Below are 229427 nucleotides of genomic sequence, written 5' to 3'. Positions count from 1 at the left end.
GTCGTCGAAGCGCGCGCCGATCGCAATCAGCACGTCGGCGTGGTGCATAGCCATGTTGGCCTCGTAGGTCCCGTGCATGCCCAGCATGCCGAGGAACTGCTTGTCCGACGCCGGATAGCCACCCAGCCCCATCAGGGTGTTGGTGATCGGGTAGCCCAGCTTGCGGGTGAACTCGGTCAGTGCCTCGGAACCCCTGCCCAGGATCACGCCCCCACCGGTGTAGATCATCGGCTGCTTCGCCGACAGGATCAGGTCCACCGCCTTGTCGATCTGGCCTGTATAGCCGCCAAAGGTCGGGTTGTACGAGCGCATGTGGATGGACTCGGGATATTCGAACTCGCAGCTCGCCGCGGTCACATCCTTCGGGATATCCACGACCACGGGGCCGGGGCGGCCGGTGGTCGCCACGTAGAAGGCCTTCTTGATCGTGGTCGCCAGGTCCTTCACGTCCTTGACCAGGAAGTTGTGCTTCACGCAGGGGCGGGTAATCCCCACGGTATCCACTTCCTGGAAGGCATCGTTGCCGATCAGGCTGGTCGGCACCTGGCCGGTGAACACCACCAGCGGCACCGAATCCATGTAGGCATCGGCGATCCCGGTAATCGCATTGGTCGCACCGGGGCCGGAGGTGACCAGCGCGACACCCGGCTTGTCGGAGGACTTGGCATAGCCCTCGGCCGCGTGCACCGCACCCTGCTCGTGACGCACCAGTACGTGCGAGACTTTGTCCTGGCGATACAGCGCATCATAGATGTGCAGTACCGCCCCGCCGGGATACCCGAATACGACATCGACACCCTCGGCCTGCAGGCTGCGGCAGAAGATTTCGGCGCCGGTGATGGCGGTGGAGGAACTTGAGGTCTCGGACATGGTGGTCGACTTCCTTACCTAAGGGCTCGTGCGTGATCGTGACGGGATCACCCAGCAGGAATCAAAATAGCCCAACATCCTAATATGAAATGACGATTTTTCCCAGCACCGGGGTGCGGAAAAGCCATCCCGGGAGGCGGCCCAGCATTGTGCAGACAGCCGGCTTCAGTCGTCCGACTTCTTCACGTCCGCCGCGGGCAGACCGGGATTGGTCGGGCGGCGGGCATCGTCGCTGGACATGTCCTGCGGCGCCATCTGCTGTTCCAGCCCTTGCGGCGGGTTCACCTCTTCTTCCTCGCCTCCGCAACCGGCCAGCACAAGCGTGGCGGCAACCGACAGAACGAGGAATCCAGTGATTCGGGCATGGCGGTACATAGTGTTCTTCCTTGCAAGACAGGGGCGTGAACTGGCGAGCTTGCCGTGGCGCCAATGGCTTGGCAACAATCCACCACGGCGAGACGCTGATTCCCGCGCGGGCCCGGACCCTACGACATCCCCACCGGCAGTATCCGCGTCCCGGCCCGCCCCGCAATAATCGCGGCAGCGTCCTCGAGCGCCCCGATCCCGGCACGGGCACCGTATTCCGCGACGCGCCGCGCGGCCTCCATCTTCGGGCCCATCGAACCGGCCGGGAACGACGCGGGGTCGACCGCGCTCACCAGCAATGCCTTCAAGCGCGTGGCGTCAGGCTCGCCCCAGTTCCAGTAGACGCCGTCGACGTCCGTCAGCATCAACAGCCAGTCCGCGCCCAGTTCCACTGCGAGGCGTGCGGCGGTCAGGTCCTTGTCCACCACCGCCTCGATACCGTACAGCCTTCCCTCAGCGTCTCGCGCGACCGGCACACCGCCGCCGCCCGCACAGATCGCGAGGGACCCGCCGTCGACCAGGGTCCGTACGGCCTCCACGCCCAGCACCTTCTGCGGCTCCGGCGAGGCCACCACGCGCCGCCAGCCGTCACCGTCGCGGGCGATATCCCAGCCGCGTGCCTCGGCCAGTGCACGCGCCCGGGATTCACCCCAGACCGGGCCGATGAATTTCTCGGGGCGGGCGAACGCCGGATCGTCCGGGTCGACCTCGGTCTGCGTCAGGAGGCTGGCAACCCGGTCATGGCCCAGGGCGTTGTGCAGTTCCTGCGCAAGGATGTAGCCGATCATCCCGTGGCTCTCGGCGCCGACCACATCCAGTGGCCAGTGGATGGAGTCGGCCTCCGCCTGGCTGGCGAGCAGGCCCACCTGCGGGCCATTGCCGTGGGTCACAACGACCTCGTGCAAGTTTGCGACTGCGGCGACAGCCCGCGCCGCGGCACGGGCGTTGCGCCGCTGGGCCTCGGCCGACGGCGTCTCGCCGCGTTGCAGCAGGGCGTTTCCGCCCAGCGCGATCACGATGCGCATGGCGGCCTCCTGGGTAGAAGGGTGAGTGCGTCAGGTACGGGGCAGTGTTACGCCGCGCTGGCCCTGATACTTGCCGCCGCGATCCTTGTAGGACGTCTCGCAGACCTCGTCGGACTGCAGGAACAGCATCTGCGCCACACCCTCGTTGGCGTAGATCTTGGCTGGCAGCGGCGTGGTGTTGGAGAACTCCAGGGTCACGTGGCCTTCCCACTCGGGTTCCAGCGGGGTCACGTTCACGATGATGCCGCAGCGCGCGTAGGTCGATTTGCCGAGGCAGATGGTCAGCACGTCACGCGGGATGCGGAAGTACTCGACGGTATGCGCCAGCGCAAACGAGTTGGGCGGGATGATGCAGACATCGGAATGCACGTCCACAAAGCTGCCCTCGTCGAAGCCCTTGGGGTCGACGATGCTCGAGTTGATGTTGGTGAAGATCTTGAAGTGCTCCGAGCAGCGCACGTCATAGCCATAGCTGGACGTGCCGTAGGAGACGATGCGCTGCTCGTCGCGATAGCGGACCTGACCGGGCTCGAAGGGCTCGATCATGCCCTTCGTCTCGGCCATCTCCCGGATCCAGCGGTCCGACTTGATGCTCATCTGCCCTGTCCCTGGTTGTGATCGCCGGATCAGTTGTTCTGGATGACGATATTGGGGAATTTGCTGCTGTAGTCCTTCGCCTGCTCCGCGAGCTTGGCGCCGGTGCGGCGGGCGATCTCGCGATAGATCTCTGTGATGCGGCCGTCCGGATCGGCGATCACGGTCGGTTCACCACCATCGGCCTGCTCGCGAATGCGAATATCCAGCGGCAGCGCGCCGAGCATGTCCACGCCATACTCTTCGGCCATGCCCTGGGCACCGCCCTGGCCGAAGATGTGCTCCTCGTGGCCACAGCTCGAGCAGATATGAATGCTCATGTTCTCGATGATGCCCAGTACCGGCACCTCCACTTTCTCGAACATGCGCAGGCCCTTGCGCGCATCCAGAAGTGCGATGTCCTGCGGGGTGGTGACGATCACCGCGCCGGAGACCGGGATCTTCTGCGACAGGGTCAGCTGGATGTCGCCGGTGCCCGGCGGCAGGTCGATCACCAGGTAGTCGAGATCCTTCCAGTTGGTCTCGTTCAGCAGCTGCTCAAGGGCCTGGGTGACCATCGGGCCACGCCAGATCATCGGCGTGTCCTCGTCGATCAGGAAGCCGATGGACATCGCCTGCACGCCGTGGCGTTCCAGCGGCTCCATGGACTTGCCGTCTTTCGACTCCGGGCGGTCCTTGATGCCCAGCATGCGCGGCTGGCTGGGGCCATAGATATCCGCATCCAGGATGCCGACCTGCGCGCCTTCGGCCGCCAGGCCCAAGGCCAGGTTGACCGCGGTGGTGGACTTGCCCACCCCGCCCTTGCCGGAGGCCACAGCGATGATGTTCTTGATGCCGGGCATCGGCTTCAGGCTCTTCTGCACCGCGTGGGCGGTCACCCTGGTGGTGATCGTCACTTCGGAGGACTCCAGCCCGGCGACGCCGGCCAGCGCCCCCTGGATCGCGGCGCGCAGCTCGTCGTGATAGCCGCTCGCGGAGTAGCCCATCTCGAGGGTGATGGCCGCCCGTGCGCCCTCCACACGGATGTCCTTGACCGCACCGGCGGCCACCAAGTCCTGCTCCAGGTACTTGTCCTGAACGGTCTTCAGGGCGTTTTCGATCTGCTCGCGCGAGAGTTCGGCCATGGCGTTCGTTCCATCCGGCAGTTGGGAGTGATCGCGCGATTCTACTGGGCCGCAATCAGCACGCCAATGGCACCACCACACGCCAGCCCTTTACCCATGCCGCAAGAGGCGCCACAGATGATCTGTCAACCCCTATTCGCGACTTTTATACACATGAATCTTCGCTGCCCCTGAAAACGCCCCAGATAGCAGCCAAAACACCGAAAGCACTACACAAAGAACCTTCATGTATTTGTTTTTTCGTCATAAAAACAAATTGAACGTTTTTTGACCAATCTGTACAAGGCCCTTGCGTGACAAGGCCTGACGATGAATTCCACTGGGTTGCCCACAGAGTTATCCACAGCTTCTGTGGAAAAGCCCGTGACGGACTTTTCCACGCCTCGACAACCCGGCTGGCAGCCCCGACAATAGCGCCCCTGCATGCCACCGCCCGCCGCTACCGACGCACGAGTCCGACGATGACTGACACGCCGCGCAAGATCCTGGTCACCAGCGCCCTGCCCTACGCCAACGGGCCGATCCATCTGGGGCACCTGGTCGAGTACATCCAGACCGATATCTGGGTGCGCTTCCAGCGTGCGCGCGGCCACGAGGTGATCTACGTCTGCGCGGATGACGCCCACGGCACGCCGATCATGCTGAAGGCCCGCGCCGAGGGCATCGAACCCGAAGCGTTGATCACGCGCGTACGCCAGGAGCACGAGGCCGACTTCAGCGAGTTCCTGGTGGATTTCGACCACTACCACTCGACCCACTCGGACGAAAACCGCGAACTGGCCGCCCACATCTACACCGCGCTACGCGACGCCGGGCACATCGAGACGCGCACCATCGACCAGGCCTACGACCCCGAGGCCGGGATGTTCCTGCCCGACCGCTTCATCAAGGGCACCTGCCCCAACTGCGGCGCCGAGGAGCAGTACGGCGATTCCTGCGAGGCCTGCGGAGCCACCTACAGCCCGCTGGACCTGAAAGACCCGGTTTCCGCGATCAGCGGCGCCCGTCCCGAGTCGCGCCAGTCCGAGCACTACTTCTTCAAACTCGGCGACTTCGAGGCCTTCCTGCGCGAATGGACCGGCTCCGGCCGCCTGCAGGACGCGATCCGCAACAAGCTCGACGAGTGGTTCGATGCGGGCCTGACCGACTGGGACATCTCGCGCGATGCCCCCTACTTCGGCTTCGAGATCCCCGACGCCCCGGGCAAGTACTTCTACGTCTGGCTGGACGCGCCGATCGGCTACATGGCGAGCTTTCGCGCCTACGCCGAGAAGCAGGGCCTGAACTTTGATGCCTGGTGGGGCGCGGATTCCGATGCCGAGCTGTATCACTTCATCGGCAAGGACATCGCGTATTTCCATACGCTGTTCTGGCCGGCGATGCTGCACGGCGCGGGCTTTCGCACGCCCAGCGCGGTGTTCTGCCACGGCTTCCTGACCGTCAACGGGCAGAAGATGTCCAAATCGCGCGGGACCTTCATCCGCGCGCGCGACTACCTGGACCACCTGAACCCCGAATCCCTGCGCTACTACCTCGCCGCCAAGCTGGGTGCCGGGGTCGACGACCTCGACCTCAACCTGGACGACTTCGTCCAGCGTGTGAACTCCGATCTGGTCGGCAAGCTGGTCAACATCGCCAGCCGCTGCGCCGGCTTCATTACCAAGCGCTCGAACGGCGAGCTGGCGGCCGAGCTGCCACGTCCGGACCTGCACGAGGCCTTCGTCGCCGAGGGCGACGCCATCGCGGCCGCGTTCGAGAACCGCGAATACGCCCAGGCCATCCGCCGCATCATGGCGCTGGCCGATCAGGCCAACCAGTACATCGACGAGGCCCAGCCCTGGGTGCTGGCGAAACAGGAAGGCCGCGAGGCCGAGGTACAGGCCATCTCCACCCAGGGCCTGGACCTGTTCCGCATCCTGATCGTCTACCTCGCCCCGGTGCTGCCGCGACTGGCGGCCGACGCTGCGGCCTTCCTCCGGCTGGACAGCCTGGCCTGGGACACGCGCGCGCCGCTGGTCGGGCGCTCGATCGAGAAGTTCAAGCCGCTGATGACCCGCATCGAAGGCGAGACCGTCGACAAGCTGCTGGAGGCCTCGAAGGCCACCCTGGCCGCGACCGCGCAAACGCCCAGCCCCAACCCCGAAGCGGAGCCCGACGTGGACCCCATCGCCGAGACCATCGACTTCGACACCTTTGCAAAGGTGGACCTGCGCATCGCCCGCATCGCCAGTGCCGAGCACGTGGAAGGTGCCGACAAGCTGCTGAAGCTCACCCTCGATATCGGCTCGGAGACGCGCCAGGTGTTTGCCGGGATCAAGTCGGCCTACGCGCCGGAGGACCTGGTCGGCCGGCACACTGTGATGGTCGCCAACCTCGCGCCGCGCAAGATGCGCTTTGGCGTATCCGAGGGCATGGTCCTGGCGGCCGGGCCCGGCGGCTCGGAGCTGTACATCCTGAACCCGGACGACGGCGCCCAAGCCGGGATGCGGGTCAAATAGGCCGCCCGCGTCATGGATTTGCACCCACGGCTCGCGTAAGCTGCCGCTCTTTTGTCGATACCCGGACGCATGGACCAAAGCCCCGAATTCCTGGCGCAGGTACGCCTGCTGGCCGAAGCAGGCCGCGATCTCTCGGCGCGCGGCTGGCTGCCCGCGCGCACCGGCCACTTCTCCGCGCGCCTGGACGACCGGCATATCGCCGTCACCGCGCCCAATCGCGAGAAGAGCTTTCTCGACCGCCACGACTTCCTGGTGGTCGATCTCGACGGCCACGTGGTCGCCGGCAGCGAAGAGCCGGCCCCGGAGACCTTCCTGCACATCATCATGTACCGCCACGATGCCCAGCTGGGCGCCGTGCTGCACACGCATTCCGTACATGCGACCGTACTGTCGCGCCAGTTCCCCGGCACGCTTGCCCTGCGCGACTACGAGGTCCTGCGCGAACTGCCCGGCGTGAACAATCCCGCCCGGGGCCTGGACCTGCCCGTGTTCGCGAACGACCCCGACGTACAGCAACTGGCCGCGCGGGTCGACGCCGCCATGACCCGCGAGCCGAATCTCGCCGGGTTCCTGATCGGCGGCCACGGCCTCTATACCTGGGGCGCGAGCGTGGAGCTGGCACTGCACCGGGTCGAGGCCTTCGAATTCATGTTCCAGTGCGAGACGCTTGCACACCAGATGAGCCGATGAACATGTCACCGAATCCCGCGCCCCAGGCCCTGATCCTCGCGTTCGAGGGGGTGCTGGCGCCGCCCGGCGTACTGCGCGACACGCTCGAGCCCTATTCCCTGGAGGCCTTGCCGGGCTTTCTCGAGCGCCACGCGGAGAGTACCGCGGTGCAACGCGTGCTCGCGGATATCCTCGCCTATTCCGGCCGCGAGCTGGACGTCGACGGGCTGCTCGCGCAGATCCGCGCCTGGATTCGCGGCGGACAGGACATCACGCCCCTGCGCCAGCTACAGGGGCTGATCTGGGCCGACGCCCTGGAGGCCTCGATGCTGCGCCCTGAGCTGTCGGACGACACGGCCCGCGCCCTGATGGCGCTGGACGATGCCGGCGTGGCCCTGTACAGCTTTGGTGCGAGCCCGGCCCCGGTCCAGCGCGACTGGCTGCGTCACGGCCCGTATCCGGAGGTGGAGCAGCGTCTGACCGGGCTGTTCGACACCCGCATCGGCGGTCGCCGCGATGCCGGCAGCTACCGCCGTCTGGCCGACGAGATCGGCATCGCGCCGGAGGCGATCATGCTGCTGTCGGTGCGCGGCGAGGAGCTGGATGCCGCACACCAGGCCTGGCTGCAGACCGCCCGCCCGTTCACCGACCCGGCGGCTACCGACCAACACCCACTGCGCAGCCTGGAATCGCTCATCCCGGCAGGCGACTAGACTCTATCCTGCAGGGGCAAGCCTGTCCGCGAATGCCGCCCGCCAAGGTCCGGCTATTGCAGGGGCTTCGCGGGCAGGCCCGCTCCCACGCAAAACCAGCGCCCCGGAAGGGTTGAGTCGGGATAAGCAGTCCCTGATACTATTTTGTTGACCTGACGACTCGGAATTAACGTGGAATACGTCCTGATCCTCATCAGTACGATCCTCGTGAACAACTTCGTACTGGTGAAGTTTCTGGGCCTGTGCCCGTTCATGGGGGTCTCGCGCAAGGTCGAGACGGCCACCGGCATGGGCCTGGCCACGACCTTCGTGCTGACGTTGTCCGCGGTCAGTTCCTACGTGATCAACGAATACCTGCTGACCCCACTGGGGCTCGAGTACCTGCGCACCATCGCGTTCATCCTCGTGATCGCCGCCGTGGTCCAGTTCACCGAGCTGGTGGTGCGCAAGACCAGCCCGCTGCTCTACAACGTGCTGGGCATCTTCCTGCCGCTGATCACGACCAACTGCGCGGTGCTGGGCGTGGCCCTGCTGAACGTCCAGGAGGCGCACAACTTCGTCGAATCCGCGCTCTACGGCTTCGGCGCCGCGGTCGGCTTCTCCCTGGTGCTGATCCTGTTCTCCGCCATTCGTGAGCGCATCGCGGTGGCCGATGTGCCCGTGGTCTTTCGCGGCAGCGCGGTCGCCATGGTCACCGCGGGCCTGATGTCGCTGGCATTCATGGGCTTCTCGGGACTGGTGCGGCTGTGAGTGTTGTCTACGCCATCCTCGCGATCGGCGGTCTGGCCGCCGCGTTCGGACTGATCCTCGGCTTTGCCGCACAGCGCTTTCGCGTCGAGGCGGATCCGGTCGTCGACCAGATCGACGCCCTGCTGCCACAGACCCAGTGCGGCCAGTGCTCCTACCCCGGCTGCCGCCCCTATGCCGAGGCGATCGCTGCAGGCGAGGCCGACATCAACCGCTGCCCGCCCGGTGGCCAGGCCACGGTCCAGGCGCTGGCGGACCTGCTGGACCGCGAGCCGACCCCGCTGGAAGAAGAGGAACAGGAAAAGGCCGTCGCGGTGATCGACGAAAACATCTGCATCGGCTGCACCCTGTGCATCCAGGCCTGCCCGGTGGACGCCATCCTGGGCGCAGCCAAGCAGATGCATACCGTGATCGAGGAGGAATGCACCGGCTGCGAACTGTGCATCGAACCCTGTCCAGTCGACTGCATCGACATGGTGCCGGTCCAGACCGATATCACCGAGTGGCGCTGGGCGGAGCCGGAACCCTCGCCCATCGAGCGGCCCATACACGCGATTGCGGACGTCTCGCGCAGCGGGCACTAAGCCCCGCACCCGCGAAACGTTAGAATACGCCGATGCAGCTGCACCGCTTCCATGGAGGCCTGAAACTGGCCGACGAGACCGACGCCAGTACCGCCGAACCGGTGCTGGTCATGGGCGTGCCCGCAAAACTGACGGTGCCGCTCGGCCAGCATATCGGCGAGGCGACCGAGGCCTGTGTCCAGGTCGGCGACCACGTGACCAAGGGTCAGCGCATCGGCCAGTCCAAGGGCTACATCGCCGCCCACGTACACGCACCCACCTCCGGCGAGGTGGTCGATATCGACCTCTACCCCGTCCCTCATCCCTCGGGCCTCAATGCCCCCTGCGTGGTGATCGAGCCCGACGGGCGCGACGAATGGGGCGATGCCCGCATGGAACCCTGGCTGGACTGGGACACCCGCGACCTGCGCGCGCTGCGCCAGCGCCTGCGCGCCGGGGGCATCGTCGGGCTGGGTGGCGCGGCCTTCCCCACAGCGGTCAAGCTGAACCCGCGCGCCGGCCAGCGCATCCACACACTGATCGTCAACGGGGCAGAGTGCGAGCCCTACATCAGCGCGGACGACATGCTGCTGCGCACCGCCCCCGAGGCGGTGTTCGAAGGGATTCGCATTACCGCCCGCCTGCTGGGCGTGGAGCGGGTGCTGTTCGCGGTCGAGGACAATATGCCGGAGGCGATGCGCTCGCTGACCGAGACCCTGCCCCCCGAGCTGCGCGATCTGATCGAGCTGGTATCGGTCCCCTCGATCTATCCCACCGGGGGCGAGCGCCAGCTGATCAAGGTACTGACCGGCCAGGAGGTCCCGAGCGGCGGCCTGCCTGCGGATCTCGGGATGGTCTGCCACAATCCAGGCACCTTCAAGGCGATCTGCGACACGGTGATCCAGGGCCGCCCGCTGCTGTCCCGCATCGTCACGGTCACCGGCCCCGGCGTGAAACACCCGCGCAACGTGGAGGCCCTGCTCGGCACCCCGTTCGCCGACGTGATCGAGGCGGCCGGCGGCTATGCCGAAGGCGTCGACCGGCTGGTGATGGGCGGCCCGATGATGGGCTTCGCGGTCCATGACGACTCCATCCCGGTGATCAAGGCCACCAACTGCCTGCTCGCCACACGTCCCCAGGACACGCCGGCACCCGGCCCGGTCATGCCCTGCATCCGCTGCGCCGAGTGCGCGGCCGTCTGCCCGGCCCAGTTGCTGCCGCAACAGCTCTACTGGCAGGCGAAGGCGAAGGACTTCGACGCGATCCAGGACTACGGGCTGTTCGACTGCATCGAATGCGGCTGCTGCGCCTATGTCTGCCCCAGCAACATCCCGCTGGTGCAGTACTACCGCTATGCCAAGAACGAGATCTGGGCGCGGGAGAAGGAACGCCACAAGTCGGACATCGCGCGCGAGCGTTACGAGTTCCGCCAGGAGCGCATCGAGCGCGAGGAGCGCGAGAAGGCCGAACGTCTGGCGAAGAAGAAGGCCGCGCTGAAGAACAAGGAAGCCGACGGCGACAAGCAGGCCGCGATCCAGGCGGCACTGGAACGCGCCCAGAAGAAAAAGGCCGCCCGTGCGGAAGAGTCCGCGACGGACAGCGATCCGGCGTCCGGCTCGGAGACGACCGGCGAGGAAACCTCCACGACAGACAACACCCGGGACGGGGACGGCCGCTGATGCGCTTTCGTACGCAATCCTCTCCCCATGTGATCCCGGCGCACTCCGTGGGCGGCGTGATGCAGCAGGTGCTGATGGCGCTGGTGCCCGGCACCCTGGCCATGACCTGGTTCTTCGGCTGGGGCGTGCTGGTCAACGTGCTGCTGGGCGTGCTGTTCGCGGTGGCCTTCGAGGCGGCGATGGTCGCCGCGCGCAAGCGGCCCGTCATGGCCACGCTGGCGGACAACTCCGCGATCGTTACCGGCTGGCTGTTCGCGCTGGCGATCCCGCCACTGGCGCCGTTCTGGGTCACGCTGATCGGGATCGCGTTCGCGATCATCGTCGCCAAACACCTGTACGGCGGGCTGGGCTACAACCCGTTCAACCCCGCGATGGTCGGCTATGTCGTCGTGCTGGTCTCGTTCCCGCGCGAAATGGCGCTCTGGCCGGCCCCCAGCACGCTGCCGGAATCCCCGCTGAGCCTGCTGCAGACCCTGCAGACCGTCCTGACCGGCAGCCTCCCCGGCGCCCAGGCGTGGGACGCGGTCACGCGCGCGACACCACTCGATGCGATGCGTGAGGGGCTGGTCTCCGGGCGAACCGTGGGCGAGATCACCGCCAGCCCGCTGTTCGGCACCTTCACCGAGACGGGCTGGGAATGGGTCGGCAACTTCTTCCTGCTCGGCGGGCTGTACCTGCTGTTCCGCCGTATCATCCACTGGCACATCCCGGTGGCGGTCATCCTGGGCGTGGCCATCCCGGCCGGCTTCTTCTGGCTGCTGGACCCGGACTCGTTCGCCTCGCCCGCCTTCCACGTGTTCTCCGGGGCGGTCATCATCGGCGCGTTCTTCATCGCCACCGATCCGGTCTCCGCTTCCACCACCCCGCTCGGCCGCATCCTCTACGGGGCCGGGATCGGCGTGCTGATCTTCGTGATCCGGACCTGGGGCGGCTACCCGGACGCGGTCGCCTTTGCCGTGCTGCTGATGAACATGGTCGCCCCGACGCTCGACCACCTGACGCGACCCCGAGTCTTCGGGCGCAGCCGCGGCGGGCCGCCGCCAGGCGACGGTCATGCTTAACCTGAAACCGCGCGACATCCTGATCGCCACCGTCCTGCTGGCCGGCTTTGCGGCGGCCGGCGCCGGGCTGGTCGCGCTGGTGCAGGAAGGCACCGAGGCGCGCATCGCGGACAACCGCATGGAAGTCAATCGCAACCGCATCGCGGAGCTCACCGGCGATCTCGATTACGCCAATGACCCGGTGCACGACACGATGGCCCTGAGCGACGAGCGTCTGGGAGGCGACAACCTGCCGGCGTGGTTCGCCCGCGACGCAGACGACAATGTCATGGGCATCGTGTTCTCGGCGGTCGCGCGCGACGGCTATAGCGGCGACATCCATCTGCTGATCGGCGTCGACCGCGACGGCGAGCTGCTCGGCGTGCGCGTCTCCAGCCATCGCGAGACGCCGGGGCTGGGCGATGCCATCGAGGCCGAGCGCTCCGACTGGATCCATGGCTTCGAAGGCCGCTCCCTGGGCGACCCCGAGCCTGGCGAGTGGGCGGTGCGCCGCGATGGCGGCGTGTTCGACCAGTTCACCGGCGCCACCATTACCCCGCGTGCGGTGGTTCGCGCCGTCCGCCGCACACTGGAATACTTCGACGACTACCGCGACGACCTGCTCTCGACCTCGCCGGAGGAAGAGGAAGGTGCGGTGGTCGAACCGATAGGGAACGACTGATCCATGTACTCGGAACAGGACGACCGATGAACCCGACCCTGACCGACATCATTCGTGACGGCCTGTGGAACAACAACCCGGGCCTGGTCCAGCTGCTCGGCCTGTGCCCGCTGCTGGCAATCTCCGGCACCATGGTCAACGCCATCGGGCTGGGCATCGCGACCACCCTGACGCTGCTGCTGTCGAACGTGCTGGTCTCGATGATCCGCCGCCACGCCCGCCCGGAGATCCGCATCCCGGTCTACGTGCTGATCATCGCCTCCATCGTGACCGCGATCGAGCTGGCGATGAACGCCTGGTTCCACGGCCTGTTCCTGATCCTCGGCATCTTCATCCCGCTGATCGTCACCAACTGCGCGATTATCGGCCGCGCCGAAGCCTTCGCCTCGCGCAACTCGGTCCCGCGCGCCGCGCTGGACGGGCTGATGATGGGGCTGGGCTTTACCGGCGTACTGATTGCGCTGGGCGCACTGCGCGAGGTCCTGGGCCAGGGCACGCTGATGGACAACGCCCACCTGCTGTTCGGCGAGTGGGGCCACGCGATGACCATCCAGATCTTCCCGTCCGAGCACGGCTTCCTGCTGGCCCTGCTGCCGCCTGGCGCGTTCATGGCCATGGGCCTGCTGATCGCCGCCAAGAACTGGATCGACCAGTACACGGCGACCGAGCCGGAGCCCGCTGCCGACGAATCCCGCGCCGAGGCTTCCGAGACCACCTGATCAGACGGACCGTACAGGCCCCATCAACGAAAACGCCCCACCGGGGCGCTGCGGCGGGGCGTTAAGGGAACCACTGATCAGTGTTCCCCTGAGTGACCGTATGGGCAATCAGGCGGTCGTGTCGACGTTATTGCCCACGTGGTCGGGCAGGCCCTGGGAGGTCGCCTGCATCTCGCTGATGTTCGGCATGGCCTGCAACAGGCCCTGTGCCGCCATCTCTTCCGATTCCATGGCCTTCTTCTGCACCGCCACATCCTTTTGCGCTGCGATACTCTGCTGGCTCATCTGCGTGGCCTGGCTGGCAATCGCACTGGCGTCCATCGTTCACTCCTGATTCGAATGTAGAGCCAGCCCGCCGGGTGTAATTAACACCAAATCGGACCTGGCTCTCCCGGGGTGACGACCACGCATGCTCAGACTTTAGAGTTCGCCTCGAATTTTTTTGGATGGGCCACGAAGCGCCGCATGACCCCGCGCGACTCGCGATCCTCTGCCTCGATCGCGAACCCGGCGCGCTCCACCGCGGCCTCGGTATCACGGTTCGGGTGGCAGCCCCCGGTCACACAGGTCCAGGTCGGCTGCACGCGATCCTGTACCCAGGCCAGGCTCGGGCGCCGGTGCCGCACGTGCTCGAGCATGCGCAACTGGCCCTCGGCGCCCAGCACACGGAGGATCTCCCCCAGCCCCCGCTCCGGGTCCTGAACCGAACAGAACACCAGCCCCGAGACGACCGTGTCGAACTGTCCATCGGCAAATGGCAATGCCTCGGCCCGGGCGACCACAAAAAGCGCCCCGGGTGCGCGTTCACGTGCCCGATGCAGGGCCGCCAGGTCTGGATCGAGCGCGACGAGCTGCGTCGGGTCGGAATACAGAGGAAGATTGCGGCCCGTGCCGCAGCCCAGCTCGAGGACGCGACCCCGTGCCCTCACGACGAGACGCCGGCGCCAGCCACGGAAACCAAGCGCGTCCGCCAGCCCCATCAGGGCGTCATAAAGCCAGGGAATCTGTTCCACTCCGCGCATGGAAACCATTCTACGCGCCGCAAAGTGTGAACGCGTTCGCGTGATGCCCGAATCCGGAAGGAACCTGTGGGCAACACCCCTGTCCACCGAGGCAAGAGCGGAAAAATCGGCGCCTGGCAACGGCCGCCGCAGTTCCGCCGTTCAGACTAGAAGACTCCATCACACGGTTGTCTGAACGTTCGGCCCGGACTCCCACCGGGCCATTTTTTTGTCCGGGCCCACGACCGGGGTCGGCGCGGGCCAACGCCTGACTCACGCCTGCGCGGTCACTCCCCCCTTACCCTGATACGATTCGGCGCTTTCGTGCTCCCCACGCGGTGATGCAATGACCGAACCCTCGCAATCGAAGATTCTCTACGAGGTGGATGACCATCCGCCGGTCGGGAAATGCGCGCTCAGCGCCCTTCAGAGTCTGATCCTGGTCGCCCCGACCATTATCCTCGCGCCCCTGATTCTGGCGCGCACCATCGGCCTCGACCTGGCCGCCACCCAGTGGACCGTCTTTGCCGCACTCATCGGCAGTGCGCTCGCCACGCTGGTCCAGGTTCGTCGCGTCGGGCCGGTCGGTTCGGGCTACCTGATCTTCATGGGCACCTCGACCGCGTATCTGGCCGTCGGCATCGAGGCGGCCATGGTCGGCGGCATGGCGCTGGTCGCGACGCTGGCCATCCTGTCCGCACCCGCACAGTTACTGTTCGCCCGCTACCTGGGCCTGTTCCGGCGCATCATAACGCCGACCGTCAGCGGGGTCGTGATCATGCTGCTGGTGCTGACCGTGATCCCGTCCACGGCCGACATGATGCATGGAGAAGGCGAGTACGAGGGCACCTGGCGCGCCCTGGTCGTCGCCCTGTTTACGCTCGGGTTCACCATCCTGCTGGCGATCTTCGGCGGTCGCATGCTGCGCCTTTGGGCACCCATCATCGGGCTCGGGGTTGGCGTCGCGGTGGCGGTTGCATTCAACATCACGGACTTTTCCAGGGTCGCGGACGCCGCCTGGCTGGGTCTGCCGCCACTGGAATGGCCGGGCTTCAACTTCGAGTTCTCGACCGCCTGGTTCACACTACTTCTGACCTTCATCATCGTCACGCTGGTCGGATCGGTCGAGTCGGTGGGCGACACCATGGTCGCGCAACGCAACTCCCACCGGACCCCGCGCAAGGTTGATTACGACCGCGTGCGCGGCGGCCTCTATGCGGACGGGGTCGGCAACATGATCGCCGGCGGCCTGGGTACGCTGCCGAACACCACCTACGGGATCGGCGTGTCCTCGATCGAGCTGACCGGCATGGCTGCGCGGCGCGTCGGCTACTACTTCGCCGGCTTCCTCGCCCTGGTCGCACTCATCCCCAAACTCAACATGGTGATGATCTCGCTCCCCGGCCCGGTCTTCGGAGCCTTCCTGCTGATCCTTCTGGCGCTGCTGTTCGTGGCCGGCATTCGCCTGTGCGCACAGGACGGCCTGAGCTACCAGAGCGGGCTGATCATCGGCGTGGCGTTCTCCACCGGCTTCCTGTTCCAGAACCAGTTGTTCTTCCATCACTTGATCCCGGACGCGCTGGGGCCGTTCATGAACAACAGCGTGACCACCGGCGGCACCGTCGCGGTCGCCATCAGCCTGATCTTCAACCTGCGCCCGCGCCCACGACGCCGCAGTACCTTCGCGCCCGAGGCCGAATCCCTGCCGCAGATCCAGGCCATGGCGCGGGAGTTCGGCGAGAGCCTGAGTCTGCCGGAGAAGCAGTCCGTCAAGCTGCAGGTGGCCTTGGAAGAGGTGTTCATGCACCTGTCCGAACAGGCCGCCAGCGAGCCGGGGCGCAGCCGCCCGGTGGATGTCCGTCTGGAACGCGAGGGCGAACACCTCGCGGTGGAGATGATCGACCGCAGTGCGGCAGCCGAAGTCGACGAGGCCTCGCTGCGCAAGGCCCGGCAATGGGGTCACAACGACGAGCAGTCCCTGCGCGAACTGGGGCTGTACCTGCTGAATAGCCTCGCGCAGGATGTGCGACACCTGCGCATGGCCGGGGTCAACTACATCTCGTTCAGTATCCCGCTGCGCCCGATGTAATCACTCGACGCCGGTTCGCCGGTTCAGGGCCCCGCCGCCAGCGGTTCAGTCGCGGGAGCCGTGGATCAGGTTGAGGAACTCGCGACGGGTACGCGCATCTTCGCGGAAGGCACCCAGCATCACCGACGTCGCCATCGAGGAGTGCTGCTTCTCCACCCCGCGCATGGTCATGCACATGTGCTTGGCGTCCACGACCACGCCCACGCCCTTGGCATTGGTGACCTGCTTCAGGGCCTCGGCGATCTGCCGCGTCATGTTTTCCTGGATCTGCAGGCGCGCGGCGAACATATCGACAATCCGCGCGATCTTGGAGAGGCCGATCACCTTGCCATTCGGCAGGTAGGCGACATGCACCTTGCCGATGATCGGCAGCAGATGGTGTTCGCACAGCGAGTACAGCTCGATATCGCGCAGCAGCACCATCTCGTCGTTGTCGGAGCTGAACAGCGCGCCGTTGACGATCGTGTCGAGGTCCTGGTGATAGCCCCGGGTCAGGTACTGCATCGCCTTGGCCGCCCGCATCGGCGTATCCAGCAAACCCTCGCGGTTCGGGTCTTCATTCAGGCCGGCGAGGATCTCGCGATAATGACGGGCCAGGGCCTCGGGGGCCGGCAGCGGCCGCCCATCGGCTGCGCTGGTCACGGGTTCGTCCGCGGTACGGGCATCTGCTTGCATCGATAGGTCCTTGTTCTGTGCCATCTTCGGCATTCCTAGGGGCGTGCGGGCGCGTCAGCGCACCATGATAACGGCCAGCCCGGAGGCCAGCGAAACGATAGCCCCCGCAGTCAGCGCCATGCGCAGTCCCAGGTACCCGCGCGGCAACGGCCGCCCACGCAGGCTCAACCGGTCCACCCACAGCGCCCCCAAAAACAGCGCGGCCAGGGTCATCAGCGCCTCGGGCAGCGGTTGCAGCAACGCCAGCCAGGCGAGGATCGCCGGGACCACCGCCCACACGGGTGCCGACAGCGGGCCCACCCGGTGCTCACGATCCGCCAGGTAAAGGCCCCAGTGGATCGCTCCGAGAAACGACAGGATGACGGCACCATAAAACGCCAGGGCCTCCAGCGCGAAAATCTGCCATTCCGGCTGGGCCATCCAGGCCCCGAAGCCCAGGACCACAAAGGGGATCAGACCTCCGTATCCCAGCACCTGAAGCATCGGTGCCGAGGCTTCCTGGGACTGTTGCGTCTGCCCTACCCGTTCCGCGACGTCACGCGGACCTCTGTTAGCCCCGGCCGCGACAGCCCGCGCACCGAGGTACTCACGCAATTCGGGGAGCCCCCCGATTGCACCGTCCCGCGCAACGAAATAGGGCAATACATCGGCCCCGGTCGCCTGCTGCAGGGCATGAAACTGCTCGCGGTTGTGAGCAGAGCCCATGCCCCACTCCAGGCGCACCCAGCGACCGGGCAGCATTGCATCCAGCAGGGCCACAGCATCGCGCACATCGGACAGCCCGGAGGTGATCGCGACGACCTCGTGCTCGACCAGTGCCTGGCGCACCTCGGCAGGCCAGCCGCTCATGGTCTGGGCGGTGTCGTTCATAACGCGGCCTCGATCGCGGCGCGCAAACGCCGGTCCTCGGACGTCAGGCCTGCCCACAACAGCTCTATCACCACAAGCAACCGACTACCCCTACGCATCGCTGCACCCTCCGCGCCCCGGGCTGTGCGGGGCTCACTGTGCGCCGTATTCTGGACGACGACCATTTGCAGGCATTGTACAGGTATTGTATAAGATGTACATCACCCTTTGATGGAATCGGAACCGTCATCATGAGCACCTCTCGCATCGCCGTCATCGGCGGCGGCATCGCCGGGCTGGCCAGCGGCTGGATCCTGCAGTCGCGTCACCAGGTGCGCCTGTTCGAGGCGGCGCCCGAACTGGGCGGTCACGCCCACACCATCGAGGTATCCGACCCGGAGGGCCCCACGCACCTCGATACCGGCTTCGTGGTGTACAACGAGCGCAACTACCCGCTGCTGACCCGCCTTTTTCGCGACCTGAGCGTGCCGACCCAGCCGACTGAAATGTCGTTCTCCTGTTCCCGGCATCCCCACGGCGTGGAATACGCCGGCAGCGACCTGAACACCCTGTTCGCGCAGCGGCGCAACCTGCTCAGCCCGCGCTTTCTGCGTATGGGCGCCGACATCCTGCGCTTCAACCGCCTGGGGCATCGACTGTTCGAGCGCGGCGAGACGCCGCAGGGCACCTTGGGCCATTTTCTGTCGCGGCACCGCTTTGGCCAGGGTTTCATCGAGGACTACCTGTTGCCGATGGCCGCCGCGATCTGGTCCGCGCCGCCGGAGTCCATCCGCGAGTTCCCGTCCGCGAGTTTCCTGCGGTTCTTTCGCAACCACGGGCTGCTGGACCTGCGCGACCGCCCGCAGTGGCGCACCGTGCGCGGTGGCAGCCGCGAATATGTGCAGCGCCTCGCCGCGCGGCTCGAGCCGCGTAGCGTCATCCACGAGGCCGTCCGCGCCGTGATCCCCGAAGGCGGCCAGTGGCGTGTGCTGACCGCGGAGCGCTCCGAGGGATTCGATCGAGTCGTGTTCGCCTGTCATGCGAACGACGCCCGCCGCCTCCTGGGGCGAACCATGCCCGCGCTCGACGGCCTGCTGGCGGACTGCCGCTTCCAGGAAAACCGCGCCATCGTGCATACCGACGCCACCCTGATGCCCCGCTCACGCCGCGTCTGGTCCTCGTGGAACTACCTGAGCGGACGCACCACGCAGCCTGGTGAACGGGTTTCGGTCTCCTACTGGATGAACCGCCTGCACAACCTGGAACGTCGCCGCGACTACGTGATCAGCCTGAACCCCTGGCGCGAGCCCCACCCCACCGCAGTGCTTGGCGAGCACCTTTGGGAACATCCCGTAATGGATGCCCCCGCCGAGATCGCACGCCAGCGCCTGATGGACCGCCAGGGCCAGGACGGACTCCATTTCGCCGGGGCCTGGATGGGCGACGGCTTCCACGAGGACGGGCTGCGCTCCGCCGTCGCGATCGGCGAGGCGATGGGCATCGCGCCCCCTTGGGACTCCACGCCGAGTGCTACACCCGCGCCGGTGGCGGTGGATTCGGAGCCGGTCAACGGCGGTGGCGCGACGCCGACCGCGGCACCGGCTGCGCGCCCCGAGGATGCCTGAGGCGCTGGCATGGACGCGGCCCTCGTCTACACATCGGTTGTGCACCAGCGCATTGCGGCGCCGGCGTACCGCTTTCGCTATACGGTGATCGCCGCGCTGTTCGACATTGATCGCCTGGAGGCCACCGCGGCCCGCTGCCGCGCTTTCTCCCTGAATCGTTTCAACCTGTTCAGCCTGCATACCCGCGACCACGGCCCCCGCGACGGTCGCCCCTGGCGGCCCTGGATCGAGTCCCGTCTCGCGGAGCACGGCATTGAGCTCGCGGGCGGCACGATCCACCTGCTCGCGATGCCGCGCGTATTCGGGCACGCGTTCAACCCGCTCAGCGCCTGGTTCGCCTATCACGCGGATGGCGGGTTGCGTGGCGTGTTGCTGGAAGTCCGCAACACCTTCGGCGAGCACCACCACTACCTGCTGCACGAAGGCGGGTGCACCATGACCACGCCGGTACGCCAGGAGAAGGACAAGGCCTTTCATGTATCCCCGTTCATCGACATGGATGCGCGCTACGCCTTCACCATCTCGCCCGCACGGCTGGAACGCGGGGCCACCGTGCGGTTGGCAATCCGCGAGACCCAGGCGGGTTCACCATTCCTGGTCGCAACCCAGCACGGCCGCCTGCGCGACTTTGCCGACCGAACGCTGCTGGCCGCATTGATGAACCAGCCCTGGATGACCCTCAAGGTCCTGCCACTGATTCACTGGCAGGCACTCAAGATCTGGCTGCGCGGCGGACGCTACCACCCGCGCCCTGCGCCGCCGCAAAAGGAGATGCATTGATGTCCGTCGAACAAGGAAGCGCGACGACCGGGTTCGCGACCCGTCGGCACTGGGCCCTGCAACTGATCGCCCGGGCCCTGCGCGGTCTCGAGCAGGGACAATTGACGCTGGTCGGCCCACGCGGGGAACGGGAGGTCGTACAAGGCGAGCAACCCGGACGTGAAGTGATCTGGCACCTCAAGCGGCCCTGGCGGACGCTGCTGCGCATCCTGCGCCACGGCGATCTCGGCTTTGCCGAGGGCTATATTGCGGGGGACTGGAATACGCCGGACCTGAAGGGCCTGCTGCACCTCGCCACCGACAACGAGGCGGCACTGGCCGATCTTGCGGCTCGCCCCGTGGTCCAGCGTCAATTCGACGCCCTGCGCCACTGGTGGCACCGCAACAGCCGCCGCGGCAGTCGTGCCAACATCCGCTTCCACTACGATCTAGGCAACGACTTCTATCGCATGTGGCTGGATCCGAGCATGAGCTACTCCGCGGCCCTGTTCAGCCGCGGCGACGAGGCACTGGAAAGTGCCCAGGAGCGCAAGTACGAGCGCCTGCTGGATCAACTCGACGCCGCCCCCGGGTCCCACATCCTCGAGATCGGGTGCGGCTGGGGCGGCTTTGCCGAACTCGCCGCGCGTCGCGGCCATCAGGTCACAGCCATTACCCTGTCGCAAGAGCAGCTCGACTACGCTCGCGAGCGGATCGAGCGGGCCGGTCTCTCCGACCGTGTCGAACTGCGCCTGCAGGATTACCGGGATCTGCACGGCCAGTTCGATCACGTCGTCTCGATCGAGATGTTCGAGGCGGTCGGACAGCAATGGTGGCCCAGCTTCTTCGAGACCTTGCGTGCCTGCCTGCGCCCAGGCGGGCGCGCCGCACTGCAGGTCATCACCATCGACGAAGCCGCGTTCGAGTATTACCGCAACAACGCCGATTTCATCCAGATGTATGTCTTCCCGGGCGGGATGCTGCCGTCCGTCCCCCGCTTCAACGCCGCCGCCCGCCAGGCGGGCCTCGCGATCGGCGATCAGCAGTTCTTTGGGCAGGACTACGCCGAAACCCTGCGTCGCTGGGATCGCGAGGTGCGTAATGCCGAACCCGTTATCGAGGCCCTGGGATACTCGCCCGACTTCCTCCGCATGTGGCGCTACTACCTCGCCTACTGCGAAGTCGGTTTCGAGCACCAGCGTGTCGACCTGATGCAGGTAGTCCTGGAGCCCCACGACCGGGACGAGCGCGCGCCCCACATGACTTCCCAATAATCCAAGATTCTCAAGACCCCTCCCCACCGATGAGCGCAAACTGGTACCCAATCACCAGTTTATTGGGACACCAGTCACAGGACGGTTCTGGATTCGTCGACTAGAATGCAAATTTCCGGGCTCATGGAAAGCGGGATCCGCCCACCACCCGCCCCGTGTGGTCGAGCCCCGATTGGTCGAGGACCCCAGCCATGCAACAACGCATTCAGTTCCGCGAGGCCAGCTGGCCCGCCGACGCCGAAGCCATCTCCGCCGTCCGACGCGAGGTCTTCATCGACGAACAGGGCGTCCCCGAACCGCTGGAATTCGACGGTCTGGATGTGACCGCATTGCACTGGCTGGCCATCGGCCCCGGCGAAGAACCCATCGGTACCCTGCGCATGCTGCCCTCCGGTCAGATCGGGCGCATGGCCGTGCGCGACCCCTGGCGCGGCCACGGCATCGGCTCGCGGCTGCTCGACTACGCCGTCGAGGCCGCCATCCGCCACGGCTGGCGCGAGGTCTGGCTAAACGCCCAGAACACCCGCCTGGGCTTCTACGCCCAGCACGATTTCTTCATCATCTCCGACACCTTCGAGGACGCCGGCATCCCCCACCGCCGCATGCTCCGCCGCATCCGCCAGCCCCTGGCGCAGGCCAGGTAACCAACACCTGCTCGCGAGTTGCGAGTCCTCCGAAAATACTCGGGACAATGGTCCCGTGCCGAACACCACGCTGTGGGTGAACACGATTGTTGGTACGGCCCCTTCCCGCACAGCCGCTCGAACCGAATCATCCATCTCCATTGACTGCGCATGCGCGTAGATGCGCGATGGGCGGTAGTTGCCTATGCTGAGTAGAGACCCTGCCCGGAGGCGACTGCATGGCCGAACCGACGACCGACCCCGTGATGGAAGATGCCGCCGTGCTGCTCGGGGAGCTGCTGGACCAAACCCGGCGGCGCTTCTGGCTGCATGCGCGCGTGGGACTCCTGGCGGAGTTTCGCGGGCTGGAGCTGGGCTCGTATCTGGCCAACATCGCGCGCCGCCACCGGCATACGGACATCCGCATTCTGGTGGACGACGATCTGGCGCTGCGGGATCGCATCCCTGGACTGGTCGAAACCATCAAGCGTCTGCCCACCGCCGTCACCGTGCGCCGGCTCGATGCCGCCGAGGAGAGCCCCCTGACGCTGACCGCAATCGCTGACCACAGCGGCTGGATGCAGCTGACGCAGGCTGGAGGGCAACGAATCCTTCGGGGGGATGTCGATGATCGTGGGGGCACCCAGCGGGCCGCCCTGGATTTCGAGGCGAACTGGAGTCTCAGCGATGAAGCGATCGAACTGCGCAGGCTCATGGTCTAGGCGCCGCACCCTGCGCATCCTGGCGGGGAGCCTGCTACTGCCCGGACTCTCGACACCCGCGTTGGCCCGCGACCCACAGGCCGAGGTCGCCGTGCTCCCACTGAAAAATCGCCCGGCCGCCGAGATCCTGCCAGAGCTACAGGGCCTGTTCGGGAATGCCGCCACGCTGCGCGCCGATGGGTTCCGCCTCCTGGTTCGCGCCGACGCGCGGACCCTCGTGCAGATCCGCGAGGTCGTGGCCGAACTCGACCACAGCGCCCAGGATCTCGTCCTCTCGGTACGCCGCAGCAGCGAGCGCCCCCGGCAGGAAACCGGTGCAGGGATCGACATCGAGTCCGGCCCGGAAGGCACCCAGGCCCGCGGTACCGCCCGGCGCTGGACCACCACCCGCCACGACGACCAGACCCAGCAGATCCGCCTGCGCGAAGGCACCGAGGCCATCATCCTGGTCGGCGAGACCGAGGCCCACGGCTTCCGCGTATTCGCCGGCCGCGCCGGCTTCGGCATGGAACCCGTCTTTCGCGACACCACCCGCGGCTTTCGCGTGCAACCCCACGCCCAGGCCGACGGCCGCATACGGGTGGATATCTTTCAGCTGCACGAACAGCCGCCCGCCACCCCCATGGGCCGCGTGGAACGCCAGTCCCTCGAATCCTCCATCACCATCGACCCCGGTGCATGGCACGAACTCGCCGGAGTGGGCCGCACCCTCGACCTCGACGAACGCGGTATAGCCTCCCGTCGCACCACCCGCGAACGCGACGCCCTGCACCTCGAAATTCGCGTCGACCACGTGGAATAAACCCAACGACCACTGACTAACAATCGGAGGCGGCCGGACCAATCTGGTTCGCCAACCTTGGCGCATGATACGATTGTTTAAACAGCGTTTATACATTGGACGGATTCAAAATGGCTGAGACAAGACTGAACATTAAACGCTGGGGCAACAATCTGGGGGTGCGGCTGCCTGCAGCCATCGCTCGAGCGGCACATCTGAAAGCCGACCAGTCGGTCATCGTCTCCGTCGAAGGCGACCAGATCGTAATCCGGCCCGAGAAGCACGAGACCATGAGCCTGAAACAACGACTCGAGGGCTTCGATCCGGACCTTCATGGTGGTGAGGCAATGCCCACGGAGAGCGTTGGAAACGAACGATGGTAGGAAAACGCATACCCAAGGACTGGGTACCCAAGCGGCGGGACATCATCTGGATTGACTGTAACCCTCAGGCAGGGCGCGAGATGCGGGACATCCACCCCTTTCTTGTTCTTTCTCCCACCGCATTCAATGCTCGGACCTCCCTGGTCCTGGGTCTGCCAATGACCACTGCGGACTACAACGCCTCCAACCCGTTCGCAGTGGTCGCGGGCACCACTCGGGACGGTAAAACCAGCTACATCCTCTGCCATCAGGTCAAATCCTTCGACTGGCGCCAACGCAACGCCAGACCACATCCGACCGGTACTGTTACCCTGGAGGCGTTGCAGGACGCCTGCGAGATCCTCAACCAGATCCTGGAGCTTTGCCCCTCTCCCCGCTGAACATCGCCCGGTGAAGCCGAATGCCTTTCGGCTTGGGGGTCATTCGGCTTGGGGGTCAGTCATTCGGCTTGGGGGTCAGACCTTGCCTTTTGCCCTCCGGCGCCAGTCCCGGCGACTCGAACAGGCCTGAGCGTCTGGCTGCGGGGGATCGACCTTGTTGTCTTTTGCCTTCCGCTGCGAATCCAGCCAATCGAGTGGCATCGCATCCCACTTTGAGGTGTACTCCGTCCTCAGGGATATGCCGGAGGGACAAGGATGGTCCGACCACTACGCCTGGAGTACCCGTGGGCGCTGTACCACGTCACCGCGCGCGGCGACCGCCGCGGATGGATCTACATGGATGCGGTGGATCATCAGCGATTTCTCGACACCCTGGCTCAAGCCGTACAGCGATATAACTGGGTCCTGTCCGCGTACTGCCTGATGGGCAATCACTATCACCTGCTCGTTGAAACCCCGGACGCGAACCTCTCCCGCGGCATGCAGTGGCTCAATGGCGTCTACACACAGCGGTTCAACCGCAGGCATAGTCGCGTGGGGCACGTTCTCCAGGGCCGGTACAAGGCGATCCTGGTGGAACGCGAGTCCTACCTGCTCGAACTGGCGCGCTACATCGTGCTCAATCCGGTCCGCGCCCATCTCGTCGAACGTCCTGCGGATTGGGAATGGAGCAGTTACACCGCGACGGCCGGGCTGACCAGCGCACCACCGTGGCTGACGACGGATCGCGTACTGGATCAATTCGGACCGAAACCTTCGGCCGCATATCAGCAATTTGTCGCCGAGGGCATCGGCAAAGAATCCCCGTGGAGCCAACTGCAGGCACAGCTTTATCTCGGCTCCGATGATTTCATCGAACGTCAGCTATCACACCGCCAAGGCGAACCCGAGATCGAACATCCCAAAGCACAGCAGCGCCCCACCCCGCCACCCCTCAACGAACTAGCAGCACGGTATCCACGCAACGAGGCCATCCAGCACGCCTACGCCAGCGGCGGGTACACCCTGAAGAACATCGGTGACTACTTCGGCCTGCACCCCTCCCGCATCAGCCGCATCGTAGCGAAAAAGGCAAAAGGCAAGGTCTGACCCCTCTGCCTCACGGACGGGCGCAGTGTCCTCGGGCCGAGATCGTCTACGACCTGTTCCATGTGGTGGCCAAGTATGGCCGCGAGGTCATCGACCGGGTGCGCGTTGACGAGGCGAAGCGTCTGGGCGAGGACCGACAGGCCCGTCGCGTGATCAAGTCCAGCCGCTGGTTGCTGCTGCGTAACCGGGCATCGCTGAACGCCGGCCAGGCGGTCCACCTGGACGAGCTGTTGCAGGCCAACCAGGCGTTGCTGACAGTCTATCTATTACGCGACGAGCTCAAGCGGCTCTGGTTCCAGCGCAGCCCCGAGCGCACATGCCAGGCGTGGCGGCAATGGGTGCAGCAGGCACAGGAGAGTGGCATTCATGCTCTGCAGCGCTTCGCACGCCTGCTGGAGCCCTACCTGCCCGGCATCGTCTCGCGCTGCCGGTATCGGCTGAACACCAGCGTTGTCGAAGGCATCAACAACACCATCAAGGTGATCAAACGCCGCGCCTACGGCTACCGCGACCAGGAATACTTCTTCCTCAAAATCCGCGCCGCGTTCCCCGGTAATGCGCGATGAACCACAAAAAAGCCCCGAACGGGGCCGAAGGTCGTGCATAAAAAACGGGGCCCCTGGGGGCCCCGTAAAACAAGCTGGTGCTTGTTGTTATACCGCTTGTAAGCAGTGCTCGGGCTTAGAAGGACACCCGCAGACCAGCACCAACACCGGTGAAGGAGGTGGAGCTGCTGTCATCGCCCGTCAGCACGTTAGCCGACACTGCGCGGGAGTAGCCAGGGGCGTCATTATCGTAGTCAGAGTACGCGACACCGGCGAAGCCCATCACACGGTTGCTGAAGTTGTGCTTCACGGCAATCGCGGCATAGTCGACGTTACCGGCATCGTCGTTACGGGTGTGCCCCAAGTTCAACACGAAGTCGTTGCGACCCATGGTGTAGGTACCGGACAGGAAGTAGGTGTTGCCTTCACCCTGGGTGTTGCCGTCGCCATCTTCCCACTTGAAGTCGGTCACTTCACCGACCAGGCGGAACGGCCCGGTACGGAAATCGGCACCGATCTTGGTAGCGCGGAAATCACCACCTTCAGTCGTGACGTTGCCTTGGTTGTCAAATTCCCAGGACGGATGCGCCACGTAACCATCAGCGTGGTTATGGGCGATGTACAGTTCGACCGGGTCCAGGTCAAAGTTCAGGCGAGCAGCCAGGGCGCTGTCGCTGTCGTCGGCGTTATCGACGAAGGCCGCAACGTTCAGGCTCACGATCCCGAAGCTGTTGCTGTAGGAAAGACCGTTGTCGAGATAGGAGCCTTCACCAAGGCCACCCAGAGGGGCCAGACGGGCACCGTTGGTACGACCCTGCATGAAGGTCCCGTTCAGCGGATCCTTGCCAGCGGTCACGTACGGGGAAGCCATGCGGCCGGCCTGGATGCGACCGAAGTTGCCTTCGAGACCGACGAACTGGTCACGGGCGCCACGGTTCATGCCCTGGCGGGTATCGACATCCTGCTCGACCTTCAGGAAGGCCTTCAGGCCGTTGCCCAGGTCATGGCTGGCCATCACGCCAATACGGTTCGGGTTGGCACCGTAGAGGCCACCTTCGTCCGCACCACCGACGTAACCACCGTCGTGCATGCGGAAGCCGCTATCGAGATCACCACCGCTGTGGTGGACGATCTGCGTCTGCAGCTGGCCGAACAGGGTGACGTTGGAGTCCGCGGCGGCGAAGGCCGGGACCGCGAAGGCGCCGGCAACGGCGACTGCGAGAATCTGTTTTTTCATGTTGCGTATCTCCCAGGAGAGGTGTTTGGTTCGTTTCTACGCCTGCATCCACGGTCGATGCCGCGAATGACAGGTGTTTTATATACACCACGGTGTCGCATTTCAACCCTTTGTGGCGAAAAAATGTCGATTGCGTTGGAAGTTTGCTCTGCCGCAACCGGGGAAAGGCCGTGGATACGGGCTGAAGGCAAAGCAAGATGCCGCTACAAGCTGTTGAATACATAAGGGAATGGAAAACCCCAACGACGCCGAAAAGCTGTGACGCAAGCCGCATATAAGGGTGTAGTTATATAAAGAAAATGTAGGCCACGAGGCGGCCTCGGGCATGGCATTAGCCACCCGAAACGCTGTTGCATATGCGCGACAAGGGATTGGCACGCACGCATCTCGGAAGCTTTGTTGCGAAAAGCCGACAGCTGAGGGAGAACCGGCGCCTGGGTTGTCGAGGTCGGTGGCCTTGGCTTGTAGGAGGCCAGCCCTCTGGCCGATCAAACGTCAGACCAGCCCCAATCGGCCAGAGGGCTGGCCTCCTACAGGGGGGGTGTGGCAGCGATTGCGCTAATCGAGGCCGAAGGCGCGGCGGGCGAGGCGGCGCTTGACGGGGTCGGCCTGGTCGACCAGGCGCAGGCCGAGGCCGCGTAGTTCGGGGAGACCGGCGGCCTGGGTGCCGAACAGGAGCTTGAAGCCGTCCATCGCGCGTTGCATGAAGGCGTTTTCCGGGCGGCGGGCGCGGGTGTAGGCGCGCAGGACGGTCTCCGCGCCCGGGTCGTGGCGGGCGGGGCCGCGTAACCCGTCGACCAGTGTGCGGGCGTCGGCCAGACCGAGGTTCAGGCCCTGCCCGGCCAGCGGGTGGATGGTGTGGGCGGCGTCGCCGGCCAGTACCACACGGCCGGAGTGGTAGGTCTTGGCGTGCCGGGCGGTGAGCGGGAAGCTGGCGCGCGGGGACGTTGCGGTAATCGCGCCCAGGCATCCATCGGTCTCCTGCTCCAGGGCCGCACAAAAGGCGGCGTCGTCCAGGGCCAGGGTGTCTTCGGCGGCCGGCCATTCGGGCTGCGACCAGACGATGGAGCAGCGCCCGTCCGCCAGCGGCAGGAGCGCGATGATCCGGTCCTCGACGAAGCGCTGCCAGGCGGTGTCCTGGTGCGGGTGCTCGGTGGTGATGGTCGCGACGATGCCGCGCGCATCGTAGTCGTGGCCGGTAAACGGGATACCGACGTAGTCTCGGACACGGGAACGCGCCCCGTCGGCCGCGACCAGCAGGCGGGCCGAGGCGATCGGCTGTCGTTGATCGGCGTACACATCGACCCGGTCGGGGCGGCGGTCGAGGGTTTTCCATTCGGTCTGCGGATACAGGGCAACGCCCGCGGCCTCGAGTTCGGTCCAGAGCACCGACTCGAGCGCGGCGAGTTCGACCGTCCAGCCAAGTGCCGGCACGCCCAGCGCGTCCGCATCGAAGCGGATATGGCCGGGGCCATTGGCGTCCCAGACGTACATGCCGGAGAACGCATGGGCGCGGCGCTGCTCCAGCGCCTCGCGCACGCCCAGTTCGTCCAGAAAGGCCATGGACGCGGAGTTGAGCGTGGCGACCCGCGTGACCGGCGCCGTCTCCGGATCGAACTGGGGCGCGGTGTTGCGCTCCAGGACGCCGACCCGCAGGCCCTGCCGTGCGGCGCCCAGGGCAACCGCCCCGCCGACGGCGCCCGCGCCCACGACCAGCACGTCCAGCGTTTCGTCGTGGCTGTCTTTAGTCATGGCGTGCCCAGCCCGGCTGCGGGTAGATGGGCGAGCGTATGGCGCGGCAGCGGACCTAGCCCCATTGCGGAACGGGCCAGGGCATCGCGTGCCGGGCGCAGGCGATCGACCGCCATCATGCCGGCCCCCAGCCCGTGGCCGCGCAGCCCGGCGGCGTGCAGCAGGCCCCGGGCGAGGAAATCGGTGGCCGCGACCACGCTGCCCACATCCTGTCGCCGATCCTTTGCATAGGCCTCCAGAACGGCCGCCGCACCCGGGTCAGCGGCAAACGCGGGCGTGCCATCGACTTGCCGGCCCGTGCGCAGCGCACCAAGCAGGCCCGCCACGTCGCGCAGCGACAGGTTGAGCCCCTGCCCGGCGACTGGATGCACGGAGTGCGCGGCATTGCCGAGCAGCAGCGCACGCTCGGCGACCGGGTCCGGCGCGTGGACGCGCTCCAGCGGGAAACGCACGACCGGCCCCGCCGGACGCAGGCGCCCGAGTGTCCAGCCAAAGCGGGCCTGCAACTCGCGCAGGCGTTCCGCCTCGCCCTGCTCCAGGCGCTGTTCACAAGTCTGCGGCGGCGCCACCCAGACGACATTCATGCGGCCATCGGCCTGCGGCAGCAGGGCCAGTGGCCCCTCGTCGGTGAAGCGCTCGAAGGCCTGGCCGTTGTGCGGGCGGTCCGGACGCACGTCGAACACCAAAGCATCGGCGTCGTAGCGCAGCCGCTGCACCGGCAACCCTAGGGCCTTGCGGGCCGGGGAGCTCACGCCGTCCGCCGCGAGGATCAGACGGGCGGACCAGGTCGCCTCGCCCTTTGCTCCCTGGATGTGCAGCGTCCGCCGATCGCCCTCGGACGGATCGAGGCCGGCCAGGGTCGAGTCGTAGTGCAGTTCCACGCCGGCCGCGCGGCAGGCCTCGTTCAGCATCGGGTCCAGGGCGGCGGCCGGGACGACCTGCCCGAGCGCGGCGCGTCCGTGGTCGCGCGCGTTCAGGTGGACCCGCCCCAGCCCGCCGCGACGGCTGACCACGATGGATCGGATGGGGGTGGCCTGGTCGGCCACGGAGGACCAGTAGCCGAGGTCGTCCAGCAGCTGGACGGAGCCGGCGGCCAGGGCGTAGCCGCGGGTGTCGGGGCGCGTGGTGCCGGGATTCGGCGCGGCTCCGCGCTCGAACAGGGCCACGGAGTAGCCGGCCCGCGAGAGAGTTGCGGCCGCCAGACTGCCGACCGGGCCGCCGCCGATGATAGCGATGTCGGAGGTTTGGGTGCTCATGTCAGACCGGCAGGCCGTCGTGGGCGGCCGTTCGCGGGCAAGCCCGCTCCCACAAGGGCCGGTCCCGCCGCGCCTTCGTAGGATGCCGATGAGCGCAGCGAATCGCATCCGGGGTGTGGACACGCCCCAGCGAACGGTGCGTTTCGCGGGGCTCAACGCACCCTACGGTTTTAGCGTGGGCCAGGCTTTGGCGGGAGCGAGGACCCGGAGGGGCCGTGACAATCTCCGGACGCTGGCGCAGCGGCGGGGTCCGGTGGCTGTGGAAGGTGATCGCCGCGGCGCTGCGCACCTCGCGATGACGGTACCTGGGGCCACGAACCTTCGTAGGATGCGGATGAGCGCAGCGAATCGCATCAGGGGCGAGGGCACACCCCAGCGATCGGTGCGTTTCGCGGGGCTCAACGCACCCTGCGGTTTTGGGGTTGGCCGGGTTTGGGCGGGAGCGCATGGTCAGGTCCAGCCCGGGAGGTTGCCGGCCATGCAGGCTTCGATGTCGTCCGGGGTCTTGGGGCAGGCGGCGGTGAGGACTTCGTGTCCGTCGCGGGTGACGGCGACGTCGTCCTCGATGCGGATGCCGATGCCGCGCAGGGCCTTTGGGGCCTCGGAGTACGGGCCGAAGTAGAGGCCCGGCTCCACGGTGGTCACCATGCCCGGCTCCAGCAGGCGCCAGGCGTCGCCGACGCGGTAGTCGCCGACGTCGTGCACATCCAGCCCCAGCCAGTGGCCGGTGCGGTGCATATAGAAAGGCCGGTAGGCGTGGTCCTTGAGCAGCTTGTCGAGCCGGCCCTTGAGCACGCCCATATCCTTGAGCCCGCGGGTCAGCTCGCGCACCGCGGCATCGTGCGGGTCGTTCCAGTGGTTGCCCGGGCGGGTCTGCTCGATGGCCGCGTGCTGGGCGGCCAGCACGCACTCGTAGACCTCGCGCTGGGTGTCGCTGAAACGGCCGGAGACCGGGAAGGTGCGGGTGATGTCGGAGGCGTAGCCCTGCACCTCGCAGCCGGCATCGATGAGCAGCAGGTCGCCGTCGTTCAGGACATCGCGGTTCTCGATGTAGTGCAGGATGCAGCCGTTCTCGCCACCGCCGACGATGGAGGGATATGCCGGCTCGGTGCCATGGCGGTGAAACTCGTGCAGCAGCTCGGCCTCGACCATGAACTCGGTCACGCCCGGTCGCGCCGCCTGCATCGCGCGGATATGGGCCTGGCAGGAGATCGCCGCCGCGTGGCGCATCATGCGCAGTTCCGGTGCCTTCTTGAACAGGCGCTGTTCGTGCACGTAGTGCTCGACCGCGACGTATTCATGCGGGGCCCGCACGCCGTTGCGCGCCTTCGCGCGGACCAGGTTGACCCAGCCGAACAGCCGCTGGTCCAGCGCCTCGTCACGCCCGAACGGGGCACACAGCACGCGCCGATTCTCCATCAGGCCCGGCAGGATCTCGTCGATGTCCTCGATCGGGAACGCGCACTCCGCGCCGTAATGTTCCATCGCCCCGTCCGGTCCGGCGCGCCGCCCCTGCCAGGTCTCCTGCGTGGGGTCGCGGTCGCGGCAGAACAGGATGTACTCCCCGGCCTCGCGTCCGGGGACGAACACGGCGACCGCATCCGGCTCCGGGAAGCCCGTCAGATAGAGGAAGTCGCTGTTCTGTCGAAACGGGTAGTCGACATCGCGATTGCGCACCTGCTCGTGCGCCGCGGGCACCACGATGATCGAGTCGCCACCCACGCCGCGCATCAGGCGCTGACGCCGCCGGGCGAACTCGGCCAGGGTGATGGTCGGGGTCTTGCCGGGCAGCGGGGGGCGCGTGGGGGCATTCATTGCATCGGGATCCGTTTCGGGTCGTCCGGGGCGAGCTCGTCGGCGATCAGCAATACACCGACGCGCACATATTCGTTGAGTTCCTCGAAGGCGGCGGCGTTGTCTTCGTCGTCCTCCGGCTCCAGTTCGATGCGCGCAATCTCGGCAAAGTCGCGCAGGATTTCGCTGGCCTCGGCCGAGGGCTTCATCTGCTGTAGCCGGGGCATCTGCCCGAAACCCGAGATAAAGCCGTCGACCCACTCGGACAGGGCCTGGGCACGCGCCTCGATCGGCTCGTCCTCCGGCAGCAGGGGCCCGAAGCCGAGCTCGACGTCGTACAGCTGCGCCAGCAGTGCCCGGCGGATCGCCTCCACCGTCGCGCGGAAGTCGTCCGGCGCGGCATCGGTCAGCGGCAGCGCCTCGCCCAGGCTTTGTTCCAGCGCCTCGACATCCGCGCCGGGGTCCGCGACCACACAGCCGGTGAACAGCCCGTGGGCGGAGGCCGGCGTTTGCGCGAAGCCCATGCGGCGCAGGCCATGCGCGAGCTGCTCGGCCAGCGCGGTCGGGTCGGATTCAAGGCCGCCGCGCGCCTTGGTCGATTCGCCGGTCGGAGCAGCCATCAGAAGGACTCCAGACGGGCTTCGTACGGAAACAGCAGGAAGCGGTAGAGGTCGTCACCGACCTGCAGATGGGTGAACTGCGGCTCGCCCAGCTTGATCGCGCTGGACCCGGTGGCCGACAGCGCATTCAGACCAAAGCGCTTCTCCGCGATCAGGTCCGCCAGCAGCTGCTCCAGATCCGCGCGCGGGATCGCCCCGGTATTGTCCACGATGCGGCAGGGCTTGCCGTTGTGGGCGGTGCCCTCGATCACGGTGGCCTGCGGGTCGGGTTCGGGGGGCTGGGTCATGGGCGCGGCAGTTCCTGAGAAATGATATGCCGCCTATTGTGACCAGCCCGCCATAGGAGTCGCAACAAAGCGCCGTGTCCGCGCGCGTTTGGCCCTGTCGCCGCCGGCAGTCGCGGATGGCAATAGTGAAGGCGCTCCCGCAAAAAGGTCACACAAGTTGACGATTTGCGGGGGGGCCTCCTAGACTCCATGGACTACGTCGCGCGCCGTGCGCGGTCGCCTTCACCGAACCGGGGCCTGTCGCCATGTCGTCCGAGGATTCCAGCCACGATCCCGTCGAGCGCCTCGAGACCGCGATTACGCGGCTGCTCGATGAACATGCCGCCCTGCGCGAGGAGAACAATCTGCTGCACGAGCAGATTCGTCAGCTCAAAAGCGAGCGCGCGGCCTTCAAGGAACGCAACGAACAGGCCCGCCACCGGGTCGAGACGATGATCGCCCGCCTGCGGTCGATGGAGCACAGCGAATGAGCCAGTCCGAACCCGTACGCGTCTCGATCCTGGGCAAGGAATATCAGATCGCCTGCCCACCCGAGGAACGCGCCGACCTGTTCGCCTCCGCCTCCCTGGTCGACGAGCGCATGCGCGAACTGCGCGACACCGGCCGCGTGGTCGGCGCCGAGCGCATTGCCGTGATGGTGGCGCTGAACCTCGCTCACGAGATGCTCGACTGTCAGGAGCAGCTCAAACGTGCCGAGCAGACCGGCCCGGCCCGCATCACCGCCATCGCCGACCGCATCGAACAGTCACTGGGCACGCCCCGCTCCTGAATCCCCCCCACCCCCGCGCCGTAGGATGGGATGAGCCAGGCGAATCCCATCAAGGGTTCCCACGGCGCGGCGAATGGTGCGTTACGGCCGATAGATATCCACCCCGGATGGCGGATCAAAGGTGAACACGGACTCGTCGACCGGCGCATTGCGCTCGCTTCGCTCGAAGTGAATCTCGGTCTCCTGACCAAAGATGTCGCGAAAGGCCATGCGGGTCAGGTCACCATCCGGCGTCAGGTCCAGCTCGAGATGCGTAAAGTCCGCCTGTTCGTTGCGCGGGATCAGTAGCAGGCGCAGGGCCGAGGCATCCCGTACCGGCAGCACATCCATGCGGAAGTGTTCGTCCAGCCGCTCGGGCTGGGTGATCGCCGCGATCGGTGTCGCATCGAAGGCATCCCCCAGCGGGCGCACGGTCGCCTGCGCCAGGTCCGGGTCATAGGTCCACAGGTCCTCGCCATCGGACACGATCGTCTGCGGGAAGGGCTCGGTCACCTCCCAGCGCAAGCGGTTGGGCATGCCCAGCTGCATCGAGCCATCGGACTCCTGCAGCACATAGCCGGTCTCGTCGCGTGCCGTCTGCGTGAACTCGGCCGTAAAGGTCTCCAGCCCCTCGACAAAACGGTCCAGCGCCGCGCGCGCATCCGGCGCCGGGCCGCGCTCGGCCGCCAGCGGTCCAGCGAACAGGAACATCGTCGTCGCGGCCAGGGCGAGCAGCAGGCGGGAAACAAGTCGGACAGTCATGCGGGCTCCAGTTGCATGTTTACGATGATCCTGCGCCCGGTCGCTTAACCGGGCGTGAATGCCACAACAGAAAGGTCGAGCCGGATCACAGGATCCGGTACATGGACCCGGCCGAGCGTTAGGGAAACACTGATTAATGTACACACTCGCGTTGGCACCCCAGGTTTTCCGAGACAAGGCGCGTCGCGCAGCGGGTAGTGGTTCTACCTGCAAGCGGCGCAACGCAGGATCGGGGAACCTGGGGTGCCAACCCCGAAGGGGCTCGGCCGCTTTTGCGCGCGCACGGCGTTGCGGCTCCCTTGTGCAGAATGACTGCACGGCAGTCACCGCGCCTTGTTCGCACGCAAAAGCGACTCGAGCGCGAGCGTGTACATTGATCAGTGTTTCCCTAGTCGTTCGGCCCCGGGACCAGGACCTCGCGATTGCCATTGGACTGCACCGGGCTGACCAGCCCGGCGGCCTCCATGTCCTCGACCATGCGCGCGGCACGGTTGTAGCCGATCTTCAGGCGGCGCTGGATGAACGAGATCGAGGCCTTGCGCGTCTCGATCACGATCTGCACGGCCTGGTCGTAAAGCGGGTCGGTCTCCGTCTCGCCATCGCCCGGTGCCTCCAGCCCCGGGATCGCGGCGGCCCCGGCCTCCGGCTCGTCGAGGATCGCCTCGTTGTAGTTCGGCTCGCCGGTAGATTTCAGGTACTCCACCACCTGATGGACCTCGTTGTCGCCGACGAAGGCACCATGCACGCGCTCCGGCATCGCCTTGCCCGGCGGCAGGTAGAGCATGTCGCCGTGGCCCAGCAGGTGCTCGGCCCCCATCTGGTCGAGGATGGTGCGCGAGTCCACGCGCGAGGAGACCTGGAAGGCGATACGGCTGGGGATGTTCGCCTTGATCAGGCCGGTGATCACGTCCACCGACGGGCGCTGGGTGGCCAGGATCAGGTGGATGCCGGCGGCGCGTGCCTTCTGCGCCAGGCGTGCGATCAACTCCTCCACCTTCTTGCCCACCACCATCATCATGTCGGCGAACTCGTCGACCACGATCACGATGAACGGCAACGGCTCCAGATCCGGCGCCTCGGTCTCGGTCAGCGCCTCCTCCGGCTTGAACAGCGGATCCTTCAGCGGCTCGCCGGCGGCCTCGGCATCGCGCACCTTTTTGTTGAAGCCGCCGATGTTGCGCACGCCCATCGCGGACATCAGCTTGTAGCGCCGCTCCATCTCCGCCACCGCCCAGCGCAGGGCGTTGGAGGCATCCTTCATGTCGGTCACGACCTCGCACAGAAGGTGCGGGATGCCGTCGTACACCGACAGCTCCAGCATCTTCGGGTCGATCAGGATCAAGCGCACGTCGTCCGGCGTGGACTTGTACAGCAGCGACAGCAGCATCGCGTTCACGCCGACCGACTTACCCGAGCCGGTCGTCCCGGCCACCAGCAGGTGCGGCATCTTCGCCAGATCCGCCATCACCGGGCCACCGCCGATGTCCTTGCCGAGCGCCATGGTCAGCGGCGACTTGTTCGCGTCGAACAGCTCCGAGCGCAGGATCTCCGAGAGCGCCACGATCTCGCGGTTCTCGTTCGGGATCTCCAGGCCCACGGTGGACTTGCCCGGGATCACCTCGACGATGCGCACCGCCATCACCGACAGCGAGCGCGCCAGATCGGTGGACAGCCCCGAGATGCGCGAGGCCTTGACCCCGGCGGCCGGCTGCAGCTCGAAGCGCGTGATCACCGGGCCCGGCTGCACCGCGACCACCTCGACCTCCACGCCAAAGTCCTTCAGCTTCAGCTCGACCAGGCGCGAGAGTGCCTGCAGCGACTCCTCCGAGAAGCCATCCGGCGGGGGTGGCGCCTCGTCCAGCAGGGACAGCGGCGGACGCGGATCGGCCCCGGACCCTTCGGTGAACAGCGGGACCTGCTTTTCCTTCTGTACGCGCGGGCTGGGCGCGGGCGCCTCGATGCGCGGCTCCACGCGCGAGGGCGCGCGCTTCTCGGTGCGCTTGCGCTCCTTTTCCACCCGCGTCTCGCGCTCGGCCCGCTCGCGCGCGCCGATGCGGCGATCCCGGGCCGAATCCAGCTGAGCGCGAAGCCGCTCGAAGCCACGGATGGTCAACTGACCCAGCCGGTCCATCAGCAGGAACCAGGACAGGCCCGTGAACAGCGTCACCCCGGCCAGGAACAGCGCCAGCAGCACCAGCGTCGCCCCGACCAGGCTCAGCCCGGCCACGGCCCAGCCGGCGAACAGGTCTCCGAGGATGCCGCCCGCGTGCACCGGCATCCCGCCGGGAAGCAGGTGCAGCGCGGCCAGCGCCGCGCCCGAGATCAGTGCCACAATCAGCGCGACCCCGCGCACGGTCAGTTCCATCGGGCTGGCGATCCGCGCCTCGCGGCGATGCCGGAACAGCCACCAGCCGATGCCGCCGACCGCCAGCGGAATCAGGTAGGCCAGATAGCCCAGCAGGTGAAACGCGATGTCCGCAAACCAGGCGCCGGTGGTGCCACCCAGGTTGCGCAGGCTCTCGCCATCGCCGGTGGTGGACCAGGCCGCATCGCCCGGGTGATAGCTCACCAGGGCGACCAGCAGATAAAGCGCCAGCATGCCGAAGATCAGCAGCGCACCCTCGCGCAGCCCGCGCAGCAACTGCCCGCTCAGGCTGGGTGCCGCAGCCGGCTCTGCCGTCTTCCTGCCCTTGCCCCTGGATTTGGCCTTGCTTGCGGCCATGCGCTCCCCATTGTGTTCGGCCCGCGACACGGGCATTGCGAATCATCGCGCAGTTTACCGATTAAGACGTCGTTCGTGGGGGCCGATCTCCCTCCCTGCGAAACGGGTCCGGATCGGCCGACCAGATCCAGCCCTCGCGGCCCGCCAGCGCCGCCTCATCCGCGGTCGGCGCGACTGCGTGTCCGGCCAGGAAATCGACCCCGGCCAGCACGCACAGCGCCGCATCCAGCGTATCGTCGGTGGCGACACTCAGGTCTGGCACGGGCCCCTCGAAGGCCTCGGGCAGCCGGGCCCGGACATCGACACGGGTATCCCAGCCACGGACCCTGCGCAGGGCGGCCGGATACACCTCGATCGCAGCTGAATCGGCAACCGGCCCAGCAACCCGGGGCAGCGGAAGCGCCCGTCCGCTCTGGTCGCGCAGCGCTTGCAGCAGATTGACCGCCGCCAGCGCAGTGCGCGCGATGAAGTTCGCCCCCACCTCCAGCGGGCGCTTGCCGAGGCGCTCCCGAATCACCCGGTCGGTATGGCGGTGGAACATCGCATCCGCGTCCGCCGTAATGCCCGCACCGGCCTGGTGCCCCGACAGTTCCCGCGCCAGGGCGCTGGGCCAGCCGAGCGGGGCATCCAGGCACAGCAGAACGGGTCCCGGCGTATCCATCCAGCCGGCCACGATCGCGGCCGCCGGCTCGCTCGGGTGCGCGCGGCGGGCTTCCTCCAGGCGCAAGTCGTCGCCGGACCAGCGGGCACAGGCCAGCCCGGTCTTGCGCGGCTGGGTGGCACAGTCGACGCCGATGATGCGGATGGGGTTGCTCACGGACACCGGCCCCAGACCGCGAACACCGGGTCGGCATAATCCAGGCGCCCGGCATAAGGGTCGTCCGGCGGGCGCGGCAGGCCGCGCAGCGAGAGCGTGGAAAGGTCGTCGAACCCTGCGCGCAGGAACAAATCGAGCACCAGCCCCATACGCTCGAAGTCATACAACGGCTCCCAGACCGCAATCGCCTTGGTCGGGAAGCAGCGATCGGAGAACGTCACCACGAACACCCCACCCGGGCGCAGAAGCTCGCGCACCGAGGCGAATACCGCCTGTGGATGCGTCAGGTACTCCACCGAGGCGGTACACACGACCGCGTCGAAACTCGCGGGCGGCAGAGGAATCGCCGGCTGTCGGTTCAGGTCGTGCACCAGAGCCTGATCCAGGGTCTCGTTGGCGGCCAGCTCCTCGTGGTTCATGCCCAGCCCGGTAACTGCCCCCGGGGACTGCAGGCGGTCCAGATGCGATGCCCAACTGCTCATCAGGTCCAGCACCCGCGCACCCTGCGGGATCAGCGTGGCGTACAGCTCCGCGATCCGGGCACGGGCCGTGGCGTCCAGGTGATGCACCATGCGCGGCCCTGCGTAGAACTCGCGATCAGGCGCGGGATCCTCGCGCTCGCAGGCATCTCCGGACCAGAAGTCCGTCGGCCGCCCGTGCCAGCGCGCCTGCATCCCTGGGCCGCGCGCGGTCAGCATCTGGGTAACGTCCACCACCCGATCGTCGTCGCGCCCCTGCTCGCGGCACGCCAGCACCCGGGCGCGCAGCTGCAGGTCCACGCCCGCCAGCGGATGGTTCAGGTCCGCGACGAGCCGCGCGTCCTCCAGCGCGCCAACGCGGAACAGCTCGCGGTCGCCGGCCTCGACGCCGGCATGGCCGGCGATGAACGCACGCGGATAGAAACGCCCGGCCCGGGGTTCCACCACCCGATGCCGGCGCAGGCGGCGATTGAACGCCGCTGGCGGCAGTTCGACCTCCCCGGCCGGGTCCCACCCCGGGACCAAAGGTGCCCCCGGAACGTCTACTGCCTCGCCGACATCCACGCCGGCCAGCTGCGACCCGATGGCGTCCGGCCAGACGTCGTGCGCCGGCATCAGCCACGGCAGGAACAGGCACTCGCGATGCCGCGCCTCGGCACTGCTCCAGTCCAGGGTAAAACCGACATCCAGCGCCGGGCGCGGCGTACCCATGGCCGTTGGCGCGCGTTCCGGGCAGGCAAAGGGGTCGTACATGGATCCGTGTTTCCCTCGCGACATTCCGGGTATGGTACGGCGAACAGGACTGCGTTTCGTCTGCAGCCGCTGCCAGGATCAGCGGCATGGGTCTGGGCACCCGGCAGGCGTTGCTGAGATACTCGACACAATCAGGCAAGTGAATCAGACAACCAGGGGTCACCCAATGGCCGAAACATTTCTGGTAGCCATCGTCGATCAGGACCGCGAGGATCTGGCGCTGGCGATCGCCGCCGAGGAAGGCAGCATGGACGGCACGGTGATGCATGGCTCGGGGCTCGGCTTTCCGGACCACATGACCTTTCTCGGCGTGACCTACCAGGGCCGCGAGTCGGTCTGCATCTGGGAGCTGGACGAGCAACGCGCCGAGCGCATCGCCCGCCGCCTGAACCTGGAACTGGACCTGCTGCAGCCGTACAACGGTCTGGCCTTCACGCTGGATGCCCAGGCCCTGGCGGGCATGCAGTTCGTCGGTGGCCCTGCCCAACCCTAAGGAAACACTGATCAATGTACACGCTCGCGTTGGTACCCCAGGTTTTCCGAGACCAGGCGCGGTGCGCAGCCGGTAGTGGTTCTACCGGCAAGGGCCGCAACGCAGGATCGGGGAACCTGGGGTACCAACCCCACAAGCCATTGAATGCAAGGGCTCGGCCGCTTTTGCGCGCGCACGGCGTTGCGGCTCCCTTGTGCAGAATGACTGCACGGCAGTCACCGCGCCTTGTTCGCACGCAAAAGCGACTCGAGCGCGAGCGTGTACATTAATCAGTGTTTCCCTAATCTCCTGCGCGAGGAACGCCATGCAATTCGTACTGCTCGCCGCCGTGGTCCCGCGCAACCGGGCCGACCGCGCCATCGAGACCGTCCGCCGCGAGGGCGCGGCCGGCCTGACGCTGCTGGAGGGACAGGGTATTGCCCAGTTGCGCCGCTCACCGATCATGGACCTGAAGGACTCCGCGGCCCGCAACGTGCTGCTGATGGTCCTGGAGGCCAGCCTCGCCGAACGACTGCTGAAACGCCTGGACGAAGAACTCGCGCTGAGCGAGGTGGGGAACGGCTTCGCATTCACCCTGCCGATCAAGGACATCGCCGGGATCAAGCCGGAGCAGATCGAGCACCTGCGCAAGACACTGGAGCAGGGTTCACCGTAGAGGCCTCTACTCGGTACACAGGATTCCGAGTAGCGCTACCTCTTCTTCGGGGCACTACGCCCGCGCAGTGCCCGCCACCAGCCGTACCACGGCAGGGTGAGCCCGTCGCCCCCGGCCCCGTGGCGCAGGAAGGCCAAACCCGCCTGCGTAACCTGCCCGGCCTCGTCGACCTCGCGCACGATCAGGTCCGCGGACCCGAAACTCACCCGGTCGCCCACGATCGGGTCCCCCGGGAGTTCCTGCGCCAGGTATTCGCCGATGGTCCGCTGCGCGTCCACGCCATCGCAGGACACCCCGTACATCTCGCACAAATCGGCCAGCGGCTTCTCCGGATGCAGCGGCAGTTCGCCGAAGAACTCCGAGTCTTCGTGGTCGGGGATGCGCGGGCTGGCGAACAGGCGATCCAGCAACGGCACATGCTCCGGCACGACGAAGATGTAGACATAGTCCCCCGGCGTCAGATGCCCGGCCTGCTGATAGCGCACCGAACGCCCCTCGCGCACCACCAGCGACGGGCGCGCCCAGCGTGGCAGGCGTGCCCCGCGCAGCACCGGGCTGTCCTCGATCACGCGATATACCGCCAACTCGTGCCGGGGACTGCCGGGGAGTTCGAGTTGCACACGCTCGACAGGGCCCATCTCCGGCGGCACCACCAGCCCGAGCCGCTCGGCCACCGGGCGAATCGTCCAGCCCTGCACCAGTAGCGAGACCAGCACCATCATGAACACGATATTGAAGAACACCTCTCCGCCCTCGACCCCGGCCACCATCGGCAGGATCGCCAGCAGGATCGACACCGCCCCGCGCAGGCCCACCCAGGAGACGAACGCGGTGCTGCGCCAGTCCTGGCGAAAGGGCAGCAGGCACAACCAAACCGCCAGCGGCCGCGCCACCAGGATCAGCACCAGGCCCAGCGCCAGGGCCGGCAACGCCAGCGACGGAAACTCCGAGGGTGTGGCCAGCAGCCCCAGGATCAGGAACATGCTGATCTGCGCCAGCCAGGTCAGCCCCTGCTGCTGTCGGTGCAGCTTCGCCGCGCCCCGCATCTTGCGGTTGCCCGCCACGATGCCCGCCACATAGGCGGCCAGGAACCCGCTGCCCCCCAGCCACCCGGCCAGCGCGAACAGGCTGACCGCGCCGGCCATTACCGCGATGGGATAAAGCCCCTCCTCCAGCGGCAGGCGGTTGACCAGTTCCACCAGCAGATAGCCACCCACCACACCCAGCAGGAGGCCCAGCCCCATCTGCCACAGGAATTCCGTGGCGAACAGCGTAGCCAGACCGCCGGCCGTGGTGCCGGACAGGATCCACTCGATGAAGACCACGGTCAGGAAGATCGCCATTGGGTCGTTGGAGCCCGACTCCACTTCCAGGATGGAGCGTACGCGGCGGTTGATCTTCACCCCGCCCACCCGCAGCAGGAAGAACACCGCCGCGGCATCCGTGGAACTGATCAGGGCCCCCAACAGCAGCGCATAGCCCCAGGGCAGATCCAGCAACCAGTGGGCGGCCGCGCCCAGCAACAGCGTGGTCAGGGCGACCCCGACCGTGGCCAGCACGATGGCCGGGCCCGCCGCCCGGCGCAGGGTTCGCAGCCGGGTGCCAAAGCCGGAGTCGAACAGGATCACGGCCAGCGCAAGGCTGCCGATCAGGAACGCGGTATTGGGGTCATCGAACTCGAGCCCGAGGCCGTCTTCGCCGGCGAGCAGGCCGATGCCCAGGAACACGAGCAACAGCGGTGCACCCAGCCGGAACGACAGCGCCGACGTCAGCACCGAGACCACGATCAGCCCGGCGCCAATCAGGATCAGCGGAAAAATCCAGTCCATCAAATCCCTTTATTTCTTTCGGACCCACATGCGGGCCATCATCGCATGATCATCCTGTAACCGACCTCCAGGGGGCGCCCCCGGACAAGAATCAGCCGCTCTCAATGCGCTCGACGAGTCCTTGCACTTGCCTCGGCCCCGGCCACGGAATACTGTATTTATGAACAGTTATCCGTGGAGTACACCCGCCGTGTCCCTGACCGCGCGCCAGCAGGCCATCCTCGACTACATCACCGAGACCGTCGCCACCCAGGGCACGGCCCCGACGCGCAGCGAGATCGCCCGTGCCTTTGGCTTTCGCTCGCCCTATGCAGCCGAATGCCACTTGAAGGCCCTGGAGAAAAAGGGCGCGATCGAGCTGGTGGGCGGGGCCGCGCGCGGTATCCGCCTGGCCGGTGCGCATGCGGCCCGCCCGGCCGAACTGCCTCTGGTCGGGCGCGTAGCCGCCGGCTCGCCGATCCTCGCCACCGAGCATATCGAACGCCACTACCGGATCGACGACAGCCTGTTCCGGGCCCGCCCGGACTACCTGCTGCGCGTGCATGGCGAGAGCATGCGCGACGCCGGCATCCTCGATGGCGACCTGCTGGCCGTCCGCCAGACCCCGGAGGCCCGCCCCGGCCAGATCGTCGTGGCCCGCATCGAGGACGAGGTGACGGTCAAGCGCTTCGAGCAGGACGGTGCCCGCGTGCGCCTGCTGCCGGAGAACCCCGACTTCGCCCCGATCGAGATCGACCTGGAGCGCCAGGAGCTGGCGATCGAGGGTATCGGGGTCGGCGTACTGCGCGATCTTGAAGCGCAGGGCTAAGCCCGTGCCCGGCATTGATGCCCTGCTCGATCATCCGGCGTTGTGGCGCGGGCGCAGCGCAGTCCCTGCCGCGAATGCCCCGGTCTGGCCGAGTGGTCACCCGGCGCTGGACCGGGTCTTGGGGGGCGGCTGGCCGCGCGGCCAGCTGATCGAACTCCTGGGCGCCCCCTTTGGCTGTGGCGAGACCCGTCTGCTGGTCCCCATGCTCGCGGCCTGCGGTCGCGAGGGGTACTGGATCGCACTGCTGGCGCCGCCCGCCACGCCCTGGCTGCCGGGCTGGCAGCCGCTTGGCATCCCACCGGAACGGTTGCTGCTGATCCGCACCGAACACGACCGCGACACCCTCTGGGCCGGCGAACAATGCCTGCGCGACCCGGCCTTCGGGGTCCTACTGGCCTGGCTGGGCGGCCCGGTGGAAACCGCGTTGTTGCGTCGGCTGCGCCTGGCCGCGGCCGAAAGCCAGGCCTGCGCCATCCTGTACCGCCCGCCGCGCGCCGCGGAGCAGCCCTCCCCGGCCCATCAGCGCCTGCGCTGGCAGCCCGCCACCGACGGCCTCGAACTGAACTGCCTGAAGGGCATCGGCGACTGGGCCCGTTCCGGCCAGGCCCTGCACATCCCGGTGCCCTGAGATGGGCCATCCGGAGCGACCACAAGCCGTCCCGCACCCGCGTGCCTCGCGCCCGGCCCGCGCATGGCACCAGGCAGCACTGATTCCGCCCTCGATTGCACCCTCGGAGCATCCAGCGGAGTCCGGCCCTGCCCCACGGATCGGACCACGCTCAGCAAACGAACAGTGGATGGCGGTCGAGCTGCCGCACCTGGCGCTGGAGACCCTGGCGCGTACCGAGCCGGACCGTTCACGGCTGACCGAACGCCCCCTGCTGGTGGTCGAGGCCGGCGCCGCTCCACGCGTGCATGCCGCTAATCGCGCCGCGCGCCGCACCGGGGCCCGACCGGGCATGGCGCTGGCCGATGCCCTTGCCATCCTCGACACCCCGGAACTCGTCGAGCACGACCCGCAGGCCCAGACCGCGCAGATCGCCATGCTGGCCGGCGTGCTGCTGCAGTTCTCCGATCACGTGCACCCGGAGCCGGAGGCCCGGCGCATCCTGCTGGAGGTCGGCCGCAGCCGGCGCCTGTTCGGCGGGCTCGCCGCCCTGCGGGAACGGGTGCGGGGCACCCTGGAGGGACTGGGCTTCCACCCGCGCATCGGCCTGGCACGCAGTCCGGCCGCCGCTCGCCTGCTGGCCACCCTGCGTAATCCCGCGATCCCCGAAGATAGCGAGGCCCTGCGCCGCACCCTGTCACCGGTCCCGCTGGAGACCCTGCCGCTCTCCGCCGCGACCCGGGAGGGCCTGCGGGCCATCGGCCTGCGCCAGCTCGGCGACCTGCTGCGGCTGGCGCGCCCCGAACTCGCGCGCCGCCACGGCCCGGAGTTGCTGACACTGCTGGATCGGCTGCTGGGGCGGCGCACGGAGACCCTGCCGCGCTTCGACCCGCCCCCGGAACTGGACCTGTCGCTGCGCCTGGAACACGAGATTCATGCGACCGGGGCCCTGGCCTTCCCGCTCAAGCGCCTGCTGCGCCAGGCCGAGGCCCAGCTGCGCGGCCTGAACCGCAGCCTGCAGGGGATGACGCTGGAGCTGAAACACCGTGAGGCGCATGCGCGGATTACCGCTACCCGAATGGCCCCTACCCGAATAACGCTGGAACGCGGCGATCCCGGTATCCGTGCGGAGGACTGGCTGCCCCTGTGGCAGACCCGGCTGGAACGCGAGGTCCTGCCCGCCCCGGTCATCGGCCTGCGCCTGCGGGCCACGCGGCTGCTCGACCCGCCCGCGCAGGGCGCCAGCCTGCTGGCCGAGACCCCGGGCCACCCGCCGCCGGACGCGCAGTTGCCGGCCGTGCTAGCCCGTCTGAGCGCGCGTCTGGGCGAGCAGGCGATCGTCCGGCTGACCGCGAGTGGCATCCCTCGCCCCGAGGTCGCCCAGGGCGCGCGACACGATCTCGACGCGGCGGCCTCGCCTCCGCCGCCGACACCCGCGCAAGTGATTTGCGGCACGGCGCTCTGGCTACAGGACCCACGGCCGATCCCGCCCCCGCTGCATACGCACGGGCTGGGCCGACTGGAGGATGGCTGGTGGGACCGCGGGCAGGATGTGCGCCGCGATTACGCGGTCACGTGCGACCGGCAGGGTCGCAGGCTGTGGCTGTACCGCTGCCTGCGCAGCGGCCAGTGGTTCCGGCAGGGGTACTGGGGGTAGCGCGCCAGTACGGCGCGCTCGGGTCAACGATCAGACGCGGTAGTACTCGCGATACCACTCGACAAAGCGGGCGATACCGTCTTCCACCGCGGTCGCGGGGGCATAGCCCACGTCCTCGCGCAGGGCCTCGACATCGGCGTAGGTGTCCGGCACATCGCCCGGCTGCAGGGGCAGGAGGTTTTTCTCGGCCTTCTTGCCCAGGCAGTCTTCCAGCACCTCGATGTAGCGCATCAGCTCCACCGGCTCGTGGTTGCCGATGTTGTACAGCCGGTAGGGTGCCGCACTCGTCGCCGAATCGGGCTCGGCCCCGGTCCACGCAGGATTGGCCCGTGCCGGACGATCCAGCGCGCGGATCACGCCCTCGACGATGTCGTCGATGTAGGTGAAGTCACGGCGGTGGTGGCCGTAGTTGAAGACGTCGATCGGCTCGCCCGCCAGGATCTTCTTCGTGAACAGGAACAGCGCCATGTCCGGTCGGCCCCAGGGGCCGTAGACGGTAAAGAAGCGCAGGCCCGTCACCGGGAGCTGGTAAAGGTGCGCATAGGTATGCGCCATCAGCTCGTTGGCCTTCTTGCTCGCCGCGTAGAGGCTCAGCGGGTGGTCGACGTTGTCGTGTACCGAGAACGGCATCGTGGTGTTGGCGCCGTAGACGGAGCTGGAGCTGGCGTAGACCAGGTGCTCCACACCGTTGTGCCGGCAGCCCTCCAGGATGTTGCCGAAGCCGACCAGGTTGGTGTCGACATAGGCCGCCGGGTTCTCCAGCGAGTAGCGCACCCCGGCCTGAGCCGCCAGGTTGACCACCCGCTCCGGGCGATGCTCGCGAAACACCCGCTCCATCGCCGCGCGGTCGGCGATGTCCTCGCGGACCTCGGTATAGCTCGGGTGGTCCTGCGTGCGCGCCAGGCGTGCCTCTTTCAGCGAGACATCGTAGTAGTCGTTGAGGTTGTCGACGCCGATGACCTCGTCGCCCCGCTCCAGCAGGCGCAGGGAGAGGGCGCTGCCAATAAAACCGGCGCTGCCGGTGACCAGGATTCTCATGGACGGATCATATGCCTTATGCCGATGTTAAGCCGATGGGGCCGGGGCAACCCACCGTAGGAGGCCAGCCCTCTGGCCGATGGGGGCCGGGCCTGGCTCCCCATCGCTCAGGGGGCTGAGCTCCTACAGCGAGAGACGGGCTGAACATATGCTAGCCCCGATCGTCGGGCAGGGTGATGTTCAACTCCAGCACCTCGCAGTCGCCCTCGCGGTCGACGTTCATCTGCACGGCGTCGTCGTTGACCTTCACGTACTTGCGGATGACCTGCAGCAGTTCCTGCTGCATCGCGGGCAGATAATCCGGCCCGCCCCGGGCCGCACGTTCGCGCGCCACGATGATCTGCAGGCGTTCCTTGGCAACACTGGCGCTTTTCTGCCGCGGCTGGCGGAAGTAGTCGAAGATGCCCATGGTCAGCCCCCGAACAGGCGTCCGAAGAAGCCCTTCTTCGGTACATCGACAAAGCGAAGCGGGCGCTCCTCGCCCAGGAAGCGATCCACTGCATCCTGGTAGGCCTGACCGGCGTCGGATTCCTCGTCCAGCACCACGGGCTGGCCGGCATTCGAGGCGTTCAGCACGGCCTGCGACTCGGGGATCACACCCAGCAGGTCGATGGCCAGGATCTCACCCACGTCCTCGATACTGAGCATCTCGCCGCGCGCGGCGCGCTCCGCGGCATAGCGGGTCAGCAGCAGGCGCCCCTGGATCGGCTCGCCGCCCTGTTCCACCTGCCGGGTCTTGCTGGCGAGGATGCCGAGGATGCGGTCGGAGTCGCGCACCGAGGAGACCTCGGGGTTGGTGACCACGATGGCCTCGTCAGCAAAGTAGGCCGCCATCAGCGCGCCCCGCTCGATCCCCGCCGGGCTGTCGCAGATGATGTACTCGAAGTCCTCGGACAGCTCGTTCAGCACGCGCTCCACACCGTCCTGCGTCAGGGCGTCCTTGTCGCGCGTCTGCGAGGCCGGGAGGATGTACAGGTTGTCTGCGCGCTTGTCGCGGATCAGCGCCTGTTTCAGGTTGGCGTCGCCATTGATCACGTTGACAAAGTCATACACCACGCGGCGCTCGCAGCCCATGATCAGATCCAGGTTGCGCAGGCCGACGTCAAAATCGATCACGGCCGTCTTGTGGCCGCGCAGGGCCAGACCGGTGGCGATCGCGGCAGAGGTGGTGGTCTTGCCGACCCCGCCCTTGCCCGAGGTAATCACTACGATGCGTGCCATGGTGGCTGCTTCTCCTTGGTCGTCGCGCGATGACGTATACAGGACCGAGCGCCCTCTACGCCGCTCGCTCAGATTTCAGCGATCTTGAGGCTTTCGCCCGCGAGTGTCACCAGCCGGTTCTCGCCGCGCTCGGACTCGGCGATATCCTCGGCCACCCGGTAATGTCCCGCGATAGACAAAAGCTCTGCATCCAGTCGCCGGCAGAAGATCCGAGCCGTCTCCAGGCCCCGCACGCCGGCGAGTGCCCGCCCGCGCAGAGGACCCAGCACATGGATGTGGCCATCCGCGAGCAGTTCAGCACCGGCGGACACCGCCCCGGTCACCAGCAGGTCGCCGCCGCGGGCGTAGATCTGCTGCCCGGAACGGACAGGACGATCCACCACGCGGGTCGCGCTGTGGACCGCGGGGGCGGCCTCGGCCAACCTGTCCGCGGATTTCTTGCCCTTCTTGCTCGGCGCCGGCTCCGGGGGCTCGCCTTCATCCAGGGGCACCTCGCCACTGGGCGCGCCACCGCGGCCACCCAGTTGCAGCACGGGCAACACATCGAATAGCTCGGAATAGCTCTGCAGACGCTCGGCGACCTCGCCGGCATGCAGGCCGATCAGCTTGAAGCCCTCGGCGCGCACCTGCTCGATGGTCGCCTGCAGGTCGCTCTCGGGGGCCTCGGCCACCGGCTCGAGGTCCAGCACGATGGGCATGTCGCGCATCAGATCCGGGGCCTGTTCCCGGTGTGCGATCAGCTGCTCGCCGAGCTGCCGGGGGTCGGTCTGGAACACCCGCAGCACCGACACCAGCATCATGCGCCCTTTCAGTTCAATGGTCTGGACGGGACTCGGCGTAGCGCTCATGCGTGCGTAGGGCCCTGCTGTGAGATCGGCGATCGGGAAACTCGGCCTCCAACGCGCGTCGGAAGACCGGAAAGATGCGCGCTTTATAGCGCGGACGGGGAAAGCACAGCAAGGGAGTGCCACCGAAATCGGCGGCGGATCGGTGTTTCCTTAAGATCGTGGCGGACCCGGGATCAGCGTATTGGTGCGCCGCGCATAGTCCGCATAGCCCGGCCGCGAGGCATGCAGACGTTTTTCCAGTAACGTGACGCCCGACACACGCAGGATCAGCACGATCATCAGGATCGCCGAGGGCACCGCCCACCAGCCCCCGACGGCCAGCGCGAGCAAGCCGTAGCCCACCCAGACGACGATCTCGCCGAAGTAGTTCGGGTGGCGGCTGTAGCGCCACAAGCCCTGGTCCATGACCTCGCCCCGCCGTGCAGGGTCGGCCCGGAAGCGCGCCATCTGTGCGTCCGCGACCGATTCATACAGCGTGCCCAGCGCCCAGACGGCCGCGCCCAGGGCGGCCAGCGGCCACCAGACACTCACGGCATTCGTCACCGCCAGCATCGGCAGGCCGATTACGGCCACCAGCGCACCCTGCAGCCAGAAGATCGTGACCAGGCTGCGCGCGGCGAACCCTCGTTCCGACAGCCCCTCGCGCATGTCGGTATAGCGCCCGTCCTCGCCGTGACCCCAGTTGCGCCAGGTAATGAACAGCGACAGCCGCAGCCCCCACAGCAGCACCGGGATCACGATCCAGAGGCCCTGCGCCGGCCAGCCCGCAAGCCCCCACCAGACCAGCGTCACGACCACGAAGCCCAGGCCCCAGAAGCGGTCGACCAGGCTGGCATCGTGGCGCCAGACGCTGCCGGCCCAGACCAGGGTCATCAGGACCATGCTGGCCAGAAGCCCCCAGAGAAACGCCATCAGTGTCTCCATCGCGATCAGTCTCCCGGCCGTTCGAACAGCACATGGGAGACGAACCACTCGTCCCCGCCGCTGTAGTCGAACAGCTCCGCGCAGGCCATGTAGAAGATCCGCCAGCGCTGGAACCAGAGTGCCGCCTGCTGTGCACCATAGGCCGTCTCGAACAGGGGCATCAGCGTGTCGCGGGCACGATCCTGGCGGGCCAGCCAGGCGTTGAGCGTGCGGGCATAGTGCTGCCCACCGACGCGCCACTGGCGGATCACACGCAGGTCCTCCTGGAAGTGCCGCGCGAGGTCGTCCGACGGCATCAGGCCGTCGCGGAAGAAGTGCCGCCCCATCCAGTCATGCTCGCCCTCGGACTCGAACACATACGCGTGTTCGCGATGGGCGAACACATGCATGAAGAAGCGCCCGCCGGGATTGAGCCACCCGGCAATGCGCCGCAGCAGTTCCGGCCAGTTGCGCATGTGCTCGAACATTTCGATCGAAACCGCCCGGTCAAAGCCCGGCGACGGTGGGGCGAACGTGTTCATGTCTGCGGTCAGGACCTCGAGATTGGCAAGCCCGAGGGCATCGCGCCGGGCCTCGATAAAGGCCCGCTGGGTATTGGAGTTGGAGACGGCGGTGATCCGTGCGCCGGGGTACTGCTCGGCCATCCACAGCGACAGCGACCCCCAGCCGCAGCCCAGCTCGAGCACCCGCTGGCCGTCGGCAATCCCCGCGCGCTCGCAGGTCAGGCGCAACATCGCGACCTCGGCCGCCTCCAGGGTGTCGACACCCTCCGGCCACCAGGCGCTGGAGTACTTGAGGCGCGGGCCCAGGCAATGCTCGAAGTAAGCGGTGGGGATCTCGTAGTGCTGCTCGTTGGCAATATCGGTGGACAGGGCAACGGGAGAAGCGCGCATGGATTCGATCAGGGCGTAGCGCCGCTCCATGGTCTCCTCGGCCGTGCCGGAGACCTCTGCCAGGCGCTCCGCCAGCAGCAGGCGGATCCCCGCACGCACCAGCATATCCGGCACGCGTCCCTGCTCCGCCCACTCCATCATCCGCTGCATGCCGCATCTCCCCTTGAGTGCAACATGGACCCCGGGAAGTGTGACCGGTTCCCGCGATTCAACGCCTACGCATCGCTGCGACGGTCTCCGTAGCCACCGCCGCCGGGTGTGCGTATCTCGATCGCATCCCCTGGCTGTACATGGCGGCGATCGCAGGCGGACATCGGTTCGCGCGTGCCGTCGGCGCGCAGGATCGCATCCTCCCCCGGCGCACCCGGCCCGCCACCGGCGATCCCGAACGGCGGCACCCGGCGACGGTTGGACAACAGCACGACCTCCATCGCCTGGTCGAACCCGAGCCGGCGGATCACCCCATCACCGCCCGGATAATGCCCCTGCCCCCCTGAGCCGCGGCGGTAGGCGAAGCGCTCCACCCGCACCGGGAAGCGGCTCTCCAGCACCTCGGGGTCGGTCAGCCGCGAGTTGGTCATGTGGGTCTGCACCGCGCTGGCCCCGGCGTAACCCGGCCCCGCGCCGGCCCCGCCGGCGATCGTCTCGTAGTACTGGTAGTCGGCATTGCCGAAGGTCAGGTTGTTCATCGTGCCCTGGGCCGCCGCCTGCACCCCCAGCGCCCCGAACAGGGCATCGGTGACCACCTGCGAGGTCTCGACATTGCCGGCCACCACCGCGGCGGGCGGCGCCGGGTTCAGCAGGCCGTCCTCCGGAATGACCAGGTCGACCGGCGTCAGGCAGCCATCGTTCAGCGGGATCGCATCCTCCAGCAGGGTACGCAGTACATACAGCACCGCCGCGCGCACGATGGAGCTCGGCGCGTTGAAGTTGTCCCCGCGTACCGCGCTGGTACCGGTGAAGTCGATGCGCAGGCGCCGGTCGGCGGGATCGGGGGCGACCTGTACCCGCACCTCGGCGCCGTTGTCCATCGCATACGCGAACGTGCCGGCCTCGAGCTGCGGGATCAGCCTTTCCACCGCCTCGGCCGCGTTGTCCAGCACGTGGCCCATATAGGCTGTCACCATGGCCGCGCCGTACTCATCCAGGAGCCGGCCCAGCTCCTCCAGTCCCTTGCGGTTGGCCGCGACCTGGGCCTCGAGATCGGCGAGGTTCTGATCGGGGTTGCGCGTCGGCCACGGCCCCTCGCCCAGCAGCGCGCGCATGCGGTCGCTGTCGAATACCCCGTCGCGCACCAGCCGGGTGGGCGGGATCAGCACGCCCTCCTCCTCAAGGCATGTGGAGAACGCGGGCATGGAACCCGGCGTTATGCCGCCGACATCGGCGTGATGCCCGCGCGAGGCGACGAAGAACGCGGGGGCACCGGCCGCTGCAGACGGGTCTTCGGTTACCTGTTCGTCGCCATCCAGGAACACCGGCGTGACCACGGTGATGTCCGGCAGGTGGGTGCCGCCGTTGTAGGGGTCGTTCAGCACGAAGGCATCGCCCGGGCGCAGGTCGCCGTCGAACGCCTTCACCACCGCGCGCACGCTGGCCCCCATGGAGCCGAGATGAACGGGCATGTGCGGGGCATTGGCGACCAGACGGCCCTCGGTGTCGAACAGTGCACAGGAGAAATCCAGGCGCTCCTTGATGTTCACCGAGTGCGCGGTGTTGCGCAGGGTGAAGCCCATCTGGTCGGCGATCGCCATGAAGCGGTTGTTGAACACCTCCAGCAGGATCGGATCGCGCGGGACGGCCTCGGGGTTTGCTGGCGCCGTACCCGGACGCCGCGCGCTGCCCCGCTCGCGATCCAGCCGCAGGGTCCCGTCCGCCTCGATGCACCCCGCCCAGCCGGGCTCCAGCACCAGCGTCGCGGTCGGCTCGATCACGATGGCCGGACCGGCCAGGGTCATGCCGGGCTGCAGGGACTCGCGCCGGTACAGCGGCACATGGCGGTGTTCGCCGTCGATGACCATCGCGACCGTATCCGCCTCCGGCGCAGGCCCTCGGGTCACCGCTGCCGCCATGCGCTCCGGTGCGGTCTCCCTCGGGGCGGCGATCGCCTCGGCCGTCGCGATCGCCACCACCAGCTCACGATCCGGCGGGGCAAAGCCGTAGCGCGCGCGGTAGGCCTCGGCAAAGGCCGCCATCAACGCCGCGGGCTCGCCCGCCGGGACCTCCAGCGCGGTGTCCGAACCGGCCAGGCGCAGGTGCAGCCGCCGCTCGATGCGCATGTCCTCCGCCGCCACACCCTGCTCCGCCAGCGCGGCGCGGGCGGCCTCGGCCTGTTCCGCCAGGGCAGACTCGATCGCCCCGGCATGCGGCTCGTCCAGCGGCCATTCCAGGCTGCGTTCGCGCAGGGCGCGCAACTCGCCCAGCCCCATGCCGTAGGCGGACAGCACGCCACCGAGCGGATGAAACAGGATATGCCGCATGCCCAGCTGCTCCGCCACGCGGCAGGCGTGCTGCCCCCCGGCGCCACCGAAACAGACCAGCGCATAACGCGAGACGTCATGCCCGCGCTGCACCGATATGGTCTTGATCGCCTGGGCCATATGCTCCACCGCGATCTGCAGCGCCCCCTCGGCCAGGCCCTCCGGAGTCGCGGGCTCTCCGGTGGCGGCCGCCACCTCGGCCGCCAGCTCCGCGAACTGTCGGCGCACTGGTTCCGGATCCAGCGGGCGGTCGCGATCCGGCCCGAACACCGCCGGGAAGTACTCCGGGCGCAGCCGCCCCAGCAGCAGGTTGCAGTCGGTGACGGTCAACGGCCCGCCCTGGCCATAGCAGGCGGGTCCGGGCTGGGCGCCGGCGGACTCCGGCCCCACCCGCAGACGGATGCCATCGAAGCGGCAGATCGATCCGCCCCCGGCCGCGACCGTATGGATATCGAGCATGGGCACACGCAGCCGCGCACCGGCCACCTCGCTCTCCTGGCGCCGCTCCAGCGCCCCCGCCAGATGCGCGACATCGGTGGAGGTGCCCCCCATGTCGAAGGTGATCAGGCGTTCGAAGCCGAGCGGACCGGCGGTCTTGAGTGCCCCGACGATCCCCCCGGCCGGCCCCGACAGGATCGCGTCGCGACCGCGAAACCGCGCCGCGTCCACCAGCCCGCCATGCGACTGCATGAACCGCAGGGGCACACGGCCCAGCTCGCCCGCCACCTGTTCGACATAACGGCGCAGCACCGGCGAGAGATAGGCGTCGACCACCGTGGTTTCGCCGCGCGGGACCAGCTTGATCAGCGGGCTGGTCGCGTGGCTGGTCGCGACCTCGGTGAACCCCAGTTCGCGCGCCAGCGAGGCGATCGCCTGCTCGTGTGCCGGGTAGCGATAGCCATGCAGACAGACGATGGCCACGCAGTGGATGCCGTCTGCCAGCGCCGCCTGCAGCCGCGGCCTCAGCGCGTCCAGATCGACCGGGATGAGGACCTCGCCGGCCGCATTCACCCGCTCGCGCACCGGCTCCACCCGCGCGTAGACCGGGGACGGCAGGCGGATCTCGCGGGCGAACAGCTCGGGGCGCGCCTGATGGCCGATCGCCAGCGCATCCTCCAGCCCCTTGGTGATCACCAGGAGCGTGGGCTCCCCCTTGCGCTCGAGCAGGGCGTTGGTGGCCACGGTCGTGCCCATGCGCACCTCGTGTACCACGCCCTCCGGAATGGGTGCATCGGCCGGGAGCTCCAGCAGATCGCGAATACCCTGCACGGCCGCATCGCGGTAGGCCTCCGGGTTCTCCGACAGCAGTTTGCGGGTGTGCAGGCGCCCCGCCGGATCACGTGCGACCAGGTCGGTGAACGTCCCGCCCCGGTCCACCCAGAAATGCCAGTCTTTCGCCGCTGTGGCTTGAGTCATGTCCACCGCTCTGGTTTGATCGCCCGAACTCGCGCCCCGTGACCCGGTCGCAGGCTCGTAATTCACGGGCCTTAAACAAAGGAATTATCGCGCATGGACCCCATTACCCACGCCAGTCTCGGCGCCGTGATCGGCGGCCTCACCCTCGGCTCCCGCCTGGGGCGCAAGGCCGTGGTACTGGGCGCCGGTGTCGCGCTGCTGCCCGACCTGGACGCGTTCATAGCTTACGGGGACGCGGTATCGGAGTTCATCCACCACCGGGGCTTTACGCACTCCTGGCTGGTGCAGTTGCTGGTGGCCACCGGCGTCGCGGGGCTGCTCGCCAAGGTCCCGGCAACGCGGGAAATCGGCTTTGGCCGCTGGTGGCTGTTCTTCTTCCTGATCTGGGCCACCCACTCGCTGAACGACCTGCTGACCACCTACGGCACCCAGGTACTCTGGCCATTGCCAGTCGGCCCCCTGTCCACGGGCTCGATCTTCGTGATCGCCCCGTTCTACACCCTGCCGCTGCTGGTCGCGGCGATCGGCGCGCTGTTCTACCGCTTCGCCCCGCGCCTGCTGGTCGCCGGGCTCGTACTCTCGACCGTCTATGCCGGCTCCGGCCTGGCATTGAAGGCCTGGATCGACCACCGCATCCAGCCCGTGCTGGCGGCGATGGAGCTGGAAGAGCAACCGCGAATGGTCCAGCCGACCCCGTTCAACCTGCTGCTGTGGCGTGTCACCGTGATCAACGGCGACGAGTTCCTGGATGCCTGGGTCGGCATCTTCGACGACCCGATCCGACCCGACTTCGAACGCTTCGAGCGCGGTGACCCGGAACTGCGCGAGGCCGCGCTGGCGCTGGAAGACGGGCAGCGCCTGCAGTGGTTCTCCGGCGACTTCCTGCGCTTTCATCGCACCGCGCATGACGAGGGCCCCGACCGGCTCGTGGTCACCGACATCCGCCTGGGGGTCCCCGGCTTCTTCCCGTTCGGCTTCGAGATCGCGGAGGAGCGCAACGGCGACTGGGAGCCCATCACCTCGCGCCAGGTCGGCGAACTCCCCCGGCGCGACAGCCTCGACGCCCTCGGCGGCATGCTGCAGCGGATTGTCGATCCCGAGGGCGCGCCCTGCATTATGGACCTGGGCGATCCGGCCTACGCGATCACCGAGCCGCCCCCGCGCTGCCGCATGGGTGGCCGCACATCGCCTCCCGCCGGGGGCGCGCACGACATGCCGTGAGCCAGGACGAAGCCATGACGCCCGGGGTGCCCGGCCCGCCACCGGCCTGCGGGCTGTGCGGCCGGTCGATGGACGACCTGACGCGGCATCACCTGATCCCGCGCAAGCAGCACCGCCGCAAGCGCATCCGGCGCCTGTTCAGTCGGAGCGAGCGCGAACAGCGAATCCTCTGGGTCTGCCGCCCCTGCCACGACCACATCCACAAGCACTTTGACGAGCAGACCCTGGCCGAGCGCCTGAACACCGCGGAGGCACTGCTCGCCGAGCCGGTCGTGCAGGACTTCGTCGTCTGGATCGCGCGCCACCCGCCCGGCTTCAAGCCGCGCAGCTAGGGAGACGCTGATTTAATCGCACGTCCGCGTTGGTGCCCCCTGTTTTCCGAGACAAGGCGCGTCGCGCAGCGGGTAGTGGTTCTACCCGCAAGCGGCGCAACGCAGGATCGGGGAACAGGGGGCACCAACCCCACAAGCCATTGAACGCAGGGGCTCGGCCGCTTTTGCGCGCGCACAGCGTTGCGGTTCCCTTGTGCAGAATGACTGCACGGCAGTCACCGCGCCTTGTTCGCACGCAAAAGCGACTCGAGCGCGGACGTGCGATTAAATCAGCGTCTCCCTAAAGCAGCTGGATCTTAGAGCTCCCGCAGCCCCAGCACGTCCTGCATGTCGTACAGGCCGTGACCGGCGCCGGCCAGCCATACCGCCGCACGCACCGCACCCGAGGCGAAGATCCCGCGGCTGGAGGCCTTGTGGGTGATCTCGATGCGTTCCCCCTCGCCGGCGAACAGCGCAGTGTGTTCGCCCACGATGTCGCCGGCACGCACGGTCGCAAACCCGATGGTGCGCCGGTCACGCGCCCCGGTCTGGCCCTCACGGCCATAGACGGCGTCGTGCTCCAGATCGCGCCCCAGGACCTCGGCCACCACCCGGCCGAGCTTCAGGGCAGTACCCGAGGGTGCATCCACCTTGTGCCGGTGGTGCGCCTCAAGGATCTCGACGTCCACGCTGTCGCCCAGGGCGCGGGCGGCCAGCTCGACCAGCTTGAAGGTCAGATTCACCCCGACGCTCATGTTCGGCGCATAGACGATGCGCATCGCCCCGGCCGCGTCACGCAGCCGCTGCTCCTGCGCGGCATCCAGGCCCGTGGTGCCGATCACCAGCGCCTTGCCGTGCGCACGGCACAACTCCAGGTGCTGCATGGTCGCCGCGGGGCTGGTGAAGTCGATCAGCACGTCGAAGTCATCGGCCACCGTCGCCAGGTCCTCGACCAGCTGGACCGAGGCCGCCGACCCCACGGACGTACCGAGGCGCTCGCTGCCCGGCCGCTCGCTCGCCGCCCCCAGCGTGCCTTCGGGGTGATCCTCGACGGCCTGCACCAGGTTTTGCCCCATGCGCCCGGCGGCGCCTGCCACTGCCACTCGAATCATTGCCGTGTTTCCTTTTTTCTGTGCACTTTCAGCCCGCGAAGACTACGGAAGATCCCGGGCATACGCGAGGAAGACCCCGTGGCCACCAGATTCGAACTCCAGCCAGATCAGCGGCAGGTCCGGGAAGGCCTCCTCCACCGCGGGCTGGCTGTTGCCGACCTCGACGATCAGGGCGCCGTCCTCCGTCAGATGGCGGCGCGCATCGGCCAGGATGCGGCGCACGATGTCGAGGCCGTCCGAGCCCGCGGCCAGGCCCAGTTCGGGCTCGTGGCGGTACTCTTGCGGCAGCTCGGCCATGTCGCGGGCATCGACATAGGGCGGATTGCTCACGATGAGGTCGTAGCGATCCTCCGGCCCCAGCGCATCGAAGACATCGGAGTGCCGAATCTGCACGCGGTCGCCAACGTCATGGCGCTCGATGTTGCGCACCGCGACGGCCAGCGCCGGTTCGGAGACATCGCTCAGATCGACCTGTGCCTGCGGCAAGGCCAGCGCCGTGGCGATGCCGATGCAGCCGCCCCCCGTGCACAAATCCAGCACCCGCTCGACCGAATCGGCCTCGATCCATGGCTCGAAGCCGACCGCGATCAACTCCGCCAGGGGCGAGCGCGGCACCAGCACGTGTTCGTCGACAAAGAACGGCAGCCCGGCAAACCAGGCCTCGCCGGTCAGATAGGCCGCTGGCTTGCGCGTCTCGATGCGCGTGCGCAGCACCGCAATCACCCGCGTGCGTTCGGCCTCGCTCAGGTTCGACGACCACCAGCTCTCGGGCAGATCCAGCGGCAGATGCAGCGTATGCAGCACCAACCAGGCGGCCTCGTCGAAGGCGTTGTCCGTCCCGTGGCCGAAGCTCAGCCCGGCCGCGCGAAACTGGCTCGCGCCAAAGCGGATGAAGTCGCGCAGCGTGCGCAGTCCTGTGGTGGATTCCATTTGGGCCTTTCCCATTGGCGTGGGGGCCGTCATCATACCGGCTCGCTTCCGTCCCGTGCGCCCGAACCGAGTATTCCGATGAGTGCCCTAGACCCCTGGCTGGCCCGAGCTTCCCACCTGCTGCCGCAGCATGCGCTGTCGCGGGTTGTGCACCGCCTGGCCCGCATCGAGAGCCCGCGTGTCCAGCCGCTGCTGCGCTGGTTCGTGCGCCAGTACGGGTTGAACATGGACGAGGCGGCGGAGCCCGACATCGCGGCCTACCCCAGCTTCAATGCCCTGTTCACGCGGGCGCTGCGCGAGGACGCCCGCCCCCTGGCGGGTGACGACAACACGGTCGTCAGCCCCGCCGATTCGCGGGTCAGCGCGGCTGGGCGCATCGAGGCCGGCCAGATCTTTCAGGCCAAGGGCCACCACTACACGGTGCGGGAGCTCCTGGGCGGTGAGGAAGACCTTGCCGAACCGTTTCGGCATGGCCATTTCGTGACGCTCTACCTGTCGCCACGGCATTATCACCGGCTGCACATGCCGCTGACCGGCACGCTGACCCACATGCTGCATGTGCCCGGTCGGCTGTTCTCCGTCGCACCGCGCATCGTGCGCCACGTACCGCGCCTGTATGCCCGCAACGAGCGCGTGGTGGCCTGCTTCGACACGCATTTCGGGCCGATGGCCGTCGCCCTGATCGGGGCCCAGAACGTCGGCTCGATCGAGACGGTATGGGCGGGCGAGGTGACGCCACCGGCCGGACAGCCCTACAGCTGCAGCGAATACCCGGATCGCGAGATCACGCTCGAGCGCGGGGCCGAGATGGGGCGCTTCAACCTCGGCTCGTCGGTGGTGCTGCTGTTGCCGGATCATCCGCTGGAGCTGGGCGCGCACCTGACGCCGGAGACCGAGGTGCAGGTTCGCGGCGCCCTCGGCCGTTTCTACTAGCCTCCGCCTCCCGGCCGGTTTCCGCACCAGTGCCTTACTATGCAACCCCGCCTGTGGTCAGTTGCCAGCGCCGTTGAGGCTGGGCCTGGTTCGGCATCCGGGGTTTACGTGCCTTCGGTCCGCATACTGCCGTGCGCTCACTCGCGAGCGCGCCGCGAGGTACTTTCTTGCTTGCCCAAGAAAGTACCCAAAGAAGGGCACCCGGATTCCGCCCGGGAACCTTGCTCCAGGGCCCTCGGGCCGGCGGCGCTGAAACTCGCTACGCCTTCCGGCTTCTCTCAGACAGTCAGCGCCCCGTGTCTATTTTGAATCGTCCGGCCCGAGGACCCTTCCGCAAGGGGCTTCATACGGGGGGATAAGGTCAAGACAACGGCTGGCCTGACGTTCGTGCCAATGGATGGAGGCAAGGTGTCCCGACATCCTGGGCACGCGCGGCCTGCGGCCCTGGCGTGCCGCGCCCGCCAGCGGGCGCCAGACCCCATCGTAGGATGTGATGAGCGCAGCGAATCGCATCAGGGTTGCCCCAACGTCGGAACGGTGCGTTTCGCTGCGCTCAACCGCACCCTACAGCGCGGGACTTTTGGCAGGCGCTGGAGCGCCTTCTGTTTTGACCTACCCTCCCGATATGAGCCCCTTGTGGAGGGCGTGACAGGCCGGACGATTCATAATAGACACGGGGCGCTGACTGTCTGAGCGCAGCGAGTTTCAGCGCCGCCGGCCTGGCGCGTCCGGAGCAAGGTTCCCGGGCGAATCCCGGGCGTGTTTCTTGGTTACTTCTTTGCACGAGCAAAGAAGCCCGTTTTTGATTAACAACGGGCGCGGCGCGCTCGCGAGTGAGCGCTTGGCGGGCGGCGGACCGAAACCACCGTAAACACTGAAAGACGAACCAGGCCCAGCCTGAACGGCGCAGGGCGCGACGAAGCGCGATCAGTCGTGGGCGGCGGCGGGCGGCAGCTGGATGAAGTGCTCGCGGTAGACGCGGAGTTCGTCGATGGAGTCGCGGATGTCCTGCAACGCCTGGTGCGAGGCGTTCTTCTGCAGCTTCGAGAGCACGTCGGGGGCCCAGCGCCGGGCCAGCTCCTTGAGCGTGGAGACGTCCAGGTTGCGGTAGTGGAAATAGGCCTCCAGCTGCGGCATCAGACGCGCCATGAAACGTCGATCCTGGCAGATCGAGTTCCCGCACATCGGCGAGGCCCCTTTCGGCACATAGTCGGACAGGAAATCGATGGTCTCGCGTTCGGCGGCGGCCGCATCCGTACTACTGTGGCGGATGCGCTCGATCAGACCGGAGGCCCCATGCGTGCGCCGATTCCATTCGTCCATCGCATCCAGCACGTCGGCGGGCTGGTAGATCGCAAGGACCGGGCCCTCCGCCAGGATGTTCAGTTCCTTGTCGGTGACGATGGTCGCCACCTCGATGATCCGGTCGTTCTGGGGATCCAGGCCGGTCATCTCGAGATCGATCCAGATCAGGTTTTCGGCGCTCGCTGCCATGCCCGCTCCTTTCCTGTGCGCTCGAAGTCTATCATCATGGTCCGGGACGACGTTGTCCGTTTTGCTCACATGCAACACGGCCAAGGTCTCGGGGACCATGCGGTCCCGCCGGATCCATTCCCCACAAAGGAGGGAATCATGCGACTGATCATCTCAAGCCTTGCGGCCCTGGGCCTTGGTTTTTCCCTGGGCACCGCCCAGGCCGACGACATCCAGAAGGGCAAGAACCTGCATCAGGACAACTGCATCAGCTGTCATGCCGACATGGTCGGTGGCGATGGTACCGACCTGTACACGCGCGACAACCGGATCGTCGGCGACTATGACCACCTGGTCCGGCAGGTAAACAACTGCAACGCACAACTGGGCACCAACTGGTTCGACGACGAGATCGAGGCGGTGGTGGCCTATCTGAACGCGGAGTACTACCAGTTCGATGAGTGATCTGAAGACCAAGCACTGCCAGGCCTGCGAAGGCTTCACCGAGCCGATGTCGCGCGAGGACGCCGAGCGCGGCCTCGGCCAGCTGGACAGCCACTGGGGCATCGACGAGGCCGGCCGCAGCATCCAGCGAAGCTTCAAGTTCAAGAACTTTCACGAGACGATGGCGTTCGTGAACGCGGTGGCCTGGATCGCCCATGTAGAGGACCACCACCCGGACATGGCCGTGGGCTACAACCGCTGCTCGGTGCAGTTCTCGACACACGCGGTGGGCGGTCTGACAGAAAACGACTTGATCTGCGCCGCCCGTATCGATGCGCTCTTTGACTAGTCTGCCAACCGGCAAGACCCCGGCACCGGCCGGTTCGGACTCTTGAGTCCGACCGGCCGGGTTCACGCCCGCCACAATCAGATGGCCGATATCGCGGTGCCGGAGGACGCGGAGCCGCGCCGAATCCGACTGCACCGCCGCCAGAAGGATCTCGCCTGTGGTGATCGCGTGGAGATGGACGCAGCGGGGGAACAGATTCAGCGACGCCTGCCCCGGGACAACACCCTGGTGCGCCAGGACGGCTTTGGTCGGCGCAAGGTCATCGCGGCGAACATCGACACCGTCTGGATCGTGATCGCGCCCTCCCCGATGCCGGCGCGCTTCCTGATCGACCGGTTCCTGGTCGCGGTGTACAACCTCCCCGCACGGCCACGGATCCTGGTGAACAAGCAGGACGCGGGACCCGCCAACACGGGGGACTGGCTGGCCCCTTACGCTCACCTGGACCTTGACCCCCTGCATGTCAGCGCCCGCAGTGGGTACGGGCTGTCCGCCCTCGCCGAGGCCGCCCGGGGGCATACCAACATCCTGATCGGACAGTCCGGGGTGGGCAAATCCTCGCTGATCGCCGCGCTGCTGGAGCGCCACGGCAGCGGTGATATCAAGCTTCCGGAAACGGGAGATCTCGCGGTGTCCGGCGAGGGCCGCCACACGACGGTCACGGCACAGTGGTATTCATTGACAGGGGGTGGCGCCTGGATCGACTCGCCGGGCGTGCGCGACTTTACGCCGGAACTGGAATCCATCGATGCGCTGGTGCGCGGGTTTCCGGATATCGAAGCGCTTGCCGACAATTGCCGATTTCGCAATTGTCGGCACCAGTCCGAACCCGGCTGCGCGGCAAGGGAGGCCGTCGATCAAGGCACTCTGCCCGTGGCACGGCTCGAGGCCTGGACCGCCCTACTGGGGACGCTGGAGAAACGCTAGGGGAAGGCGACTAGAACGTCAGCCCCATCTCCACGCCGACCACCGACGACGAAGAGTCGCGAGTACTCTCGAAATCGAGGCGATCGGACATCCAGTCGCTTGAGGTGTTCAGCGAGTAGTCGTCGTAATACAGGCTCAGCGACAACTCGGACTGATTCTGCAGGCGCAGGCGACTGTCGAGGCTGAGATACCCCGCGCTGCGACCCAACTCGCGATGACGGCCCCCGTAGCCGAAGCCGAGGGCATCGTCTCCACTCGTCAGTGACTGGCGCACGCCGACACGGAACTGGCTGTCAAAGCGGCCAGACCCGGACGCAAAGGTGGGGCCGAAGCTGAGGTCGGTGAAATAGGCCGTGGATTCAGTCTCCGGGCCCAGGTCCGACCAGCCCGGACGAGTCTCCATACCAACCCCCAGGTTCAAGCCATAACCAAAGCCCGCGCCCAGCTGCTGGTGGTAAGCCCCTTCCACCTCGAACAGGCGGCTGGAGAGGACGCCCATGCCGGTCTCGTCACCCGGAAGGCCACCAGTGGTCTCGGTGCGCAGCGTCAGTTGATAGCGCCAGTCGCGACTCGCCGAGGCGGGTTCCGGATCGGTCATCGGCAGGACGTTGGGCGCGGAGCGGGCAGAGCCACCGATCGGCTCCATGCCCACCGGGTCCACCACGGTCCCGCTCTCGGATTCGTACTCGGCTTCTTCATCGACGCGATCCGGCCCACCAAGCGTCGACTCGGTGCTGGTGGGGGTATACGTCAGGGAATAGCGATCGTCGGCATGCGCCACACTGGTGGCGGCCACTCCGAACAAGACGGCCAGTGCCAGCGCGACCGGCACACGCGCAGGCGCCAGCTGCGGGCTGTTGCCCCGCGCTGCTTGCCTGGCTTCACCGTGATGATTCCGTCGCGTCACGCCGTATCGTCCGTGTTGTGTTGTCTCGATCAGCCCGGGGGCCAGCTCAGCGCGCGACCGCCCAGTACGTGCATGTGTACATGGTAGACCGTTTGCCCGCCGTCTTGGTTGCAGTTCATCACGGTTCGATAACCGTTTTCCGCAAATCCGCGATCGCGTGCAATCTGTGCCGCCACGTGCGCCATGTGCCCAATCACCGGGGCCGTCTCGGCGGTCAGTTCGTTCAGGGTGGCGATGTGCTGTTTCGGGATCACCAGCACATGCGTCGGGGCCTGAGGATTCAGGTCTTCAAAGGCCAGGACCTGGTCGTCCTCGAACACGACCTTCGCCGGGATCTCCCCCGCGACGATCTTACAAAAGATGCAGTCAGCCATCATGTTCTCCTAAACGACGCGCGGGTTTATATCAGGAAACGGTAATGCATTCAATGCATCCCGAAAACCTGATCCCGATCAGTAATCGCGGCGCCCCGACAAGGCATGCGCCAGGGTCCCCGCATCGATGTACTCGAGCTCGCCCCCGGTCGGCACGCCCTGCGCGATGCGCGTAGCGCGAATGCCGTGGCGCGCCGCCATTTCCGCGAGGTAGTGCGCGGTGACCTCGCCCTCGACCGAGGTATTGGTCGCCAGGATCAGCTCGCGTACGCCCTCTTCCTGCAAGCGCGTCTCCAGCTGATCCAGCCCCAGCTCTTCGGGACCAATGCCATCCAGCGGCGACAACCGCCCGAGCAACACGTGGAAACGGCCGGCAAAGTCGGTCGCCGACTCGATGGCCATCACATCGCCCGGGCTCTCGACCACGCAGATCACGCCCGGGTCGCGCTCGGGATCCGCGCAGCGAGGACATACCTCTGCGGTAGTCAGCGTGCGGCACACTTGGCAGTGCCCGACGCGCTCGACCGCCTGATCGACGGCCCGTGCCAACCGGCGCGCACCGTCGCGGTCGCGCTCCAGCAGGTGCAGCGCCATACGCCGCGCGGACTTGGCACCGACACCCGGCAGGCAGCGCAGCGCCTGCACCAGTTCGTCGAGTTCAGCGTCCATCGCGCGCAGCGCCGGTTCCGATCCAGGGAGACGCGATCAGAACGGCAGCTTCATCCCGGCCGGCAGGCCCATACCTTCGGTCAGGCTGCCCATGCGCTCCTGGGTGGTGGACTCGACCTTCTGCACGGCGTCATTGATGGCCGCGGCCACCAGGTCCTCGATCATGTCGCGGTCGTCCTCCAGCAGGCTGGGGTCGATCTTGACCCGGCGCACCGCGTACTTGCCGGTCATGAGCACACTCACAAGACCGCCGCCTGCCTGGCCCTCGATCTCCATTTCGGCCAGCTCCGCCTGCATCTTCTGCATGTCTTCCTGCATCTTCTGGGCCTGCTTCATCAGGCCACCCATGCCACCTTTCATCATGATTTCGCTCTCCTGCCCTGCGCCTTGCGCAGGGGTTATCGTTCAATCGATTGCGACGCGGACGGCTCGTCACCCGCGCGGTCCTCGCGAATGCGTACCGTGCCCAGTTCGGCCCCGAAGGCCTCGCCCAGGGCCTGCACCACCGGATCCTCGCGCATCGCCGTTTCGGCGCTAGCCTGACGTTCCGCTGCGTCTGCTGCAAGCCGTGCAGCGGGCGTGGCCTGCGAGGGTTGTGTCTGGTCGACAATCTCCAGCCGCACCGAGTGCCCGAGGCGTTTCTCCAGGGCCTCCTTCAGGCGCGTTCGGGTTCGATCCGTATAAAGCGTACCCGGGGCTACGGCGATCACGACGCTTTCGTCATCCAGTTGCTGCAATTCGCCATGCAGCGCGAGTTCGCGCACCGTGCCGGTCGGCAGACCTTCGGCAAAGCGATGCCAGTCAAAGGGCCCGGAATCCGGCTCCGGGGGCATGACAGGCTTGGCATCCCGGGGTGGCGGCGCAGACTCGGCCGGCCCGGTATCCGGGCCGGGATCCGGCTCGCGCACCCGCTCCTGAACCCGCTCGCGCGGCGGCTCCGGGATGGGGGGCGGAGCCGACCGCGCCGTGGTGTCGGGCCGGGCCGTGGCCGAACCCGCACTCGGGCCAGCTTGCGGTGCGGCCGGGGCCCCGCCCTGGCGCTCGACGGGCACGACCCCTTCGCCGGGCCCTTCCGGCCGAAAGGCCAGCAGACGCAACAGGGTCATCTCCACGCCCATCTGCGCATCCGGCGCCCAGGGCAGATCGCGGGCTCCATGGATCAGGATCTGGTAGGTCAGCTGCAGGGTTTCCGGATCCACCCGAGCTGCGGTCTCGCGCGCCCAGCGTTCGGCGGCATCGTCACCGTCCGCGCCGGCGGCACTACGAACCAGCTGCTCCACGGCCACGCGATGCACCAGGGCCGCCAGCTCGTCCAGCAGGCGGGACCAGTCAGGCCCCAGCCCCGTAAGCTCCTGCAGACCCTGCATCAAGCCCGGACCATCACCGGAAAACGCCGCGTCCAGCAGGCCGGTCAGGCGGGTTCGCGGCAGCAGGCCCAGCATGTCGCAGGCATCGGACTCGGTCAGGCGATCGCCGCCGTAGGCGATGGCCTGGTCAGTCAGGCTCAGCGCGTCGCGCATGGAACCCTCGGCCGCCTCGCCCAGGCGCAGCAGCGCGCCCGGTTCGGCCTGCAAGCCTTCGGCCTCGAGGATGCGCGTCAGGTGCTCGGCGATCAGCGCCGGCGGCATCGGCTTGAGATTGAACTGCAGGCAGCGCGACAGCACGGTGACCGGCAGCTTCTGCGGATCAGTCGTGGCGAGCAGGAACTTCACATGATCCGGCGGCTCTTCCAGCGTCTTCAACAGGGCGTTGAAGCTCTTCTCGGAGAGCATGTGCACCTCGTCGATCAGGTACACCTTGAAGCGCCCCGCCGTCGGGGCATAGGAGACGTTATCCAGCAGCTCGCGGGTGTCGTCCACGCGGGTGCGGGACGCGGCATCGACCTCGATCAGGTCGAGATGCCGGCCCTCGGCGATCTCCACGCAGGAGCGACACTCACCGCAGGGGGTCGGGGTGACGCCCGTCTCGCAGTTCAGGCAGCGCGCGAGGATACGGGCGATCGTGGTCTTGCCCACGCCGCGCGTCCCGGCGAACAGGTAGGCATGGTGCAGACGATCCCCGCTCAGGGCATTGGCCAGAGCACGCACCACATGCGGTTGCCCGACCAGGTCCTCGAAACGACCGGGACGCCACTTGCGGGCCAGAACCTGGTGACTCATGCCTCCCCCGTCAGTGCAGTCTTTCGCGAGCCCGCGTGCGGGGCCATCACCGCAGGAGTCGGGGCCGCAGGGAAAAGGGTGGTGGCCCGCACCCGCCACACCCCGGCGCCCGACGCAGCTGCTACCGTTGCTCCCTTCCGGGCCTGGCGGGATTCACAACCTGTCGTCGCGAGGGGACTGATACGGACCACCATAACGCGGTCCTCGAATCGAGGCGAACTCGAATCGGGGTGGCAAGCTTCCGGGTTTGGCCGGGTGACGTCAAGCATACACAATAGTCGAAAACTAATGACACAATAGAAACACAAAACTGGATCAATCGATGGCCAGGCCTTACCTTAGGTCCCGTAGCCGGGAACTACCCCGGCCGAAAAGAAATCTTCATCCCTGACTGACAAGCAAGCGCCATTTAATAAGGAGAGTATTTATGGAACTCGAAAATCGCGAAGGCCAGCGCGTCCCGGAAGTCACCTTCCGCTGCCGCAAAGACAACGACTGGAACGACGTACGCTCGGAAGACCTGTTCAAGGGTCGCAACGTGGTCGTTTTCGCCCTGCCGGGCGCGTTCACCCCGACCTGCTCCTCGGCCCACGTGCCGCGCTACAACGAGCTGGCGCCGGTGCTCAAGAAGCACGGCATCGACGAGATCGTCTGCATCTCGGTCAATGACGGCTTCGTGATGGAGGCCTGGCAGGCTGACCAGCAGGCCGACCGCGTGACCTTCATCGCCGACGGCAACGGCGAGTTCACCGAGCAGATGGGCATGCTGGTCGACAAGAGCGACCTCGGCTTCGGCCACCGCTCCTGGCGCTACTCCATGCTGGTGCGTGACGGTGTGATCGAGAAGCAGTTCATCGAGCCGGACGAGCCGGGCGACCCCTTCGTGGTCTCCGACGCCGACACGATGCTCGCCCACGTCGCCCCGGACGCGGCCTGCCCCGAAGACGTGGTCGTCTTCACCAAGCCCGGCTGCCCGTACTGCGCCAGTGCCAAGGAGATGCTCGAGAACGCCGGTCTCGACTACGAAGAGATCGTGCTGGGCCGCGACGCCAGCCTGCGCAGCCTGCGCGCCGCCACCGGTGCGATGACCGTCCCGCAGGTATTCGTGGGCGGCCACCGCATCGGCGACTCGGAAGATCTCCAGGAGTGGATCTCCCGCGAGAAGAAGGCGGCGTAACCCCGCCTGCCGGGTCGGGTCCTTGTGACCCGTCCCCGGTGGTCACCCTGTGGGGTGGCCATCCGTGTCCGGATGCCCGCACAGGCGGACGCCCGGACACGGATGGCAGACCCTGGCGACCGCGCGGAACGCGGTCGTTATGTACCATTTTCACCGAACCCTTCGAGGAACCGACATGGAACACTACGACATCATCGTGATTGGCGGCGGCAGTGGCGGATTGGCCGTGGCGGAACGCGCCGCCCCGCACGGCGCGCGCGTCGCCGTGTTCGACCCGAAACCGCTCGGCGGTACCTGTGTGAACGAAGGCTGCGTGCCGAAAAAGCTCACCTGGTATGCCGCCGAGCATGCTGCGCAGGCCCGTCAGGCGCACGAGTTCGGTGTCGATGTCGAGATCAAGGGCATCCGCTACACCGATCTGGCGAACCAGCGCCAGGCCATGCTGAAAGGCCTGAACCAGTTCTGGGCCGGGCACCTGGAGAAGCTGGGCGTGACCCACATCCCGGAACGCGCTCGCCTGACCGACAGGAACAAGGTGATCAGCGACAGCGGCACCGAATACACCGCCGAGCGGATCGTGCTGGCGATGGGCGGTGCCCCGATCGTGCCGCCGCTGGAAGGGGCCGAACTGGGCGCGACCTCCGACGACTTCTTCGAGTGGACCGAACTGCCGGAATCCATCGCCGTGATCGGCGCCGGTTACATCGGCCTGGAGATGGCCGGCATGCTGCGCTCCATGGGCGTGAAGACCGACGTGGTTGCGATGGAGGACCGCGTGCTGGAGATGTTCGACCCGATGGTCTCGCAGGCGCTTGATCAACACATGGAGTACCAGGGCATCGACCGCCACCTGGGCGTGAAGGTCGCCGGCCTGGGCGGCAAGCCCGGCGCCGTGACCGTCCAGCTCGAGGGCGGCCAGGAACTGGGCCCGTACGAGAAAGTGCTATGGGCCGTTGGCCGCAAGCCGGCCACCGCTGACATGGGGCTGGAAGACGCCGGTGTCAAACTGGCCCGCGATGGCACCGTCCCGGTGGATGAGTGGCAGGCAACCAGCGTCGACGGCATCTATGCCCTGGGCGACATCATAGGCAAGGGTCCGCTGACCCCGGTTGCCATCGCGGCCGGTCGCCGACTGGCAGATCACTGGTATGCCCCGGAGACGAACCCTGTGCCCGTGGACTACGACCAGATCCCGACGGTCACCTTTACCCACCCGACCGCCGGCATGGTCGGGCTGACCGAGCCGCAGGCCGTGGAGCGCTTCGGTGATTCAGTGCGCATCTACGAGACCCAGTTCGGCGGCCTGGACCGCGCCTTCGCCAAGGGCGAGGTGCCGCCCGTCGCGATGAAGCTGGTCTGCGCCGAAGAGAATGAAAAAGTCGTCGGCATCCACATGATTGGTGCCCATGTAGACGAGATGCTGCAGGGCTTTGCCGTGGCCGTGCGCATGGGCGCCACCAAACGCGACCTGGACCTGACCATTCCGCTGCACCCCACCAGCGCCGAGGAACTGGTGACCCTCAAGGAGGCCCGCCCGGGTCGCCAGCAGGGCCTGGCCAAGGCCAAGGCCGCTTGACAGGCAGCTGGTCGCAAACGGCAAAACGCCGCCCCTGTGCAAAGCGCCGGGGCGGCGTGCCTGTGTTGCCCAGGGCCATGGCGAAACGATCCGGCTAGCCGGATCGGCTTGCTCGCCGATACCCGTCAGGCTTTTTTAGCGTCCTTCACTCCCCTAGAAGCGCCAGCCCAGCGACGCGGTAAAGGCGTCCATCTTGTAGTCGCTGTCGAAGTCATAGCGCTCGTATTCCGCGCGAATCATGAACGCGTTCAGATTGACCTGCATGCCGACACCATAGACCGGATCGAAACCGTCCTGACTGCGCAGCGTACGGCCCTCGTCTCCCAGGTTGCCGCGCACGTCCGCATCCCACTTGGCCGCGCCGACCTTCGCGAAGGCCTCTACATAGGAGCCAATCGGCAACTTCCCGAGCACACTGGCACCGTAGGCCGTCGAGCGGACGCTCGAATGGGCACCGTCCTGGTCGCCCCGCAGGTGCACCTCGCCCAGATCGGTATAGAAGCCCTCGACCGCGAGATAGCGATTGAAGTTGTAACCGACAAAGCCGCGCCAGACATTGTCGTCATCGTCGATGCTGTAGTCCGACGTCCCGGACCCAATAAAATCCGCGACCTCGTCGCTGTCATTCTTCAATGAACTGAACCCCGTACCCAGACCCATATACAGGCCTGTGGTGCGGTCGCGCTCCTGCGTCGTACGGTCACGGTCCTGCTGTCCAAGCGCACTCTGGGAACCAAACAGGACGAGCGCCGATACTGCAACCCCGGCAGCCAGATAACGTTTCATCTTCATCTCCTTCTCATTTGCTAATCGTGCTTGAGGACGGCAAAGGAACGGAGATGATTCTTGATTCAATCCAGGCCACATGGAAGGCGCAATGGTTGAACCGATTCATAATTACACCGATATCTACATGCCCCGGCCATCAATCATTGACAAAGCGCACACCCACTTTGAATCAGGTTAAGGCGAAAGTCAGGGATCAATCTAAAACGACCCATAAAAACAAAAAGGCTGGGGCGCGGATGACCACCCGCTCGTGGCCACCCGCGCCCCAGCCTTCTGGTTCAAACGACTACGGACTAATCGAAACGAATAGGGTTTCCGTCCCGGTGCTCGTCATAGTACTCGTCTTCGTATTGCTCCTCGTTTTCTTCTTCCTCACGCTGGATTTCGTCTTCGCCCTCACGCTGATCTTCGATCCAGCCGCGTGCCTCATCGCCCGATTCTTCAACGGCATCCACGGCGTCTTCTACCGTTTCTTCGAACGTTTCACCGGCATCATCCGCCGTATCCGAATCGGAACAGGCCGACAAAAACAGCAGGCCTGCCGCAGCCAGCCCCATCGCCACCCAACGAACAGCCGGGGTCTCAGGAGTCTTCTTCATTACGCACCTCGTCCATCAGTTCGTTGATCTTAGCGGCAATCTTTTCCTGGCTATCACCGTATTTCTCGCGAACCCGCGCGGCCAGCTCGTCCATATTGCCCTCGGCCTCAACCACCTCGTCATCGGTCAGGCGGCCCCATTCCTGCTTCAGCCGCGCCTTGAATCGTTCACTACGCCCCAGCATCTGATCTTTGTTCATACAGTTTTCCTTTGTTGAATGCGTCTGCATCACGCGGGCGGTAAAGCCTGAACAGACCGGATAACGATGGCATTAACCTGAAGCAAAAAGCTCCCCGGAAACGGGAAAAATGAGAACCGAGACACCCTGCGGGCGCTGGACCGCGCAAAAGCGCGGACCATGCCCTACACTTCAGGCGCGATTACAGCCAAAAAAGGAGTGGACGATGCTGGGATGGGCACTGATGTTCTTGATCGTCGGAATCGTAGCCGGCGTGCTGGGCCTGAGCGGGATCGCGGGCGCAGCGACCAATATTGCATGGATTCTTTTCGTGGTGGGCCTGATCCTGGCGGTCATCTTCTTCATCACGGGACGACGCCCCCCGCTATAGGCGCCCCGCTATAGACGTCTTTCTGGCACTGCAATCGCCCGGCCTTGAGCCGGGCGATTGCTTTATGAGGCTTCCTCCGCGCAACCGAGGCTTGCGCTTTTCACCCAGTTGGCTTCGCAGTCCAGATAGGCCTGGTTGAATCCGGAGAAGCGGACCAGTCCGTCCATATCCTTGATTCGGATGGCTCCGTCTTCCGTGCTAATGAGGTCCCGCTTGCGCAGCTGGCTGAACGATCGACTCACATGCACCGCGGACATGCCCAGCGCATCCCCGAGCACGCTCTGATTCATCGGGAGCCGTACCTCCTCGGACGGACGCTGCAGGCGCACTTTCATCTCGAGGAGAAAATGCGCGAGGCGCTCGGCCGCGGGCCGGCGGCCGATGTTGATGATGCGCTCCACCAGCATCGACTGTTCGCGCGCCAGGATCAGAAAGAACAGTGAAGCCAGACGCGGGGCCTGCTCGAACACCTCGGTCAACTGACGCCGGGGAAACGGGCAGGCCTCGATGTCCGTCAGCGCGACGAAGTCCGAGCGCGCCTCGTTGAACCCCATCTCGCGCAAGCCCAGGATTTGCCCCGGCAGGAAGATGTCCAGGACCTGACGCCGCCCATCGGCCAGGTCGCGTACCGCACAGGCCCAACCAGAACGCAACGTGTAGAAACGCTCGGCCTCCTCGCCAGCCGCACACAGGCAGGTCTGGGCGGCGTAACGCTTCGGGTCCTTCTCCAGTTGCAACAACAGGGCCTTCTCCTCGGGCACGAGGTCTGCAAACTGGTCAATCTGCTCGAGGATGCAACCTTGCGATACAGGCATCGCGGGCTCCTTTGTCTTCGCAAAAAGCGTTCATGTCACGCATCGAAACACCAGCGTTACCTTGCGTAACACCCGCAAGAAAGTCGTACATCCAAACGACTGATTCCCAATACTGTCCACTTATGGCGTGCTTTTTGCAGGTTGAAGGCCATTCTGTGATCCCGTTCACCCAGGGGAATGCGCCACCGCCATGACCGACGCGCTCGACAGCACCCGCGAGTTCCTCAGCGCCCACGCCCCGTTCGATCAGCTCGAACCCGACGCGCTGGAGTTCCTCGTACCGCGTCTGGAGAGTCGCTTCTACGCGCGCGGGGCCCGCATCACGGATCCCGATGCCGGACCGGCGCGCCGCTTTCACATCATCCGCCAGGGGCGCATCCGTGGCGAGACCCCCAGCGAAGACGAGCAACTCTCGGGCAAGGCGTGGGAACTGATCCCCGGCGAGTGTTTTCCGATCGGCGCCCTGCTCGGTCGCCGGGCCGTTCATACGGTACACCGAGCGGCCGAGGACACGGTATGCCTGGAGCTGGACCTGGAGGACTTCGACCGGCTGCGCACGCGCTCCCGCGTCTTCAATGACTTCTGCACGCGACGGCTGGCCAACCTGCTGGACCGCCTGCAACAGGGCCTCGACACCCTGTCCAGCCGTGACGGCGGCGCAGCCGGGCAATTGAATACCCCGCTCGCGCTGCGCATTGCCCGCGTCCCGGTGACCTGCCGTCCCGACACACACCTGCGCGAGGTGCTGACCACCATGCGCGACGAGCGCGTGGGCTCCGTGGTCGCGGTGGACGCCGAACAACGACCGGTGGGCATCTTCACCCTGCGGGACCTGCTGGCACGGGTCGCCCTGAAGGATGTCGACCTCGACACCCCGCTGGACGCGGTGATGACGCCCGAACCGGTCGCCCTGGAGGAAAGCGCGCCGGGCTTCGAGGGCATCGAGGCGATGACCGAACACGGGATGACGCATCTGTGCGTGGTACGCGACGGCCGCCTGGTCGGCGTGCTCGGCGAACGCGACCTGCTCACCAGTCAGCCCCTGACCCTGGACGGCCTGGTGCGCGAGATTCGCCGCGCCGACAGCGTGGCGGCCATTGCCGAACGGCTGCGCCAGGTCCCGCGCCTGATCGAGGCGGTCGTCGGCCAGGGGGCCGAGGCGGATCAGGTGCTGCGCCTGATCACGCGCCTGAACGAGCACGCCACGCGCCGCGTGCTGGCCCTGCTGCGCCCCCAATACGAGGCGATCGAAGGGATCGATTTCACCTGGCTGGCCTTCGGCTCCCAGGCGCGCGAGGAACAGGCCCTGGTCACCGACCAGGACAACGGCATCCTGTTCGATGCCGAGGCCGGCGATGCGGATGCGGTCCGCGAGCGCCTGCTGCCCTACGCCCGGGCCGTGAACGAGGCACTCGCCGAGTGCGGCTTCATGCTGTGCCCCGGCAACATCATGGCGGGCAATCCGGAGTGCTGCCTGAGCGGCCCGGAGTGGGATCGGCGCTTTACCCGCTGGATCGAGCAGGGCACGCCCGATCACCTGCTCAAGAGCACCATCTTCTTCGACCTGCGCGCGGTGGATGGCGACCACGGCCCGGTAGAGGCCCTGCGCACCCAGCTGCTGCAAAAGACCGCCTACAACAGCCGCTTCCGCCGCCAGATGGCGGCCAACCAGCAGGCCTTTCGCCCGCCGCTGGGGCTGTTCGGCGAGATCAAGAGCGGTGCGGACGGCATCGACATCAAGAAGCAGGGGCTGACCCCGTTCGTGGACGCGGCGCGCGTGATCGCGCTGGCCGCCGAACTGCCGGCCACCCGCACCCACGAGCGTCTCGACCAGGCCGTCACCGCGGAGGTGATGCGCGAATCCGACGCGCGCGACTATCACGCCGCCCTGCGCTATCTGCAGATGCTGCGCCTGCGGGCCCAGCAAAAGGCGCTGCGAGAAGGACGCGACGACGACAACCGAATCCGGCCGGAGGAACTGGGCACCCTTGAGGGACGCATCCTCAAGGAATCCTTCCGGCAGGCCCGCAAGCTGCAAGGCCAGCTTGAAGTGCAGTACCAGCTGTGACGAATCGCATAGACGAGTCACAGCGAACAATAAAACCTATGAGAGGAGCTACGTCATGTCACAAGAAGACCTGAGCCGGCAGGCCTACTGGCGCGAGCATCTGCGCCTGTTGGCAATCTGCCTTGCCGTCTGGTTTCTCGTGTCCTTCGGGCTGGGGATCATTCTGGCCGCACCGCTGAACGCGTTCTCGATCGGCGGGTATCCGCTGGGCTTCTGGTTCGCCCAGCAGGGCGCGATCTACACCTTCATCATCCTGATCTTCGTTTATGCCTGGCGCATGAACGTCCTGGATCGCAAGTACAACGTCCACGAGGAGTAAGCCTGTCATGGATCAACAGACTCTAAGCCTGCTCGTGGTCGGGGCGACCTTCGCCCTGTACATCGGCATCGCCATCTGGGCGCGCGCCGGTTCGACCAGCGAGTTCTATGTCGCCGGCCGCGGTGTCAATCCCATCGCCAACGGGATGGCCACCGCTGCGGACTGGATGTCCGCCGCGTCGTTCATCTCCATGGCCGGCCTGATCGCGTTCCTCGGCTTTACCGGGGGCGCCTACCTGATGGGCTGGACCGGCGGCTACGTGCTGATGGCCCTGCTGCTGGCCCCGTACCTGCGCAAGTTCGGCAAGTTCACGGTGCCGGAATTCATCGGTGACCGGTTCTACTCGAAGGTCGCGCGTGTGGTGGCAGTCATCTCGCTGCTCGCGATGTCCATCACCTACGTGATCGGGCAGATGCGTGGTGTGGGGATCGCGTTCTCCAACATCCTTGAAGTGCCGCTGGCCATTGGCCTGGTATCGGGCATGGCGGTGGTGTTCATCTACGCGGTGCTCGGCGGGATGAAGGGGATTACCTACACCCAGATCGCACAGTACGTGATCATGATCTTCGCCTACACGGTGCCCGCGGTCTTCATCTCGCTGACGCTCACCGGCCAGGTGTTCCCGCAGATCGGCCTGGGTTCCACCCTGCAGGGTCAGGACACCTACCTGCTGGAGGCCCTGGACCAGACGATGGTGGATCTTGGCTTCACCATGTACTCGGCCACCGAGGGCGGCATGAGCATGCTCAACATGTTCCTGCTGACGATGGCGCTGATGATCGGTACCGCCGGTCTGCCGCACGTGATCATCCGGTTCTTTACCGTGCCGCGTGTGCGCGATGCGCGTAAGTCCGCCGGCTGGGCGCTGGTCTTCATCGGCATCCTCTACACCACCGCCCCGGCGGTCGGTGCGATGGCGATCTGGAACCTCGTCAACACCGTGCATCCGGGCGAGATCGGCACCGAAGAAGGCCACCTGGCCTACGAGGACAAGCCGGCCTGGATGGAGCGCTGGGAACAGACCGGTCTGCTCGCGTTCGAGGACAAGAACGAAGACGGCCGCATCCAGTACTACAACGAGGACAACGAAGAGTTCGCCGCGATGGCGGAAGAGGAATACGGCTGGGAAGGCTCCGAGATCGTGACCCTCGACCGCGACATCATGGTGCTGGCCAACCCCGAGATCGCCGGTCTTCCGGGCTGGGTGATCGCGCTGGTGGCGGCCGGTGGTATCGCGGCGGCCCTGTCGACCGCGGCCGGGCTGTTGCTGGCCATCTCGTCGGCCATCTCGCATGACTTGCTGAAGGGCGTATTCATGCCTCGAATCAGCGAGAAAAACGAGCTGATGGCGGGACGTATCGCCATGGCAGGCGCAATCTTGTTCGCCGGATATCTGGGGTTGAATCCACCGGGCTTTGCGGCCGAGGTGGTAGCACTAGCCTTCGGTCTGGCCGCGGCCTCGCTGTTCCCGACCCTGATGATGGGCATCTTCATGAAGAAGATGAACAAGGAAGGCGCGATCGCCGGCATGCTGGTCGGTCTGGTGACCACCCTGCTGTACATCTTTACCTACAAGGGGTGGTTCTTCTTCTCCGGCACCGCCATGCTCCCGGATACCGAGGAGTACTGGCTGTTCGGCGTGAACCCGACCGGCTTCGGCGCCATTGGTGCGGTGTTCAACTTCGTCGCGGCCTACATCGTGATGAAGCTGACCAAGGAGCCGCCGCAGCATATCCAGGAGCTGGTGGAAAGCGTGCGTGTCCCGCGCACCGACAACCCGAGCTGATGTCGTGCCCGGTCATGCCGGCGGCATGACCGGGCCTCTCGGCCCACCATGAATGGAAATGCATGACGAACGTCCATGCAAGAAAGGGGGATCCGGTTCCCCCGGGGGTCGGCCCGGCGCATGCCGGGTCGGCCTTTTTTCCTTCGGGACAATTCTCCAGTACCCGGCAGAGGCACTGGAGAATTGCTCTGACCCCACCACCCACGCCGCGAACGAAGGTTGCCTGGTACGCACATGAACGGTGAACTGGAAGAGATTCGCGAGTTCCTCGAACGCTGCCCGGAGCTCGCACGACTGCCGTCCGAAACCCGTACCAGCCTCGTTCGGCGCCTGACGCTGCGCTACCTGCGCGAAGACAGCCCGTTCCCGCCCGAAGATGCGCCCCCCGGCGAGCTGTGGATCGTGCGCACCGGGGCCGCCGAACTGTACGACGCCCAGGACCAGCTCCAGGACCGTCTGGGCGAGGGCGACCTGCTCAACACCGCCCACACCGACCACCTGCACGGCCGCATCACCGAGGATGCCCTGATCTACCAGCTCGAGGCCGGTCGTGCCCGCGATCTCGCCGGCCGGGACGAGGCCTTCCGCGAGTTTGTCGATCTCGGCACCGACCGCCTGCGGGCGCCAGCCGCGACCTCGCCGGCGGGCGAGCGCAGCCTGCTGACCACCCCCGTGCGTGCCCTGATGACGCCACGACCCATCATGTCGCCCACCAGCCTCACCCTGCGCGAGGCGGCCCAGCGCATGACCGAGGCGGACATCTCCGCCCTGCTGCTGCACGAGCCCGGAATGGAAGACATCCCCGTGGGCATCCTGACCGACACCGACCTGCGCCATGCCCTGGCCGCCGGCACCGACCCCGGATGCCGCGTGGCCGAATGCATGGCCCGGCCGGTCGCCTCGGTCAGCCGCGACACCCCGGCCTTCGATGCTCTCCTGCGCATGGCGCGGCGGGACATCCACCACCTGCCGGTCACCGATGGCGAGAACGGCCCGCTGGTCGGGATCCTCTCCAGCACCGACCTGATCCGACATCAGGGCACCAGCGCGGTCTACCTGGTACGCGATCTGCGCCGCGCCGACGGCCTCGACGGCCTGCGTGACGTGATGCGCGCCCTGCCCAGCCTTCAGGTGCAACTGGTCGAGGCCGGGGCCGATGCGACCCAGATCGGCCAGACCATCACCACGGTGATCGACACCCTCACGCAGTGCCTGATCGAACAGGCGGAAGAGAAGCTCGGCCCCGCGCCAACCGCCTACGCCTGGCTGGCCAGCGGCAGTCAGGGGCGGCACGAACAGACGGTGCATACCGATCAGGACACGGCGCTGGTTTGCGACGATGCGGCACCCCCCGATGCCGACGCCTGGTTCCAGCGCCTGGCCAACGAGGTCGGCGAAGGCCTGGCAGCCTGCGGCATCCGCCGTTGTCCGGGCGATGTCGACCCAAGCCAGCCCCACTGGCGCCGTTCGACCAGCGACTGGGAGCGCGAGATTCGACGGGTGTTGAGCCACCCCTCACCGCGCGATGCGATGCTCGCCACCCATTACCTCGATCTGCGCGTGATCCATGGCCCGACCCGCCTGTTCGAGCCCATGCGCCACGCGGTCCTGGAACAGGGCTATCGCAGCGAAGCGGTATTGAGCACGCTCGCCGACCAGGCACGGGAGCTGCGCCCGCCGCTCGGATTCTTTCGCCAGTTCGTACTCGAGCGCGGGGGCGAACACGCCGACACCCTGGACCTGAAGATGCGCGGCCTGATGCCGATCGTCGCTCTGGCCCGGGTGTTTGCCCTGCGCGCCGGGTCGGACGCCCGTGGCACGGTCGAGCGACTGCGGGCCGCTCGCCACGCGGGTGTTTTGTCGGAGGGCACAGGCGCCGACCTGATCGACGCCTGGCAGTTCATCGCCACGCTGCGCGCGCGCCTGCAGGCCGAGCAGATCCGGCGCGGGTCCGCCCCCGACAACGCCCTGCCCCCGAACGAGCTGTCCGGGCTGGAGCGCAGCCACCTGAAAAACGCATTTCGTCTGGTGGCCCATGCGCAGAAGGCCGCCCTGGCTCAGGCCGAGCGGGTACACGGGTGACTAGCCCTGTGTGTCGAATTCCTCCCCGGCTTGAGGCCTCCTGATGCCCTGCCCACGGCCGGAGGACACCCCATGGATGCGCCCCATCGGGCACTGGCGTTTTTGCCGGGACCGCCAGCGAGCAGCGCGACACGCCCCGGCAGGGGCCCTGCGGGCCTGCCTGGAGTCACCCCTGCCCTCCGCCCGGCACGTGGTGGCGGGCTGTCGCTTTCTCGCGGTGGATCTCGAAACCACGGGGCTCGACCCGGAGCACGATGCGATCCTGAGCATCGGCTGGGTCGCGATGGACGGTGTACGGATCGACCTGGCGACCGCCGATCAGCGGCTAGTGCGCGCGGATTGCCCGGTGCCGGAACAAAGCGCGGTCATCCACCGCATCACCGACCGCGAGGCCGCCGGAGGGGGCACCGTCGACAACGCCCTGGACGCGTTGTTCGAGGCGCTGCAGGGACGCATCCTGGTCGCCCATCACGCCGCACTGGAGCTCGGCTTTCTGGAGGAGGCGTGCCAACGTCTGTACGGCGTGCGTCCCCCACTCCCGGTGGTAGACACCCTGCGCCTGGCCGAGCGCCAGCTGCGCCGTGCAGGACGCCCCATCCCGGCAGATGGCATGCGCCTGCACACCCTGCGCACACGCTACAATCTGCCGCAGTACCGTGCGCACGATGCACTGTTCGACGCGCTGGCCGCGGGCGAGCTGTTCGCCGCCCTGGTCAGCCAGCTTTCCCCGGACGCGCAGGTCCCGCTGGCGCGCGTACTGTTCCGTCCCGGCTGGTTCTGAAAGCACGGATCCCGGCGGTCGGCATGCTATCCTCAGCCCCCAAAATGCCACGAATTGATCACGATTCCCGAACTGAATCACGGAGGCCCTGATGAGCGACACCATCGAGTCCACGCTGCACGAGACCCGTCACTTCGCGCCGCCGGCGGAGTTCACGAAGAACGCCCGTCTGAAGCCCGAGGATCTCGAGGCCCTGTACAAGAAGGCCGATGCCGACTACGAGGGCTTCTGGTGCGACCTCGCGCGCGAGAAGATCGACTGGCAGACCGAGTTCACCGAAGGCCTGGACAGCTCGAACGCCCCCCACTACCGCTGGTTCGCCGACGGGCGCATGAACGTGTCCTACAACTGCATCGACCGCCATCTGGAGGTCCGCGGCGACAAGACCGCAATCATCTTCGAGGCGGAGAACGGCGAGACCCGCAACCTGACCTACCGCGACCTCTACAACGAGGTCGGGAAGCTCGCCAACGCGCTCAAGACCATGGATGTGGAAAAGGGCGACCGGGTGATCATCTACATGCCGATGAACGCCGAGGCCGTGATCGCCATGCAGGCCTGCGCCCGCATCGGCGCGATCCACTCGGTGGTCTTCGGGGGCTTCTCCGCCGATGCCCTGCGTGACCGCATCGTCGACTCCGGCGCAAAGCTGGTCATCACGGCGGATGGTGGCGTGCGCGGTGGCAAGACCGTGGCACTCAAGGCCAACGTCGACAAGGCGCTGGACTCCCATCCGGCCGACGTCGAGAAGGTCATCGTCTGCAAGCGGGCCGGCAACGACGTGACCATGCAGGACGAGCGCGACGTCTGGTGGGACGACGCCGTGGACGGCGAGTCGGTGGACTGCGAGCCGGAGTGGGTCGAGTCCGAGCACCCCCTGTTCCTGCTCTATACCTCCGGCTCCACCGGCAAGCCGAAGGGCATCCAGCACTCCAGTGCCGGCTACCTGCTGGGCGCGATCATCACCAACCAGTGGGTGTTCGACCTGCAGGGCGACGACGTCTACTGGTGCACCGCCGATGTCGGCTGGATCACCGGCCATACCTACGTCGCCTACGGCCCGCTGGCGGTCGGCGCGACGCAGGTCGTCTACGAGGGCGTGCCGACCGTGCCCGACGCCGGGCGCTGGTGGAAGATGTGCCAGGACCACGGCGTGACCGTGTTCTACACCGCCCCAACGGCGATCCGCGCGCTGATGAAGGCCGGCGACGATTTCCCTGCCCAGCACGACCTTTCGAAGCTGCGTCTGCTGGGTACGGTCGGCGAGCCGATCAACCCGGAGGCCTGGATGTGGTACTACCGCGTGATCGGCGGCGAACGCTGCCCGGTGGTCGACACCTGGTGGCAGACCGAGACCGGCGCCAACATGATCGCGCCGATCCCCGGCGCTACCACCCTGGTGCCCGGATCCTGCACCCAGGCCCTGCCCGGCGTCGACGCCGATGTCGTCGACGAGAATGGCAACAGCCTGCCGGCCGACCAGGGTGGCTACCTCGTGATCAAGAAGCCGTGGCCCTCGATGCTGCGCACCGTTTGGGGCGACGATCAGCGCTACAAGGACACCTACTGGCCCAAATTTGGCGGCAAGTACTACCTGGCCGGCGACTCCGCCCGCCGCGATTCCGAAGGCAACTTCTGGATCATGGGCCGCATCGACGACGTGCTGAACGTCTCCGGACATCGCCTCGGAACCATGGAGGTCGAATCCGCACTGGTCGCGCACAAGGCCGTGGCCGAGGCCGCCGTGGTCGGACGTCCGCACGACGTGAAGGGCGAGTCCATCGTGGCCTTCGTGATCATGCACGGCGACCGTCCCACGGGCGACAGCGCGGAAAAGCTGGTCAAGGAACTGCGCGACTGGGTGGCCGACCAGATCGGGCCGATCGCCAAGCCGGACGACATCCGCTTTGCCGACGGCCTGCCGAAGACCCGCTCCGGCAAGATCATGCGCCGCCTGCTGCGCTCCATCGCCAAGGGCGAAGAGATCACCTCGGATACCTCCACCCTCGAAAACGAGGCCGTGATCCCGCAGCTCCAGGGCAAGGCCTGAGTCAGGGCCGGGGCCCACCGCCCCGGCCCTGCTTTGATCTCCCTGTAGGAGGCCAGCCCCCTGGCCGATCGGCCCTTTCCGGCGCCCAATCGGCCAGGGGGCTGGCCTCCTACCGTTTGTGCCTTGGCGGCGATACCCATTCCGGGCACCATATCCGTTCCACCCGGGGCACCCAAGGCATGACGGCACACCACTCCGATCACTCGCAAACCCCGCGCCTGCGCGTGCTGCTCGGCGAAGTCACGGCCATGGGTCCGGGCAAGGCCATGCTGCTGGAGGCCATCCGCGAGAAGGGCTCCATCTCGGCCGCGGCACGCAGTGTCGGCATGTCGTACCGGCGTGCCTGGGATCTGGTCGAGACGATGAACCAGAGCTTCCGTGAGCCCATGGTCGAGACGGCCAAGGGAGGCTCAGGTGGTGGCGGCGCACAAGTAACGGAGTTCGGCGAGCGGGTACTGGCGCGCTACCGGGAGATGGAAGCCCGCGCGACAGCGGCCATTCGCGAGGAGCTGGACGACTTCAGCGAATTCCTGACCGACCCAGCCCGCCCGGACTAATACTCTTCCGCCACCAACCCTTCGGCCAGCAACGTGGCAAAGCGCTCGGCGGGTAGCGGGCGGCTGGCCAGATAGCCCTGGTAGTGATCGCAGCCCAGCTCGCGCAGCGCGCCGAGCTGCTCGCGCGTCTCCACCCCCTCTGCCAGCACGCTCAGGCCCAGTCCGTGTCCCAGCGCCACGATCGCCCGCGCAATCGAGCGGTCATCAGCATCGTGCGCACCCGCCGCCAGGCCATCCACGAAGCTCTTGTCGACCTTCAGCGTATCGACCGGGAAGCGCTTGAGCTGGGCCATGGACGAATACCCAGTCCCGAAATCGTCCACCGCGAAGCTCACGCCCCGCTCGCGCAGCCGCTGGAGGATACGCCGGGCGCGTTCGGGGTCGAACATCAGTGCCGATTCCGTAATCTCCAGCTCCAGATACTTGGCCGGATAACCATGCCCCTCCAGCAGATCGGCCACCTGCTGGTCGATCGCCACCCGCTGAAACTGGAGTGCGGAGACATTCACCGCCAGGCGTACAGCCGGATAGCCGGCATCGCGCCAGGCCTGCCCCTGCGCCAGCACGCGCCGCAGCACCCAGTCGCCCAGCTCCACGATCAGGCCAGTCTGCTCCGCCACCGGAATGAAGCGTCCGGGCGATACGGGCCCCAGTTCGGGATCGGTCCAGCGCAGCAGGGCCTCGGCCCCGATCAGCACACCATCACTGACGCGATACTGCGGCTGGTAGTGAACCTCAAGGCTGTCCTGCTCGATCGCGCGCCGCAGCCGCGCATTCAGGTCGATGCGCTCGCGGGCCGCTTCAGTAAAGGCATCCGAGTAGTAGCGATAGCCGCCGCGCCCGTCTTCCTTGGCACGCGACAGCGCCGTACCGGCCTGCTGCAACAGGGTCTCGGCATCCGCCCCGTGGTCCGGGAACACCGCGATACCAATCGTCGCCGCGATCTCGATCTCGACGCCATCACCGATATCCGCCGGACGCCCCACTTCGCGAAGGATGTCTTCAGCGACCAGTGCCGCATCATCCACATGGGCCAGGTTGTCCGCCAGCACGGCAAACTCGTCGCTGGCCAGGCGGGCGACCGTGTCGGTCCCCCGCCGCCCCGCCTGGAGACGATCGGCGACAATCTTCAGCAGGCGATCACCCGCGGCATGCCCTCTTGAGTCGTTGATGTCCTTAAAACGGTCAACGTCGATAATCAGTACCGCCAGCAGACCATTACGCCGCCGCATCAGCCCGATCGCCTGTGCCAGTCGAGCACGTAGCAACCGGCGGTTGGGCAGTTCCGTCAGGGGGTCGTGGTGCGCGAGAAAGTCGAGCTCGGCCTCCGAGGCCTTGAGGCGGGAGATATCCGCGAACACGGAGACATAGTGTGTCAGGCGACCCTGGTCATCGCGCACTGCCGTGATGCTTTGCAGCTCGGGGAAGATCTCGCCGGTCTTGCGCCGGTTCCAGATCTCGCCCTGCCAGTGCCCTTCGGTCTCGATCTGACGCCGCATGTTGGCGTAGAAGGCCTGGTCGTGGCGACCCGACTGGAACATCTTGGGCGTGCGCCCCACTACCTCGTCCTGGGTATATCCCATCAACTCGGTGAATGCGCCATTGACCGACAGGATATGGGCGGTGGCGTCGGTAATCACCACGCCCTCGCGGGTGTTCTCGAATACCACCGAGGCCAGCCGTCGGCGCTCCTCCTCCTCGCGCCGCTCGGTGATATCCTCGATGGTTGCGACCACGCGATCCACGGCGCCGTCGGCGGTACGCGTGCACTTCACATCGATGTCGGTGACCAGAACGCGCCCATCCCGGCGCAGCAGTCGCTTCTGGATGCTGTAACTATCCCGCTCGCCGGCCTGCATGGCCGCGTCCAGCGGCGCTTCACAGCCGCGATCCTCGGGCACCGCCAGCCGATCCCAGTCGGTCCGCACCAGTTCCTCTGGCGAGTAGCCCAGCATCTGTGCCAGGAACGGGTTGACCCGCTCCCAGCCCCTGCCGCCCGGATACGAGATCGCCATGCCCAGAAACGGCATGTCGAAGTACAACCGCAGCAGACGGTCCTGCTCGGCATGCGAATGCATCAGCTGCAAGTGATGGCGCAGCCATTGCTGACGCCAAAGCAGACCGCCCCCTGCCAGCACGACCAACCATACAAAGAGTGTGGCCGCCCCCATCCAGATCGCCTGCTGGCGCGGAACGATCGCCAGGGGTGCGACATCTCGCTTGAGGATCAGGTCCCATCCCGGCGCCGACAGTGGCTGTACGCCCGCCAGAAAACCACCATCGGCGTCATCGAACAACGCCACGCGCACACCGTCTCGTTCCTGATCGAGCAGCTCACTGCGCAAGCGCGCAAAGGCCTCGGGCGGGTCGATAATTCGTCCGCCCCCTGCCTCGATCCGCGCGATCGTAGCCCAGCGTGCGTCCTCCCGAGCCACTACATGCGGGTCCACGGTGCCCGCTTCCTCGCCCACGGTCAGGAGCGCCCGCAGCGTCTCGATACCGGAGGACAACACGACTACGGCAACCGCCTCGCCCTCCGGGTCCACGCGGTCCTCGACGGGAACCGCCCAGCTGATACGGGCCTCGCCCCGGGCATTCGCATGCAGATGGGGGGTGCTCACCTCGCCGCTGACCAGGGCCTCCGTCACCGCCTTGTCCACCGCGGCATGGTCCAGCGAGTTGTGCCCCACCTCGACAATCGGGCGCCAGTCGCGGTCAATCAGCGTGATGGCGTCATAGTCGTAGCGCTCGTGCATCAGTTCCAGGCGGTGACGGACCTGTTCCAACGCCAGCGCCGACTGCATCTCGACCGCGGTTCGTGCAAAGACGGAGAAGTCCCGCGCCTCGGCGAGTACCATCGCATCGCCTTCGCGCTCGGCCAGCCAGCGATCCAGCAGCCCGGCTTTCAGGAAGGCAGAGCGGTGCAACTCCTCTTGCGCCTGCCGCTGGGCCGAGGCGTACTGCACATGGTAGGTCACCAGGGTGGCCCCGATGATCGAGACAATCACGACCAGCACGAGCAATAGCCAGGGCCCGTAGCCGAAACCCCCGGGGCGCAGCGGGCTGGTGACTGCCCCCCCCTCCGGAGGGCGCGCCAGGACCCAGCGGATGGCCAGCAACAGGGCCATACCCGAGACGATCACGAACCCGAAGCCCTTCCCGAGATTCGCTACTGTCAGCGCGTCGCCGACCTGCCCACCCGACCACCAGGCCACCACCGCATCAGACAATGCAATCCACAGCAGACCCAGTACCGTGTAGGTACCGGCAATCCAGGCTGCAGGGCGCAGGGGGCTGTGTACGCGTTCATTCACGCGCAACCGCCCGTCCACGCCGTACCGCGTGACCTGCGCCAGCTTTCGTCCGGCCCCACCCTGCTCACTCGCATGCCGCTCCCAATGGTCGATCCATGCCGCACTCCGGACAGGCGACATAATCGGTAAGCGATATGCCGCTCGCGCATTATGCCCACAAAAGCGAATGGGGCACGTCCCGGACGTGCCCCATTCGCTGCTTCATCAACCGCGCCCCCGAATTCCGGGTCCGCGGGTCGAGTTGGAGGCGGATTATTCCGCTACAGTCTGCTCGATGATGGCCTCGATCTCGTTGCTGGAGAGTTCCATCACTTCCGCAATCTCGTCCGGCATCATCGGCAGGAAGGCCGGGACGTTCATCCGCGAGATAAAGACATCCCCCTGGCTGTCCTGGTAGATGCTGACGCGGCAGGGCATGAAGGCCGAGACCGGCCGAAACGCGTCTTCCTCGAGAATGCGGGCGCTGTACTCCCCGCTGCAGACGTCGATGATGACTACCGGATCCAGTGTGAAACCACGCTGCGAGAGCACACCGGACATGTAGTTCTTGTTCAGCACGCTCCAGCCGGCGTCTTTCACCTGGGCCTCGAAGGCCTCGACCGTGTCCGGGAAGGACATCGGGCTGGGCGTGACCTTGACCATGTCCGGCTGCTCGCCGCCATGGCTGCCGGCCTGGGCGGCACCGGCGAGCAGCAGACCCGCGAACAGCATCGCGAAAATCGGCAGGAACCGGGCACCGGCGCGTGATGTCATCTTTGTAAGCGTTCTGGTCATTGCAATTCTCCTGGCGTGAATCGGCACAAACTTGTGATTAGAGGCCGCCCGGAGAGTTCCCGGAGGCTGCGGGGCCATTATTCGGGCACCGGCGCGGGAAGGTATTGACCCAGATCAACGGAATGCGATTCAGACGCGCTCCAGCCCCTGCGGGCAATGCGGACGCGACCCACGAAGCCAGACGACAAGGAGCACGACATGGAGGCCACACTGAAGGACGGGACCCTAACCCTGAAGATCGACAAGAAGACCGCCGAGAGCATCGCGGAGAACATCACCGAGCTTGAGGGCGAGATCAGCAACGGGGCGCGCGCGCTCGGCTCCGTACTGCAGCAGGGCGTCTACGAGCTGGGGAACGAATTCCGCCAGCCGCCACATGCCTTCGACGAGCACGCACCCAAGCAGCCATCGATCGAGGACTGACGCGAGCCCGCTCGTATATACACACGGACCCCGCGAGGAGGACGTTATGCACCTGGAAAAGGCCGAGAACGGCGAACTGCTGATCACGATGCCGGAGGCGGAGGCCTCCGATGCCCTGGCCACGCTGAAAAAGCGCGCCGATGAACTGGACGAATGCGAGGAACTGACCGAAGCCCTCGAAGAGGCCGGGATCCAGCTGCCCGCGCAGCCCGATCACATCCGGCACGAGTACATGCCCCCGGCGGATTAATGATCCGATCTGCCACCCGGCCCGCGAGCGGGCCGGGTTTTCCCATCAGGCGTTGACCTGTTCCACGGCCCCCAGGGGATCGTCACATACCTCGAGGATGGTCAGGAACCCGCTGATCTCGAACACCTCGCGAATCGGATCCCCGATCTCGCACAGCACCAGTCTTCCACCGTTCTGCTTGACCTTCTTCGCGGTCATCAGCATCACGCGAAGGCCCGCGCTGGAGATGTAGTCGACGTCGCCAAAGCGGATGACCAGCGACGGGTGATCTTCCATCCGCTGGAACAGATGGGCCTCGAATTCGGGCGAGGTATTGCTGTCCAGACGGCCGGTCGGACTGACGACCAGCACGCCGTCGATCGTCTCTTCGTTGACTTGCATCGGTGCGCCTTGCCTTTTCGTTTGCGTTGAATAGCGGCCCCGCCCACACGCGCTACACCGCGCGGACGCGACCGGAATCAGACCGGTTGCTTGCGCAGGGTCAGACGATTGACGCCATCGGCGGATCGGTAGTCGATCTCGTCCATCAGCGTCTTCATGAAATGAATCCCCAACCCGCCGACCTGACGCGACTCGATATCACCGTCGAGCTGGGCCTCGGGGGCATCGGTCAGCGGATTGAAGGCCTTGCCGTCGTCGGTGACCGTAATCGTCAACCCGTCATCCGCCTTGCGCAGCTCCACCTCGATGGTGTGCTCCGCGCCATCATCGAAGGCGTAGGTGATTAGATTGGTCAGCCACTCGTCCAGCACCAGATTAATCGGGTAGACCGAGGACATCGAGACGCCGGCCTCCTCGCAGAAGGCCTCCACCTGCTCGGCCAGGCGCGGGATCTCCCGCAGTTCAGTCTGGATCCGGAACGCCCGCTGCATCATGCACTCCCTGCCGGCGCTCGACGAGCGAACGCCCGTCGAGTCAAAAGGTATTCGCGACGCTGGCAACCCCCGGCGCGCGCGAGCGCACCAGGCGCTCGACCACGTTCTTCAGATCCAGCGTCGAACGCGGACACCCCACGCAGGCCCCCTTCAAGCGCACCCGTACGGTGCGCCCGTCGAGCTCCACGAACTCGATATCGCCGCCGTCCTGCATCAGGATGCGCCGCGCCTCCTCGATCGCCGCGCGCACCGCATCTTCGTCGATCGGCCCGTCCGCCGGGACATCGGACGCCTCGCGCTCGGCGAAGGTCTGTGCCCGGTCCAGGCGCAGGGCCAGTTCCGGATCAAGCTCCTCGATCGCGTCCAGTTCGTCCTCACTGTACACATGATCCGGGTCGTCGTTCAGCAGGTGGGAGACGTCCACCATCACCTGTGCCTTGTCGGGTCCCGCCATGGTCGGTCCTCCGCATGATCGCATTCGCGCCAGTATAGCAACGCCCCATGCCCACCCGGCCCGAAGCCGCACGCGCCAACCGGATTCCGGTGTTGCGACTGGCGGCCAGCGCAGGCGGACCCGCAGCCGGCGCAGGTCATCAGGATCCATGCGCGCGGCATGCAGCCAGAGCCGCCACAGGCGCCCCCCGTCCCGTTCGCGCAGCACCAGCAGGACCATCCCGGCCAGGACCCGGCTGTCGGGCAACAACTCCACCCAGGTTACCTGTTCCTGGCGAAGGCCCTCGCGGGTCGCGACCCAGGTATCCCCCTCCGGCGTCTGCCCCAGCCAGGCCCAGTCCGGTGCCGCATCGCGACGCTGCCACCACCAGCCGACGGCCGCCAGGCCCCAGACGGGCAGCAGCATCCACAACGGGCTGTAGACCAGCACAAAACCGGAGACGGCGAGGACCAGCAGGATTTGCCCGGCCTGCGCGAGCCGCGGCAGGACGGGGTCAGGGTGCAGTCTCAGCCGCAGCGGCGGCGCGGATCGCCGGGACAAGCCGCGCTATCCCGTCATCCACCGTGGTCTGGCGACCCATGACCACATCCAGTAGCACATTGTCGGGGTAGTCGAGCAGGCGCTCGAAGGCATCGCGACCCTCCTGGTCCAGTTGCGCATATCCCTGCGCGAGAAACTGCCCGAGCAGCCAGTCGTTCTCCAGCATGCCGCGGCGGCAACGCCAGCGGGTGCGGCTGTCGGGTTCCATCACAGCGACTTCTTGAGCATGGTGCGGCGGATATCGCCGATCGCCCGGCTCGGGTTCAGGCCCTTCGGGCAGACCTGCGTGCAGTTCATGATGGTGTGGCAGCGGTAGAGCTTCCAGGCATCGTCCAACTCAGCCAGGCGGTGATCGGTGGCCTCGTCGCGGCTGTCCTGGATGAAGCGCGCGGCCTGCAGCAGTGCGGCCGGGCCGAGGAACTTGTCCGGGTTCCACCAGTACGACGGGCAGGCGGCGGAACAGCAGCCGCACAGGATGCACTCGTACAGGCCGTCCAGCTGGTCACGATCCTCCGGGCTCTGCTTGCGCTCGACTTCGGGCTCCGGGCTGTCGTTGACCAGCCAGGGCTCGGCTCTTCGGTACTGCTCCCAGAAGTTGCCCATGTCCACGATCAGGTCGCGGATCACCGGCATCCCCGGGAACGGACGCAGCGTGACCGGCCCCTCCAGATCCGCCAGTGGCGTGATGCAGGCCAGGCCGTTCATGCCGTTAATGTTCATGCCGTCGGAGCCGCAGACCCCGTGCTGGCAGGAGCGGCGAAAGCCCAGCGAGTCATCCTGCTCCTTCAGCAACAGCAGGGCATCCAGCAACATCATCCCCGGCTCGATCTGGTCGTCGGGCAGGGTGAAGCGCTGCATCTTCGGCAGCGTGTCCGTCTCCGGGTTGAAGCGGTAGATCGAGAATTCCAATCGTCTCTCCTGTCAGCGTTGCTACAGGTTGTCTATTGCGATCCAGTCCCCTGAAATCGCCGCCTCCTGATCTCATACGGTCCGTAGTGCGCAGGATGTGTCAATCCCTGCGAAATGCACCGAACGTGGTCCGATCAGGCGCCTGTTGATGCGATTCGCTAAGCTCATCGCATCCTGCGAGGCTTCCCTGCAAGCAGCACCGGCCGTCAATACACCCGCTCCTTCGGCGGGAACGAGGCCACGGTGTTCGGCTGGGTGCGCACCGGCTTGTAGTCGAGGCTGTCGTCGGCCAGCGAGTACAGGCTGTGCTTGAGCCAGTGCTGGTCGTCGCGCTCGGGGAAGTCAATGCGCGAATGCGCCCCGCGGCTCTCCTCGCGCCCCAGCGCGGAGCGGATGGTCGCGATCGCGCAGTCCATCAGGTTCTCCAGCTCCATCGCCTCCACCCGCGCGGTGTTGAAGGTGGCCGAGTGGTCCGCGATCACCGCGTGGTTCAGGCGCTCGCGCAGCGCGCGGACCTTCTCCACCCCCTCGCGCATCACCTCGTCGCTGCGGAACACCGAGCAGTGGTCCTCCATCACCTTGCGCAGTTCGCGCTTGAGCGGTTCGACCTGCTCGGCGGAGCCGTCGCCCGGGTCCTTGCGGTCCCAGCGCGTGAGCCGCGCCATCGCCTGCTCCACCGCCGTCTCGTCCAGCGGCCGGTGATAGCGGTTCTCGCCCAGGTACTCGAGGATGTGATTGGCCGCCGCACGCCCGAATACGAGGATATCCAGCAGCGAGTTGCCGCCCAGGCGGTTGGCCCCGTGCACCGAGACACAGGCGGCCTCGCCGGCCGCGTACAGCCCCGGAACCGGGTCCTCCGGGGTGTCCTTGACCGGCGCCACCACCTGGCCGAAGCGGTTGGTCGGGATCCCGCCCATGCTGTAGTGGCAGGTGGGAAACACCGGGATCGGGGCCTCGATCGGGTCCACCCCGAGGAAGGTCATGCTGGTCTCGCGGATGCCCGGCAGACGCTGCATGATCGTGTCCGCGCCCAGGTGGCGCAGATCCAGCAGCACATGGTCGGCATTGCGCCCGCAGCCCCGGCCCTCGCGCACCTCGGTGGCGATGGAACGGCTGACCACGTCGCGCGAGGCCAGGTCCTTCGCCCGCGGGGCATAGCGCTCCATGAAGCGCTCACCCTCGGAGTTGATCAGGAACCCGCCCTCGCCGCGCGCGCCCTCGGTAATCAGCATCCCGCGCCCGGCGATCCCGGTCGGATGGAACTGCACGAACTCCATGTCCTCCAGCGGCACCCCGGCGCGCAGCGCCATCGCCATGCCGTCGCCGGTGTTGATCAGGGCGTTGGTGGTGGTGCGGAACAGCTGCCCCGCCCCGCCGGTGGCGATCAGCGTGGTCTTGGCCTCGATCACGATCGGCTCGCCGGTCAGGATCTCGAAGGCCAGCACACCGAGCACGAAGCCCTGCTCGTCGCGCAGCAGGTCCACCGCGAAGTACTCGTCAAAAAAGTGCGTGCGTGCGCGCAGGTTCTGCTGGTACAGCGAGTGCAGAATCGCGTGCCCGGTACGGTCGGCCGCCGCACAGGTACGCGCCGCCTGGTCCTGACCGAAGTTCTGGCTCTGCCCGCCGAAGGCGCGCTGGTAGATGTTGCCGTTGTCCAGACGCGAGAACGGCACGCCGAAGTGGTCCAGCTCGTAGACCACCTTGGGCGCCGCGCGGCACATGTACTCGATCGCATCCTGGTCGCCCAGGTAGTCCGAGCCCTTCACGGTGTCGAACATGTGCCAGTGCCAGGAGTCCGGCAGCACGTTGGCCAGCGCGGCGTTTACCCCGCCCTGCGCGGCGACCGTGTGCGAACGCGTGGGAAACACCTTGGAGACCACCGCGACCTTGGCATCGCCGTTGGACAGCTGCAGCGCGGCGCGCAGGCCCGCGCCACCGGCGCCGATGATCAGCGCGTCGAATTTGCGCCGGGTCAGATTCATGCAAGCCCCGTTCGAATCAGGAGGTAGAGGGCCCACAGGCCCAGAAGAATGAGCGCGCCCGCGCCGAGGGTCAGTACGGTCAGGCGCAGCGCCAGCGGCTTCACGTAGTCGAGTACGACATCGCGCAGCCCGATCCACGCATGCAGCAGCAGGAGCACGACAAACAGTGCACTGCCCAGCGCCACCACCGGGTGCGCGATCACCGCCACCCAGGCCGCGTGATCGGCCGGCGGGGCGATCAGGAAATAGCCCAGGGCTGCGATCACGAACAGCCCCACGTAGACCGCGGTGATCCGCTGCAGCAGCCAGGCGCCCTGCCCCGACAGCAGCCTCACAGGATCAGCCCCAGCCAGACGGCGAGCGTGGCGAAGATTGCGGCGTACAGGGCATCACGCGCGGTGCGCAGCGAGCCGGCCCGGTCCTCCCCGATGCCGAACTCCATCAGCAGATAACGAATCCCCGCGAACAGGTGATGCAGCAGCCACCACAGGCCGATCAGCAGCAGCGCCAGCCCGACCGGGTGCCGGATGATCGCGGCCACCTGCGCAAAGCCCTCCGGGCTCGCCAGCGAGCGATCCAGCAGCCACAACAGCACGGGGATGGCGAGAATCAGGAGAATCCCGGTAATACGGTGCAGGATGGAAACTACGGCATTCAGCGGTAGGCGGATCTTGCGCAGATCCAGGAAAACGGGCCGTGCCGGAGAACTCATGCCACCCCCAAAACCGGATGATGAAAAATGTCGGGCTGACACCCTGCAAGAGGTTCGTCTACTATCGACCCGCTTGGTTCAGCCGGTCGCCCGACCTGTGTTGAGCTTACCACCTCAATCCGCCGCCGTGGGTCCCCAAGGCCACCAGCCGAACGGACACACGACGCGCTGCCACGGGAGAGTTTTCGATGCGCGAAGACTGGAAGAATCACCTGATCGACGCCGGGGCCGAGTTCGAGGACGACGACCTCCTGCACTACGGAAACCCCGAACGCGAACGCCGCATGGCCATCAATGGCGAGGTGATCTGCGACCTGTCCCACCGGGGCCTGCTGGAGGTCCGCGGCGAGGACGCGACCGAATTCCTGCAGGGCCAGTTCGGCAACGACATCACCCAGGTCGATGCCAGCCACAGCCAGATTTCCAGCTACTCCAGCCCCAAAGGGCGCGCCTACGCGGTGTTTCGCGTGCTGCGCACCGCGGACAGCTACCTCCTGGAGATGCCGGCTGACCGCATCGAGGCCATCGCCAAGCGGTTGCGGATGTTCGTGCTGCGGGCCCATGTGGTGATCGAGCGCGCCGACGACTCGCGCATCCACTTCGGGTTTTCCGGCCCTGACGCCGAAACCGAACTGAACAACGCACTGGGCGCCCGCCCCGCGAACGTGGACGACGTGGTCGAAAAAGACGGCGTGACCATCGTGCGCGTGCCCGGGGTGCACCCGCGTTACGAGCTGTTCGGCGAGCTCGAACCGATGCGCACCGCCTGGGACAAGCTGAACGTGCGCTCGGGCCCGGTGGGGCCGCGCGAGTGGGCCCTGCTCGACATCCTCGCCGGGATGCCGACCGTGGTCGAGGCGACCAGCGAGATGTTCGTGCCGCAGATGCTGAACCTGCACGCGCTGGGGGCGATCAACTTCGAGAAGGGCTGCTACCCGGGACAGGAGGTGGTGGCCCGGATGCACTACCTCGGCAAGCTGAAGCGGCGCATGTTCCGCCTGGCAATCCCCGCCTCGGAGCTGCCGCAGCCGGGCTCACCGGTATTTCGCGCCGGAGGCAACCCGGAGCAGTCGGACGGCGAGATCGTGGCCGCGGAACTGCACCCGGACGGCCTCTACTCGGCCCTGGCGGTGGTGCAGGTGGCGGCCGCCGAAGGCGAGCTGCACTGGGGGGCACCGGATGGCCCGCGGGCGGAGGTCGTCGACCTGCCCTACGCGGTACCGGAAGGAGCCTGAGCCATGCGATTCCTGTTCTTCTTCTTCGTCCTGATCCTGCTCGCGCTGTGGGCGGCCTTCTTCAGCCGCCCCAACAACCCGACGCTGTCCAATTGGCTGTACGTACTGTCCGGGGTCCTCGCCGTGCTGTTCCTGATCGGCTACCTGCGCCTGGACGGGGTGATATAGCGCGGACGAGCACGAGGAGGAGCGCCCTGCGCTATTCGCGGCCCCGGGATATTCGTGGCCCGGGCTATTCGTGAATGTAGTCGACGACCTCGAGCCCGAAACCGCCCAGGCCATGGAAGCGCTTGGGCGCGGACATCAGCTTCATGCGGCCCACGCCGCAGTCCGCCAGGATCTGCGCGCCGATGCCGTACATGCGCCACTCGGCCGAATTCTCGCGCCCGCCACGCTCCTCCTGCGGCGGCTGCCCGAGCTGTTCCAGGCGCTGCGCCAGGGCCTCGGCGCTCTCGTGCTTGCGCAGCACCACCACGACGCCCTCGCCCGCCTCGTCGATGCGGCGCAGAGCGTCGTCCAGCGGCCAGCCACGATCCGGGCCGGCATAGCCCAGGGTGTCATGCAGCGTGTTTTCCAGGTGCACGCGCACCAGGGTGCCCTGCTCCGGCTTCGGCTCGCCGCGCACCAGCGCAAAGTGTAGCTGGTGGTCGACCTCGTCCTGGAATGACAGCAGGCGGAATTCGCCGTGCGCGGTCGGGAACGGGCGCTCCGAGACGCGCTGAACGGTCTTCTCGTTCTCGATGCGGTAGCGGATCAGGTCCTCGATCGTGCCCATCTTCAGGTCGTGTTCGGCACAGAAGCGCTCGAGGTCCGGGCGCCGCGCCATCGTACCGTCCTCGTTGAGGATCTCCACGATCACCGCGGCCGGCTCGGCCCCGGCCAGGCGCGCGAGGTCGCAACCGGCCTCGGTATGGCCGGCGCGCACGATCACCCCGCCCGGCTGCGCCATCAGCGGAAAGACATGTCCCGGCTGGACGATGTCACCCGGCTGCGCGTTGGGCGCCACGGCCGTGCGGATGGTGTGCGCGCGGTCATAGGCGGAAATACCCGTAGTCACGCCCTCGGCGGCCTCGATGGACAGCGTGAAGTTGGTGCCGTGCACATCGTTGGTGTCGGTCACCATCAGCGGCAGCGCGAGCTGCTTGCAGCGCTCGCGGGTCAGCGTCAGGCAGATCAGCCCGCGGCCGTACTTGGCCATGAAGTTGATGTCCTCGGGGCGCACATGCGAGGCGAGCATCAGCAGATCGCCCTCGTTCTCGCGGTCCTCGTCGTCGACGATGACCACCATGCGCCCGGCCTGCAGTTCCTCGAGGATGGTTTCGGTATTGGAAAATTCCATGCGTGCCTTCGGTCGGGGGCCGTGCGCTCAGTCGCGCGACCCGGAATGATTGGGGAAGCCCTGTTCGGCCAGCCAGGCCTCGGACAGATCACCCGCGCCCACGCCCGGCTCCGCCGCGCGCTCGCCCAGCATCAGGCGCTCGAGGTAGCGCGCGATCAGGTCCACCTCCAGGTTCACCGGCGTGCCCACCGCGTAGACAGAGAAGCGGGTCAGCGACCAGGTGTGGGGGATGATGTTGACCTCGAACTCGGCCCCGTCGACGCGGTTCACGGTCAGACTGGTGCCATCGATGGTGATCGAGCCTTTCGCGGCGATGTAGCGCGCCAGCGCGGCGGGGGCGCGAAAGCGCACGCGGGTCGAGCGTGCGTCCGGCTCCATCGCGACCACCTCGCCGACGCCATCGACGTGGCCCGAGACCATGTGGCCCCCGAGGCGGTCGCCCAGCGCCAGGGCCCGCTCCAGGTTGGCCCGGTCGCCCGGCCCCAGCCCGCCCAGCGTGGTCACGTTCAGGGACTCGCGCGAGACATCGGCGGCGAAGCCCGCGCCCGTCAGGTCGGTCACGGTCAGACACACGCCGTTGACCGCGATGGAGTCGCCCAGGCGCGTGTCCGACAGGTCCATCCCAGGTGCATTCACATGCAGGCGCACGTCGCCGCCGCTGGGCGTCAGGCGATCCAGGCTGCCAAGGGTCTCGATGATTCCGGTGAACATGGGCCTTGTATCGGTTTCAGGCCGCCCCGGGAAGGGACGCCGCGAGCCGCCCATCTTAGGGAAACGCGAAGGCGTTCGCACCACACGATGGAGGACGTATGGATTTAGCACCCCGACAAGGCGCAGGACGATCGGACCATCAGGAGCGCGGACGGGCTCGCAGGCGCAGGCTGTCACCGACCCAGCGGCTCTCGAGGATCTCCAGCTCCGCGCGTTCGTCCATGCGCGCCAGCGGCCACTCCACCAGCGGACGGGCACTCGAGCCCAGCAGCAACGGCGCCTGGTACAACAGCCACTCGTCCACCCAGCCCCCGCGGGCCAGGGCGCCGGCCAGACCGGGGCCGGACTCGACATGCAGTTCGTTTACCTCGGCGCGTGCCAGCTCCACCAGCACCTCGCCGAGGTCCAGTCCGCCCTCGGGCGAGTCGCTGGCCAGCGCGATCGGCCGCACATCCGCGCCATGCCCGCGCAACGTATCCGCGACCGGCGAACGCGCGGCATCCGGCCCGGTCAGGACCCACACAGGCCCGCTCTTCAGGATCTGGGCGCCGGGGGGCGTGCGCAGCCGGGCATCCAGGATCACCCTGAGCGGCTGCCGGGTGGGCAGATCCGAGTAGTGCGGGTCATCAGGAAAACCGGCCTGGGCAGCCAGCTGATGCGGTTTCATGCGCACGGTCAGGCGCGGGTCGTCGGCCACCACGGTACCGCTGCCGGTCAGAATCGCCCCGGCGCGCGCCCGCCACAGCTGTACGTCGCGACGCGCGGCCTCGCCGGTAATCCAGCGGGACTCGCCCGAGGCCATCGCCGTGCGCCCGTCCAGGCTCGCCGCGAGCTTGATCCGGACCCAGGGACGTCCTTGCTCCATGCGCTGGACAAAGCCCGGGTTCAGTGCCCGGGCCTCGGCCTCGAGTACGCCGGTTTCGACCTCGATCCCGGCCGCGCGCAGCGCCTCCATGCCGCCACCACAGACCCGCGGGTTCGGGTCCTGCATCGCAATCACGGCCCGGGCCACGCCGGCCTGGATCAGCGCCTCGGTACAGGGAGGAGTGCGACCGTGGTGACTGCACGGCTCGAGCGTCACGTAGACAGTGGCCCCGCGCGCGGCTTCGCCGGCCGCGTGCAGGGCGTTCACCTCGGCGTGCGGCTCGCCGGCACACCAGTGCAGCCCCTCTCCGACGACCTCGCCATCGCGCACCAGCACACAGCCCACCCGAGGATTGGGATCGGCACTGAAGCGGCCATAGTCGGCCAGCTCCAGCGCCCGCGCCATGTGACGCCGATCCTCCACCGCCTGTTCGTGTCCCGGCTGTGCCATCAACTGCCCTCCTGCGAATCCCCCGGTGCGGCGGCATCCGTGTCGGCGAGTCCCTCATCGATCAGGCGCAGCTGTGAACGGCGCATCTCCGGCGTCAGGTCATCCTCGAGCCGCTCGATGGCCTCGCGGAAGGACTGCACACTGGCAAAGCTCAGATAGATGGAGGCAAAACGGATATAGGCCACATGGTCCAGGGCATGCAAGGCTGCCAGGACCATTTCGCCAATACGGTCGGACTTGACCTCGGGGGCCGCCAGGGACGCGAGCTGGCGCTTGATGTCGTCGATCACGCGCTCGACATCCTCGGTCTTCACCGGGCGCTTGTGCAACGCCCGACGCAGACCACTGCGCAACTTGTCTTCGTCGAAGGCAACGCGCTCGCCGGAGCGCTTGACCACCCGCGGCAGGCTGAACTCCGCCCGCTCGAAGGTGGTGAAGCGCGCCCGGCACTCGCGGCACTCGCGCCGACGCCGGATCTGCTCCTGCTCCGGACCGGCCACCCGCGAGTCGACCACGCGGGTGTCCTGAGCGCCACAGGCCGGGCAGCGCATGGCGGGCCACCGCTACGCCGCGTTATTCGGGGGCGCCGTAGACCGGGAAGCGGCGGCAGATCTCGACGACCTTGTCGCGGGTCGCGTCGATCACCTGCTCGTTCTCGTGGTCGTCCAGCACGTCGGCGATCCAGCCGGCCAGCTCGCGCGACTCCGCTTCGGTGAAGCCACGCGTGGTCAGAGCGGCGGTGCCGATGCGGATGCCGGAGGTCACGAATGGGGATTCCGGATCGTTGGGCACGGCGTTCTTGTTGACCGTGATGTTGGCGCGACCCAGCGCGGCGTCCGCGGCCTTGCCGGTCATGCCCTTGGACACCAGGCTCAGCAGGAACAGGTGATTGTCGGTCCCGCCGGAGACGATGTCGTAGCCACGCTCGACCAGGACCTCGGCCATCGCGCGGGCGTTGGCGATCACCTGCTTCTGATAGGTCTTGAATTCCGGCTCCAGGGCCTCCTTGAAGGCCACCGCCTTGCCGGCGATCACGTGCATCAGCGGGCCGCCCTGGGTACCCGGGAAGATCAGCGACTGGAACTTCTTGTTCAGCTCCGGCTGGCCCTTGGTGATGATGAAGCCGCCACGCGGCCCGCGCAGGGACTTGTGCGTGGTGGAAGTGACCACGTGGGCGTGGTCGATCGGGTTCGGGTATTCGCCGGCGGCGATCAGGCCGGAGACGTGGGCCATGTCCACCATCAGGTAGGCGCCCACGGAATCGGCGATCTCGCGGAAGCGCTTCCAGTCGACCACGCGCGAGTAGGCGGAGAAGCCGGCGACGATCATCTTCGGCTGGTGCTCGGTGGCCAGGCGCTGGACCTCGTCGTAGTCGATCAGACCCTCGTCGGTGATGCCGTACTGCACCGCGTTGTAGATCTTGCCGGAGAAGTTCGGCTTGGCGCCGTGGGTCAGGTGACCGCCGGCGTCCAGGCTCATGCCCAGCACGGTGTCATGCGGCTGCAGCAGGGCCATGTACACGGCCGCGTTGGCCTGCGAGCCGGAATGCGGCTGCACGTTCGCGTAGTCGGCGCCGTAGAGCTGCTTGAGGCGATCGATCGCGAGCTGCTCGACGATATCCACATACTCGCAGCCACCGTAGTAGCGCTTGCCCGGATAGCCCTCGGCGTACTTGTTGGTCAGCACGGAGCCCTGGGCCTCCATCACGCGCGGGCTGGTGTAGTTCTCGGAGGCGATCAGCTCGATATGCTCTTCCTGGCGCTGCGCCTCCTTGCTGATGGCGCCCCAGAGTTCGTCGTCGTAGCCGTGGATACTCATGTCGATCGAAAACATTCGGATCTCCCGTTTCATTACTTTCGTGGATTCGGTTTCCCGGCGCGCCGACTCACCGGCGCAGGCCTGGGAAGGGGGAAACAAAGACGCGTAATGATAGGGGATGCGGGGCTTTTTTTCAGGTGGCCGCCACGCCATGGCCAGACCACCGTCCAGGTAGCGCACAACGCAAGAATCCAAAGCCTTCCGTATTTTCAGCTACATACGGCCTATTGCGCGCTGCCGGGCAAGCTCGACAGGGTAGCCATGGCCTCCGGCGCGCACGGCCTGGTGTCCCGTTTCTTTACACCCAATCCTGGCCGGGTAAACCCCTCTCGCGGCACTGAGAATGTACCCGCCGGGCGCCACTCACCCGAACGGCGTAGTCGTCGGTGTCACACTTTTTTACGCCCATCCAGTCCCGCTGCCATCCGGCAAAAGGCGCATCCTCCTATCGGTCTGTTTTTTCGAATGAATTAGCGCGCATATGGGAATGGCACCGTTTCTGCATAGCCCTGAGTGCACAAGGACCGGATGGGCCGGATCCGCGCAAGCCACCCAGGGGGCTATTCCCAGGGAAGGTGCATCGAATGAACCCCAAACGTACTACACCCTATTTCGCGAGTGCCGCCCTGTTGCTGGGCCTGGGCCTTTCCGGCGCCGCACAGGCTTCGTTGATCAGCTGCGCCAGCCTGGATGGCGGCGTTGAAAACCGCGTCACCGCCAACATCGGCTGCCAGATCCTCGAACCCCTGGATGGGCATGCAAACGACCCTGTGGGAGGCGACCCCTCCAACTGGATCGTCAACACGGCCGGTGGCACGGGCTTTTTCGGCATCAGTGACTGGCAGTTCGATGGCCGCTGGGAAGATCCGCCGAACAGCAACGGCGATCCGCTGGAGTTTGATCCGGCCGATCCGACCCTCAACCTGGTCACGCTGGACGGAACCTCCCAGGGCGGGACCTGGACACTGGATCCGAGCTTTGTCTACGGCGACCTGCTGTTCCTGTTCAAGGATGGCCGCGGCACCAATCTGACCGGGTTCCTGATGACTGGCTATAACGGCAGCTACCTCTCGCCATTCATTGACCCGCCGTTTGACTTCCCGGGTGCAAGCCCCAAAGACATCTCCCACGTGAGCATCTACTACCGTCCGAACGGGCAGGTACCGGAGCCCCACACACTGTTGCTACTGGGTCTGGGTCTGGGCTTGCTGGGTATCGCCGTCCGCCGCAAAGCACGCAGGGACACGATGGCGGCCTGATCACGTCCTGCTCGACTTGGCATGATGGCGCCCATGTGGCGCCATCATTTCGTTCATGCCTCCTGATCCACAGTGATTCGCTCGCCTCGACCGAACATGTCCGGTTCTTTTACATCTCGGCCGTAACCCACGACCGCCTCTCCACATCAAATCTCACAAGCGATTGTTTCATCGCCCGAATCCCCCATCTCGTCGAACATGGCACGAAGCGTGCTGCATTCCCGCCTTGTGAGTGATGGCACTTTCAGGCGATCCGCGCCCCAGCCGCATTCATGAGAAACCATGGAGGGACTTTCGTCCCATGGAGGTAAGCTCGATGTCATGCAAGCCATTGCTCTCGTTCCTGGCCGGAACGGTGTTCCTGTTGACCCTGTCGCTCTCCGGGGCCACCCAGGCCGCACTGCTCGATTGCACTGCCCTGTCCGGCAACGTCGGTGACAAGGTCACCAACAATCTCGGCTGTCAGATTTTGTCGCCACTGGATGGCGCAGCCACCGACTCCACCACCGGCGATCCCTCCAGCTGGCTTGTGAATACCGCGGGCGACACCGGATTCTTCGGAATCAGCGACTGGCTATTCGACGGCCGCTGGACCTCCCCCGGGTCGAACAGCTCGACCCTCGCCAGCTTTGATGGCAATCGCCACAGCGGGCAATGGAACCTCGATTCCGAATGGGACTATGGAGACCTGCTGTTCGTGTTCAGTCATGGCAGTGGCACCAACCTGGTCGGCTTCCTGATGACCGGGATCAATGGCAATTACAGCTCACCCTTCACCCAACCGCCCTTCAGCTATCCGGGTGTGGCCACACGCAACATCTCGCATATCAGCGTCTATTACCGTTCGGGCGAGGTCGGCACCGTCCCCGAACCGAAGACGATGCTGCTGATGGGACTGGGGCTCGGCCTGCTCGGGCTGATGCTTCGCCGGAACCGACGCCAGGGGCCCCGTTTTCCGGCCTAGGCGAACGCCCAACGGCCCGTCGCCGCGCCATCAAGGGCACGCCTGTCGGGCGTGTCCTTTACCCTGATTGAAGAGGGGCCTGCACAGGACCGCGGATGACCGAAGGCGAGGCGATCCCCATCGCCCCCGGCCCGCAGGCACAGTCGACCTGAACGCGAACGTGCTATTTGATCGGCGTCTCCCTAGAATCCTCGGCACTGCCGCGATTCGTTCCCGGCATGACCCCGGAGGGCGTATGAATCGATCCAGTGTGCCGAGGGCCGACCGGCGATGGCTGCAACGCCTGCTGCCAGTGCTCACCCTGGTCAGCCTGCTACTGGCCACCACCGCGCAGGCCGAATCGCGCTTCATCAATATCGGCACAGGCGGGGTCACCGGCGTGTATTACCCGGCGGGCCAGCACCTGTGCCGCCTGTTCAACACCCGTCGCGACGAGCACGGGATGCGCTGCACAGCGGAGAGCACCGGCGGCTCGGTCTTCAATCTCAACATGATCCGCTCGGGCGACATGGACTTCGGCGTCGCGCAGTCGGACCTGCAGTACCACGCCTATCGGGGCTCCGGGCGTTTCGAGGAATTCGGGCCCGCTCCCCATCTCCGGGCGGCGTTCAGCCTGCATGCCGAACCCCTCACCCTGGTGGTGCGCCCCGACGCAGACATCGAGGGGCTGGATGACCTGCCCGGCAAGCGCGTCAACATCGGCAACCCGGGCTCGGGCCAGCGCATCCTGATGGAAGAACTGATGGGGGCGCTGGGCTGGGACCAGGACACCTTTCGCCGGGTGAGTGAGCTGCCCTCGCGCGAGCAGGCCCAGGCGCTTTGCGACAACCGCATCGACGCCTTTGTATTTTCCGTCGGCCACCCCTCGGCCGCGATTCAGGAACCCATCGCGACCTGCAACGCCCGACTGGTGTCGATCGAGGGTTCAACCGTCGACCAACTGGTCGAGGACACCCCTTATTACCTGCGCGCGCTGATCCCCGCCGGCACCTACCCGGGCCAGGACGACGACATCCATACCTACGGTGTCGGCGCCACGCTGGTGACCTCGACCCTTACATCGGAACGCGCGGTCTACGAGATCACCCGCGCGGTGTTCGAGAACTTCGAGACCTTTCGCGGCCTGCATCCGGCCTTTGGCCCGCTGGAACGCGAGACGATGGTGGACGAAGGACTGTCGGCCCCCCTGCATCCGGGGGCCCAACGCTATTTCCGTGAAGCGGGGCTGATCGAATGAGCGAAACCAGGGGGACCACCGGGGAGGCCACGGAACCGGCCGACAACGCGGCCGAGACCGCCCAGGAGCTGGAATCCGGCGCCCGTCATCCGGGGCGCGGCACGCGCAGCCTGATCTGGCTGACGGCGGTGGCCTGGTCGCTGTTCCAGATCTGGATCGCCTCGCCCCTGGGCGACTGGCTGGATTTCTTTGTCGTCTCGGATACCGAGGCGCGCTCGATCCATCTGGCCTTTGCGGTCTTCCTGGCCTACCTGCTGTTCCCCGCGATCCGCCCGGGCACACGCCACGTGTCCTGGCCACGCGCCATTGGCGTGACCTATGCCCTGGGCGGGCTGATCCTGATGGTGTTCGGGGTCTGGCAGTTGCTGGGCCTGGAGCGTCTGGCCGAGGTCTACGTGATCATCGGACTGACCCTGCTGGTGATCGCATTGCCGCTGCTGCGCGGCCATGACCCCATCCACCACATACCGCTGACCGACTGGATGTTCGCTGCAATCGCGGCCTTCAGTGCGCTGTATCTGTACCTGTTCCACGCCGAGCTGGCCGACCGTCCCGGGGCGCCCTCGGACGTCGACCTGATCGTCGCCGGGATCGGCCTGATCCTGCTGCTGGAGGCCACCCGGCGGGTACTGGGCCCGGCGCTGACGATCATTGCCGCGATCTTTTTGTTCTACACCTTCGCCGGCCCGATCATGCCGGACATCATTGCCCATCGCGGCGCCAGCTATCCGCGCGCGATGGCCCAGCAGTGGCTGTCCAACGAAGGCGTGTTCGGGATCGCGCTCGGCGTCTCGACCAGCTTCGTGTTCCTGTTCGTGCTGTTCGGCGCGCTACTGGAACGGGCCGGCGCCGGCGACTACTTCATTCGCGTGGCGTTCTCGCTGCTGGGGCACATGCGCGGTGGCCCGGCCAAGGCGGCGGTGATGGCGTCCGGGATGACCGGCGTGGTCTCGGGCTCGTCCATCGCCAATGTCGTCACCACCGGGACCTTCACCGTGCCCCTGATGAAGCGGGTCGGCTTCAGCCCGCACAAGGCCGGGGCCGTGGAGGTCGCCAGCTCGGTGAACGGGCAGCTGATGCCGCCGGTGATGGGTGCGGCCGCGTTCCTGATGGTCGAGTACGTCGGGATTCCCTATGTCGAGGTCCTCAAGCACGCGATCCTGCCGGCCCTGATCGCCTATATCGCGCTGATCTACATCGTGCACCTGGAGGCCTGCAAGAACGGCATGGAGGGCCTCAAGCGCGCTACCGTCACCACCTGGCGCGGCCGCCTGATCAGCTTCGGGATTACCGTCTCCAGCCTGATCATCCTCGCCGCCGCGGTGTACTGGGGGCTCGGCTGGATCAAGGACCTGGCCGGCGACGCCGCCGCCTGGATCATCGCCGCTTTGCTGTTTACCGCCTATATGGTGCTGCTGTGGATTGCCGCCCACGAGCCGGAGGCGGAGCCGCTGGATACCGAGCGTCCCCTGCCGCGCGTGCTGCCCACAGTGCTGGGCGGCCTGCACTATGTGCTGCCGCTGGTGGTGCTCGTCTGGGCCCTGGTCGTGGAGCGCCTGTCGCCGGGGCTTTCCGCCTTCTGGGCCGTGGCGTTCATGATCTTCATCGTGCTGACCCAGCGGCCGCTGGTGGCGCTGTTCCGGCGCCAGGGCCGGCTCGCCCAGGCGACCTGGGTCGGGGTGTGGGAGCTGTTCCAGGGCTTCGAGACCGGCGCGCGCAACATGATCGGCATCGGGGTGGCGACCGCGGCGGCCGGGATCATCGTCGGCACCGTCGCGATGACCGGGGTCGGACTGGTGCTGACCGACCTGGTCGACACCCTGTCCGGCGGCAACCTGCTGATGGTGCTTTTGCTGACCGCGCTGATCAGCCTGGTGCTGGGCCTGGGGCTGCCGACCACCGCGAACTACATCGTGGTCGCGACCCTGATGGCCCCGGTGATCGTGGAGCTTGGGGCGCAGAACGACATCCTGATCCCGCTGATCGCCGCACACCTGTTCGTGTTCTATTTCGGCATCATGGCGGACGTGACACCGCCCGTGGGGCTGGCCTCGTTCGCCGGGGCGGCCGTCGCCAAGGCGGACCCGATCCGCACCGGCATACAGGCCTTCGCCTACAGCCTGCGCACCATCGCGCTGCCGTTCTTCTTCATCTTCAACAGCCAGCTGCTGCTGATCGGCGTGGATAACGTGTTCCAGCTGCTGCTGGTCTTCCTCGGCTCTCTGGCGGGCATCCTCCTGTTCACTGCGGCGACCCAGGGCTGGTTCCTGGCCCGCAGCCGGCGCTGGGAATCGGCACTGCTGCTGGTCAGTGCGTTCGTGCTGCTGGCCCCGACCGTACTGATGGACCGCGTGGCGGAGCCCTACGAGCGTGTGCCGGCCGAACAGCTGTTCGAGGTCGTGGAGACCATCCCGGATCGCGAATCGCTGCGGGTCGAGGCCACCGGCATCGACCTGGAGGGCCGCGAGATCACCCGCACCGTGATGTTCCCGCTGGGCGACCCGGGCCTGGAGCCGCGCGAGCGCCTGTCCGATGCCGGACTCGATGTCACCTTCGATACGGACACGGAAAAAGCGCGCATCCAGACGGTTGCTTTTGGCAGCCCGGCCGGCCGGGTAGGCTTGGAAGGTGGCTGGACGATCACCAGCGTGCTCGTGGATACGGACCGCCCGAGCCCCTACTGGTGGTACCTCCCGGGCATGCTGCCGGCGCTGCTGGTGGCCTGGAACCAGCGCCGTCGCGAACCGCCCGCCGGGCCGACCGCGACGGCACCGGCGCTCAGCGCCTGACGACCCACGCGACAGGAAGACGGCACCATGGAACAACCCAAGTACGGCTTTAACGTGATTCTGAGCGTCCCGATGGATACGGCCATCGAGCGCACGACAGCGGCCCTCGGCGAGGAGGGCTTCGGCATCCTCAGCGAGATCGATGTAGCCGCCGCCTTCAAGAAGAAGCTGGATCTCGATCATCGCCCCTATCGCATCCTCGGCGCCTGCAACCCGCATCTCGCGCGTCATGCCATCGAGGCCGATCCCAACATCGGGCTGCTACTACCCTGCAACGTCCTGGTGCAGGACAACCAGGACGGGACCTGCACCGTCGGCTTCATGGACCCGGTAGCGGTGATGGCCCTGGTGGACAAACCGGGCGTCGAGGCCCTTGCCAGCGATGTCCGGGAACGCCTCGAACGGGTCCGCCAGGCACTGGAAGCCGGTGAGCCTGCCACCCGGTGAGAGATAACAAGGACCATGCCGCGCCGCTCGCGGAGGCGATTCGCGAGGCCAGCGTTGCGGGGACCCGAATCGCCGTGCGCGGCGGGCGCCAGCATGGTGATCAGAGCTTCCCCGACGGCCTCCCCTCCGGTGTACTCCAGCTGGAGACCCGCGAGCACCGGGGTATCGCGACCCTGGAGCCGAGCGAGCTGGTCGTCACCGTGCGCAGCGGAACGCCCGTGGTCACCCTGGACCAGGCGCTGGCCGAGGTCGGCATGATGCTCCCCTTCGAGCCCGCGCTGGGTACTCTCGAAGCCACCGTCGGCGGCATGGTCGCGCTGGGGATGTCGGGACCGCGGCGCCCGTGGGCCGCCGCGCTACGCGATGCGGTGCTGGGCACCCGGGTTGTGAACGGACGTGGCGAGATCCTGCAGTTCGGCGGCCAGGTAATGAAGAACGTCGCCGGCTTCGATGTCTCCCGTCTGATGTGCGGCAGCCAGGGCGGTCTCGGGCTGATCCTGGAGACCAGCTTCAAGCTGCTGCCAAGACCGCCCTGCGAGCGCTACCTGCAACGCGAGGATGATGCGGAGTCGTTCGTCGCGCGCTGCAGCGCCTGGGGGCGCACCGGGTGGCCGTTCTCGGGGATCGCCTGGCACGACGGCGTCACCCATATTCGGCTCGGTGGCGGCGAGGAGGCGGTCGACGAGGCCATCCAGCGCATCGACGCCGAACCGGGCGACCCGGCCCGGGGCTTCTGGGACGCGCTGAGGGACCGCAGCCTGCCCCTGTTCACGGACGAGCTGGCCGCCGAGGCCCGGCTGTGGCGGATCAGCCTGCCGCCGGCGACGGAACCGCTCGCGCTTTCCGGCGAATGGCTGATGAACTGGGGTGGCGCGGAGCGCTGGCTGCGCACGACGGAGCACGCTGAGACCGTGCGCCGCGTCGTGACCGACGCCGGCGGGCACGCCCGCCTGTGGCTCGGCGACGCCCCGGGCGTGTCCCGCCTGCACCCGCGCGGGGAGGCACTGGAGGCCCTGGAAGGCCGCCTGCGCGAGTCCCTGGACCCGGATGGCGTCTTCTTCGCCCCCCTGCTGCCGAACCCGCGCTCCCGCCGGCCGCGCACGACCTGAGCCATGGAGACCCGGCTGCACAAACGCTTCGCCGATGACCCGGCCGCGCGCATTGCGGAGGATGCGCTGCGCGCCTGCGTGCACTGCGGCTTCTGCAACGCGACCTGCCCGACCTACCAGGAACTGGGCGACGAGGTCGACGGCCCGCGCGGCCGCATCTACCAGATCAAGGAAATCCTCGAATCTGGCGAGGCCAACCCGACCGCGCGCACCCACCTGGACCGCTGCCTGACCTGTCTCAACTGCATGACCACCTGCCCCTCCGGCGTGGATTACAACCACCTGGTCGCCTATGGCCGGGAGGTGATCGAGCACGACCTCGACCGAAACTGGCGTGACCGGGGCCTGCGCAGCCTGCTGGCCCGCGCCCTGCCCGCACGCTGGCCGTTCCGAATGGCCCTGGGGCTGGGGCGCCTGGTCCGCCCCGTCCTGCCGGCGACCCTGCGCCGTCGGGTACCCGCGCGACAGGAAGCCCACGAAACGACACAACCGACCCCTTCGCCAACCCTGGAAGGTTTCCCCCACGGGCGCATCCTGCTGCTGGCTGGCTGCGTACATGACGCGATTGACGCACGCACCAACGCCTCGCTGAAGAACCTGCTGGGGCGCCTCGGCATCGACGTCGTGGAAGTCGCTGAAACGCGTTGCTGCGGCGCGGTCGAACATCACCTGGCGTTCGAGGAGCGCGCCCGGCAACGGGTGCGCGCCAACCTCGACGCCTGGAAAGGCGTACTCGACCAGGGCGTGGACGCGGTGGTCAGCACCGCCAGCGGCTGCGGTGTGATGCTGCGCGACTACGGCCACCTGCTGGCCGGCGACCCCGACTACGCGGAACGCGCACGCACCGTTGCCGAGCGCGTACGCGATCCGGTGGAACTGTTCACCCCCGCTGCCGTACAGAAGCTGGGCATCCGCGCGCCGCAAGGCCACGACCCGATCGCCTGGCACGCCCCCTGCACCCTGCAGCATGGCCAGCGCCTGGCCGGGCGCGTAGAGCCGCTGCTGCAGACGGCCGGCTTCGAACTGGTACCCACAGCGGAGCCACACCTGTGCTGCGGTTCGGCGGGGACCTATTCGATCACCCAGCCGGCGATGGCCGCCCGGCTGCGTACCCGCAAGCTGGACAACCTGGAGGCCGCCACGCCCGCGCGCATCGTGACGGCCAACGTCGGTTGCCAGACGCATCTCCAGTCCGGGACCGACACCCCGGTCGAGCACTGGCTCACGCTGCTCGAGCGCCATTGCCCGGCAACTCCCGCCGGTGCGTAGGGGCGCTTGCCCGGACCGGTACGGCACACTAGATTCCCCCTTTTCCAATCCGGTAGACGCATCCATGCAGGCAAAATCCTTTCTCCCCCCGCAGCGCACCCTGATGGGCCCCGGCCCCTCCGACGTGAACCCGCGCGTGCTGAGCGCGATGAGCCGCCCGATCATCGGCCACCTGGATCCGGTGTTCGTCGGCATGATGGAGGAGATGAAAGGCCTGCTGCAGTACGCGTTCCAGACCGAGAACGCGCTGACCTTGCCGGTCTCCGCCCCCGGCTCCGCCGGCATGGAGACCTGCTTCGCCAACCTGGTGGAGCCGGGCGACAAGGTGATCGTCTGCATCAACGGCGTGTTCGGCACGCGCATGAAGGAGAACGTCGAGCGCTGCGGCGGCACCGCCGTGGTGGTCGAGGATGACTGGGGCGCCCCGGTCTCCCCGGGCAAGGTCGAGGACGCGCTGAAGGGCAACCCTGACGCGAAGATCCTCGCCTTCGTGCATGCCGAGACCTCCACCGGCGCCTGCTCCGATGTCGAGACCCTGTGCCGGATGGCCCGCGAACACGACTGCCTGACCATCGTCGACGCCGTCACCAGCCTGGGCGGCAGCCCGCTGAAGGTCGACGACTGGGGCGTGGATGCGATCTACTCCGGCAGCCAGAAGTGCCTGTCCTGCACCCCGGGTCTGTCGCCGGTCAGCTTCAGCCAGCGTGCGGTGGAGCGCATCCAGGCGCGCAGCCACAAGGTCCAGAGCTGGTTCCTCGACCTGAACCTGGTGATGGGCTACTGGGGTGGCGGCGGCAAGCGCGCCTACCACCACACCGCGCCGATCAACGCCCTGTATGCGCTGCACGAGTCGCTGGTCATCCTCGCCGAGGAAGGCCTGGAGAACAGCTGGACCCGCCACGCCCGCCACCACGCAGCCCTGCGCGCGGGCCTCGAGGCCATGGGCCTGAAGTTCCTGGTCGACGAGGCCCACCGCCTGCCGCAACTCAACGCCGTACACGTCCCCGAAGGCGTGGACGAGGCCGCCGTGCGTGCGGAGCTGCTGGAGCGCTACAACCTCGAGATCGGCGCCGGGCTCGGTCCCTATGCCGGCAAGGTCTGGCGCATCGGCCTGATGGGCCATGGCGCGAACGAGCGTAACGTGTCGCTGTGCCTGTCTGCGCTGGAGGCGGTACTGGCCGACATGGGCGCAGTGAAACCGGGCCAGGCCCTGGCCGCCGCCCGCGCGAGCTACAAGCAAGCGTAGCGCTGGACCACCCGAGCCGATAACAAAACCTGCGGGAGACGCAACATGACGCTATCCGAACTGCTGCAGTACCTGGACGAAAATATGGACGGGGTCTTCCTGGACGGCGACCCAGCCGCCACGCTGGACAAGGCACGCGAAGGCTCGCACCGCAACCCGATCGCCGCCGAGGTGCTGGTGGCGTTGATGGACGGTGCCGGCGCCGATCGTTCGGACGCCACCCTGGAGCGCGCCGAGGCGGTCAAGGCCATCGGCCCGGTACGCCTGAAATACATGGCCGACGACGCCCCGGTCGAGGGCTTCCGCCTGGTCGAAAAGACCATCGTCACCATCGACGCCGCCTACAACGACGAGGCCCTCTCCTCGCGCGGCTGATCCCCACCTGCCTCGCCGTCATCCCGGAAACCGCATCGCGGTTATCCGGGACCTCGCGTGCACTGGCACCGTCCCGGAGATCCCGGCTCTTCGCTTCATGGCGGCCGGGATTGTCTGTTCAAGATGTGGGGCAACGGAACACTTCCTGAGCGGCCGCTCGCAACCGCACCATCAGGTCAGTTCAAACCAGGCCGGCCAGTGCCAGCACCGCCCCGGCCATGCTGGCCCCGATCAGTGCCCCCATCGCGACATCGCTGGGATAGTGCAGCGCCAGCACCAGGCGCGAAGCGGCGACCAGGGCGGCGAACGGCACCACCAGCCAGGCCCAGACGGGAAACCAAGCCACCAGTACGACCGTGAAGCCCACCGCATGCATGGTGTGGCCGGAGGGGAAGCTGAACTCGTCCAGCGGATCCACCGTGCGGGTGAACGGACGGCCGCGGTTGCAAGGTCGCGGCCGGCTCGTACGGCGCTTGAGCCACTTGTACAGCGGTAACGACGCCAGCCCCACCACGGCCATCTGCAGGCTGACCCAGGCGGCTTGCGGACCATGGAACAGCGGCAGCAGGAGCATCAGCCCGTACCAGAAGACCCCGTCTCCCAGGCGGCTAATCAGTCCGAAGAAGCGACTGACCGCCCACTGACGATTGACCTGATTGCACAGCTGGCAGATCGCCAGCTCCGCCTCATCCATGCGCCGAGGCATGCGCATCACGGGCCTCCGTCTGTACCAGTTGCAACAGGACGGACTCGAAGCCACCGATCACTTCGGACCAGTCCAGCGTGGACGCATGCTCCCGCGCACGCGCCCCGAGCAGCGGCCACTGCTCGGGGCAGTCGGCAAGCTCGCGTGCCGCGCGCACGAAGGCCTGCTCGTCGACCCGGCGACTGCCGGTCAGCGAGATGCGAGTACCCGAGATGCCATCGGCCAGGTGCTCGTGGGCGGCGGCCGTATCGAAGGCGAGCACCGGAAGTCCGCTGGCCATGGCCTCGATCACCACATTGCCGAAGGTCTCGGAGGTCGACGGGAACAGGAACAGGTCCGCGCTGGCGTAGTGCTGCGCGAGGGCCTGCCCGGTCTGCTGCCCGGCGAAAATGACATCCGGATGCGCGCGCGCCAGGCGCTCCCGCTGGGGGCCGTCCCCCACCAGCACCAGCCGCGCATCGGGACGGGCCGTCTGGATCGCGCGGAAGGCGGCGATCACCAGATCCAGGTTCTTCTCCGCGGCCAGGCGTCCCACATGGATCACGACCGGCGCCGGGCCACTCGCGCCCCACTGCCCCCGCAGCGTCCGGGAACGACGCGCGGGGGTGAAACGCCGGGTATCCACGCCTCGCGCCAGCACCCCCACCCGTCGAAAGCCCTGACCCCGAAGCTCCTCGGCCAGCGCGCGGGTGGGTACCAGGGTAGCGCCGCAACGGTTGTGAAACCGGCGCAGCAGACGCCGCACCGGGAGCGTCAGCAGCCCCAGCCCGTAATGGCGGGCATAGCCATCGAAACGCGTGTGAAAACCCGAGGCCACCGGGATACCCAGTTGCCTGGCCACCGCCAGCGCGGCATGCCCGAGGGGTCCTTCGGTGGCGATGTACGCGACATCCGGGGGTGATTGCCGCCACAGGTGGCGCAACCGGCGCGTGGAGGGCAGGCCCATTCGCAGCCCCCGGTAACCGGGGATCGCGATACCGGGCAGCGTGACATCCTCGGGGCTCGTTGCATGCCGGGGCCCCGCGACGGGCTGATCCAGCCCCTGCCGCGGGCGAATCACCTGTACCCGGTGGCCGCGTTCCCGCAGCCCCTCGGTCAGCCGCTCGAGGGTATGCGCCACACCATTGACCTCGGGTGGCCAGGTCTCGGTCACGAGGGCCACGTTCAAACGACCTGGATTCGGGCCACGCGATGCAAGGGGAAACGGGGCGGGCATCGTCGCGGCCTCCATGGTCAGCGCGCCTTTCGTCGCTTCGTGGTGGGCGGGTCCAGGGGCTCGGCGGGCAGCCCCAGGCGCTCGACGATCGCATCCCGCGAGGCCTCGGCCAGCGAACGGCGATCCTCTTCAGCGGTTTGCAGCGGCGCAAGGAAATGCACCTGCACGCGGGTCTCGCGGCGGCACAGCAGGCGCCAGGCATTCACAAGCAGGCGGTCGTCGTCGGTATAGGCGACGGGGACCGGACCGCCCTCGGGGCGCTCGTAGTCCAGCGCCACCGGCTGCACCGGATGGCCGTTCTCACCCACCGCGGCAAACAGGCGCGGGTGGAAACGGCGCACGCCCTGCCCGCGGCTGGTCGTCCCCTCCGGGAACACGACGAAGTGCCGACCCTCGTCGAGGCCCTCGCGCATGGCGTCGATGTGGGCGTTCGCCTCGCCCGCGCCGCGGCGGATGAAACGCGTGTCGTGCTGGCGCGCCAGCCAGCCGATCACCGGCCAGCGGGCAATCTCGTCCTTGGACAGAAAACACGGGTCCACAGCCGCGCCGATCAGCGGAATATCCAGCCACGAGACGTGATTGGCGACCACCAGCGAGGCCTGTTCAGGCGGCGTTCCGGTCAGGCGAAAACGCACACCCGCGAGCCACAGCGCACGGTCGTACCAGTCGCGGCGGATGCGGCTGCGCGTCTCGAAGTCATCGCCCCGGCGCGACATGCGCCAGGTCAGCCAGACGCCCTTCAGCAGGTGCAGGAGAATGCGCATCAGCCTACCCGATGCCCGCAGGCTTCCCGTCATGGTGCAACCCTCGGCTTGCGGGCGCGGACGCGCCCAGGAAATGCCGATGGTAGCGATCCGGAAGGTCCCTGACATCCAGCAGGACCAGCAGATCCGCGACGTTGAAGTCGGGATCGTGACAGGCCTCGCCACAGATCCGGGCGCCCAGGCGCAGGTAGGCCTTGAGCAGGGGCGGCAGACCGGCGCGCGACGGCGTGCCGTGCCAGATACTGAGGGAGTTGGGCAACGAGCGACGCGGCGTGACCCGCAGGCGCGACGGGCCGCGATGGAACAGGCGCAGCCAGGCGAGCTGGGCCGGGGTCTGCTCGGTCAGCGGCAGGCTGGCGCAGCCCATCAGATACTGATACTGCCGCGCGGTCATAAAGCGGGCGAGACCGGACCACAGGGCATTGATCGCCGCGCCCTGGCGCTGATCCGCGCGCACACAGGTGCGCCCGATCTCCAGCGTCTTGCCGGGCAGGTTCATCAACGGGCCCAGCTCGAACTCGGCCAGCGAGTAGAAGCCACCGGCAACGGCCGCGCTCTCCTCGGTCAGGATGCGTGTGCAGGCAACCAGCTCCCCGGTGCGGGGCTCGCGCACCAGCAGATGATGGCAGTGGGGGTCGAGGTAATCGGCATCCAGCCCGCCTTCGGCGTCGGGGAGTCGCGCGCCCCTCTCCTCCGCGAACACGGAGTAGCGCAGGCGCTGGGCGGCCTCCAGGTCGCCCGGTCCGGCGGCCAGATGAACGCGAAAGCCCGTCTCGGCGTGAGCCGCCTTTACGGGCGGGATGATCTGCGGTGCGGTCATGGGCGCCACCTCCGGTTGAACTGCCTCGGAGACTACGCCCGCGTTTTTACGGCCTCGTGTAACCCGCGTGACGTTCGCGTGAACACGCCACGCGGGCCGGCAGGAAGGAGGACTCTACGGCAGCTGACCGGTATAGGCCCCGGATTCCACCGGCAGGTCCTCGGCCTCCCAGCCCTTGATGCCACCGGCCACGTTGACGACCTGGCCAAAGCCCATTTCGCGCAGGCGCTGCACCGACATCGCGGCACGTCCGCCCGTGGCGCACATCACGGCCACCGGCTTCTCGCGGGCGTTGACCAGCGCATCGATGCGATGCGGAGTGTTCGGGTCCGCCGCGCCTTCCAGCAGGCCGCGCGGAATCAGCAGCGAGTTCGGCACATGGATCTTTTCGTATTCGTAGGGTTCGCGCACGTCCACCAGCAACCAGTCCTCTCCGGCCTCCATCTTCTCCGAGAGTTCCTCGGGGGGGATCTCCTCGACGTTCTGGCGCGCCTCGGCGACGAAATCCATCAGCTTCTTCTCGCTCATTCGAACCTTCCCTTTGCAGTGAACAGAAAACGGATACGACGGTACTTCAAACTGTGGCCAAAGGGCGCCGATTCAACCCTGACCCAGGGCGTTTTCCAGGGCATCCGGGGCCGCTACCGGCGCCTCGCATTGCAGGCCGCGGCAGAGATAGGCGCACACGCCAGCCTCCGGCGGCGTCTTCTCCGCCAGGGTTGCCGGCAGGCCGTCGGCATCGCCCGGGATCGCGAACCCCCACACCGGGCGGCCCTGTGACCGCAGGCGCTGCTGCCAGGCCGGCAGCTCGTCCGCCGCGCCACGCAGCACGATCAACGGCAGCGGCTGATGATGCATGTCCAGCGCGATCAGCAGACTCATGTGCCCCAGCGGGGCCTGCTCGATCATCGGCCCGGCATTGGCCAGCGTACGCTCGGCGGCCTCCAGATAGCGTGGCTCGGCCAGCAGGAAGCCGAACTTCTGCAGCACCTGCGCGGCGATGCCATTGCCGGCGGCCATCGCGTCGTCGGCGTAGACCTTGGGCCGCTGGATCAGCGCCTCGTGATCACGCGCGGTGTAGAAGAAGCCGCCGTGCTCGGCATCCTCGAAGTCGTCCAGCAGGGCCTCCGCCAGGGTTGTGGCCCAGCCCAGCAGGTCGCTGTCCCATTCGGCTTCCAGCAGCGCCAGCGTGGCCTCCAGCAGCAGGGCGTGGTCGTCCAGATAGGCGCGTGGCAGCTGGCCGGTTGCCCCTTCGCGGTAGCTGGCAAACAGCCGACCGTCACGCCAGAGCCGTTCGCGCACCGCGTCCATCGCCGCGCGGGCGAGTCCCAGCCAGTCGGGCCGCCCGAGCGCGCGCGCGGCGCGGGCGAGCCCGGTAATCATCAGCGCGTTCCAGGCGCCCAGGATCTTGTCGTCGCGATGCGGCCGCACGCGCTGCTCGCGCGCGGCCAGCAGGCGCTCGCGGGCACGGCCGAGGCGCGCATCCGCCTCGGACTGGTCGATGCCCACGGCATCGGCCACGGTCGCAATCGGGACCACCTCGTGCAGGTGCCAGCGGCCCTCGAAATTGGCCGGGCCGTTCAGCCCCCAGACCCGGCTGGCGACCGCCCACTCGTCCTCCGCCAGCAGACCCTCGACCGTCTCCGGATCCCAGACGTAGAAGCGACCCTCCTCGCCCTCGGAATCGGCGTCGAGGCTGGAGTAGAACGCGCCGGAGGGGTCGCGCATCTCGCGCTCCAGCCAGGCGACCGTCTGCTCGGCCACGCGCCGGGCGCGGTCGTCGCCGGTGGCCGCGCGCTCGGCGTACAGGCCCAGCAGCGGCCCGTTGTCGTAGAGCATTTTCTCGAAGTGCGGGATCATCCAGCGCGCATCCACCGAGTAGCGGCAGAAGCCGCCACCGACCTGGTCGAAGATCCCGCCTGCGGCCATCGCCGCGAGCGTCCGTTCGAGCATGTGGTCGGCCTCGGCATCATCGTGGCGCGCCGAGTGCCAGGCCAGCCATTCGAGGCTGGCCGGGTGCGGGAACTTGGGCGCGTCGCCGAAGCCCCCGAACTGCGCGTCGAAGGTCTGCGCGAGTTCCGCCCGCGCCTTGTCCAGTGCGCCGATCGCCGGTATCGCCCCGCCTGCCGGGCGGTAGATGCGTGAGAGCGCTTGCTGCAGGGACTCGTTCTGGCGCTGGATCTCGTCGGGGTGCTCCGCGAGGAAATCAGCCACCCGGTTCATCAGGTCGACGAATGACGGCAGCCCGTGGCGCGGGGTACTGGGGAAGTACGTGCCGGCAAAGAACGGCACCTGGTCGGGGGTCAGGAACACCGTCAGTGGCCAGCCGCCCGGGCGCTGGGACAGCAGCATGTGGGCGTTCTGGTAGATACGATCGAGGTCGGGACGCTCCTCGCGATCCACCTTGATGTTGATGAAGCGGCGGTTCATTACCTCGGCGGTGGCCGGATCCTCGAACGATTCATGCGCCATCACGTGGCACCAGTGACAGGCGGAATAACCGATCGACAGCAGGATCGGCTTGCCCTCGCGGCGGGCGCGCTCCAGCGCCTCCTCGCCCCACGGATACCAGTCCACCGGATTGTCGGCATGCTGCAGCAGATACGGGCTGCTGGCTCCAGCCAGTCGGTTCATCGCACGACCTCCCTGGAAATCGGATTCGCCCCGGCGGGCACAGGTGCACGTCAGGGCCAGGCCGGGTAGCATGTGCAGCCGATTTTCCATCCGCAAGCGACCATGCCCACGCACCCGTTTATCGATCCGGTAGCCCTGTCGCTGGGACCCCTGACCCTGTACTGGTACGGGCTGATGTACCTGATCGGCTTCGTGGCCTTCTGGGCGCTGGGGGCCTGGCGTGCACGCACGCAGGGCTGGGCGCCCCTGCAGCCGGTACAGGTCGGCGATCTGCTGTTCTGGGGCGCGATCGGCGTAATCATCGGTGGGCGCCTGGGCTATGCCCTGTTCTACAACCTGGATGCGACGCTGGCCGACCCGGTCAGCCTGTTCCGCGTCTGGGAAGGCGGCATGGCCTTCCACGGCGGTCTGGTCGGGGTGCTGGTAACCGCCTGGCTTTATGCGCGCCGTCTCGGCGTGGGCTTCTTCCGCCTGACGGATTTCATTGCCCCGCTGATCCCGATCGGCCTGGGCGCGGGGCGCATCGGGAACTGGATCAACGGCGAGCTGTGGGGCAAGCCCACCGACCTGCCCTGGGCGATGATCTTCCCGGCCGCCGACTACGTGCCGCGCCACCCGTCACAGCTGTACCAGGCGTTCCTCGAGGGGCTGGTGCTGTTCGTGGTGCTGTGGATCGTCTCGCGTCATCCGCGCCGCACGGGGCTGGTGTCCGGGCTGTTCCTGACGCTATACGGCAGCTTCCGCTTCCTGGTCGAGTTCGTGCGCGTGCCGGATGCGCATATCGGCTATCTGGCCTTCGACTGGCTGACGCTCGGCCAGGTGCTGAGCCTGCCGGTCATCCTGTTCGGGATCGGCCTAATCCTCTGGTCGCGCAAGAACGCCGTGCCGGAATCCCGTCCGAATGCCGAGAGCCCCTGACATGCAGCAATACCTCGACCTCGTCCGCCATATTCGCGAACACGGCACCGACCGCCCGGACCGCACCGGCACCGGCACACGTTCGGTGTTCGGCTACCAGATGCGTTTCGACCTCGCTGCGGGCTTTCCGCTGGTCACCACCAAGCGCACCCATCTGCGCTCGGTGATCCACGAACTGCTGTGGTTCATCCGCGGCGAGACGAACATCGGCTATCTCAAGGAACACAAGGTCCGCATCTGGGACGAGTGGGCGACCGAGGCCGGCGACCTGGGCCCGATCTACGGGGCGCAGTGGCGCAACTGGGCCGGGCACGACCAGCTGGCCGAACTGGTGAGCAACCTGAAGAACCGCCCCTACTCGCGGCGCCACATCATCAGTGCCTGGAACGTGGCCGACCTGCCGGACGAGTCCGTCTCGCCGCAGGAGAACGCGAACGCCGGGCGCATGGCGCTGGCACCCTGCCACACCCTGTTCCAGTTCTACGTCGCCGATGGCCGGCTGTCCTGCCAGCTCTACCAGCGCAGTGCCGACGTCTTCCTCGGTGTGCCGTTCAACATCGCCAGCTATGCCCTGTTCACACACATGCTGGCGCAGGTCGCCGGCCTGGAACCGGGCGACTTCGTGCACACCTTCGGCGACGCCCACCTGTATCACAACCACGAACAGCAGGTGGACGAGCTGCTGGGCCGCGAGCCCCTGCCGCTGCCCACCCTGCACCTGAATCCCGAGGTCACCGACCTGTTCGCCTTCACCTTCGACGACATCGAGGTGCGCGACTATCAGTCGCACCCGCCAATCAAGGCGCCGGTGGCGATCTGATGGCGACCCCCGAGATCCACCTGATCGTCGCGCTGGACCCGGACCATGTGATCGGACGCGACAACGATCTGCCCTGGCACCTGCCGAAGGACCTGCAGCACTTCAAGCGCGTCACCGACGGGCACCCGATGATCATGGGTCGGCGCACGTTCGAGTCCATCGGCCGCCCTCTTCCGAAACGCCGCAACCTGGTGCTGACGCGCCAGGCGAACTGGCAGGAGGACGGTGTAGAAGTCTATCCGGATCTCGACAGCGCCCTGGCCTCCATCCCCGAGGGTCCGGCCTTCGTGATTGGCGGTGCCGGGCTGTTCGCCGAGGCCCTGCCCCGGGCCTCCGTATTGCACCTGACCCGCGTGCACGAATCCCATGCCGGGGACACCTGGTTCCCGGCCATCAACCCCGATGACTGGGACTGCGTCTGGTCCGAACGCCACGAACCCGACGACCGCCACGCCTGCGCCTTTACCTTCGAACGCCTGGAGCGCCGCTGAACCGAAGCGCCCGGCGCGCCCGGAAAGCACCAGCGGGTTGCGCAGACGGGCCTGACCGTGCGTACACTTCCTGCCATGGCACAACTGACCTTTCTCGGCGCGACCGGCGAAGTCACCGGATCGCGTTATCTCCTCGAGACCAACGACGCCCGCATCCTGCTGGAATGCGGCCTGCACCAGGGCAACAGCGAGGCGGACGAGGCGAATCGCGCCTCGCTCGCCGAACTGGCGGAAACAATCGATGCGGTGGTCCTCTCCCACGGCCACCTCGATCACTCGGGGCTACTGCCCAAGCTGGTGCGCGACGGCTACCGCGGCCCGATCTACTGCACGCCGGGCACGGAAGAGCTGCTCGAGATCATGCTCGAGGACGCCGCGTTCGTAATGAGCAAGGACGTCGAATGGGAGAACAAGTGGCGCCGGCGGGCGGACAAGCCGCTGCTGGAGCCGGTCTACGACATCGATGATGTCGCCACCACCCTCGGGCTGTGCGAGGCCGTGCCCTACGGCCAGGCGCGCAAGATCGCGGGCGGAATCGGCCTGACCTTCCGCGATGCCGGGCACATCCTCGGTTCCGCGATCGTGGATCTGATCGTGCCCTCCGGCGGGCGCGACCGTCACCTGGTGTTCTCGGGCGATCTCGGCAATGACGACGCCGTGCTGATGCACGAGCCCGCGCGCCCGGAACACGCCGACCACGTGCTGCTGGAGAGCACCTACGGCGACCGCGACCACCGCCCGATGGAAGAAACGGTCGAGGAGTTCGCGCAGGTACTGGCCGAGGCCGACGAGAGCGGCGGCAACATGCTGATCCCGGCCTTCGCGGTCGGCCGCACCCAGGAGATCCTCTACCACCTGAGCATGCTACACCACGCCGGGCGCCTGCCGCAGCAGAAGGTCTTTCTCGACAGCCCGATGGCGATCAAGGTCACCGAGCTGTACACCCGCCTGCGGCGGACGCTGGACCCGGAGGACATGGACCGCCTGCACGAAGCAGCAAATGGGGATCCAGCGGCCTACCTGCCCGGGCTGCAGGTCTGTCGCACGGTGGAAGAATCCATGTCGATCAACCGCATCACCGGCGGCGCGATCATCATCGCCGGCTCCGGCATGTGCAATGGCGGGCGCATCCGTCACCACATGAAGTACAACCTGTGGCGGCGCGAGGCCCATCTGGTGATCGTCGGATTCCAGGCCGCCGGCACCCTGGGGCGGCGGCTGGTGGACGGCGCCGAGAAGGTCAAGCTGCTGGGCGACGAGGTAGCGGTGAACGCGAAGGTCCACACCCTGGGCGGCTTTTCCGCCCACGCCGGGCGCAGCCAGCTGCTCGAATGGGCACGCGGCTTTCAGGACCAGCCGGTGTTCCATCTGGTCCACGGCGAGCCGGAGGCGCGCGAGGCCCTGGCCGCAGGCCTGCGCGACGAGCTGGGGGCCGAGGCGCATGTGCCAGCCTTTGGCGAGACCATCACCCTGTAACCCCGCACCCCCACAGCCGCGATGCCGGAGGCCGAAGCCGTCAGCACCTATGCCCTGATCGCCGGCTTCCTCGGCGGTCTCGGGCTGTTCCTGCTCGGCATGACCCTGCTGACCGACGGCCTGAAGACCGCCGGCGGCAAGGCGCTGCAGCACATCCTCGGGCAGTGGACCCGTACCCGGCCGCGCGCCCTCGCCTCGGGCATGGGCGTGACCGCACTGGTGCAGTCCTCCAGCGCGGTCACAGTCGCCACCATCGGCTTCGCCAACGCCGGCCTGCTGACGCTCGGACAGTCGGTCTGGGTGATCTTCGGCTCCAACGTCGGCACCACCATGACCGGCTGGCTGGTCGCGCTGATCGGCTTCAACATCCGCATCGAGGCCTTCGCCCTGCCGGCGATCGGCATCGGCGCCCTGCTCTACCTGTTCATGAAGGCCGCGCGGCCGCGCTATCTGGGCCTGGCCCTGGCCGGCTTCGGCCTGCTGTTCTTCGGCATCGACGTACTGCGCGAGGCCTTCGAGGGGCTCAGTGCCACCTTCGACCTGGGCGCGCTGGCCCGCCCCGGCTTCCTCGGGCTGGTCATCATGGTCGGGATCGGCGCGCTGCTGACGGTGCTGATGCAGAGCTCCTCGGCCTCCATGGCCATGGCCCTGACCGCCGCGATGAGCGGCGCGGTACCGCTGGAAGCGGCCGCCGCGGCCGTGATCGGCGCCAACCTCGGCACCACGGTCAAGGCGCTGCTGGTGGTGATCGGTGCGACCCCGAACGCCAAGCGCGTCGCCGCAGCCCATGTGATCTTCAACGGCCTGACCGCAATCGTCGCCCTGCTGATCCTGCCCTGGTTCCTGGCCGCGATCGCCTGGATCTGGGGCAGCACTGGCGAGGCCCCGGCCCCGGCGGTTCTGCTGGCGCTGTTCCACACCGCGTTCAACCTGCTCGGCGTGGCGCTGATGATCCCGGTCGCCCCGCCGATGATCCGCTGGCTGCAGACTCGCTTTCGCACCATCGAGGAAGACATCGCCCGGCCCCAGTATCTGGACCGCAGCAGTTCCGGGGTACCGGATCTTGCCCTGCAGTCGCTGATACAGGAGACCGAACGCCTGGCCGACATCGGCCACTCGATGGCCCGCGAGGCCCTGCAGACCGCGCCGCCGGCGGCCGGCATCCTCGACCGCCGGCGCCTGGCCGCAGAGCAGCTGACCCAGGCCATCGCCGACTTCGCGGCAAACACAGCCAACCACCCGATGCCGGAACAGGTCGGACACGGCATCGCCGAGGCCGTACGCATCGCCCGCTACCACCGCGAGGTCGCCATACTGGCCGACGACATCGCCGATCTGCGCCGCCAGTCCAGTGGCGAGGAGCACCCGATTGTGACCGAACAACGCCGCGCCTGGCAGGAACAGGCGATCCGCGCCCTGGACCTGTGCAACCTGGAGGCGGACGATGGCGACAACGGGCATGATCTGGCCGCCGCCGAGGCCGTGGACACGGTGGAAACCACCTACGCCGAACTGAAGGCCGCCCTGCTACGCGAAGGAACCTTTGGCTCGCTGAGCATGGCCGAGATGGAACGCCAGCTGCGGATCATCAGCATGGCGCGGCGCCTGGTCACCCAGGCAGCCAAGGCGCGTCGCCATACCGAGGCCCTGAGGTCTCAGATACGGGGCCTGCGGAAGACCCTGACGGAAGAGGACGCATGATCGAGCAGGAAACACTGCAGGATGCCATCGCAAATCGCCGCGCCGAGGCTCTGACCTTTGACGGGCTGGAATACGCCCGATTGCTGGAGCCGGTAAATCACTACCCCCGCGGGTCCGTGGTGCTGCCGGATGGCTCGGTGGTGCCGGGGTACCCGTCGATCGGGCGCATTCAGTCTCTGGAGGCCGGACTTCCCCGCCAGTTCGACCAGCCCTTCTGGGCGGAGGAGAAGATCGACGGCTTCAACGTGCGCATCCTGCGCTGGCAGGGACGCGTCTATGCCTTCAGCCGCGGTGGCTACGTCTGCGCATTCAGCAGCGACCGGGTGACGGATTTCATGGACCCGGCGATCTTCGATGCCGAACCCGACCTGATCCTGTGCGCGGAGATCGCCGGGCCGGATACACCCTACCTGGAGGGCTCCACACCCCGGGTCGCCCACGATGTGGGCTTGTTCGTGTTCGATCTGATGCGTCTGGGCCAGCCCGGCTTCGTGTCCCAGCCGGAGAAGTTCTCCCTGATCGAACACCACGCCCTGCCCCCGGCGCCGCTGCACGGGCAGTTCACCCCGGAGGACACCCGGGCCCTCGGGCGATTGATCCGGCGGCTGGACGAGGAAGGCGCCGAGGGGCTGGTGCTGAAGAGCGCGGACGGCCAGCACCGAGCCAAGTATGTGACCGGGAGTTCCTGCGTCTCCGATATCCGGGTCTGTTCGGAACAGCTGCTCGACCTGCCGCCGGAGTACTTCACCAACCGCCTGACTCGCCTCGCGATCTTCCTGTCCGAGCACCCGGATCGACACCACACGGACCTCGATCAGGCTCTGGGTCAGGCGCTGCTATCGGGGCTCTATGGCGCGGTCGCGCAACACCGTGGACAGGGCCATGTCGGCCATCGCTATCGCTGCCGTTTTCGCGAACGGGCCAACGCACTGCGGTTCATGGACCACATGCACGCCACAGGCGGGCGCCACGTAAGCTTTGCATCGGACGCGCCGCGCCAGGAGGACGGCTACTGGCTGCTGGAGTTCGAGCGCCAGTTCGACCGCATCACCGGTACGCTGGCCTCCGCCCTCTCGGGCGACCGCCAGTACGACTGACCCGAGTGCCGGATCAGAGGCCGGGACGCTCCGTCTCCGCGAGATTCTCCATCACCCGGCGCAGGTAGTCGGCGGTGACCAGCTTGACGCCCATGCGATTGCCCAGCTTGCGCATGCCCTCGTCGGCGCTGGCCAGCTCGGCATCCAGCTCCATGGCGAGCAGCACGGCGTCAACATCCTCGCGCGAATCCACCAGGCCCTTGCGCATGGCCTCGCGAAAGCGCTCGCGCAGCTGGGTGATCAGTTCCGGCCTGAGCGAATCGGCGGCACCCGCCTGGCGGGTATGCTCCTCGGCGATGCGCAGCCCGCGGTCGATGCGCGTGCGCACCTCGTCGATAAACTCGTAGAGGATGTCACTGGGCAGTGTCAGGGCAAAGCGGCGCGGCGAGCGCACCCAGACCACGGTCTCGAAATCTGCGGCCAGCGCCTCGAGATCGCGCATGCCACGGAACTCTTCGTACACCGACAGCGGCATGTAGAACTCGGCCGGACAATCCCGCGCCAGGTGCAGAAAGGTCCGCAGGATGTCTTCCGGATCGGCACCGAACTGGCCCGCCACATGCGGGTTGGTGAACACGCTGGTATCCAGCACAAAGCGGCGCATCACGACCTCCTGTCGGGTTCTGGTTCCATCATCGGTGGCGGCCGGAAACCCGTCAACCAGGTTCGCCGTCCGATCGGCGCCAGCGGCACCCTGTGGCATAATCGCGCCTGACCTCCCAGCCATACAGGGACGACCCTTGGCCACCCGCGCGGAAGTGGAAAAATTCCTCGAGCGCCTGCGCTCGGATCTGGAACGTCAGCAGATCGATATCCCGACCCTGCCGGACATCTCCGTGCAGGCGCTGTTCATCGTGCAGGACGATTCCAGCTCCATCGCCGACCTGGTGAACCTGATCTCTCGTGATACGGCGCTGGCCACGCGGCTGGTGCGCCATGCCAACAGCCCCGCCTATCGGGGACTAAGTCGCTGTGCAACCATCCGTTCTGCGGTGACCCGCCTGGGGATGGAACGTGCGCGCCAGACCATCATCGCCCTGTCGATGAAAGAGGTCTTTCAAAGCGGGAACGACATGATCCGTCAGCGCATGGAGGCGTTGTGGAACCACAGCCTCGAGGTCGCAATCATCAGCTATCTGCTGGCCCGCCGGCACCCCCACCTGGACCCGGACACCGCCCTGCTCGCAGGCCTTGTGCACGACATCGGCATAATCCCGATCCTGCGCCGTGCGGAGAAGACACCAGAGATCTACGAGGACCCGCGTGCCCTGCAGGCGGCGGCGGATGCTGCGCATGTCGCGATCGGCCGCGCGATGCTGAAGAACTGGAACTTCGAGACGGAGATCATTCGCGCGATTTCCGAACACGAAAACCTCCAGCGCGAACCGGAGACTGAATCGCCGATCAGCTATAGCGACATCGTGCAGGCGGCCAACATCGAAAGCCATGTCGGCACAACACACCCTCTGGCCAGCATCGACCGCGAAGGGGTCGCCGCACTGCGCCGCCTGGCCCCGCGTTCCCCCACCAGGCAGCTGGACTGGGAAAACGACGCCATCGGCCTGGAACACGTCAACCAGATCATCGAGTAAAGCACCGTAATCCAGCGCACTTGTGCGGAAGTACCCCCACGGGCTGTACCGAGGCCACGCGCTGCACGAATCGGCTGCTGGCGGGCACAGAACTGTTGGCGATACCCATTCTGATCGGCATCGCCGGCGCAGCGACCTACCTGTTCGTCACGTCATAGCGACCGGGTTCAAAGCACATCGGAAGAAGTCAATTGCACAGTCTTCAATGGTTCGTGACACCGACAACAAAGCCCATCCCCAAGGCTAACACTGAACTCTGTTCCGGCCGCTTCTTTTAGCCTGGTACAGCAACTCGTCTGCAGCCATCAACAGAGCGTTTCCATCCTGATCGGGGTAGTCGTCCGAGCACACCATGCCCATGGAAACGGTACAGCCAAAGCGCTCTCCCTGGTGGGTAAATTCCAGTGACATGATGGCTCGCCGAATTTCGTCCAGCACCCGCTGGCCTTGCTCTGCCCCGCAATCCGGCAGCACGGCGACAAACTCTTCTCCACCATAGCGCCCGATCACATCGGACTGGCGAAGGCGCTGGCGCAGCAGGGTCGCGATCGAGGTAATCACCACATCCCCCGCAGCGTGCCCATAGGTATCGTTGACCTTCTTGAAATGGTCGATGTCGAGCATTGCCAGCGTGACCGGGCGCCCGACCCGTCTAGCACGCAATACCTCCCGACTGGCGGCCTCCTTGATGCTGGCGTGCTTCAGCAGTCCGGTCAGACTGTCCTTGCTGATCCGCTCCTCCAGCTGGCGTGCGCGCGCGATCCGCGAGCGAGCGGCGGCCACCAGTTGCACGTCGGAAATCGGCTTGGTCAGAAAGTCGTCCGCGCCCCGACCCATGGCCTCGATCTGGCGCTCGATATCGGTTTCCGCGGACAGATACACAATCGGCAGATGGGTACAGGCCTCGTGCTGGCGGATCAGCCCCGCCAGGTCGGTGCCCGCGTATTCGGGCATATACAGATCCATCAGCACCAGTTCCGGCCGGAACGCGGCGATCGTCTCCATGATGTTGCGCGGCGCGTCCAGCACCCGGGCTTCCATCCCGGCCGCGGTCAGCACCAGCCGCATATGCTCGGCAAGATCGGCGTCGTCGTCCACGATCAGCACCCGTTGCGCCGGCGCACGGCGCTCCTCGAAGATCTGCGAGATACGATTGACCAGCCGGGGCACATCCAGCGGTTTCAGGAAATACCCCTGCGCGCCCAGCTGTACCGCGCGCACACGTGACGGAAAGTCGTCTTTGTCGGAGAGAAAGATCAACGGGCAGCCCAACGCCTGCAGATCGGGGCAGTCCACCAGCCTTGCGGTTGCATTTTCACGGCCCTCGTCCAGCATCACGTCGATCAGCAGCAGATCCGGTTGCTCACCCTTCACCGCACGCTTGAGCGCATCAATGCCGTCGAACACTCGAACCGCATAATTGAAAGACTGGAGTTGCTGCCCGAGTTGCCCGGCCAGTTCCACATCGTCTTCCACCAGCCATACCTTCAGGACACGGTCCACAGCGGGTCGAGTCTCGGGGAGCACACCCGCATCCGGTTGTTCCGAGGGCTCCATCGATTGGGCGGGTACGGTGCGGGAGAGTCCTGCGATCTCGTCCGCCAGCCACTGACGACTCGCAGCATCCAGTGCCAGCGCCTTCGCCCCAAGCCAGCTGCCGATCCGCTGCTCCAGCACACGCGCGGCGGCACTCAACTCCGCACAGCCGAAACTGCCCCCGCTGCCGGCCAGCTTGTGCAGACGCTGTTGCAGTTCGTCCAGCACCTCGCGGTCCTGCTCTTTCCCGGCCAACCGGCCCTGCAGAGCACTCAGTGCAGCCAGCTCATCCGGCAGGTGTTCCAGATACCGAGCACGCAGTTGTGCCAGGCGGTCTTTCAAGGCCTGCTCGGCGTCAGCACTTGTCATGCCGCCCCATCCCAGACCTGCCGCACCTGGTCGGAAAGCGTCATGGGATCGAACGGTTTGGGGATCACGTCGCGCGCCCCCAGCGACTTGTAGTGTGCGATCTCGGAGGGCTGCACCTTGGCAGTCATGAAGGCCACCGGCACCTCGGCCAGCGCCGGAATACCTCGCAGGGCCTCCAGGGTCGTTGGTCCATCCATCCCGGGCATCATCACATCCAGCAGGATCATGTCGGGTGCAAAGGTCTCCGCCTCACGCACGGCCTCCTCGCCCGAGGAGCAGACCTTGACCGTAAAACCGCCGACCGTCTCCAGCGCGAGCCTCGCCACGGCCTGGATGTCGGGCTCGTCTTCCACGTACAGAATGCGTTGCAGGGTGCTCATGCGTCCCTCCCTTTGGTTTTGAATGATCGGATGCGGCTGCCGAGGGCGTCGATCAGCTCGCGCGGCGATACCTGCGACTTGAGCAGCACCGCCTCGACCCTGTGCGCCTCGTCCGCGGTCGTGTCGGCGCCGGAGAAGATGACGACGCGCGCATCGGGCTGGCGCGCGCGGATGTCCGGCAACAGGTCCCAGCCGGAGCCGTCCGGCAGGCCGATGTCGAGAATCACCACCTCGAAGCGCTCCAGCGCCACGCGGGCGCGGGCTTCGCGGAGCGTCCTGGCCTGCTCGAAATCGAAACGCTCGCCGACCATGGTGCGTACCACCTGGTACAGGTCGTCGTCATCCTCCACGTGCAGCACGCGCGGATGCTGCGCACTGGTCCGGGAAACCAGGCGCTCCAACACGGCCAGCAGCCGGTGCTCGTCGATCGGCTTGGCCAGCCACTCGATGGCGGAGAAGTCGCCGTTGATCGCCAGCCGCCCCTCTTCCATCTTGGCCGACACCACCACGATGGGCAGGTCTGCCGTTTCCTGCCGCTGGCGCACCTGGCGGATGATTTCCAGGCCGCTGATGTCGGGCAGCATCAGGTCCAGGCTCAGGGCGTCGTACGCCGTTTTTTGCACGGCCGCCAGCGCGTCCTGCCCGGTGAGCGCGATGTCGACGCGATATCCGGCGCGGGTGAGCATCAGGTTCAGCAGTTGCGCGACGTCCGGCTCGTCTTCCACCACCAGGATGCGCGGCGCATCCGCATCGGCAAGTGCGCCGGGGACGGCCGGCTGGGCCACCGCCGCCAGCGGCAGTTCGATCCAGAAGGTCGCGCCCGCGCCTTCAACCGAATCGAACCCGATCGCCCCGCCCATGCGTTCGACCAGCTCGCGGGTGATGGCCAGGCCGAGGCCGGTGCCGCCCTTCTGGCGCGTGTCCGAGGCGTCGGCCTGCGCGAATTTTTCGAAAATATGGCTTTGGAAGGCCTCGGGAATGCCGGGGCCGTGGTCGCGTACGCTCACGCGCGCCCGCGCCGCGTCGCATGCCACGGCCACGTCCACCGTGCCGCCCTCGGGCGAGAACTTGATGGCGTTCGACAGCAGATTGGCCAGCACCTGCATCAGCCGCTGGCTGTCCACCCGCACCTCGGTGTGCGCCGCCTCGCCCGCGAGCACCAGCGCCACCCGGCGTTCCGCGCCGTAGGTGCGGTGGCTGTCCAGGGCCTGCTGGATAAGGGGCAGCAGCGGCTGCACCTGCATCTCGAAATGCAGCTTGCCGGCGGCGATCTTCTCCATGTCGAGCAGATCGTTGATGAGGTGGGTAAGGCGCTGGCTGTTCTTGTTGGCGATGGCGATCATCTCCCGCGCCTGCTCCGGCAGTGCGCCCAGCGCGCCGCCGGCGATCAGCCCCAGCGCGCCGGAGATGGAGGTCAGCGGTGTGCGCAGCTCGTGGCTCACGGTGGAGATGAACTCGCTCTTCATGCGCTCGACGCGCTTGCGCTCGGTGATGTCGCGCACCATGCCCACGTACAGGGGCTGCCCCTGGCGGGTCACTTCGGATATGGCCAGCTCCATCGGGAACAGGCTGCCATCGCGGCGCCGGCCATCCACCTCGCGGCCGATGCCGATGATGCGCGCCACGCCGGTGGCCTGGTAGTTGCGCAGGTAGCTGTCGTGGGCCTCGCGGTGCGGGCTGGGCATGAGCATGCTCACGTTGCGGCCGATTGCCGCGTCGGCGGCATGGCCGAAAATCTGCTCGGCCGCCGGGTTGAACGACTGGATGACGCCGTTCCCGTCGATGGTGATGATGCCATCGACCATGTTATCGAGAATCGTCTGCGTGTGATGGACTTGTTCCGCCAGGGCGGTTTCGGCCCGCTTGCGGTCGGTAATGTCGGTGTAGACGCCAAGCCAGACCTCACCCTGCACCGGGTGGGTGAAGGTACTGAATGAAGCCCGACAGTAGAGTTCGGTGCCATTCTGGTGCCGCTGTCGCAGTTCCCCTTCCCAGGCGCCATGGTGCAGGATGCTGGCGGCGACATCCTCCAGCCGACTGGCGCCAGATTCGCGACCAGGCGGGCCGAGCTGCTGCCACGTCGTGTTGACCAGTCCGCCACGCTCGTATCCGAACATCTTCTCGGCGCCGGCATTGGCGTAGATGACTGTCTGGCTGCCCGAATCGATGAGCAACACCCCGCCCTGCATCTGCTCCAGCATTCGCGCCTGCAGTCGAATATCGTCCTCCAGGGTGGCGTGGCTGCTGATTTTCTGGTGACGGTAGCGCTCGGGAATCACCGGTGGCTGTAGTTCGAATGCCTGGATGATGTCGAAGACACCCTCGCGGTTGCATCGGGTCAGATAGCAGTTGACCGCGGCATGCTGGGTCTCCGGGTCCATCACCACGCTGCCCTGTGGCGCCGTCACGCGGACGGTCTTGAGTGCGTCGACCAGCGCCTCGGGATCGGTGCTGCCGGCGGCATTGGCTGCCGTGGCAAATGCCTTCACACAGACATAGGCGCCTTCGCTGAAGTTGGTGAGAGTGCCATTGCCGTGCGGCCAGATGCCATTGACACCGGGCATCTGTGCAAGCCGCTCCATGAAATTACGATTGGCATCGCTGTCAACACTCATGAAATAGGTGTTGCTGGAGTACAGGCCCTCACGCACCTGTGGCGGCAGCTTGCTCGCCATCATCTCGTCGTAGTGCCCCATGACCACTGCAATACCTGACTTGAGTCCACGCTCGGAAAAGCGCGTAAGCAGGTTGATCTGGTCGGCTCCGGCAAAGTACGGCACAAAGACGTCCGGAGCAGCCGCCGCAACAACATCGAGCAGGCGATCGATCTCCTCTACGGCCACGCCGAGGTCGCGGTATTCCTCACCCAGTGATTCACCGCCGCACTTCGCCAACGCGTCCTTGGCGGCTGCAATGGAGCCGCGGGGCCATTCGTAGTTGTTGCCGGCAAAGAAAAACCGGGGGCCGTACTGCTCCCGCATGTAGGGGATCATGCGGTCGATCTGCTGATTGGGCAGGGCGGCGAAGTGAAAGAAATAGCGGCTATCGATACTGCCTTCGTGGAAAGAAAAATTGAGCTGCGGAACCCCGTTCGGTTCGGCCACGCGATAGGCGACGGCGATACGGGAGTTGGACAGCAGGTTGCCAATGATGGCGGCGCAGCCATGCTGCTTGACCAGTTTTTCCGCTGCGGCGACCGCGCTCTCCGGCAAACTGCCGTCATCCTCGACCACAAGCTCCAGTGGCCGGCCCAGCACACCGCCCTGTTCGTTGATCTCGGCACAGGCGATCTCGGCGGCGCGGAGGATTTCTGGTCCGTATATGCTGACCAGGCCGGTCAGTGGCGGCATCAGGCCGAGCCTTACGCTCTCCTCATTCACTGGGCACCCCCATGCTTGCCCCGGCCCTGCCCGGTCAGTGGCAAGTCGAACCAGAACGTCGCCCCCGCGTCCGGCACGGAGTCGAACCCGACCTCGCCGCCCATGCGCTCCACCAGCTCCCGGGTGATCGCCAGTCCCAGGCCGCTTCCGCCCTTCTGGCGGGTGTCGGAGGCATCGGCCTGGGAAAACTTCTGGAAGATGCGTTCGCGGAACGCCTCCGGGATCCCGGGGCCGTGATCGATCACCGAGACGCGCACCCGGGCGCCGTCATGCTCCACCGCCACCCGCACCTCCTCACCCTCCGGCGAGAACTTGGCTGCGTTGGAGAGCAGATTGGCCAGCATCTGCTGCAGGCGGTCGGCATCCACCTCGACCCGGACCCCGTCATCCTCCGCATCCAGCATCAGGTGCACCCCGTACTGGGCGGCATAGCTCTGGTTGCTGCGCACAGCCTGCTCCAGTAACGGGAACAGCGGCTGCTCTTGCATCTCGAAGCGCATCTTGCCGGCCACCAGCTTTTCCATGTCCAGCAGGTCGTTGATCAACAGCGTCAGACGCTGGCTGTTGCGCTGGGCAATCGTGACCATTTCGCCCACCTCGCCGGGCAGTTCGCCAAGCGCGCCGCTGGCAATCATCCCAAGGGCTCCCGAGATCGATGTCAGTGGCGTACGCAGTTCGTGGCTCACCGTGGAAACGAACTCGTTCTTCATGCGCTCCACCCGCTTGCGTTCGGTGATGTCACGCACAACCCCCACATAGAGGGGCTCGCCGTGTTGCGTGACCTCCGATACAGCAAGTTCCATCGGGAACACGGTTCCATCCTTGCGACGCCCCTGCAGTTCCCTGCTGGTGCCAATCACCCGCCGGTTGCCAGTGGCCTGATAATTACGCAGGTATACGTCATGGCTCTCACGATCAGGCCCGGTCATCAACACGCTTACATTGCGACCGGCAACCTCACGGGGCGTATACCCGAAGATGCGACTTGCACCCGGATTGAACGACTGGATCAACCCATCGCGATCGATCGTAATGATCCCGTCTACGATGTTATCGATGATCGTCTGCGTGCGAAGCGCCTGCTCCGCCAGGGCTCGCTCCGCCTCTATACGCTCGGTTACGTCTTCGTTCACGCCAATCGCCCGCACGACCACACCTGCCGCATCGGTTATCGCCTGTGCCATAGCGCGAATATGACGTGTCGCCCCATCGCCCCGGAGAATTCGGAACGTGAACTCGCGGGGTATCCCGGGACGTTCAAGGATAGTTTCGAGGCTGGCTTCTGCGTGCTCCAAGTCTTCGGGCAGCAAGGCGCGCCTCCAGTCATCGGCATGGTGACCAAAATCGCGGGGTAACACGCCGTAAAGACGGAACATCCCGGAATCCCAGTCAAGCCGCCCGCTGGTCAGGTTCAAATCCCATACACCCAGATGCGCCGCCTCGGTCGCCAGCGTCAACTGCTGGGTGGCATCCCGGAAGCGTTTTTCGCTCTCGCGCAGGGCCTGTTCGGCGGCCTTGCGCTCGGTGATGTCCTCGGCGATACCCAGGTAGCCGCTGATATTTCCCTGTTTGTCGGTCTGGGGGGTCACCGTCAGGGAAACGGGAATGCGCATGCCGTCCTTGCGCACAAAGGTCCATTCCCGGGTTTCCGCTCCCTCGCGATCCGCGATCTCGACGAAGGCCCGAAAGCCATCGATCGTTCGTTCACTGGCAGCGCTCAATTGCGCCGCGCGCGCTGCGATCTCCTCCGGCACATGGAACAGGACGGGTGACTGCTGGCCCACCATTTCGTCGGCAGCATAGCCCGTCATCTTTTCCGCACCCGGATTGAACAGGGTGATCAGACCATCGCGGTCGGTCACCACAATTGCGAATTCCGACGCCGCCGCCAGAACCGCCTGTAACTGATCGGCGGTCTGCGCAAGCTCCGCAGTGCGCGTCTGCACCTCGGACTCGAGTTCGCTGCGCGCCTGCGCCTGCTGGCGGAAACTGGCCACCAGCTGCCGCGACATCTCGCGCAGGGTCCTGGCCAGGCCGTCGTATTCGAGAATCCGGCTTTCCGGCAGTTCCGGCGAACGCCCCGCGGCAATGTCCGAACTCAGCCCTGCACTGACCGCATCCAGCTTGCGCAAGGGACGGCTGATGGCATAACTCAAGGCGGCCGAGACCAGGATGGCCAGGGCCACGATCACCGTCAGGAGGGCAAACAACTCCACGCGCTGCTGCTCCAGCGCCCGGACCACCGGTGCCGCCGGCATCTCCGCATACACCTGCTCGATATCCGGCACGAGGCCCACCGGCGCTGCAACGAAGTAGGCCCCCTGCCCCCAGCGACCCACAGCCGACATTGAACCGTCCGGCAACCAGATCGAAAGCTCGCGATCCAGGGTCTCCACCTGGCCATCCGACGCCTCCAGCACGCTGCGGACGTCGCCCCGACTGGCCAGCACCCGACCTTCCGGGGACACAATCGCAAGCCCCAGATCCTCGCGCGTCTGCACCCGCCGCAGATGGTAGTCATACCGGACCCGGCCCTCGCGGTAATCGCTCGCGAGCCGTTCGGACAGACTCTCGGCGCGTTCCTGCAGGCGCTCGACCATGAAGGCCTCCTGCTCGTCGCGCTGCTGATAGCTCTGGTGCAGGATCGGGGCCAGCCCGGCCAGCAGGGTGACCGGGAGCATCGCGTGGAACAACAGGCTCGCCAGCGAAGGCCTGCCCAGTCGGGAGGCCTGCTCGCCGCGCCGCAACAACCGCCAAAACATCACCAACAGGCTGGCGATCAGCGTGTTGAACAGCGCGTTCACCGCCTGCTTCAGGGCGATCATGGTGGTGGGTTCCCAGTCCATCCCGATCAAGCCGCGATAGAACAGCAACACCAGCGGAACCCCGATCACCAGCCAGTACAGCAGGTCGGCCACCACCACGTTGTACAGCCAGCGCCGGTAAACGAGGCCCACTACCAGTGCCTCGATCACGAACACCACCATCGGATACGGAACGCCCCACAGGACCAAGGTGTAGAGTCCCCCGGCGATCGCGACAATCACCGCGGGCAGCGTCCCCAACAGCAGCACCGCGAGCATCACCGCGATCGATCCGAAGATGAAGTCCAGACCGAACAGCAGCGGCAGATGGAAGAAATTGCCGGCCACCGCCAGCAGGGCCAGCGCCAACGTCGCAAGCCCGCGCTCCACCGAGCCTGACCACTGCTGCCTCATCCGCGGGCCCCCTCACGGTGGCATCCCAGTTCAAACCAGAAAGTCGCCCCCGCGTCCGGCACGGAGTCGAACCCGACCTCACCGCCCATGCGCTCCACCAGCTCCCGGGTGATCGCCAGCCCCAGGCCGCTACCACCCTTCTGGCGGGTGTCGGAGGCATCGGCCTGGGAAAACTTCTGGAAGATGCGTTCGCGGAACGCCTCCGGGATCCCGGGGCCGTGATCGATCACCGAGACGCGCACTCGGGCGCCGTCACGCTCCACCGCCACCCGCACCTCCTCACCCTCCGGCGAAAACTTGGCTGCGTTGGAGAGCAGATTGGCCAGCACCTGCTGCAGGCGGTCGGCATCCACCTCGACCCGGACCCCGTCGTCCTCCGCATCCAGCATCAGGTGCACCCCGTACTGGTCGGCATAGCTCTGGTTGCTGCGCACAGCCTGCTCCAGCAACGGGAACAGCGGCTGCTCTTGCATCTCGAAGCGCATCTTGCCGGCCACCAGCTTTTCCATGTCCAGCAGGTCGTTGATCAGCAGCCCCAGGCGCTTGCTGTTCTTGTGGGCAATCTCCAGCATCTCCTGCATCCGCTCCGGCAACGCTCCTGCCGCCCCGCCCGTCAGCAGGCCCAGGGCTCCGGAGATGGACGTGAGCGGCGTGCGCAGCTCGTGGCTGACGGTGGAGATGAACTCGTTTTTCATGCGCTCGATGCGCTTGCGCTCGGAGATATCCTCAATGATGGACCAGATCAGTTTGCGACCGGACTTGTCGTGCACGACCATTCCGTTGAGCAGCACGGGATACCGGGTGCCGTCCTTGCGGATGTATTCCTTCTCGTAGGGGCCGTAACGGCCCGTCTGTTCCATGCTCTCCAGTTGCTGCGCTTCCTGCGCTGCGTACTCCCGGGGCGTGACATCCCAGTAGCTGAGTGCAACGAACTCCTCGCGGGTATAACCGGTCGGGCGCAACAGGGCCGCGTTGAGATCCACAAACGTCCCGGTCTCGTAATCGTTCAGCGCGATCCCCACCGGTGAGAGCTCGAACAGCCCCCGCAGGCGGGCCTCGCTGTCCGCGACGGCCAGCTCGGCCTCCTTTTCATCCGTGATATCCCGAATATATCCGTGCCACAGCGTACTACCGTCGTCGAGGGGCTCGGGCGAGGCGTGACCCTGCACCCACCCCACGCGACCATCATCCCGCAGGGTGCGATACTCGCAATGCCAGTTGCTCAGTTCCCGCCGCGACCGTTCGATGGACTGCGCCACCCGATCCCGGTCCTTCGGGTGCAGACTGCGGAACACCATGCTGGCATCCTCGCGTGCCGCCTCTGCGCTGATGCCGTAGATATCCTGGATGCCGGGGCTGCTGTACGGGAAGGCCATGCGGCCGTCCGGCCACTGCCGATACTGATACACCATCCCCGGGACCAGTGAGATCAGCTTCTTCAACTGCTCGTGCGACTGTTCCCGCTCCAGGCTCGCGGCCACCCAGCGCCCCAACAGACGCACGAACATGCGTTCACCCTCGCTGAACGCGGCCGGTCTGGGGTGCGCCGACGAAAAGTTCAGGGTGCCAAAGCGCTGCCCCTCAACCTCCAGCACGACACCGATGTAGGCTTCCAGGCCGAAGTCCGCGTAACACGGGTGGCCCTGGTGCTTGGACGCGCCCATGTGCTCGATCGTCAGCAGGTCGTTGTGCGCAAGGGTCAGCGCACAGTAGGTACGCCCGAGCGCAAAGCGCTGACCACGCTCGAGGGGGGCGCCAGCCGGCGCGACGAACGCCCGCACCGTATAGTCGTCGCCGCGGATCCGACTGACGATGCCCAGTTCCAGCCCCAGAAAGTTGGCCCCCATTTGTAGCGCGCGCTCGAGCTGGTCATCGAGGTCCAGCGCCACCAGGGATGCAATCTCGTTGAGCGCCGCGAACGCGTCCAGCTGGCGCTGATGCTGTTCACGATGTTCCCGTTCCCGGGTCGCATCGAGGATGAAGCCGTCGAGGTAGCGCACTCGGCCATCCGGATCACGAATGGCGGAGCCCCGTTCCTGGGCCCAGCGGATACTGCCGTCACGATGCCAAATACGGTATTCAACGGACCAGTCGTCGCCGGCGCTCAAGGCCTGTTCCACCGCATCCTGGACTCGCGCCTGATCATCCTCGTGGATCACGCTGGCGTAACTGCGCACGGCATTGTCGATGAAGTCGCTGGCAGGATAGCCCGACAGCGTATCCACCTGGTCGCTCATGTAGAGCATGGTCCAGTCCGCATCCAGCAGGCAGCGATAGGTGATTCCGGGGATATTGTCGACCAGCGAGCGGAACTGTTGCTCGCTCTCGCGGATCCGTTCGGCATCCTCGCGTTCCCGGGTCACATCGGACTCGATCGCGATGAACCCCTGCAACACCCCCTGCTCGTCGCGCAATGGGGTGCAGTGGATCCGCACCCAGTACGGGTGGCCGTCGATGTGGTAGTTCAACAGCTCTTCAACGAATGGTTCGCCCCGCGCCAGCGCCCCACCGATCCGGGCTACCGTCTCCGGATCGGTCCCGGCACCCTGCAACAGTTCACTCGGCTGGCGGCCAAGCATTGCGTCCAGGGTGTAGCCACTCAAGCGGGTAAAGCCGTCGTTGATCCACTCGACCCGACCGTCGGCGTCGGTAATGATCACGCCATTGGTCGTCTCGCTCGCCACCCGGGACAGCCGCGCCCGCTCCAACTGGCCCGCCCGGTAACGACGACGAGTGCGAGCCGCATCCACCAACTGCCCCAGCGTGGCGAGCAGCGGCTGGAGAAACTCCACCAGTTCCGGGTCGTAGCCACCCGGACGGTTGGCGATCCCCAGCACGGCGATCCGCTCGCCCCCGTACTCGATGGGTATCCCCAGAAAGGCCTTGAGCGGCGGATGTCCTTCGGGCAAGCCCCCGCTGCGCGGGTCTCCGGCGGGGTCATTGGCAATCACCGGCCCCGCGCCGGTCAGGGCCGCGCCGAACAGGGTCTCCAGGTTGTGAAACTCCAACCCCTGGGGTGCGTTGGCCGCATAGAAGGCGCGGGTCGCGTCATCCCAGGCGATATTGGTGATGGCACTGGTCTTGAGGTAAGGCGAACCTTCAGGCGTGTGCAGTACCTCTCCGATAAAGCCGTATTCGCTGTGGGTCAGCTCGAGGGTATCCGCCAGCAGTCCGTCAAAGACCTGCCCACGGTCCTGATCGGCATCGCGAATAAACGCCGACTGCGCACGGGTAATCACCTCGCCAAGCTGCCGCAGATCCCCCAGCGCATTGCAAAGCGCCCGCTGTTCGGTGGAGTCGATTTCCGCCGCGACCGCATCGGCGAGGTCACGCAGGGAGCGTCGCTCGTCCTCGCTCAACTGCCGCGGCCGGCCGTCGATCAGGCAAAGCGTCCCGATCCGGTAACCGTCGGCGGTTGTCAGTGGCGCACCGGCGTAGAACCGGATCTGCGGCTCCCCGGTCACCAGCGGGTTGTCGGCAAACCGGGAGTCCGCGCGCGCATCGGGAATCTCGAAGATATCGCCCCCGAGAATCGTATGCCCGCAAAAGGAGATATCACGCCCGGTCTCCGCCACCTCGAGACCCTGCCGCGACTTGAACCACTGCCGGTTCTCGTCCACCAGCGAAACCAGCGCGATGGACACCCCGAACATCCGCCGCGCCAGACGCGTCAGTCGGTCGAACCGCTCCTCAGCCGCGGTATCCAGCAGCCCTCGAGCCCGCAGCGCTCGCAGCCGCTCTTTTTCGTTGCCGGGACAGGGAGGCGTTTTCAACGGAATTGGACCACGCACGATTCGGGGATACCCGATATTGCCACGTCCAACTTTCTGCCCCAACTAAGGAGACGCTGATTTAATCGCACGTCCGCGCTCGAGCCGCTTTTGCGTGCGAACAAGGCGCGGTGACTGCGGTGCAGTCATTCTGCACAGGGGAGCCGCAACGCCGTGCGCGCGCCCGTTTTCGACAATAACGGGCGGGTAGAACCACTACCCGCTGCACGACGCGCATTGTCTCGGAACGCTTTTTCTCGAAAAACCGGGGGGCACCAACGCGGACGTGCGATTAAATCAGCGTCTCCCTAAGAGGCGCCGTCCGGGAGGACTATTCCCACTCGATGGTGGCCGGAGGCTTGCCGGAGATGTCGTAGGTCACGCGCGAGATGCCGGGGATCTCGTTGATGATGCGGCGCGAGACGTGGTCGAGGAAGTCGTACGGGAGGTGGGCCCAGCGCGCGGTCATGAAGTCGATGGTCTCCACCGCGCGCAGCGCGACCACGTAGTCGTAACGCCGCCCGTCGCCCATCACGCCCACCGACTTCACCGGCAGGAACACCGCAAACGCCTGCGAGGTCTTGTCGTACAGATCGGCCTTGCGCAGTTCCTCGATGAAGATCGCATCGGCGCGGCGCAGCAGATCGGCGTATTCCTTCTTCACCGCGCCGAGGATGCGCACGCCCAGCCCCGGTCCCGGGAACGGGTGGCGATAGACCATCTCGGTGGGCAGGCCCAGCTCCACGCCGATCTTGCGCACCTCGTCCTTGAACAGCTCGCGCAGCGGCTCCACCAGTCCCAGCTTCATGTTCTCCGGCAGGCCGCCCACGTTGTGGTGCGACTTGATCACATGCGCCTTGCCGGTCTTGGAGTCGGCCGACTCGATCACGTCCGGGTAGATCGTGCCCTGGGCCAGCCACTGAACGTTGTTCAGCTTCGCGGCCTCCTCGTCGAACACGTCGATGAACAGCCCGCCGATGACCTTGCGCTTGGCCTCCGGGTCCTCGACCCCGGCCAGCGCACTCATGAAGCGCTCCTCGGCATCCACACGGATCACGTTCACGCCCATGTGGCGGGCGAAGGTCGCCATCACCTGGTCGCCCTCGCCCAGGCGCAACAGCCCGGTATCCACGAACACGCAGGTCAGCTGGTCACCGATCGCCTTGTGCAGCAGCGCCCCGACCACCGAGGAATCCACCCCGCCGGACAGGCCCAGCACCACATGGTCGTCCCCGACCTGTTCGCGCACCCGCGCGGCCATGTCGTCGATGATGTTGTCGGCGGTCCACAGCGCCTCGCAGCCGCAGATCTCGTGCAGGAAGCGTTCGATGATGCGCTGGCCCTGGGTCGTATGCGTGACCTCGGGGTGGAACTGCACGCCGTAGAAGCCGCGATCCGGGTCGGCCATACCGGCGATCGGCGCGGAATCGGTGGAGGCCATCAGGCGGAAGCCCTCCGGCAGCTCGGTCACGTGGTCGCCATGCGACATCCACACGTCCAGCAGGCCGTAGCCCTCCGGTGTGGTGTGATCCTCGATATCGCGCAAAAGCGGCGTATGGCCGCGGGCACGCACCTGGGCATAACCGAACTCGCGGCGCTTGGACGGCTCGACCCGCCCGCCCAGCTGCGCGGCCATGGTCTGCATGCCGTAGCAGATGCCCAGCACCGGCACGCCCAGCTCGAACACCGCATCCTCGGCGCGCGGCGGCTGGTCGATATTCACCGACTCCGGACCGCCGGAAAGGATAATGCCGGTGGGGTTGAACGCGCGGATATCTGCCGCCGGCATGTCCCAGGCATGCACCTCGGAGTAGACCCCGGCCTCGCGCACGCGGCGGGCAATCAGCTGGGTGTACTGGGAGCCGAAGTCCAGCACCAGAATGCGGTGGGCGTGAAGATCCTGGGTCATGAGGTCATCCGCTGTACCGGCCGGACGGCCGGTGGGTGTCGGGGGATACCCGGCCGTGGCGGCCGAGTCAGTCCATTCGGTAGTTCGGGGCTTCCTTGGTGATCGCCACGTCGTGCACATGGCTCTCGCGCATGCCCGCGGCGGTCACGCGCACGAAGTGCGGCTTGCTGCGCATCTCCTCGATGTCGTGCGCGCCGACATAGCCCATGGATGAGCGCAGCCCGCCCATCAGCTGGTAGATGATCGCGACGATCGAGCCCTTGTACGGCACGCGGCCCTCGATACCCTCGGGCACGAACTTGTCGGCGGAGCTGTTCGGGTCCTGGAAGTAGCGATCCGAGGAACCCTGCTGCATCGCGCCCAGCGAGCCCATGCCGCGGTAAATCTTGTAGGAGCGGCCCTGATAGAGCTCGACCTCGCCCGGGGCCTCCTCGGTGCCGGCGAACATCGAGCCCAGCATCACGCAGTTGGCGCCGGCGGCGATGGCCTTGGCCAGGTCACCAGAGAAGCGCACGCCGCCATCCGCGATCATCGGCACGCCGGTGCCCTTCAGTGCCTCGGCCACATCCGAGATCGCGGTGATCTGCGGTACGCCCACGCCGGCCACGATACGGGTGGTGCAGATCGAGCCCGGGCCGATCCCGACCTTCACGCCGTCGGCCCCGGCCGCGACCAGGTCCTTCGCGGCGGCGGCGGTGGCGATATTGCCACCGATTACCTGCACGTCCGGATAGTGCTTCTTCACCCAGGCCACGCGATCCAGCACGCCCTGCGAGTGGCCATGCGCGGTATCCACGACCAGCACGTCCACCCCGGCCTCGACCAGCGCGGCCACGCGCTCGTCGGTCCCAGCCCCCACACCGACCGCCGCGCCCACGCGCAGGCGACCACGATCGTCCTTGCAGGCATGCGGGTGTTCGGTGGACTTCTGGATATCCTTGACGGTGATCATCCCGCGCAGCTGGAAGTCGTCGTTGACCACCAGCACCTTCTCGATGCGGTGCTTGTGCAGCAGTTCCAGCACGTGACCGCGGTCCGCGCCCTCGGGCACGGTGACCAGGCGCTCGCGGGGGGTCATGATCTCGGTGACCGGGGCCTCCATGCGAGTCTCGAAGCGCAGGTCGCGGGAGGTCACGATGCCGACCAGGTCATTGCCATCCACCACCGGCACGCCGGAGATGTGATTGGCCTGGGTCAGCTCCACGACCTCGCCGATCGTCGCGCTCGGGCCGATGGTGATCGGCTCGCTGATCACCCCGCTCTCGTACTTCTTGACCTGCTGGACCTCGGCGGCCTGGGCCTCGATCGACATGTTCTTGTGCACGATCCCGAGCCCGCCTTCCTGCGCCATGGCAATCGCCAGGCGCGCCTCGGTCACCGTATCCATCGCGGCGGAGACGACCGGCGCGCTCAACTGGATCTCGCGGGTGATGTTCGTGGTCAAATCGACATCGCGGGGGACGACATTCGAATGCCCCGGGATCAGCAGCACGTCATCGAAGGTCAGGGCTTCATCGAGTATCCGCATGCATCGCTCCAGGACTGTCCAGCGGGGGGAAGAACCGAATTCTTTCCCAGAAAGATAAATAGCCGGTCAGTATAAATTTTCCGGCTAGCTCCCGACAAGCAGACCGGGCAAACGCCGTGCATGTCGCCCGGCAGACGCAACGTCGGCACCCTGCTACGATGACCGTCCTCGTTTCAAGCCACCGAGCCCGTTCATGCCCGAGCGCATGCCCCGCCTGAGCCGCCGCCGACTGCTTGCCCTGATGCTCGCGCCCGGGCTGATCGCGATCGCCGCGGCACCGACGGCCCGCGCCAGCTGGTGGCCCTTCAACCCCGACGTACTGCGCGCGCTGACCCGCCGCCCGGATGCCTCCGATCTCACGACGGCCGAGATCATCGAAGCGGTACACGAGGCGCTGATCATCGCGAGCCACTCGGCCACCGAGACCCTGTCCCAGCGCAACGGCTTCTTCGGCAACCCGGACGTACGCATCCCGCTCCCGGAGGTGCTCGCGACCGCCCGCCGCTCGCTGGATCGCATCGGCATGGCAACGCCGCTGACCCAGCTCGAGGAGGGGATGAACCGGGCCGCCGAGGCCGCCATACCGGAAGCCCGCGAGCCGTTGGTACGGGCCGTGTTCGCGCTGAATCTGGACAACGCCCGCGAGATCCTCGCCGGCGACGACGACGCCGCCACACGGCATCTCGAATACCACGCACGCGCCGATATCACCGAGACGATGCGCCCGGCCATCCAGCAGAGCCTGGAGCAGGTGGAGGCCCTGGACACCTACGGTGAGCTGAAGGAGCGCATGCGCGACATCCCCTTCCTCGCGCGCGTGCGCTTCGACCCGGTCGAGCACGTCCTGGAGCATGCGGTGGAAGGCCTGTTCTTCATGCTGGCCGAGGAAGAGGCCCGTCTGCGCGCCAACCCGCAGGGACGCGGCACCGATGTCCTGCACCGCGTGTTCCGGCGCCAGTAGCCCCTCGCCCCCCATACCCTTAAACCCACGTCCGCGAATCCCGAGCCATGAGCGACGCCCCCGTACTGACCGTCACCGAACTCAACCAGTGTGCCGACGGCCTGCTGCGCGACCGCCTGGGCCGGGTACGCGTGGAGGGCGAGGTCTCCAACCTGCGCCAGTACGCCTCCGGCCACCAGTACTTCTCGCTGAAAGACGCGAACAGCTCGGTGAGCTGCGTGCTCTTTCGCGGGAATGCCCGCAACGCTGCCCGCTTCTCCGATGGCGACGCAGTGCAGATCCAGGGCCGCGCCGGGATCTACGCGGCACGCGGCCAGTTCCAGATCATCGTCGAGCAGCTGCAGCCGGCCGGCGAGGGCCAGCTTCTGGCGGCCTTCCAGCGCCTCAAGGAAAAGCTCGCCGCCGAGGGCCTGTTCGACCCCGAGCGGAAGAAGCCCCTCCCCCCCTGGACCCACCGCCTCGGCGTGATCACCTCCACCCAGGGCGATGTGCGGCACGATATCGAACGCACCCTGGCGCGGCGTTTCCCGCTACTGCTGCCCTTCACCCTCTACCCCACCGCGGTACAGGGCGCGCAGGCCGCCAGCCAGATCGCCGCGGCCCTGGAGCAGGCCGCCCGCGAGGGCACCGTGGACGTGATCATCCTGGCGCGCGGCGGCGGGTCGCTGGAGGATCTGCAGGCGTTCAACGAGGAGAGCGTGGCCCGCGCCATCGCCGCCTCGCCGATTCCGGTCGTGACGGGGGTCGGGCACGAGACCGATACCACCATTGCGGACTTCGTCGCCGACCTGCGCGCCTCCACACCCACCGCGGCGGCCGAGGCGGTCAGCCCGGATGGCGCCACCCTGCGCCACCGGATCGAGCGGGCGCGCGACCGGATGACCACACTTGCGGCCCAGCGCGTTGCCCAGCACCGGCAGACGCTGAACGCCCTGTGGACCCGACTCGAGCGGCGCCACCCGCGCCAGCTGATGGAACGCAACGCACAGCGCCTGGACGACCAGCACGAGCGCCTGCAACGCGCCTGGCAGCGCCGCCACGAGCAGGCCGGCCAGCGCCTGCAGCATCTGCGCCTGCGCCTGGCCGGGGCCTCACCCGGCAATCGCATCGCCTCTGCGCGAATGCGCCTCGACCATCTGCACCAGCGTCTCGCGCGTGCCGCCCCGGCACACGACATCCGCGCGCACCGCGAGCGCCTGGCACGCCTGCACCGGGATCTCGAATACCAGATGCGCCAGGCCCTGACGATCCGCCAGCAGCGGCTGGAGGCGACGCGGCGCCAACTGAACGCCCTCGGCCCCCAGGCGGTCCTGGAGCGCGGCTATGCGATCCTGCAAACGGAAGAAGGACAGGTCCTGCGCGACGCCGCAAGAACCGAGATTGGCGCGCCGCTGAAGGCCCGCCTGGCGCGCGGCGCACTGGAACTGAAGGTGACGGCGACGAAATCGCCCGAGGGAGACTGAAAAAGCGCTTCAGCCCGCCTGTTCGAGCGCGACCTGCAGGCGCGCACGTACACGCTCGCGTCCCAGATACTCGAAGATACGCGGCAGCTCGGGCCCATGCGTCTGGCCGGACAGCGCTGCGCGCAACGGCATGAACAGCTTGCGCCCCTTCGCACCCGTCGCTGCGCCGACGGCCTTTGCCAGAGCCGGGAAATCCTCGGCCTCGTCCAGGGCCTCCAGGGCGGCGCGGTAGAAATCGGCACCCGCCTGCTGCAGCTCGGCGGCGGCCGCCTCGCTCACCGGGGCCGGATCGGCGGCGAAGGCCTCCACCCAGATACGGGCGTCCTCGGCGCGGGTGATGTTGTCGCGCAACAGCCCCGCCAGTGCCGGGCGCTGGTCCTCTGACAGCTGCCCGAACACATCGAAGTCATCGAGATAGGCCAGCAGATCGGCATCGGACAGCTGGCGCAGGGCCTCGGTCTGCCAGTGTTCCAACTGCTGCGCATCGTGGCGCGCAGCGCTGTGACCAATGCGCTCCGGGCTGAACCCGGCCGCGAGTTCCTGCGCACTCAGTAACTCGTCCGACTCGTAGCGATGCCCGAGGCGTGCCAGGTGATTAAGGATCGCGAGCGGCAGGTAACCCGTAGTGCGCAACTCCTCGACACTGGCCGACCCATTGCGCTTGGACAACGGCGCACCGTCGTGCCCCATCACCAGCGGCAGGTGATGGTAGGCCGGCGCCGCCAGCCCCAGCGCCTCCAGCAACAGCATCTGGCGTGGGGTGTTGGCGATATGGTCCTCGCCGCGCACCACATCGGTCACGCCCATCAGGGCGTCGTCGATCGCATTGGAGAAGAAGAAGGCGGGCGTGCCGTCGGAGCGGCGGATCACGAAATCGCCGATCTCGTCGGTCCGAAAGCTCACCGGCCCGCGTACCCCGTCCTCGAAACGGACCGTCCGACCCAGCGGCACACGAAAGCGCAGGGTCGGCTTCTGCCCCTCGGCCGCGCGCCGCTCGGCCTCCTCCGCGCTCAGGTGGGAGCAGGTCCCCGGATAGCGCGGCGGCTTGCCCTGGGCGCGCATGCGCTTGCGTCCCCGCTCCAGCTCGGCGGGCGAGCAGAAGCAGGGGTAGGCCTGACCGGCATCAATCAACTGCTGGTAATAGCCATCGAAGATCCCGCCGCGCTCGGACTGGGCATACGGTCCGGCATCGCCACCGGCGTCAACGCCCTCGTCCCAGTCCAGCTTCAGCCAGCGCAGGTCGCGCATCAGCGCGACCACGAACTCCGGGCGCGAGCGCTCGGCGTCGGTATCCTCGATCCGCAGCAGAAAATGCCCGCCGCGCGAGCGGGCGAACAGCGCGCTGAACAACGCGGTGCGCACGTTGCCGAGGTGGAGAAGCCCGGTGGGACTGGGCGCGAAACGGGTCTTGGTCGGCGGTGTCGTCATCGCGCGCATGGTAGCGGAGCACCCCGCGGGCCACCAGCCGGGCCGGCCGTGGCCCTAGGGCGACGCTGATTGAATCGCGCGTCCGCGCTCGAGTCGCTTTTGCGTGCGAACAAGGCGCGGTGACTGCCGTGCAGTCATTCTGCACAAGGGAACCGCAACGCCGTTCCCGCGCAAAAGCGGCCGAGCCCCTGCACTAAATGTCTTGTGGGGTTGGTGCCCCCTGTTCCCCGATCCTGCGTTGCGCCGCTTACGGGTAGAACCACTACCCGCTGCACGACGCGCCTTGTCTCGGAAAACAGGGGGCACCAACGCGGACGTGCGATTCAATCAGCGTCTCCCTAGTAGCGTTGCTGGCAGGCACCCCGCCTGCCGGGTACCATGGCCGCCCGACACTCATCCGGAGGGCCAGTCCCGTGCAGCGATCCCGTTTCCGGCTCGGCATTGTGCTGGCCACCGCCCTTCTTGCCCTACTGCTTTCAGGAGCCCCCATGGCCGATACCAATCCGCAGGTCGCGATCGAAACCAACCATGGCCGCATCGTGCTGGAACTCAATGCCGAGGCCGCCCCGGAGACGGTCGCCAACTTCATGTCCTACGTGGATGACGGCTTCTACGACGGCACGATCTTTCACCGCGTGATCCCGGGCTTCATGGTCCAGGGCGGCGGCTTCGACAAGAACATGAGCCAGAAGTCCGCTGGCGAGCCCATCCGCAACGAGGCGGACAACGGCCTGAAGAACGAGGTGGGTGCGATCTCCATGGCCCGCACCCAGGATCCGCACTCGGCCACCGCGCAGTTCTTCATCAACGTGAACGACAACGACTTCCTCAACCACACGGCCCCGAATGCGCAGGGCTGGGGTTATGCGGTCTTCGGCAAGGTGACCGAGGGCATGGACGTCGTGCGCCAGATCGAGTCCGTACCCACCGGCCGTTCCGGCATGCACCAGGATGTGCCGCAGGAGCCGGTCGTGATGGAAAGCGTGAAGCGCGTCGAGGACTGAGCCACCCCGTGGCTTCCAGCGCGCCGGCCCTGGTCATTTCCGACCTGCACCTGGATCGCGAGCCCGGCCCCCTGCTGGAGGCCACACTCGCCTTCCTGAAGGGACCGGCGCGCAGCGCCTCGGCGCTGTACATCCTCGGCGACCTGTTCGAATACTGGGTCGGCGATGACGCCGGATTCCCGGCCGCCGAACAGCTCGCCGAGGCCCTGCAGACACTCGAGATCCCGGTGGCCTTCATCCATGGCAACCGGGATTTTCTCGTGGGCCCGGACTATGCCGCCCGCGCCGGGATGCAGCTGGCGCCCGAGCCGCTGCACGCGGCCCTGCCCTGCGGGCCCGCCGTGCTGCTGCATGGCGATTCCCTGTGCACCGACGACACCGAACACATGGCCTTTCGCCAGCAGGTACGCGGCGGCGAATGGCAGCGGGCCTTCCTGGCCCAGCCGCTGGAGGAACGCATCCGGCAGGCGGAGTCCATGCGCGCCACCAGTCGTGACAACAGCCGGATGAAGGCCGACGCGATCATGGATGTGAATGCCGACGCCGTAGCGGATACCTTCCGCGACGCCGATGTCCCGCTGATGATCCATGGCCATACCCACCGGCCCGCGATCCACGACCTGACGGTCGACGGCCAGCCACGGCAGCGCTGCGTGCTCCCGGCCTGGGACGAGCACCCGGGCTACCTGGAGGTCGCGGCGACCGGCCCCGTCCTGCGCGAACTGGACGGCTCGCCCTACCCCACGCACCTGCTGCACGCCTGAACCACGCGCTTCGCGCCGTTGTACGGCTGGACCTGGTTCGTCGTCGGTGTTTATGGTGGGTTCGTCGGACCACCTACCTTGTTGTGGCTGGCCTTGGTTCGGCATCCGGTGTTTACGTGCCTTCGGCCGGCCGCCTGCCTGCGCTGTTTCGCCAGCGCGCCGCGAGGTACTTTCTTGCTTGCCCAAGAAAGTACCCAAAGAAGGGCACCCGGATTCCGCCCGGGGACCTTGCTCCAGGGTCCTCGGGCCGGCGGCGCTGAAACTCGCTGCGCCTTTGGCTTCGCTCAGACAGTCAGCGCCTCTTTTCCGTCCCGAGGACCCTGGAGCAAGGGGCTTCATACGGGGGGAGAAGGTCAAAACAGAAGTTATCCCCGCGCCTGCAGCCAACTCCAACGCCGTAGGGTGCGGTTGAGCACAGCGAAACGCACCGTTCCGACGTCGGGGCAACCCTGATGCGATTCGCTGCGCTCATCGGCATCCTACTCCCCCCGGCGCCCGCTGGCGGGCGCGGCACGCTATGGCCGAAGGCCGCGCGTGCCGAAGATGTCCGAAGACCTAGCCTCCATCCGTAAGCACAATCGTTGGGACAGCCGTTGTCTTGACCTTCACCCCCGTTGTCGTCGCGCCGAGTGGAGAGGGTTTTCGCGGGAAGAGAGGCGCTGACTGTCTGAGCGAAGCCGAAGGCGCAGCGAGTTTCAGCGCCGCCCGCGAAAACCCTCGGAGCGAGGGGAACCCCGGCCCGCGCAGCGGGCCGGGGTCGCGGCAGTCGGGCGTGTTTCTTGGATACTTCTTTGCACGAGCAAAGAAGTATCTCGCGGTGCGCTGGCGAGACAGCGCGTGGCAGGCGGCCGGCCGAAGCCACCGTAAAAACCGGAGGACGAACCAGGGCCAGCCACTACTAGGCAGGCGGTCGGGGCTATGGCGACGGTTCGGCGGTGGCCTGGGCCTCCAGTTGCGCCATCTCGGAGTCGGTGAAGCCGGCGGCGCGGCGGGCCTCGTGGGCGAAGGGCGGGCGTACGCGGCCCGGCATGTATTCGGCCAGCAGCTCGAGGAACAGCGGCTCGGGATCGAGCCCGCGTGCATCGGCCAGCTCGCGGAACCAGCGCGTGCCGATCGCCACGTGGGCGACCTCCTCGCGCTGGATGATCTCGAGAAGCGCCACGGTGACGAGATCACCCGCCGCCGTCAGGCGCTCGATCATGCCGGGGGTCACGTCCAGCCCGCGCGCCTCCAGCACGCGCGGCACCAGGGCCATGCGGATCATCACGTCGTGGTCGGTCGCGAGTGCGGCCTCCCACAGCCCGTTGTGGGCCGGCAGCTCGCCGTAGTCCGCCCCCAGCTCGTGGAGCCGCGCGCGCAACAGCCGGAAATGACGCGCCTCCTCGGCCGCCACCTGCAGCCAGTCGCTGACAAAGGGTGCCGGCATGTCGCGAAAGCGATAGACGGCATCCAGCGCCAGGTTGATCGCGTTGAACTCGATATGCGCGACCGCATGCACCAGCGCCACCCGCCCGGCCGTCGTGTGCAACCCGCGTCGCGGCAGGTCCTTCGGGTACACCAGCACCGGCCGTTCCGGACGCCCGGGCACCTCCAACCGTTCCGGCCCGGAGCTGGCGACCGCCTCCAGCTCATCGGACCACCAGGCCTGCATCAGCGCCAGCACGCGCTCGCACTTGGTCTCGGGATCGCACTCGCGCAGCGCCATTTCGGCCGCTTGGTAGAGATCCGGGCTCGCGGGATGGGTGATCGGCTGACTCATGGCGGCCAAGGATACCCGTTCAGCGCTCGTCGGTCGGCATGCTGCGGCGCAGCAGGATGGAGTTGCCGATGACCGAGAGCGAGCTGGCGGTCATCGCGATCACGCCGATCATGGGGTGCAGCAGGCCGGCCGCGGCGATCGGGATTGCGGCGGAGTTGTAGCCCCAGGCCCAGAACAGGTTCTGCACGATCTTGCGAAAGGTCATGCGCGAGAGCTGCACGGCCTCGACCACCTTGGTCAACTCGCCGCGCACCAGGGTGACGTCCGCGGCCTCGATGGCCACATCCGCGCCGGCCCCGATCGCGATGCCGACGTTCGCCTGCTGCAGCGCCGGGGCATCGTTGATGCCGTCGCCCACCATCGCCACGTGGTCGCCGTACTCCGCCTGCAGTTCGCGGATCGCCTCGACCTTGCCCTCCGGCAGCACGCCGGCGCGGACCTCGTCGATCCCGACCTGCGCGGCCACAGCGTTGGCGGTGCGCTCGTTGTCGCCGGTGACCATCACGCAGCGGATGCCGAGGGCATGCAGCTGTTCGATGGCGCTCTGCGACTCTTCCTTGAGCGTGTCGGCGACCGCGACAATGCCGGCCGGTCGATCTCCAATGGCCACCAGCATCGCGGTCTTGCCGGCATCCTCGAGCCGCCGCAGCGATTCCAGCAGGCCGGACGGATCCAGGCCCTGCTCCTCCAGCAGCCGCTGGCTACCGACCAGGACGCGTTCCCCGTCGAGGCGGGCCTCCACCCCGCGCGCGGTGTGCGACTGGAACTGTTCGACCTCGGCGATCGCCAGTTCCTGGTCGCGCGCACCCTGCACGATGGCCTCGGCCAGCGGGTGCGCGGAGCCGGCCTCCACGGCCGCGGCCGCACCGAGCACGCGAGCGTCATCGAAGCCCTCGGCCGCGATCACGTCGGTCAGTGCCGGCTGCCCGCGGGTGATGGTCCCGGTCTTGTCGAGCACGATCACGCGGATGTCCTTCAGCGTCTGGATCGCGGAGCCCGAGCGGATCAGCACTCCGCGCTCGGCGCCCATACCGGAGCCCACCATCAGGGCGGTGGGTGTGGCCAGCCCCAGCGCGCAGGGACAGGCAATGACCAGCACGGCAATGGCCGCGAGGATGGCCAGCACGATCGGCGGCCGTTCCGAGTCCACCCAGGGCAGGAAGCCCTCGCCCCAGATCAGGATCGGCTGCAGCGCCCCGGAGAACGCCAACCAGGCCGCAAACGCGGCCAGCGCAATGACCAGCACCGCCGGCACGAAGCGCGCGGTGATGCGGTCCGCCAGCTCCTGCACCGGCACCCGCGAACCCTGGGCCTCGTTCACCAGGCGGATCACCTGCGACAGGAAGGTGTCGGCCCCCACGCGGGTCGCGCGCACCTTCAGCCGCCCCTGCTGGTTCAGGGTCGCGCCGAGCACGCTATCGCCCTCGCCCTTGTCTACCGGTACCGACTCGCCGGTGGCGATGGATTCGTCCACCGTGCTCTCGCCGGCGACCACCTCGCCATCGGTGGGGATCTTCTCGCCCGGGCGCACGATCATCACCTCGCCCACCTGCAGCGATTTCACCGGCACCTCGACCTCTTCGCCATCGCGTTCGACCCGGGCGGTCTTCGCGCCCAGATCCAGCAGCTTGCGGATCGCGGAGGAGGCCTCGCCCTTGGCGCGGTACTCCAGATACCGCCCGAGCATGTGGAAGGCCATGATGGTCGCGGCCATCTCGATGAACGAGGTCATCGGATAGAAGAAGCCGATCAGCCCCAGCAGGTAGGGTGGCAGCGAGCCCATGGAGATCAGCACGTCCATGTTCAGGCTGCCGCTTTTCAGCGCGCGCCAGGACGAACGGTGGGTGGCCGCACCGCCCGCCATGAACACCACCGGGAAGGCCAACACGGCAATGATCAGCAGATAGCCGGGGATCTCCTGCCAGAACATGTGCGGCATCATCAGCACCATGATCGCGATGGTCGGGATCATCGCGATCCACAGCCGGCGCCAGGCCTGCTTCAGATAGGCGGCGTCAATCTCGGCGTCGTCCGCCTCGCTGCCGGCCTCCTCGGTCTCCACCGCCGCCACGTCATAGCCGGCCCCCTCGACCGCGGCGCGCAGGGCCTTGGCATCGGGGCCGCCGGGACCGGGCTCTACGGTCACACGGTGATCGCCGATGTTGGTGCGCACCGCCTGGATGCCGTCCAGCTTCTCGATCGCACCGCGCACGATCCCCGCGCAGTGATCCGACCCCATGCCGGGCACCACCAGGCGCACCGCACCGGCACCGCCCGCCGCGCCCTCGACCTGGGCAACGTCGTAGCCGGCCCCCTCCACGGCGGCCCGCAACCCCTGCGGGTCCACCTGCTCGGGGTCGTATCCCACGGTCACCCGGTGGCGGGCGATATTGGTCCCCACCGAGGCTACACCCGGGGTCTTCTCCAGCGCCGCGCGGACAATCCCCGCGCAGTGGTCCGACCCCATGCCGGGGACGATCACCACCGCCTCGCGGGCGTCCGCTGGCTTCGTTTCCGTCGTCATCGCGCGACTCCTCAGCGATTACTGAACAGATACTTGATCAGGGCCGCGATCCCGAGGATCAGTAGCGCCAGAATCAGTAGACCAATCCAGCCATGGCCGAAGCCGAGGCCCGTCATCCAGCCAAAACCTTGTTCATGCATCATGGTGTAGTCCTCCCAGGGAACTAGTGACAACCGCAATGCGCGACACCGCGCACCGAGTGGGCGATCCACGATCACCCGGGGCCGGGCGGAACCCCGGCCAGGGAGGACTCAGAGGGGTGGGCGAAGATCCGGTGCCGCAGGGATACCGGGGCCCATGGCGACGGGAAGGGGGGCGAAAACGGGCGCGGCCGCCGTGACCGGCGTGCCGGCGGGTGAAGGCAAACCCGAGACCCCGCAGGCGCCACAGACCGCACAGGGCATCTCGCAGGCCGAAGGCGCAGCCTGGATCACAAGGTCCGGCGAAAGGTCCGATGACATGGGGTCTGCAGGTGATCCCGCTCCATGATCCAGGCAGTGGTCCGCCGCGGTCATGCCGCCCGCGGCGCCACCGTGCATCATCCCCGCACCGGCGATCGGCGCCAGCAACAGGGCGGCGACGATCAGTAGATTCATTAGATGGCGCGAGGCTCGTGACACGGGCTGGTCTCGAAAAGGTATTCTGCCTGCAAGTCTAGCAGCCGGTCCGGCGTTCGGCGTGACACAGATCAAGCCGCCCGTTCATCGCCCAGAGCGCTACAGCACAGGCGCCAGCAGATAGGCGGCCCGCGCGGCCACGCGGCGCCACAGCGGCAGGTCGTCCACGTCCTGCCGGGTCATCTCGCGCGAGCGGGCGAAGTCGGCCTCGAACATGCGCGCCGTCTCGCGGGCAAATCCCGGATCCAGCACCAGCGCGGTGACCTCGAAGTTCAGCCGAAACGAGCGGTTGTCCAGGTTCACGGTCCCCACCGCCGCACCCATGTCGTCCACCACGAAGGCCTTGCCGTGCAGGAAGCCCTCCTGATAGCGGTAGACGCGCACGCCGGCATCCAGCAGAGGTCCCAGAAAGGCGTAGGCCGCATGCGTGGTCAGCGGGTTGTCGGTGACCTCGGGGATCAGCACGCGTACATCGACGCCACTGAGTGCCGCCAGCTTGAGCATGCCCTGCACGCCCTCGTCGGGCACGAAGTACGGGCTGGCGATCCAGATGCGCCGCTCGGCCGAATGGATCGCCTGCTGCATCATCAGGCTGGCGGTCTCGAACTCGTCGGCCGGCCCTGAGGGCAGGATCAGCACCGGGACGCCATCGTCCGCCATGGTCGCCGGCTGCCAGTCCAGCTCCGGGATCTCTTCGGTGGCCCAGTGCCAGTCCTCCAGGAACACCGACTGCAGGGCCAGGGCGGACGGCCCCTCGATGCGCAGGTGGGTGTCGCGCCAGGGGCCGATCTTCGGGTCCCGCCCGAGGTACTCGTCCCCCACGTTCAGTCCGCCGACCCAGCCCTGTTCGCCATCGGCCACCACGATCTTGCGGTGATTGCGGAAGTTCAGCTGGAAGCGATTGCCGCGCCCGCGGGTGGAATGGAAGTGCTGCACATGCACCCCCGCGTCGCGCAGGGCGTCCAGATAGCTGCCGGGCAGGCGGTAGCTTCCGATCTCGTCGTACAGGAAGTAGACCTCGACCCCGTCCTGCGCCCGCTCCACCAGCCGTCGCTGGAGTTCGCGCCCGATCTCATCGTCGCGCACGATATAGAACTGCACCAGCAGGTAGCGCTCGGCCTGTTCGATCCCCTCGAAGATACTGTCGAAGGTCGCCTTGCCATCCACCAGGAGCTCGACCTCGTTGCCGTGCAGAAACGGCCATCGAGCGAGTTGCTGTACCCCGTCCAGGTGCTTGCTCGGCTCTTGTGCGATGTACTGGTGCGACCACAACTCCTCGGTCTTCGGCTGCAAGGCCCGCGCCAGGCTGGAGTCCTCGTCGCGACGCGCGACCACATAACCGCGAAACTCGCTGGCGCCGAATACCCAGTAGGCCGGCACGGCCACATAGGGGACGGTGTTCAGTGACACGATCCAGGCCACCGCGCCCTGCGGCGTCCGCGTGGACATCAGCGCATCCAGCGACGACAGGAATCCCAGCAGGTGAAACCCGATGACAACGGTCAGCAGGATCCGCCAGCGCGGACGCCGGCGCGGCTTCGGATGGGGATCACCGGACTCGGGTCTGGACATATCCGTACGGTCGACCCGGGAGCCGCGTCAGAGCGCGTCAAGCCCGCGGGCCAGGTCGCGCTGGATGTCGGCGACCGCCTCCAGCCCCACGGCGACCCGCACCAGGGCCTCGGTAATGCCCTGGGCCTCCCGCTTGTCCGGGTCCACGCGACCGTGGGTAGTGGTGGCCGGGTGGGTGATGGTGGTCTTGGTATCGCCCAGATTGGCGGTGATCGACAGGAACCTTGTGGCGTCAATCACCGACCAGGCGGCCTCGCGCCCGCCGGCGACCTCGAAGCTCAGCACGCCACCGAAGCCACTTTGCTGGCGCTTCGCGATCGCATGCTGCGGATGGTCCGCAAGCCCCGGGTAATGCACCGCCGTGACCTTCGGGTGGGCCTGCAGCCACTGCGCCAGGGCCAGGGCATTGTCGCTGTGGGCGCGCATGCGCAGGGCCAGGGTCTCCAGCCCCTTCAGGAACACCCAGGCGTTGAACGGCGACAGGGTCGGCCCGGCGGTGCGCAGGAAGCCGTAGACGTCCTTGCCCACGCGCTCGGCATCGCCGACCACCGCGCCGCCCAGGCAGCGCCCCTGGCCGTCGAGGAACTTGGTCGCCGAGTGGATGATGATGTCGGCGCCCAGATCCAGCGGGCGCTGCAGGATCGGCGTGCAGAAGCAGTTGTCCACCGCGAGCAGCGCGTCGTGCCGATGCGCGATCTCCGCCAGCGCGGCAATGTCCACCACCTCGCCCAGCGGGTTGGACGGCGTCTCGCAGAAATACAGCCGGGTATTGGCCTGCGTGGCGGCCTCCCAGGCCTCGAGGTTCGACAGCTCGACGTAGGTCACCTCGACGCCGAAACGCCCGAGGTAATTGTTGAACAACACGGTCGTCGTGCCGAACACCGAACGCGAGCAGACCACATGATCGCCGGCCTTCAACAGACCCATCATGGTCGCGAGGATCGCGGACATGCCGGAGGCGGTGGCCACACAGGCCTCGCCCCCCTCCAGCGCCGCCAGACGGTCCTGGAAGGTGCGCACGGTCGGGTTGGTGAAGCGCGAGTAGATATTGCCGGGCGACTCCCCGCCGAAGCGCGCGGCGGCCTCCGCGGCCGAACCGAACACGAAGCTGGAGGTCGGGAAGATCGCCTCGGAGTGCTCGCCCTCGGGCGTACGCCGGTAGCCGTGCCGGATGGCTACAGTCTGCGGGTCGTAATCAGCGGGGTCGAAGTCGGTCATCGCGGCATCCTTGAATGCGGAATGCCACAGTGTATCAGCGCGCCGGCTGCAGCCGGTCGGCCACACGCGTCAGCAGCTCGTAGCTGATCGTCCCCGCCGCACGCGCCACGCGTTCCACGGGAAGGCCTTCGCCCCACAGGGTCACCGGGTCCCCGACCTGCGCATCGGGCACCCCGGAGAGATCCACCGCCAGCATGTCCATGGACACGCGCCCGATCAGCGGGCAAAGCGCCCCCTTCACCAGCACTGGTGTGCCCGACGGGGCATGGCGCGGGTATCCGTCGGCATACCCCATCGCGACGATCCCGGCCCGGCCCGGCACATCGGCAGCCCAGGTCGCCCCATAACCGACGGTACTGCCGGATTCGAGCGGCTGGGTGGCGATGATCGGGGCCTGCACGGTCATCGCCGGGCGCAGGTCGCTGTCCGGACCCTCCGGGAGGTGCTCGGTGGGTACCGAGGCCGGATGCGCGCCGTAGAGCATGATACCGGGCCGGCCCCAGTATTCACCGGGGGCATCGGACGTCCCGCCCCGACCCCAGCCGGCAAACAGGGCCGCCGAATTGGCCACGCTGCGGCGTCCCGAAAATTCCGCCACCGTCGTCGCGAAACGGTCCAGCTGGCGGGCATTTTGTGGATGCTCCGGCTCGTCGGCACAGGCCATGTGGGTCATCCAGTGCAACCCGCCCTGCCCGTGGCCGGTAACCTGCAGTCGCCTGGCGACCGAGGCCGCCTCCGCCGGCACGAAACCCAGCCGGTTCATCCCGGTATTCAGTTTGATCCAGACGATGGGAAGCGTGACTCGGGCGGTCTCGAGATGGTCGAGTTGTGCCGCGTCGTGCAGCACGGGCTGCAGATCGAATTCGGTGCAGGCATGCACCTCGGAGGGATCGCGCGGACCCTGCAGCACCAGCAACGCGCCGTCGAAGCCGGCATCGCGCAGTGCCCGCGCCTCACCGACCTGGGAGACGGCCAGCCCGTCGCTTTCGCTGGCGAGTGCCTCGGCCGCCCACAGCAGTCCGTGGCCGTAGCCTTCCGCCTTGATCACCGACCACATGGGGACGTCGGGTGCGAGGCCTCGCGCCACGGCCAGGTTGTGCCGCAGGGCCTCGGGGTGGAGCTGGATGCTGGCCGCGCGCCTCACGCGCCGCCTCGGGCCAGGGATCGAGAAGCATTGGGCGCCAACGCAAGTGTGTACATGGCTGGGTGTCCCCCTACTGCTCCATCCCGCCGTAGACGTCGGGGGCGTAGTTCTCGAAGCGAGTGAACTGCCCGCGGAAGGTCAGGCGCACGGTACCGATGGGGCCATTACGCTGCTTGGCGATAATGATCTCGGCCGTGCCCTTGTCCGGGGACTCCTCGTTATAGACCTCGTCGCGGTAGACGAAGGCAATAATGTCGGCGTCCTGCTCGATGGCCCCGGACTCGCGCAGGTCGGACATCACCGGGCGCTTGTTCGGGCGCTGTTCCAGCGAGCGGTTGAGCTGTGACAGCGCGATCATCGGTACGCTCAGCTCCTTCGCCAGGGCCTTCAGCGACCGCGAGATGTCCGAGATTTCATTCGCGCGATTCTCGCTGCTGCCGGGCGACTGCATCAGCTGCAGGTAGTCGACCACAATCAGCTTGAGCCCCTTGTGCTCGCGCATCAGCCGGCGCGTACGGGCGCGCAGTTCGGTAGGTGACAGCGCCGGGGTGTCGTCGATAAACAGCGGCGCCTCGGAGAGCATCTGCACGGCACTGGTCAGTCGCGGCCAGTCGCCGTCCTCCAGGCGCCCGGAGCGCAGCTTCTGCTGGTTGATCCGGCCCATGGACGACAACAGACGCATCGCCAGCTGCTCGCCGGGCATCTCCATGGAGAAGATCGCCACCGGTTCGGCGTTCTTCATCGCCACATACTCGGCGATGTTCATGGCAAACGAGGTCTTGCCCATCGAGGGTCGACCGGCGACGATCACCAGATCGCCGGGGTTCAGCCCCGACGTCAGGGCATCCAGGTCCTGATACCCCGTCGCCACGCCGGTGATCGGGTTCTGCGTCTCGTAGAGGTACTCGATCTGCTCGACCGCGGCGGTCAGCAGCGGCTTCATGCCGCGGAAACCCCGGGCTCCGCGCGCACCCTGCTCGGCGATGCGGAACACCTTCTGCTCGGCCTGGTCCAGCAGCTCCTTGGATTCCCGACCCTCGGGCACAAAGGCCGAGTCGGCGATCTCGGTGCCCACCGAGATCAGGGAACGCAGGATGGACCGCTCGCGAACGATATCCGCGTAGGCCACGATGTTCGCGGCACTGGGGGTTTCGGCCGCCAGACGGCCCAGATAGGCCATGCCGCCCGCGTCTTCCAGCTCGGAGCTGCGCTCGAGCTGCTCCGACACGGTCACCATGTCGAACGGGGCGTTGCGTTCGGCCAGCGCGGCCACCGCCCGGAAGATCAGGCGGTGGTCGTGGCGATAGAAGTCTTCATCGGTAATGCGGTCCGCCACCCGATCCCAGGCGGCGTTATCCAGCATCAGCCCCCCGAGGACCGACTGCTCGGCCTCCTCGGAGTGCGGGGGGATGCGCGGATTCGGCGTCATTGGCCGGTTCATGCCCGAGGGCACCTTGGGAACCGGCCAGCCTGCCGGGCGTCAGCGACCTGCGGCCACTCTCCCGACATGCGGAGGATCACTCCTCGCCGATGACCACGACGTGAATGTCGACATCCACGTCCGTATGCAGATGCAGTCCGACCTCGAACTCACCCGTAGTACGCAGCGGTCCTTCCGGCATGCGCACTTCCTTCTTCTCCACCTCGGTGCCCTTGGCAGTCAGCGCATCGGCGATATCGGCGGGCCCGATGGAGCCGAACAGCTTGCCTTCGCCACCGGACTTGGCGGTGATTTCCAGCACGGTGCCTTCCAGCTGTGCCTTGCGCGCCTCGGCGGCGGCCAGCGCTTCGGCGGCGGCCTTTTCCAGCTCGGCACGGCGGGCCTCGAACTCGGCGATGTTCTCCGCGGTGGCGAACTTGGCCTTGCCCTGCGGCAGCAGGTAGTTGCGGGCGAAGCCGGAGCGCACGGTCACGCGGTCACCCAGACCACCCAGGTTATCGATCTTTTCCAGCAGAATGACTTCCATCTTCGGTATTCCTGTAACGTTGGGTCAGCCCCAAAAACGAGGCATTCTACACCGGTCGCCGACCGGTCTCACGAATTGTTGTCACCGTCCGGTCCGTCACCCGGACCCTTGCGCCCGCCCAGCGCGCCAAGACGCGAGCGGATGTCCGCCCAGGCATCGATCACCCCGATCGTCGCCAGCAGCAGGAACATCTGCGGCAGGGCCAACGCCATCAGCACGTACATGCCCACCAGCCAGAAGCTGCTCATGCCCTGGTGATGCGTCAGTGCATGCACCAGTGCAATGCCCTGGAGGAAGAACAGCACCCCAAGGATGAACGCCAGCTCGGTGGCCAGCGGCACCGGACCGAGATGCCCGACCAGCCCCAGCGCGACGGTCACGCCGCTCATGGCGCGACCGAACTGCAGCGCGCGGAACTCCTCGCCAAACGCCCCCGGGTTATACAGAAGCGCCTGCCAATAGCGGCCGATCAGCAGACTCAGCGTCAGACTCAGCAGCACGATCCCGGCAAAAAGCCCCGTCAGGTAGGGCGCCGCACGGCGCAGCGCGGCCTCCAGCTCCTGCGCCCCGGTATCCGTACCCTCGACCAGCGGTCCCAGCAGGGCCATGCCCGCCTCGGACCAGGCCGTCTGCAGATCCGGTACCAGGGCATGTACTGCCAGTACGCCAAGCCCGGCGACCATCGCGCCGGCCTTCAGCGTCATGCGCCAGGACACCGTACGGCGCAGGACCTCGGCCAGCAGGACCACGGGTGCCCACTGCACAAACCCCGCGGCCACACCCGCCATCGGCGGGGCCTCCGGGATCAGCACGAACATCGCAGCTCCGAGCACCAGCGCCGACAACGCGGCGACGAGCAGGGCCTGCCCCAGACCGACACGCAGGCCGACCAGTGCGATCAGGGCACTGCTGACGATCGCGATCGGCGGCAGGAAGAGCCCCGCAACGCCAAAGCCGGAGACCGCGCCCACGGCGCGGCCCCGGCTTTTCATCACGAATTCGGCCAGTACACGCATGGCCGTGCGTCCGGGCGAACCGGAGCGCGGATCAGTGGTTGTCGCTGTACGGCAGCAGCGCGAGGTAGCGCGCGCGCTTCACGGCCGTGGCCAGCTGGCGCTGATACTTCGCGCTGGTGCCGGTCACGCGGCTGGGCACAATCTTGCCGGTCTCGGTTACAAAACCTTTCAGCAGGTTCAGGTCCTTGTAATCGATGTACTCGATGCCTTCGGCGGTGAACTTGCAGTACTTGCGACGACGCGGAAAACGGGCCATGTCAGATCTCCTTCAAAAATTCGGTCAACGGACGGGCGGGACTTACTCGGCGGAGGCCGAGTCGTCAGAGGCGGCCTGGCCACCTTCGTCGTCACGCTCGCGGCGACGGCCCTTGGCACCTTCCTCTTCCTGGCCCTTGGCCAGCGGGGAGGTTTCGGTGACGGCCTCTTCCATGCGCATGGCCAGGTGGCGCAGCACGGCATCGTTGAACCGGAAGGCACTGACCAGTTCTTCCAGCGCCTCTTCCGAGGCCTCGATGTTCATCAGCACGTAGTGGGCCTTGACCAGCTTCTGGATCGGGTAGGCCAGCTGACGACGGCCCCAGTCTTCCAGACGGTGGATCTTGCCCTCGTGACCTTCGACCAGGCCCTTGTAGCGCTCGATCATCGCCGGGACCTGCTCGCTCTGGTCCGGGTGGACCAGGAACACAACTTCGTAATGACGCATTTTCGACTCCTTGCGGGTATCAGCCTCCCGACGCAGCGGTGAGGCAAGGATTCCGACCGCCGGATAACCGGCAGACGGAAAGGCGCGATACCTTAAACGAACTGGGCCCCGGCAACAAGCCCGAGGGCCCTCGGCAGCGCCGTCGCGCCGGGCCGGGTGACGATGTCAGTCCTCGTCCACCGGCCACTCGTCGTCCGGAATAATCCCGTCGTCACGCTGCTCGTGCCGCACCCAGGCGACGATATCCGCCACATCCTGATGATCCAGCCCCGGGACCGGCGGCATGTCGCCGTATTCCCAGTGATGCGCGACCACCCCGCGCTCGACCGCGATGAAGAAGGTGATGTCGGCGTGATGGGACGGCTCGTAGATCCGGTGAACTAGTGCCGGCCCCTGCCCGGTACCGCGGGCATCGGCGCCATGACACTCCGCGCAGCTCTGCGCGAAGCGCTCCCGACCCACCTGCGGATCGCCGTACAGCTCGATGTTGGCAAGCCCCTGGATGGGATACGGCGCGCGCTCCTGCGCCGCCTCCGGGGTCTCCTCGCCGCACCCGGCGAGGAGACCGGCGAGGGCCAGCGCGACCACCGACGCCCCAACAGACTTAATGCGCATGCCCATGATGGCCCCCATTGTGGTGATCGTGGTCGTCGTGCCGGTCAGGCGCGTGATGACCATTGTGGTCATCCGAGGGGTCGTCGCCAGCATCGGCCAGTTCGTAGCGGATGTAATTGACCACGTGCCAGATCTCGTCGTCGTCCAGCACACCGGCAAAGGCGGGCATCTCGCCCGAGCCCTCGCGAATCACCCAGTGGTATTCGCCTTCGGTGTGCCCCCCGGCGTGTTCCCGTAAATCGGCCGGACGCGACTCCAGCGCACGCGCCTGCGCGCCGTCACCGGCGCCGGTCTCCCCGTGGCAGGCCAGGCACTGGGCCTTGTAGGCGTCCCGCCCCATGCGGATGGATGCCTCGTCCGCCGCGTGGGGGTTATCCCGCTCGGCCGCATCGGAAGGTGCCTCCCAGCGATGCTCGTGCGTGTGGTGGTCATGGCCGGGGTGGTCACCCTGGCCGGAATGGTCATGGTGATCATGCGTCGGCTCCCCGTGGTGGTGGTGGTCGTGGCCCTCGCTCGCCGCGAGCGGCGTCGCCAGGATCAGGCTCATGGCCAGCAGGGTGCTGACCGGAAAAACGGTTGCAATGGACATCTGGATTCCTCGCTGTCGCAATCATTGAAACGGACGCGGCCAGGCCGCATCCAGGACAGGGGAATCAGGATCTCGGTGGAGGGCTCGGGGGCTCGATGGACAACCGGTTCGGCTGGACCAGGGGCTCGGCGGGCACCCGGGTCAGCGTCGTCGTAAGCGAGACAGCTGTCGCCAGCGGGGCCATGCAACAGCCCCCGTGGCTGGAGCACTCCTGCTCGGCGTGATGATCGCAGTGCGCACCATCGCAGTGCATGGAGGCGTCCATCTCCGCGGGCTCGCTGGGCATGGTCGCCATGTCGGCCGCATGCACGGTTTGCGCCATCACCAGCAGGGGCAACAGCAACAACAGCCAGAGGAACGGTCGAGGATGCACGCGCATATACCGAGTGTATCAGGCCCGCCGGCGTCAGGATTGGCGCTGGCGGCGGACCTCGAACAGCGAGACCCCAGTCGCCACCGAGACGTTCAGGCTCTCCACCGTGCCGCCCATCGGGATCCTGGCGAGATGATCGCAGGCCTCGCGGGTCAGGCGCCGCATGCCCTCGCCCTCGGCCCCCATCACGATCGCGGTCGGCGGCCGCAGATCCACCGTATAGAGGTCCTCGTGCGCGGCACCGTCCAGACCCACGGTCCACATGCCGGCATCCTTCAATGCCGCCAGGGTCCGCGCGAGGTTGCCGACCGCGACCACCGGCACGGTTTCCGCCGCGCCCGAGGCGACCTTGATCGCCGCCGGCGTGAGCGCCGCGCTGTGGTGTCGGGGCGTGACGATGGCACCGGCGCCGGCCGCGTCCGCGGTGCGCAGGCAGGCGCCCAGGTTATGCGGATCGGTGACCCCGTCCAGCACCAGCACGAGGTCCAGCCCATCCTGTACCCGCTGGACCAGGGTCTTTTCGTCCACTACCGGGCGCGGGGCGCAATGCACGATCACGCCCTGATGCTGGAACCCGGGGTGGTGCTGGTCGAGCTTGTCACGCCCCGCCCGCTCGATCGAGATCCCGCGTGCCTGGGCCTGCTCCAGCAAATGCGCCAGCGCCGGCTCCAGGGTGCCGCTCGCCAGCTGCAGCAGACGCACGCGCTCCGGGGCATGCTGCAGCACGGCGGCTACCGCGTGGATCCCGCCGAAGGACTCGCCGCGAGGCCCCTTGCCGCCCTTGCCCATCGCCCCTATCCCTCCTAGGACTAGGAGGCGCTGGACGAGCGGCGGCGCCGACCACGACGACGCCGACCGGACTTGCCACCGGGCTCGCCATCGGTGCCCGACGGCGTCTCTGAAGCGTCGGCAGCCGGGGCCTCGGACGGGGCCTCAGCGGCGGACTCTGACGACTTGCCACGACCGCGCCCACCGCGGCGGCGGCGCTTCTTCTTCGGCGGGCCGTCGTCCTGGGCCTGCTCGGGCGCGGCCTCCGGTGCCGGCTGCACGGCCTCGGCGTCCTTGCGCTTGCGACCACGGCCGCCCTTCTTCTTTGGCGCGGCCTCGACTTTGGACTCTTCGGCCAGAGCCAGATCGATCTTGCGATCGTCCAGGCTGACGCGCACGACCTGCACGCGCAACTCATCGCCAATACGGAATACGCGACCGCCGCGTTCGCCGGTCAACGTGTGGCGCGACGGCTCGAAGTGATAGAAGTCGTTATCGAGGGCGGTCACGTGCACCAGGCCCTCGATGTAGACGTCCTTGATCTCGACGAACAGGCCGAACCCGGTCACCCCGGAGACGACGCCGTCAAAGGTGTCGCCGACCTTGTCCTGCATGTATTCGGCCTTGAGCCAGGCGACCGCGTCGCGCGTGGCATCATCCGCACGGCGTTCAGCCATGGAGCAGTGCTCGCCGAGCGATTCCATGTCGTTGTGCGAATACGGGAAGGCCTTGTTGCTGCCCTTGCGCAGCACATGGCGAATCCCGCGATGCACCAGCAGATCCGGGTAGCGCCGGATCGGCGAGGTGAAGTGGGCGTAGTCATCCAGCGCCAGCCCGAAGTGGCCGTCCAGTTCGGGCGCGTACACCGCCTGGCTCAGCGAGCGCAGCAGCACGGTCTGGATCAGCTGCTGGTCGGGACGCTTCTTCGCCGCCTTCAGGACCTCGGTGTAGTCGCGGGGGCTCGGCTCGCTGCCCCCGCCGAGCGCCAGACCCACCCCATTGAGGAAGTCACGCAGGTCGTCGACCTTGTCCGTCGGCGGCTGGTCATGGATACGGTAGAGCGCCGGCACCTTGTGCTTCTTGAGAAAGCGCGCGGCCGCCACGTTGGCCATGATCATGCATTCCTCGACCATGCGATGCGCGTCGTTGCGCTCGGTCGGCACGATCTGCTCGATCTTGCGATCCTCGCCGAACAGGATCTTGGTCTCGGTGGTATCGAAGTCGATCGCCCCGCGGCGGTTGCGCGCGGCGTGCAGCGCCTTGAAGACCTCGTGCAGGACCTCCAGGTGGGGCATCACATGCCCATTCTGCTCGCGCAGCTGCTCGTCGCCATCGAGCATCGCGGCGACGTCCTCGTAGATCAGGCGCGCATGCGAGCGGATCAGCCCCTCGTGGAAGCGATAGTTCTTCAGGGCACCGCGAGCACCGATCTCCATCTCGCAGACCATGCTCAAGCGATCGACCTTCGGGTTCAGCGAGCAGAGCCCGTTGGACAGGACCTCCGGCAGCATCGGGATCACGTTGTTCGGGAAATACACCGAGGTCCCGCGCGTACGTGCCTCGCGGTCCAGCGCCGCATCCCGCTCGACGTAGTGCGACACGTCCGCGATGGCCACCCACAGGCGCCAGCCCTTGCCGTCGCGCTCGCAGTACAGCGCGTCATCAAAGTCCCGCGCATCGTCGCCATCGATAGTCACAAATGGCTGCTCGCGCAGGTCCAGGCGGCCCTTCTTGGCCTTCTCGTTGACCTCGGCCCCCAGCTCATCGGCTGCGGCAGCGACCTCCTCTGGCCACTCGTGCGGCAGACTGTGCGCACGGATCGCGATATCGATCTCCATGCCGGGCGCCATGTGTTCGCCCAGCACCTCGATGACGTCCCCGCGCAGGCGTGCCGTGCGCGACGCGGACTCGCGGATACGCACGACCACGATCTGGTCGTCTTCGGCCTCGCCCAGACCATCGGGCGGCACCAGGATGTCGTGCGTGATGCGCTTGTTGTCCGGGGTCAGGATGCCCACCCCGTCCTCGATGCGCAGGCGCCCGACCACCTGGGTCGTGTTGTGTTCGAGGACCTCGACGATGCCGCCCTCGCGGCGACCGCGACGATCCACGCCCATGACCCGCGCCAGCACGCGGTCACCATGGAACACACCGCGCATCTGGCGCGGCGAGAGAAACAGATCGTCGTCCTGTTCATCCGGCACCAGAAAACCGAAGCCGTCCGGGTGGCCGATCACGCGACCGCGAATCAGGTCTTCCTGGTTGACCGGGAGATAGGCGCCGCGCCGGTTGCAAAGGGCCTGCCCGTCGCGCTCCATCGCCTTCAGGCGACGGCGCAGGGCCTCGAGACGGTCGTCGTCGACGATCTCCAGCCGCTCGGCGATCTCGTCGTAGGACAGGGGGTTGTCGGCTTCCTGCAGGAGCCCGAGGATGAACTCGCGGCTGGGGATGGGATTGTCGTACTTCTGCGCCTCGCGCTCGAAATTGGGATCGGCCGGCGCCTTGCTTCTTTTTCTTGGCATTCAAACAACTCGTTGGATGATTCGGTGGCCGCCAGCGGAAGGCTGGCAACGCAAGCGCCCTATTATGCGGCAAGTAAAGATTTGCTGCCGGAAGCGCCGAGGGACGCGCGAACCCAGCCTCACGTCCGCGCCCATGGCACAGGACATTCTTGCGGGCGTTGACAGGCTTTTGGCCGCGCACTATATTGCGCGCTCCTGAAGCGCAGGACCCGGTCTCGAACCGGCGATCCGACCTCGTGCCGAGGTGGCGGAATTGGTAGACGCGCTAGCTTCAGGTGCTAGTGAGCGAAAGCTCGTGGAGGTTCAAGTCCTCTCCTCGGCACCATTTCTCTGCTTCCCGATCCCCCGAGACGAAAATACCCGCCCCGTTCTCCGCACGGATCTCCGTGTAGCGGTGGAACTATGTCTGTCCGCGCGTACGGCACGGGCCTGGCCCGCACCGCACGTCCAAGCGATATCCCAAACGCGCCTGGATCAGCAATCGAACGGGTCGCGCAGCACAAGCGTCTCGTCGCGATCCGGCCCGGTGGAGATCATGTCGATCGGGACACCCACCACCTCGGACAGGCGCTCCAGATAGGCTCGCGCCGCGGCCGGCAGCTTTTCGTATTCGCGAATCCCCACGGTGGATTCCTGCCACCCCGGCATCTCCTCGTAGATCGGCTTGCAGGCCGCATAGGCCTCGGCTCCGGACGGCGGTACCTCGTGGCGTTTGCCGCCACAGTCATAGCCGACACAGATCTGCACGCTCTCCAGCCCGTCCAGCACATCCAGCTTGGTCATGCACAGGCCGCTGATGCTGTTGATCGCGACCGCGCGCTTGAGCGCGACCGCATCGAACCAGCCACAGCGCCGTGCGCGCCCAGTGGTGGAACCGAATTCGTTGCCGCGGGTGGCCAGGTGCTCGCCCATGTTATCGAACAGCTCGGTCGGAAACGGGCCGGCCCCGACACGGGTGGTGTAGGCCTTGGTGATCCCCAGCACGTAGTCGATATCGCGCGGACCGACACCGGAGCCCGTCGAGGCGCCCCCGGCGGTGGTATTGGACGAGGTGACGAACGGGTAGGTCCCGTGGTCGATGTCCAGCAGGGTGCCCTGTGCCCCCTCGAACATCACGTCCCGGCCCTGGGCCCGCAACTCGTGCAGTCGCCCGGCGACATCCGCGACCATCGGCTGCAGGCGCTCGGCGTGCGCCAGGCACTGTTCCAGCACCTCCTGCTGGTCGATCGTGGGGGCCTTGAAATAATGCTTCAATGCGAAGTTGTGGTAGTCCATCACCTCGCCCAGCTTGGCGGCCAGACGCTCGCGGTGGAACAGGTCGTCCAGGCGCAGGCCGCGACGCGCGACCTTGTCCTCGTAGGCGGGGCCGATCCCGCGCCCGGTGGTCCCGATCGCAGCCTTGCCGCGCGCCTTCTCGCGCGCATGGTCCAGCGCCACGTGATAGGGCAGGATCAACTGGCAGGCGTCCGACAGCCGCAGGCGGTCGGCAACCGGCACGCCCTTGGCCTCGAGCTCTTCCATCTCGGTAATCAGCGCCTCGGGCGAAAGCACCACCCCGTTGCCGATCATGCATTCCACGCCTTCGCGCAGGATCCCCGACGGGATCAGGTGCAGCACGGTCTTCTCGCCATCAATCACCAGGGTATGCCCGGCATTGTGCCCACCCTGAAAACGGACAACAGCGGCTGCGTCCTCGGTCAGGCGGTCGACGATCTTGCCCTTGCCCTCGTCACCCCACTGACTGCCCAGTACGACTACGAAACGTCCCATCGGCTCAGTACTCCACTACCGTCCAGGCCCCGTCGCGCAGCTCCAGGCGCGCATCGGCGGGGGGTTCATTGGTTTGCCCTTCCAGATCGCGCACCACGCGATTACCGCGCGCACGCAGGTCGGCGATTGCGGCCTCCATGGCCACGTCACCCGAGGCCGGCGCGCGCACCGTACGACGCGGCACCGGCGGCGCCACCTCGGCACGGCGCAGCAACTCGCGCAGATCGGTACTGAAGCCGGTCGCGGCGCGCGCCCGGCCAAAGACGCGACCAATATCGTTGTAGCGCCCGCCGCGTGCAATTGCCTGCCCGGAGCCTGGCACGAACACCGCGAACACCAGGCCCGTGTGATAGGCATAGCCGCGTAACTCGCCGAGATCAACGTGGAGGTCCACGTTCGGCTGTGTCGCCTCCAGACGTTCCGCCACCGCCTGCAGGTGATCCAGGGCCGCCTCGACCTCGGCCGGCGCACCGGCCAGGGCCTCACGCGCCGCGGCAATGACACCGGCGTCACCATTGAGATCCACCAGAGCGCGCAACCGCCGGCAGACAGCCGCATCCATGCCTTCCGTCTCCCATGCCTCGAGGGTCCCCTCGATCTCGGGGACGCTTTTGCGCTGCAACTGGTCGAAGAAGGCCTCTTCGCGCGCGTTGTCCAGACCGGCCTCGCGCGCCAGCGCGCGATAGATACCGACATGACCCAGATCCATGCTGGGCTGATAGACCCCGCAAACCTCCAGTGTCGCGAGCATCAGGCGGATGATCTCAAGGTCGGAATCCAGACCATCATGGCCGAACAACTCGGCCCCGGCCTGCAGGGGACTGCGCGATCCGGACCACTCGTCCGCACGCGTACGCAGCGTACTGCCGACATAACAGAGGCGGTTGGGGCCTTCGACCTTCAGGCGATGGGCGTCGATGCGTGCCACCTGTGGGGTCAGGTCCGCGCGCACCCCCATCAGCCGACCGTTCATCTGGTCGGTCAGCTTGAAGGTCTGCAAATCCAGCGCATGGCCCGCGCCCACCAGCAAGGACTCCAGGTATTCCGCCAGCGGCGGCATTACCAGGTCATAGCCCCAGGTATCAAACTGGTCCAGCACCCGACGGCGCAGTCCTTCCAGGCGCCGCGCGGCGTCCGGCAGCGCCTCGTCGAGGCCATCCGGCAGTAGCCAGCGGTTGATCTCGGTCATCTCGTCCCTGCCCTTGTCCTAGGGAAACACTGATCAATGTCCACGCTCGCACTCAAGGCGCTTTTGCGTCCGGCGAGTGTGTACATTGATCAGTGTTTCCCTTGTGTCACCCAATGCGCGCCGGCCGGGTCCCGGCATGACTCGGGCCCGGAAGACCGGGCCCGAGTCAAACGGTCACCGCGCACCGGACACCTGCGATGGCGCCCGGCCCCGGTGTTACTGGGTCGGCAGCGGCGCCGGCCGCTCCCCGCCCGGCGCGTTGAAGAACTGGAAGAACTCGGAGTTCGGCTCCAGGATAAAGGTGCTCTTCTCGCCGCTCATGCTGTTGCGGTAGGCGATCAGGCTTCGATAGAAGCGGAAGAACTCCTCGTCCTCGCCGAACGAGCGGCCCAGCGTCTCGGTGGCACGCGCATCACCGGCACCCCGGATCTCCTCGGAGTCGCGATAGGCGTTGGCGAGGATGACCGTGCGGTCACGGTCGGCGCGCGAGCGGATGCGCTCGGCCTCCTCCTGGCCACGGGCACGGAAGTCCTGCGCCACGCGCTCACGCTCGGCACGCATACGTTCGTACACCGACTCGGAGACCTCGTCGGGCAGATCCATCCGGCGTACGCGCACGTCGACCAGGTCAATCCCCAGCTCCAGCGCCGTCTCCAGCGCGGTCTGCCGTACCGCCCCCATGATCGCCAGGCGCTCGCCGGCGACGACTTCCTGCAACTCGAAGCGTGCGAACTCGTTACGCATGCCGTCGCGCAGGATCTGGGCCAGACGCTCCTCGGCCAGCCGCTCGTCACCGCGGGTAGCGCGGTAGAACTGACCAATATCATCGATACGCCATTTGGCGTAGAAGTCGACGATGATGTTCTTCGCCTCGGAGGTCAGGAACCGATCCGGCGGGATGTTCAGCGTCATGATCCGGGCATCGAACTTCTCGACGTTCTGGATCAGCGGAAACTTGAAATGCAGACCAGGCTCGGGGTCGACCTGACGGATCTCCCCCAGGGCAAACTTGATCACGCGCTCGCGCTCATCGACGGTGTAGGTCGACAGCGCCACCACGATCCCGATGACAACAACGGCGATACCGGCTATGCGTAGCATTAGCGCACCTCCCGCGAGCGCTGGGCCGCCGGATCACGGCTACCCAGTCGATTGACACCTGACCCAGGAGTGGCACCGAGGCCACCGCGGCTGGTATCGATGGGTTGCGGGGTCGGCGTATCACCCGAGTTGGATCGGGTACCGGTACCACGGAACAGCTGATCCAGCGGCAGCATCATCAGGTTGTTGCTGCTGCCCACGTCGAGCATGACCTTGCGCGAATCCTCGAGCACGGCCTCGACGGCCTCCAGATACAGACGGTCGCGGGTCACTTCCGGGTACTGCTGGTATTCCACCAGCAACTGATCGAAGCGCGCAGCATCACCGTCGGCCTGCGCAATGACCTGATCACGATAGGCCTCGGCCTCCTCGATGATACGCGCCGCCTGACCACGGGCCCGCGGGATCACGCCGTTGGCGTAGGCCTCGGCCTCGTTGCGGAAGCGAACCTCGTCCTCGCGGGCGCGGATCGCGTCGGCAAAGGCCTCCTGGACCGGCTCGGGCGGCTGGGCCTGCTGCATGGACACGGCGGTAACCGTAACCCCGGCCCCGTAGGAATCCAGATTCTCCTGCATCACCACACGCGCCGACGAGGCAATCTCCCCACGCCCTTCGCCGAGGATGAAGTCCAGGTTGGAACGCCCGACACGTTCGCGGATCGCGGATTCCATTACGTGATTCACAGTGGAGTCCGGGTTGCGCACGTTGAAGAGGAAATCGACCAGATCGAGGATGCGGTACTGCACCGCGATATCGATATCGATGATGTTCTCGTCTCCGGTCAGCATCAACGCGCGGTGCTCGATGGTTCGCACGTTATCGACGTTGACGATCTCGACCCGCTCGATCGGATAGGGCAGATGCCAGCCGGGACCCGGGTTCTTCACTTCCTGGAAGGCGCCAAAGCGCAGCACAACACCGCGCTCGCCCTCGGAGATGATATGGAAGCCGGAGGCCAGCCAGACGACCAGAGCGATGATCAGCCCGAGACTGACCAGGGCCTGGGTACCACGGCCCATGCCACCACCGGAGGAACCCCCGGAGCCACTGTCGCCACCACCGCCGAAGATTCCATTCAGCTGGCGCGACAGCTTGCGCATCATTTCTTCCAGATCGGGAGGCTGGTTGCCCCCGCCGCCACCGCTACCACCACCGCGCTGGCCACCGCCGCCCCCACTCCAGGGGTCGCGGTTACTATTTCCCGGTTCGTTCCAGGGCATGGACTGGACTCCGTCACTCGCTCAGGGCTGGCACCATCCGTTCACCCGACACGGATGGGCATAAGGGGCCATATTCTAGGGAGCCGGTCCCACCCGGGCAACCACGACCGGAGGGAAAAGCGGGTTACTCACCACCCTCGAGGACGACAAAGGCCTGGGCATACTCGCGCTCGTCGCTAATACTGAGGTGAATGGCGCTCACCCCAAGGCGTTCGGCGGTCGCCCGTGCGCGGCCTTCCAGCACGAATTCGGGGCGCCCGCGGGCATCATGGGTCACCCCGGCTTCGGCCAGCCCCATGTCGGCCCCGACCCCACATCCCAGCGCCTTGGCGAGGGCCTCCTTGGCCGCAAAGCGCCGGGCGAGAAATCCCGCCGGATGCTCCGACGGCAGGTCGGCGTGCTCGACCGGATGCAGGATACGCTCGGCCAGCCGCCGGCCATGGCGCTCCCACATGCCCTGCATGCGCGCCACCTGGACGAGGTCGGTGCCGATCCCGAGGATCATGCGGCGATCACACCGGGTACTGGCCGACTGGCAGGCCAGCGCGGGCGGCATCCATCAAACCGCGCATGTGGCTGACTGCCTCCGGCAACCCCGTAAACAACGCCCGGGCCACGATGGAGTGGCCGATATTCAGCTCGTGAAAGACCGGATTCGCGGCAATCGGACGTACATTGTCGTAGTCGAGCCCATGACCGGCGTTGATCACCAGCCCCATGGCCTGACCGGCAGTGGCGGCCTGGTTGATCCCGGCCAGCAAACGTTCGCGCTCGGCTGCATCACGGGCATTGGCATAGGCGCCCGTATGCAGCTCCACCACCGGAGCACCAATCTTGACCGCCGCCTCCATCTGGCGAACATCCGGCTCCACGAACAGCGAGACCTCGATCCCGGCCGCGGTCAGCGGGGCCACGAAATCACGCAGCCGCTCCAGCTGCCCGGCCGCATCCAGCCCGCCCTCGGTGGTCAGTTCCTCGCGCTTTTCCGGCACGATGCAGCAAGCCTCGGGGAGCAGCTTCAAGGCGATCGCCTGCATGCCCTCGGTGGCGGCCATCTCGAGGTTCATCGGCACCGTAAGCCGCGGCTTGATCCCGAAGACATCGTCATCCTGGATATGGCGGCGATCCTCGCGCAGGTGCAGGGTGATCGAATCCGCGCCGCTGGCCTCGGCCAGGCGTACCGCCTGCATCAGGTCAGGATACGGCGTGTGGCGGGCCTGGCGAATCGTGGCGATGTGGTCGAGGTTGACCCCCAGCTTGAGCGGTGCGGGATGCGACATGGTACGTGTGGCCTTGTATGGGCTTGAATGCGTGTCAGGGCCGGGGCTACAGCAGCGCTCGCGTGCGCAGCACGCGGCCGGCCAGGTGATGGTCAATCAGGGCGCGCATGAAGTCACGCGCCGGACGGGCATGATTATCGGGGACCGGCTGCCCCGAAGCGAGCGCCCACAGGGCCTCCCCGGCGATGGCACCCGCGCGCCCCGGTGCCGTGGGCTCCAGGCCCATCTCGGGCTCGTACCGATACCAGGCCGCCGGATCAAGCTCGGCGGCATCGACATGCTCGAGCCCGGAATCGATCGGCAGCAGCAGCGCCCACTCGGCGCGGCGCAACACCACGTCCGCGCGCTCCCGGGCCGCCAGCCGCGCGTAGGCCGTCAGCAGGGCCGGCAACGCCTCGGGGATCGGCGCGTCACGCGGATAGAGACGCAACACCAGCTCATTCAGATACAAACCGCAGACCAACGCCCGCCCGGTCAACGGAAAGACCCGCTGCTGCTCCGCCACCTGCAGCGTGGGAAGCTCGCCACGGCCGCGCCAGGCCAGATCCAGTAGCACAAAGGGCTGTACCGACCCCGCCTTGCCACGCACCACCGCCGCCACACGCCCGGCCTCGCCCGTCAGCAGTTCCAGCACGCGGCTGTTCTCGCGCAGTGCCCGCGCATGCAGCACTACACCCTGGGTGACGGCCGTCGCCGCGCCACTCATGCGCGCCGCGGCGCCTTCACCGGGGTTCTTCGATGCCCAGCTCGCGCAGGGCGCGGGGATTCCGGGTCCAGTCCGCCTCGACACGTACCGTCAGGCGCAGCATGACCTTCCGCCCCAGCAGCTCTTCCAGCTGCAGACGCGCCGCCTGCCCGATCCGCTTCAGGCGCTGTCCACCCTTGCCGATCACGATCCCCTTCTGGCTGTCGCGCTCGACCATGATGACGGCATCGATATGCGTCGTCCGCGGCTCGTCGGACCACTGCTCCACGCGCACCGCCACCGAGTACGGGACCTCCTGCCCCAGGCTCTCCAGCAGGGACTCGCGGATCATCTCCTCGGCGCGAAAGCGCTCCGGGCGATCGGACAGCTGCTCGGGGTCGTAGAGGAAGGGCCCCGCGGGCAGGTGGCCGCGGATCTCGTCGATCAGGCCCGCGACGTTGGAGCCCGTCTTCGCCGACAGCGGGACAACACCTGCATACGGCATCGCCTCCATGCGCGCCGCGATAAACGGCAGCAGTTCTTCTTTTTCCCGCGCCCGATCGACCTTGTTGATCACCAGCAGCGCCGGCCGCTCGGACTGGCGAATCAGCTGCTCGATGCGCTCGTCGCCCTCGCCAAAGCGTCCCGCCTCGACCAGGAAACACACCAGATCCGCGTCGGCCAGGGCCTGACTGGCCGTGCGGTTCAGCACCCGGTTCACCAGACGCGTGCGCTCGGTATCGATCCCCGGGGTGTCCATCAGCACGATCTGGTCGTTCCCCTCGGTCACGATGCCGAGGATGCGATTGCGCGTGGTGTGGGGACGCCGCGTCGTGGCTGCGAGCTTCTCGCCCACCAGGCGGTTCATCAGCGTAGTCTTGCCAACATTCGGGCGGCCGACCAGCGCCACCATACCGCACCGCGTTCCGGACTCGGAAGTGCTATCCATGCCGTTCACTGCTCCTGTGCCTGCTGCTGCAACCGCTGCAGCGCGGCCTCGGCCGCGGCCTGCTCCGCGCGGCGCCGAGAGGAGCCCTCGCCCTGCTGCCCCCAGCCCTGAGTAGGCAGGTGTACGAAGACGGTGAAGCGGCGCTGGTGATCGGGGCCAACCACCTCCAGCACTTCGTAAACGGGCAGTTCCGCATTGCGACCCTGCAATTGTTCCTGCAAACGGGTCTTCGGGTCCTTCAGGGATTCGGCGGAGGGCAGATTCCCTAGGCGCTCGGCATAAAGTGCCAGGGTGAAGTCGCGCGCAGCCTGCATGCCGGCCTCGCGGTAGGTCACGCCAATCAGGGCCTCGACCGCGTCGGCGAGGATGGAATCGCGCCGCTGGCCGCCGCTCTTGCGTTCGCCCTGGCCGAGATTGAGCGTGCCTTCCAGTCCCGACTCTCGCGCCAGGGCCGCCAGCGATTCGCGGTTGACCAGCGCCGCGCGCAGGCGCGTGAGATCCCCTTCTGGCGCGTCCGGCAGCTGCTCGTACAGGGCATCGGCGATGACCAGACCCAGGACCGCATCGCCCAGAAACTCCAGGCGCTCGTTGTTGCGCCCGCCGGCACTGCGATGGGTCAGGGCCTGGCGGACGCCATCGCCCTCGCGCACCGCCTCCGGCAGCAGATCGCGAAAATCGCGACTCGCACTCGATCGTTGAAGGTTACGGTCCGACAATCCCACAGCGTTTCCCTAGGGCGCCAGGGTTTCGCTACGCGAGAAACGCGCGACCACGTCGACGTTCCCCAGGAACTCGCGGCGGACTTCGTATTCCAGATGCATCTGCCGGCGATCGCCCTCCTCGGTCACCGAGAAGTCGTCCTCCTCGATCCCGTCGTACACCGAGTTGATCTGGAAGCGGCGGTTCATCTCGCGCCACAGCTCGCGCTCGCTTTTCTCGGCCGCACCGGGCTGGGTCGCCACGTCCTGCATGATCGAGCGCACCGTCAGGTACTGGGTGTACTGCGTACCCATCTTGATCACGAAGGTCCCGACCAGCAGCGCCAGCAGGATCAATGCCATCACCGTCAGGGCACCCGCCCCGCGCATGGAATGTCTGGAATGCCGCATCGCCCTACCCCCTGGTTGCCTGCGCCCGCGAAACAGGCCTAGCGAATCGCCTGGCCAATCCGGGAAAAGTCCCTGTGCCCTTCATTGTAATCCCAATGCAGCCAGATAAAGAGGGCACGCCCCACCAGCAGATCCTCGGAGACGAACCCCCAGGTCCGGCTGTCGTTCGAGTTGTCGCGATTGTCGCCGACCATGAAATAGTGGCCGTCGGGGACCGTCACCGAGCCATCCAGGCTCGGGCGTTCCTCGCGCATCAGCGTCGTGTAGGTGCGCCCGTCGAGGGTCTCCTCGTACAGTGAGGCACCGGACATCATCTCCCCGGACCCCTCGCCCTCGAAGGTACCCACGCGCTCGGCCGACTGTGCCTCGCCGTTGACGTACAGCACGCGATCGCGGAACTCGATGGTATCCCCCGGCAGCCCAATCACTCGCTTGATGTAGTCCTCTTGCGGGTTGCGCGGATACTTGAACACCACGACCTCGCCACGCTCGGGCTCGCCCATATCGAAGACCTTGGTACGCGTAACCGGCAGGCGAATCCCGTAGGAAAACTTGTTCACCATGATGAAGTCGCCCACCAGCAGGGTCGGCATCATGGAGCCCGACGGGATGCGGAACGGCTCGGCCACGAACGAGCGCAGCACCAGCACAATCAGCAGCACCGGGAAGAACGAACGCGAATAGTCCACGAACCACGGCATGCGCGCCTGACGCTCGGGGCTCAGCCGCCGCCGCAGGAGCACCCAGCCCAGCCAGATCAGGCCCGTTGCGGCCGTGGCCAGTACCAGGATCAGTTCCAGATTCGCCATGTATTGTCCTCGATCACCGCCTTGCGGCGTGCCCGCTCCGACCCGGGCGCGTTATTTGTCGTCGCCGACCGACAGCACCGCCAGGAAGGCCTCCTGCGGCACATCTACCTTGCCAATCGACTTCATGCGTTTCTTGCCGGCCTTCTGCTTCTCCAGCAGCTTGCGCTTGCGCGAGACGTCGCCGCCGTAGCACTTGGCCAGCACATTCTTGCGCATCGCCTTGACCGTGGATCGCGCGATAATCTTCGAGCCGATCGCCGCCTGGATCGCCACCTCGTACATCTGCCGCGGGATGATCTTGGCCATGCGCTCGGTCAGCTCGCGACCGCGCGACTCCGCATGGTCACGATGCACGATCCCGGACAAGGCATCCACCCGCTCGCCGTTGATCAGGATATCCACGCGCACCAGCGGCGCCGCCTGGAAGCGCCGCGGCTGGTAGTCGAACGAGGCGTAGCCACGGGTTGCGGACTTCAGCCGGTCGAAGAAGTCCAGCATCACCTCGGACATCGGCAGCTCGTAGGACAACTGCACCTGACGCCCCAGGTATTGCATCTTGGTCTGCACCCCGCGCTTCTCGATGCACAGGGTGATCACCGCGCCGACGTAGTCCTGCGGCACGAGGATGTTCGCCTCGATAATCGGCTCGCGGATCTCGGCAATCTCGTTGCTCGGCGGCAGCCCGGATGGGTTGTGCACCATCACCACCTCGCCGTCGCTCTTTTCCACCTCGTAGACCACCGTGGGCGCGGTGGTAATCAGGTCAAGGTCGTACTCGCGCTCCAGGCGCTCCTGCACGATTTCCATGTGCAGCATGCCGAGGAAGCCGCAGCGAAAACCAAACCCCAGCGCCTGCGAGGTCTCCGGCTCGAAGGACAATGCGGCATCGTTCAGGCGCAGCTTGTCCAGCGCCTCGCGCAGGTCGTTGAAGTCATCCGCGCTGACCGGGAACAGGCCGGCGAACACCCGCGGCTGGACCTCCTGGAAGCCCGGCACCGGCTCGGAGGCCGGGTTGTTGAAGTCGGTGAAGGTGTCGCCCACCTTGGCCCCGGAGATGTCCTTGATGGTCGCGATCAGGTAGCCAACCTCGCCGACCTCAAGGGTCTCGCGGTCCACCGGCTTCGGCGTGAACACCCCGACCCGGCTGACCTCGTGGGCGCGCCCGACCGACATCGCCTTGATCTTCTGCCCCGCGTAGAAGCGCCCGGCCTTCACCCGCACCAGCGCGACCACGCCCAGGTAGTTGTCGTACCAGGAGTCGATCACCAGCGCCTTGGGCGAGGCCTCGGCGTCCCCCTCCGGCGGCGGGATGCGGCGCACGATCTCCTCCAGCAGCTCGGCAATCCCCTCGCCGGTCTTCGCGGAGACCCGCACGGCGTCGGTGGCCTCGATGCCGATCACATCCTCGATCTCGGCCGCCACCCGATCCGGCTCGGCCGCCGGCAGGTCGATCTTGTTAAGCACCGGGACGACCTCGAGCCCCTGATCGATCGCGGTGTAGCAGTTGGCCACACTCTGCGCCTCCACACCCTGGGAGGCATCGACCACCAGCAGTGCGCCCTCGCAGGCATACAGCGAACGCGAGACCTCATAGGAGAAGTCCACATGCCCCGGGGTATCGATGAAATTCAGCTGGTAACGCTGTCCGTCCTGGGCGTCGTAGAACAGTGAGACGCTCTGCGCCTTGATGGTGATCCCGCGCTCGCGCTCCAGGTCCATCGAGTCCAGCACCTGCTCGGACATCTCGCGCTCGGTCAGGCCATGGCAGCCCTGGATCAGGCGGTCGGCCAGCGTGGACTTGCCGTGGTCGATATGCGCGATGATGGAAAAATTGCGGGTCAGGCGAGTTTCGGTCATGCAGGGGCCAGTAGGTCCAGCAGTGCCTTTCGGTCGAGGAAATGGCAGCAAAGAATGTCGCCGTCGACCGCAAGCACCGGGACCTTCGCGTTGAAACGCACGCGCAGGTCCCGGTCCTCGTCGATGTCGACGATCTCGAGGGCGAAAGTATAACGACTTTTGAGGGCCGAAAGCTCCGCGAGCATCTGCTCGCAAAGCCCGCAGCCTTCGCGGTGATACAGCGTCAAAGTACGCATCATGATCGCTGCCGCCGCCCGGGCGCACAACGCCCGGGCCAGGGCACGACCATCATTCGGACGGGATGCGCAGGGCGATAAAGGTCGGGTTGCCGTCGCGCTGGATCAGGACCGGCACCGTACGCCCGGTGCCGGCCGCCTCGATCTGCTCTTCCAGCTCTTCCAGCGAATCCACCGAGTGGCGACCGAACTGCACAATCACGTCGCCTGGCCGAATGCCGGAGGAACGGGCCGGATTACCCGTCACCTCCGTAACCACCAGCCCGCCGTCCAGCCCGAGCTCGTCGGCCTCGGCGGCATCCAGCGGCTCCAGGTGCATCCCGAGCAGGCTTTGCGGCTCGGCACGCTCCTCCTGCTCCGGCTGGCGACCGCCGCGTTCCGCCGCCACATCGTCCGGCAGGCGTTCGATCTCGACCGTCAGGGTCCTGGTCTCCTCGCCGCGACGAATCTCCACCTCGGCCTCGGTACCGACCGGTGTACGTCCCACGATCGGCGGCAGCGCGGAGGAGTTCGGGACCTCGATCCCATTGAACTTGAGGATCACATCTCCCGTCTCGAAGCCGGCCTTCTCCGCCGGGCTGTCCGACTGCACACGGGCGACCAGGGCGCCGCTGGGCTTGTCCATGCCAAACGACTCGGCCAGATCGCGCGTAACCTCTTGGATCAGCACGCCCAGCCAGCCCCGCGTGACCTCGCCGTGCTCGCGCAGCTGCTTGACCACGTCCTCGACCATCTCGATCGGGACTGCGAATGACAGCCCCATGAAGCCACCGGTACGGCTGTAGATCTGGGCATTAATCCCCACGACCTTGCCGTCCAGGTTCAGCAGCGGGCCACCCGAGTTCCCGGGGTTGATCGCGACATCGGTCTGGATGAACGGGACGTAATTCTCGGTCGGGAGGTTGCGCCCCTTGGCGCTGACGATCCCGGCCGTCACGGAGTGATCGAAGCCGAACGGCGAGCCGATCGCCAGCACCCACTCGCCGACCTTGAGGTCGTCCGAGGAACCCAGCTCCAGCGTCGGCAGGTCATCGGCATCGATCTTCAGCAGGGCCACGTCGCTTTGCGGGTCCTTGCCGACCACCTCGGCGTCGAACACGCGCCGGTCGGAGAGATGCACGACGACCTCGGAGGCCCCCTCCACAACGTGATTCGCCGTGATGATGTAGCCATCCTCGGTGTAGATGAAGCCGGACCCCAGCGAGCTGCGCTCCGGCATCCGGCCTTCGCCGCCCTCGCCTCGTCCGCCACCTGGGGGGGCGCCGAAGAAGCGTTCGAACAGGTCCTCGAACGGGGAGCCCTCGAAATCGGGGTGTCCGCCCGTCTGGCCACCCTCACGCTCACGCGTGGTGGAGATATTGACCACCGCGGGGCTGTGCTCCTCCGCCAGCGGGACAAAATCCGGCAGCATGCGCGCCGAAGCCGGCAGGGAGAAGGCAAACAGGATCAGCCCCAGCAGGGCCCATTGCATCGGTCGCGTCATGATTGAACCCGCTCTTGCTCGTGCGTTCATGCTCTAGAAAATTCGTACCGGGACAAGTTCCCGGCGATTGCCTGCATTATTCGATCGGACGCGGACGGCCCTGCGCCCGGACCACACCGGCGTCGGGCTCGCGGCGCAGGAATACCGGCGCCAGATCCGGTGCGCGGTGGCGCATCCAGTACCGAACCCCGCCGAGCCCCAGCACGAAACCCGCCGCACCGGCCAGCATCAGCCAGCCCTCGCCCAGCAGCGGCCAGGCCAGCATCAGCAGCCCCGGCACGGCGACCAGGCCCAGCAGTGGCAGCAGATACATCGCCAGGGCCCCCGAGACCAGGGCCTGGTCGCGAATCCCGATGATCACGCGATCGCCGGCGCGGAGCTGACCCGGGTGGCCGATGGTCACCTCCACGGCCTTTCGCCCCAGCACCTCGGACAGCACACCGCTACCGCAGCCGGTGCGGGCCGAACAGCTTCCGCAGGTGGACTGGCGCTCGATGCGCACGCGCGCGCTGTGCGCCTCGGCCGCGAGCACGACACCTTGTTCCTCGATCCAGTGCCCCACCGGCCTTACTCGCCCGCGGCGCCTTGGTAATAGACCGCGTCCAGCACCTGCTGGACCGTAATATGGGGGACATCGCCGACCGCCGTGACCTGATGTCCGGCCATCACCCGTGCAGCGGCATGCGTGGCGCCGGCACGGGTTGTACCCTCGAAACTCTTCTCGCCATCCGCCGGCTCTACATAGACCGACACCGAGGCCAGACCATCACTCAGCACGAAGTGGCGCGAGACCTCGTCCCCGTTACCCAGCGAGCGCTCCGTGGCGGCGACTGCCTGAAAGCCAGGGGGGAGTTCACCAAACTTCCAGCCACCCAGGCCATTGTCGTCGTCCCACTGGGGCTTCTTGTGGCCGCGATCGGCGCGCACCTCGATGTGCTCGGCCTGATCGGTCGTCGGCTCGAGTTCGCTCTCGGCGATCTCGTCACTCAACTCCAGATCGGTGAAGGCAAGCCGTTCCAGCAGCTTGCCCTTGGGATCGTACAGCTCGCTCAGGAGCGGCAGGGCGCTGTCCATATGGAGACAGTAGCGATGGCTGTAGCGCAGGGCATCCCGCGCGCGCGCCATAATCAGGGTGCATGGATAACCGGCCACGCGGTCCAGGCCCTGGATCTTCAGCGCATAGAGGTCATGTGTTTCCAACAGGGAGACCGGCGCGCCGGCAGGGCCCAACGGTGACTGCGCCCCGTCTCCCGAGGCACCGCGCGCGCCCTTGATTGCACTCAGGCGATCCACCGAGCGCAGGATCTCGCGTTCGGCGCCAGTCAGGGTCTCGAGGCGTTCTCGGTAACCGCCATCATCGGCGACATGTACCACACGGATGGTATCGATGCGGTCATCGCGCTGCAGCACGAAGGTGCCTTGATAGCTCTCCGCATGCAGGCTTGTCGTCATGCGCTCAAGCCATTCCGACGGCGAGACCTCGTCCGCCAGTACCTGCGCCGGAAGGCAGAGCGCGGTTGCGGCCAGAACGAGCGGCAGCCCACGCCACATGACGTATTACTCGTCGCTGACCGAGTAGCGTACGCGTCCCAAGGCCGAAGAGCCCGGGCCGGTCAGTTCGGCATGATTTTCGAGGTAGCGGGCAAACCGCGGATCCAGGGACTCGCCAACTTCCGCCTGTGCGGGATCTTCGGCACCGGCGCGGGAGCTGGCCGTCTGCACGTCGCCCGTAGCCGCCGGGGTACCGCTTTCCACGGCCACCGGGGTCGCATCCTGACCGGGTTGATCCCCCAGCATCTGCATACCCACCAGCGTGACCATCGCCACGGCCGCGGCCACTCCGGTGCCGGCGACGGGCTTCAGCCAGCGCGGCGATTCGCGCCGGGGCACACCCTGCAGGGCGGGTTCGTCCGCCAGGGCCGTGCGGATGTCATCCATGAAATGTGCGGGGGCCGTGTTGCGCAGCCCGCCGCGGAGACTGTCACCGATCAGGTGATAGCGTTCCCACTGATTGCGATCCTCTTCGGACTTGACCAGCTCGTCGATCAGGCGCCGCGTCTCGAAGTCATCCGTTTCTCCGTCTACGAGGGCGGATAGACGTTCATTCTTGGTGACTTGTTCTTTCATGGTGCTTCTCGTCATTCTTCGTCTAACAAAGGACGCAAGGTCCGGTCGATGGCCTCGCGGGCCCTGAAGATGCGCGACCGTACGGTACCGATCGGACATCCCATCGTCTGCGCGATTTCTTCGTAACTCAGTCCCTCGATTTCGCGCAGCGTAATCGCCATGCGAAGGTCGTCGGGCAGTTTCTCGATGGTGCGCTGCACCGCGCCTTCTATCTCCTCGGACAAGAGCTCCCCCTCCGGGGTTGCATTGTCCTTGAGAGCGGAGTCACCGCTCATCTGTTCCGCGTCCTGTGCGTCGACTTCGGCCTCCGGCCGCCGCCGTCCCTGGGAAACCAGGTAGTTCTTGGCCGTATTGATCGCGATGCGGTAGAGCCAGGTGTAGAACGCACTCTCGCCGCGAAAGTTCGCCAGTCCCCGGTACGCCTTGATAAAGGCCTCCTGGGACACATCCTGGGCGGCAGCCTGATCATGCACGTAGCGCCCGACCAGGTTGATAATCTTGTGCTGATACTTCAGCACCAGGATGTCGAAAGCCGCCTTGTCGCCGGTTTGTACGCGTTTGACCAGAGCCTCGTCGGAAGCCTTCTCGCTCATGCGGGGGCTCCCGCCAGGGCACCGGTCTCCGGTAATCTATGAAGCATGGACCGCCTGACTCGCATTAAGTTCGCTTTCCGCACAACACTGTTGCGAAAGGGCCACGATTTGCTCGGGCAACAAGCGCAGCACGTTACCTGAGCCATGGGAACAGTACAACAACCTCGCCTGGCCGACGTACTGGTCATCGGGAGCGGCGCAGCGGGGCTCTCCGCTGCCCTGCATCTGGCCCCGCATCGCCGCGTCACCGTAATCAGCAAGGGTCCAGTGGACGAGGGCTCGACCCGCTATGCGCAGGGCGGGATCTCCGCCGTTCTCGACCGCGCCGACTCGTTCGATGCCCATATCGCCGACACCCTGGATGCGGGGGCCGACCTGTGCGATCCGGACGCGGTCCGGCGCACCGTGGCCGCCGGCCCCGAGGCAATCCAGTGGCTGCTGAACCTCGGCGTGCCGTTCACCCGCGAGGCCCTGGAGGGGCGCAGCCGCCTGCACCTGACCCGCGAGGGGGGGCACAGCGCCCGGCGCGTCGCCCATGCCGCCGATGCGACCGGCCGCGCAATCGAGGATGCCCTCGTGAAGAGCGCCTCCGGGCAGGCCAGCATCGAGGTCTTCGAGCGCCACGTGGCAGTGGATCTGATCACCCAGCCCGTGGACGGAACCCGGCGCGTGGTCGGCGCCTATGTGCAGGACGCCAAGACCCGCGAGGTGGAAACCATCCTCGCCCCGACCGTGATCCTGGCGACCGGCGGCGCGAGCAAGGTCTACCTCTACAGCTCCAACCCCGACGGCGCCACCGGCGACGGGATCGCGATAGCGTGGCGTGCCGGCTGTCGCATCGCGAACATGGAGTTCATGCAGTTCCACCCGACCTGCCTGTTCCATCCGCGCGCCAAGTCGTTCCTGATCTCCGAGGCGGTGCGTGGCGAGGGCGGTCTGCTGCTGCTCCCCAACGGCGAGCGCTTCATGCCGCGCTTCGACAAGCGTGCGGAACTGGCCCCGCGTGACATCGTCGCCCGCGCGGTCGACCACGAGATGAAGCGTCTCGGCCTGGATCACGTGAACCTGGACATCAGCCACAAGCCGGCAGAGTTCATCCGCGAGCACTTCCCCACGATCTATGAGCGCTGCCTGGAGTTCGGCTTCGACATGACCCGCGAGCCGCTGCCGGTGGTGCCGGCCGCGCACTACACCTGTGGCGGGGTGATGGTGAACCACTTTGGCCAGACCGATCTGCCCGGCCTGTACGCGGCCGGCGAGGTCTCCTATACCGGCCTGCACGGGGCCAACCGCATGGCCAGCAATTCCTTGCTGGAGTGCCTGGTCTATGCCCGCGCGGCCGCCGAGCACATCCTCTCGCAGACCGACCTGCCCGCGCCGGAGCAGCTCGCGGCACCGCCCGCCTGGGACGAGTCACGGGTCACGGAATCCGAGGAGGAGGTCGTGGTCGCCCACGACTGGGATGAACTGCGCCGCCTGATGTGGGACTACGTCGGCATTGTGCGAACCCGCGAGCGCCTGCACCGCGCCGAGCGCCGCATCCGCATCCTGCAGGAAGAGATCCACGAGTATTACAGCCATTTCCGCATCTCGCCGGACCTGCTCGAGCTGCGCAACCTGGCCATGGTCGCGGAGATCATCGTGACCAGCGCCCTGTCCCGCAAGGAAAGCCGCGGGCTGCACTTTATTCGCGACTACCCCGAGACCGACCCGGCCCTGGACGGCCAGCCGACGATCCTGGCACCGGACAACGCCCTGCGCCCCGGCGACCGCCGCCGGCCGTAACCTGCCTCCCCGTCATTGCGAGGAACCTCGCGACGAAGCAAGCGGTATCCGCTAGCCAGCAAACCCCAAAGCGACGTCCAGCTTCGGGCGGTTGCCGCGTCGCCTGCGGCTCCTCGCAATAACGGGGGGCAAGCGCGGCGGCGCTACCACCACTTCTCGTACTTGAGCTGCGCCTCGGGGATTCCCCACTCGGCCAGAAGCGTGGCCATATCCTCGATGAACTCGCGCGAACCGCAGAAGTAGAACAGGGCGTCGCGCGGCAGGTTCAGGGACTCCAGCAGCTCGTGGCTGATGCGCCCGGTGTGGCCCAGCCAGTCCTCGGCCTCGCGCGTCACTGTCAGCGTTACGTCGATGTTCTCGGCCTTGGCCAGGTGCGCCAGCTCGTCGGGGAACAGCATCTCGTCCTGGTGAGCGACGCTGTAGACGAGATGGGCGTAGACGTCCGGCATGCCGTCATTGACCGCACGCAGGATGCTGAACAGCGGCGTGACCCCGATCCCCGCGCCCAGCAGCACGACGTTCCGCGCCATACCCGGCTCGAAGAAGAAGCTGCCCTGGCCGGGGGTGATGTAGACCGTATCTCCCTCGCGTGCGGTGGAGTGCAGGTAGTGCGTGGCGTGATGGTGATCGGCGTACTTGATTGCGAGCTGCAGCCGCCCGTCATCGCGCGGCGCGGAGACCACCGAATACCCCCCGACAAACGGCTTGCCGGCGGCCTGCGGGATCACCAGATCCAGCCACTGCCCGGCCTTGCTGGCAAAGCGCGCCGGGTCGGCCGACAGAGTAAAGACCTTGATCAGCGGCGTAACCTGTTCGATCGCCTCGATCCGGGCCGGCATGAAGTGTTCGGGCAGTTCAACGGCGTGTGTCATTTGGGGTCCGTGTTGGTGTCGCGTTCACGCCGCCGGGCCTCCTGGTAGAGAGCCTCCTGGGCGTCGAAATCCAGTTGTTCCAAGGCCTGCCCCTGCGCGCGGGCCAGGGCCTCCATGGTACGAAAGCGCGCCTCGAACTTGCGCGTGGTGCCACGCAGCGCACCCTCCGGTTCCACTCCCAGATGACGCGCCCAGTTGGTCACGGCAAACAGCAGGTCGCCGATCTCCTCGGCCACGCGCTCGGGATCGGCGTCGCTGGCCAGCTCCTCGCGGACCTCGTCCAGTTCCTCGTGGATCTTCTCCAGCACCGGGGCCGGGTCGCCCCAGTCGAAGCCCAGCCGGGCCGCGCGGCGCTGGGTCTTGGCGGCACGGGCCAGGGCCGGCATCGCCAGCGGGATGTCGTCCATCGCGCTGTGGTGGTCGCGCGCGGCGCGCTCCTCGGCCTTGGCCGAGTCCCAGGCGGCCTCGCGGGCGGCATCATCCGAGTATTCGGCATCGGCGAATACATGCGGGTGGCGCCGCACCAGCTTGTCGCCGATCGCACGTGCGATGTCATCGAGGTCGAAACGCCCCGCCTCCTCCGCGATCCGCGCCTGGAAGACCACCTGAAACAGGAGATCGCCCAGTTCGTCGCGCAGCTCGCGACTGGCCGCCTCGCGGCCATCGTCGCGAGCGATCGCATCGGCCAGCTCGAAGGCCTCCTCCAGTGTGTGGGGCACGATAGTTTGAGCGGTCTGCGCCCGGTCCCAGGCACAACCCTGCTCGGGATCACGCAGGCGCGCCATGATCGCGCGCAGGCGATCCACGGGATTGGTGTCCGTCATGACGGTGGAGTGTAAGGGGTCCCGGTGGGCGGGCAAAACCGTCCGCCACACTCCGATGCCAGTGTCGGGGCCGCGTGATCGGCCCCGACACCTCGATCAGCCCTGCTGATCCGGTTCGCAGAGGCGCTTTTTCTCGTCCGGCAGGTTGTCCGGGCAGATCCCGCAGCCCTCGTTGCCGGGCAGCGCCCAGTCGATCTTCTTCGGATACGGCAGGTCCATCTCCTCCATGATCTTGACGAACTCGGCCTCGGGCTTGTTCTTGCCCAGACGCGGGTTGCGCATCTTCTCCTGCCCGATGGTGGTGATCTGGCGCTCTTCGTAGTCGTGGCACGGATATACCAGCGTCTCGTCTGGCAGGGTGAAGAACTTGTCATGGATCGACCGGTACAGGGTCTTGGCGTCACCCGACTGGAAGTCGGTGCGGCCACAGGCCTCGATCAGCAGGGCGTCCCCGGAGAACAACATCTTCAGGCCGACGTGATCCATCAGATAGGCATGATGGGAATCGGTATGCCCCGGGGTATAGAGGGGATTGATCACCAGATTCCCCACCTGGAAGGGCTCGCCCTCGCGCAGGCCGACGTCGCGACAGGGCAGCTCGTCCAGCGCCGGGCCGGCCAGCTGGCAGCCCGTCCGCTCGCGCAGCATCTTGCCGCCGGTGATGTGGTCGGCGTGGATGTGCGTCTCGATCGCGTAGTCGAGGCTCAGCCCCATCTCCTGCAGCACCCGCAGATCGCGGTCCACGGTCTCGATCACCGGATCGATCAGCGCGGTCTTGCCCGTGTCCGGGCAGCTCAGCAGATAGGTGTAGGTGGACGATTCTTCCTCGAACAGCTGCTTGAAAATCATGCGGTGTCCTCCAGGGCCATATGGGCCTGTCCGTTATATCAGTATTTACTAATACTAACCGGTAGTCGCTGCCGGCACCAAGCCAGTGTGCGTACCGCGACTATCTCCCGTTCGGAACCCCACCACTACCACGAGTTCCCGGAGCCGGGCCACCTCGCCCTTCTGTAGCGCCACGCCACTGGCTATCATGCGGCCTCTGCCGACATACACATCGACATCAAGGACTCACCATGGAAGCCAATCAAGTGGCCGAACTCATCCGCGCCGGCCTGCCGGAGGCCGAGAAGGTCGAGGTGACCGGGGGCGAGGGCAAATTCGAGGCCCTGGTCGTCAGCCCGCAGTTCGCCGGAATGAACAAGGTCAAGAAGCACCAGACCGTCTACGCCACCGTGCGCGACCAGATCGACTCCGGCGAGGTCCACGCGCTGTCCATCCGCGCCCTGACGCCGGAAGAGGCCGCAAGCGCCTAGGCACGGCGAGCGGTAATGCTCTCGCCCAAGGGCCGCGAGGAGATCGAGCGCCTGCTGGAGGGCGGCCTGGTCCACGACTGGGGCGAGGCCGAGACGACCCTGCGCAATGTCACGCGCATGCTGCTGACCACGCGCCCGGACCTGCTACGTCTGTACTTCAGCCCCGAGGCCTGGGGCCAGATCACCGCCTGGCCGCAAAAAAAGGCTGCCAACGCAATCATCGCCGCATTGCGCACCGGCGTGGTCGACGCCCTCGGGCGACCGGCCATCGCCAACCGCGAGCAGGCCCGCTTCTACCTCCTGTGCTTTCAGGATGACCTCGCCGAACGGGTGGATGCCTGGTGCCGCAAGCACCCGGAGGAATGCCCGCGCCGCAGCCGCGCCCAGACCCAGGCCCTGCCCGGCAACTCCGACCCATGACCTCAACCGTTCTCGAATGCGGCGATGCCACCATCGAAACCCCACTACGCGACCTGCTCGAACGCTACGGGCTACAACTGGTAATGCATCCGCCCGGTGCCGCACTGCCCGGGACCTGGTGGGGCGAGCCCGAGGCGGGGATCATCGGGTTGGCCGTGCATGTACGCCCGGACACCCCGCTGCACTCGGCGCTGCACGAGGCCGGCCATCTGATCTGCATGGAACCCGAACGCCGCGCGGCCCTGCATACCAATGCCGGAGGCGACGACCTGGAGGAATGCGGGGTGTGCTATCTGCAGATCCTGCTCGCCGATGCCCTGCCCGGGGTCGGGCGCAACCGGCTGATGCAGGACATGGACGCCTGGGGCTACAGCTTCCGCCTGGGATCGACCGCGCGCTGGTTCGAGGGGGACGCTGACGATGCACGGGCCTTTCTGCGCGCCGAGGGCCTGATCGACTCGCACGAGCGTCCTTCCTTCGCCTGTCGCGGGGGCCTTGAGCCTGCGCGGGATGCTACACTGAGACCCACGTCACAAGACGCAACGCTCCCGCAAAATGCCCGGCCAGATCCGGTGCGGTGATCGCGCGGCCGGGCACCGCGGGCCGGGGGCACACGAACCCACTGGCGCCCCGCCCGGACCAGGGAATGATCGAAACACAGGCAACGGAATCGCTCATGGACACGACGACCATCGACAGTCTGCTCCAGGAAATGGACCTCACCGCGCACCTGTCGGAATCCGCCCGCGCGGAACTGGCCCAGGCATGCGCGAGCCCGGAGCTGCCCGCTGGCAAGCGGCTGCGGCCCAAGGACGTCGCGGACCGGCACCTGTTTCTGCTGAGCGGCCAACTGGTACGCGTCAGCGGCGGCACCCCTTCGCGCATTACCGTCAGCGATGGCAACAGCGAGCCGCCCCTGCAGATGTTCGACGGCGGGGCCGGCCAGCACGATTTCATCATCACCGAAAAGCCCTGCCGCATGCTGGAGGTGCCCACAGGGGCGCTGGAGCAGGCCCACAGTGCCTCGCTGGTAATGCACGACACCGAGCTGGATGACACGGAAGGCGCCTTTTTCGGCGAGCTGTACGACTTGATCACCAGCAATCGTCTGGAGCTGCCGACCATGCCCGAGGTCGCCCTGCGCATCCAGGAGCTGACCAAGGATCCAGACGCGGACATCGACAAGCTGACCGATGTCATCCAGCGCGACGGGACCATCGCCGGGGCCTTGTTGCACGCCACGAACAGCCCGCTGTTCCGCGGCTCGCAGCAGATCCAGTCGGTACGGGACGCGGTCACGCGCCTGGGCTTTCGCAATACCCGCATGCTGGCCATGAACATGGCTATGCGACAGGCCTTCAAGGCCCGTCATGCGGCTACACGCGAGGCGATGGAGGCGGTCTGGCAGCACGGGGTACTGCAATCGGCCTATGCCTATCTGGTGGCCGACTCCCTGAAGCTGCTGGACCGTGAGCGCGCGTTGCTCGCCGGCCTGGTGGCCGGCATCGGGGCCGTCCCGATCATCCAGTTCATCGAGGTACGCGAGGACCACCCGGAGCCCGAGCGGGTGGCCCGTCTGGTTCGCCGCCTGCGCAATCTGGCCGGCGTACTGGTTATCAACTACTGGGACCTGGGCGGAGACCTGGTCAATGTCGCGGAGCACAGCAGCGACTGGGGCTACCGGCCGGCGGAACCCGACTATGCCAGCATCGCGCTGGTCGCCCAGTACGCCGCGCTGCAGGCCGAGGGCAAGGAACTGCCGGCCCCGTCCGAGGTCAAGGCTTTCGAACTCCTGGGCATCGATGCCCCCGCCCCCGGGGAACCGATCGCCTTCCTGGAGGCCCGGGCCGCCGACCTGGCGGAATTGCAAAAACTCTTTGATATGTAGAGGTGTCGGTGATCGAGGAACGTCTTCCACAACTGGTCCCGTTCGCCGACCTCGGCGAGCGTGCGCGCCACAAGCTCCTCCAGCACGCCAGCACCCTGGACATCAAGCCCGGCCTGAAGCTGCATGCGCGTGACGAATGGCGCCACCTGATCTTTCTCCTTGAAGGCCGGGTAATCCTGTCTGACGACGGCCAGTCGGTCATCCTCAAGGGCGGCAGCCCGGAATCCCTGAACCCACTGTTCAACGAACGCGATTACCACAGCCACGCGATCGCGGCGAGTAGCGGGCGTATCGCCCTGTTCGACCGCAAGGTCTACGAAAACCTGATCGATGGCGCGCGCGAAGGTGTGGAGGTCAGCGAGATCGAGCTGTCCGACCTTGAGGGCGAGCTGTTCACCAGCATCTACACCCGCGCCTTCTCCGGCGAACTGCAACTGCCGCAATTGCCGGAAGTGGCACTGCACCTGCAGGCGGCGCTGAAGGACCCGGACGTCGATATCGAGCGCGTCACCCGCATCATCGAGGAAGACCCCAGCGTCGCCGCACGCCTGCTGTCGGTGGCCAACAGCCCGGCGATGGGGAGCCAGCGCGAGGTCTCGCGACTGGCCGATGCGGTCTCCCGTCTCGGCCTCGAACGGACCCGGCAACTGGTGATGGCGCTCGCTGCGCACCAGGTCTTCATTCGGCGCGACAGCCCCTACCACGGCCTGCTGGAACGCCTGTGGCGGCGTTCGGCCCGCGTCGCGGCCATCAGCTGCGTACTGGCGGACCAGAGCGAGGCAGTCGATCCGCAAAAGGCCCTGCTGGCCGGCCTGCTGCATCGCGTCGGCGCATTGCCCATCATTGGCGAGGTCGCCCGCAGCCACCCCGACCGCAGTGCCGAGGACATCGAGCGCATCCTCTATCGCCTGGAAGGCCTGATCGGCGAACTGGTTGCTCAACAGTGGGGCCTGGCTTCCGATATCATGGCGGCCATTCGCGATTCCGGTGGCCCGGAAACCGCTACGGCAGCACCCCTGACCGATATCGTGCGCATCGCTCGCAGCGCCTGCACGCGCGATGGCGACGACGCCCTGGCGGACCGGACGCCACTGGCCAAGTTGAACGCCGTGGCACGATTCGGCTTTGTGCTCGACGACGACGGCCAGCTGCCGGCAATCGACACGGCCCGCCGCGAGATTGACGCGCTGATCCGCGAGGTCGCCTGACCCCGATCGCGCCGCTATCGCCCCCTGATCGGGCGGAGCGACCGCAACCCATTCAGGGAAGACCCTATGACCACTCGAACACGACCCCAACCTGGCGAAAAACAACGCGCCGCCGACAAGGTCGCGCGCATCCCGGTCAAGATCAGCCCGACCGAGCAGCCGCAGCGCAAACCGAAGTGGATCCGCGCCCAGAGCCAGGCTCGGCCCGAGGTGCAGCGTATCAAGCGCATCCTGCGCGACCAGAAGCTGCACACCGTCTGCGAAGAGGCGAGCTGCCCGAACCTGGGCGAATGCTTCGCCCACGGCACCGCCACCTTCATGATCATGGGTGACATCTGCACCCGCCGCTGCCCGTTTTGCGATGTCGCCCACGGCCGCCCCGAGGCCCTCGACCCGGACGAGCCCCGCCACCTGGCGGAGACCATCCAGGCGCTGGGCCTGAAGTACGTGGTCATCACCTCGGTGGATCGCGACGACCTCCGTGACGGTGGCGCCGGCCACTTCGTGGACTGCATCCGCGAGGTCCGCACGCTGAATCCGAACACGAAGATCGAGATCCTGGTGCCCGACTTCCGCGGCCGCATGGACCGGGCGCTGGAGATCATGCACCAGGCCCCGCCGGACGTCTTCAACCACAATCTCGAGACGATCCCGCGGCTTTACCGCGAGGCGCGTCCCGGCGCCGACTATCAATGGTCGCTGGAGCTGCTGAAGCGTTTCCGCGAACAGCACCCCGGGGTGCCGACCAAGTCCGGTCTGATGCTCGGGCTCGGCGAGACCCGCGAGGAGCTGCTGGAGGTCCTGGCGGACCTGCGCGAACACGGCTGCGACATGCTGACCCTGGGGCAGTACCTGCAGCCCTCGCGCCATCATCTTCCGGTCACGCGCTTCCTGGCACCGGAGGAGTTCGACGACCTCGGCGAGGCCGCACGCGAAATGGGCTTCAAGCAGGTGGCCAGCGGGCCCATGGTGCGCTCTTCCTACCACGCCGACCTCCAGGCCCAGGGCCTCGAAACCGCCTGACTCGCCCTACCGTCCCCTGCCGCCGGGGCGGCGCCCCGCGCCCTCAGGCGGGGCCTGGTTCGACCTTGGGTGTTTACGGTAGCTTCGGCCTGCCGCCTGCCTGCGCTCACTCGCGAGCGCGCCGCGAGGTACTTCTTTGCTCGTGCAAAGAAGTACCCAAGAAACACGCCCGGGATTCGCCCGGGAACCTTGCTCCGGACGCGCCAGGCCGGCGGCGCTGAAACTCGCTGCGCCTTTGGCTTCGCTCAGACAGTCAGCGCCCCGTGTCTATTTTGAATCGTCCGGCCTGTCACGCCCTCCGCAAGGGGCTCATATCGGGAGGGAAGATCAAAACCAGTTGTCTTCCAGCGCTTCTGCCTATCCCGTACGCCGTAGGGTGCGTTGAGCGTAGCGAAACGCACCATGCCAACGTCGGGGCAACCCTGATGCGATTCGCTGCGCTCATCACATCCTACGATGGGGTCTGGCGCCCGCTGGCGGACGCGGCACGCCAAGGCCGAAGGCCGCGCGTGCCGAAGATGTGCGAATACCTAGCCTCCTTCTACAAGCTCGAATATCAGACCAGCCGTTGTCTTGACCTGATCCCCCCGTATGAAGCCCCTTGCGGAAGGGGCCTCGGGACGGACGATTCAAAATAGAAACGGGGGCGCTGACTGTCTGAACGAAGCCAAAGGCGTAGCGAGTTTCAGCGCCGCCGGCCCGAGGACCCTGGAGCAAGGTCCCCGGGCGGAATCCGGGTGCCCTTCTTTGGGTACTTTCTTGGGCAAGCAAGAAAGTACCTCGCGGCGCGCTGGCGAGACAGCGCAGGCAGGCGGCCGGACGAAGCCACCGTAAACTCCAGAGGACGAACCAGGCCCAGCCTCAGGATGCGGGACAACGCCCCAGCGCCAGAATACGGACGAGCTCGGGCGGCAAAGAGGGTTCATGCCTGATGCTCGCGACCGCGGCGGGAAACAGCTGTTCGGCTAGATGGGCGAGCAGTTGCTCGCGGACGCGGGTGGCGTCCACCGGGCCGAGCAGATGCTGCATGGAGGTCGCGGCGAGGCCGGGATAGCCACAGGGGTTCATGCGCTGAAACGGCGCCAGATCCGGGGCGATGTTCAGCGCCAGCCCATGGATGCTGCGCCCGTGCCGGATGCGCAGCCCGAGCGCCGCAATCTTGGCCCCGTCGACATAGACCCCTGGCGCCTTCTCCCGGCGCTGCGCGTGGATACCCCATTGCGCGAGCGTATCGATCACCGCCTGCTCCAGGCCTTCGACCAGACGCCGGACCCCGATCCCCAGTCGCGGCAGATCCACCAGCGTGTAGATGACCAGTTGTCCGGGGCCGTGCCAGGTCACCTGCCCCCCGCGATCGATCGCGACCACCGGCGTCGCGCCGGGGTCCAGCAGATGCTCGGGGCGGCCATTACGGCCCTGGGTAAAGACGGGGGGGTGTTCGACGCACCAGAACGCGTCCGGCCGGGTCGCATCGCGCTCCCGGGCCTGGAGTTGCATCGCCTGCCAGACGGGGACGTAGGGCTGCACACCCAGCAGACGGACCACGGGCCCGGGAACGAGCGGACCGGTCACAGGATCATGCGGACCCGGTCGCAGCGCCCCAGGGCCCGGTAGAGGTCATCGAGCTGGGCCTGACTGGTCGCGGTGAAGGTGATGGTGATGCCGACGAAACGCCCGCCACTGGAGGCGCGCTGCTGGATCACGGCGTCGTCCGGGTCCGGCACATGCTCGGCCACACAGGCCTCCACGGCCTCCAGGAGCTCCGGGTGCGAGTCGCCCATGACCTTGATCGGAAAACGACAGGGAAACTCGATCAGGCTTTCGCGCTCGTCTGTCATGCGCACCCCTCGACTGGTGCCCGGGACGGGTGAGCGTCGCGCTTTGCCTGCTGATACGCGGCATGAACGGCCTGCCAGGCCGGGCCCGGGACCCCGGCTCCGACCGGATGGCCGTCGAGCCGACAAACCGGCAGGAGCTCCTTGGTGGAACTGGTCAGCCAGATCTCGTCGGCCGCACGCAACTGGGACTCGGACAGATCACGCTCCACAACATCGAGACCGCACTGGGCGGCCAAGCGCAGGACCAGGGCCCTTGTTACCCCCGCGAGCAGCGATGATGCCAGCGGAGGCGTAACCAGCGTGCCGTCGACGAGGGCGAACACATTGCTGGCCGCACCCTCCGTCACCTGACCGTCGCGCAACAGGATGGCCTCGACTGCATCCTGTTCGCGGGCCTCCTGACGCGCGAGCACGTTGGCCAGCAGCGTAGTGGCCTTGATGTCACAGCGGGACCAGCGCGTATCGGGCCCCGTCACCGCCGCGACCCCGGCCTGGCGGATCGTGTCCGGCAGTGGCGCGATCGGATTCGCCATCGCAAAGACCGTGGGCGGCCCGCCGGCGGGAAAGGCGTGGTCGCGCGGGGCGACGCCTCGCGTGACCTGCAGGTACAGCCCGAGATCGATGGGCACATCCCCCTCGTTGCGCCGGACGAGCTCCTCCAGCATGCCCCGCCACTGGTCGAACGACAGCGGCGATTCGAGGCGGATGGCGTCCAGCGAGCGCTGCAGCCGCTCAAGGTGTTCCGTCAGCAGAAACAGCTGCCCGGCGTAGCTGGGGATTACCTCGTAGACCGAGTCCCCGAACAGGAATCCGCGATCCAGCGGGGAGATACGCACCGATTCGAGCGGCATGAAGTCGCCATTGAAATACGCAACGCTCACACTCGCCCCGAGTCAGAACGGCCAGACCGAGCGCAGCGACAAGGCAGCACCATCCCATAGGCGACGCACCAGCCCGCCCTCCTCGATCTCTTCAAGGGCGACGACCGGCTGCTGCCCGATCAACTCGCCATTGAGACGGGCCTGCACCTCGCCCACGGCGGCCCCTGCGGCCAGCGGCGCTTCCAGCGGCTGGTTCAATTCCATTGTGGCCTCAAGGTTGTCACCGCGGCCCGGGGGCACGATCACCCAGAAATCCTCGGCCAGCCCGACGGACACCTCGCTATCCGCACCACGATAGATGCGCGGGCTGCCCAGCTGCGTCCCCGCCTCGAACAGACGCTGGGGTTCGGTAAAACGCATGCCCCAGTTGACCAGGGCCTGCGACTCGTTGGCCCGACGCGTACCACCCTCCTGGTGGTTGGAGGCCTCGATGCCCAGCACCACGGCGATCAGGCGGCGATCGCTGCGCTTCGCCGACGAGACCAGGTTGTAACCGGCCGCGGAGGTCCAGCCCGTCTTCAGGCCATCGAAACCGGCGTCACGCCAAAGGAGCATGTTGCGGTTACTCTGCGAGATATCGTTGAACTCGAACGAGCGCTCGCTGTAATAGCCGTAAAGGTCGGGGAACTCGCGAATCAGCGCCCGAGCCAGCAGCGCCATATCCTGAGCAGAGGTGGATTGCGGCTCATCGGAAGGCAGCCCGTGCGAGTTGGTGAAATACGAGTTCATCATCCCGAGTTCACGCGCCTGGCTGTTCATCATGTCGACGAACGCCCCCTCGGAACCGGCCACAGCCTCGGCGAGCGCGGTGGAGGCATCGTTTCCGGACTGGATGATCATCCCGCGCAGCAGGTCCTCGACCTTCACCTCGTCGCCGACCTCAATAAACATGCGCGACGCGCCCCGCATACCCGTGCGCCAGGCCCGCTCGCTGATGGTCACCGTGTCCTCGAGCCCCAGCCGCCCGTCGCGAATCTCGCCGAACACGACGTAGGCCGTCATCAGCTTGGTCAGGCTCGCGGGTTCGCGATCAACATCCGCCTCGCGCGAGGCCAGCACCAGACCGGAATCGAAGTCCATCAGCGCATAGCTCTTCGCCGTCACGTCAGAGGGCGGGCTGGGGATCCCGCTTGGCATGGCCCCACCACTGCCCGGAACCGGCAGGGGCTCACCCGCCATCGCCGGCATGGCGGCAACGCACACGGCCAGGGAGAGGGTCATCAGGGCGCGGCGGGCGACAGAATGGAGCGGGGGGATCATGGTGGTTCGAGGCCTCCTGTAGAGATGGCTAACGATAGCAGACCGGGCCCGAGCAGATGAACGCAAACGGGCCCGGCGGCACAAAAACTGAGCGATACGCGATGTCAGTCGTCAACGATGCGGTAGTCGACGTGGGCGGCCTCCTGCAGGCGCTCGGTCGCCTCCTGCAGCTCGACCTCTTCCAGCGGGCCGATACGCACCCGATGCAGATCCGCCTGCTCGTCGCGTTCCAGCGTCGAGATCTCGATCGACTCGAAGCCCAGGGCCTCGAGATCGCGCCGGATCTCCTCCGCCGTTCGGCGTTCGGAAAACGCCCCGATCTGCACCCAGCGGCCGTTGTTCGCGGCGGCCTCTGGGGCGTTCGCTTCGGAAGCAGCGCGCGCGTCATCAGACGATGTCGCGACCGGGCTGCTGCCGCCCCCCTGGCTGGCCTCGGCGAGCACGATGGGTTCCGGCACTGGCGGGCGCGATTCGGCCACACGCGGCGAATCGACGTCTTCCGGCCCCACGGCACGAATGCGCACCGGGGCCACACCGGCATCGGTCATGTCCAGCCGATGCGCCGCCGCATAGGAGAGGTCAATGATGCGTTCATCCACAAAGGGTCCGCGATCATTGACCCGCACAATCACGCGACGGTCATTCTCCAGGTTCACGACCTCGACATAAGTCGGCAGCGGCAGCGTCTTGTGGGCTGCCGTCATCGCATACATGTCGTAGGGCTCGCCACTGGAGGTTCGCCGGCCGTGGAACTTGGTCCCGTACCAGGAGGCCAGACCCTCTTCCTCGAAGCCGGTGCTAGTGCGCAGGGTACGGTAGCGCTGCCCGAAGACCTCGTACTCGGGCGGGTTCCCGTAGCGACTCGGGGGCTCGTCGGTCGGCACTGCGTCGGGGATCAGCGCCAGATCCTGCGGGATGTCATCCGGGTCCGGGTAGGCGTCATACGCCGCATCGCCCAGCGGGCGATCCGGGTCTGCCTTGCGATCGGGGGCCGACGAGCAGCCGGCCAGCATCAGCGCGAACAACACCGCCGGCGCGGCGGCGGCCGCGCCAGGGCGGCACCGTTTACTCGGCAAAGGCCTCGGCCAGCTGGTGGACGGCCATCGCATACAGCGGGCTCCGGTTGTAGCGGGTGATCACATAGAAATTGGGATAGCCAAGATAGTATTCATACCCGTCCTCGCCCTCGAGGCGAATGAACGAGTACTTCCCGTCCTCGGCCACGGACTCGTCGGGATAGATGCCGTGCTCGGCGAGTTCGTCGAGATCAAAGCGGGCCTGGTAATTGCGGCTGATCAGCTCCTCGTGGGCATCCCCCTCGACCCGGGCGCGTGCCACCACCGGCTCACCGGTCTGCCAGCCATGCTCGCGGAAGTAGTTGGCGACACTGCCGATCGCATCCGGCCAGGAGTTCAGCAGGTCCCGGCGACCATCGCCGTCGAAGTCCACCGCGTAGTGACGGTAGCTGGACGAGATGAACTGTCCGCGCCCCATCGCGCCGGCGTAGGAGCCCCGTGTCTCGCGGACATCCAGGTCCTCCTCCTGCACCAGGGTCAAAAACTCGCCCAGTTCGCGGCGGAAGAAGTCCGCGCGCGGCGGGTAGTCAAATCCCAGCGTGACCAGCGCATCGAACACTCGGAAGCCCCCGGTGTTGCGCCCGTAGTTGGTCTCCACGCCGATGATCGCCGTGATCATCGCCTGCTCGACGCCGAAGGTCTCCTCGGCGCGCGCGAGGGTCTCGGCCTGCTCTTCCATGAAGCGCTCGCCGCGCTCGATGCGCAGGTCGTTCACGAAGATCGGGCGATAGTCCTTCCAGGGGCGCGCCTCGGCAGGGGCCGAGATCAGGTCGAGGATGCGTTGCTGGGGATCGGCCTCGGCGAACATACTCTCCAGCTCGTCGCGATCCATGCCCGCCTCGACCTGTTCGTCGATAAAGGCCTGGACCTCCTCGCGCTCCAGGTACGGCGGATCACCGGCGCGAAACTCGGACCCCGAGACGTTCGACAGGGAGCAGGCCCCCAGTGACAGGATCAACCCGGCCTGCAAGAGGACGGAACGAAGGGTGCCCAGCGGGCGGAGGTTGAGGGTCATCGATTCACCAGGCGCTTTTGCGACGCAATGCTCATGAGAATACCGAAGGCGACCATAAGCGTCACCAATGATGTGCCGCCGTAGCTCACCAGCGGAAGCGGCACGCCGACCACGGGCAGAAGCCCTGTCACCATCGCGATGTTGACCACCATATAGACGGCGAAGGTCAGCGCCAGGCTGCCGCCCAGCAAACGGGCGAAGCGATCCTGAGCGAGGGCCGAGATCCACAGCCCGCGCGCCACGATCGCAAAATACAGCAACAACAGGAGTGCGACACCGATAAACCCGAATTCCTCGGCGTATACCGCAAAAATGAAATCCGTGGAACGCTCGGGCAGAAAGTCGAGGTGCGACTGCGTGCCATTCAGCCAGCCCTTGCCGTACAGCCCGCCGGAGCCGATCGCGATCTTCGACTGGATGATGTGATAACCGGTCCCCAGCGGATCCGACTCCGGATTGAACAGGGTCAGCACCCGCTGGCGCTGATAGTCATGCATCTGCAACCACAACGCCGGGATCGCGGCGGCCGCGGCCAGTCCCAGCCCGACGAACCAGCGCCAGCTCAGCCCCGCCAGGAAAATCACCAGGAAACCAGCGGCACCCACCAGCATCGCGGTCCCCAGATCCGGCTGGCGCATGATCAGAAAAACGGGCACCAGGATCAGGGGCACCGTCACCAGCAGGTCGCGAAAACGCGGCCGATCGTTGCGAGTGGACAGGTACCAGGCGACCATCATCGGCACCGCCAGCTTCATGATCTCGGAGGGCTGGAAGCGCATGAAGCCGAGATCCAGCCAGCGTCGCGCCCCCTTGCCGATCTCGCCGGCGACCATGACCGCCAGCAGTAGCGCGACACCAGCCACAAACAGCCAAGGCGCGAGGGACCGCAGAGTACGCACGGGGATCTGCGCGACCAGCACCATCGCGGTCACGCCGAGTCCGATGCGCATGGCCTGACGCTCCAGGGCAATCATGCTCTCGCCGGAGGCACTGAACAGCACCGCCAGCCCCACCAGCAGCAAGATGCCGATCAGCACCAGCAGCACGCCATCCAGGCGCAGGCGCCCCAGCACCCACTGCCCTAGCGGCATCTCGCGCCCCGTCACGCTGATCATTCGTCCTCCGCCACGTCGAGCGTCATTCCGGCATCGCCTTTCAGGAAGGCGTCCATCACCTCGCGGGCTACCGGGGCCGCCACACGACCGCCCGAGCCGCCGTGCTCGACCAGCACGGCCACCGCGATCTGCGGATCGTCCGCGGGCGCATAGCCCACGAACAGGGCGTGATCCCACAGATGCCGGGGCAGCTCGTCCTCGTCGTACTCCTCGTCCTGGCCCAGCCCGAAGACCTGCGAAGTGCCGGTCTTGCCGGCGATGCGGTAGTTCGTCGGCGGGCGGCTGCCAATCGAACCCCAGGCGGTGCCATGGCGCGTATGTACGGCCTCGATCAGTGATTCGTGAATCGTGTCCCAGTGCTCCGGGGCCGCCTGCACCGGCTCGCGAGGCTGCGGCAGCAGCCGTTCGAGTTCGCCGTTGCCATTGTCCATCGACTGCAGCAGGCGCGGCTGGATGCGCTGCCCGCGCCCGGCCAGCGTCGCCGTGAAGTCCGCCATCTGCAGCGGTGTCGACAGCATGTAGCCCTGGCCAATCGCGGTGATCAGGGTCTCGCCGGGGAACCAGACCTGGTCGTGCGTCGCTCGCTTCCAGTCACGGCTGGGCAGGATACCTGCGCGCTCGCCCGTGGCGTCGATACCGACGCGCTGCCCAAGCCCGAATGCCCCCAGCATCGGCACCATGCGGTCGATCCCCATCGTATGCGCAAGGTCGTAGAAATACACGTCAGAGGAGACCGCGATGGCGCGCGACATGTCGACCCAGCCATGCCCCTCCCGGCGCCAGTCACGATAGCGACGCTCATGGCCGGGGATCTGAAAATAGCCACGGGCGAACATCCGTCGATCCGCGGTGGTAATCCCCTCGTCCAGCGCGGCCAGCCCCACCAGGGGTTTGACCGTGGAGCCCGGCGGATACTGCCCGGTCAGGGCGCGATTGAACAACGGCCGCGCGGGGTCAGATTGAAGATCGGAAAAGGCGGCCTGGGAGATGCCGTGCACGAACATCTCGGGGTCGAATCCCGGGGCACTAACCAGCGCCAGCACCTCGCCGTTGTTCGGGTCCAGGGCGACAATCGCACCCCGCCGGCCCGCCAGCGACCGGTAAGCGGCACGCTGCAGGTCCGCGTCAATGGTGAGCGTAATGTCGGTACCGGCCTCCGGTGGTGTCACCGACAACTCGCGGATCACCCGTCCCTGGGCATTCACCTCTACCTGACGGTAGCCCGGGCGGCCGTGCAGCAGGTCCTCGTAGTAGCGCTCGATGCCGATCTTGCCGATATGCGAGCTGCCGGCGTAGGCACGCGGGTCCACCCGTGCCAGGTCCTGCTCGTTGATCCGGCCCACGTACCCGACCACATGCGAGAACTTGTCACCGAGCGGATAGAAGCGCATCGGACGGGCCTCGATCTCCACCCCCGGCAACTCGTGCCGCGAGACCGCGATCCTGGCCACCGTGGTGTCGTCCAGGCCCGCCTTGAGCAGCACCGGCTGGAAGGGTCGGCGCTGACGCACGCCGCGGCGGAAGCGTTCGATATCCGCGTCGGAGAGCTCGACAAAGTCATGCAGTCGTTCCAGGAGGTCATCGAGATTGCCAGCCTGTTCAACCGTCACCTCCAGCTGGTAGGAGGCGCGGTTGCCCGCCAGCAACTGACCATTGCGATCCCGGATCACACCGCGACTGGGCGCAATCGGCTCCACCCGCAGCCGGTTGTTCTCCGACAGCGTGGTGAAATGGGTATGCGCGCCGACCTGAAGCCCCGACAGGCGCCAGCCGATCAGGAGCAGGACCGCGGCGAGCAGGACCAGTGCCAGCAGGATGCGCACGGCATACCGCTGCTGGTCCTGTTGTTCCTGCCCGTAGTCATCGCGCCCGGCCATCTCAGCGGACCGCCACAACAACGAACGCCGCGCACCCGGCGACCCCCGACCCCGGGGATACGGGGACGATCCACGCCACGCGCTGACGCCGGGCCGCTACCGGCTCAGATCTTGCTCTTCTGGTAACGCTTGTAGCTGGCAACAATCTCCGCCTTGGCCTCTTCGGCGCCTACCCAGCCCTCAACCTTGACCCACTTGCCCTTCTCCAGCTCCTTGTAGCGCTCAAAGAAGTGCTTGATCGAGTCCAGCAGTTCCTTCGGCACGTCTTCCGGGCCCTTGAATCGCTCGGACTGCGTGCACAGCTTGCTCACCGGAACCGCCAGGATCTTCGCGTCGACCCCGGCCTCGTCGGTCATTTTCAGCATGCCAATCGGGCGCGAGCGCACGACCGAGCCCGGCAACAGCGGCACCGGGGTGATCACCAGCACGTCCACCGGGTCGTTGTCTTCCGACTCCGTGTTCGGGATGAATCCGTAGTTGCACGGGTAGAACATTGCGACCGCCATAAAGCGATCGACCACCAGAGCCCCGCTGTCCTTGTCCATCTCGTACTTGACGGGCTGGCCCTGGGTGGGGATCTCGATCACCACGTTGATGTCGTTGGGGAGATCCTTGCCGGCTTCGATCTGGTTGAGGTCCATGCTTGAGTATATTCCGATTATTTTGAAGAGCGGGGCATTATACAGGGGAGAGCCTCCGCAATGGCACCCGTCGCCGTCAGGCCAGGGAGCCACGGGCTGTATTGAGCGGTTGCGGCCGATTACCCTCAGGCGGTATAAGACCGCGCTCGGGAAACGGTTTGCGCCGCACCACCGCGGCCCTTTCACGATAGCCATTCACCGTGCCGCCTCGTACCCGGCTTGTGCTGCGGTTCGGCGTCGCACCCGGCAGCAGGAGTCAGCCATGCGTATCGTCCTGATGGGCGCACCGGGGTCCGGCAAGGGCACCCAGGCCAAGAAGATGGTCGCCACCTTCGGTATCCCCCAAATCTCCACCGGCGACCTGCTGCGCGCCGCAATGGCCGCCCAGACCGAACTGGGCAAGCAGGTCGAAAGCGCGATGAACGCCGGCCAGCTCGTACCCGACGACCTGGTCCTGGGCCTGATCCGCGACCGGCTGCAGGAACCGGACGCACAAAAGGGCTTCATCCTCGACGGCTTTCCACGCAACGTCGCCCAGGCCGAGACCCTGGACACCATGCTCGAGAAGCTCGGCGCACCGCTGGACCAGGCGATCCAGATCGATGTGCCGTTCGATGAACTGAAACAGCGCCTGACCGGACGCGTCTCCTGCGGCGATTGCGGCGCGGTATTCAACTCCCATACCTTCCCGCCCCAGCAGGAAGGGGTTTGTGATTTGTGCGGTGGCGAACTCGTCCACCGCGCCGATGACACCGAGAAGACGGTCGTCAATCGACTGAAGGTCTATGAAGAACAGACCCAGCCGCTGATCGAATACTACGCCCGCCGCGGCCTGCTCAAGCATGTGAATGGCACCCGCGACATTGCACTGATCTTCGACGAAGTCCGCCAGCTGCTGGGGAAACACTGATCCAGCATGATCCGTGTTTCCCCAGACTGAAACCCGCATGACGCCATCGCCTGACGGCTACGCACGCCCACTGCACCGCCGGGCCACGGCGCGGACCATCATTGCCTGCGTGCTCGGCGTCACGGCCACGGCGGCACAGGCCGGACTCGAGCGGATGGAGCGCCCCCCGGGCTGCGACTTCGCTCCCGGCATGGAGTGGCCCGAGATGCGCGAGCTCGCGGCCGAAATCACTGATATCGACGCCGATTACGTACGCCGAGAGGGTGAACTGATCAGCGCCCGCGGAAACGTCCAGCTCTTCGAACAAGGACGTCGCCTGGATACCGAATTCCTCGAATACGACCGGGCGACGGGCGTGGCTCGCACCGAGGGTGACACCCGGCTGTTCGACGGCGACCTGCTGCTGCACACCGACGGTGGCGAGTACCGCCTGGACGAAGAAACCGGGGAATTCCGGCGCATCGACTACCTGGTGCAGTCCGTGCCGGCACGAGGCAGCGCCGGGGTGGGCATCCAGCTCGCGCCCCACCTGCACGAGTTCGAGGACGCCGAGTACACCACCTGCCCGATCGACAACGACAGCTGGTGGCTGCGCACACGAGATCTGGAACTGGACCGCGAACGCGGCATCGGGGTTGCCCGCAACGCCCGCATTGACTTCAAGGGCGTGCCCATCGCCTACACGCCGTACATCCACTTCCCGCTGGACGACCGCCGCCAGAGCGGCTTCCTGCTGCCCAGCGCCGGGGTCAGCTCAAGACACGGGGTCGACATCAGCACGCCGTGGTACTGGAACATCGCGCCGAACTACGACGCGACTTTCACCCCGCGCGTCATGACGGATCGCGGGGTGAAGCTCGGCACCGAGTTCCGCTACCTGCAGCCTCGCCACGAGGGCGTGGCCGATATCCGCTACCTGCCGAGCGACCGCGTATTCGGCGACGACCGGCACTACGTGCAGTGGTTTCACCAGAGCCGCCTGACCTCGGACCTGCGCTTTCGCCTGGACGCCGCCGACGCCTCCGACAGCGAGTATTTCCGCGACTTCGGTGGCGCGGACCGCTACTCCGGCAGCACCCCCTATCTGCGCCGCCGGGCGGACCTGACCTACAACCAGCCGGCCTACCGCCTGCGCACCCGCATCGAGGACTACCAGATCATCGACCCCGAGTTGCGGGCCCAGCGCGAGCCCTACCAGCGCCTGCCGCAGATCACCCTGGAGGCGGGCGAGTATCTGGGGCGCGGACTGGCCTGGGACCTGGACACTGAACTGGTGCGCTTCGAGCGCAGCGAGAGCGACTCGCTGGAACCCCTGGGCACGCGCTTCGACCTCAACCCCACGGCCTCCTGGCGTTTCGATACTGGGGGCTTCTTCTTTGAGCCCAGTGCCGGGGTGCGCTATACCCATTACGAACTGGACCGCCGGGGCGAGCCAGGACCCGAGTCGATCAGCCGCACCGTGCCGCGGGCATCGATCGACACCGGTCTGGTCTTCGAACGTCCGATCCAGGACGGGCGTCGCCTGCAGACGCTGGAACCGCGGATCTTCTACGGCTATGTCCCGTTCGTCGACCAGACCGATATCCCGGTCTTCGACACCGGCGAGGCGGACTTCAGCTTCGACAACCTGTTCAGCCTCGACCGCTTCGTCGGCGCCGACCGGGTCGGCGATACCCACCAGCTGACCACCGCGCTGACCACCCGCATCTTCGACGAGCAGACCGGCCAGGAACGGATGAGCCTGTCCGCCGGCCAGATTCGCTACTTCGAAGATCGTGAGGTCCGCCGCGCTCCTGACGGCGATCCGCTGACGGAGTCCCGCTCGGATCTCGCCCTTGAGGGCCGCGTGCGCATCGGCGATGCCTGGAGCGGCCGGGGCTCCATCCTGTACAACCAGGACGAAGGCGAGACCACCCTCACAGCACTGTCGGTCAGCTACAGCCCGAGCGCTCGCGCCCGCATCAACGTGGGGTATCGTCAGCGCGAGGCCGGCAACCGCTCCATCGACCAGACCGATGTCTCCGTGCTGTGGCCCGTGACCCCACGCATCGATGCGATCGGGCGCTGGAATTACAGCCTGCAGGAGGAGCGTGATCTCGAACTTCTGGCCGGCCTTCAGTATCGTAGTTGCTGCTATGGCATCCGAGTGGTCGCCCGCCGCGCCTACGACTTCGACGAGACCTACGACAACTCGATTTATTTCCAACTCACGCTGGACGGACTCGGACGTTTCGACTCCGGCGTGGATTCGCTTTTGAGCGAGGGTATAGCCGGATATGACGCACTCCCCTGACCAACACCGCCGGGCCTCCTGGCTCCCGCTACTGGGCGCCGTGCTTATGAGCCTCGGCCTGTCCGCACAGGCGCAGGTTCCCGGCGGCGAACAGCCCGAGGACGCCGTCGAGGCCCCGGTCACCCCGGGGGCCGCCTCCGAGGCCGGTGCGCCGGCCGCGCCCATCACGCCACCGGAGGGGGATCAGTTCACCGATCGCATCCTCGCCGTGGTCGGCGACGACGTGGTGACCCAGCGCGAACTGGTCGAGCGCATGAACCTGGTCGCCCAGCAAATGATGGAGCGCGGCACCCGCCCGCCGGATCGTGACACCCTCGCCCGGCAGGTCATGGAACGGCTAATCGTCGAGCGCGTTCAGCTGCAGGAGGCCGAGCGGGTCGGCATCAACATCGACGAGATGACCCTGAACCGGGCGATGGAGAACATCGCGCGCGAAAACCGCATGAACCTGCCGCAGCTGCGTCAGGCCCTGCTGCAGGACGGCGTCGACTTCAACGCCTTCCGCGAACAGATTCGCAACGAACTGACCGTCAACCAGCTGCAGCGTCGCCAGGTCGACAACCAGATTCGCGTCAGCGACCAGGAAATCGCGGACCTGATCGCCTCGGAAAGCGGCGCCATCGACCGCGGCGTGCGCTATCGCATCGCGCACATCCAGGTCTCGCTGCCGCGCGGCGCGGACTCCAGCCAGATCGCCACTGCGCGCGAAAAGGCCCGCGAACTGCGCCAGCGGGTGCGCGAGGGTGAGGACTTCGCCAGTGTGGCCATCTCCGAATCCGATGCCCCGGATGCCCTGGAGGGTGGCGACCTCGGCTGGCGCACCGCCGGCGAAATCCCCTCCGTATTCGCCCGCGAGGCCGTGCTGATGCGCACCGGCGAGATCAGCGACGTGCTGCGCTCGCCGAATGGCTTCCACGTCATGAAGCTGGTGGACCGCGAAGGCGGCGACCAGACCCGCGTCCGGCAGACGCAGGTACGCCACATCCTGATCAGCCCCGACCAGGTCCGCAGCGACGAAGAGGCCCGCCGCCAGGCCGAGTCCTTGTACAACCGCATCCGCGAGGGCAGCGACTTCGAGGCCCTGGCCCGCGCGAACTCCGACGACCCCGGCTCCGCCGCCCAGGGCGGCCAGCTCGGCTGGATCAGCCCCGGCGAGCTGGTGCCCGAGTTCGAGGAGGCGATGAATGCCCTGCAGCCGGGCGAGATCAGCGAGCCGGTGGAGAGCCAGTTCGGCTGGCACATCATCGAGGTCCTCGACCACCGCGAGGTCGACACCTCGCGCGAGCAGATCCGCGCCCGTGCCCGCGAGATCCTGCAAAACCGCAAGCGCGAGGAAGAGATCGAGCTGTGGATGCGGCGCCTGCGCGACGAGGCCTATGTCGAGTACCGCGTTGACGGCTTCGGCTCCTGACGCCCGGACGCCGGGTGCAATCCCGCGTCTGGCACTGACCGCCGGCGAGCCAGCCGGGATCGGGCCAGATCTGCTGATTGCCCTGGCCCACGAGCCTGGCGGTGGCGCCCAGCGCGTCGCCATCGGGGAACCGGATGTACTCGAGCAGCGGGCGCAGCAACTGGGCCGGTCGATCCACCTGATCCCCTTCGACCCCGAACGACCGCGCACCGCTACGCCGCGCGGGGCCCTGGAGATCGTCGCGGTCCCGGCCGGCGGCCCGGTGCAGACGGGCACCCTCGACCCCCGGCACGCCGAAGGCGTACTGGCAATGCTCGCCGCCGCCGCCGATGGCTGTCTCGATGGCACCTTCGACGCGATGGTCACCGGCCCGGTGCACAAGGGCGTGATCAACCGTGCCGGCATCCCGTTCAGTGGTCATACCGAGTGGCTGGCCGAACGCGCCGGCGCGCCCATGCCCGTGATGATGCTGGCCACCGAATCCCTGCGGGTCGCACTGGTGACTACCCACCTGTCCCTGCGCGACGTCCCCGACGCGATCACGCCGGAGCGCATCGAGGCGGTCGCCCGCGTACTGCACCACGATCTGGCCGAGGACTTCGGAATCGAACGCCCGCGCATCGGCGTGTGCGGACTGAACCCGCACGCCGGCGAGGACGGGGTACTGGGGCGCGAGGAGATCGAGGTCATCACCCCCACGCTCGACCGGCTGCGCGCCGAGGGCCTGGACCTGCGCGGGCCGCTGCCCGCGGATACCGCCTTCACCCCGCGCGCCCTCGCCGAGGTCGATGCGGTACTGGCGATGTATCACGACCAGGGGCTCCCGGTGCTCAAGCACGCAGGATTCGGGCATGCAGTCAACGTGACCCTGGGGCTGCCCTTCGTGCGCACCTCGGTCGATCACGGCACGGCCCTCGACCTGGCCGGCAGCGGCCGCGCAGAGGTCGGCAGCTTCCTCGCGGCCGAGGGCCTGGCTCGGGAACTGGCCCGCCATCGCCTGCAGGCACAGGCCGCGCACGCCCATGGGTGATGCCGCACATGGGTAGCGCGCTGCCGCCGATCCGCAAGCGGTTCGGCCAGAACTTCCTGCATGATCAGGCCGTGCTCGCGCGCATCGTCGGCGCGATCGCCCCGCACCCCGACGACCCGGTGCTGGAGATCGGCCCCGGCCGGGGGGCCCTGACGGGCGCCTTGCTGGAGCGCCTGAATCGTCTGGTCGCGGTGGAGATTGACCGTGACCTGGCGGCCGGTCTGCGCGCCGCCTTTGCCCCGGAGCGCCTGGAGCTCCATGTGGGCGACGCGCTGGATCTGGACCTGGCAAGCCTTGGCCCGACACCGGAGGGTGGCTGGCGGGTCGTGGGCAACCTGCCCTACAACATCTCGACCCCCCTGCTATTCCACCTGCTCGACCAGATGGAGGCCATCCGCGACATGCATTTCCTCCTGCAGCGCGAAGTGGTCGAGCGCATGACCGCCGCCCCCGGCAGCAAGACCTACGGCCGACTGACGGTCATGCTCGCGGCGCGCGCCCGGGCCCAGTCGCTGTTCGGGGTTCCCCCCGGCGCCTTCCACCCGCCGCCCAAGGTCCACTCCGCGGTCGTGCGCATCACACCACTGGAGGCGCCGCTGGTGGACAGCGCACTGTATCCGGCGTTCGCAAAGGTCGTGAACCAGGCTTTCTCCAACCGCCGCAAGACCCTGCGGCGGGGGCTGTCCGGGCTGGTGGATGCCTCCCGGATCGAGGCCGCCGATCTGGACCCGGGCGCCCGCCCGGAGACCGTGGACGTCCACGGCTTCGCAGCGCTGGCGCGAATGGTCGCGCCCAGCTGACCGGCCCCGCCAGCGGACCGCGATCCGCTATGATGGACCCATGGACTTCATGGTGGCCGACATCGGAGGTACCCGCACCCGGGTCGCACGTGCGCGCCGCGGCGGCGCGCACTGGTCGTTGCACGACATCCGCCGCTACCCCAGCCGCGACTTTCCCGACCTGGACCACATCCTCGAGGCCTGGCGCAACGAGGTCGAACCGGCCGAGCCGCTGGCCGCTGCGGGGCTGGCCCTGGCCGGCCCCGTTCAGAGCGGTCGGGCCCGCGCGACCAACCTCGACTGGCCAGAACTGGATGCGCATGCCCTCGAACAGGCACTGGGTATCCCGGTCGCCCTGATCAACGATTTCGCCGCTGTCGGCGCCTGCCTGGATGCCCTGGAACCCGGAGACCGGATCACCCTGCAGAACGCAGCGGCCGATCCAGAGGGTTTGCGCCTGGTGGTCGGGGCCGGAACGGGTCTCGGGACCTGCCTGGTCGGCCCGCGCCAGCAGCCCGCCATCCATCCCGGCGAAGGGGGGCACGCACGCTTTTCCCCGGCCGACGCCAACGAGGCGGCGCTCGCGGCGTTCGTCAGCGCCGAGGAAGGGCTTTGCACCCGCGAGCACCTGCTCAGCGGCCGCGGCATTGCGCGCATCGCACGCTTTGAACTGGCACGCCGGGACGATGGCGAGCTGGCGCGAGCGCTGACCGCGGCCGACCCGGCCGCCGCCATCAGTGACCTGGCCGATGCCGGCCACGCGGCGGCCCTCGCGGTCGTCCAGCGTTTTGTAACGATCTATGCGGGACAACTAGCCGACATGGCCCTGACTGCGCTGCCGACCGGTGGGCTATACCTGGCCGGCGGGATCGCCCCGCGCTGGGCCGATTACTTCCAGGACACGACGTTTCTGCGGGCCCTGCATAATCGCCCACCGATGACCCACTTGCTTGAGCGACTGCCCGTGTCCCTTATCATGCACCCTGAACCCGGCCTGCTGGGCGCTGCCGTCAGCGCCTGGTTCCAGACAGGAGCTGCAACCGAATGAATTCGCCCCGCGAAACCGAAGAACACGCCATCGAGATCGAGGTCGCCACGGCCTATGTCGAGGACCAGTCGGAGCCCGACGACGACCGCTACGTGTTCGCCTACCACATCACGATCCGTAACTCCGGCGCGCTGACCGTGCAACTGCTGAACCGCCACTGGATCATCCGCGATGGCCGCGACCAGACGCAGGAGGTGCGCGGCGAGGGCGTGGTGGGCGAGCAGCCACGCATCGAGCCGGGGGACAGCTTCGAGTACACCAGCGGCACGGTAATCGAGACACCCGTCGGCACCATGGAGGGCAGCTACGGCATGCAGGACGAACGCGGCAACACCTTCGAGGCGCCGATCCCGCCCTTCACCCTCTCCGTACCCCGTACGCTTCACTAGGCCAGGGCATGGCCCTTTACGCGGTTGGTGACCTCCAGGGCTGCCTGGACCCGCTGGAACGCCTGCTGGAGCAGGTCCGTTTCGACCCCGCCACGGATCACCTGTGGCTGGTGGGTGACCTGGTCAACCGGGGACCAGACTCGCTTGGCTGCCTGCGCTACGTACGCGCCCTGGGCGATGCCGCGACCGCCGTGCTGGGCAATCACGACCTGCACCTGCTGGCCACGGCCGAGGGTGTCCGCACCCCCGGCAACAAGGACACCCTGCGCCCCGTGCTGGACGCCCCGGATGCCGCCGAGCTGCTGGATTGGCTGGCGCAGCGTCCCCTGTTGCACACGGATTCCGACGCTGGCTGGACCCTGGTGCATGCCGGCATTGCGCCGGGCTGGGATCTCGAAACCGCGCAGACCGAGGCCCGGCGGGTGGAGGCCGAGCTGCGCGACCCCGCGCGACGCCATGCCCTGTTCGAGGTGATGTACGGCGACGAGCCTGCCCACTGGGACCCGGAGCTGGCCGGATATGATCGCCTTCGCTTCACGATCAACTCCTTTACCCGCATGCGCTACCTGATGCCCGATGGCGGACTGGAATTCTCAGGCAATGGGCCACCGGAAGATGCCCCGGAAACGCTGACACCGTGGTTTGCCTGGCCGGGCCGCCCAAGCGAAGGCTGGTCCCTGGTGTTCGGTCACTGGGCCGCGCTCGGTCACCGCCGAGGACCCGGCTGGCTGTCACTGGACAGTGGCTGCGTCTGGGGCAGGACAATGACGATCGCGCGCCTCGACGAGACCCGCGACCCCTTCCGGGTACGCACCTGGCAGACCGCCTGCAGCCAATAAGGCGCAGCGTGGCCATCGGCGGCGCAAAGAGCGTCCGCCAGGGAAACACTGAGCAATGCACATGCTCGCACTTGAGTCGCTTTCGCGTGCGAACAAGGCGCGGTGACTACCGTGCAATCGATCTGCACAAGGGAGCCGCAGCACCGTGCGCACACCCGTTTTTGATCAACAATGGGCGGGTAACGCGCTCCACGAGACGCCTTGCCTCGGAAAACCCGGGCACCGATGCGACTTGTACTTGGATCAGTGCTTCTCTAGCCCGCGTGGACCGAGTGCAGATACGCCGAGAGTTCGTCCAACAGACGATCGCGGGCCGCATGCAGTTCGTGCAGGCGCGCCAGAGCCCGGCTATCCTCACCGCGTTCACGCAGGGCGAACAGCTCGCCGGCCAGGTCATGGACCTCCTGGTGCCTCTGAAGCAGGGCCTCGGCCTCGTCCACCCGCCGCGAGCCCGCACGCTCGAGGCCGCGAACGAATCCGTCCCGATCCTCGGCCAATAACGGCGGCTGAGAAGTCTGCCCCTGCAGATAGGCCTCCGCACGCATGACCCAGGCCCGGTGGGCGACTGCGGCATACATCAGAGGCATGGCCTCGCGATGGATCCGAGCCAGGTCCGCCCAGTGGGCCGGTGGCTGCCACTCGTTCACCCACGCCGGGATCCGGTCCGCCGGCATGGGATGCGCAATGCCGTAGCCCTGGGCCAGATCGCAACCGATGCCCAGCAGCATGTCGCCATGGGCAATGGTCTCCACCCCCTCTGCGATCACCTCCCGGCCGAAGGCCCCGGCCAGGCTCAGGACCCCGTCCAGAATCGCCAGATCCTCGGGATCATCCAGAATATCGCCGATGAAGCTCTGATCGACCTTGACCATCCCCGCCGGCAGGCGCTTGAGATAGGTCAACGAGGCGTAGCCGGTGCCGAAGTCGTCCAGCGACACGCCCACCCCGAGGGCCCGGCAACCCTCCAGGCGGCGGGAGATCTCCACCATGTCGCCCAGCGCACTGGTCTCCAGGACCTCCAACTCCAGGCGCCCGGGCGCGAGATCCGGATGGTGCTGCAGCAGCCGCTCCAGGCGCTCGACGAAGTTCGGCTGGCGCAACTGGTAGGCCGCGATGTTGACACTGACCTGTGTGGACAGCCCGACGGTCTCCCAGGCCCGCAGCTGCTGCAGGGTCCGGTCGATCACCCACTCGCCGAGATCAACGGCCAGCGGATGGTCCTCGATCTCGGGCAGGAAATCCCCGGGCGACAGCAGGCCATACTCCGGGTGCTGCCAGCGGATCAGGGCCTCGAACCCGATGACCGTGCCGCTGCGCATATTCACCTTGGGCTGATAGAACAGGACGAATTCCTCGTTCCCCAGCGCGCGGCGGATGTCTTCGATGGTCTCGTGGTGGCTGCGCGCCGAGCGGTCGCGCTCGGCATCGAACACATGGAAGCGCCCTTTGCCCGACAGCTTCGCCTGATACATCGCCTGATCGGCCTGACGCAGAAGCTGGTCTGCATCCAGGTCCTGGTCCGCCTCCGGGTAGAAGGTCACCCCGAGGCTGGCGGAGACCTGCAACCGGTCGTCTTCCAGCAGCATGGGTTCCGCGGCCGCCTGCAGCAGCCGCTGCAGCAGGGCCTCGCAGCCGTGCAGATCGCCGACGTCGATCAGCACCGCGACGAACTCGTCCCCACCCAGGCGGGAGAGGGTGTCTTCCGAGCGCATGACCGCCTTCATGCGCGCAGCGACCTCCACCAGCATCCGGTCCCCGGCCGCATGCCCGAAGGTGTCGTTGATTCGTTTGAACCCGTCGAGGTCCAGATAGACGACCGCCAGGTGCTCGCCATGGCGCCGCGAGCGGGCCATGGCCTGCTGCAGGCGATCCGCCAGAAGCACCCTATTGGGCAGACCGGTCAGTGCATCGAAATGGGCGATCCGTTCCAGCTGCCGCTCGTGCTCCTTGAGGGTGGTGATATCAGTCGAGATCCCCAGCAGGCCAATGATCTGGCCCGGCTCGTTGTCGTCCCGGATCGGGGTCTTGATCTCCAGATACACTCGGCGGCCGCCATCCTCCTCGATGACCTCGATCTCCTCGGTGGTCTGGTCGCCGTCCAGCACACGGTGGTCGATCTTGCGCAACCGGCGCACCGTGTCTGGAGGGAAGAAACGGCTGTCGGTGCTGCCGGGCAGATCCTCCTCCGTCGCGCCGAACAGGCGCAGGCAGGGCTTGTTGGCAAACGTGTATCGGCCCTGCGGGTCCTTCATGTAAATGTAGGAGGAGACATAGTCCAGCGCATCACGGAAGCGCTGTGACTCGGCATGGGCCGCGCGCAGGGCGAGCTCGTCGTTCTTGCGGTCGCTGATGTCGGTGCAGGTACCGATCATCCGCAACGGGCGGTCCTCCGCATCGCGACTGACGATCAGGCCGCGATCCTCGAGCCAGATCCAGTGACCATCCGCGTGCCGGACCCGGTACTCCTGGACGTAGCGTTCGCGCCGGCCCTCGAGATAGGCCCGCAGCGCGGCCTTCACCGACTCCTTTTCATCCGGATGGATGCGCCGTTCCCATTCCTCCAGGGAGGCCCCGAGTTCGGCCTCGACCACCCCCATGATTTCGCGCCAGCGGGGCGAGAAGTAGAGCGTGTCCCGCGCGATATCCCAGTCCCAGAGGCCACTGCGCGAACCCTCCAGGGCAAAGCGCCAGCGAAATTCGCTCTCGCGCAGCTGCTGCTCCTGCCCGCGGAGCTCGTCGGTCAGGCGCCGGGCGATCTCCTCGGCGCGCACCCGGGTGCCGGAGATCGACAGGATCAGCCCGAACAGCAGGCCGCTCAGCGCCAGCCCGGCCACCAGCGTGCCCCAGGCGCTGGTGTAGGCCACCGCCGCATCCGGGTCCTGGTGATCGAACTGCAGCCGCCAGATGCGGCCGTTGAACTCGATCTCGCGGGACTGGGCAAACCGGCTGGGGACCTCCGAGTCGATGCCGCTGTTGCTGAACAGCAGGCGGTCGTCATCCACCTGGGGCCCGTCATAGATGCGCAGCCCAACGCCCTCGCCCTCCATCAGTTCCCAGTCACCAAGGATGCCGGTCATCAGGTCCGTCATGCGGTACGGACTGTAGGCCCAGCCCTTCAGGGCCTCGGCCCGTTGCCCCGGCGTATCGATGGGCATATCCATGCGATAGATGGGCACGTACATCAGCGTACCGGCCTGCACGTCCTCCTCGGTCTCCTGCACCAGCTGCACACGCCCGGTCAGCGCCGCACGCCCGGTATCCCGGGCCTGGGTCATCGCCTCGCGGCGCACCGGCTCCGAGAACATGTCATAGCCGAAGGCCCGCTGATTGCGGGCGTCGAAAGGTTCGAGGTAGACGATCGAGGAGTAGGTCTCGCGCGGACCCGGCGGAAACACGGTGTAGTCCGGGAAGCCCTCGACCCGAATCTCCTCGATGTGTGCGGCCAACTCGTCGGGCCGCAACAGGCGTGAAAAACCGATCCCCTGCACGCGCTCGAGGGTGTCGGATACCCGGAGCTTGCGCACGTAGTCGCGCCACTCCTCGCGCGTGACCTCCTCGGAGGCATCGTACAATCCTGCGGCCCCGCGCAGCACCAAGGCGTAGGCATCCAGTCGCTCCTCGATCCGGATCGTCACCTGATCGGCGGCGAACGCAAAGCGATCAGTCGCCTCGGCATCCAGCACCTGCTTGACCTGAAGCGCCGCGAGCAGCGTCAGCACGCCGCCAAAAACCAGTACGATCACCGCGAACGAATAGCGTCCGGAAGCATGGGTACGCGGGTGAAAGAAGGGTATCAACGTCAACAAAACGCCCTGGCCGTGAACAGAGCCAAGTTAACCACGAAAGAAATTCCGGTAACACCGGTCCCGGGCCGAGCCCGGGTCGCGGCCAGGCGAAGCAGAAAACGACAGGGCGCGCCGCTGTCGTCAGTCGCCGGCGACGGTCATCGATTCGACCAGGATCGAGCCGGTGTGGATGTTGCCCCGGCGGTCGACGTCGGTCCCCACCGCGACGATGCGCTGGTAGATGTCCTTGAGATTGCCGGCGATGGTGATCTCTTCCACCGGGTACTGGATCTCGCCATTCTCCACCCAGAAGCCGGCCGCCCCGCGCGAATAGTCGCCGGTGACCGCGTTCACACCCTGGCCGATCAGTTCGGTCACCAGAAAGCCCGTGCCCATCTCGGCCAGCAGGGCGGCAAAGTCCCGCTCGCCCGGTTTGACGGTCACGTTGCGCGCGCCACCCGCGTTGCCAGTGCTCTCCAGTCCCAGGCGCCGGGCGGCGTAGCTGTCCAGGGTATAGCTCTGCAGTACGCCATCAGACACCAGAGGACGGTTGCGCGTACGCACGCCCTCGCCATCAAACGGGGCACTGCCGAGCGCGCGCGGCGTCAGCGGGCGTTCCTCGATCTGCATCCAGTCGGGAAACACGGACTCCCCGACCGCATTCAGCAGGAACGAGCTGTGGCGGTACTGTGCGGGGCCGGAGATCGCGCGGGTAAAGCTGCCGATCAGCGTGCGCGCCATCTCCGGGGCAAACAGCACCGGGCAGCTGCGCGTGGAAAGCTTGCGCCCGCCCAGGCGCCGCACGGTGCGCTCGGCGGCCTGACGCCCGATAGCCTCGCAGGCGTCGAGATCCGCCGCGTGGCGGGCCACGGTGTAGGCATAGTCGCGCTGCATGCCGGCATCGTCGCGCGCCACCAGGGCACAGGACATCGAGTGACGCGTACTGCGATACCCGCCCATGAAGCCCTGCGAGTCGCCGAGAAAGGCGATCGCCCGGCGGGTGCTGACGCTCGCGCCTTCGGAGTTCTCGATCCGCGAATCGGCGGCAAAGCCCGCGGCCTCGATCGCACGCGCAAGTTCGGTCGCCTGCTCGGCATCGCAGTCCCAGGGGTGGTCGAGGTCCAGGTCATCCCACTCCCCGGCCTTGAGCGCGGGATCGGGCATCCCGGCATAGGGGTCCGGCTCGGTGTAGCGCGCGATGCGGCAGGCGGCCTCGACCGTATCCAGCAGGGCCTGCTCGCCGAAATCGGTGGTCGAGGCGGCCCCCTTCGACTGGCCGAAGTAGGCAATCAGCGACAGGCTCTGGTCGCGTTCGTACTCCAGCGTCTCGATCTCGCCCTTGCGCACGGAGAGCTCCAGACCGACGCTGTGGCTGACCACCGCCTGCACATCCGAAGCCCCCTGCGCGCGGGCCACGTCCAGGGTCCGCTGGACGCGATCCTGCAGGGAGTCGGCGGAATGGGACAGGGCCTGGATCTCGAGATCCGGCGCCATGCGTTCGGGGGATGTGCTCATACAGACGTCCGTTTGCCTTCAGATCAACAGAATCGGCGGGCCGGGTTCATCCCGGCCCGCCGTGGTGTGCGAAGCCCCGCGGGGCTTCAGGAGGGGCGGCCCGTGTGCTTGTGTACGGCGCCAACGTTGCCCCAGCGTTCCAGGTCCTCGACGTGCACGCCGACCCAGTAGAGCTTGCCAACGCTGTCACGGGTCCAGCCACCAACCAATTCCTGGCCCTCGCCCAGCTCGACGTGATCGGCGAAATGCTCGGCCCGTTCGCGGTCGCGGAAGACATGCCACTGCACGATCTTGTCGTGGCCGTGTCCCTCGGGCAGGGAATGTTCCTGATCCAGAAAATCCAGCTTCATCTAAGCCTCCTTGTCGCTGCTCGTCCGCGGGCACGCCGGGCCGGCGTCAGGCCGCCTGGGTGCCCCCCACGGTCATGCCGTCGATACGCAGGGTGGGCTGCCCCACGCCTACCGGCACGCCTTGTCCTTCCTTGCCACAGGTCCCCACCCCGGGGTCCAGGCGCATGTCGTTGCCCACCATCGAGACGCGGGTGAGCACGTCCGGGCCGTTGCCGATCAGGGTCGCGCCCTTGACCGGGTAGGTCACCCTGCCCTTCTCGACGCGATAGGCCTCGGAGGCGGAGAAGACAAACTTGCCGGAGGTGATGTCCACCTGCCCGCCGCCGAAGTTGACCGCATACAGGCCGTCCTCCACCGAGGCGAGGATCTCCTCCGGGTCAGCCTCGCCCGCCAGCATGTAGGTATTGGTCATGCGCGGCATCGGCAGATGGGCGTAGGATTCGCGCCGGCCGTTGCCGGTCGACTGGACGCCCGTCAGTCGGGCATTCATCTCGTCCTGCATGTAGCCACGCAGAATACCGTCCTCGATCAGCACGGTCTGTTGCGTCGCAGTGCCCTCGTCGTCCACGTTCAGCGAACCGCGGCGCCCCTCCAGCGTGCCGTCGTCGACGATGGTGATGCCCTTTGCGGCCACCCGCTCGCCGATACGCCCGGAAAAGGCCGAGGTCCCCTTGCGGTTGAAGTCGCCCTCCAGGCCGTGGCCAATCGCCTCGTGCAGCAGCACACCGGGCCAGCCCGGGCCCAGCACGACCTTCATCGTGCCGGCCGGCGCGTCACGCGCCTCCAGATTCACCAGGGCCTGGCGCACCGCCTCGCGGGCATAGCCAGCCGCGCGGTCATTCTCGAGGAAGTAGCGATAACCGAAGCGGCCGCCGCCCCCGGAGCTACCGGATTCGCGGCGATCCCCCTGCTGGGCGATTACCTGAACGCTCAGGCGGACCAGCGGGCGTACATCGGTGGTCAACTCGCCACGCGCATTCAGTACCAGGACGACCTCGTGCACCCCGGCGAGGGAGCACATCACCTGGGTCACGCGCGGATCGGCGGCGCGTGCTGCGGCGTCCACTTCCTTGAGCAGGTCGATCTTGGACTGCTCGTCCAGCGAATCCATGGGGTTCTCGGGGGCGTAAAGCGCCGGACGAGTCGGCATGCGGCTCGCGACCGCGACCCGCCCGCTCTGGCCCGCATCGGCGATGCTGCGCGCGGTGCGGGCCGCATCCAGCAGGGCCGGCATCGCGATGTCGTCCGAATAGGCAAAACCGGTCTGCTCGCCACGCACCACGCGGATACCCACGCCGCGCTCGATATTGAAGCTGGCCGATTTGACGATGCCGTCCTCCAGCGACCAGCCCTCCTGGCAGGCAAACTGGAAGTAGCAGTCGCCCCCGTCCACGCCGCGGCCAAAGGTCGTGCCGAGCAGGGTGGTCAGCTCGTGGTCGCCCAGACCGGCCGGGTCGAGCAGGGTTTGTTGGGCAAGGCTGTCGATCATGGAATCCTCGGGGTTCAGGAATGCGTTCAGTATGGAGCTTGGGGCCCGCGCCGGGCTTTCAAGCCCGCGCGCCACGCGGTTATGCCCGCCGCAGACATTCGGACTAGACCGTCCCCGGGCAGGCCAGGCGGCGATGTTCGATGGTGGGGAACACGGTGCGGATGCGCTCGACCTGGGCATGATCCAGATCGGCCAGCAGCACACCCGGGTTGCGCTGCAACTGATTCACGACCCGGCCCCAAGGGTCGACCAGGGCGCTGTGCCCATGGGTCTCGCGACCGTTCACGTGGAACCCGCCCTGGGCCGACGAAAGCATATAGCACTGGTTCTCGATCGCGCGGGCACGCAGCAGGACATCCCAGTGAGCCTGGCCGGTCTGCGCGGTAAACGCCGCCGGCAGCGCGACCCAGTCAGCCCCCTGGTCCAGCAGGGCCCGAAACAGCTCCGGGAAGCGCAGGTCATAGCAAATCGCGAGCCCCATGCGCCCCACAGGGGTATCCACGACCACCACCTCGTCGCCCCGTTCGAATACTTTCGATTCCGTGTAGGCCTCGCTGCTGTCTGGTAACTGCACGTCGAACAGGTGGATCTTGTCGTAACGTGCGACCTGCTGGCCCTGGTCGTCGAACACCAGGCAGGCGGAGCGCACGCGCCCCCCGTCCTCGGTCTGTAGCGGCACGGTGCCACCGACAATCCACAACCCCAGGCGACGGGCCTGCTCGGCGAGGAAGGCCTGCAGCGGCCCCGCCCCGTCGGCGACCTCGGCGATGCCCAGGATGTCCGACTCCTGCATCCCCATGAACGCGAAGTTCTCAGGCAGCACCGCCAGACGGGCCCCCTTGTCCGCGGCCTCCTGCAGCAGGCGCTTGGCCTCCAGCAGGTTTGCCTGGGGCTGAGGCCCGGAGGCCATCTGTATTGCCGCTACCTGTGTCATCGGTACATCCGCTAGTCGTCGTTGTCAGTGGCGGGCTGAACCAGGGTCTGCACCTCCGGGTCGTCCCACGGACCGGTGACGCGATATTCCACGCGAGCGGCCTCTTCGATTTGATCCCCAATCCCCAGCACTCGTTCCGCCAACAGTACCACCACCCCGGTTACCGGACCGCCGACCAGGGCCCCGACGATCGGCAGTGCGGTACGCAGACTCGGCACCACCACGATGTGGTGATCGTAATCGCGCGCGACCAGGCCGGTGCGACCGCTCAGTCGTACGCGCGCGGATGGGCCCCGCATCTCCAGATCGGGGACGTGCAGATTGCCATCTTGCAGCGTCGCGGTCGCCTCCAGCCGATCGAACGAAAGTCCTTCCGTGAACACGTCACGGAAATCGAGCCGCAGACGTCGCGGCAACACATCCAGACTCACCAGCCCCAGCAGGCGCCCTGCCCCCGGCTCGACATCCGCCAGGCGGCCATCTTCGAGTTCCAGCTCCATCGTCCCGACCAGTAACGCCAGGCGCGGTGCATACAGCGGACCAGGCCAGGACAGGTCCAGTCGACCCTCCCCCTCGCCCCCCACCAGTGCGCGGGAGAGCCGTGCCGATGACAGGGCCCCTCCCCAGTCATCACCAGACAGCCGGACATCCAGACGGCTGTCGGGCCGTCCGTCGGCGAGGACATGCCAATGGCCAGTCCCTTGCGCCCGCAAATCGCCGTCCGGGCCGCGGGCGCGCAGGCTCTCCACCCGCAGACCCTGGTCCACGGGCTCCAGTGCCAGGTGGACATCGGCCAGGCGGTACTCGCCGACTTGCAGCCGGTCCAGGATCAGATCCACCCCCGGCCACTCCCGCGGGTCCTCCAGCCCCCCTCCCTCGACAGCCCGAACGGTCGTATCGCTGTCCGGCTCGCCATCAAATTCCACGTCCTCGAGGATCAAATGACGCAGGCGCGCCTGCCAGCGGTCACGGCCATCGCCGGACGCACGCCAGGAGGCGCTTCCCGCCAGCCAGGCAGACTGGGCCTCCAGGTCCCAGCCCTCGTCACGACGCTGCCCCTGCAGGCGCGTACCCGGGATCTCCAGCTCGCCCCAGCGGATACGATCGCGCACGTCCAGCTCGATCCGCTGCAGGCTGAGGCCGCCGCTGCCATCTGCGGCTTCCACATCCCCCAGATCCACATCCCGCGCCCAGGGCGCCTCGGCCAGCGCCTCCAGCCAGGGCTGGACCTCCAGCTCCGGCAACCGCGCCCGCACCGAGAGGCCCTCGCCCGGAAGCGAGAGCAGGGTTGCGGCCGGGATGCCTATCTCCAGCGCCATGGCCTGCACGTCCGTTCCGGCCGCAGCGGTCTGTGGATCCACCCCGCGCGCATCCGGGTCGTCCGGTGCCTGACTTGGGCTCAGGCGCAGGTGGGCCCGCAAGGTCTCGCCCAGCCGCACATGCCCGATGCCCGCCCGGCTGTGACCGAACGGGAGCGTTACCTCCAGTGGGCGCCGCTCATCGGGTTCCTTGCCAATCGGGCTGGGCCAGTCGATCCCGACGCCGACCAGATCCGAGCTCAGGTCGAGACGCACGCCATCGATGGCATCCCCCAGCCGCAGGGTCGCATCCCAGGTCGCGCGCCCCTCCAGATATGGCTGCAGGGCGGGTATCTCCTCCAGCCACGGTTCCAGCGGCTGGGGGCCATGGGCGCGAATCGTGGCCTCCTCGCCGTTCAGCGGCCAGTCGGCGCTGACATTGATCCACTCTCCATGGACTCGTGCCTGCACATCATCGGCCCATACCCGGTCGTGGGTATCAAAATGCACCGCACCCTCCACGGCCTCGAAGCCGGTCGGCCAGCCGGCGACTTCGGCCCGCGTGTGCAGCAGGTCCAGCTGTCCCTGCACACGGACATCCTGCAGGCGGTCCTCGTCGAGCGGCAGGGTAATGCCCAGGGCCAGACGCGTGGGCCCCTCGATCATGGCCGCATCGCGAATCTCGGCGGCGTCCTCCAGCAACCCGGCCTGACGCAGGTACAGCAGCAGGTCCTGTGCGGTGCCGTCGCCCGTCCCTTCGATTTCCAGGACCGGGGTGTCCATCATGTCGTCGATCCACACCTCGGTGCCGTGGACCGCCGTATCGAGGATGCGTCCCGAGACATCGGTCGCGCGGAAACTCGCGTTGTGGAACAGCAGGCGCCCGCGCAAGTCCTCCGCCACCGGCCAGCCGGGCTCGTAATCGAGCCGGCCTTCCTCGATATCCGCCCACAGGTCGAACACACCCGACTGATCCGTAAACGGGAAGTCGCGGCCACGGCCGCGATAGACCATACCGCCCCCGTCGGAGACCCCCGTCTGGATGCTCTCCGCCAGCCACTGGTAGGTATTGGATGGCAACAGGTGGATGGGCAGATAACGCTGGGTGTAGTCGCCGTCGGCGCGCAGGATATCCAGCGCCAGGTCCACGCGCGGGCCCGACTCGTGTCCGTCGAACAACAGCCGCATGCGTCCGCGCGCCGCCGCGTGCTCGTTCGCGACATCGAGCCCCTCCCCGGCGATGCGCCAGTCACCCGCCTCGCTGCGCTCGGCCCGCAGCCGCCCGCGCACCGTCTCGACCCACAGGGGGTCATCAAACAGGGTCGGCATCTCGAAGCGCACATTGCGGCTGTCGAGGTCGAGCTCCAACCCGCCCTCGCGCCAGGAGACCTCCCCGTCGACCCCCTGCACGCCCGGCCCGTAATCGCCCGCATGCCATTGCAGATCGCGCAGTTGCGCCAGCCCCTCTGCCGGCTCCAGGCGTTCCCCGTCATGCCGCGCCCGCACCCAGGCATCGCCGAGCCGTCCGCGCGGGCGCACCTCGCGCAGGGGGGCGGCCAGCTCGGGCGCGCGCTGCTCTACCAGGAACAACAGCGGCGCATAGGGCTCCACCTCCAGGTCCCGCGCCGCGAGTTCCAGCGCCTCGACGATCAGGGCCTCGGGTTCCCCCCCGAGCGTATAGCGCAGGCGCAGATCGCCCGACCCCGGGCGCGTCGCGGTCCAGTTGGATTCATGGGCGGCGCCGCGCACCCGCCAGTCGAAGCGATGACCAAAGGCGCCCCCCGGCTCGCCCCCGGCTCCGTCCAGCTGGGTGTCGTGCTCGCCGCGCAGCGCGACCACACGGCCATCGTCGATCTCGCCCCACAGGCGCAGAGCGGTCGTGCCAGGAGGCGGCTCCCAGCCCAGGCGCACCAGCCAGGGAGACCAGGCGCCCAGTGCCACCGGTTGGGTATCGAGGAAGAAACGTGCATCGCGGGCGGTCGCATCCGGCACCTCCACTCCCAGGATGAAGTCACCGTCGGCCGCCCCCTGCATGGCGCCATCGAGGAAGACTCGCAGCCGGCCCCGGGCGTCCGTCCGCACGGCCAGGCGCCGCACGTCCAGGACCGACTCCAGCGCGGCCCCGCGGTCTTCCCAGGTGATGCGCACCTCGCTCGCCTCGAGATCCGGCCAGCGCTCCACCGGGATCTCCAGCAAGGCGCCGTCGCCCAGCCCCACCTCGTAGCCGTGTACGTGAATCGCGCCATCGGCCTCGCGGACCACCCGGACCTCGGTGCCGGCCACTTCGATCTGCATCGACGGAAAACGGCTTCGCAGCGTCGCTCCGGCGCTGAGTGACAGGCGCAGGCGTTCGAGATGCAGCGGTTCCTCGCCGGACAGGTCGACGCTCACCCCCCGGGCAACCAGCGCCGGCGACCAGCCGGACCAGCCCAGTTCGATCTCGTCCGTGCGAACGGGGTAACCCAGCTGCGCGCTGGCCGTGGTCTCCACCCACTCGCCCAGCCCGTCCCAGTGGGCCACCGTCAGGCGCAGAGACAGCAAGGCAAGCGCAGCCAGCGCAATCAGCAGCAGGAGGACGCCAACAGCGACACGAACGGAGTGTGACAGGGCTCTCATTTCAGCCCCGACCGGCCGCAACACCGCCGGCCCGGTGTGCCGGGACCCCTGCGCTGTCTGGGCCCGTGCATCGCTGTCACGCCGTCCGTTTCCTCCTCCGTTCCTGGCTGGGGGCTCGTTTACCCAGCGTTTCCCTGGCTAGAACAAAACCACCTAGATGAAAACCACGTCGAACTGCTCCTGGGTATATAGCGTCTCCACCTGGAAACGGATCGGGATACCGACAAAGCTCTGCAGCTCCGCCAGGCTCGCCGATTCCTCGTCCAGAAGCAGGTCGATCACGTTCTGCGAGGCGAGCACGCGCAGTTCGCGCGCGTCGTACTGACGTACCTCGCGCAGGATCTCGCGAAACAGCTCGTAGCAAACGGTCTCGGCCGACTTCAGATAGCCGCGCCCCGCACAGGTTGGACACGGTTCGCAGAGCTGGTGTTCCAGGCTCTCGCGCGTTCGCTTGCGCGTCATCTCCACCAGCCCCAGTGGCGAGACATCGCAGATCTGCGTCTTCACGTGATCGCGTTCGAGCGCCTTCTCCAGCGCGCGGATCACCTGGCGCTTGTGCTCGTCGTCCTGCATGTCGATGAAATCGATGATGATGATCCCGCCGAGATTGCGCAGGCGCAGCTGGCGCCCGATCGCCTGGGCCGCCTCGAGGTTGGTCTTGAAGATCGTCTCTTCCAGCTTGCGATGCCCGACGAAACCGCCGGTATTGATATCCACCGTGGTCATCGCCTCGGTCTGGTCGAAGATCAGGTAGCCCCCGGACTTCAGCTCGACCTTGCGCTCCAGCGCCCGCTGAATCTCCTCCTCGACATTGAACAGATCGAAGATCGGGCGCTCGCCAGGGTAATGCTCGATCCGCCCGACCAGCTCCGGGAGGTACTGTGCGACGAACTCGCACACCTTCTGGTAGGTCTCGCGTGAATCGATACGGATGCGCTCGATCTCGACCCCGACCATGTCGCGCAGGATGCGCAGCACCAGCGGCAGGTCGGCGTAGACCTCCTCCCCCGCACTGGCCTCGGCGGCGGCGAGCTGAATGCTGTCCCAGACCTTCTTCAGGAAGGCCGTGTCGTTTTCCAGGGCCTCGTCGTCCACCAGCTCCGCCGCGGTGCGCACGATAAAGCCATGCTGCGGGGCGATCTCGTCGCGCAGCGCCTCCACCTTCTCGCGCAGACGACTGCGCGAGCCCTCGTCCTCGATACGCGTGGATACGCCGACATTGCTCTGATTCGGCATCAGCACCAGATGGCGGGACGGCACGGTGATGTAGGTCGTCAGCCGGGCGCCCTTGGTGCCCAGCGGGTCCTTGATCACCTGCACCAGGACATCCTGGCCTTCGCGCAGCAACTCGCGGATGGTCTCGGCACGGCCGGAACCATTGCCGCCGCCGTTTCCGGCGCCATTGCCCGCCCCATTGCCCACTCCTGGGCCATTAAGCTCTTCACGCTCCACCGGGGCCACGTCGGAGGCATGCAGAAAGGCCGTACGATCCAGGCCGATGTCCACGAAGGCCGCGTCCATGCCCGGGAGCACGCGCACGACACGACCCTTGTAGATGTTGCCGACGATCCCGCGCCGACGGGCCCGCTCCAGGTGCAGTTCGGTCAGAACGCCGTTGTCGACCAGGGCCACGCGGCTTTCCTGGGGGGTGACGTTCATCAGGATTTCGGTACCGGTCATGCTGGGTTTTTCTTCTTGTTGTTGTGAATGTGCAAGCCACGCCGGCCTCCCGCGCAGACGCGGAACGCCGGCCCGACGGGGCTACTTGGAGTCGGCTTCGGCGGGTTCGCCCGTGGCAGACTGCTGCTCCGCCTCGCGCCTGGCCTCGAGCTTGTCGGTGCGCGGCCAGGACTTGATCACCGCGTGCACAAGGGTCGCCAGCGGGATCGCGAAGAACACGCCCCACAGCCCCCAGATGCCACCGAACACGAACACCGCCGCGATAATCGCGACCGGGTGCAGATTGACCACCTCGGAGAACAGCAGTGGCACGAGCACATTGCCGTCCAGGAACTGGATCACCCCGTAGGCGATCAGCAGCCACGCAAACTCGCTGGACAGCCCGAACTGGAAGTAGGCCACCGCGGCCACCGGGATCGTCACCACTGCCGCCCCGATATACGGGATGATCACTGAGATGCCGACCATGAACGACAGCAGCACGGCGTATTCCAGCCCGAACCAGTTGAAGGTCAAAAAGCTCACTGCCCAGACGATCAGGATCTCGATGAACTTGCCGCGCACGTAGCTGGCGATCTTCACGTTGACCTCGCGCCACACCTCGCTGGCCAGGTGCGAGTCGCGCGGCATGAAGCTGCGTACCCAGTCGAGGATCAAGTCGCGGTCCTTCAGCATGAAAAAGACCATCAGCGGCACCACGATCAGGTAGATCACAACATCCACCAGATGCCGGGCGCTGGCCAGCGAGAACGAGACGACGCGCTGTCCTAGCATGGTGGCCTCGGCCTGGATGGCGCCCATCAGATCGCGCACCTGCTCGTCCGTAATCAGTTGCGGATATCGCTCGGGCAGCTGCAGGAGCAGCGCCTGCCCCTCGCGGATCATGCCCGGCAGTTCGCGCACCAGTTGCGTCACCTGGGCCGACATCAGCGGCACGACACTAAAGAGGGCAGCCACCGTCAGCGCCAGGAAAACGATCAGCACGATCGTGACCGCCAGCAGGCGTGGAACATGCAGGCGTATCAGCTTTTGCACCGCCCCCTCCAGCAGGTAGGCGATAATCAGCGAAGCGAGCAGCGGCGCGAGAATGCGCCCGGCGAAGACGATAATCAGGAACCCCGCCAGCAGCAGGAACGCCAGGATCACTACCTGAGGGTCGGTGAAGTGCCGCCGGTACCACTCGCGCAGGACGTCGATCATCGCGACTCGTCCCCGTCAGCCGAACCACCGTTCGCCTGAGTATCCTCGCCCTGGCGCATCGGGTCCTCGGCCAGTACCTTTTCGTAGTGGGTCTGGAACACAACCTCCAGCTCGTCGATCACCTCCACCGCCGAACGCCCCTGCATCACATGCTGGGCCATCAGCGCCGAGGTCTCGTTGAGCAGCTTGGAGCGATCCAGCATGTGATAGGTCGCCGACAGCCGGCGCATCGCCTTGACCACCGACTCCTGCTCCGGGCGCGGAATCGGCTCCGGCTCGGGCACCGGTTCCGGTGCCGGGGCCGGCGACTCCTGTTCAAGGAATCGCGCGAATTTCAGCAGGCTGGCCTGATCCTCGGGCGACAGGCGTGACGCGATCTCGGCCAGCTCGCGCGCCGGGTCGTCCTTTTTCTTCTTGCCACGGGCCAGGGCGGAGGCGACATCGCCCCCGCCCAGCCCGCCGGGACTGCCCATCGGAGGGAGCATGCCTACTCGTTCTCGATCTTCAGGCTGAACACGGGCATCTTGCGCCGCTCCTGCATCAGGCCGAGCTCCTTCACCAGGGCAACGATCACGTCCTCGGTGACCTTTTGCATGTCACCCCATTCCATGCGCGCCTCGCCCAGCAACTCGCCCATGTTCGGCGGCGGGTTGTGCTTGGCCTCCATGATGATGTCTTCCAGCATGCCCGGCTTCATTTCCGGCCGGAACAGCAGGCCGTAGGTCAGCTTGTCCGGCCGGACCGCCAGCCAGTCACCATCGTCGTCCACCAGGACCGGCTCCAGCCCCTCCGGCAGATCCACGCGGCCGTTGACCAGCTGCAGCACGCGACGCCCGTCCAGGGCCTCGGCCAGGTCGTCGCCCTCGCCGGCCGCGGTCTTGTGCGCAGTCACGAAACGGGCCCGGTACATCGGGTCCTCATGCGCGGTGCCACCAGCCTGTTCGGCTACCAGCAGCCCGCCCATGCCCAGCCCCACGACCGGGCGCTGCGAACGGCGGAAGATATCAATCAGCGCCAGCTCGTCGGGGACCTGCGGGTTTTCTTCATGGTCCGCGGTCGGCCAGGCACCACCGAGCAGCCACAGGCCGTCAAACTGGGCCGCCGACCCGGGGAGGTCCTGGCCGACAAAAGGCCGGTAATAGGAAAAGCCGATATCGCGCTTTTCGAGCTGCGATTCGATCAGGCCGAGAAACTCGGAATAGCTATGCTGCACTACGCAGTAATTCTTCATGTCGCGTCTTCTATTCGATTGGATTCTGTGTTCGCGGGGTCACCCTCGGCAGCGCCGGGCCCCAGGCCCGTGCAGTAGCCGCGCAGGAACTGCATCAGCACCTCCAGCGTCGGCACGCGGAACTGCTGGCGCGCATGCACCAGCGAGATCGGGCGTTCCAGCGGCGGGTCCAGCGGGATCGCCGCCAGCTCGCCCAGTGTCAGTTCCTTGGCGACCACGGCCTCGGACAGTACCGACACGCCCATGCCCGCCGCCACGGCGCCCTTGATGGCCTCGGGGCTGCCGAGTTCCATACACCCGCGCAGGGTATTGCGGTCGTAACCGGACCGCCCAAGGTACTCCATGATGACCTCGCGGGTCCCGGAACCCTCCTCGCGGCATATGAATGGCTGCTCGACGAACTCCGCGACCCGCACACTCTTGCGGCTGGCCAGTTCGTGCTCCGGCGGCACGATCAGGCGCAACTGGTCCACCGTGCAGGGCTGTACCAGCAGGGTGCGATGGCTCACCGGCGCCTCGACGATCCCCAGGTCAACACTGCCCTCTTCAACCATCGCGACGACATTCTCGGTGTTGCCGACACGCAGCCGGATACCGATATCCGGGTGTGCCCGACGGAAGGCCCCGAGCAGGGCCGGCAGCATGTACTCGGCCACCGTCATGCTCGCGCCGATCACGATCGCCCCGCCGTCAGCACCCTTCAGCTCGCGCAGCGCGGCCTCCAGCTCGCCGTAGGTATCGAAGATGCGCTCGGCATAGCGCTGCACCAGACGCCCGGCCTCGGTCAGGGTCACCCGATTGTGGTTACGGTCGAACAGCCGCGTCTCCAGCTGTTCCTCCAACTGGCGCACCTGGAAGGTGACTGCCGGCTGGGTCATATGCAGGACCTCGGCCGCCCTGGTAAAGGACAGCAGGCGCGCCACCGTAAGAAAGACCTGCAAGCGTCTATCGGCCATGCACCACTCCGCAACCCGTACGATTCGGCATGCTACCAAGCCACTCGCAAGGGGGACAGCCAGAGGCACACCCATGAGCGACTGGCACCCACCAGTGACCGGGGAATGAACTCACCAGTCTCACGGGAATCAATTTGTAAAGAGGGACAGGCTGACAAAACTCATTCCAGCAAGGAACGCGCATGGAGCAGCTTTCGGAGTTTGACCGACCCTGGCGTCCCGAATCCTGGCTCGGGGTAACCGGCGCCTGGCGCCTGACCGGCGTGGGCCTGGTCCTGATCCTGATGGCCGGCATCACACTGCTGGTCTATCAGACTGGCGGCACCAGCACGGCCTATCTCAACTTCATCCTGATCCCGGTACTGCTGGGCGCCGCCCTGATGGGCCTGTGGGGCGGACTGGCCTTCGGCCTGCTCGCCGGGCTTCTGCTGGGGCCTCTCATGCCCCTGAACGTGGACGAAGGTATTGCACAGCCGACCCTCAACTGGGCAACGCGGGCAGGGATCTATCTGGTGCTGGGGGGGGTTCAGCGGCTGGCTGTTCTCCCAGCTGCGCCAGCACGCAGCGCGGCTGTTCGATCAGGCCTACCACAACCCCGTGACCGGCCTGCCCAATCGCGAGTCACTGGAACAGCATATCCGCCATTTGATGGCCCAGGCGGAGGGCTCGGAGCAGCCCGCGACCCGGGTATTCGTGATCAGCCTGCAAATGGACAATTATGCGGACACGATCAGCGCCCTGGGCTTCGCCGCGGAGAGACCCCTGCTGATGGGGATTGCCGAACGACTTCAGGCCGTCGCCGGGAGTCCGGACACGCTCGTCTACCATATCCACGACGACCACTTCGCCCTGCTGCTGCCCCACCGCAGCCGCCAGGAGTGCCTGGCCACCACACAGGAGGCCGTGGAAGAGTTGCAGGCGCCGTTCGAGGTGCTCGGGCTGCCGGTTTACGTCGGGGCCCACGCCGGGGTGTCCTCTTTTCCGTTCCACGAACAGGACGACCCGCAAAGCCTGCTGACCAAGGCCTGGATGGCGATGCACGAGGCCAGTCAGTCGGGCCGGCGCTACCGCACCTACGACCGACGCAGCAACGACGCCGGCCGCCAGACCGTGGAGCTTCTGGGCGAGCTGCAAAGCGCCCTGGAGGACGACCAGTTCCAGCTGTACTACCAGCCCAAGGTCACCCTGCGGCGTGACGAATTGTGCGGCTTCGAGGCCCTGTTACGCTGGCAGCACCCGCACCGAGGACAGGTACCGCCGGACCGGTTCATTGCACAAGCCGAACGCACCGGGCTCATCCACGCCCTGACGCTCAAGGTGCTGGACCTGGCGATCGCCGACCTCCTCGTGCTGCGCGAGCAAGGCATCCAGGCCCCGGTCAGTATCAATGTCTCGGCGCGCAACTTCCTCGATCCCGACTTTGCACAAACCATTATCGAGCGCATAGAAGCCGCCGGTCTCCCGCCCTGCGCGCTGGAAATCGAGTTCACCGAGACGGCCCTGATGGCCGATCCTGATCAAGTCATCGAGGCCCTGCGGCGTCTGACAGAGCGCGGGCTCGCACTCTCCATCGACGACTTCGGCACCGGATATTCCTCTCTTGCCTACCTGAGGCGACTCCCGGTGACGACCCTCAAGGTCGATCAAACCTTCGTCTCCCACATGGCCACTCAGAGGGTGGACGAGCAGATCACCCGCGCGGCCGTGGGCCTCGCACACGACCTTGGCCTGAAGGTGATTGCCGAAGGCGCGGAAGACAGCCAGACCCTCGCCATGCTGCGCGAACTGGGCTGCGACGCCGTCCAGGGCTTCGGGGTCGCCCGCCCCATGCCCTTCGGCGAGGCACTGCAATGGGCACGCCATCAGACGGTCGAGCCCTCGTTGCGGCGCGAGTGCGCACTGGAGCAGGACGATCCGTGATGATCTTGCGCCCGGCCGCCGACTGGGCTAAGATCCGCCGTCTTTTGCTAGACCCAATTTCCGGAGTCCCCGAGATGGCCCGAGTATGTCAGGTGACCGGCAAGCGCCCGGCGACTGGTAACAACGTATCCCACGCCCACCGCAAGACGCGGCGGCGTTTCCTGCCCAATCTGCACACCCACCGCTTCTGGGTGGAGAGCGAGAACCGCTTCGTGCGGCTGCGCGTGAGCAGCAAGGGCATGCGGATCATCGACAAGCTGGGCATCGATGCGGTGCTCGCGGACTGCCGCGCACGCGGCGAAAAGGTGTAAGGAGCTACCCATGGCAGCGAAGAGCGCACGCGACAAGATCCGCCTGGTGTCCTCCGCCGGCACCGGTCACTTCTACACCACGTCGAAGAACAAGCGGAACATGCCCGAAAAGATGGAGATCAAGAAGTTCGATCCCGTCATCCGCAAGCACGTGATGTACAAGGAAGCCAAGATCAAGTAATCCCTGCCCGGCGCGAGAGCGCCTGATGGCAGAGCTATAAGCCCGGCTTGGCCGGGCTTTTTTATTTCCTGTGGCCTCGAGTGGGCGCACCATCACGGGCACCACTCATTCGGAGCCTATCCTTCCCCGGCCGCTCCCTGCTGTGCCGCCGTCTCTGCCCAGCGCATCATCATGCGTCCCCACTGATGGGCGGTTGCCGGATCCAGTTCGATCTTGGTGTAACGGCCGCCATCGCGGATAATAACTCTCAGGAGAGGGACTCCCGAGTCGTGCAGGATCTGCCGCAACTCCACGACCTCACCAAACGGCGCATCAATCGACTCCATGATGTGTTCGCTCTCTCCCGGGCCGGCCACGCGCAGATCGGGCCGCCTCGTTCATCAACTGGCAAAGCGCAAGCATGCACCCTATTTTTGTCGGCCGGCAACCCATCTTCGATGCGCACGAGCACCTGGTCGGCTTCGAACTCCTGTTTCGCGCCGGCCACCGTAGCGAAGCGGCGGTGACCAATGGCGACGAGGCCACCTCGGACCTGCTGCGAAGCGCGTTCGTGGATATCGGCCTGACCCATCTGGTCGGTCCGCATCTGGCCTTCGTCAACCTGACGCGGTCCTTTCTCGACGACGACATCATTACCAGCCTGCCGCCCGAACAGGTGGTCCTGGAGATCCTCGAGGACATCGAGATCGATTCCGAGGTCGTCGCCGCGGTACAAAGGCTGAAGCAACGCGGTTTTCGCATCGCGCTGGATGACTACCAGTTTCAGGTCCACCACTCGCCGCTGGTGGCACTGGCAGACATCGTCAAGCTCGATGTGCTGGTTTTGTCCACCGAGGCACTGGCGCGCGAGGTCGAGACGCTGCGCGCATTCGGCGTAGAGCTGCTGGCAGAGAAGGTCGAAACCGCCGAGTGCTACCACCACTGCCAGCAACTGGGTTTTCGCTACTTCCAGGGCTACCACCTGTCACACCCGCACGTGATCGAAGGCCAGCGCCTGGAGAGCCTGGAAGTCGCGCTGTTGAAGCTGCTGAAGACACTGCAGGACCGCGATCCCGAACCGTCGGAACTGGAACGTCTCATTGGCGCTGAACCCGATCTGGCCGCCCAGATCCTGCGCATCGCCAACAGCCCCGCGTACCGCGCGGAACAGCCCACGGTCGATCTGGCTTCGGCGATCGAGCGTCTGGGACAGGGGCGAATCCGCCGCATCGGGATGCTGCTGGTGCTCAACAATGCGGCCGGACCCTCGGCCGCGGTCGAACAGGTCATGATCCGCGCCCGCATGGGGATGCTGCTCGCCCGGGCGTGCAACCTGACAGCCCCGGAGTGCGAGTGCCACTTCTCGCTGGGGATGCTCTCGGGATTGGACCGCGTACTGGGCATCCCGCTGCGTCGCATCCTGAACGAACTGCATCTGGTGCCAGAGACGGAACAGGCGCTGATCAAACACAAAGGCCCGCTCGCCCCCTGGCTGGAGACCATCGAGGCGTTCGAGGGACCGGCAAACCCGCCCCCCGCCGGCGAATCCCCGGTGGCGCCACAGGTTGCCAGCCGGCTCTACCTGGAATCGGTACGCTGGACCGAGGACATACTCGACGCGCTGTCCAGGACCTGACTGATGGCACCCCACCTGTACAACCGACTCGTCTCGCCCGGGACGACGCTCCTGGACGGCCTCCACGTGCGACTGGATGCCCCCGTGGGGATCCAGGCCAGGGCCGGCCGGATCGAGGTCGCCCCCGGCCTCGAGGCCCTGGCCCCGGATCTCTATATCGAGAGCTGGTGTGGAAACGGCCCAGCACGTTCCACGAACGCCACGCCCCTGCATCTGCTGGAGTTCGATGATGTTCTGTTCGCCGCCTGGCAGGGCCCGGACCGACCTTTGCGCGAACAAACCGAGCAGGCCTACCGTCAGCTCCTGAACGCCTGCAGGGAACGCGGCTTCGAGCACCCGGCACGCATCTGGAACTATTTTTCCGACATCCACGGTGACGAACAGGGCCAGGAACGCTACCAGGCCTTCTGTATCGGGCGCGCCGAGGCGCTGGGGGCGCTCGAAGTCCCGCTGGGCAGCATGCCTGCAGCCACCGCAATCGGCACCCGGCAACCGGGCCTGTTCGTCTACCTGCTTGCCACCCGTGCCCCGGCCCGTGCGATCGAAAATCCGCGCCAGGTCAGCGCCTACCACTACCCCGAACGCTACAGCCCGAGAAGCCCGGCCTTCGCGCGCGCCACGCTGCTGCTGACCGCGACCGGGCCCATGCTGATGGTCTCCGGCACGGCCAGTATCGTCGGTCACGAAAGCCGCCACCCGGACGATGTGGTGGCCCAGGCGCGCGAGACGGTAACCAACCTCCAGGCCCTGCACGACACGGCAGGGCGCGAACTCCCCGGCCCCGCGTGGTTGCGGGTCTACCTGCGGCGTCCCAAAGATCGCACCGCCGTTGCAGGGGTGATCGCGGACCACTACAAGGCAATGAAGCCGGGCCCCGTCATCCAGTGGGCCCGGGGCGACATCTGCCGGCCAGAACTCCTGCTGGAAATCGAGGGCGTTCATGCCTGAGCTCCCCGAGGTCGAGACCACCCGGCGGGGCCTGTCACCTCTTCTTGAAGGCCAGACCATCGAACGGCTCGAGGTACGCAATGGACGCCTGCGCTGGCCGGTGCCGGAGGAGCTGCCCGGGCGTCTGGCCGGGGCCCGCATCACGACATTGGCGCGACGAGCCAAATACCTGCTGCTGGACACCGACCGTGGCGGGGCACTATTGCATCTCGGTATGTCCGGCTCGCTGCGCCACTGCACGCCCGACGTCCCGCTGCGCACGCACGATCACCTGATCCTGCATCTGACGAATGGCTCGCAGGTGCGCTTTCACGATCCTCGCCGCTTCGGGTGCTGTCTGCCGCTGCCGGAGACCGGTGAGGTGCACCCTCTGCTGGCCGCCCTGGGGCCGGAACCACTCGATGCCACATTCAACGGCGACTACCTGTTCCACCGCAGCCGCGGGCGCCGGGGCCCGGTCAAGGCCTTCATCATGGATCAGGATATCGTGGTCGGGGTGGGCAACATCTATGCGACCGAGGCGCTCTTCCTGGCCGGGATCCGTCCGGGGCGGGCCGCCGGGCGCGTAACCCGGGCGGAATACGAACGACTGGCCGGATTCATCCGCACCGTGCTGGGCGCGGCGATCGAACAGGGCGGCACAACCCTGCGCGACTTCCTGCGCGAGGACGGGACACACGGGTATTTTCGCCAATCACTGCGGGTCTACGGGCGCGCCGGAGAGCCGTGCCTGGAGTGTGCGACACCGCTGCGCAACCGGCGCATCGGGCAGCGCGCCTCGGCCTACTGCCCGACCTGCCAACGGTAGCGAGCCGCGCACGCCCGGGAAACGCTAACTAGCCGCGCTGACGCGCGATCCGCAGCACATCCGGAAGACGCCGCAGGCCGCGCATGATCTGGGCCAGGTGCTGACGATCACTGACGGTCAACAGGAAGGTCATCGCGGTGGAGTGGCCATCCTGCTCGTTGAACGAGATGTGCTCGATATTCGAGCCGTGATCGGCGATCACGGCCGCCATGTCGGCCAACGCACCGCGCCGGTTGGCGGTGCGGGTGCGCACCGCCGCGGTGAATTGCAGTTCCGGCTCGTGCGACCACTCGAGCGCGATCGTCTTGTCCGCCCGGTCGCGGCTCTCGTGCAGCACGTTGCGGCAGCTCTCCCGGTGCACGACCAGCCCACGCCCCGCGCTCAACTGGCCGATAATCGGGTCACCCGGGATCGGGTGGCAGCAGCGGGCGTAGTTCAGCACCAGCCCCTCGGTACCCTTGACCGCCAGGGTAGTCTGAGTCGTGTTGTCGGCGTCCGCGCTCTCCTTGCCCACCATCTGGCGCGCGACCAGCGAGGCCATGCGGTTGCCCAGCCCGATATCCACCAGCAGGCTGTCCAGGTCCTGTAGCTGCATCGCGTCCAGCAGCT

At 66.8% G+C, this 229427-nt stretch carries 215 protein-coding genes, 1 tRNA gene, 1 other RNA gene and 2 pseudogenes (2 of these 219 running past the window's edge); 89 read left to right on the top strand and 130 right to left on the bottom strand.

The genetic code is table 11. The features are described from left to right. The 5 genes from ilvB to apbC form a co-directional block, all read right to left on the bottom strand. Positions 1-870, bottom strand: the 5' portion of a protein-coding gene (ilvB, locus tag G015_RS0108140) for a biosynthetic-type acetolactate synthase large subunit (RefSeq protein ID WP_018138393.1). It extends 849 nt beyond the left edge of the window; only the first 870 of its 1719 coding nucleotides appear in the window; its start codon is at positions 868-870; its stop codon lies off the left edge, out of view. 165 nt (positions 871-1035) lie between these two features. Next, a complete protein-coding gene (locus tag G015_RS0108135) occupies positions 1036-1245 on the bottom strand; it encodes a fimbrillin family protein (protein WP_018138392.1) in 210 nt (69 codons plus the stop codon). 110 nt (positions 1246-1355) lie between these two features. Continuing rightward, entirely contained in the window at positions 1356-2261 is a 906-nt protein-coding gene (locus G015_RS0108130; protein ID WP_020146449.1) for a carbamate kinase, read from the bottom strand. Positions 2262-2291: 30 nt separating this feature from the next. After that, entirely contained in the window at positions 2292-2858 is a 567-nt protein-coding gene (gene dcd, locus G015_RS0108125) for a dCTP deaminase (protein ID WP_018138390.1), read from the bottom strand. Positions 2859-2887: 29 nt separating this feature from the next. After that, positions 2888-3979, bottom strand: coding sequence for an iron-sulfur cluster carrier protein ApbC (apbC, locus tag G015_RS0108120; protein WP_018138389.1), 1092 nt, complete (start codon positions 3977-3979; stop codon positions 2888-2890). A gap of 461 nt (positions 3980-4440) precedes the next feature. Between apbC and metG the strand changes: the two genes are divergently transcribed. The 9 genes from metG to G015_RS0108075 all read left to right on the top strand — a co-directional run bounded on the left by metG (position 4441) and on the right by G015_RS0108075 (position 13289). Beyond that, positions 4441-6477 carry a methionine--tRNA ligase gene (metG, locus tag G015_RS0108115; RefSeq protein ID WP_020146448.1) on the top strand — a complete coding sequence of 679 codons (2037 nt, stop codon included), beginning with the start codon at positions 4441-4443 and terminating at the stop codon, positions 6475-6477. A gap of 69 nt (positions 6478-6546) precedes the next feature. Continuing rightward, positions 6547-7167 carry a methylthioribulose 1-phosphate dehydratase gene (gene mtnB / locus G015_RS0108110; protein WP_020146447.1) on the top strand — a complete coding sequence of 207 codons (621 nt, stop codon included), beginning with the start codon at positions 6547-6549 and terminating at the stop codon, positions 7165-7167. Then, positions 7164-7859: a hypothetical protein gene (locus G015_RS0108105; RefSeq protein ID WP_018174133.1), complete on the top strand. Its 696-nt coding sequence runs from the start codon at positions 7164-7166 to the stop codon at positions 7857-7859. The genes mtnB and G015_RS0108105 overlap by 4 nt, the downstream gene beginning before the upstream one ends. 171 nt (positions 7860-8030) lie before the next feature. After that, entirely contained in the window at positions 8031-8609 is a 579-nt protein-coding gene (rsxA, locus tag G015_RS0108100; protein ID WP_017925285.1) for an electron transport complex subunit RsxA, read from the top strand. Next, positions 8606-9190: an electron transport complex subunit RsxB gene (gene rsxB / locus G015_RS0108095; RefSeq protein WP_020146446.1), complete on the top strand. Its 585-nt coding sequence runs from the start codon at positions 8606-8608 to the stop codon at positions 9188-9190. The genes rsxA and rsxB overlap by 4 nt, the downstream gene beginning before the upstream one ends. 32 nt (positions 9191-9222) lie before the next feature. Beyond that, positions 9223-10848, top strand: a complete 1626-nt coding sequence (gene rsxC, locus G015_RS0108090) for an electron transport complex subunit RsxC (RefSeq protein WP_020146445.1) — start codon at positions 9223-9225, stop codon at positions 10846-10848. After that, positions 10848-11909 (top strand): electron transport complex subunit RsxD, encoded by a 1062-nt coding sequence (gene rsxD / locus G015_RS0108085; RefSeq protein WP_018994018.1) that lies wholly within the window; start codon positions 10848-10850, stop codon positions 11907-11909. The genes rsxC and rsxD overlap by 1 nt, the downstream gene beginning before the upstream one ends. After that, complete coding sequence (gene rsxG / locus G015_RS0108080) at positions 11902-12570, top strand: electron transport complex subunit RsxG (protein ID WP_018174136.1); 669 nt, start codon at positions 11902-11904, stop codon at positions 12568-12570. The genes rsxD and rsxG overlap by 8 nt, the downstream gene beginning before the upstream one ends. Positions 12571-12596: 26 nt before the next feature. Continuing rightward, on the top strand, positions 12597-13289 hold the full coding sequence (locus G015_RS0108075; protein ID WP_020146444.1) for an electron transport complex subunit E: 693 nt from the start codon (positions 12597-12599) through the stop codon (positions 13287-13289). A 108-nt stretch (positions 13290-13397) separates the two neighbouring features. Here G015_RS0108075 and G015_RS0108070 read toward each other — a convergent pair whose 3' ends face one another. Continuing rightward, positions 13398-13610, bottom strand: a complete 213-nt coding sequence (locus tag G015_RS0108070; protein WP_018174138.1) for a YjfB family protein — start codon at positions 13608-13610, stop codon at positions 13398-13400. Positions 13611-13702: 92 nt separating this feature from the next. Beyond that, the gene (locus tag G015_RS0108065) at positions 13703-14311 is read right to left on the bottom strand and encodes a class I SAM-dependent methyltransferase (protein WP_018174139.1); all 609 of its coding nucleotides are present in this window, start codon (positions 14309-14311) and stop codon (positions 13703-13705) included. A 325-nt stretch (positions 14312-14636) separates the two neighbouring features. On the opposite strand from G015_RS0108065, the gene G015_RS0108060 reads away from it, so the two are divergent. Further along, positions 14637-16379, top strand: coding sequence for a uracil-xanthine permease family protein (locus G015_RS0108060; protein ID WP_018138379.1), 1743 nt, complete (start codon positions 14637-14639; stop codon positions 16377-16379). Between the two features lie 45 nt (positions 16380-16424). Here G015_RS0108060 and folE read toward each other — a convergent pair whose 3' ends face one another. After that, on the bottom strand, positions 16425-17078 hold the full coding sequence (folE, locus tag G015_RS0108055) for a GTP cyclohydrolase I FolE (RefSeq protein ID WP_018138378.1): 654 nt from the start codon (positions 17076-17078) through the stop codon (positions 16425-16427). Positions 17079-17108: 30 nt separating this feature from the next. Then, complete coding sequence (locus tag G015_RS0108050; protein ID WP_020146443.1) at positions 17109-17924, bottom strand: DUF3429 domain-containing protein; 816 nt, start codon at positions 17922-17924, stop codon at positions 17109-17111. A gap of 230 nt (positions 17925-18154) precedes the next feature. Between G015_RS0108050 and G015_RS0108045 the strand changes: the two genes are divergently transcribed. The 10 genes and pseudogenes from G015_RS0108045 to G015_RS13620 form a co-directional block, all read left to right on the top strand. Then, complete coding sequence (locus G015_RS0108045) at positions 18155-19528, top strand: NAD(P)/FAD-dependent oxidoreductase (protein WP_020146442.1); 1374 nt, start codon at positions 18155-18157, stop codon at positions 19526-19528. Between the two features lie 9 nt (positions 19529-19537). Further along, positions 19538-20308 (top strand): DUF1365 domain-containing protein, encoded by a 771-nt coding sequence (locus G015_RS0108040; RefSeq protein WP_020146441.1) that lies wholly within the window; start codon positions 19538-19540, stop codon positions 20306-20308. After that, positions 20308-21561 (top strand): cyclopropane-fatty-acyl-phospholipid synthase family protein, encoded by a 1254-nt coding sequence (locus G015_RS0108035; protein ID WP_020146440.1) that lies wholly within the window; start codon positions 20308-20310, stop codon positions 21559-21561. The genes G015_RS0108040 and G015_RS0108035 overlap by 1 nt, the downstream gene beginning before the upstream one ends. Positions 21562-21752: 191 nt before the next feature. Further along, positions 21753-22205 carry a GNAT family N-acetyltransferase gene (locus G015_RS0108030; RefSeq protein ID WP_020146439.1) on the top strand — a complete coding sequence of 151 codons (453 nt, stop codon included), beginning with the start codon at positions 21753-21755 and terminating at the stop codon, positions 22203-22205. 218 nt (positions 22206-22423) lie between these two features. Beyond that, positions 22424-22906 carry a hypothetical protein gene (locus G015_RS0108025; protein WP_018174146.1) on the top strand — a complete coding sequence of 161 codons (483 nt, stop codon included), beginning with the start codon at positions 22424-22426 and terminating at the stop codon, positions 22904-22906. After that, on the top strand, positions 22872-23708 hold the full coding sequence (locus G015_RS0108020; RefSeq protein WP_038050110.1) for a secretin N-terminal domain-containing protein: 837 nt from the start codon (positions 22872-22874) through the stop codon (positions 23706-23708). The genes G015_RS0108025 and G015_RS0108020 overlap by 35 nt, the downstream gene beginning before the upstream one ends. A 110-nt stretch (positions 23709-23818) precedes the next feature. Next, positions 23819-24070, top strand: coding sequence for an AbrB/MazE/SpoVT family DNA-binding domain-containing protein (locus G015_RS0108015; RefSeq protein ID WP_020146437.1), 252 nt, complete (start codon positions 23819-23821; stop codon positions 24068-24070). After that, a complete protein-coding gene (locus G015_RS0108010; protein ID WP_020146436.1) occupies positions 24064-24450 on the top strand; it encodes a type II toxin-antitoxin system PemK/MazF family toxin in 387 nt (128 codons plus the stop codon). Before G015_RS0108015 ends, G015_RS0108010 begins: the two co-directional genes overlap by 7 nt. Positions 24451-24705: 255 nt before the next feature. Next, entirely contained in the window at positions 24706-25539 is an 834-nt protein-coding gene (locus G015_RS0108005; RefSeq protein ID WP_020146435.1) for a transposase, read from the top strand. A 17-nt stretch (positions 25540-25556) separates the two neighbouring features. Then, a pseudogene (locus tag G015_RS13620) lies at positions 25557-26105 on the top strand (ISL3 family transposase); the annotation flags it as partial. A 115-nt stretch (positions 26106-26220) separates the two neighbouring features. Here the strand turns inward: G015_RS13620 and G015_RS0107995 are convergent. The 6 genes from G015_RS0107995 to G015_RS0107970 form a co-directional block, all read right to left on the bottom strand. Next, entirely contained in the window at positions 26221-27321 is a 1101-nt protein-coding gene (locus tag G015_RS0107995; RefSeq protein WP_020146433.1) for a porin, read from the bottom strand. A 558-nt stretch (positions 27322-27879) separates the two neighbouring features. After that, positions 27880-29073 (bottom strand): FAD-dependent monooxygenase, encoded by a 1194-nt coding sequence (locus G015_RS0107990; protein WP_020146432.1) that lies wholly within the window; start codon positions 29071-29073, stop codon positions 27880-27882. Beyond that, complete coding sequence (locus G015_RS0107985; RefSeq protein ID WP_020146431.1) at positions 29070-30329, bottom strand: FAD-dependent oxidoreductase; 1260 nt, start codon at positions 30327-30329, stop codon at positions 29070-29072. Before G015_RS0107985 ends, G015_RS0107990 begins: the two co-directional genes overlap by 4 nt. A gap of 450 nt (positions 30330-30779) precedes the next feature. After that, a complete protein-coding gene (pepP, locus tag G015_RS0107980; RefSeq protein WP_020146430.1) occupies positions 30780-32144 on the bottom strand; it encodes a Xaa-Pro aminopeptidase in 1365 nt (454 codons plus the stop codon). Then, entirely contained in the window at positions 32141-32743 is a 603-nt protein-coding gene (locus G015_RS0107975) for a UPF0149 family protein (RefSeq protein WP_018138364.1), read from the bottom strand. Before G015_RS0107975 ends, pepP begins: the two co-directional genes overlap by 4 nt. Further along, on the bottom strand, positions 32743-33030 hold the full coding sequence (locus G015_RS0107970; protein ID WP_018175511.1) for a hypothetical protein: 288 nt from the start codon (positions 33028-33030) through the stop codon (positions 32743-32745). Before G015_RS0107970 ends, G015_RS0107975 begins: the two co-directional genes overlap by 1 nt. A gap of 245 nt (positions 33031-33275) precedes the next feature. On the opposite strand from G015_RS0107970, the gene zapB reads away from it, so the two are divergent. Together zapB and G015_RS0107960 are read left to right on the top strand one after the other, a co-directional pair. Continuing rightward, a complete protein-coding gene (gene zapB / locus G015_RS0107965; protein WP_018138362.1) occupies positions 33276-33500 on the top strand; it encodes a cell division protein ZapB in 225 nt (74 codons plus the stop codon). Further along, a complete protein-coding gene (locus G015_RS0107960) occupies positions 33497-33799 on the top strand; it encodes a cell division protein ZapA (RefSeq protein ID WP_018175510.1) in 303 nt (100 codons plus the stop codon). Before zapB ends, G015_RS0107960 begins: the two co-directional genes overlap by 4 nt. A gap of 81 nt (positions 33800-33880) precedes the next feature. Here G015_RS0107960 and lolA read toward each other — a convergent pair whose 3' ends face one another. The 4 genes from lolA to G015_RS0107940 all read right to left on the bottom strand — a co-directional run bounded on the left by lolA (position 33881) and on the right by G015_RS0107940 (position 39311). Beyond that, positions 33881-34540, bottom strand: coding sequence for an outer membrane lipoprotein chaperone LolA (gene lolA / locus G015_RS0107955; protein WP_020146429.1), 660 nt, complete (start codon positions 34538-34540; stop codon positions 33881-33883). A gap of 388 nt (positions 34541-34928) precedes the next feature. Further along, the gene (locus G015_RS0107950; RefSeq protein WP_020146428.1) at positions 34929-37298 is read right to left on the bottom strand and encodes a DNA translocase FtsK; all 2370 of its coding nucleotides are present in this window, start codon (positions 37296-37298) and stop codon (positions 34929-34931) included. Positions 37299-37323: 25 nt separating this feature from the next. After that, positions 37324-38079, bottom strand: coding sequence for a DUF429 domain-containing protein (locus G015_RS0107945; protein ID WP_020404934.1), 756 nt, complete (start codon positions 38077-38079; stop codon positions 37324-37326). Beyond that, positions 38076-39311, bottom strand: a complete 1236-nt coding sequence (locus G015_RS0107940) for a methyltransferase domain-containing protein (RefSeq protein ID WP_020146427.1) — start codon at positions 39309-39311, stop codon at positions 38076-38078. Before G015_RS0107940 ends, G015_RS0107945 begins: the two co-directional genes overlap by 4 nt. A 166-nt stretch (positions 39312-39477) precedes the next feature. Between G015_RS0107940 and G015_RS0107935 the strand changes: the two genes are divergently transcribed. Both G015_RS0107935 and G015_RS0107930 read left to right on the top strand, forming a co-directional pair. After that, positions 39478-39804: a hypothetical protein gene (locus tag G015_RS0107935; RefSeq protein WP_020146426.1), complete on the top strand. Its 327-nt coding sequence runs from the start codon at positions 39478-39480 to the stop codon at positions 39802-39804. Positions 39805-40108: 304 nt separating this feature from the next. Further along, entirely contained in the window at positions 40109-40459 is a 351-nt protein-coding gene (locus G015_RS0107930; protein ID WP_020146425.1) for a hypothetical protein, read from the top strand. Positions 40460-40494: 35 nt separating this feature from the next. Here G015_RS0107930 and G015_RS0107925 read toward each other — a convergent pair whose 3' ends face one another. After that, positions 40495-42288, bottom strand: a complete 1794-nt coding sequence (locus G015_RS0107925; protein ID WP_020146424.1) for a potassium/proton antiporter — start codon at positions 42286-42288, stop codon at positions 40495-40497. Between the two features lie 190 nt (positions 42289-42478). Between G015_RS0107925 and lexA the strand changes: the two genes are divergently transcribed. From lexA to G015_RS0107910, 3 genes are all read left to right on the top strand, one after another. Continuing rightward, positions 42479-43096: a transcriptional repressor LexA gene (gene lexA / locus G015_RS0107920; RefSeq protein WP_028490904.1), complete on the top strand. Its 618-nt coding sequence runs from the start codon at positions 42479-42481 to the stop codon at positions 43094-43096. Positions 43097-43100: 4 nt separating this feature from the next. Further along, positions 43101-43724 (top strand): translesion DNA synthesis-associated protein ImuA, encoded by a 624-nt coding sequence (gene imuA, locus G015_RS0107915; protein WP_020146422.1) that lies wholly within the window; start codon positions 43101-43103, stop codon positions 43722-43724. A gap of 169 nt (positions 43725-43893) precedes the next feature. After that, a complete protein-coding gene (locus tag G015_RS0107910; RefSeq protein ID WP_020146421.1) occupies positions 43894-45360 on the top strand; it encodes a DNA polymerase Y family protein in 1467 nt (488 codons plus the stop codon). A gap of 30 nt (positions 45361-45390) precedes the next feature. On the opposite strand, the gene G015_RS0107905 is transcribed toward G015_RS0107910, so the two are convergent. The 7 genes from G015_RS0107905 to G015_RS0107875 form a co-directional block, all read right to left on the bottom strand. Beyond that, positions 45391-46398 carry an NAD-dependent epimerase gene (locus G015_RS0107905; RefSeq protein ID WP_018994041.1) on the bottom strand — a complete coding sequence of 336 codons (1008 nt, stop codon included), beginning with the start codon at positions 46396-46398 and terminating at the stop codon, positions 45391-45393. 151 nt (positions 46399-46549) lie between these two features. Then, positions 46550-46807, bottom strand: a complete 258-nt coding sequence (gene minE / locus G015_RS0107900) for a cell division topological specificity factor MinE (protein ID WP_018137595.1) — start codon at positions 46805-46807, stop codon at positions 46550-46552. A gap of 2 nt (positions 46808-46809) precedes the next feature. Next, positions 46810-47619, bottom strand: coding sequence for a septum site-determining protein MinD (gene minD / locus G015_RS0107895; protein WP_018994043.1), 810 nt, complete (start codon positions 47617-47619; stop codon positions 46810-46812). A 68-nt stretch (positions 47620-47687) separates the two neighbouring features. Beyond that, entirely contained in the window at positions 47688-48467 is a 780-nt protein-coding gene (gene minC, locus G015_RS0107890; protein ID WP_051068161.1) for a septum site-determining protein MinC, read from the bottom strand. A gap of 150 nt (positions 48468-48617) precedes the next feature. Then, positions 48618-49391: a DUF1295 domain-containing protein gene (locus G015_RS0107885; protein ID WP_020146420.1), complete on the bottom strand. Its 774-nt coding sequence runs from the start codon at positions 49389-49391 to the stop codon at positions 48618-48620. Positions 49392-49396: 5 nt separating this feature from the next. Beyond that, entirely contained in the window at positions 49397-50434 is a 1038-nt protein-coding gene (locus tag G015_RS0107880; protein ID WP_018137599.1) for a cyclopropane-fatty-acyl-phospholipid synthase family protein, read from the bottom strand. Between the two features lie 65 nt (positions 50435-50499). Beyond that, positions 50500-54177, bottom strand: a complete 3678-nt coding sequence (locus tag G015_RS0107875) for a hydantoinase B/oxoprolinase family protein (RefSeq protein WP_020146419.1) — start codon at positions 54175-54177, stop codon at positions 50500-50502. A 93-nt stretch (positions 54178-54270) separates the two neighbouring features. Here G015_RS0107875 and G015_RS0107870 point away from each other — a divergent pair, with 93 nt between their 5' ends. Together G015_RS0107870 and G015_RS0107865 are read left to right on the top strand one after the other, a co-directional pair. Then, on the top strand, positions 54271-55398 hold the full coding sequence (locus G015_RS0107870; protein WP_020146418.1) for a metal-dependent hydrolase: 1128 nt from the start codon (positions 54271-54273) through the stop codon (positions 55396-55398). A 14-nt stretch (positions 55399-55412) separates the two neighbouring features. Further along, entirely contained in the window at positions 55413-55730 is a 318-nt protein-coding gene (locus G015_RS0107865) for a hypothetical protein (protein WP_018175493.1), read from the top strand. A gap of 296 nt (positions 55731-56026) precedes the next feature. On the opposite strand, the gene dapB is transcribed toward G015_RS0107865, so the two are convergent. Both dapB and prmB read right to left on the bottom strand, forming a co-directional pair. Continuing rightward, positions 56027-56821: a 4-hydroxy-tetrahydrodipicolinate reductase gene (dapB, locus tag G015_RS0107860; protein WP_020146417.1), complete on the bottom strand. Its 795-nt coding sequence runs from the start codon at positions 56819-56821 to the stop codon at positions 56027-56029. A gap of 42 nt (positions 56822-56863) precedes the next feature. Next, on the bottom strand, positions 56864-57751 hold the full coding sequence (gene prmB / locus G015_RS0107855) for a 50S ribosomal protein L3 N(5)-glutamine methyltransferase (protein ID WP_020146416.1): 888 nt from the start codon (positions 57749-57751) through the stop codon (positions 56864-56866). Between the two features lie 78 nt (positions 57752-57829). Between prmB and asd the strand changes: the two genes are divergently transcribed. Next, positions 57830-58684 carry an archaetidylserine decarboxylase gene (gene asd, locus G015_RS0107850; protein ID WP_020146415.1) on the top strand — a complete coding sequence of 285 codons (855 nt, stop codon included), beginning with the start codon at positions 57830-57832 and terminating at the stop codon, positions 58682-58684. A gap of 927 nt (positions 58685-59611) precedes the next feature. On the opposite strand, the gene orn is transcribed toward asd, so the two are convergent. Continuing rightward, on the bottom strand, positions 59612-60178 hold the full coding sequence (gene orn, locus G015_RS0107845; protein WP_019025066.1) for an oligoribonuclease: 567 nt from the start codon (positions 60176-60178) through the stop codon (positions 59612-59614). A 138-nt stretch (positions 60179-60316) separates the two neighbouring features. Here orn and G015_RS0107840 point away from each other — a divergent pair, with 138 nt between their 5' ends. The 3 genes from G015_RS0107840 to rsgA all read left to right on the top strand — a co-directional run bounded on the left by G015_RS0107840 (position 60317) and on the right by rsgA (position 61877). Beyond that, the gene (locus G015_RS0107840) at positions 60317-60622 is read left to right on the top strand and encodes a cytochrome c (protein WP_018138495.1); all 306 of its coding nucleotides are present in this window, start codon (positions 60317-60319) and stop codon (positions 60620-60622) included. Continuing rightward, on the top strand, positions 60615-60950 hold the full coding sequence (locus G015_RS0107835; protein WP_012983215.1) for a 4a-hydroxytetrahydrobiopterin dehydratase: 336 nt from the start codon (positions 60615-60617) through the stop codon (positions 60948-60950). Before G015_RS0107840 ends, G015_RS0107835 begins: the two co-directional genes overlap by 8 nt. Positions 60951-61031: 81 nt before the next feature. Then, the gene (gene rsgA, locus G015_RS0107830) at positions 61032-61877 is read left to right on the top strand and encodes a ribosome small subunit-dependent GTPase A (protein WP_020146414.1); all 846 of its coding nucleotides are present in this window, start codon (positions 61032-61034) and stop codon (positions 61875-61877) included. Between the two features lie 10 nt (positions 61878-61887). Here the strand turns inward: rsgA and G015_RS0107825 are convergent, their stop codons facing one another. From G015_RS0107825 to ffs, 6 genes are all read right to left on the bottom strand, one after another. Next, positions 61888-62709, bottom strand: a complete 822-nt coding sequence (locus G015_RS0107825; RefSeq protein WP_018175488.1) for a hypothetical protein — start codon at positions 62707-62709, stop codon at positions 61888-61890. A 104-nt stretch (positions 62710-62813) separates the two neighbouring features. Next, positions 62814-63158 (bottom strand): histidine triad nucleotide-binding protein, encoded by a 345-nt coding sequence (locus G015_RS0107820; RefSeq protein ID WP_012983218.1) that lies wholly within the window; start codon positions 63156-63158, stop codon positions 62814-62816. A gap of 78 nt (positions 63159-63236) precedes the next feature. After that, entirely contained in the window at positions 63237-63827 is a 591-nt protein-coding gene (gene recR / locus G015_RS0107815; protein ID WP_018138491.1) for a recombination mediator RecR, read from the bottom strand. A 36-nt stretch (positions 63828-63863) separates the two neighbouring features. Continuing rightward, the gene (locus G015_RS0107810; RefSeq protein ID WP_018138490.1) at positions 63864-64190 is read right to left on the bottom strand and encodes a YbaB/EbfC family nucleoid-associated protein; all 327 of its coding nucleotides are present in this window, start codon (positions 64188-64190) and stop codon (positions 63864-63866) included. Between the two features lie 35 nt (positions 64191-64225). Continuing rightward, a complete protein-coding gene (gene dnaX / locus G015_RS0107805) occupies positions 64226-65986 on the bottom strand; it encodes a DNA polymerase III subunit gamma/tau (protein WP_020146413.1) in 1761 nt (586 codons plus the stop codon). 86 nt (positions 65987-66072) lie between these two features. Further along, an RNA gene (ffs, locus tag G015_RS13985) (signal recognition particle sRNA small type) lies at positions 66073-66169 on the bottom strand. Between the two features lie 244 nt (positions 66170-66413). Here ffs and G015_RS0107800 point away from each other — a divergent pair. Further along, on the top strand, positions 66414-67163 hold the full coding sequence (locus tag G015_RS0107800; protein ID WP_018138488.1) for a glutathione peroxidase: 750 nt from the start codon (positions 66414-66416) through the stop codon (positions 67161-67163). A 175-nt stretch (positions 67164-67338) separates the two neighbouring features. Then, positions 67339-68739, top strand: coding sequence for a glutathione-disulfide reductase (gorA, locus tag G015_RS0107795; RefSeq protein WP_018138487.1), 1401 nt, complete (start codon positions 67339-67341; stop codon positions 68737-68739). A gap of 153 nt (positions 68740-68892) precedes the next feature. Here the strand turns inward: gorA and G015_RS0107790 are convergent, their stop codons facing one another. From G015_RS0107790 to G015_RS0107780, 3 genes are all read right to left on the bottom strand, one after another. Beyond that, a complete protein-coding gene (locus G015_RS0107790) occupies positions 68893-69525 on the bottom strand; it encodes a porin family protein (RefSeq protein ID WP_028490903.1) in 633 nt (210 codons plus the stop codon). A 296-nt stretch (positions 69526-69821) separates the two neighbouring features. Then, the gene (locus G015_RS0107785) at positions 69822-70085 is read right to left on the bottom strand and encodes a hypothetical protein (RefSeq protein WP_018138485.1); all 264 of its coding nucleotides are present in this window, start codon (positions 70083-70085) and stop codon (positions 69822-69824) included. A gap of 25 nt (positions 70086-70110) precedes the next feature. Continuing rightward, on the bottom strand, positions 70111-70326 hold the full coding sequence (locus tag G015_RS0107780) for a CsbD family protein (protein ID WP_018138484.1): 216 nt from the start codon (positions 70324-70326) through the stop codon (positions 70111-70113). 205 nt (positions 70327-70531) lie between these two features. Here G015_RS0107780 and G015_RS13980 point away from each other — a divergent pair, with 205 nt between their 5' ends. Beyond that, positions 70532-70696: a DUF1328 domain-containing protein gene (locus G015_RS13980; RefSeq protein WP_012983227.1), complete on the top strand. Its 165-nt coding sequence runs from the start codon at positions 70532-70534 to the stop codon at positions 70694-70696. Between the two features lie 62 nt (positions 70697-70758). Here G015_RS13980 and G015_RS0107770 read toward each other — a convergent pair whose 3' ends face one another. Next, the gene (locus G015_RS0107770; RefSeq protein WP_018138483.1) at positions 70759-71511 is read right to left on the bottom strand and encodes a Crp/Fnr family transcriptional regulator; all 753 of its coding nucleotides are present in this window, start codon (positions 71509-71511) and stop codon (positions 70759-70761) included. Between the two features lie 190 nt (positions 71512-71701). On the opposite strand from G015_RS0107770, the gene G015_RS0107765 reads away from it, so the two are divergent. The 7 genes from G015_RS0107765 (at position 71702) to G015_RS0107735 (ending at position 81154) form a co-directional block, all read left to right on the top strand. Beyond that, a complete protein-coding gene (locus tag G015_RS0107765; RefSeq protein ID WP_018138482.1) occupies positions 71702-73579 on the top strand; it encodes a DUF294 nucleotidyltransferase-like domain-containing protein in 1878 nt (625 codons plus the stop codon). 55 nt (positions 73580-73634) lie between these two features. After that, on the top strand, positions 73635-73898 hold the full coding sequence (locus tag G015_RS0107760; RefSeq protein WP_018138481.1) for a DUF4212 domain-containing protein: 264 nt from the start codon (positions 73635-73637) through the stop codon (positions 73896-73898). Positions 73899-73905: 7 nt separating this feature from the next. After that, positions 73906-75684, top strand: coding sequence for a sodium:solute symporter family protein (locus G015_RS0107755; RefSeq protein ID WP_018138480.1), 1779 nt, complete (start codon positions 73906-73908; stop codon positions 75682-75684). Between the two features lie 234 nt (positions 75685-75918). Next, a complete protein-coding gene (locus tag G015_RS0107750; protein WP_018138479.1) occupies positions 75919-77766 on the top strand; it encodes a putative nucleotidyltransferase substrate binding domain-containing protein in 1848 nt (615 codons plus the stop codon). Positions 77767-77956: 190 nt separating this feature from the next. Then, complete coding sequence (locus tag G015_RS0107745; RefSeq protein WP_018138478.1) at positions 77957-78547, top strand: exonuclease domain-containing protein; 591 nt, start codon at positions 77957-77959, stop codon at positions 78545-78547. Positions 78548-78638: 91 nt separating this feature from the next. After that, positions 78639-80597 (top strand): acetate--CoA ligase, encoded by a 1959-nt coding sequence (acs, locus tag G015_RS0107740; protein ID WP_020146411.1) that lies wholly within the window; start codon positions 78639-78641, stop codon positions 80595-80597. Between the two features lie 179 nt (positions 80598-80776). After that, on the top strand, positions 80777-81154 hold the full coding sequence (locus G015_RS0107735; RefSeq protein ID WP_020146410.1) for a winged helix-turn-helix domain-containing protein: 378 nt from the start codon (positions 80777-80779) through the stop codon (positions 81152-81154). Here the strand turns inward: G015_RS0107735 and G015_RS0107730 are convergent. Together G015_RS0107730 and G015_RS0107725 are read right to left on the bottom strand one after the other, a co-directional pair. Continuing rightward, positions 81151-84486 carry a GGDEF domain-containing phosphodiesterase gene (locus tag G015_RS0107730; protein ID WP_018138475.1) on the bottom strand — a complete coding sequence of 1112 codons (3336 nt, stop codon included), beginning with the start codon at positions 84484-84486 and terminating at the stop codon, positions 81151-81153. The two genes, G015_RS0107735 and G015_RS0107730, sit on opposite strands and share 4 nt — an antisense overlap. Before the next feature lie 234 nt (positions 84487-84720). Continuing rightward, entirely contained in the window at positions 84721-85221 is a 501-nt protein-coding gene (locus G015_RS0107725) for a DUF302 domain-containing protein (protein WP_018138474.1), read from the bottom strand. A gap of 219 nt (positions 85222-85440) precedes the next feature. Here G015_RS0107725 and G015_RS0107720 point away from each other — a divergent pair, with 219 nt between their 5' ends. Both G015_RS0107720 and G015_RS0107715 read left to right on the top strand, forming a co-directional pair. Further along, positions 85441-85665: a hypothetical protein gene (locus tag G015_RS0107720; protein WP_018138473.1), complete on the top strand. Its 225-nt coding sequence runs from the start codon at positions 85441-85443 to the stop codon at positions 85663-85665. A gap of 46 nt (positions 85666-85711) precedes the next feature. After that, positions 85712-85915 (top strand): hypothetical protein, encoded by a 204-nt coding sequence (locus G015_RS0107715; RefSeq protein WP_018138472.1) that lies wholly within the window; start codon positions 85712-85714, stop codon positions 85913-85915. A gap of 45 nt (positions 85916-85960) precedes the next feature. Here the strand turns inward: G015_RS0107715 and G015_RS0107710 are convergent, their stop codons facing one another. From G015_RS0107710 to sdhC, 8 genes are all read right to left on the bottom strand, one after another. Then, a complete protein-coding gene (locus G015_RS0107710) occupies positions 85961-86296 on the bottom strand; it encodes an STAS domain-containing protein (protein ID WP_018138471.1) in 336 nt (111 codons plus the stop codon). Positions 86297-86373: 77 nt separating this feature from the next. After that, positions 86374-86787, bottom strand: a complete 414-nt coding sequence (locus tag G015_RS0107705) for an ATP-binding protein (protein WP_020146409.1) — start codon at positions 86785-86787, stop codon at positions 86374-86376. 43 nt (positions 86788-86830) lie between these two features. Continuing rightward, on the bottom strand, positions 86831-87784 hold the full coding sequence (locus G015_RS0107700) for a NifU family protein (protein ID WP_018875327.1): 954 nt from the start codon (positions 87782-87784) through the stop codon (positions 86831-86833). Next, positions 87738-87992 carry a succinate dehydrogenase assembly factor 2 gene (locus G015_RS0107695; protein WP_018175480.1) on the bottom strand — a complete coding sequence of 85 codons (255 nt, stop codon included), beginning with the start codon at positions 87990-87992 and terminating at the stop codon, positions 87738-87740. The genes G015_RS0107700 and G015_RS0107695 overlap by 47 nt, the downstream gene beginning before the upstream one ends. After that, on the bottom strand, positions 87992-88693 hold the full coding sequence (locus G015_RS0107690; protein WP_018138467.1) for a succinate dehydrogenase iron-sulfur subunit: 702 nt from the start codon (positions 88691-88693) through the stop codon (positions 87992-87994). The genes G015_RS0107695 and G015_RS0107690 overlap by 1 nt, the downstream gene beginning before the upstream one ends. 206 nt (positions 88694-88899) lie before the next feature. Then, a complete protein-coding gene (sdhA, locus tag G015_RS0107685; RefSeq protein WP_018138466.1) occupies positions 88900-90675 on the bottom strand; it encodes a succinate dehydrogenase flavoprotein subunit in 1776 nt (591 codons plus the stop codon). Beyond that, on the bottom strand, positions 90672-91010 hold the full coding sequence (gene sdhD, locus G015_RS0107680) for a succinate dehydrogenase, hydrophobic membrane anchor protein (protein ID WP_018138465.1): 339 nt from the start codon (positions 91008-91010) through the stop codon (positions 90672-90674). The genes sdhA and sdhD overlap by 4 nt, the downstream gene beginning before the upstream one ends. Continuing rightward, positions 91007-91387 (bottom strand): succinate dehydrogenase, cytochrome b556 subunit, encoded by a 381-nt coding sequence (gene sdhC / locus G015_RS0107675; protein ID WP_018138464.1) that lies wholly within the window; start codon positions 91385-91387, stop codon positions 91007-91009. The genes sdhD and sdhC overlap by 4 nt, the downstream gene beginning before the upstream one ends. Positions 91388-91575: 188 nt before the next feature. Here sdhC and G015_RS0107670 point away from each other — a divergent pair, with 188 nt between their 5' ends. Next, positions 91576-92622, top strand: coding sequence for a folate-binding protein YgfZ (locus G015_RS0107670; protein ID WP_018138463.1), 1047 nt, complete (start codon positions 91576-91578; stop codon positions 92620-92622). Positions 92623-92625: 3 nt separating this feature from the next. After that, positions 92626-92790, top strand: coding sequence for a hypothetical protein (locus G015_RS14310; protein WP_018138462.1), 165 nt, complete (start codon positions 92626-92628; stop codon positions 92788-92790). 64 nt (positions 92791-92854) lie between these two features. Here the strand turns inward: G015_RS14310 and ribBA are convergent, their stop codons facing one another. From ribBA to glyA, 5 genes are all read right to left on the bottom strand, one after another. Beyond that, positions 92855-93961: a bifunctional 3,4-dihydroxy-2-butanone-4-phosphate synthase/GTP cyclohydrolase II gene (gene ribBA / locus G015_RS0107660; protein ID WP_018138461.1), complete on the bottom strand. Its 1107-nt coding sequence runs from the start codon at positions 93959-93961 to the stop codon at positions 92855-92857. A 27-nt stretch (positions 93962-93988) separates the two neighbouring features. After that, entirely contained in the window at positions 93989-94672 is a 684-nt protein-coding gene (locus G015_RS0107655) for a riboflavin synthase (RefSeq protein WP_018138460.1), read from the bottom strand. A 139-nt stretch (positions 94673-94811) separates the two neighbouring features. Then, a complete protein-coding gene (gene ribD, locus G015_RS0107650) occupies positions 94812-95987 on the bottom strand; it encodes a bifunctional diaminohydroxyphosphoribosylaminopyrimidine deaminase/5-amino-6-(5-phosphoribosylamino)uracil reductase RibD (RefSeq protein WP_018138459.1) in 1176 nt (391 codons plus the stop codon). After that, positions 95987-96538, bottom strand: coding sequence for a transcriptional regulator NrdR (nrdR, locus tag G015_RS0107645; RefSeq protein WP_018138458.1), 552 nt, complete (start codon positions 96536-96538; stop codon positions 95987-95989). Before nrdR ends, ribD begins: the two co-directional genes overlap by 1 nt. A gap of 22 nt (positions 96539-96560) precedes the next feature. Next, complete coding sequence (gene glyA / locus G015_RS0107640) at positions 96561-97820, bottom strand: serine hydroxymethyltransferase (RefSeq protein ID WP_018138457.1); 1260 nt, start codon at positions 97818-97820, stop codon at positions 96561-96563. Between the two features lie 569 nt (positions 97821-98389). Between glyA and G015_RS0107635 the strand changes: the two genes are divergently transcribed. The 9 genes from G015_RS0107635 (at position 98390) to G015_RS0107595 (ending at position 108500) form a co-directional block, all read left to right on the top strand. After that, on the top strand, positions 98390-99064 hold the full coding sequence (locus G015_RS0107635; RefSeq protein WP_018138456.1) for a PEP-CTERM sorting domain-containing protein: 675 nt from the start codon (positions 98390-98392) through the stop codon (positions 99062-99064). 331 nt (positions 99065-99395) lie between these two features. Beyond that, positions 99396-100028, top strand: a complete 633-nt coding sequence (locus tag G015_RS0107630) for a PEP-CTERM sorting domain-containing protein (protein WP_018175474.1) — start codon at positions 99396-99398, stop codon at positions 100026-100028. 235 nt (positions 100029-100263) lie between these two features. Then, complete coding sequence (locus G015_RS0107625; RefSeq protein ID WP_018138454.1) at positions 100264-101265, top strand: TAXI family TRAP transporter solute-binding subunit; 1002 nt, start codon at positions 100264-100266, stop codon at positions 101263-101265. Continuing rightward, complete coding sequence (locus G015_RS0107620) at positions 101262-104054, top strand: TRAP transporter permease (protein WP_020146408.1); 2793 nt, start codon at positions 101262-101264, stop codon at positions 104052-104054. The genes G015_RS0107625 and G015_RS0107620 overlap by 4 nt, the downstream gene beginning before the upstream one ends. A gap of 27 nt (positions 104055-104081) precedes the next feature. Continuing rightward, complete coding sequence (locus G015_RS0107615; RefSeq protein ID WP_018138452.1) at positions 104082-104501, top strand: DUF302 domain-containing protein; 420 nt, start codon at positions 104082-104084, stop codon at positions 104499-104501. After that, a complete protein-coding gene (gene glcE, locus G015_RS0107610; protein WP_020146407.1) occupies positions 104498-105610 on the top strand; it encodes a glycolate oxidase subunit GlcE in 1113 nt (370 codons plus the stop codon). Before G015_RS0107615 ends, glcE begins: the two co-directional genes overlap by 4 nt. Positions 105611-105613: 3 nt before the next feature. Beyond that, complete coding sequence (glcF, locus tag G015_RS0107605; protein ID WP_018994064.1) at positions 105614-106879, top strand: glycolate oxidase subunit GlcF; 1266 nt, start codon at positions 105614-105616, stop codon at positions 106877-106879. Positions 106880-106943: 64 nt separating this feature from the next. Beyond that, a complete protein-coding gene (locus G015_RS0107600; protein ID WP_020146406.1) occupies positions 106944-108125 on the top strand; it encodes an alanine--glyoxylate aminotransferase family protein in 1182 nt (393 codons plus the stop codon). A 45-nt stretch (positions 108126-108170) separates the two neighbouring features. After that, on the top strand, positions 108171-108500 hold the full coding sequence (locus G015_RS0107595) for a hypothetical protein (protein ID WP_020146405.1): 330 nt from the start codon (positions 108171-108173) through the stop codon (positions 108498-108500). A 181-nt stretch (positions 108501-108681) separates the two neighbouring features. On the opposite strand, the gene G015_RS0107590 is transcribed toward G015_RS0107595, so the two are convergent. The 6 genes from G015_RS0107590 to G015_RS0107565 form a co-directional block, all read right to left on the bottom strand. Beyond that, positions 108682-109212, bottom strand: a complete 531-nt coding sequence (locus G015_RS0107590; protein ID WP_020146404.1) for a phosphatase PAP2 family protein — start codon at positions 109210-109212, stop codon at positions 108682-108684. Continuing rightward, on the bottom strand, positions 109187-110374 hold the full coding sequence (locus tag G015_RS0107585; protein ID WP_020146403.1) for a glycosyltransferase family 1 protein: 1188 nt from the start codon (positions 110372-110374) through the stop codon (positions 109187-109189). Before G015_RS0107585 ends, G015_RS0107590 begins: the two co-directional genes overlap by 26 nt. Before the next feature lie 65 nt (positions 110375-110439). Beyond that, positions 110440-111186, bottom strand: a complete 747-nt coding sequence (locus G015_RS0107580; protein WP_020146402.1) for a 1-acyl-sn-glycerol-3-phosphate acyltransferase — start codon at positions 111184-111186, stop codon at positions 110440-110442. Positions 111187-111190: 4 nt separating this feature from the next. Continuing rightward, positions 111191-112006: a GNAT family N-acetyltransferase gene (locus G015_RS0107575; RefSeq protein WP_020146401.1), complete on the bottom strand. Its 816-nt coding sequence runs from the start codon at positions 112004-112006 to the stop codon at positions 111191-111193. A gap of 114 nt (positions 112007-112120) precedes the next feature. Then, positions 112121-112534 carry a rhodanese-like domain-containing protein gene (locus tag G015_RS0107570; protein WP_020146400.1) on the bottom strand — a complete coding sequence of 138 codons (414 nt, stop codon included), beginning with the start codon at positions 112532-112534 and terminating at the stop codon, positions 112121-112123. 72 nt (positions 112535-112606) lie between these two features. Continuing rightward, positions 112607-114640, bottom strand: a complete 2034-nt coding sequence (locus G015_RS0107565) for a thioredoxin domain-containing protein (RefSeq protein WP_026301105.1) — start codon at positions 114638-114640, stop codon at positions 112607-112609. Positions 114641-114712: 72 nt separating this feature from the next. Here G015_RS0107565 and lgt point away from each other — a divergent pair, with 72 nt between their 5' ends. The 6 genes from lgt (at position 114713) to G015_RS0107535 (ending at position 121143) form a co-directional block, all read left to right on the top strand. Further along, entirely contained in the window at positions 114713-115558 is an 846-nt protein-coding gene (gene lgt, locus G015_RS0107560) for a prolipoprotein diacylglyceryl transferase (RefSeq protein ID WP_028490902.1), read from the top strand. A gap of 1 nt (position 115559) precedes the next feature. Next, the gene (locus G015_RS0107555) at positions 115560-116378 is read left to right on the top strand and encodes a thymidylate synthase (RefSeq protein WP_020146397.1); all 819 of its coding nucleotides are present in this window, start codon (positions 115560-115562) and stop codon (positions 116376-116378) included. Further along, a complete protein-coding gene (locus G015_RS0107550; protein WP_020146396.1) occupies positions 116378-116869 on the top strand; it encodes a dihydrofolate reductase in 492 nt (163 codons plus the stop codon). Before G015_RS0107555 ends, G015_RS0107550 begins: the two co-directional genes overlap by 1 nt. A 75-nt stretch (positions 116870-116944) precedes the next feature. Next, on the top strand, positions 116945-118345 hold the full coding sequence (locus G015_RS0107545) for an MBL fold metallo-hydrolase RNA specificity domain-containing protein (RefSeq protein ID WP_020146395.1): 1401 nt from the start codon (positions 116945-116947) through the stop codon (positions 118343-118345). Between the two features lie 21 nt (positions 118346-118366). Beyond that, positions 118367-120046, top strand: a complete 1680-nt coding sequence (locus G015_RS0107540) for a Na/Pi cotransporter family protein (RefSeq protein WP_020146394.1) — start codon at positions 118367-118369, stop codon at positions 120044-120046. Continuing rightward, on the top strand, positions 120043-121143 hold the full coding sequence (locus G015_RS0107535) for an RNA ligase (RefSeq protein ID WP_020146393.1): 1101 nt from the start codon (positions 120043-120045) through the stop codon (positions 121141-121143). The genes G015_RS0107540 and G015_RS0107535 overlap by 4 nt, the downstream gene beginning before the upstream one ends. A 13-nt stretch (positions 121144-121156) precedes the next feature. Here G015_RS0107535 and G015_RS0107530 read toward each other — a convergent pair whose 3' ends face one another. Next, the gene (locus tag G015_RS0107530) at positions 121157-121747 is read right to left on the bottom strand and encodes an RNA ligase partner protein (protein ID WP_020146392.1); all 591 of its coding nucleotides are present in this window, start codon (positions 121745-121747) and stop codon (positions 121157-121159) included. Between the two features lie 136 nt (positions 121748-121883). Here G015_RS0107530 and G015_RS0107525 point away from each other — a divergent pair, with 136 nt between their 5' ends. Further along, complete coding sequence (locus G015_RS0107525; protein ID WP_020146391.1) at positions 121884-122735, top strand: HDOD domain-containing protein; 852 nt, start codon at positions 121884-121886, stop codon at positions 122733-122735. A gap of 243 nt (positions 122736-122978) precedes the next feature. Here the strand turns inward: G015_RS0107525 and G015_RS0107520 are convergent, their stop codons facing one another. The 7 genes from G015_RS0107520 to guaB all read right to left on the bottom strand — a co-directional run bounded on the left by G015_RS0107520 (position 122979) and on the right by guaB (position 138825). Next, positions 122979-124640, bottom strand: coding sequence for a diguanylate cyclase (locus G015_RS0107520; RefSeq protein WP_020146390.1), 1662 nt, complete (start codon positions 124638-124640; stop codon positions 122979-122981). Continuing rightward, positions 124637-125020 (bottom strand): response regulator, encoded by a 384-nt coding sequence (locus G015_RS0107515; protein ID WP_018872330.1) that lies wholly within the window; start codon positions 125018-125020, stop codon positions 124637-124639. The genes G015_RS0107520 and G015_RS0107515 overlap by 4 nt, the downstream gene beginning before the upstream one ends. Further along, complete coding sequence (locus G015_RS0107510; protein ID WP_255349407.1) at positions 125017-128400, bottom strand: ABC transporter substrate-binding protein; 3384 nt, start codon at positions 128398-128400, stop codon at positions 125017-125019. Before G015_RS0107510 ends, G015_RS0107515 begins: the two co-directional genes overlap by 4 nt. Beyond that, complete coding sequence (locus tag G015_RS0107505) at positions 128397-131594, bottom strand: PAS domain S-box protein (protein ID WP_020146389.1); 3198 nt, start codon at positions 131592-131594, stop codon at positions 128397-128399. The genes G015_RS0107510 and G015_RS0107505 overlap by 4 nt, the downstream gene beginning before the upstream one ends. A gap of 20 nt (positions 131595-131614) precedes the next feature. Continuing rightward, a complete protein-coding gene (locus G015_RS0107500) occupies positions 131615-135325 on the bottom strand; it encodes a PAS domain S-box protein (RefSeq protein WP_083925126.1) in 3711 nt (1236 codons plus the stop codon). Positions 135326-135719: 394 nt separating this feature from the next. Continuing rightward, the gene (gene guaA, locus G015_RS0107495; RefSeq protein WP_020146387.1) at positions 135720-137297 is read right to left on the bottom strand and encodes a glutamine-hydrolyzing GMP synthase; all 1578 of its coding nucleotides are present in this window, start codon (positions 137295-137297) and stop codon (positions 135720-135722) included. Between the two features lie 67 nt (positions 137298-137364). Then, positions 137365-138825 (bottom strand): IMP dehydrogenase, encoded by a 1461-nt coding sequence (gene guaB, locus G015_RS0107490; protein WP_020146386.1) that lies wholly within the window; start codon positions 138823-138825, stop codon positions 137365-137367. Between the two features lie 193 nt (positions 138826-139018). Between guaB and G015_RS0107485 the strand changes: the two genes are divergently transcribed. After that, positions 139019-139786, top strand: coding sequence for a DUF4197 domain-containing protein (locus G015_RS0107485; protein ID WP_012983280.1), 768 nt, complete (start codon positions 139019-139021; stop codon positions 139784-139786). A 47-nt stretch (positions 139787-139833) separates the two neighbouring features. After that, positions 139834-141249, top strand: a complete 1416-nt coding sequence (gene xseA, locus G015_RS0107480; RefSeq protein ID WP_012983281.1) for an exodeoxyribonuclease VII large subunit — start codon at positions 139834-139836, stop codon at positions 141247-141249. A gap of 9 nt (positions 141250-141258) precedes the next feature. Here the strand turns inward: xseA and gltX are convergent, their stop codons facing one another. Continuing rightward, positions 141259-142686: a glutamate--tRNA ligase gene (gltX, locus tag G015_RS0107475; protein WP_020146385.1), complete on the bottom strand. Its 1428-nt coding sequence runs from the start codon at positions 142684-142686 to the stop codon at positions 141259-141261. A gap of 479 nt (positions 142687-143165) precedes the next feature. On the opposite strand from gltX, the gene G015_RS0107470 reads away from it, so the two are divergent. After that, entirely contained in the window at positions 143166-143681 is a 516-nt protein-coding gene (locus G015_RS0107470; RefSeq protein ID WP_018137548.1) for a peptidylprolyl isomerase, read from the top strand. 8 nt (positions 143682-143689) lie between these two features. Continuing rightward, positions 143690-144445, top strand: coding sequence for a UDP-2,3-diacylglucosamine diphosphatase (locus tag G015_RS0107465; RefSeq protein ID WP_018175457.1), 756 nt, complete (start codon positions 143690-143692; stop codon positions 144443-144445). Between the two features lie 916 nt (positions 144446-145361). Here G015_RS0107465 and G015_RS0107460 read toward each other — a convergent pair. The 17 genes from G015_RS0107460 to rnr form a co-directional block, all read right to left on the bottom strand. Beyond that, on the bottom strand, positions 145362-146204 hold the full coding sequence (locus G015_RS0107460) for a ferritin-like domain-containing protein (RefSeq protein WP_020146384.1): 843 nt from the start codon (positions 146202-146204) through the stop codon (positions 145362-145364). Between the two features lie 19 nt (positions 146205-146223). Continuing rightward, complete coding sequence (locus G015_RS0107455; RefSeq protein ID WP_020146383.1) at positions 146224-148728, bottom strand: heavy metal translocating P-type ATPase; 2505 nt, start codon at positions 148726-148728, stop codon at positions 146224-146226. An 11-nt stretch (positions 148729-148739) separates the two neighbouring features. Next, complete coding sequence (locus G015_RS14430) at positions 148740-148871, bottom strand: hypothetical protein (protein WP_018138107.1); 132 nt, start codon at positions 148869-148871, stop codon at positions 148740-148742. Positions 148872-148979: 108 nt separating this feature from the next. Next, positions 148980-149348, bottom strand: a complete 369-nt coding sequence (locus tag G015_RS14350) for a hypothetical protein (protein WP_028490901.1) — start codon at positions 149346-149348, stop codon at positions 148980-148982. Between the two features lie 96 nt (positions 149349-149444). Next, complete coding sequence (cls, locus tag G015_RS0107440; protein WP_020146382.1) at positions 149445-150917, bottom strand: cardiolipin synthase; 1473 nt, start codon at positions 150915-150917, stop codon at positions 149445-149447. A gap of 27 nt (positions 150918-150944) precedes the next feature. After that, the gene (locus G015_RS0107435; RefSeq protein WP_028490900.1) at positions 150945-152135 is read right to left on the bottom strand and encodes an O-succinylhomoserine sulfhydrylase; all 1191 of its coding nucleotides are present in this window, start codon (positions 152133-152135) and stop codon (positions 150945-150947) included. A 34-nt stretch (positions 152136-152169) separates the two neighbouring features. Then, a complete protein-coding gene (alr, locus tag G015_RS0107430) occupies positions 152170-153279 on the bottom strand; it encodes an alanine racemase (RefSeq protein ID WP_020146380.1) in 1110 nt (369 codons plus the stop codon). Positions 153280-153349: 70 nt separating this feature from the next. Next, entirely contained in the window at positions 153350-154708 is a 1359-nt protein-coding gene (gene dnaB, locus G015_RS0107425) for a replicative DNA helicase (protein ID WP_018138102.1), read from the bottom strand. A gap of 88 nt (positions 154709-154796) precedes the next feature. Continuing rightward, positions 154797-155246, bottom strand: coding sequence for a 50S ribosomal protein L9 (rplI, locus tag G015_RS0107420; RefSeq protein ID WP_018138101.1), 450 nt, complete (start codon positions 155244-155246; stop codon positions 154797-154799). Between the two features lie 68 nt (positions 155247-155314). Further along, positions 155315-156262, bottom strand: a complete 948-nt coding sequence (locus tag G015_RS0107415) for a hypothetical protein (protein WP_018175450.1) — start codon at positions 156260-156262, stop codon at positions 155315-155317. A 31-nt stretch (positions 156263-156293) separates the two neighbouring features. Next, a complete protein-coding gene (gene rpsR / locus G015_RS0107410) occupies positions 156294-156518 on the bottom strand; it encodes a 30S ribosomal protein S18 (RefSeq protein WP_018138099.1) in 225 nt (74 codons plus the stop codon). Positions 156519-156560: 42 nt separating this feature from the next. Next, positions 156561-156965: a 30S ribosomal protein S6 gene (rpsF, locus tag G015_RS0107405; RefSeq protein ID WP_012983301.1), complete on the bottom strand. Its 405-nt coding sequence runs from the start codon at positions 156963-156965 to the stop codon at positions 156561-156563. A gap of 165 nt (positions 156966-157130) precedes the next feature. Beyond that, on the bottom strand, positions 157131-157586 hold the full coding sequence (locus G015_RS0107400) for a cytochrome c (protein ID WP_028490899.1): 456 nt from the start codon (positions 157584-157586) through the stop codon (positions 157131-157133). Then, positions 157570-158169, bottom strand: a complete 600-nt coding sequence (locus tag G015_RS0107395; RefSeq protein ID WP_028490898.1) for a cytochrome c — start codon at positions 158167-158169, stop codon at positions 157570-157572. Before G015_RS0107395 ends, G015_RS0107400 begins: the two co-directional genes overlap by 17 nt. 64 nt (positions 158170-158233) lie before the next feature. Beyond that, on the bottom strand, positions 158234-158548 hold the full coding sequence (locus G015_RS0107390; protein WP_020146378.1) for a hypothetical protein: 315 nt from the start codon (positions 158546-158548) through the stop codon (positions 158234-158236). Between the two features lie 27 nt (positions 158549-158575). Next, positions 158576-159331 (bottom strand): 23S rRNA (guanosine(2251)-2'-O)-methyltransferase RlmB, encoded by a 756-nt coding sequence (gene rlmB / locus G015_RS0107385; protein ID WP_018138096.1) that lies wholly within the window; start codon positions 159329-159331, stop codon positions 158576-158578. A 20-nt stretch (positions 159332-159351) separates the two neighbouring features. Further along, positions 159352-161832 (bottom strand): ribonuclease R, encoded by a 2481-nt coding sequence (rnr, locus tag G015_RS0107380; RefSeq protein ID WP_020146377.1) that lies wholly within the window; start codon positions 161830-161832, stop codon positions 159352-159354. A gap of 238 nt (positions 161833-162070) precedes the next feature. Between rnr and G015_RS0107375 the strand changes: the two genes are divergently transcribed. Beyond that, positions 162071-162157: transfer RNA gene (locus G015_RS0107375), tRNA-Leu, on the top strand. A gap of 149 nt (positions 162158-162306) precedes the next feature. On the opposite strand, the gene G015_RS0107370 is transcribed toward G015_RS0107375, so the two are convergent. The 18 genes from G015_RS0107370 to rpoE all read right to left on the bottom strand — a co-directional run bounded on the left by G015_RS0107370 (position 162307) and on the right by rpoE (position 178240). Continuing rightward, positions 162307-163602 carry an adenylosuccinate synthase gene (locus tag G015_RS0107370; RefSeq protein WP_018138094.1) on the bottom strand — a complete coding sequence of 432 codons (1296 nt, stop codon included), beginning with the start codon at positions 163600-163602 and terminating at the stop codon, positions 162307-162309. Between the two features lie 4 nt (positions 163603-163606). Continuing rightward, positions 163607-164791 (bottom strand): ATP phosphoribosyltransferase regulatory subunit, encoded by a 1185-nt coding sequence (locus tag G015_RS0107365; protein WP_018138093.1) that lies wholly within the window; start codon positions 164789-164791, stop codon positions 163607-163609. 216 nt (positions 164792-165007) lie between these two features. Continuing rightward, positions 165008-165892 carry a protease modulator HflC gene (hflC, locus tag G015_RS0107360; RefSeq protein WP_018138092.1) on the bottom strand — a complete coding sequence of 295 codons (885 nt, stop codon included), beginning with the start codon at positions 165890-165892 and terminating at the stop codon, positions 165008-165010. Beyond that, a complete protein-coding gene (gene hflK, locus G015_RS0107355; protein ID WP_038038384.1) occupies positions 165892-167112 on the bottom strand; it encodes an FtsH protease activity modulator HflK in 1221 nt (406 codons plus the stop codon). The genes hflC and hflK overlap by 1 nt, the downstream gene beginning before the upstream one ends. A 124-nt stretch (positions 167113-167236) precedes the next feature. Further along, positions 167237-167617 carry a holo-ACP synthase gene (gene acpS / locus G015_RS0107350; RefSeq protein WP_026182192.1) on the bottom strand — a complete coding sequence of 127 codons (381 nt, stop codon included), beginning with the start codon at positions 167615-167617 and terminating at the stop codon, positions 167237-167239. Between the two features lie 7 nt (positions 167618-167624). Next, on the bottom strand, positions 167625-168392 hold the full coding sequence (locus G015_RS0107345; protein WP_018138089.1) for a pyridoxine 5'-phosphate synthase: 768 nt from the start codon (positions 168390-168392) through the stop codon (positions 167625-167627). Positions 168393-168438: 46 nt separating this feature from the next. Further along, on the bottom strand, positions 168439-169098 hold the full coding sequence (locus tag G015_RS0107340; protein ID WP_018138088.1) for a DNA repair protein RecO: 660 nt from the start codon (positions 169096-169098) through the stop codon (positions 168439-168441). 16 nt (positions 169099-169114) lie between these two features. Next, positions 169115-169990 carry a GTPase Era gene (gene era / locus G015_RS0107335; RefSeq protein ID WP_018138087.1) on the bottom strand — a complete coding sequence of 292 codons (876 nt, stop codon included), beginning with the start codon at positions 169988-169990 and terminating at the stop codon, positions 169115-169117. Positions 169991-170031: 41 nt separating this feature from the next. Next, a complete protein-coding gene (gene rnc / locus G015_RS0107330) occupies positions 170032-170742 on the bottom strand; it encodes a ribonuclease III (protein ID WP_018994078.1) in 711 nt (236 codons plus the stop codon). A 15-nt stretch (positions 170743-170757) separates the two neighbouring features. Continuing rightward, positions 170758-171114 carry a DUF4845 domain-containing protein gene (locus G015_RS0107325; protein ID WP_017925696.1) on the bottom strand — a complete coding sequence of 119 codons (357 nt, stop codon included), beginning with the start codon at positions 171112-171114 and terminating at the stop codon, positions 170758-170760. 59 nt (positions 171115-171173) lie between these two features. After that, positions 171174-171944 (bottom strand): signal peptidase I, encoded by a 771-nt coding sequence (gene lepB / locus G015_RS0107320; RefSeq protein WP_018138085.1) that lies wholly within the window; start codon positions 171942-171944, stop codon positions 171174-171176. A 51-nt stretch (positions 171945-171995) separates the two neighbouring features. After that, positions 171996-173801, bottom strand: coding sequence for a translation elongation factor 4 (lepA, locus tag G015_RS0107315; RefSeq protein ID WP_018138084.1), 1806 nt, complete (start codon positions 173799-173801; stop codon positions 171996-171998). After that, positions 173798-174037, bottom strand: a complete 240-nt coding sequence (locus G015_RS0107310; protein WP_026182191.1) for a glutaredoxin family protein — start codon at positions 174035-174037, stop codon at positions 173798-173800. The genes lepA and G015_RS0107310 overlap by 4 nt, the downstream gene beginning before the upstream one ends. A 52-nt stretch (positions 174038-174089) precedes the next feature. Then, positions 174090-175508, bottom strand: a complete 1419-nt coding sequence (locus G015_RS0107305) for a DegQ family serine endoprotease (protein ID WP_018138082.1) — start codon at positions 175506-175508, stop codon at positions 174090-174092. Between the two features lie 88 nt (positions 175509-175596). Beyond that, positions 175597-176082, bottom strand: coding sequence for a SoxR reducing system RseC family protein (locus G015_RS0107300; RefSeq protein ID WP_018138081.1), 486 nt, complete (start codon positions 176080-176082; stop codon positions 175597-175599). 5 nt (positions 176083-176087) lie between these two features. After that, positions 176088-177071, bottom strand: coding sequence for a MucB/RseB C-terminal domain-containing protein (locus G015_RS0107295; RefSeq protein WP_018175441.1), 984 nt, complete (start codon positions 177069-177071; stop codon positions 176088-176090). Positions 177072-177077: 6 nt separating this feature from the next. Further along, the gene (locus tag G015_RS0107290; RefSeq protein ID WP_018175440.1) at positions 177078-177647 is read right to left on the bottom strand and encodes a sigma-E factor negative regulatory protein; all 570 of its coding nucleotides are present in this window, start codon (positions 177645-177647) and stop codon (positions 177078-177080) included. Positions 177648-177658: 11 nt separating this feature from the next. Further along, positions 177659-178240: an RNA polymerase sigma factor RpoE gene (gene rpoE, locus G015_RS0107285; protein ID WP_018138078.1), complete on the bottom strand. Its 582-nt coding sequence runs from the start codon at positions 178238-178240 to the stop codon at positions 177659-177661. A gap of 144 nt (positions 178241-178384) precedes the next feature. Between rpoE and nadB the strand changes: the two genes are divergently transcribed. Beyond that, complete coding sequence (gene nadB / locus G015_RS0107280; RefSeq protein WP_018138077.1) at positions 178385-180025, top strand: L-aspartate oxidase; 1641 nt, start codon at positions 178385-178387, stop codon at positions 180023-180025. 143 nt (positions 180026-180168) lie between these two features. Here the strand turns inward: nadB and G015_RS0107275 are convergent, their stop codons facing one another. The 3 genes from G015_RS0107275 to G015_RS0107265 form a co-directional block, all read right to left on the bottom strand. Beyond that, positions 180169-180897, bottom strand: coding sequence for a ferredoxin--NADP reductase (locus tag G015_RS0107275; protein WP_018138076.1), 729 nt, complete (start codon positions 180895-180897; stop codon positions 180169-180171). After that, positions 180894-181721 (bottom strand): nucleoside triphosphate pyrophosphohydrolase, encoded by an 828-nt coding sequence (gene mazG, locus G015_RS0107270; RefSeq protein ID WP_020146376.1) that lies wholly within the window; start codon positions 181719-181721, stop codon positions 180894-180896. Before mazG ends, G015_RS0107275 begins: the two co-directional genes overlap by 4 nt. Positions 181722-181817: 96 nt before the next feature. After that, on the bottom strand, positions 181818-182570 hold the full coding sequence (locus G015_RS0107265) for an MBL fold metallo-hydrolase (RefSeq protein ID WP_018138074.1): 753 nt from the start codon (positions 182568-182570) through the stop codon (positions 181818-181820). A 230-nt stretch (positions 182571-182800) separates the two neighbouring features. On the opposite strand from G015_RS0107265, the gene G015_RS0107260 reads away from it, so the two are divergent. The 6 genes from G015_RS0107260 (at position 182801) to lipA (ending at position 187579) form a co-directional block, all read left to right on the top strand. Further along, entirely contained in the window at positions 182801-183040 is a 240-nt protein-coding gene (locus tag G015_RS0107260) for a BolA family protein (RefSeq protein ID WP_018138073.1), read from the top strand. Positions 183041-183055: 15 nt separating this feature from the next. Continuing rightward, a complete protein-coding gene (locus tag G015_RS0107255) occupies positions 183056-183460 on the top strand; it encodes a hypothetical protein (RefSeq protein WP_018994079.1) in 405 nt (134 codons plus the stop codon). Next, entirely contained in the window at positions 183457-184041 is a 585-nt protein-coding gene (locus G015_RS14305) for a hypothetical protein (RefSeq protein ID WP_020146375.1), read from the top strand. The genes G015_RS0107255 and G015_RS14305 overlap by 4 nt, the downstream gene beginning before the upstream one ends. A gap of 95 nt (positions 184042-184136) precedes the next feature. After that, the gene (locus G015_RS0107245) at positions 184137-185348 is read left to right on the top strand and encodes an HDOD domain-containing protein (RefSeq protein WP_026182190.1); all 1212 of its coding nucleotides are present in this window, start codon (positions 184137-184139) and stop codon (positions 185346-185348) included. A gap of 8 nt (positions 185349-185356) precedes the next feature. After that, the gene (locus tag G015_RS0107240; protein ID WP_026182189.1) at positions 185357-186556 is read left to right on the top strand and encodes an HDOD domain-containing protein; all 1200 of its coding nucleotides are present in this window, start codon (positions 185357-185359) and stop codon (positions 186554-186556) included. Between the two features lie 66 nt (positions 186557-186622). Further along, complete coding sequence (gene lipA / locus G015_RS0107235; RefSeq protein WP_018994767.1) at positions 186623-187579, top strand: lipoyl synthase; 957 nt, start codon at positions 186623-186625, stop codon at positions 187577-187579. Positions 187580-188440: 861 nt separating this feature from the next. Here lipA and lipB read toward each other — a convergent pair. The 9 genes from lipB to ppa all read right to left on the bottom strand — a co-directional run bounded on the left by lipB (position 188441) and on the right by ppa (position 197282). Next, positions 188441-189151, bottom strand: coding sequence for a lipoyl(octanoyl) transferase LipB (gene lipB, locus G015_RS0107230; protein ID WP_028490897.1), 711 nt, complete (start codon positions 189149-189151; stop codon positions 188441-188443). Then, the gene (locus tag G015_RS0107225; protein WP_017925710.1) at positions 189148-189417 is read right to left on the bottom strand and encodes a YbeD family protein; all 270 of its coding nucleotides are present in this window, start codon (positions 189415-189417) and stop codon (positions 189148-189150) included. The genes lipB and G015_RS0107225 overlap by 4 nt, the downstream gene beginning before the upstream one ends. Beyond that, entirely contained in the window at positions 189414-190298 is an 885-nt protein-coding gene (locus G015_RS0107220; protein WP_020146373.1) for a D-amino acid aminotransferase, read from the bottom strand. Before G015_RS0107220 ends, G015_RS0107225 begins: the two co-directional genes overlap by 4 nt. A gap of 12 nt (positions 190299-190310) precedes the next feature. Beyond that, positions 190311-191558 carry a D-alanyl-D-alanine carboxypeptidase family protein gene (locus G015_RS0107215; RefSeq protein WP_018138668.1) on the bottom strand — a complete coding sequence of 416 codons (1248 nt, stop codon included), beginning with the start codon at positions 191556-191558 and terminating at the stop codon, positions 190311-190313. Positions 191559-191662: 104 nt separating this feature from the next. Continuing rightward, a complete protein-coding gene (locus G015_RS0107210) occupies positions 191663-192667 on the bottom strand; it encodes a septal ring lytic transglycosylase RlpA family protein (protein ID WP_038038390.1) in 1005 nt (334 codons plus the stop codon). Then, positions 192624-193649 carry a lytic murein transglycosylase B gene (mltB, locus tag G015_RS0107205; RefSeq protein ID WP_018138666.1) on the bottom strand — a complete coding sequence of 342 codons (1026 nt, stop codon included), beginning with the start codon at positions 193647-193649 and terminating at the stop codon, positions 192624-192626. Before mltB ends, G015_RS0107210 begins: the two co-directional genes overlap by 44 nt. After that, positions 193646-194764, bottom strand: coding sequence for a rod shape-determining protein RodA (rodA, locus tag G015_RS0107200; RefSeq protein ID WP_018138665.1), 1119 nt, complete (start codon positions 194762-194764; stop codon positions 193646-193648). Before rodA ends, mltB begins: the two co-directional genes overlap by 4 nt. Next, on the bottom strand, positions 194761-196641 hold the full coding sequence (gene mrdA, locus G015_RS0107195; protein ID WP_018138664.1) for a penicillin-binding protein 2: 1881 nt from the start codon (positions 196639-196641) through the stop codon (positions 194761-194763). Before mrdA ends, rodA begins: the two co-directional genes overlap by 4 nt. 104 nt (positions 196642-196745) lie before the next feature. Further along, entirely contained in the window at positions 196746-197282 is a 537-nt protein-coding gene (gene ppa / locus G015_RS0107190; protein WP_018138663.1) for an inorganic diphosphatase, read from the bottom strand. Between the two features lie 262 nt (positions 197283-197544). Here ppa and G015_RS0107185 point away from each other — a divergent pair, with 262 nt between their 5' ends. From G015_RS0107185 to G015_RS0107150, 8 genes are read left to right on the top strand one after another with little or no spacing between them, the layout of a single operon-like run. Continuing rightward, on the top strand, positions 197545-198192 hold the full coding sequence (locus tag G015_RS0107185; protein ID WP_018649281.1) for an adenylate kinase: 648 nt from the start codon (positions 197545-197547) through the stop codon (positions 198190-198192). A 37-nt stretch (positions 198193-198229) separates the two neighbouring features. Continuing rightward, on the top strand, positions 198230-200485 hold the full coding sequence (locus tag G015_RS0107180; RefSeq protein ID WP_018649280.1) for an LPS-assembly protein LptD: 2256 nt from the start codon (positions 198230-198232) through the stop codon (positions 200483-200485). Further along, positions 200469-201896, top strand: a complete 1428-nt coding sequence (locus G015_RS0107175) for a peptidylprolyl isomerase (protein ID WP_026182207.1) — start codon at positions 200469-200471, stop codon at positions 201894-201896. Before G015_RS0107180 ends, G015_RS0107175 begins: the two co-directional genes overlap by 17 nt. Beyond that, positions 201862-202926 carry a 4-hydroxythreonine-4-phosphate dehydrogenase PdxA gene (gene pdxA / locus G015_RS0107170; RefSeq protein ID WP_028490896.1) on the top strand — a complete coding sequence of 355 codons (1065 nt, stop codon included), beginning with the start codon at positions 201862-201864 and terminating at the stop codon, positions 202924-202926. The genes G015_RS0107175 and pdxA overlap by 35 nt, the downstream gene beginning before the upstream one ends. A gap of 8 nt (positions 202927-202934) precedes the next feature. Next, complete coding sequence (rsmA, locus tag G015_RS0107165) at positions 202935-203726, top strand: 16S rRNA (adenine(1518)-N(6)/adenine(1519)-N(6))-dimethyltransferase RsmA (RefSeq protein WP_018175425.1); 792 nt, start codon at positions 202935-202937, stop codon at positions 203724-203726. 40 nt (positions 203727-203766) lie between these two features. Further along, positions 203767-204753 (top strand): ROK family protein, encoded by a 987-nt coding sequence (locus tag G015_RS0107160; RefSeq protein ID WP_018994084.1) that lies wholly within the window; start codon positions 203767-203769, stop codon positions 204751-204753. Beyond that, positions 204750-205142: a Co2+/Mg2+ efflux protein ApaG gene (gene apaG / locus G015_RS0107155; protein ID WP_012983348.1), complete on the top strand. Its 393-nt coding sequence runs from the start codon at positions 204750-204752 to the stop codon at positions 205140-205142. Before G015_RS0107160 ends, apaG begins: the two co-directional genes overlap by 4 nt. Positions 205143-205150: 8 nt before the next feature. Further along, positions 205151-205981 (top strand): symmetrical bis(5'-nucleosyl)-tetraphosphatase, encoded by an 831-nt coding sequence (locus tag G015_RS0107150; RefSeq protein ID WP_018138656.1) that lies wholly within the window; start codon positions 205151-205153, stop codon positions 205979-205981. A gap of 254 nt (positions 205982-206235) precedes the next feature. Here G015_RS0107150 and G015_RS0107145 read toward each other — a convergent pair whose 3' ends face one another. From G015_RS0107145 to G015_RS0107095, 11 genes are all read right to left on the bottom strand, one after another. Beyond that, positions 206236-209724: an EAL domain-containing protein gene (locus tag G015_RS0107145; RefSeq protein ID WP_020146371.1), complete on the bottom strand. Its 3489-nt coding sequence runs from the start codon at positions 209722-209724 to the stop codon at positions 206236-206238. Positions 209725-209907: 183 nt separating this feature from the next. After that, on the bottom strand, positions 209908-211281 hold the full coding sequence (gene pmbA, locus G015_RS0107140) for a metalloprotease PmbA (protein ID WP_018138654.1): 1374 nt from the start codon (positions 211279-211281) through the stop codon (positions 209908-209910). Between the two features lie 86 nt (positions 211282-211367). Continuing rightward, entirely contained in the window at positions 211368-211631 is a 264-nt protein-coding gene (locus G015_RS0107135; RefSeq protein WP_012983351.1) for a hypothetical protein, read from the bottom strand. A 46-nt stretch (positions 211632-211677) separates the two neighbouring features. Continuing rightward, the gene (gene tldD, locus G015_RS0107130) at positions 211678-213120 is read right to left on the bottom strand and encodes a metalloprotease TldD (protein WP_018138653.1); all 1443 of its coding nucleotides are present in this window, start codon (positions 213118-213120) and stop codon (positions 211678-211680) included. A gap of 103 nt (positions 213121-213223) precedes the next feature. Next, complete coding sequence (locus G015_RS0107125) at positions 213224-214054, bottom strand: carbon-nitrogen hydrolase family protein (protein WP_038038394.1); 831 nt, start codon at positions 214052-214054, stop codon at positions 213224-213226. Positions 214055-214065: 11 nt separating this feature from the next. Next, positions 214066-217968, bottom strand: a complete 3903-nt coding sequence (locus G015_RS0107120; RefSeq protein ID WP_020146370.1) for a YhdP family protein — start codon at positions 217966-217968, stop codon at positions 214066-214068. Positions 217969-218121: 153 nt separating this feature from the next. Continuing rightward, positions 218122-219648, bottom strand: coding sequence for a ribonuclease G (rng, locus tag G015_RS0107115; RefSeq protein ID WP_018138651.1), 1527 nt, complete (start codon positions 219646-219648; stop codon positions 218122-218124). A gap of 81 nt (positions 219649-219729) precedes the next feature. Continuing rightward, the gene (locus G015_RS0107110; RefSeq protein ID WP_018175419.1) at positions 219730-220848 is read right to left on the bottom strand and encodes an AI-2E family transporter; all 1119 of its coding nucleotides are present in this window, start codon (positions 220846-220848) and stop codon (positions 219730-219732) included. Beyond that, positions 220845-221321: a hypothetical protein gene (locus tag G015_RS0107105; RefSeq protein ID WP_018138649.1), complete on the bottom strand. Its 477-nt coding sequence runs from the start codon at positions 221319-221321 to the stop codon at positions 220845-220847. Before G015_RS0107105 ends, G015_RS0107110 begins: the two co-directional genes overlap by 4 nt. A gap of 14 nt (positions 221322-221335) precedes the next feature. Continuing rightward, complete coding sequence (locus tag G015_RS0107100) at positions 221336-222079, bottom strand: type 1 glutamine amidotransferase (protein ID WP_018138648.1); 744 nt, start codon at positions 222077-222079, stop codon at positions 221336-221338. Further along, complete coding sequence (locus tag G015_RS0107095) at positions 222076-223035, bottom strand: LysR family transcriptional regulator (RefSeq protein WP_018138647.1); 960 nt, start codon at positions 223033-223035, stop codon at positions 222076-222078. Before G015_RS0107095 ends, G015_RS0107100 begins: the two co-directional genes overlap by 4 nt. 182 nt (positions 223036-223217) lie before the next feature. Between G015_RS0107095 and G015_RS13615 the strand changes: the two are divergent. The 3 genes and pseudogenes from G015_RS13615 (at position 223218) to rpmG (ending at position 225447) form a co-directional block, all read left to right on the top strand. Then, positions 223218-224955: pseudogene (locus G015_RS13615) on the top strand (putative bifunctional diguanylate cyclase/phosphodiesterase). A gap of 74 nt (positions 224956-225029) precedes the next feature. After that, the gene (gene rpmB / locus G015_RS0107085; RefSeq protein ID WP_012983361.1) at positions 225030-225266 is read left to right on the top strand and encodes a 50S ribosomal protein L28; all 237 of its coding nucleotides are present in this window, start codon (positions 225030-225032) and stop codon (positions 225264-225266) included. Between the two features lie 10 nt (positions 225267-225276). After that, positions 225277-225447 (top strand): 50S ribosomal protein L33, encoded by a 171-nt coding sequence (gene rpmG, locus G015_RS0107080; RefSeq protein WP_012983362.1) that lies wholly within the window; start codon positions 225277-225279, stop codon positions 225445-225447. Between the two features lie 116 nt (positions 225448-225563). Here the strand turns inward: rpmG and G015_RS0107075 are convergent, their stop codons facing one another. Then, the gene (locus tag G015_RS0107075) at positions 225564-225773 is read right to left on the bottom strand and encodes a hypothetical protein (protein ID WP_018138645.1); all 210 of its coding nucleotides are present in this window, start codon (positions 225771-225773) and stop codon (positions 225564-225566) included. A 74-nt stretch (positions 225774-225847) separates the two neighbouring features. Here G015_RS0107075 and G015_RS0107070 point away from each other — a divergent pair, with 74 nt between their 5' ends. The 3 genes from G015_RS0107070 to mutM are packed head-to-tail and all read left to right on the top strand — an operon-like array spanning position 225848 to position 228818. After that, positions 225848-227062, top strand: a complete 1215-nt coding sequence (locus tag G015_RS0107070; protein ID WP_020146367.1) for an EAL and HDOD domain-containing protein — start codon at positions 225848-225850, stop codon at positions 227060-227062. A gap of 3 nt (positions 227063-227065) precedes the next feature. Further along, positions 227066-228010, top strand: coding sequence for a hypothetical protein (locus tag G015_RS0107065; RefSeq protein WP_020146366.1), 945 nt, complete (start codon positions 227066-227068; stop codon positions 228008-228010). Next, on the top strand, positions 228003-228818 hold the full coding sequence (gene mutM / locus G015_RS0107060; RefSeq protein ID WP_018138642.1) for a bifunctional DNA-formamidopyrimidine glycosylase/DNA-(apurinic or apyrimidinic site) lyase: 816 nt from the start codon (positions 228003-228005) through the stop codon (positions 228816-228818). The genes G015_RS0107065 and mutM overlap by 8 nt, the downstream gene beginning before the upstream one ends. Before the next feature lie 28 nt (positions 228819-228846). Here the strand turns inward: mutM and spoT are convergent, their stop codons facing one another. Next, positions 228847-229427, bottom strand: partial view of a bifunctional GTP diphosphokinase/guanosine-3',5'-bis pyrophosphate 3'-pyrophosphohydrolase gene (gene spoT / locus G015_RS0107055; protein ID WP_018138641.1) — the 3' portion only. Its footprint extends 1591 nt past the window's final position; the window shows 581 of its 2172 coding nt (coding positions 1592-2172); its start codon lies beyond the right edge, outside the window; the stop codon is at positions 228847-228849.

Source organism: Thioalkalivibrio sp. ALJ15, from assembly GCF_000383695.1.
Classification (GTDB): domain Bacteria; phylum Pseudomonadota; class Gammaproteobacteria; order Ectothiorhodospirales; family Ectothiorhodospiraceae; genus Thioalkalivibrio.
This window is presented reverse-complemented; position numbering and strand designations above follow the sequence as displayed.

Coding starts and splice junctions, on each gene's coding strand:
- G015_RS0108135 (WP_018138392.1), bottom strand. CDS start 1,245: ATGTACCGCCATGCCCGAATCACTGGATTCCTCGTTCTGTCGGTTGCC.
- G015_RS0108130 (WP_020146449.1), bottom strand. CDS start 2,261: ATGCGCATCGTGATCGCGCTGGGCGGAAACGCCCTGCTGCAACGCGGC.
- dcd (WP_018138390.1), bottom strand. CDS start 2,858: ATGAGCATCAAGTCGGACCGCTGGATCCGGGAGATGGCCGAGACGAAG.
- apbC (WP_018138389.1), bottom strand. CDS start 3,979: ATGGCCGAACTCTCGCGCGAGCAGATCGAAAACGCCCTGAAGACCGTT.
- metG (WP_020146448.1), top strand. CDS start 4,441: ATGACTGACACGCCGCGCAAGATCCTGGTCACCAGCGCCCTGCCCTAC.
- mtnB (WP_020146447.1), top strand. CDS start 6,547: ATGGACCAAAGCCCCGAATTCCTGGCGCAGGTACGCCTGCTGGCCGAA.
- G015_RS0108105 (WP_018174133.1), top strand. CDS start 7,164: ATGAACATGTCACCGAATCCCGCGCCCCAGGCCCTGATCCTCGCGTTC.
- rsxC (WP_020146445.1), top strand. CDS start 9,223: ATGCAGCTGCACCGCTTCCATGGAGGCCTGAAACTGGCCGACGAGACC.
- rsxD (WP_018994018.1), top strand. CDS start 10,848: ATGCGCTTTCGTACGCAATCCTCTCCCCATGTGATCCCGGCGCACTCC.
- rsxG (WP_018174136.1), top strand. CDS start 11,902: ATGCTTAACCTGAAACCGCGCGACATCCTGATCGCCACCGTCCTGCTG.
- G015_RS0108075 (WP_020146444.1), top strand. CDS start 12,597: ATGAACCCGACCCTGACCGACATCATTCGTGACGGCCTGTGGAACAAC.
- G015_RS0108070 (WP_018174138.1), bottom strand. CDS start 13,610: ATGGACGCCAGTGCGATTGCCAGCCAGGCCACGCAGATGAGCCAGCAG.
- G015_RS0108065 (WP_018174139.1), bottom strand. CDS start 14,311: ATGCGCGGAGTGGAACAGATTCCCTGGCTTTATGACGCCCTGATGGGG.
- G015_RS0108060 (WP_018138379.1), top strand. CDS start 14,637: ATGACCGAACCCTCGCAATCGAAGATTCTCTACGAGGTGGATGACCAT.
- folE (WP_018138378.1), bottom strand. CDS start 17,078: ATGGCACAGAACAAGGACCTATCGATGCAAGCAGATGCCCGTACCGCG.
- G015_RS0108050 (WP_020146443.1), bottom strand. CDS start 17,924: ATGAACGACACCGCCCAGACCATGAGCGGCTGGCCTGCCGAGGTGCGC.
- G015_RS0108045 (WP_020146442.1), top strand. CDS start 18,155: ATGAGCACCTCTCGCATCGCCGTCATCGGCGGCGGCATCGCCGGGCTG.
- G015_RS0108040 (WP_020146441.1), top strand. CDS start 19,538: ATGGACGCGGCCCTCGTCTACACATCGGTTGTGCACCAGCGCATTGCG.
- G015_RS0108035 (WP_020146440.1), top strand. CDS start 20,308: ATGTCCGTCGAACAAGGAAGCGCGACGACCGGGTTCGCGACCCGTCGG.
- G015_RS0108030 (WP_020146439.1), top strand. CDS start 21,753: ATGCAACAACGCATTCAGTTCCGCGAGGCCAGCTGGCCCGCCGACGCC.
- G015_RS0108025 (WP_018174146.1), top strand. CDS start 22,424: ATGGCCGAACCGACGACCGACCCCGTGATGGAAGATGCCGCCGTGCTG.
- G015_RS0108020 (WP_038050110.1), top strand. CDS start 22,872: ATGAAGCGATCGAACTGCGCAGGCTCATGGTCTAGGCGCCGCACCCTG.
- G015_RS0108015 (WP_020146437.1), top strand. CDS start 23,819: ATGGCTGAGACAAGACTGAACATTAAACGCTGGGGCAACAATCTGGGG.
- G015_RS0108010 (WP_020146436.1), top strand. CDS start 24,064: ATGGTAGGAAAACGCATACCCAAGGACTGGGTACCCAAGCGGCGGGAC.
- G015_RS0108005 (WP_020146435.1), top strand. CDS start 24,706: ATGGTCCGACCACTACGCCTGGAGTACCCGTGGGCGCTGTACCACGTC.
- G015_RS0107995 (WP_020146433.1), bottom strand. CDS start 27,321: ATGAAAAAACAGATTCTCGCAGTCGCCGTTGCCGGCGCCTTCGCGGTC.
- G015_RS0107990 (WP_020146432.1), bottom strand. CDS start 29,073: ATGACTAAAGACAGCCACGACGAAACGCTGGACGTGCTGGTCGTGGGC.
- G015_RS0107985 (WP_020146431.1), bottom strand. CDS start 30,329: ATGAGCACCCAAACCTCCGACATCGCTATCATCGGCGGCGGCCCGGTC.
- pepP (WP_020146430.1), bottom strand. CDS start 32,144: ATGAATGCCCCCACGCGCCCCCCGCTGCCCGGCAAGACCCCGACCATC.
- G015_RS0107975 (WP_018138364.1), bottom strand. CDS start 32,743: ATGGCTGCTCCGACCGGCGAATCGACCAAGGCGCGCGGCGGCCTTGAA.
- G015_RS0107970 (WP_018175511.1), bottom strand. CDS start 33,030: ATGACCCAGCCCCCCGAACCCGACCCGCAGGCCACCGTGATCGAGGGC.
- zapB (WP_018138362.1), top strand. CDS start 33,276: ATGTCGTCCGAGGATTCCAGCCACGATCCCGTCGAGCGCCTCGAGACC.
- G015_RS0107960 (WP_018175510.1), top strand. CDS start 33,497: ATGAGCCAGTCCGAACCCGTACGCGTCTCGATCCTGGGCAAGGAATAT.
- lolA (WP_020146429.1), bottom strand. CDS start 34,540: ATGACTGTCCGACTTGTTTCCCGCCTGCTGCTCGCCCTGGCCGCGACG.
- G015_RS0107950 (WP_020146428.1), bottom strand. CDS start 37,298: ATGCCCGTGTCGCGGGCCGAACACAATGGGGAGCGCATGGCCGCAAGC.
- G015_RS0107940 (WP_020146427.1), bottom strand. CDS start 39,311: ATGTACGACCCCTTTGCCTGCCCGGAACGCGCGCCAACGGCCATGGGT.
- G015_RS0107935 (WP_020146426.1), top strand. CDS start 39,478: ATGGCCGAAACATTTCTGGTAGCCATCGTCGATCAGGACCGCGAGGAT.
- G015_RS0107930 (WP_020146425.1), top strand. CDS start 40,109: ATGCAATTCGTACTGCTCGCCGCCGTGGTCCCGCGCAACCGGGCCGAC.
- G015_RS0107925 (WP_020146424.1), bottom strand. CDS start 42,288: ATGGACTGGATTTTTCCGCTGATCCTGATTGGCGCCGGGCTGATCGTG.
- G015_RS0107910 (WP_020146421.1), top strand. CDS start 43,894: ATGGCGGTCGAGCTGCCGCACCTGGCGCTGGAGACCCTGGCGCGTACC.
- G015_RS0107905 (WP_018994041.1), bottom strand. CDS start 46,398: ATGAGAATCCTGGTCACCGGCAGCGCCGGTTTTATTGGCAGCGCCCTC.
- minE (WP_018137595.1), bottom strand. CDS start 46,807: ATGGGCATCTTCGACTACTTCCGCCAGCCGCGGCAGAAAAGCGCCAGT.
- minD (WP_018994043.1), bottom strand. CDS start 47,619: ATGGCACGCATCGTAGTGATTACCTCGGGCAAGGGCGGGGTCGGCAAG.
- minC (WP_051068161.1), bottom strand. CDS start 48,467: ATGAGCGCTACGCCGAGTCCCGTCCAGACCATTGAACTGAAAGGGCGC.
- G015_RS0107885 (WP_020146420.1), bottom strand. CDS start 49,391: ATGGAGACACTGATGGCGTTTCTCTGGGGGCTTCTGGCCAGCATGGTC.
- G015_RS0107880 (WP_018137599.1), bottom strand. CDS start 50,434: ATGCAGCGGATGATGGAGTGGGCGGAGCAGGGACGCGTGCCGGATATG.
- G015_RS0107875 (WP_020146419.1), bottom strand. CDS start 54,177: ATGACTCAAGCCACAGCGGCGAAAGACTGGCATTTCTGGGTGGACCGG.
- G015_RS0107870 (WP_020146418.1), top strand. CDS start 54,271: ATGGACCCCATTACCCACGCCAGTCTCGGCGCCGTGATCGGCGGCCTC.
- G015_RS0107865 (WP_018175493.1), top strand. CDS start 55,413: ATGACGCCCGGGGTGCCCGGCCCGCCACCGGCCTGCGGGCTGTGCGGC.
- dapB (WP_020146417.1), bottom strand. CDS start 56,821: ATGATTCGAGTGGCAGTGGCAGGCGCCGCCGGGCGCATGGGGCAAAAC.
- prmB (WP_020146416.1), bottom strand. CDS start 57,751: ATGGAATCCACCACAGGACTGCGCACGCTGCGCGACTTCATCCGCTTT.
- asd (WP_020146415.1), top strand. CDS start 57,830: ATGAGTGCCCTAGACCCCTGGCTGGCCCGAGCTTCCCACCTGCTGCCG.
- orn (WP_019025066.1), bottom strand. CDS start 60,178: ATGGCAGCGAGCGCCGAAAACCTGATCTGGATCGATCTCGAGATGACC.
- G015_RS0107840 (WP_018138495.1), top strand. CDS start 60,317: ATGCGACTGATCATCTCAAGCCTTGCGGCCCTGGGCCTTGGTTTTTCC.
- G015_RS0107835 (WP_012983215.1), top strand. CDS start 60,615: ATGAGTGATCTGAAGACCAAGCACTGCCAGGCCTGCGAAGGCTTCACC.
- rsgA (WP_020146414.1), top strand. CDS start 61,032: ATGGCCGATATCGCGGTGCCGGAGGACGCGGAGCCGCGCCGAATCCGA.
- G015_RS0107820 (WP_012983218.1), bottom strand. CDS start 63,158: ATGGCTGACTGCATCTTTTGTAAGATCGTCGCGGGGGAGATCCCGGCG.
- recR (WP_018138491.1), bottom strand. CDS start 63,827: ATGGACGCTGAACTCGACGAACTGGTGCAGGCGCTGCGCTGCCTGCCG.
- G015_RS0107810 (WP_018138490.1), bottom strand. CDS start 64,190: ATGATGAAAGGTGGCATGGGTGGCCTGATGAAGCAGGCCCAGAAGATG.
- dnaX (WP_020146413.1), bottom strand. CDS start 65,986: ATGAGTCACCAGGTTCTGGCCCGCAAGTGGCGTCCCGGTCGTTTCGAG.
- G015_RS0107800 (WP_018138488.1), top strand. CDS start 66,414: ATGGAACTCGAAAATCGCGAAGGCCAGCGCGTCCCGGAAGTCACCTTC.
- gorA (WP_018138487.1), top strand. CDS start 67,339: ATGGAACACTACGACATCATCGTGATTGGCGGCGGCAGTGGCGGATTG.
- G015_RS0107790 (WP_028490903.1), bottom strand. CDS start 69,525: ATGAAACGTTATCTGGCTGCCGGGGTTGCAGTATCGGCGCTCGTCCTG.
- G015_RS0107785 (WP_018138485.1), bottom strand. CDS start 70,085: ATGGGGCTGGCTGCGGCAGGCCTGCTGTTTTTGTCGGCCTGTTCCGAT.
- G015_RS0107780 (WP_018138484.1), bottom strand. CDS start 70,326: ATGAACAAAGATCAGATGCTGGGGCGTAGTGAACGATTCAAGGCGCGG.
- G015_RS13980 (WP_012983227.1), top strand. CDS start 70,532: ATGCTGGGATGGGCACTGATGTTCTTGATCGTCGGAATCGTAGCCGGC.
- G015_RS0107770 (WP_018138483.1), bottom strand. CDS start 71,511: ATGCCTGTATCGCAAGGTTGCATCCTCGAGCAGATTGACCAGTTTGCA.
- G015_RS0107765 (WP_018138482.1), top strand. CDS start 71,702: ATGACCGACGCGCTCGACAGCACCCGCGAGTTCCTCAGCGCCCACGCC.
- G015_RS0107760 (WP_018138481.1), top strand. CDS start 73,635: ATGTCACAAGAAGACCTGAGCCGGCAGGCCTACTGGCGCGAGCATCTG.
- G015_RS0107755 (WP_018138480.1), top strand. CDS start 73,906: ATGGATCAACAGACTCTAAGCCTGCTCGTGGTCGGGGCGACCTTCGCC.
- G015_RS0107750 (WP_018138479.1), top strand. CDS start 75,919: ATGAACGGTGAACTGGAAGAGATTCGCGAGTTCCTCGAACGCTGCCCG.
- acs (WP_020146411.1), top strand. CDS start 78,639: ATGAGCGACACCATCGAGTCCACGCTGCACGAGACCCGTCACTTCGCG.
- G015_RS0107735 (WP_020146410.1), top strand. CDS start 80,777: ATGACGGCACACCACTCCGATCACTCGCAAACCCCGCGCCTGCGCGTG.
- G015_RS0107725 (WP_018138474.1), bottom strand. CDS start 85,221: ATGACATCACGCGCCGGTGCCCGGTTCCTGCCGATTTTCGCGATGCTG.
- G015_RS0107720 (WP_018138473.1), top strand. CDS start 85,441: ATGGAGGCCACACTGAAGGACGGGACCCTAACCCTGAAGATCGACAAG.
- G015_RS0107715 (WP_018138472.1), top strand. CDS start 85,712: ATGCACCTGGAAAAGGCCGAGAACGGCGAACTGCTGATCACGATGCCG.
- G015_RS0107710 (WP_018138471.1), bottom strand. CDS start 86,296: ATGCAAGTCAACGAAGAGACGATCGACGGCGTGCTGGTCGTCAGTCCG.
- G015_RS0107705 (WP_020146409.1), bottom strand. CDS start 86,787: ATGCAGCGGGCGTTCCGGATCCAGACTGAACTGCGGGAGATCCCGCGC.
- G015_RS0107695 (WP_018175480.1), bottom strand. CDS start 87,992: ATGGAACCCGACAGCCGCACCCGCTGGCGTTGCCGCCGCGGCATGCTG.
- sdhA (WP_018138466.1), bottom strand. CDS start 90,675: ATGAATCTGACCCGGCGCAAATTCGACGCGCTGATCATCGGCGCCGGT.
- sdhC (WP_018138464.1), bottom strand. CDS start 91,387: ATGAGTTCTCCGGCACGGCCCGTTTTCCTGGATCTGCGCAAGATCCGC.
- G015_RS0107670 (WP_018138463.1), top strand. CDS start 91,576: ATGCGCGAAGACTGGAAGAATCACCTGATCGACGCCGGGGCCGAGTTC.
- G015_RS14310 (WP_018138462.1), top strand. CDS start 92,626: ATGCGATTCCTGTTCTTCTTCTTCGTCCTGATCCTGCTCGCGCTGTGG.
- ribBA (WP_018138461.1), bottom strand. CDS start 93,961: ATGGAATTTTCCAATACCGAAACCATCCTCGAGGAACTGCAGGCCGGG.
- G015_RS0107655 (WP_018138460.1), bottom strand. CDS start 94,672: ATGTTCACCGGAATCATCGAGACCCTTGGCAGCCTGGATCGCCTGACG.
- ribD (WP_018138459.1), bottom strand. CDS start 95,987: ATGGCACAGCCGGGACACGAACAGGCGGTGGAGGATCGGCGTCACATG.
- nrdR (WP_018138458.1), bottom strand. CDS start 96,538: ATGCGCTGCCCGGCCTGTGGCGCTCAGGACACCCGCGTGGTCGACTCG.
- glyA (WP_018138457.1), bottom strand. CDS start 97,820: ATGTTTTCGATCGACATGAGTATCCACGGCTACGACGACGAACTCTGG.
- G015_RS0107635 (WP_018138456.1), top strand. CDS start 98,390: ATGAACCCCAAACGTACTACACCCTATTTCGCGAGTGCCGCCCTGTTG.
- G015_RS0107625 (WP_018138454.1), top strand. CDS start 100,264: ATGAATCGATCCAGTGTGCCGAGGGCCGACCGGCGATGGCTGCAACGC.
- G015_RS0107620 (WP_020146408.1), top strand. CDS start 101,262: ATGAGCGAAACCAGGGGGACCACCGGGGAGGCCACGGAACCGGCCGAC.
- G015_RS0107615 (WP_018138452.1), top strand. CDS start 104,082: ATGGAACAACCCAAGTACGGCTTTAACGTGATTCTGAGCGTCCCGATG.
- glcF (WP_018994064.1), top strand. CDS start 105,614: ATGGAGACCCGGCTGCACAAACGCTTCGCCGATGACCCGGCCGCGCGC.
- G015_RS0107600 (WP_020146406.1), top strand. CDS start 106,944: ATGCAGGCAAAATCCTTTCTCCCCCCGCAGCGCACCCTGATGGGCCCC.
- G015_RS0107595 (WP_020146405.1), top strand. CDS start 108,171: ATGACGCTATCCGAACTGCTGCAGTACCTGGACGAAAATATGGACGGG.
- G015_RS0107590 (WP_020146404.1), bottom strand. CDS start 109,212: ATGCGCATGCCTCGGCGCATGGATGAGGCGGAGCTGGCGATCTGCCAG.
- G015_RS0107580 (WP_020146402.1), bottom strand. CDS start 111,186: ATGCGCATTCTCCTGCACCTGCTGAAGGGCGTCTGGCTGACCTGGCGC.
- G015_RS0107575 (WP_020146401.1), bottom strand. CDS start 112,006: ATGACCGCACCGCAGATCATCCCGCCCGTAAAGGCGGCTCACGCCGAG.
- G015_RS0107570 (WP_020146400.1), bottom strand. CDS start 112,534: ATGAGCGAGAAGAAGCTGATGGATTTCGTCGCCGAGGCGCGCCAGAAC.
- G015_RS0107565 (WP_026301105.1), bottom strand. CDS start 114,640: ATGAACCGACTGGCTGGAGCCAGCAGCCCGTATCTGCTGCAGCATGCC.
- G015_RS0107555 (WP_020146397.1), top strand. CDS start 115,560: ATGCAGCAATACCTCGACCTCGTCCGCCATATTCGCGAACACGGCACC.
- G015_RS0107550 (WP_020146396.1), top strand. CDS start 116,378: ATGGCGACCCCCGAGATCCACCTGATCGTCGCGCTGGACCCGGACCAT.
- G015_RS0107545 (WP_020146395.1), top strand. CDS start 116,945: ATGGCACAACTGACCTTTCTCGGCGCGACCGGCGAAGTCACCGGATCG.
- G015_RS0107540 (WP_020146394.1), top strand. CDS start 118,367: ATGCCGGAGGCCGAAGCCGTCAGCACCTATGCCCTGATCGCCGGCTTC.
- G015_RS0107535 (WP_020146393.1), top strand. CDS start 120,043: ATGATCGAGCAGGAAACACTGCAGGATGCCATCGCAAATCGCCGCGCC.
- G015_RS0107530 (WP_020146392.1), bottom strand. CDS start 121,747: ATGCGCCGCTTTGTGCTGGATACCAGCGTGTTCACCAACCCGCATGTG.
- G015_RS0107520 (WP_020146390.1), bottom strand. CDS start 124,640: ATGACAAGTGCTGACGCCGAGCAGGCCTTGAAAGACCGCCTGGCACAA.
- G015_RS0107515 (WP_018872330.1), bottom strand. CDS start 125,020: ATGAGCACCCTGCAACGCATTCTGTACGTGGAAGACGAGCCCGACATC.
- guaA (WP_020146387.1), bottom strand. CDS start 137,297: ATGACCCAGGATCTTCACGCCCACCGCATTCTGGTGCTGGACTTCGGC.
- guaB (WP_020146386.1), bottom strand. CDS start 138,825: ATGCGGATACTCGATGAAGCCCTGACCTTCGATGACGTGCTGCTGATC.
- G015_RS0107485 (WP_012983280.1), top strand. CDS start 139,019: ATGCCCGAGCGCATGCCCCGCCTGAGCCGCCGCCGACTGCTTGCCCTG.
- xseA (WP_012983281.1), top strand. CDS start 139,834: ATGAGCGACGCCCCCGTACTGACCGTCACCGAACTCAACCAGTGTGCC.
- gltX (WP_020146385.1), bottom strand. CDS start 142,686: ATGCGCGCGATGACGACACCGCCGACCAAGACCCGTTTCGCGCCCAGT.
- G015_RS0107470 (WP_018137548.1), top strand. CDS start 143,166: ATGGCCGATACCAATCCGCAGGTCGCGATCGAAACCAACCATGGCCGC.
- G015_RS0107460 (WP_020146384.1), bottom strand. CDS start 146,204: ATGAGTCAGCCGATCACCCATCCCGCGAGCCCGGATCTCTACCAAGCG.
- G015_RS0107455 (WP_020146383.1), bottom strand. CDS start 148,728: ATGACGACGGAAACGAAGCCAGCGGACGCCCGCGAGGCGGTGGTGATC.
- G015_RS14430 (WP_018138107.1), bottom strand. CDS start 148,871: ATGATGCATGAACAAGGTTTTGGCTGGATGACGGGCCTCGGCTTCGGC.
- cls (WP_020146382.1), bottom strand. CDS start 150,917: ATGTCCAGACCCGAGTCCGGTGATCCCCATCCGAAGCCGCGCCGGCGT.
- G015_RS0107435 (WP_028490900.1), bottom strand. CDS start 152,135: ATGACCGACTTCGACCCCGCTGATTACGACCCGCAGACTGTAGCCATC.
- dnaB (WP_018138102.1), bottom strand. CDS start 154,708: ATGACGCCGAATCCGCGCATCCCCCCGCACTCCGAGGAGGCCGAGCAG.
- rplI (WP_018138101.1), bottom strand. CDS start 155,246: ATGGAAGTCATTCTGCTGGAAAAGATCGATAACCTGGGTGGTCTGGGT.
- G015_RS0107415 (WP_018175450.1), bottom strand. CDS start 156,262: ATGCGTGTACTGGCCGAATTCGTGATGAAAAGCCGGGGCCGCGCCGTG.
- rpsR (WP_018138099.1), bottom strand. CDS start 156,518: ATGGCCCGTTTTCCGCGTCGTCGCAAGTACTGCAAGTTCACCGCCGAA.
- rpsF (WP_012983301.1), bottom strand. CDS start 156,965: ATGCGTCATTACGAAGTTGTGTTCCTGGTCCACCCGGACCAGAGCGAG.
- G015_RS0107400 (WP_028490899.1), bottom strand. CDS start 157,586: ATGGGCATGCGCATTAAGTCTGTTGGGGCGTCGGTGGTCGCGCTGGCC.
- G015_RS0107395 (WP_028490898.1), bottom strand. CDS start 158,169: ATGTCCATTGCAACCGTTTTTCCGGTCAGCACCCTGCTGGCCATGAGC.
- G015_RS0107390 (WP_020146378.1), bottom strand. CDS start 158,548: ATGCGCGTGCATCCTCGACCGTTCCTCTGGCTGTTGTTGCTGTTGCCC.
- rlmB (WP_018138096.1), bottom strand. CDS start 159,331: ATGGGCAAGGGCGGCAAGGGGCCTCGCGGCGAGTCCTTCGGCGGGATC.
- rnr (WP_020146377.1), bottom strand. CDS start 161,832: ATGCCAAGAAAAAGAAGCAAGGCGCCGGCCGATCCCAATTTCGAGCGC.
- G015_RS0107370 (WP_018138094.1), bottom strand. CDS start 163,602: ATGGGACGTTTCGTAGTCGTACTGGGCAGTCAGTGGGGTGACGAGGGC.
- G015_RS0107365 (WP_018138093.1), bottom strand. CDS start 164,791: ATGACCGAGATCAACCGCTGGCTACTGCCGGATGGCCTCGACGAGGCG.
- hflC (WP_018138092.1), bottom strand. CDS start 165,892: ATGCTACGCATAGCCGGTATCGCCGTTGTTGTCATCGGGATCGTGGTG.
- hflK (WP_038038384.1), bottom strand. CDS start 167,112: ATGCCCTGGAACGAACCGGGAAATAGTAACCGCGACCCCTGGAGTGGG.
- acpS (WP_026182192.1), bottom strand. CDS start 167,617: ATGATCCTCGGGATCGGCACCGACCTCGTCCAGGTGGCGCGCATGCAG.
- G015_RS0107345 (WP_018138089.1), bottom strand. CDS start 168,392: ATGTCGCATCCCGCACCGCTCAAGCTGGGGGTCAACCTCGACCACATC.
- G015_RS0107340 (WP_018138088.1), bottom strand. CDS start 169,098: ATGAGTGGCGCGGCGACGGCCGTCACCCAGGGTGTAGTGCTGCATGCG.
- era (WP_018138087.1), bottom strand. CDS start 169,990: ATGGTGGCGCTGGTCGGCCGCCCGAATGTTGGCAAGACTACGCTGATG.
- G015_RS0107325 (WP_017925696.1), bottom strand. CDS start 171,114: ATGCGCGGGGCGGGTGCCCTGACGGTGATGGCATTGATCCTGCTGGCG.
- lepB (WP_018138085.1), bottom strand. CDS start 171,944: ATGGCGAATCTGGAACTGATCCTGGTACTGGCCACGGCCGCAACGGGC.
- lepA (WP_018138084.1), bottom strand. CDS start 173,801: ATGACCGAAACTCGCCTGACCCGCAATTTTTCCATCATCGCGCATATC.
- G015_RS0107310 (WP_026182191.1), bottom strand. CDS start 174,037: ATGCGTACTTTGACGCTGTATCACCGCGAAGGCTGCGGGCTTTGCGAG.
- G015_RS0107305 (WP_018138082.1), bottom strand. CDS start 175,508: ATGCAATGGGCCCTGCTGGGGCTGATCCTGTTTGCCTTCTCCCTGCCG.
- G015_RS0107295 (WP_018175441.1), bottom strand. CDS start 177,071: ATGTGGCGTGGGCTGCCGCTCGTTCTGGCCGCAACCGCGCTCTGCCTT.
- G015_RS0107290 (WP_018175440.1), bottom strand. CDS start 177,647: ATGAAAGAACAAGTCACCAAGAATGAACGTCTATCCGCCCTCGTAGAC.
- rpoE (WP_018138078.1), bottom strand. CDS start 178,240: ATGAGCGAGAAGGCTTCCGACGAGGCTCTGGTCAAACGCGTACAAACC.
- nadB (WP_018138077.1), top strand. CDS start 178,385: ATGGGAACAGTACAACAACCTCGCCTGGCCGACGTACTGGTCATCGGG.
- G015_RS0107275 (WP_018138076.1), bottom strand. CDS start 180,897: ATGACACACGCCGTTGAACTGCCCGAACACTTCATGCCGGCCCGGATC.
- mazG (WP_020146376.1), bottom strand. CDS start 181,721: ATGACGGACACCAATCCCGTGGATCGCCTGCGCGCGATCATGGCGCGC.
- G015_RS0107265 (WP_018138074.1), bottom strand. CDS start 182,570: ATGATTTTCAAGCAGCTGTTCGAGGAAGAATCGTCCACCTACACCTAT.
- G015_RS0107260 (WP_018138073.1), top strand. CDS start 182,801: ATGGAAGCCAATCAAGTGGCCGAACTCATCCGCGCCGGCCTGCCGGAG.
- G015_RS0107255 (WP_018994079.1), top strand. CDS start 183,056: ATGCTCTCGCCCAAGGGCCGCGAGGAGATCGAGCGCCTGCTGGAGGGC.
- G015_RS14305 (WP_020146375.1), top strand. CDS start 183,457: ATGACCTCAACCGTTCTCGAATGCGGCGATGCCACCATCGAAACCCCA.
- G015_RS0107245 (WP_026182190.1), top strand. CDS start 184,137: ATGGACACGACGACCATCGACAGTCTGCTCCAGGAAATGGACCTCACC.
- lipA (WP_018994767.1), top strand. CDS start 186,623: ATGACCACTCGAACACGACCCCAACCTGGCGAAAAACAACGCGCCGCC.
- G015_RS0107225 (WP_017925710.1), bottom strand. CDS start 189,417: ATGACAGACGAGCGCGAAAGCCTGATCGAGTTTCCCTGTCGTTTTCCG.
- G015_RS0107215 (WP_018138668.1), bottom strand. CDS start 191,558: ATGATCCCCCCGCTCCATTCTGTCGCCCGCCGCGCCCTGATGACCCTC.
- G015_RS0107210 (WP_038038390.1), bottom strand. CDS start 192,667: ATGCGATGGCCGTCCACCAGCTGGCCGAGGCCTTTGCCGAGTAAACGG.
- mltB (WP_018138666.1), bottom strand. CDS start 193,649: ATGACCCTCAACCTCCGCCCGCTGGGCACCCTTCGTTCCGTCCTCTTG.
- rodA (WP_018138665.1), bottom strand. CDS start 194,764: ATGATCAGCGTGACGGGGCGCGAGATGCCGCTAGGGCAGTGGGTGCTG.
- mrdA (WP_018138664.1), bottom strand. CDS start 196,641: ATGGCCGGGCGCGATGACTACGGGCAGGAACAACAGGACCAGCAGCGG.
- ppa (WP_018138663.1), bottom strand. CDS start 197,282: ATGGACCTCAACCAGATCGAAGCCGGCAAGGATCTCCCCAACGACATC.
- G015_RS0107185 (WP_018649281.1), top strand. CDS start 197,545: ATGCGTATCGTCCTGATGGGCGCACCGGGGTCCGGCAAGGGCACCCAG.
- G015_RS0107180 (WP_018649280.1), top strand. CDS start 198,230: ATGACGCCATCGCCTGACGGCTACGCACGCCCACTGCACCGCCGGGCC.
- G015_RS0107175 (WP_026182207.1), top strand. CDS start 200,469: ATGACGCACTCCCCTGACCAACACCGCCGGGCCTCCTGGCTCCCGCTA.
- pdxA (WP_028490896.1), top strand. CDS start 201,862: ATGTCGAGTACCGCGTTGACGGCTTCGGCTCCTGACGCCCGGACGCCG.
- rsmA (WP_018175425.1), top strand. CDS start 202,935: ATGGGTAGCGCGCTGCCGCCGATCCGCAAGCGGTTCGGCCAGAACTTC.
- G015_RS0107160 (WP_018994084.1), top strand. CDS start 203,767: ATGGACTTCATGGTGGCCGACATCGGAGGTACCCGCACCCGGGTCGCA.
- apaG (WP_012983348.1), top strand. CDS start 204,750: ATGAATTCGCCCCGCGAAACCGAAGAACACGCCATCGAGATCGAGGTC.
- G015_RS0107150 (WP_018138656.1), top strand. CDS start 205,151: ATGGCCCTTTACGCGGTTGGTGACCTCCAGGGCTGCCTGGACCCGCTG.
- pmbA (WP_018138654.1), bottom strand. CDS start 211,281: ATGAGCACATCCCCCGAACGCATGGCGCCGGATCTCGAGATCCAGGCC.
- G015_RS0107135 (WP_012983351.1), bottom strand. CDS start 211,631: ATGAAGCTGGATTTTCTGGATCAGGAACATTCCCTGCCCGAGGGACAC.
- tldD (WP_018138653.1), bottom strand. CDS start 213,120: ATGATCGACAGCCTTGCCCAACAAACCCTGCTCGACCCGGCCGGTCTG.
- G015_RS0107125 (WP_038038394.1), bottom strand. CDS start 214,054: ATGACACAGGTAGCGGCAATACAGATGGCCTCCGGGCCTCAGCCCCAG.
- G015_RS0107120 (WP_020146370.1), bottom strand. CDS start 217,968: ATGAGAGCCCTGTCACACTCCGTTCGTGTCGCTGTTGGCGTCCTCCTG.
- rng (WP_018138651.1), bottom strand. CDS start 219,648: ATGACCGGTACCGAAATCCTGATGAACGTCACCCCCCAGGAAAGCCGC.
- G015_RS0107110 (WP_018175419.1), bottom strand. CDS start 220,848: ATGATCGACGTCCTGCGCGAGTGGTACCGGCGGCACTTCACCGACCCT.
- G015_RS0107105 (WP_018138649.1), bottom strand. CDS start 221,321: ATGGGCAGTCCCGGCGGGCTGGGCGGGGGCGATGTCGCCTCCGCCCTG.
- G015_RS0107100 (WP_018138648.1), bottom strand. CDS start 222,079: ATGAAGAATTACTGCGTAGTGCAGCATAGCTATTCCGAGTTTCTCGGC.
- G015_RS0107095 (WP_018138647.1), bottom strand. CDS start 223,035: ATGGCCGATAGACGCTTGCAGGTCTTTCTTACGGTGGCGCGCCTGCTG.
- rpmB (WP_012983361.1), top strand. CDS start 225,030: ATGGCCCGAGTATGTCAGGTGACCGGCAAGCGCCCGGCGACTGGTAAC.
- rpmG (WP_012983362.1), top strand. CDS start 225,277: ATGGCAGCGAAGAGCGCACGCGACAAGATCCGCCTGGTGTCCTCCGCC.
- G015_RS0107075 (WP_018138645.1), bottom strand. CDS start 225,773: ATGGAGTCGATTGATGCGCCGTTTGGTGAGGTCGTGGAGTTGCGGCAG.
- G015_RS0107070 (WP_020146367.1), top strand. CDS start 225,848: ATGCACCCTATTTTTGTCGGCCGGCAACCCATCTTCGATGCGCACGAG.
- G015_RS0107065 (WP_020146366.1), top strand. CDS start 227,066: ATGGCACCCCACCTGTACAACCGACTCGTCTCGCCCGGGACGACGCTC.
- mutM (WP_018138642.1), top strand. CDS start 228,003: ATGCCTGAGCTCCCCGAGGTCGAGACCACCCGGCGGGGCCTGTCACCT.